The sequence below is a fragment of the Synechococcus sp. W4D4 genome (genome assembly GCF_047716805.1).
Lineage (GTDB): Bacteria > Cyanobacteriota > Cyanobacteriia > PCC-6307 > Cyanobiaceae > Vulcanococcus.
The window spans coordinates 2023778-2246669 of the sequence record NZ_CP180404.1; the positions used below are offsets into that span (position 1 = coordinate 2023778).

At 61.5% G+C, this 222892-nt stretch carries 217 protein-coding genes, 3 tRNA genes, 1 other RNA gene, 1 pseudogene and 1 riboswitch (2 of these 223 cut by a window edge); of the genes and pseudogenes, 112 read left to right on the forward strand and 110 right to left on the reverse strand.

The window, feature by feature from the left end; all coding sequences use genetic code 11:
- The 4 genes from ACLM42_RS11190 to ACLM42_RS11205 all read right to left on the reverse strand — a co-directional run.
- On the reverse strand, nt 1-1324 hold the 5' portion of the coding sequence (locus ACLM42_RS11190; RefSeq protein ID WP_415399132.1) for an ABC transporter ATP-binding protein. 500 nt of this gene lie to the left of the window's left edge; only the first 1324 of its 1824 coding nucleotides appear in the window; its start codon is at nt 1322-1324; the stop codon falls past the left edge of the window.
- Between the two features lie 29 nt (nt 1325-1353).
- Nucleotides 1354-2391, reverse strand: coding sequence for a glycosyltransferase (locus tag ACLM42_RS11195; RefSeq protein WP_415399133.1), 1038 nt, complete (start codon nt 2389-2391; stop codon nt 1354-1356).
- Between the two features lie 10 nt (nt 2392-2401).
- Complete coding sequence (locus ACLM42_RS11200) at nt 2402-3115, reverse strand: heme oxygenase (biliverdin-producing) (protein ID WP_415399134.1); 714 nt, start codon at nt 3113-3115, stop codon at nt 2402-2404.
- A gap of 91 nt (nt 3116-3206) precedes the next feature.
- Complete coding sequence (locus tag ACLM42_RS11205) at nt 3207-3650, reverse strand: hypothetical protein (RefSeq protein ID WP_415399135.1); 444 nt, start codon at nt 3648-3650, stop codon at nt 3207-3209.
- A 68-nt stretch (nt 3651-3718) separates the two neighbouring features.
- Here ACLM42_RS11205 and ACLM42_RS11210 point away from each other — a divergent pair, with 68 nt between their 5' ends.
- Nucleotides 3719-5143 carry an NADP-dependent isocitrate dehydrogenase gene (locus ACLM42_RS11210; protein WP_415399136.1) on the forward strand — a complete coding sequence of 475 codons (1425 nt, stop codon included), beginning with the start codon at nt 3719-3721 and terminating at the stop codon, nt 5141-5143.
- Between the two features lie 68 nt (nt 5144-5211).
- Here the strand turns inward: ACLM42_RS11210 and ACLM42_RS11215 are convergent, their stop codons facing one another.
- Genes ACLM42_RS11215 through ACLM42_RS11230 form a run of 4 tightly spaced genes read right to left on the reverse strand, consistent with a single transcriptional unit; the run spans nt 5212 to nt 9018 of the window.
- Nucleotides 5212-5373, reverse strand: coding sequence for a DUF5989 family protein (locus tag ACLM42_RS11215; RefSeq protein ID WP_247909660.1), 162 nt, complete (start codon nt 5371-5373; stop codon nt 5212-5214).
- A 7-nt stretch (nt 5374-5380) separates the two neighbouring features.
- Nucleotides 5381-5779: an SxtJ family membrane protein gene (locus tag ACLM42_RS11220; RefSeq protein WP_415399137.1), complete on the reverse strand. Its 399-nt coding sequence runs from the start codon at nt 5777-5779 to the stop codon at nt 5381-5383.
- A gap of 2 nt (nt 5780-5781) precedes the next feature.
- Entirely contained in the window at nt 5782-7617 is a 1836-nt protein-coding gene (locus ACLM42_RS11225) for a carbamoyltransferase (RefSeq protein WP_415399138.1), read from the reverse strand.
- Nucleotides 7618-7629: 12 nt separating this feature from the next.
- Entirely contained in the window at nt 7630-9018 is a 1389-nt protein-coding gene (locus ACLM42_RS11230) for a hypothetical protein (protein WP_415399139.1), read from the reverse strand.
- Between the two features lie 40 nt (nt 9019-9058).
- Here ACLM42_RS11230 and ACLM42_RS11235 point away from each other — a divergent pair, with 40 nt between their 5' ends.
- Entirely contained in the window at nt 9059-10348 is a 1290-nt protein-coding gene (locus ACLM42_RS11235; RefSeq protein WP_415399140.1) for a (Fe-S)-binding protein, read from the forward strand.
- Here the strand turns inward: ACLM42_RS11235 and ACLM42_RS11240 are convergent.
- Together ACLM42_RS11240 and ACLM42_RS11245 are read right to left on the reverse strand one after the other, a co-directional pair.
- Nucleotides 10320-11516, reverse strand: coding sequence for a glycosyltransferase family 4 protein (locus tag ACLM42_RS11240; protein ID WP_415399141.1), 1197 nt, complete (start codon nt 11514-11516; stop codon nt 10320-10322). The two genes, ACLM42_RS11235 and ACLM42_RS11240, sit on opposite strands and share 29 nt — an antisense overlap.
- A complete protein-coding gene (locus ACLM42_RS11245; RefSeq protein WP_415399142.1) occupies nt 11507-12775 on the reverse strand; it encodes a sugar transferase in 1269 nt (422 codons plus the stop codon). Before ACLM42_RS11245 ends, ACLM42_RS11240 begins: the two co-directional genes overlap by 10 nt.
- A gap of 111 nt (nt 12776-12886) precedes the next feature.
- Between ACLM42_RS11245 and ACLM42_RS11250 the strand changes: the two genes are divergently transcribed.
- Nucleotides 12887-14194, forward strand: a complete 1308-nt coding sequence (locus tag ACLM42_RS11250) for an APC family permease (protein WP_415399143.1) — start codon at nt 12887-12889, stop codon at nt 14192-14194.
- Here the strand turns inward: ACLM42_RS11250 and ACLM42_RS11255 are convergent.
- Nucleotides 14178-15521, reverse strand: a complete 1344-nt coding sequence (locus ACLM42_RS11255; RefSeq protein WP_415399144.1) for a four-carbon acid sugar kinase family protein — start codon at nt 15519-15521, stop codon at nt 14178-14180. The genes ACLM42_RS11250 and ACLM42_RS11255 overlap by 17 nt on opposite strands.
- A 14-nt stretch (nt 15522-15535) precedes the next feature.
- Between ACLM42_RS11255 and ACLM42_RS11260 the strand changes: the two genes are divergently transcribed.
- Nucleotides 15536-16681, forward strand: coding sequence for an FAD-binding oxidoreductase (locus tag ACLM42_RS11260; protein ID WP_415399145.1), 1146 nt, complete (start codon nt 15536-15538; stop codon nt 16679-16681).
- Here the strand turns inward: ACLM42_RS11260 and ACLM42_RS11265 are convergent.
- The 4 genes from ACLM42_RS11265 to ACLM42_RS11280 all read right to left on the reverse strand — a co-directional run bounded on the left by ACLM42_RS11265 (nt 16667) and on the right by ACLM42_RS11280 (nt 19550).
- Entirely contained in the window at nt 16667-17530 is an 864-nt protein-coding gene (locus tag ACLM42_RS11265) for a galactose mutarotase (RefSeq protein ID WP_415400174.1), read from the reverse strand. The genes ACLM42_RS11260 and ACLM42_RS11265 overlap by 15 nt on opposite strands.
- Before the next feature lie 11 nt (nt 17531-17541).
- A complete protein-coding gene (locus tag ACLM42_RS11270; RefSeq protein WP_415399146.1) occupies nt 17542-18177 on the reverse strand; it encodes a glycosyltransferase family 2 protein in 636 nt (211 codons plus the stop codon).
- Between the two features lie 89 nt (nt 18178-18266).
- A complete protein-coding gene (locus tag ACLM42_RS11275; protein ID WP_415399147.1) occupies nt 18267-18665 on the reverse strand; it encodes a hypothetical protein in 399 nt (132 codons plus the stop codon).
- Nucleotides 18666-18674: 9 nt separating this feature from the next.
- Nucleotides 18675-19550 carry an alpha/beta fold hydrolase gene (locus ACLM42_RS11280; RefSeq protein ID WP_415399148.1) on the reverse strand — a complete coding sequence of 292 codons (876 nt, stop codon included), beginning with the start codon at nt 19548-19550 and terminating at the stop codon, nt 18675-18677.
- A gap of 57 nt (nt 19551-19607) precedes the next feature.
- Here ACLM42_RS11280 and ACLM42_RS11285 point away from each other — a divergent pair, with 57 nt between their 5' ends.
- Nucleotides 19608-19889 (forward strand): hypothetical protein, encoded by a 282-nt coding sequence (locus ACLM42_RS11285; protein ID WP_415399149.1) that lies wholly within the window; start codon nt 19608-19610, stop codon nt 19887-19889.
- Here ACLM42_RS11285 and ACLM42_RS11290 read toward each other — a convergent pair.
- From ACLM42_RS11290 to ACLM42_RS11320, 7 genes are all read right to left on the reverse strand, one after another.
- Complete coding sequence (locus ACLM42_RS11290) at nt 19886-20329, reverse strand: RNA recognition motif domain-containing protein (RefSeq protein WP_415399150.1); 444 nt, start codon at nt 20327-20329, stop codon at nt 19886-19888. The two genes, ACLM42_RS11285 and ACLM42_RS11290, sit on opposite strands and share 4 nt — an antisense overlap.
- Before the next feature lie 75 nt (nt 20330-20404).
- Nucleotides 20405-21799: an argininosuccinate lyase gene (gene argH, locus ACLM42_RS11295; protein ID WP_415399151.1), complete on the reverse strand. Its 1395-nt coding sequence runs from the start codon at nt 21797-21799 to the stop codon at nt 20405-20407.
- A 24-nt stretch (nt 21800-21823) separates the two neighbouring features.
- Complete coding sequence (locus tag ACLM42_RS11300; RefSeq protein ID WP_415399152.1) at nt 21824-23224, reverse strand: PP2C family protein-serine/threonine phosphatase; 1401 nt, start codon at nt 23222-23224, stop codon at nt 21824-21826.
- A 30-nt stretch (nt 23225-23254) separates the two neighbouring features.
- Entirely contained in the window at nt 23255-24736 is a 1482-nt protein-coding gene (ftsY, locus tag ACLM42_RS11305) for a signal recognition particle-docking protein FtsY (protein WP_415399153.1), read from the reverse strand.
- An 8-nt stretch (nt 24737-24744) separates the two neighbouring features.
- Nucleotides 24745-25371 carry a transcription antitermination factor NusB gene (gene nusB, locus ACLM42_RS11310; RefSeq protein WP_415399154.1) on the reverse strand — a complete coding sequence of 209 codons (627 nt, stop codon included), beginning with the start codon at nt 25369-25371 and terminating at the stop codon, nt 24745-24747.
- Complete coding sequence (locus ACLM42_RS11315; protein WP_247909684.1) at nt 25371-26120, reverse strand: DUF502 domain-containing protein; 750 nt, start codon at nt 26118-26120, stop codon at nt 25371-25373. The genes nusB and ACLM42_RS11315 overlap by 1 nt, the downstream gene beginning before the upstream one ends.
- A 68-nt stretch (nt 26121-26188) precedes the next feature.
- On the reverse strand, nt 26189-26839 hold the full coding sequence (locus ACLM42_RS11320) for an HpsJ family protein (protein WP_415399155.1): 651 nt from the start codon (nt 26837-26839) through the stop codon (nt 26189-26191).
- Between the two features lie 17 nt (nt 26840-26856).
- On the opposite strand from ACLM42_RS11320, the gene queG reads away from it, so the two are divergent.
- From queG to ACLM42_RS11340, 4 genes are read left to right on the forward strand one after another with little or no spacing between them, the layout of a single operon-like run.
- A complete protein-coding gene (queG, locus tag ACLM42_RS11325) occupies nt 26857-27825 on the forward strand; it encodes a tRNA epoxyqueuosine(34) reductase QueG (RefSeq protein WP_415399156.1) in 969 nt (322 codons plus the stop codon).
- Between the two features lie 21 nt (nt 27826-27846).
- Nucleotides 27847-28734: a tetratricopeptide repeat protein gene (locus tag ACLM42_RS11330; RefSeq protein ID WP_415399157.1), complete on the forward strand. Its 888-nt coding sequence runs from the start codon at nt 27847-27849 to the stop codon at nt 28732-28734.
- Nucleotides 28735-28759: 25 nt separating this feature from the next.
- Nucleotides 28760-31276 carry a DNA gyrase/topoisomerase IV subunit A gene (locus tag ACLM42_RS11335; RefSeq protein ID WP_415399158.1) on the forward strand — a complete coding sequence of 839 codons (2517 nt, stop codon included), beginning with the start codon at nt 28760-28762 and terminating at the stop codon, nt 31274-31276.
- On the forward strand, nt 31273-32175 hold the full coding sequence (locus ACLM42_RS11340; RefSeq protein ID WP_415399159.1) for a glycosyltransferase family 2 protein: 903 nt from the start codon (nt 31273-31275) through the stop codon (nt 32173-32175). The genes ACLM42_RS11335 and ACLM42_RS11340 overlap by 4 nt, the downstream gene beginning before the upstream one ends.
- A 10-nt stretch (nt 32176-32185) precedes the next feature.
- On the opposite strand, the gene ACLM42_RS11345 is transcribed toward ACLM42_RS11340, so the two are convergent.
- Genes ACLM42_RS11345 through recN form a run of 3 tightly spaced genes read right to left on the reverse strand, consistent with a single transcriptional unit; the run spans nt 32186 to nt 38251 of the window.
- Nucleotides 32186-33631, reverse strand: a complete 1446-nt coding sequence (locus ACLM42_RS11345; RefSeq protein WP_415399160.1) for a hypothetical protein — start codon at nt 33629-33631, stop codon at nt 32186-32188.
- Entirely contained in the window at nt 33597-36551 is a 2955-nt protein-coding gene (uvrA, locus tag ACLM42_RS11350) for an excinuclease ABC subunit UvrA (protein WP_415399161.1), read from the reverse strand. Before uvrA ends, ACLM42_RS11345 begins: the two co-directional genes overlap by 35 nt.
- A 26-nt stretch (nt 36552-36577) precedes the next feature.
- Nucleotides 36578-38251 (reverse strand): DNA repair protein RecN, encoded by a 1674-nt coding sequence (gene recN / locus ACLM42_RS11355; RefSeq protein WP_415399162.1) that lies wholly within the window; start codon nt 38249-38251, stop codon nt 36578-36580.
- 58 nt (nt 38252-38309) lie between these two features.
- On the opposite strand from recN, the gene ACLM42_RS11360 reads away from it, so the two are divergent.
- The 7 genes from ACLM42_RS11360 to purF all read left to right on the forward strand — a co-directional run bounded on the left by ACLM42_RS11360 (nt 38310) and on the right by purF (nt 48273).
- Complete coding sequence (locus tag ACLM42_RS11360; RefSeq protein WP_415399163.1) at nt 38310-40292, forward strand: ABC1 kinase family protein; 1983 nt, start codon at nt 38310-38312, stop codon at nt 40290-40292.
- Between the two features lie 25 nt (nt 40293-40317).
- Nucleotides 40318-40890: an alpha/beta hydrolase gene (locus ACLM42_RS11365; RefSeq protein ID WP_247909698.1), complete on the forward strand. Its 573-nt coding sequence runs from the start codon at nt 40318-40320 to the stop codon at nt 40888-40890.
- Between the two features lie 79 nt (nt 40891-40969).
- Nucleotides 40970-42028: a threonine synthase gene (thrC, locus tag ACLM42_RS11370; RefSeq protein WP_415400175.1), complete on the forward strand. Its 1059-nt coding sequence runs from the start codon at nt 40970-40972 to the stop codon at nt 42026-42028.
- Nucleotides 42029-42466: 438 nt separating this feature from the next.
- Complete coding sequence (dnaN, locus tag ACLM42_RS11375; RefSeq protein WP_415399164.1) at nt 42467-43597, forward strand: DNA polymerase III subunit beta; 1131 nt, start codon at nt 42467-42469, stop codon at nt 43595-43597.
- A complete protein-coding gene (locus tag ACLM42_RS11380) occupies nt 43594-44343 on the forward strand; it encodes an RNA methyltransferase (RefSeq protein WP_415399165.1) in 750 nt (249 codons plus the stop codon). Before dnaN ends, ACLM42_RS11380 begins: the two co-directional genes overlap by 4 nt.
- Before the next feature lie 49 nt (nt 44344-44392).
- On the forward strand, nt 44393-46732 hold the full coding sequence (purL, locus tag ACLM42_RS11385) for a phosphoribosylformylglycinamidine synthase subunit PurL (RefSeq protein ID WP_415399166.1): 2340 nt from the start codon (nt 44393-44395) through the stop codon (nt 46730-46732).
- 11 nt (nt 46733-46743) lie between these two features.
- Nucleotides 46744-48273 (forward strand): amidophosphoribosyltransferase, encoded by a 1530-nt coding sequence (gene purF, locus ACLM42_RS11390; RefSeq protein WP_415399167.1) that lies wholly within the window; start codon nt 46744-46746, stop codon nt 48271-48273.
- Here the strand turns inward: purF and ACLM42_RS11395 are convergent.
- Genes ACLM42_RS11395 through ACLM42_RS11405 form a run of 3 tightly spaced genes read right to left on the reverse strand, consistent with a single transcriptional unit; the run spans nt 48270 to nt 51795 of the window.
- Nucleotides 48270-50093, reverse strand: a complete 1824-nt coding sequence (locus tag ACLM42_RS11395) for an aspartate kinase (RefSeq protein WP_415399168.1) — start codon at nt 50091-50093, stop codon at nt 48270-48272. The two genes, purF and ACLM42_RS11395, sit on opposite strands and share 4 nt — an antisense overlap.
- 32 nt (nt 50094-50125) lie before the next feature.
- A complete protein-coding gene (gene holA, locus ACLM42_RS11400; protein ID WP_415399169.1) occupies nt 50126-51106 on the reverse strand; it encodes a DNA polymerase III subunit delta in 981 nt (326 codons plus the stop codon).
- On the reverse strand, nt 51091-51795 hold the full coding sequence (locus ACLM42_RS11405) for a PIN domain-containing protein (protein WP_415399170.1): 705 nt from the start codon (nt 51793-51795) through the stop codon (nt 51091-51093). The genes holA and ACLM42_RS11405 overlap by 16 nt, the downstream gene beginning before the upstream one ends.
- A 49-nt stretch (nt 51796-51844) precedes the next feature.
- On the opposite strand from ACLM42_RS11405, the gene ACLM42_RS11410 reads away from it, so the two are divergent.
- Entirely contained in the window at nt 51845-52480 is a 636-nt protein-coding gene (locus ACLM42_RS11410) for a precorrin-8X methylmutase (RefSeq protein ID WP_415399171.1), read from the forward strand.
- Here ACLM42_RS11410 and mutS read toward each other — a convergent pair.
- Nucleotides 52462-55176, reverse strand: coding sequence for a DNA mismatch repair protein MutS (gene mutS, locus ACLM42_RS11415; RefSeq protein ID WP_415399172.1), 2715 nt, complete (start codon nt 55174-55176; stop codon nt 52462-52464). The two genes, ACLM42_RS11410 and mutS, sit on opposite strands and share 19 nt — an antisense overlap.
- 131 nt (nt 55177-55307) lie before the next feature.
- Here mutS and psbZ point away from each other — a divergent pair, with 131 nt between their 5' ends.
- Nucleotides 55308-55496: a photosystem II reaction center protein PsbZ gene (gene psbZ, locus ACLM42_RS11420; RefSeq protein ID WP_010314175.1), complete on the forward strand. Its 189-nt coding sequence runs from the start codon at nt 55308-55310 to the stop codon at nt 55494-55496.
- Nucleotides 55497-55539: 43 nt separating this feature from the next.
- Nucleotides 55540-56022: a 6,7-dimethyl-8-ribityllumazine synthase gene (gene ribH, locus ACLM42_RS11425; protein WP_247909724.1), complete on the forward strand. Its 483-nt coding sequence runs from the start codon at nt 55540-55542 to the stop codon at nt 56020-56022.
- Here ribH and ACLM42_RS11430 read toward each other — a convergent pair.
- Nucleotides 56019-56474 (reverse strand): GNAT family N-acetyltransferase, encoded by a 456-nt coding sequence (locus tag ACLM42_RS11430; RefSeq protein WP_415400176.1) that lies wholly within the window; start codon nt 56472-56474, stop codon nt 56019-56021. The genes ribH and ACLM42_RS11430 overlap by 4 nt on opposite strands.
- 29 nt (nt 56475-56503) lie before the next feature.
- Between ACLM42_RS11430 and rfbA the strand changes: the two genes are divergently transcribed.
- From rfbA to secA, 5 genes are read left to right on the forward strand one after another with little or no spacing between them, the layout of a single operon-like run.
- A complete protein-coding gene (gene rfbA / locus ACLM42_RS11435; protein WP_415399173.1) occupies nt 56504-57394 on the forward strand; it encodes a glucose-1-phosphate thymidylyltransferase RfbA in 891 nt (296 codons plus the stop codon).
- Complete coding sequence (gene rfbC / locus ACLM42_RS11440) at nt 57384-57974, forward strand: dTDP-4-dehydrorhamnose 3,5-epimerase (protein ID WP_415399174.1); 591 nt, start codon at nt 57384-57386, stop codon at nt 57972-57974. Before rfbA ends, rfbC begins: the two co-directional genes overlap by 11 nt.
- Nucleotides 57971-58855, forward strand: a complete 885-nt coding sequence (rfbD, locus tag ACLM42_RS11445) for a dTDP-4-dehydrorhamnose reductase (RefSeq protein ID WP_415400177.1) — start codon at nt 57971-57973, stop codon at nt 58853-58855. The genes rfbC and rfbD overlap by 4 nt, the downstream gene beginning before the upstream one ends.
- Nucleotides 58855-59961, forward strand: coding sequence for a dTDP-glucose 4,6-dehydratase (gene rfbB, locus ACLM42_RS11450; RefSeq protein ID WP_415399175.1), 1107 nt, complete (start codon nt 58855-58857; stop codon nt 59959-59961). Before rfbD ends, rfbB begins: the two co-directional genes overlap by 1 nt.
- Before the next feature lie 29 nt (nt 59962-59990).
- Nucleotides 59991-62867, forward strand: a complete 2877-nt coding sequence (gene secA, locus ACLM42_RS11455; protein ID WP_415399176.1) for a preprotein translocase subunit SecA — start codon at nt 59991-59993, stop codon at nt 62865-62867.
- Here the strand turns inward: secA and cysE are convergent, their stop codons facing one another.
- Complete coding sequence (cysE, locus tag ACLM42_RS11460) at nt 62868-63617, reverse strand: serine O-acetyltransferase (RefSeq protein WP_247909732.1); 750 nt, start codon at nt 63615-63617, stop codon at nt 62868-62870. It lies immediately after the preceding gene.
- Between the two features lie 84 nt (nt 63618-63701).
- On the opposite strand from cysE, the gene ACLM42_RS11465 reads away from it, so the two are divergent.
- Nucleotides 63702-63773: transfer RNA gene (locus ACLM42_RS11465), tRNA-Gly, on the forward strand.
- 68 nt (nt 63774-63841) lie between these two features.
- Here ACLM42_RS11465 and ACLM42_RS11470 read toward each other — a convergent pair.
- On the reverse strand, nt 63842-64831 hold the full coding sequence (locus ACLM42_RS11470) for a GntR family transcriptional regulator (protein ID WP_247909733.1): 990 nt from the start codon (nt 64829-64831) through the stop codon (nt 63842-63844).
- A 79-nt stretch (nt 64832-64910) separates the two neighbouring features.
- Between ACLM42_RS11470 and ACLM42_RS11475 the strand changes: the two genes are divergently transcribed.
- Nucleotides 64911-65687 carry a dienelactone hydrolase family protein gene (locus tag ACLM42_RS11475; protein ID WP_415399177.1) on the forward strand — a complete coding sequence of 259 codons (777 nt, stop codon included), beginning with the start codon at nt 64911-64913 and terminating at the stop codon, nt 65685-65687.
- Here the strand turns inward: ACLM42_RS11475 and infC are convergent.
- Nucleotides 65684-66325 carry a translation initiation factor IF-3 gene (infC, locus tag ACLM42_RS11480; protein WP_185186520.1) on the reverse strand — a complete coding sequence of 214 codons (642 nt, stop codon included), beginning with the start codon at nt 66323-66325 and terminating at the stop codon, nt 65684-65686. The two genes, ACLM42_RS11475 and infC, sit on opposite strands and share 4 nt — an antisense overlap.
- Nucleotides 66326-66367: 42 nt before the next feature.
- Entirely contained in the window at nt 66368-67309 is a 942-nt protein-coding gene (gene miaA / locus ACLM42_RS11485; RefSeq protein ID WP_415399178.1) for a tRNA (adenosine(37)-N6)-dimethylallyltransferase MiaA, read from the reverse strand.
- Between the two features lie 157 nt (nt 67310-67466).
- Here miaA and gyrB point away from each other — a divergent pair, with 157 nt between their 5' ends.
- Genes gyrB through ACLM42_RS11505 form a run of 4 tightly spaced genes read left to right on the forward strand, consistent with a single transcriptional unit; the run spans nt 67467 to nt 70495 of the window.
- Complete coding sequence (gene gyrB, locus ACLM42_RS11490) at nt 67467-69428, forward strand: DNA topoisomerase (ATP-hydrolyzing) subunit B (RefSeq protein ID WP_247909737.1); 1962 nt, start codon at nt 67467-67469, stop codon at nt 69426-69428.
- Nucleotides 69428-69739: an SH3 domain-containing protein gene (locus ACLM42_RS11495; RefSeq protein ID WP_415399179.1), complete on the forward strand. Its 312-nt coding sequence runs from the start codon at nt 69428-69430 to the stop codon at nt 69737-69739. Before gyrB ends, ACLM42_RS11495 begins: the two co-directional genes overlap by 1 nt.
- Nucleotides 69740-69744: 5 nt before the next feature.
- Nucleotides 69745-70107 (forward strand): fluoride efflux transporter CrcB, encoded by a 363-nt coding sequence (crcB, locus tag ACLM42_RS11500; RefSeq protein WP_415399180.1) that lies wholly within the window; start codon nt 69745-69747, stop codon nt 70105-70107.
- A complete protein-coding gene (locus tag ACLM42_RS11505; protein WP_415399181.1) occupies nt 70100-70495 on the forward strand; it encodes a FluC/FEX family fluoride channel in 396 nt (131 codons plus the stop codon). Before crcB ends, ACLM42_RS11505 begins: the two co-directional genes overlap by 8 nt.
- Here ACLM42_RS11505 and ACLM42_RS11510 read toward each other — a convergent pair.
- Nucleotides 70492-70959: a glutathione peroxidase gene (locus ACLM42_RS11510; protein WP_415399182.1), complete on the reverse strand. Its 468-nt coding sequence runs from the start codon at nt 70957-70959 to the stop codon at nt 70492-70494. The two genes, ACLM42_RS11505 and ACLM42_RS11510, sit on opposite strands and share 4 nt — an antisense overlap.
- Before the next feature lie 71 nt (nt 70960-71030).
- On the opposite strand from ACLM42_RS11510, the gene mgtE reads away from it, so the two are divergent.
- From mgtE to ACLM42_RS11530, 4 genes are all read left to right on the forward strand, one after another.
- The gene (mgtE, locus tag ACLM42_RS11515; protein ID WP_415399183.1) at nt 71031-72416 is read left to right on the forward strand and encodes a magnesium transporter; all 1386 of its coding nucleotides are present in this window, start codon (nt 71031-71033) and stop codon (nt 72414-72416) included.
- 83 nt (nt 72417-72499) lie between these two features.
- A complete protein-coding gene (locus ACLM42_RS11520) occupies nt 72500-73510 on the forward strand; it encodes an RpoD/SigA family RNA polymerase sigma factor (protein ID WP_305852215.1) in 1011 nt (336 codons plus the stop codon).
- Nucleotides 73500-74630, forward strand: coding sequence for an A/G-specific adenine glycosylase (gene mutY / locus ACLM42_RS11525; protein ID WP_415399184.1), 1131 nt, complete (start codon nt 73500-73502; stop codon nt 74628-74630). Before ACLM42_RS11520 ends, mutY begins: the two co-directional genes overlap by 11 nt.
- Nucleotides 74631-74633: 3 nt before the next feature.
- Nucleotides 74634-75623, forward strand: a complete 990-nt coding sequence (locus ACLM42_RS11530; protein ID WP_415399185.1) for a carbohydrate kinase family protein — start codon at nt 74634-74636, stop codon at nt 75621-75623.
- On the opposite strand, the gene tsaE is transcribed toward ACLM42_RS11530, so the two are convergent.
- Nucleotides 75620-76072, reverse strand: a complete 453-nt coding sequence (tsaE, locus tag ACLM42_RS11535) for a tRNA (adenosine(37)-N6)-threonylcarbamoyltransferase complex ATPase subunit type 1 TsaE (RefSeq protein WP_415399186.1) — start codon at nt 76070-76072, stop codon at nt 75620-75622. The two genes, ACLM42_RS11530 and tsaE, sit on opposite strands and share 4 nt — an antisense overlap.
- A 125-nt stretch (nt 76073-76197) precedes the next feature.
- On the opposite strand from tsaE, the gene ahcY reads away from it, so the two are divergent.
- Nucleotides 76198-77625 carry an adenosylhomocysteinase gene (ahcY, locus tag ACLM42_RS11540; RefSeq protein ID WP_415400178.1) on the forward strand — a complete coding sequence of 476 codons (1428 nt, stop codon included), beginning with the start codon at nt 76198-76200 and terminating at the stop codon, nt 77623-77625.
- 103 nt (nt 77626-77728) lie between these two features.
- Here the strand turns inward: ahcY and ACLM42_RS11545 are convergent, their stop codons facing one another.
- Nucleotides 77729-78118 carry a single-stranded DNA-binding protein gene (locus ACLM42_RS11545; protein ID WP_415399187.1) on the reverse strand — a complete coding sequence of 130 codons (390 nt, stop codon included), beginning with the start codon at nt 78116-78118 and terminating at the stop codon, nt 77729-77731.
- A 182-nt stretch (nt 78119-78300) separates the two neighbouring features.
- Here ACLM42_RS11545 and ACLM42_RS11550 point away from each other — a divergent pair, with 182 nt between their 5' ends.
- The 7 genes from ACLM42_RS11550 to ACLM42_RS11580 all read left to right on the forward strand — a co-directional run bounded on the left by ACLM42_RS11550 (nt 78301) and on the right by ACLM42_RS11580 (nt 84670).
- Nucleotides 78301-79347, forward strand: a complete 1047-nt coding sequence (locus ACLM42_RS11550) for a rod shape-determining protein (RefSeq protein WP_415399188.1) — start codon at nt 78301-78303, stop codon at nt 79345-79347.
- A 5-nt stretch (nt 79348-79352) separates the two neighbouring features.
- Nucleotides 79353-80072: a rod shape-determining protein MreC gene (gene mreC / locus ACLM42_RS11555; protein WP_415399189.1), complete on the forward strand. Its 720-nt coding sequence runs from the start codon at nt 79353-79355 to the stop codon at nt 80070-80072.
- 2 nt (nt 80073-80074) lie between these two features.
- The gene (locus tag ACLM42_RS11560) at nt 80075-80572 is read left to right on the forward strand and encodes a rod shape-determining protein MreD (protein WP_415399190.1); all 498 of its coding nucleotides are present in this window, start codon (nt 80075-80077) and stop codon (nt 80570-80572) included.
- Complete coding sequence (locus ACLM42_RS11565) at nt 80569-81891, forward strand: ABC transporter substrate-binding protein (RefSeq protein ID WP_415399191.1); 1323 nt, start codon at nt 80569-80571, stop codon at nt 81889-81891. The genes ACLM42_RS11560 and ACLM42_RS11565 overlap by 4 nt, the downstream gene beginning before the upstream one ends.
- Before the next feature lie 114 nt (nt 81892-82005).
- Nucleotides 82006-82824, forward strand: a complete 819-nt coding sequence (gene rpaB, locus ACLM42_RS11570) for a response regulator transcription factor RpaB (protein ID WP_415399192.1) — start codon at nt 82006-82008, stop codon at nt 82822-82824.
- A 37-nt stretch (nt 82825-82861) separates the two neighbouring features.
- A complete protein-coding gene (gene lysS / locus ACLM42_RS11575) occupies nt 82862-84361 on the forward strand; it encodes a lysine--tRNA ligase (protein WP_415399193.1) in 1500 nt (499 codons plus the stop codon).
- 45 nt (nt 84362-84406) lie between these two features.
- The gene (locus ACLM42_RS11580) at nt 84407-84670 is read left to right on the forward strand and encodes a hypothetical protein (RefSeq protein ID WP_010314125.1); all 264 of its coding nucleotides are present in this window, start codon (nt 84407-84409) and stop codon (nt 84668-84670) included.
- Nucleotides 84671-84700: 30 nt separating this feature from the next.
- Here the strand turns inward: ACLM42_RS11580 and ACLM42_RS11585 are convergent, their stop codons facing one another.
- The 5 genes from ACLM42_RS11585 to egtB are packed head-to-tail and all read right to left on the reverse strand — an operon-like array spanning nt 84701 to nt 88304.
- Nucleotides 84701-85501, reverse strand: coding sequence for a YdcF family protein (locus ACLM42_RS11585; protein WP_415399194.1), 801 nt, complete (start codon nt 85499-85501; stop codon nt 84701-84703).
- Nucleotides 85501-85902 (reverse strand): hypothetical protein, encoded by a 402-nt coding sequence (locus ACLM42_RS11590; RefSeq protein ID WP_415399195.1) that lies wholly within the window; start codon nt 85900-85902, stop codon nt 85501-85503. Before ACLM42_RS11590 ends, ACLM42_RS11585 begins: the two co-directional genes overlap by 1 nt.
- Nucleotides 85899-86126, reverse strand: a complete 228-nt coding sequence (locus ACLM42_RS11595) for a hercynine metabolism small protein (RefSeq protein WP_185186541.1) — start codon at nt 86124-86126, stop codon at nt 85899-85901. Before ACLM42_RS11595 ends, ACLM42_RS11590 begins: the two co-directional genes overlap by 4 nt.
- Before the next feature lie 19 nt (nt 86127-86145).
- Entirely contained in the window at nt 86146-87126 is a 981-nt protein-coding gene (gene egtD, locus ACLM42_RS11600; protein ID WP_415399196.1) for an L-histidine N(alpha)-methyltransferase, read from the reverse strand.
- Nucleotides 87123-88304: an ergothioneine biosynthesis protein EgtB gene (egtB, locus tag ACLM42_RS11605; RefSeq protein WP_415399197.1), complete on the reverse strand. Its 1182-nt coding sequence runs from the start codon at nt 88302-88304 to the stop codon at nt 87123-87125. The genes egtD and egtB overlap by 4 nt, the downstream gene beginning before the upstream one ends.
- Before the next feature lie 84 nt (nt 88305-88388).
- Here egtB and ACLM42_RS11610 point away from each other — a divergent pair, with 84 nt between their 5' ends.
- Both ACLM42_RS11610 and ACLM42_RS11615 read left to right on the forward strand, forming a co-directional pair.
- Nucleotides 88389-89390, forward strand: a complete 1002-nt coding sequence (locus tag ACLM42_RS11610) for a cysteine synthase A (protein ID WP_415399198.1) — start codon at nt 88389-88391, stop codon at nt 89388-89390.
- A gap of 9 nt (nt 89391-89399) precedes the next feature.
- Nucleotides 89400-91016 carry a serine/threonine protein kinase gene (locus ACLM42_RS11615; protein WP_415399199.1) on the forward strand — a complete coding sequence of 539 codons (1617 nt, stop codon included), beginning with the start codon at nt 89400-89402 and terminating at the stop codon, nt 91014-91016.
- Here the strand turns inward: ACLM42_RS11615 and smpB are convergent.
- Entirely contained in the window at nt 91010-91507 is a 498-nt protein-coding gene (gene smpB, locus ACLM42_RS11620; RefSeq protein ID WP_415399200.1) for an SsrA-binding protein SmpB, read from the reverse strand. The genes ACLM42_RS11615 and smpB overlap by 7 nt on opposite strands.
- A 78-nt stretch (nt 91508-91585) precedes the next feature.
- Here smpB and ruvB point away from each other — a divergent pair, with 78 nt between their 5' ends.
- From ruvB to ACLM42_RS11665, 9 genes are all read left to right on the forward strand, one after another.
- On the forward strand, nt 91586-92626 hold the full coding sequence (gene ruvB / locus ACLM42_RS11625; protein WP_415399201.1) for a Holliday junction branch migration DNA helicase RuvB: 1041 nt from the start codon (nt 91586-91588) through the stop codon (nt 92624-92626).
- A complete protein-coding gene (locus tag ACLM42_RS11630; RefSeq protein WP_415399202.1) occupies nt 92623-93360 on the forward strand; it encodes a tetratricopeptide repeat protein in 738 nt (245 codons plus the stop codon). Before ruvB ends, ACLM42_RS11630 begins: the two co-directional genes overlap by 4 nt.
- Complete coding sequence (locus ACLM42_RS11635; protein ID WP_415399203.1) at nt 93360-94550, forward strand: amidohydrolase; 1191 nt, start codon at nt 93360-93362, stop codon at nt 94548-94550. The genes ACLM42_RS11630 and ACLM42_RS11635 overlap by 1 nt, the downstream gene beginning before the upstream one ends.
- A complete protein-coding gene (locus ACLM42_RS11640; RefSeq protein WP_247909776.1) occupies nt 94547-94762 on the forward strand; it encodes a DUF3188 domain-containing protein in 216 nt (71 codons plus the stop codon). The genes ACLM42_RS11635 and ACLM42_RS11640 overlap by 4 nt, the downstream gene beginning before the upstream one ends.
- 15 nt (nt 94763-94777) lie before the next feature.
- Complete coding sequence (locus ACLM42_RS11645; RefSeq protein ID WP_415399204.1) at nt 94778-95359, forward strand: HEAT repeat domain-containing protein; 582 nt, start codon at nt 94778-94780, stop codon at nt 95357-95359.
- 5 nt (nt 95360-95364) lie between these two features.
- Nucleotides 95365-95461, forward strand: a riboswitch (TPP riboswitch).
- Nucleotides 95462-95493: 32 nt separating this feature from the next.
- The gene (thiC, locus tag ACLM42_RS11650; protein ID WP_415399205.1) at nt 95494-96861 is read left to right on the forward strand and encodes a phosphomethylpyrimidine synthase ThiC; all 1368 of its coding nucleotides are present in this window, start codon (nt 95494-95496) and stop codon (nt 96859-96861) included.
- Nucleotides 96862-97097: 236 nt separating this feature from the next.
- A complete protein-coding gene (locus ACLM42_RS11655; protein ID WP_415399206.1) occupies nt 97098-98294 on the forward strand; it encodes a methyltransferase domain-containing protein in 1197 nt (398 codons plus the stop codon).
- A gap of 85 nt (nt 98295-98379) precedes the next feature.
- Entirely contained in the window at nt 98380-99414 is a 1035-nt protein-coding gene (locus ACLM42_RS11660) for a radical SAM/SPASM domain-containing protein (RefSeq protein ID WP_415399207.1), read from the forward strand.
- A gap of 4 nt (nt 99415-99418) precedes the next feature.
- On the forward strand, nt 99419-100276 hold the full coding sequence (locus ACLM42_RS11665) for an NAD-dependent epimerase/dehydratase family protein (protein ID WP_415399208.1): 858 nt from the start codon (nt 99419-99421) through the stop codon (nt 100274-100276).
- On the opposite strand, the gene ACLM42_RS11670 is transcribed toward ACLM42_RS11665, so the two are convergent.
- Entirely contained in the window at nt 100218-101327 is a 1110-nt protein-coding gene (locus tag ACLM42_RS11670; RefSeq protein ID WP_415399209.1) for a glycosyltransferase family 2 protein, read from the reverse strand. The genes ACLM42_RS11665 and ACLM42_RS11670 overlap by 59 nt on opposite strands.
- 54 nt (nt 101328-101381) lie before the next feature.
- On the opposite strand from ACLM42_RS11670, the gene ACLM42_RS11675 reads away from it, so the two are divergent.
- The 3 genes from ACLM42_RS11675 to ACLM42_RS11685 all read left to right on the forward strand — a co-directional run bounded on the left by ACLM42_RS11675 (nt 101382) and on the right by ACLM42_RS11685 (nt 104752).
- Entirely contained in the window at nt 101382-102638 is a 1257-nt protein-coding gene (locus tag ACLM42_RS11675) for a radical SAM protein (RefSeq protein WP_415399210.1), read from the forward strand.
- A 111-nt stretch (nt 102639-102749) separates the two neighbouring features.
- Nucleotides 102750-103460 carry an aldolase/citrate lyase family protein gene (locus ACLM42_RS11680; protein ID WP_415399211.1) on the forward strand — a complete coding sequence of 237 codons (711 nt, stop codon included), beginning with the start codon at nt 102750-102752 and terminating at the stop codon, nt 103458-103460.
- Nucleotides 103461-103468: 8 nt separating this feature from the next.
- On the forward strand, nt 103469-104752 hold the full coding sequence (locus ACLM42_RS11685) for a phytanoyl-CoA dioxygenase family protein (protein WP_415399212.1): 1284 nt from the start codon (nt 103469-103471) through the stop codon (nt 104750-104752).
- Between the two features lies 1 nt (nt 104753).
- Here the strand turns inward: ACLM42_RS11685 and ACLM42_RS11690 are convergent, their stop codons facing one another.
- Both ACLM42_RS11690 and ACLM42_RS11695 read right to left on the reverse strand, forming a co-directional pair.
- Nucleotides 104754-105290: a hypothetical protein gene (locus tag ACLM42_RS11690; protein ID WP_415399213.1), complete on the reverse strand. Its 537-nt coding sequence runs from the start codon at nt 105288-105290 to the stop codon at nt 104754-104756.
- Nucleotides 105275-106126, reverse strand: coding sequence for a hypothetical protein (locus ACLM42_RS11695; protein ID WP_415399214.1), 852 nt, complete (start codon nt 106124-106126; stop codon nt 105275-105277). Before ACLM42_RS11695 ends, ACLM42_RS11690 begins: the two co-directional genes overlap by 16 nt.
- Before the next feature lie 114 nt (nt 106127-106240).
- Between ACLM42_RS11695 and rfbF the strand changes: the two genes are divergently transcribed.
- Genes rfbF through ACLM42_RS11720 form a run of 5 tightly spaced genes read left to right on the forward strand, consistent with a single transcriptional unit; the run spans nt 106241 to nt 112089 of the window.
- The gene (rfbF, locus tag ACLM42_RS11700; RefSeq protein WP_415400179.1) at nt 106241-107011 is read left to right on the forward strand and encodes a glucose-1-phosphate cytidylyltransferase; all 771 of its coding nucleotides are present in this window, start codon (nt 106241-106243) and stop codon (nt 107009-107011) included.
- Nucleotides 107008-108117, forward strand: coding sequence for a CDP-glucose 4,6-dehydratase (rfbG, locus tag ACLM42_RS11705; protein ID WP_415399215.1), 1110 nt, complete (start codon nt 107008-107010; stop codon nt 108115-108117). Before rfbF ends, rfbG begins: the two co-directional genes overlap by 4 nt.
- Nucleotides 108093-109595, forward strand: coding sequence for a lipopolysaccharide biosynthesis protein RfbH (gene rfbH / locus ACLM42_RS11710; protein WP_415399216.1), 1503 nt, complete (start codon nt 108093-108095; stop codon nt 109593-109595). The genes rfbG and rfbH overlap by 25 nt, the downstream gene beginning before the upstream one ends.
- Complete coding sequence (locus ACLM42_RS11715; protein WP_415399217.1) at nt 109595-111430, forward strand: thiamine pyrophosphate-binding protein; 1836 nt, start codon at nt 109595-109597, stop codon at nt 111428-111430. Before rfbH ends, ACLM42_RS11715 begins: the two co-directional genes overlap by 1 nt.
- A complete protein-coding gene (locus tag ACLM42_RS11720; RefSeq protein WP_415399218.1) occupies nt 111427-112089 on the forward strand; it encodes an HAD family hydrolase in 663 nt (220 codons plus the stop codon). The genes ACLM42_RS11715 and ACLM42_RS11720 overlap by 4 nt, the downstream gene beginning before the upstream one ends.
- A gap of 73 nt (nt 112090-112162) precedes the next feature.
- On the opposite strand, the gene tkt is transcribed toward ACLM42_RS11720, so the two are convergent.
- The 3 genes from tkt to acpP are packed head-to-tail and all read right to left on the reverse strand — an operon-like array spanning nt 112163 to nt 115712.
- Nucleotides 112163-114166, reverse strand: a complete 2004-nt coding sequence (gene tkt, locus ACLM42_RS11725) for a transketolase (RefSeq protein ID WP_415399219.1) — start codon at nt 114164-114166, stop codon at nt 112163-112165.
- Nucleotides 114167-114210: 44 nt separating this feature from the next.
- Nucleotides 114211-115458 (reverse strand): beta-ketoacyl-ACP synthase II, encoded by a 1248-nt coding sequence (gene fabF, locus ACLM42_RS11730; RefSeq protein WP_415399220.1) that lies wholly within the window; start codon nt 115456-115458, stop codon nt 114211-114213.
- Between the two features lie 11 nt (nt 115459-115469).
- Nucleotides 115470-115712, reverse strand: a complete 243-nt coding sequence (gene acpP, locus ACLM42_RS11735; RefSeq protein WP_010312348.1) for an acyl carrier protein — start codon at nt 115710-115712, stop codon at nt 115470-115472.
- Between the two features lie 137 nt (nt 115713-115849).
- Between acpP and psaC the strand changes: the two genes are divergently transcribed.
- Together psaC and glmS are read left to right on the forward strand one after the other, a co-directional pair.
- On the forward strand, nt 115850-116095 hold the full coding sequence (gene psaC / locus ACLM42_RS11740) for a photosystem I iron-sulfur center protein PsaC (protein WP_006850103.1): 246 nt from the start codon (nt 115850-115852) through the stop codon (nt 116093-116095).
- Nucleotides 116096-116155: 60 nt separating this feature from the next.
- The gene (gene glmS / locus ACLM42_RS11745) at nt 116156-118048 is read left to right on the forward strand and encodes a glutamine--fructose-6-phosphate transaminase (isomerizing) (protein WP_415400180.1); all 1893 of its coding nucleotides are present in this window, start codon (nt 116156-116158) and stop codon (nt 118046-118048) included.
- Between the two features lie 4 nt (nt 118049-118052).
- Here the strand turns inward: glmS and ACLM42_RS11750 are convergent, their stop codons facing one another.
- The gene (locus tag ACLM42_RS11750; RefSeq protein ID WP_415399221.1) at nt 118053-119483 is read right to left on the reverse strand and encodes a mannose-1-phosphate guanylyltransferase/mannose-6-phosphate isomerase; all 1431 of its coding nucleotides are present in this window, start codon (nt 119481-119483) and stop codon (nt 118053-118055) included.
- A 69-nt stretch (nt 119484-119552) separates the two neighbouring features.
- Nucleotides 119553-120155 (reverse strand): ribosome maturation factor RimM, encoded by a 603-nt coding sequence (gene rimM / locus ACLM42_RS11755; protein WP_415399222.1) that lies wholly within the window; start codon nt 120153-120155, stop codon nt 119553-119555.
- Nucleotides 120156-120209: 54 nt separating this feature from the next.
- Here rimM and ACLM42_RS11760 point away from each other — a divergent pair, with 54 nt between their 5' ends.
- Nucleotides 120210-120392, forward strand: a complete 183-nt coding sequence (locus ACLM42_RS11760; RefSeq protein ID WP_010314017.1) for an NAD(P)H dehydrogenase subunit NdhS — start codon at nt 120210-120212, stop codon at nt 120390-120392.
- Here ACLM42_RS11760 and rnc read toward each other — a convergent pair.
- Entirely contained in the window at nt 120370-121080 is a 711-nt protein-coding gene (gene rnc, locus ACLM42_RS11765) for a ribonuclease III (RefSeq protein WP_415399223.1), read from the reverse strand. The genes ACLM42_RS11760 and rnc overlap by 23 nt on opposite strands.
- A 2-nt stretch (nt 121081-121082) precedes the next feature.
- Nucleotides 121083-121480, reverse strand: an RNA gene (rnpB, locus tag ACLM42_RS11770) — RNase P RNA component class A.
- 22 nt (nt 121481-121502) lie between these two features.
- Here rnpB and ACLM42_RS11775 point away from each other — a divergent pair.
- From ACLM42_RS11775 to ACLM42_RS11785, 3 genes are all read left to right on the forward strand, one after another.
- Nucleotides 121503-121576: transfer RNA gene (locus tag ACLM42_RS11775), tRNA-Arg, on the forward strand.
- 92 nt (nt 121577-121668) lie between these two features.
- Nucleotides 121669-121983, forward strand: a complete 315-nt coding sequence (locus tag ACLM42_RS11780) for a hypothetical protein (protein ID WP_415399224.1) — start codon at nt 121669-121671, stop codon at nt 121981-121983.
- A 76-nt stretch (nt 121984-122059) separates the two neighbouring features.
- Nucleotides 122060-122521: a hypothetical protein gene (locus ACLM42_RS11785; RefSeq protein WP_415400181.1), complete on the forward strand. Its 462-nt coding sequence runs from the start codon at nt 122060-122062 to the stop codon at nt 122519-122521.
- Here ACLM42_RS11785 and ACLM42_RS11790 read toward each other — a convergent pair.
- From ACLM42_RS11790 to ACLM42_RS11800, 3 genes are read right to left on the reverse strand one after another with little or no spacing between them, the layout of a single operon-like run.
- Nucleotides 122457-123509 carry an acetate/propionate family kinase gene (locus ACLM42_RS11790; RefSeq protein WP_415399225.1) on the reverse strand — a complete coding sequence of 351 codons (1053 nt, stop codon included), beginning with the start codon at nt 123507-123509 and terminating at the stop codon, nt 122457-122459. The genes ACLM42_RS11785 and ACLM42_RS11790 overlap by 65 nt on opposite strands.
- Before the next feature lie 15 nt (nt 123510-123524).
- Nucleotides 123525-126050, reverse strand: coding sequence for a glycogen/starch/alpha-glucan phosphorylase (locus tag ACLM42_RS11795; protein ID WP_415399226.1), 2526 nt, complete (start codon nt 126048-126050; stop codon nt 123525-123527).
- Complete coding sequence (locus tag ACLM42_RS11800) at nt 126050-128470, reverse strand: phosphoketolase (protein WP_415399227.1); 2421 nt, start codon at nt 128468-128470, stop codon at nt 126050-126052. Before ACLM42_RS11800 ends, ACLM42_RS11795 begins: the two co-directional genes overlap by 1 nt.
- Before the next feature lie 95 nt (nt 128471-128565).
- Here ACLM42_RS11800 and ACLM42_RS11805 point away from each other — a divergent pair, with 95 nt between their 5' ends.
- Both ACLM42_RS11805 and ACLM42_RS11810 read left to right on the forward strand, forming a co-directional pair.
- Nucleotides 128566-129903, forward strand: a complete 1338-nt coding sequence (locus ACLM42_RS11805) for a cation:proton antiporter (protein WP_415399228.1) — start codon at nt 128566-128568, stop codon at nt 129901-129903.
- Complete coding sequence (locus ACLM42_RS11810; protein WP_247909796.1) at nt 129863-130414, forward strand: methyltransferase family protein; 552 nt, start codon at nt 129863-129865, stop codon at nt 130412-130414. The genes ACLM42_RS11805 and ACLM42_RS11810 overlap by 41 nt, the downstream gene beginning before the upstream one ends.
- A gap of 1 nt (nt 130415) precedes the next feature.
- Here the strand turns inward: ACLM42_RS11810 and dusA are convergent, their stop codons facing one another.
- Nucleotides 130416-131414 (reverse strand): tRNA dihydrouridine(20/20a) synthase DusA, encoded by a 999-nt coding sequence (gene dusA, locus ACLM42_RS11815; protein WP_247909797.1) that lies wholly within the window; start codon nt 131412-131414, stop codon nt 130416-130418.
- Nucleotides 131415-131439: 25 nt separating this feature from the next.
- On the opposite strand from dusA, the gene ACLM42_RS11820 reads away from it, so the two are divergent.
- Nucleotides 131440-132690: an NAD(P)/FAD-dependent oxidoreductase gene (locus ACLM42_RS11820; protein WP_415399229.1), complete on the forward strand. Its 1251-nt coding sequence runs from the start codon at nt 131440-131442 to the stop codon at nt 132688-132690.
- Here the strand turns inward: ACLM42_RS11820 and ACLM42_RS11825 are convergent.
- From ACLM42_RS11825 to ACLM42_RS11835, 3 genes are all read right to left on the reverse strand, one after another.
- Nucleotides 132683-133918, reverse strand: a complete 1236-nt coding sequence (locus ACLM42_RS11825) for a type II secretion system F family protein (RefSeq protein ID WP_247909799.1) — start codon at nt 133916-133918, stop codon at nt 132683-132685. The genes ACLM42_RS11820 and ACLM42_RS11825 overlap by 8 nt on opposite strands.
- Complete coding sequence (locus ACLM42_RS11830; protein WP_247909800.1) at nt 133918-134991, reverse strand: type IV pilus twitching motility protein PilT; 1074 nt, start codon at nt 134989-134991, stop codon at nt 133918-133920. The genes ACLM42_RS11825 and ACLM42_RS11830 overlap by 1 nt, the downstream gene beginning before the upstream one ends.
- 66 nt (nt 134992-135057) lie before the next feature.
- The gene (locus ACLM42_RS11835) at nt 135058-136878 is read right to left on the reverse strand and encodes a GspE/PulE family protein (protein ID WP_415399230.1); all 1821 of its coding nucleotides are present in this window, start codon (nt 136876-136878) and stop codon (nt 135058-135060) included.
- Between the two features lie 95 nt (nt 136879-136973).
- Between ACLM42_RS11835 and grpE the strand changes: the two genes are divergently transcribed.
- Genes grpE through rsgA form a run of 4 tightly spaced genes read left to right on the forward strand, consistent with a single transcriptional unit; the run spans nt 136974 to nt 140004 of the window.
- Nucleotides 136974-137648: a nucleotide exchange factor GrpE gene (gene grpE / locus ACLM42_RS11840; protein WP_247909802.1), complete on the forward strand. Its 675-nt coding sequence runs from the start codon at nt 136974-136976 to the stop codon at nt 137646-137648.
- 2 nt (nt 137649-137650) lie between these two features.
- Nucleotides 137651-138778 (forward strand): molecular chaperone DnaJ, encoded by a 1128-nt coding sequence (gene dnaJ / locus ACLM42_RS11845; protein ID WP_415399231.1) that lies wholly within the window; start codon nt 137651-137653, stop codon nt 138776-138778.
- 7 nt (nt 138779-138785) lie between these two features.
- A complete protein-coding gene (locus ACLM42_RS11850; protein WP_247909804.1) occupies nt 138786-139007 on the forward strand; it encodes a sulfurtransferase TusA family protein in 222 nt (73 codons plus the stop codon).
- Entirely contained in the window at nt 139000-140004 is a 1005-nt protein-coding gene (rsgA, locus tag ACLM42_RS11855; protein WP_247909805.1) for a ribosome small subunit-dependent GTPase A, read from the forward strand. The genes ACLM42_RS11850 and rsgA overlap by 8 nt, the downstream gene beginning before the upstream one ends.
- Here the strand turns inward: rsgA and ACLM42_RS11860 are convergent.
- Genes ACLM42_RS11860 through murC form a run of 3 tightly spaced genes read right to left on the reverse strand, consistent with a single transcriptional unit; the run spans nt 140001 to nt 142668 of the window.
- Entirely contained in the window at nt 140001-140339 is a 339-nt protein-coding gene (locus ACLM42_RS11860) for a YbaB/EbfC family nucleoid-associated protein (RefSeq protein ID WP_247909806.1), read from the reverse strand. The two genes, rsgA and ACLM42_RS11860, sit on opposite strands and share 4 nt — an antisense overlap.
- Before the next feature lie 26 nt (nt 140340-140365).
- Nucleotides 140366-141283: a UDP-N-acetylmuramate dehydrogenase gene (murB, locus tag ACLM42_RS11865; RefSeq protein WP_415399232.1), complete on the reverse strand. Its 918-nt coding sequence runs from the start codon at nt 141281-141283 to the stop codon at nt 140366-140368.
- A 2-nt stretch (nt 141284-141285) separates the two neighbouring features.
- Entirely contained in the window at nt 141286-142668 is a 1383-nt protein-coding gene (gene murC / locus ACLM42_RS11870) for a UDP-N-acetylmuramate--L-alanine ligase (protein WP_371820579.1), read from the reverse strand.
- A gap of 238 nt (nt 142669-142906) precedes the next feature.
- Here murC and gap point away from each other — a divergent pair, with 238 nt between their 5' ends.
- Nucleotides 142907-143929, forward strand: a complete 1023-nt coding sequence (gap, locus tag ACLM42_RS11875; protein ID WP_247909809.1) for a type I glyceraldehyde-3-phosphate dehydrogenase — start codon at nt 142907-142909, stop codon at nt 143927-143929.
- A gap of 86 nt (nt 143930-144015) precedes the next feature.
- On the opposite strand, the gene thiL is transcribed toward gap, so the two are convergent.
- Both thiL and ACLM42_RS11885 read right to left on the reverse strand, forming a co-directional pair.
- Entirely contained in the window at nt 144016-144981 is a 966-nt protein-coding gene (gene thiL, locus ACLM42_RS11880; RefSeq protein WP_415399233.1) for a thiamine-phosphate kinase, read from the reverse strand.
- Nucleotides 144982-146067 (reverse strand): peptidylprolyl isomerase, encoded by a 1086-nt coding sequence (locus ACLM42_RS11885; protein ID WP_415399234.1) that lies wholly within the window; start codon nt 146065-146067, stop codon nt 144982-144984.
- A gap of 67 nt (nt 146068-146134) precedes the next feature.
- On the opposite strand from ACLM42_RS11885, the gene efp reads away from it, so the two are divergent.
- A complete protein-coding gene (gene efp / locus ACLM42_RS11890; RefSeq protein WP_247909812.1) occupies nt 146135-146695 on the forward strand; it encodes an elongation factor P in 561 nt (186 codons plus the stop codon).
- Between the two features lie 4 nt (nt 146696-146699).
- Nucleotides 146700-147173, forward strand: a complete 474-nt coding sequence (gene accB / locus ACLM42_RS11895; RefSeq protein ID WP_247909813.1) for an acetyl-CoA carboxylase biotin carboxyl carrier protein — start codon at nt 146700-146702, stop codon at nt 147171-147173.
- Here accB and pdxA read toward each other — a convergent pair.
- Complete coding sequence (pdxA, locus tag ACLM42_RS11900) at nt 147170-148186, reverse strand: 4-hydroxythreonine-4-phosphate dehydrogenase PdxA (RefSeq protein WP_415399235.1); 1017 nt, start codon at nt 148184-148186, stop codon at nt 147170-147172. The two genes, accB and pdxA, sit on opposite strands and share 4 nt — an antisense overlap.
- Here pdxA and ACLM42_RS11905 point away from each other — a divergent pair.
- Entirely contained in the window at nt 148185-148349 is a 165-nt protein-coding gene (locus tag ACLM42_RS11905; protein WP_247909815.1) for a hypothetical protein, read from the forward strand. The two genes, pdxA and ACLM42_RS11905, sit on opposite strands and share 2 nt — an antisense overlap.
- Before the next feature lie 11 nt (nt 148350-148360).
- On the opposite strand, the gene ACLM42_RS11910 is transcribed toward ACLM42_RS11905, so the two are convergent.
- Nucleotides 148361-149239: an SDR family oxidoreductase gene (locus tag ACLM42_RS11910; RefSeq protein ID WP_415399236.1), complete on the reverse strand. Its 879-nt coding sequence runs from the start codon at nt 149237-149239 to the stop codon at nt 148361-148363.
- A 72-nt stretch (nt 149240-149311) separates the two neighbouring features.
- Here ACLM42_RS11910 and ACLM42_RS11915 point away from each other — a divergent pair, with 72 nt between their 5' ends.
- Nucleotides 149312-149512, forward strand: a complete 201-nt coding sequence (locus ACLM42_RS11915; RefSeq protein WP_415399237.1) for a hypothetical protein — start codon at nt 149312-149314, stop codon at nt 149510-149512.
- 1 nt (nt 149513) lies between these two features.
- Here the strand turns inward: ACLM42_RS11915 and ACLM42_RS11920 are convergent, their stop codons facing one another.
- A complete protein-coding gene (locus ACLM42_RS11920; protein ID WP_415399238.1) occupies nt 149514-149927 on the reverse strand; it encodes an HNH endonuclease in 414 nt (137 codons plus the stop codon).
- A gap of 168 nt (nt 149928-150095) precedes the next feature.
- Between ACLM42_RS11920 and ACLM42_RS11925 the strand changes: the two genes are divergently transcribed.
- Nucleotides 150096-151670 carry a DEAD/DEAH box helicase gene (locus tag ACLM42_RS11925; RefSeq protein WP_415399239.1) on the forward strand — a complete coding sequence of 525 codons (1575 nt, stop codon included), beginning with the start codon at nt 150096-150098 and terminating at the stop codon, nt 151668-151670.
- On the opposite strand, the gene ACLM42_RS11930 is transcribed toward ACLM42_RS11925, so the two are convergent.
- From ACLM42_RS11930 to ACLM42_RS11940, 3 genes are all read right to left on the reverse strand, one after another.
- A complete protein-coding gene (locus tag ACLM42_RS11930) occupies nt 151597-152046 on the reverse strand; it encodes a hypothetical protein (RefSeq protein ID WP_415399240.1) in 450 nt (149 codons plus the stop codon). The two genes, ACLM42_RS11925 and ACLM42_RS11930, sit on opposite strands and share 74 nt — an antisense overlap.
- A gap of 5 nt (nt 152047-152051) precedes the next feature.
- Nucleotides 152052-152513, reverse strand: coding sequence for a DUF6554 family protein (locus ACLM42_RS11935; RefSeq protein ID WP_415399241.1), 462 nt, complete (start codon nt 152511-152513; stop codon nt 152052-152054).
- 72 nt (nt 152514-152585) lie between these two features.
- Nucleotides 152586-153110, reverse strand: coding sequence for an AbrB family transcriptional regulator (locus ACLM42_RS11940; protein WP_415399242.1), 525 nt, complete (start codon nt 153108-153110; stop codon nt 152586-152588).
- Between the two features lie 96 nt (nt 153111-153206).
- Between ACLM42_RS11940 and ACLM42_RS11945 the strand changes: the two genes are divergently transcribed.
- Both ACLM42_RS11945 and ACLM42_RS11950 read left to right on the forward strand, forming a co-directional pair.
- Nucleotides 153207-153497 carry a hypothetical protein gene (locus tag ACLM42_RS11945; RefSeq protein WP_415399243.1) on the forward strand — a complete coding sequence of 97 codons (291 nt, stop codon included), beginning with the start codon at nt 153207-153209 and terminating at the stop codon, nt 153495-153497.
- Between the two features lie 38 nt (nt 153498-153535).
- A complete protein-coding gene (locus ACLM42_RS11950; protein ID WP_415399244.1) occupies nt 153536-153754 on the forward strand; it encodes a hypothetical protein in 219 nt (72 codons plus the stop codon).
- A gap of 390 nt (nt 153755-154144) precedes the next feature.
- On the opposite strand, the gene ACLM42_RS11955 is transcribed toward ACLM42_RS11950, so the two are convergent.
- Both ACLM42_RS11955 and ACLM42_RS11960 read right to left on the reverse strand, forming a co-directional pair.
- Nucleotides 154145-154216, reverse strand: a tRNA-Gly gene (locus tag ACLM42_RS11955).
- A gap of 97 nt (nt 154217-154313) precedes the next feature.
- Nucleotides 154314-155465 carry a pyridoxal-phosphate-dependent aminotransferase family protein gene (locus ACLM42_RS11960; protein ID WP_415400182.1) on the reverse strand — a complete coding sequence of 384 codons (1152 nt, stop codon included), beginning with the start codon at nt 155463-155465 and terminating at the stop codon, nt 154314-154316.
- A gap of 86 nt (nt 155466-155551) precedes the next feature.
- On the opposite strand from ACLM42_RS11960, the gene cbiD reads away from it, so the two are divergent.
- Together cbiD and guaA are read left to right on the forward strand one after the other, a co-directional pair.
- Complete coding sequence (gene cbiD, locus ACLM42_RS11965) at nt 155552-156667, forward strand: cobalt-precorrin-5B (C(1))-methyltransferase CbiD (RefSeq protein WP_415399245.1); 1116 nt, start codon at nt 155552-155554, stop codon at nt 156665-156667.
- Nucleotides 156668-156713: 46 nt separating this feature from the next.
- Complete coding sequence (gene guaA / locus ACLM42_RS11970) at nt 156714-158309, forward strand: glutamine-hydrolyzing GMP synthase (protein WP_247909826.1); 1596 nt, start codon at nt 156714-156716, stop codon at nt 158307-158309.
- Nucleotides 158310-158729: 420 nt separating this feature from the next.
- On the opposite strand, the gene ACLM42_RS11975 is transcribed toward guaA, so the two are convergent.
- Nucleotides 158730-159650 carry a 2OG-Fe(II) oxygenase gene (locus ACLM42_RS11975; protein WP_415399246.1) on the reverse strand — a complete coding sequence of 307 codons (921 nt, stop codon included), beginning with the start codon at nt 159648-159650 and terminating at the stop codon, nt 158730-158732.
- A 103-nt stretch (nt 159651-159753) separates the two neighbouring features.
- Between ACLM42_RS11975 and ACLM42_RS11980 the strand changes: the two are divergent.
- From ACLM42_RS11980 to mrdA, 4 genes and pseudogenes are all read left to right on the forward strand, one after another.
- Nucleotides 159754-160132: pseudogene (locus tag ACLM42_RS11980) on the forward strand (GMP synthase (glutamine-hydrolyzing)); the annotation flags it as partial.
- A gap of 68 nt (nt 160133-160200) precedes the next feature.
- Nucleotides 160201-160812 (forward strand): hypothetical protein, encoded by a 612-nt coding sequence (locus ACLM42_RS11985; protein WP_415399247.1) that lies wholly within the window; start codon nt 160201-160203, stop codon nt 160810-160812.
- A 54-nt stretch (nt 160813-160866) separates the two neighbouring features.
- Complete coding sequence (locus ACLM42_RS11990; protein ID WP_415399248.1) at nt 160867-161232, forward strand: hypothetical protein; 366 nt, start codon at nt 160867-160869, stop codon at nt 161230-161232.
- Between the two features lie 4 nt (nt 161233-161236).
- On the forward strand, nt 161237-163030 hold the full coding sequence (mrdA, locus tag ACLM42_RS11995) for a penicillin-binding protein 2 (RefSeq protein WP_415399249.1): 1794 nt from the start codon (nt 161237-161239) through the stop codon (nt 163028-163030).
- Here the strand turns inward: mrdA and ACLM42_RS12000 are convergent.
- The 4 genes from ACLM42_RS12000 to ACLM42_RS12015 form a co-directional block, all read right to left on the reverse strand.
- Nucleotides 163027-164172, reverse strand: coding sequence for a glycosyltransferase family 4 protein (locus ACLM42_RS12000; RefSeq protein WP_247909830.1), 1146 nt, complete (start codon nt 164170-164172; stop codon nt 163027-163029). The two genes, mrdA and ACLM42_RS12000, sit on opposite strands and share 4 nt — an antisense overlap.
- A gap of 5 nt (nt 164173-164177) precedes the next feature.
- Nucleotides 164178-165371 carry an NAD-dependent epimerase/dehydratase family protein gene (locus ACLM42_RS12005; RefSeq protein ID WP_415399250.1) on the reverse strand — a complete coding sequence of 398 codons (1194 nt, stop codon included), beginning with the start codon at nt 165369-165371 and terminating at the stop codon, nt 164178-164180.
- 56 nt (nt 165372-165427) lie between these two features.
- Complete coding sequence (gene psb34, locus ACLM42_RS12010) at nt 165428-165595, reverse strand: photosystem II assembly protein Psb34 (protein ID WP_247909832.1); 168 nt, start codon at nt 165593-165595, stop codon at nt 165428-165430.
- 69 nt (nt 165596-165664) lie between these two features.
- Complete coding sequence (locus ACLM42_RS12015; protein WP_415400183.1) at nt 165665-166411, reverse strand: thiazole synthase; 747 nt, start codon at nt 166409-166411, stop codon at nt 165665-165667.
- 146 nt (nt 166412-166557) lie between these two features.
- Here ACLM42_RS12015 and ACLM42_RS12020 point away from each other — a divergent pair, with 146 nt between their 5' ends.
- Entirely contained in the window at nt 166558-167073 is a 516-nt protein-coding gene (locus tag ACLM42_RS12020; RefSeq protein ID WP_247909833.1) for a hypothetical protein, read from the forward strand.
- Nucleotide 167074: 1 nt separating this feature from the next.
- On the opposite strand, the gene ACLM42_RS12025 is transcribed toward ACLM42_RS12020, so the two are convergent.
- Genes ACLM42_RS12025 through rpmI form a run of 3 tightly spaced genes read right to left on the reverse strand, consistent with a single transcriptional unit; the run spans nt 167075 to nt 168227 of the window.
- Nucleotides 167075-167596 carry a tetratricopeptide repeat protein gene (locus ACLM42_RS12025; protein ID WP_247909834.1) on the reverse strand — a complete coding sequence of 174 codons (522 nt, stop codon included), beginning with the start codon at nt 167594-167596 and terminating at the stop codon, nt 167075-167077.
- A gap of 41 nt (nt 167597-167637) precedes the next feature.
- Nucleotides 167638-167985, reverse strand: coding sequence for a 50S ribosomal protein L20 (gene rplT / locus ACLM42_RS12030; protein WP_010313919.1), 348 nt, complete (start codon nt 167983-167985; stop codon nt 167638-167640).
- A gap of 44 nt (nt 167986-168029) precedes the next feature.
- Nucleotides 168030-168227 (reverse strand): 50S ribosomal protein L35, encoded by a 198-nt coding sequence (gene rpmI, locus ACLM42_RS12035; RefSeq protein WP_185186610.1) that lies wholly within the window; start codon nt 168225-168227, stop codon nt 168030-168032.
- 92 nt (nt 168228-168319) lie between these two features.
- On the opposite strand from rpmI, the gene ACLM42_RS12040 reads away from it, so the two are divergent.
- Complete coding sequence (locus ACLM42_RS12040; RefSeq protein WP_415399251.1) at nt 168320-169822, forward strand: SpoIID/LytB domain-containing protein; 1503 nt, start codon at nt 168320-168322, stop codon at nt 169820-169822.
- 24 nt (nt 169823-169846) lie between these two features.
- Nucleotides 169847-171172: a glycosyltransferase gene (locus ACLM42_RS12045; RefSeq protein ID WP_415399252.1), complete on the forward strand. Its 1326-nt coding sequence runs from the start codon at nt 169847-169849 to the stop codon at nt 171170-171172.
- Here the strand turns inward: ACLM42_RS12045 and ACLM42_RS12050 are convergent.
- From ACLM42_RS12050 to tig, 5 genes are all read right to left on the reverse strand, one after another.
- Nucleotides 171157-173052 carry a DNA polymerase III subunit gamma/tau gene (locus ACLM42_RS12050; protein ID WP_415399253.1) on the reverse strand — a complete coding sequence of 632 codons (1896 nt, stop codon included), beginning with the start codon at nt 173050-173052 and terminating at the stop codon, nt 171157-171159. The genes ACLM42_RS12045 and ACLM42_RS12050 overlap by 16 nt on opposite strands.
- A gap of 9 nt (nt 173053-173061) precedes the next feature.
- On the reverse strand, nt 173062-173766 hold the full coding sequence (locus ACLM42_RS12055) for a lecithin retinol acyltransferase family protein (protein ID WP_415399254.1): 705 nt from the start codon (nt 173764-173766) through the stop codon (nt 173062-173064).
- 6 nt (nt 173767-173772) lie between these two features.
- Entirely contained in the window at nt 173773-175125 is a 1353-nt protein-coding gene (gene clpX / locus ACLM42_RS12060; protein ID WP_247909839.1) for an ATP-dependent protease ATP-binding subunit ClpX, read from the reverse strand.
- Nucleotides 175126-175226: 101 nt separating this feature from the next.
- On the reverse strand, nt 175227-175907 hold the full coding sequence (gene clpP, locus ACLM42_RS12065) for an ATP-dependent Clp endopeptidase proteolytic subunit ClpP (protein WP_415399255.1): 681 nt from the start codon (nt 175905-175907) through the stop codon (nt 175227-175229).
- A 38-nt stretch (nt 175908-175945) separates the two neighbouring features.
- Nucleotides 175946-177388: a trigger factor gene (tig, locus tag ACLM42_RS12070; RefSeq protein WP_415399256.1), complete on the reverse strand. Its 1443-nt coding sequence runs from the start codon at nt 177386-177388 to the stop codon at nt 175946-175948.
- Between the two features lie 425 nt (nt 177389-177813).
- Between tig and ACLM42_RS12075 the strand changes: the two genes are divergently transcribed.
- From ACLM42_RS12075 to ACLM42_RS12085, 3 genes are all read left to right on the forward strand, one after another.
- The gene (locus ACLM42_RS12075) at nt 177814-178890 is read left to right on the forward strand and encodes an aspartate-semialdehyde dehydrogenase (RefSeq protein WP_415399257.1); all 1077 of its coding nucleotides are present in this window, start codon (nt 177814-177816) and stop codon (nt 178888-178890) included.
- On the forward strand, nt 178887-179804 hold the full coding sequence (dapA, locus tag ACLM42_RS12080; RefSeq protein ID WP_415399258.1) for a 4-hydroxy-tetrahydrodipicolinate synthase: 918 nt from the start codon (nt 178887-178889) through the stop codon (nt 179802-179804). Before ACLM42_RS12075 ends, dapA begins: the two co-directional genes overlap by 4 nt.
- 85 nt (nt 179805-179889) lie before the next feature.
- Nucleotides 179890-181899: a ribonuclease J gene (locus tag ACLM42_RS12085; protein ID WP_247909844.1), complete on the forward strand. Its 2010-nt coding sequence runs from the start codon at nt 179890-179892 to the stop codon at nt 181897-181899.
- A gap of 61 nt (nt 181900-181960) precedes the next feature.
- Here ACLM42_RS12085 and ACLM42_RS12090 read toward each other — a convergent pair whose 3' ends face one another.
- Nucleotides 181961-182635 (reverse strand): hypothetical protein, encoded by a 675-nt coding sequence (locus ACLM42_RS12090; RefSeq protein WP_415399259.1) that lies wholly within the window; start codon nt 182633-182635, stop codon nt 181961-181963.
- Nucleotides 182632-183675, reverse strand: coding sequence for a tRNA lysidine(34) synthetase TilS (tilS, locus tag ACLM42_RS12095; RefSeq protein WP_415399260.1), 1044 nt, complete (start codon nt 183673-183675; stop codon nt 182632-182634). The genes ACLM42_RS12090 and tilS overlap by 4 nt, the downstream gene beginning before the upstream one ends.
- Before the next feature lie 62 nt (nt 183676-183737).
- On the opposite strand from tilS, the gene ACLM42_RS12100 reads away from it, so the two are divergent.
- From ACLM42_RS12100 to ACLM42_RS12110, 3 genes are all read left to right on the forward strand, one after another.
- Nucleotides 183738-184493, forward strand: a complete 756-nt coding sequence (locus ACLM42_RS12100; RefSeq protein ID WP_247909847.1) for a DUF561 domain-containing protein — start codon at nt 183738-183740, stop codon at nt 184491-184493.
- 105 nt (nt 184494-184598) lie between these two features.
- On the forward strand, nt 184599-186608 hold the full coding sequence (gene uvrB, locus ACLM42_RS12105) for an excinuclease ABC subunit UvrB (RefSeq protein WP_247909848.1): 2010 nt from the start codon (nt 184599-184601) through the stop codon (nt 186606-186608).
- Between the two features lie 102 nt (nt 186609-186710).
- Nucleotides 186711-188852, forward strand: coding sequence for an HAD family hydrolase (locus ACLM42_RS12110; RefSeq protein WP_415399261.1), 2142 nt, complete (start codon nt 186711-186713; stop codon nt 188850-188852).
- On the opposite strand, the gene ACLM42_RS12115 is transcribed toward ACLM42_RS12110, so the two are convergent.
- Complete coding sequence (locus tag ACLM42_RS12115) at nt 188849-189892, reverse strand: LCP family protein (protein WP_247909850.1); 1044 nt, start codon at nt 189890-189892, stop codon at nt 188849-188851. The genes ACLM42_RS12110 and ACLM42_RS12115 overlap by 4 nt on opposite strands.
- A 63-nt stretch (nt 189893-189955) precedes the next feature.
- Nucleotides 189956-191137, reverse strand: a complete 1182-nt coding sequence (gene purT / locus ACLM42_RS12120; protein ID WP_415399262.1) for a formate-dependent phosphoribosylglycinamide formyltransferase — start codon at nt 191135-191137, stop codon at nt 189956-189958.
- A gap of 32 nt (nt 191138-191169) precedes the next feature.
- On the opposite strand from purT, the gene ACLM42_RS12125 reads away from it, so the two are divergent.
- Nucleotides 191170-191358, forward strand: a complete 189-nt coding sequence (locus tag ACLM42_RS12125; RefSeq protein WP_415399263.1) for a cytochrome B6 — start codon at nt 191170-191172, stop codon at nt 191356-191358.
- Nucleotides 191359-191362: 4 nt separating this feature from the next.
- On the opposite strand, the gene ACLM42_RS12130 is transcribed toward ACLM42_RS12125, so the two are convergent.
- On the reverse strand, nt 191363-191605 hold the full coding sequence (locus ACLM42_RS12130; protein WP_247909853.1) for a hypothetical protein: 243 nt from the start codon (nt 191603-191605) through the stop codon (nt 191363-191365).
- Between the two features lie 264 nt (nt 191606-191869).
- Between ACLM42_RS12130 and ACLM42_RS12135 the strand changes: the two genes are divergently transcribed.
- The 5 genes from ACLM42_RS12135 (at nt 191870) to ACLM42_RS12155 (ending at nt 193768) form a co-directional block, all read left to right on the forward strand.
- The gene (locus ACLM42_RS12135) at nt 191870-192106 is read left to right on the forward strand and encodes a hypothetical protein (RefSeq protein WP_247912005.1); all 237 of its coding nucleotides are present in this window, start codon (nt 191870-191872) and stop codon (nt 192104-192106) included.
- A gap of 336 nt (nt 192107-192442) precedes the next feature.
- The gene (locus tag ACLM42_RS12140) at nt 192443-192745 is read left to right on the forward strand and encodes a cupin domain-containing protein (protein WP_415399264.1); all 303 of its coding nucleotides are present in this window, start codon (nt 192443-192445) and stop codon (nt 192743-192745) included.
- 301 nt (nt 192746-193046) lie between these two features.
- Complete coding sequence (locus ACLM42_RS12145; RefSeq protein WP_247909855.1) at nt 193047-193196, forward strand: hypothetical protein; 150 nt, start codon at nt 193047-193049, stop codon at nt 193194-193196.
- Between the two features lie 117 nt (nt 193197-193313).
- Entirely contained in the window at nt 193314-193526 is a 213-nt protein-coding gene (locus tag ACLM42_RS12150; RefSeq protein WP_247909856.1) for a hypothetical protein, read from the forward strand.
- Nucleotides 193523-193768 (forward strand): hypothetical protein, encoded by a 246-nt coding sequence (locus ACLM42_RS12155; protein WP_247909857.1) that lies wholly within the window; start codon nt 193523-193525, stop codon nt 193766-193768. Before ACLM42_RS12150 ends, ACLM42_RS12155 begins: the two co-directional genes overlap by 4 nt.
- Here the strand turns inward: ACLM42_RS12155 and mraY are convergent.
- Both mraY and ACLM42_RS12165 read right to left on the reverse strand, forming a co-directional pair.
- Nucleotides 193736-194797: a phospho-N-acetylmuramoyl-pentapeptide-transferase gene (mraY, locus tag ACLM42_RS12160; protein WP_247909858.1), complete on the reverse strand. Its 1062-nt coding sequence runs from the start codon at nt 194795-194797 to the stop codon at nt 193736-193738. The genes ACLM42_RS12155 and mraY overlap by 33 nt on opposite strands.
- A 44-nt stretch (nt 194798-194841) precedes the next feature.
- A complete protein-coding gene (locus ACLM42_RS12165; protein ID WP_010313850.1) occupies nt 194842-195117 on the reverse strand; it encodes a DUF3134 domain-containing protein in 276 nt (91 codons plus the stop codon).
- A 102-nt stretch (nt 195118-195219) separates the two neighbouring features.
- Between ACLM42_RS12165 and ACLM42_RS12170 the strand changes: the two genes are divergently transcribed.
- Both ACLM42_RS12170 and ACLM42_RS12175 read left to right on the forward strand, forming a co-directional pair.
- Nucleotides 195220-195483: a hypothetical protein gene (locus ACLM42_RS12170; RefSeq protein ID WP_247909859.1), complete on the forward strand. Its 264-nt coding sequence runs from the start codon at nt 195220-195222 to the stop codon at nt 195481-195483.
- Nucleotides 195483-196682, forward strand: coding sequence for an argininosuccinate synthase (locus ACLM42_RS12175; protein ID WP_247909860.1), 1200 nt, complete (start codon nt 195483-195485; stop codon nt 196680-196682). Before ACLM42_RS12170 ends, ACLM42_RS12175 begins: the two co-directional genes overlap by 1 nt.
- Before the next feature lie 9 nt (nt 196683-196691).
- Here ACLM42_RS12175 and ACLM42_RS12180 read toward each other — a convergent pair whose 3' ends face one another.
- The 4 genes from ACLM42_RS12180 to ACLM42_RS12195 form a co-directional block, all read right to left on the reverse strand.
- On the reverse strand, nt 196692-197018 hold the full coding sequence (locus ACLM42_RS12180) for a hypothetical protein (protein ID WP_247909861.1): 327 nt from the start codon (nt 197016-197018) through the stop codon (nt 196692-196694).
- 76 nt (nt 197019-197094) lie between these two features.
- Entirely contained in the window at nt 197095-197463 is a 369-nt protein-coding gene (gene rpsF, locus ACLM42_RS12185) for a 30S ribosomal protein S6 (RefSeq protein WP_415399265.1), read from the reverse strand.
- Between the two features lie 89 nt (nt 197464-197552).
- Entirely contained in the window at nt 197553-198014 is a 462-nt protein-coding gene (locus tag ACLM42_RS12190) for a Tic20 family protein (RefSeq protein WP_247909863.1), read from the reverse strand.
- Between the two features lie 36 nt (nt 198015-198050).
- The gene (locus ACLM42_RS12195; protein WP_415399266.1) at nt 198051-198965 is read right to left on the reverse strand and encodes a shikimate dehydrogenase; all 915 of its coding nucleotides are present in this window, start codon (nt 198963-198965) and stop codon (nt 198051-198053) included.
- 53 nt (nt 198966-199018) lie between these two features.
- Here ACLM42_RS12195 and dnaK point away from each other — a divergent pair, with 53 nt between their 5' ends.
- Entirely contained in the window at nt 199019-200923 is a 1905-nt protein-coding gene (gene dnaK / locus ACLM42_RS12200) for a molecular chaperone DnaK (protein WP_247909865.1), read from the forward strand.
- Nucleotides 200924-201041: 118 nt separating this feature from the next.
- On the opposite strand, the gene pstS is transcribed toward dnaK, so the two are convergent.
- Genes pstS through psbQ form a run of 3 tightly spaced genes read right to left on the reverse strand, consistent with a single transcriptional unit; the run spans nt 201042 to nt 203672 of the window.
- Nucleotides 201042-202037, reverse strand: a complete 996-nt coding sequence (gene pstS, locus ACLM42_RS12205) for a phosphate ABC transporter substrate-binding protein PstS (RefSeq protein ID WP_247909866.1) — start codon at nt 202035-202037, stop codon at nt 201042-201044.
- 52 nt (nt 202038-202089) lie between these two features.
- The gene (locus ACLM42_RS12210; protein WP_415399267.1) at nt 202090-203127 is read right to left on the reverse strand and encodes an NAD(P)/FAD-dependent oxidoreductase; all 1038 of its coding nucleotides are present in this window, start codon (nt 203125-203127) and stop codon (nt 202090-202092) included.
- A gap of 59 nt (nt 203128-203186) precedes the next feature.
- Nucleotides 203187-203672 carry a photosystem II protein PsbQ gene (psbQ, locus tag ACLM42_RS12215; protein WP_247909868.1) on the reverse strand — a complete coding sequence of 162 codons (486 nt, stop codon included), beginning with the start codon at nt 203670-203672 and terminating at the stop codon, nt 203187-203189.
- A gap of 130 nt (nt 203673-203802) precedes the next feature.
- Here psbQ and purU point away from each other — a divergent pair, with 130 nt between their 5' ends.
- Together purU and ACLM42_RS12225 are read left to right on the forward strand one after the other, a co-directional pair.
- Nucleotides 203803-204675 carry a formyltetrahydrofolate deformylase gene (gene purU / locus ACLM42_RS12220; protein WP_247909869.1) on the forward strand — a complete coding sequence of 291 codons (873 nt, stop codon included), beginning with the start codon at nt 203803-203805 and terminating at the stop codon, nt 204673-204675.
- Nucleotides 204672-205964, forward strand: coding sequence for an O-antigen ligase family protein (locus tag ACLM42_RS12225; protein ID WP_415399268.1), 1293 nt, complete (start codon nt 204672-204674; stop codon nt 205962-205964). Before purU ends, ACLM42_RS12225 begins: the two co-directional genes overlap by 4 nt.
- Here the strand turns inward: ACLM42_RS12225 and ACLM42_RS12230 are convergent.
- From ACLM42_RS12230 to acnB, 5 genes are all read right to left on the reverse strand, one after another.
- Nucleotides 205961-207487: a B12-binding domain-containing radical SAM protein gene (locus ACLM42_RS12230; protein ID WP_415399269.1), complete on the reverse strand. Its 1527-nt coding sequence runs from the start codon at nt 207485-207487 to the stop codon at nt 205961-205963. The two genes, ACLM42_RS12225 and ACLM42_RS12230, sit on opposite strands and share 4 nt — an antisense overlap.
- 931 nt (nt 207488-208418) lie before the next feature.
- Nucleotides 208419-209654 (reverse strand): inverse autotransporter beta domain-containing protein, encoded by a 1236-nt coding sequence (locus tag ACLM42_RS12235; protein WP_247909873.1) that lies wholly within the window; start codon nt 209652-209654, stop codon nt 208419-208421.
- Between the two features lie 161 nt (nt 209655-209815).
- Nucleotides 209816-210100, reverse strand: coding sequence for a hypothetical protein (locus tag ACLM42_RS12240; RefSeq protein WP_247909874.1), 285 nt, complete (start codon nt 210098-210100; stop codon nt 209816-209818).
- Nucleotides 210097-211506, reverse strand: a complete 1410-nt coding sequence (locus ACLM42_RS12245; protein ID WP_415399270.1) for a ClC family H(+)/Cl(-) exchange transporter — start codon at nt 211504-211506, stop codon at nt 210097-210099. The genes ACLM42_RS12240 and ACLM42_RS12245 overlap by 4 nt, the downstream gene beginning before the upstream one ends.
- A gap of 5 nt (nt 211507-211511) precedes the next feature.
- Nucleotides 211512-214127 (reverse strand): bifunctional aconitate hydratase 2/2-methylisocitrate dehydratase, encoded by a 2616-nt coding sequence (gene acnB / locus ACLM42_RS12250; RefSeq protein ID WP_247909876.1) that lies wholly within the window; start codon nt 214125-214127, stop codon nt 211512-211514.
- A gap of 136 nt (nt 214128-214263) precedes the next feature.
- Here acnB and ACLM42_RS12255 point away from each other — a divergent pair, with 136 nt between their 5' ends.
- Nucleotides 214264-215337, forward strand: a complete 1074-nt coding sequence (locus ACLM42_RS12255; RefSeq protein ID WP_415399271.1) for a 3-deoxy-7-phosphoheptulonate synthase — start codon at nt 214264-214266, stop codon at nt 215335-215337.
- Between the two features lie 144 nt (nt 215338-215481).
- Nucleotides 215482-215670, forward strand: coding sequence for a hypothetical protein (locus ACLM42_RS12260; RefSeq protein WP_415399272.1), 189 nt, complete (start codon nt 215482-215484; stop codon nt 215668-215670).
- Between the two features lie 48 nt (nt 215671-215718).
- Here ACLM42_RS12260 and ACLM42_RS12265 read toward each other — a convergent pair whose 3' ends face one another.
- The 4 genes from ACLM42_RS12265 to ACLM42_RS12280 form a co-directional block, all read right to left on the reverse strand.
- Nucleotides 215719-216387: a diacylglycerol/polyprenol kinase family protein gene (locus ACLM42_RS12265; RefSeq protein ID WP_415400184.1), complete on the reverse strand. Its 669-nt coding sequence runs from the start codon at nt 216385-216387 to the stop codon at nt 215719-215721.
- 19 nt (nt 216388-216406) lie between these two features.
- Nucleotides 216407-217372 (reverse strand): RpoD/SigA family RNA polymerase sigma factor, encoded by a 966-nt coding sequence (locus tag ACLM42_RS12270; protein ID WP_247909879.1) that lies wholly within the window; start codon nt 217370-217372, stop codon nt 216407-216409.
- A 193-nt stretch (nt 217373-217565) separates the two neighbouring features.
- The gene (ppk1, locus tag ACLM42_RS12275; protein WP_247909880.1) at nt 217566-219710 is read right to left on the reverse strand and encodes a polyphosphate kinase 1; all 2145 of its coding nucleotides are present in this window, start codon (nt 219708-219710) and stop codon (nt 217566-217568) included.
- Between the two features lie 36 nt (nt 219711-219746).
- Entirely contained in the window at nt 219747-221000 is a 1254-nt protein-coding gene (locus ACLM42_RS12280; RefSeq protein WP_415399273.1) for an MFS transporter, read from the reverse strand.
- A 40-nt stretch (nt 221001-221040) separates the two neighbouring features.
- Between ACLM42_RS12280 and moaC the strand changes: the two genes are divergently transcribed.
- Nucleotides 221041-221556, forward strand: a complete 516-nt coding sequence (gene moaC / locus ACLM42_RS12285) for a cyclic pyranopterin monophosphate synthase MoaC (protein WP_247909882.1) — start codon at nt 221041-221043, stop codon at nt 221554-221556.
- The gene (locus tag ACLM42_RS12290) at nt 221549-222784 is read left to right on the forward strand and encodes a molybdopterin molybdotransferase MoeA (protein ID WP_415399274.1); all 1236 of its coding nucleotides are present in this window, start codon (nt 221549-221551) and stop codon (nt 222782-222784) included. The genes moaC and ACLM42_RS12290 overlap by 8 nt, the downstream gene beginning before the upstream one ends.
- 4 nt (nt 222785-222788) lie before the next feature.
- Here ACLM42_RS12290 and ACLM42_RS12295 read toward each other — a convergent pair whose 3' ends face one another.
- Nucleotides 222789-222892: the end of a molybdenum cofactor biosynthesis protein MoaE gene (locus ACLM42_RS12295; protein ID WP_247909884.1), read on the reverse strand. The gene runs 349 nt beyond the window's last position; only the last 104 of its 453 coding nucleotides appear in the window; its start codon lies beyond the right edge, outside the window; its stop codon occupies nt 222789-222791.

Consider the following 222892-nt stretch of genomic DNA (forward strand, 5'->3'; position numbering starts at 1 on the left):
GAGCACAGTTGGCCTGCCAGGCCGGGACATCGAGACATTCCACTGGAATCCCATCGAGATCCAAGGCACCGCGACTGGGAGGCAGCAATCCCAAGAGGATGTTGGCGGTCGTGGTTTTGCCGCTGCCGGTACTGCCGACCAGGGCAATGCGAGAGCCCACCGGAATCGAAAGGTTGACCCCCTTCAAAACCCAGTCATCGGAATGGGGGTAGCGGTACCAGACGTCGTGAAGGCGAATGGTGTTCCGTGGGAACACACCTGCAGCAGAGGGAACACCGGGGGTTCGCTGGGTCGGGCGATCAGCTGGCAAATCGAGCAAGGCCAAGGCCCCATCCAGAAGGGGGAGTCCCCCCCGCAACTGGGTCAAGGATCGGAACGCATCCTGCAGAGGCGGCGTCAGGCGAAGGGCAGCGACGGCGATGGTGGCCAGAAAAGGCAAGATCGCCCTGACCTCGTTCTGATTTCCACTCAGCAGAGCAGGCAGGGCTCCCACCGCAAAAATCATCGTGATCCCAAAGGGCTCGATCAAGCCGCGAGGCAGATCCGGGAGCCACTCGGTCATCCAAGCGAAGCGACGCGCCTTCTCTCCAGAGACTTGAAACTGACGCTCGAAATAGGGCTCAGAGCCACTAAGTTGAATATCGCGAATCGAGCCCAAAGACTCAAATAAAATATTGGTTGATTCCGCCTCCAGCCGCATCTTCTGCCGAAAGCCATGGCGGAGCCTGGGGGTAACGCTGCTGGAGATGACGCTGTAGGCCAACACCAAGCTGACTACCAGAACAACGGCCAGCCAGCGGCCAACAAACAAGATTCCGATCGACAAGAGCACGATCGAAACAGACGCGCTAAGAATCTGCAGAATCGGAGTAACAACATTGATGGCAACGCGGTTCAAGTTGCTCAATAACTGAGAACTCAGGTCAGCCGTACTTTTACCCAAGTGATATTCAAAGGGCTGCTGCAGCAGTCTTGAATGAACTTCATTCGAGATATCCCGCCAGATTCCAGCAGAAAGACGCTGCTGAAAATACTTCAGCGAGATCTTTGACAGTGATGCTCCCCAAGCCAAGAGAATGAAGACCAGGATCATCCAGACGCTCTGGTTGATGCTGTCCCCACCAAAGACATGAATCCCCGGCAACCGATCCTCAAGATCGGAATCCACCAAGGAACCGGTCAGTCGGGCGATGACCGCGACGGAGGCCAAATCGATCACGCCGGGCACCACCGAGAGAGGCACCAACATCCACAACGCCGACCGCCGCCGCCGCGGCAAGTGATTCAGCAGGTGGCGTAGCTGATCGAGGGTTCGGCTGCGCATGCCAACAAACTATGGCTCTAAGCCAAGAGCTACGGCCTCAAACGGCCAGCCAGCGAACCGATTGGCCTGAGTTTCGCCTGCAGCAGAAGTCTCCACCGCGCTGGAGCCTTCAGCGCAGGCTCCCCGGCAAAAATCCGATCCCAGTGCTGATTGACCGCCTCGAGCGCCTGCCGCCAACGCGTCAGGAGCTCCGCCTCGTTGGCGGACGCCAAAAGAGCTGTCAGATCTGATTGATCGGGCCTCCAGGAAGCTGGATCACTCACCGCGGCGCTGATCGCCTCAAGATCTGCCGCCAACGTGCCCGATCCCAACTGGTGACCCATCCGTCCTGGATCCAAGGTGTCGGCCAACGCATGGTTGAAACTGCTGAACACCACGCATCCGCAGGCCAGGGCCTCCAAGGGGGGCAGGCCAAAGCCCTCAGTAACTCCGCGACCACGCCAGTAATCCGCCGAGTCGTAGAGCACCACCTTGGCGCTGTTGAAGAGATCCACCAGGTCATCGACCCATCCGGACTGAACCTCAACACGCAAACCCGTGGCCTGCAGCGCGGGGACCAGCTGCTTCAGGACATAGGCACTGTTCTTACGCAACTGGATGAGGACATCGATGCTGCGCTCGCCCGCTCCAGTGCGCTGTCCACGCTCGAGCCACTCGGAGCCAAGGGCATTGGGGACCAGCCAAAGCGGATTTCGTGGGGCCTGATCACCCCAGTAACCCAGGGTGTTCCGACTCACCGCCAGCACAGGCACACCAGGGGGCAAGGAAAAGCCATAGCCACTGCTGTGGGCGTGATAGGCGCAGGCATGGCCTTTGAGTTGCCGCAGCAACCAAGGAACGTCAAACCCCCAACTCACGATCCAAAGCGCAGCACCCGCTCCACCTGGGAGGGGCTCATCCCGAAGCAAATTCGCCAGAAAAGGACGACCCTGTTCTCGCTGGCGATATGTCACCACTTCAACGGGGCCCAGACCAGACAACATCCGAGCGGTCTGGAGCTCAACGAGAAGCCCGCCGCAGCGAAAGCGACCGGTCGTCCCGGGAACTAAGAAGCGAAGGGGACGCAAGGCGGGGCGACTAGGCAGCCACAGTCTCCGTGCTACCGGTGCGCTGGCGGCGGGTCAGGAAGCCGAAGAGCACTTTGCCAATCGCGGCGACGAGGTTGCCCTCCAACTCCTTGAACATGTTCATGTTCAAGTGAAACGCCTCGTTGGCTTCTTCCACAATCCGGTCGGCCATAGGCTGATCGATTGGCAGGGTGTCCATCGCGGAGCGGTAGGTGCCCTTAAAGGCCTTCTCGTCTGAGATGGCATCGAATTCATAGAAGTGGAGACCGTCGTCTCCTCCAAGGTTCATGGCCTTCTGGGCGATGTTCTTCAGGATCTGACCACCGGAGAGGTCGCCGAGGTAGCGGGTGTAGTGGTGACCTACAAGCAGCTCGGGTGACTCCTTAGCCACCTGGTGAATGCGCTCGACATAGACGCTGGCGGAAGGCGACGGCTGAATGTTCTGCTTCCAATCCGAGCCGAAGTAATAGGCCAGGTCCTTCTCAAGGGCCTCACGACGGTTCAGCTGTTCGAACGCAATCGGGGCAAGGACCGGGTTGTCTTTCAAGCGGGCGAACTCGTCCTCCATCGCCCCGTAGACGAAGTAGAGGTCGGCCACCAGCTTGCGGTAGCTGGCCTTATCCACCACGCCCTTGAGGAAGCAGCTCACGAAGCCAGTGTTCTCGGCCATGGTGTGGGACTTCTTGGTCCCTTCACGCAACTGGGCAGCAAGAGCGACAGACATGTCCTTGAAATCGTGGTCGTGCTGTGGAGCACGGTCAGGAGAATCAAAGTAAGGGGAACGTTGACGTGGATGAGCCCAAGGTTGCGAAGGGTTACGCCACGTCGGCTTCGCTCGCTCCTGGCTCAAAGAGGTCGAAGAGCTCGGCGCAGAACTGCTTGAGCTTGAGGGTCACGGACTCAACCGGCGGATGGGTCCCGGCGGGGAGCCACTCCCCCAGGGTCGTGAGCCTCCAGCGCTCACTCTCGTAGGTCAAACCTCGAATGGTGACCCCCAGAAGTCTTGGCTTGGCACTGGCAACACCTCCAGACAGGCTCAGCTGCAGAAGAAAAGAGCGGCACTGGCTGCGGGGACTCCAGCCGGGGAGATGAAACGACAGGTCAAGGGTCTGCTCATCCTCAAAGGCGCGGGTCTGCGGATCATCCCGCCAGGGACGCAAATTGGCCCGGGCATCGGGGAAGTACTGACGAAACAGCCCGGCCACAGAAGCGATCAGCTGAGCCAGCTCGAGCGATCGAGCCTGGTCGCCTGCGTTCATGCGTGCCTCCGGCTGCAGATCCCTGGTTCGCCGAAACCTAGGCTCACCTTCAGTGTTGTGCCGCAGCCATGGCGACCTTCGAGAAGCTCACCGCCCCCAAACAAGGAACGGCCATTCGCTTCGAGAACGGTCAGCCCATCGTTCCCAACGATCCAATCGTTCCCTTCATCCGTGGTGATGGCACCGGTGTTGACATCTGGCCAGCCACCCAGAAGGTGCTGGATGCTGCGATCGCAAAGGCCTACGGCGGAGAGCGACGTATCGAATGGTTCAAGGTCTATGCAGGAGATGAGGCCTGCGACCTCTACGGGACTTATCAGTACTTGCCTGAGGACACGCTAGAAGCCGTGCGTCAGTACGGCGTTGCCATCAAGGGACCTCTGACCACCCCGGTCGGAGGTGGAATCCGGTCGCTGAACGTCGCCCTGCGGCAGATCTTTGATCTGTATTCCTGCGTGCGCCCTTGCCGCTACTACGAAGGGACACCCAGCCCGCACAAGCGGCCCGAAGACCTCGATGTGATCGTTTACCGCGAGAACACCGAAGACATCTATATGGGTGTCGAGTGGGAAGCGAACGATCCAGTCGGCCAAGAGCTGCGCAAACACCTCAATGAGGTGGTGATTCCGGCCAACGGCAAGCTCGGCAAGCGCCAGATTCCCGAGGGTTCAGGCATCGGCATCAAACCCGTCAGCAAAGACGGCAGCCAGCGCCACATCCGCAAGGCGATCCAGCACGCCCTGCGGATGGAGGGCAAAAAACGCCACGTAACGCTCGTCCACAAGGGCAACATCATGAAATTCACGGAAGGCGCCTTCCGTGATTGGGGTTATGAGCTGGCGACGACGGAATTCCGTGCTGACTGCGTCACGGAGCGAGAGAGCTGGATCCTGGACAACGCCGATCAAAACCCTGGACTGAGCATTGAAGCCAACGCCAAAATGATCGACCCGGGCTACGGCAGCCTGACGCCCGAAAAAAAAGAAGCGATCTGCGCTGAGGTGCAGGGCGTAATCGATGCCATCGGAGCCAGCCATGGCGGCGGCAAGTGGAAGCAGATGGTGATGGTCGATGACCGCATTGCCGACAGCATCTTCCAGCAGATCCAAACCCGCCCTGCTGACTACTCGATCCTGGCCACCTTGAACCTCAACGGTGACTACATCTCAGACGCCGCTGCAGCAGTGGTCGGCGGCTTAGGCATGGCCCCTGGCGCCAACATTGGCGACACCGCCGCCATTTTCGAAGCAACCCACGGCACCGCGCCAAAACACGCGGGCCTCGATCGCATCAACCCCGGTTCAGTGATCTTGAGCGGGGTGATGATGCTTGAGTACATGGGTTGGCAGGAAGCCGCTGATCTCGTCACCAAAGGAATCAGTGCTGCCATTGCCAATCAAGAGGTCACTTATGACCTGGCACGACTGATGGAACCGCCTGTGGAACCGGTGAGCTGCAGTGGTTTTGCCGAAGCTGTGATTAAGCACTTCTAGAAGCAGACATTCAAAAGACAGACCTCAATTGGCCGGGTCTTGCGTAATGCGGGAACCAGGAAAGATATCTAAAAGATCGAATAGATAAACGGCGCAACAACAGACCCCTGGGTGAACACAAGAAGCGAGCCCATCAAGACAATCGTGATAATGAGAGGGGCCAGCCAATACTTCTTACGGACCTTGAGGAAGTCCCAGACATCTTTGAGTAGATCCAAGAAGGCTTCCATCGTTCAATCAGAAAATGCGGGTTAAATCAACAGACTTGTGCTTAGTCTGTTCGCGGTAGGACTGAAGCCCTGCGCGCTTGCGTTTCAAAGGATCGTAGCCGGTCAAACGCATGACGTAGGCGATGGGCTGAAGCACAAAGAAAAAAACCGCTCCAAGAATCAAGTGACTATTAACCCAACCCAAGATGTGGCCGAGCTTCATCCAGGCTTGGTAAGGCCATTGAAGTGCTCGGGGAGCGAACAAAGCCAACGTCAGACTTGGCACTCCTATGAGAAAGGGCCAAAGAGGTTGGTGATGGCCTTTGAGAGCCGGAATCAACCAACCAAAGACGACAGGAAAGACGATTCCCAGCAGGATTCCGAAGTCACGGAGCTGCTTTTTGGAGAGATGTGATGACTGCGACATGATTAATCGAGTTCAAACTCCTGCTTCCAACTTTCATCAGCCTCATCTTGAGGCTGCTCGTCCTTCAACAACAGCTGGTTCTGAAGCACCAGCACATCCATCTCCGTCCGCATAAAACAGCGATAAGCATCCTGGGGAGTGCAAACAATAGGTTCTCCGCGAACGTTGAACGATGTATTCACCAGGGTCGGACAACCCGTTCTGCGCTGGAAGGACTTGATCAGATTGAAGTAGCGAGGATTGGTTCGATCCGACACAGTCTGGACGCGTGCTGAGTAATCGACGTGCGTAATGGCTGGCAGAGATGAGCGCGGAACGTTGAGCTTTTCGATTCCAAAAAGCTTGTCCTGCTCTGCTGTCATGGGCTGGCAAAGCTCTTTCTTGACCGGCGCCACAAGAAGCATGTAAGGGCTTTTGGCATTGAGCTCAAACTGATTCGAGACTTCCTGTTCAAGGACAGATGGAGCAAAAGGGCGGAAGCTTTCACGGTACTTAATTTTCAAGTTCATCACGCTCTGCATCTGCTGATTGCGCGGATCGCCGATGATTGAACGTGCACCTAGAGCGCGCGGTCCAAATTCCATCCTGCCGTTGAACCAGCCCACCACTTTTCCTTGATCCAGAAGTTCGGCCAACCGATCAAAGAGGAGCGGGTCCTCAAGTGCATGGAATGGAGCCTTAATGCTGGTGAGGTAATAGCAGATTTCGGAATTCGAAAAGGCCGGACCGAGATAGGTGCCCTTCATGGCATCGCCAGCCACCGGTTGGCGACTGGCTTTGAAGTGCTGGTGCCAAGCCACCAGTGCAGCGCCAAGGGCTGAACCCGCATCGCCACTGGCCGGCTGAATCCAGATCTGATCAAAGATGCCCTCTTGGAGCAATTTCCCATTTGCAACGCAATTGAGTGCGACACCTCCTGACAAACAAAGGGCCGTCGCGCCCGTTTCCTGGCGGAGGGTCTGCGCCAGTTTCAGGACAACCTCTTCGGTGACCACCTGAATGGATGCAGCCAAATCCATATGGAATTGGCTGAGCTCGGTTTCTCCTTTACGCGGGGGACGGCCGAATAACTTGTGAAACTTCCGGCCCGTCATACGGAAACCGCGATGAAACTTGAAGTAACTCAGATCCAAGCGGAAAGTCCCATCTGACTTGATATCAATCAGATGGGACTTAATTTGATCGACATAGTGCGGCTCACCGTAGGGAGCCAAGCCCATCAGCTTGTACTCGCCTGAATTAACCTTGAAACCGCAGTAGTAGGTGAATGCCGAATAGAGCAACCCCAGCGAGTGGGGAAAATTGATCTCCCAGAGAGGACTGAGTTCGGAGCCATCACCCCGCCATGCCGAGGTGGTTGCCCATTCACCGACACCATCCATGCAGAGGACTGCCGCCTTCTCAAACGGGCTGGGATAAAAAGCTGCTCCAGCATGGGAAAGGTGGTGCTCACTGAAGAGCAGCTCAGGCTGCTTGGCATCAGGCTCACCGAGGGCCGCTACTTGTTTTTTCAGCTCAGTCTTGAGAAAGAGTTTTTCTTTCAACCAGACCTGCATCGCTGCCACAAACGAGCGCCCGCCTCGGGGAGCAGCACCCAGATAGGTCTCAAGAAGACGTTCAAACGTCAGCAGTGGCTTTTCGTAGTAGACCACTGCCTCAATATCGCTCAGCTTCAGACCCTGAGACTCAAGGCAATAACGAGCTGCTGACGCAGGAAAGGCAGAATCGTGCTTCTTTCTGGTGAAGCGCTCTTCTTGCGCTGCTGCAACAACTTCACCATCAACCAGCAGAGCTGCGGCACTATCGTGATAGTAGGCAGAAATCCCAAGGATATTCATACTTTTGAGCGCCTATTGGCCAAACCTAGGCGACAGCTTGAGCTCCTCAGCCAGGACACGTGCCAATTGCCGATTGGCGGCAGCCGATGGGTGCCCATCGCCTGGCGTAATCCAAGTGCCCTCGTAGCACTGCTCTAAGGACAGGACCTGATGGGTGTCGAGCACCTTCACACCCAGAGCTCGAAGCCCATTGCCGAAATCAACCGATTGCTGATCGACCGAGCATCCATAGCGGCCATCGGCCGCAGGGGTTCTTGCCGGCGAGAGGGTCTCATTGACCACAATAAAATCAGCTCCCCTGGCTACCGCCTTCGCCCGCATTCCCACGATCAATTCAAAATGCCGGCGCTGATTGCGCCGCTCCGTTAGAGCACGGTCCCAAGTTTGCGCCATGTCCCTTGTGAAGGGCTCAGCTGAATTGGACAACGTCTGCAAAATATTGCTTGCAGCGTTGTGAAAACCCCAACGCTTTCCGCAGCGTAAAAAAGAGCCTTGGTACTGAGGTTTTCCCTCAGCGCTCAACTGATAGCAGGGTCCATGGCGATCCCAGGAATAACGACCACTGGCACGATTGGCATGATCACCGATCATCCGATAAACGGCGAGATCAACCGGTTGATCACCAATACGCTTTTGATAGGTGACTGGGTCATCCAAAAGGCGATAGGCCTGATGGGTGCCGTAGCCATGCATCCCAGCATTGACCACAGGTCGCCCAGCAGCCATCGAAAACAATGAGGGCAAGGTCTCCTGGTCGTTGAGTCCCTCACCAAACATGAACGACCCTCCTAAGAAGACAACCAGGGGTTGAGCGAGCGGATCAGAAGGTTGAGAAGAAGCACGATTCCCGCGTTCATCAAATGAATAGACGACGTCATAGATCGTCCGCCCAGACGTCTGGCCCAGCAACTTGGCCTTGAGGGGTTGTAATCCGTTGCGGTAGCGATAGCCGAGTGATTCCTCAGGGCCACTCACCCAAGCCCCTTCTGAGGCACTGGTTCCGTAATCAGCAACATGCTTGCCCGGCTCATCAATCACCAGAACCTGTTGCATGGGCTTTGGTACTGGTTTCTGTGACGCCTGATCACCGTCTTTCCGAGTCGCCACAGGCGCTGGCGGTCGCACAGGCACTGATGGACGTGGCTTCAGCGCGTCAAACCAACCGCTCCGGGCGGCATTCACGGCGGAGAAGGCCAATCCAGCCATAACTGCCGTCATGCCAAGGATCAGAGTGCCGTCCCGCGCAGATTTCCATCGCCGCAGCCACCACACCTGACTGAAGGCCAACAACGACAACCCCAGAAGCAGCAGCGGAAGCGTGAAGGCCAAGTTCAGCGCCGCTGATGTCGCAATCGCCGACAACAACAGCAACAGTGCCAACAAGCCAGGGCGGCGTGACATTGAATATCCAAGTTCGATCGCGACGCGGAAGGTTACAGGGATGGGCTCAGCCGCTACCGATCCCTGCGTGCACTGTGGTTTCTGTTTACCCACCTGCGCGAGTTACCGCGTCTTCGGTACGGAGATGGACTCCCCACGGGGACGCATCCATGCGCTCAAAGCGATTGACAATGGAGAGCTCGCGCTCGATCAACAGGTCGCAGCCCATTTCGACACCTGCCTGGGCTGCCTCGCCTGCGTCAGCGCCTGTCCTTCGGGTGTGCGCTACGACGAACTGATCGAAGCAACCCGGCCCAAGCTGAACGCTCCGGAACTCAGAAATCCATGGCAGCGGAGTTTCCGCAAGCTGTTGTTCTCCCTGCTGCCGTACCCCAACCGCCTGCGGCCACTGCTCTTGCTGCTGCGGAGCTACAGCGGCTCGGGTCTTCAAAGCTGGGTGAGGCGCAACCGCCTGCTGCGGGTGCTGGGACCAGAACTGGAAGCGATGGACAGGTTGCTGCCCGAGCTACCCAAGACCTCAGAAGCAGCACCTTTCCCCAGCGTCGTGGCCGCCCAAGGACCCAAACGCGGACGGGTGGCCTTGGTACTTGGCTGCGTTCAACGGGTCTTTGACCCTGATGTGAACCAAGCCACCGTTGCTGTTCTCAGCGCCAATGGCTTTGAAGTCATCATCCCTGAGCAACAGGGCTGCTGTGGAGCTGCCACCCATCACCAAGGAGAACTCGAGCAGACCAAAAGGTTGGCGCGCGATCTGATTCAGGCGTTCAAGACCAGCGAACCCGTGGACGCCGTTCTGATCGCCGCCTCAGGCTGCGGCCACACCCTGAAGCAGTACGGCCAAATCCTCGCTGGAGAAGCCCAGGCCTCCTTTGACGCACCAGTCAAAGACGTCCATGAATTCCTCAGCGAAGTGGGCCTGGCGCCCTCCTTTGCAGAGCAACTCACGCCCCTGACCCATGCGGATGGATCCCCCGCCAGTGCCGAGCGACCGTTGGCGGTGGCCTTCCACGACGCCTGCCACATGATCCACGGGCAAGGGATCAAGGCCCAGCCCAGAGAGCTCCTGAAGGCCATCCCCCATCTCGCTCTCAAAGAAGCGTTGGATGCAGGGGTCTGCTGCGGCAGTGCCGGCATCTACAACTTGGTGCAACCCGAGGCGGCCGCCGAATTGGGTCGGATGAAAGTCACGGATTTGGCGCAAACCGGGGCGAGCCTGGCCGCCAGCTCCAACATCGGCTGCACCCTTCAACTGCGTCAGCACGCCCCAGCCACGTTTGAAGTCCTTCACCCGATGCAGCTGCTCAGCCGCAGTTTTCGGGCAAGCCCTTGAGCTGTTTCAGCACCTGCCCCACCAACTGCTGAGGATGGGGCAATTGATCCATGTCCGGGCTCGCCAGCGCCGAAGAGGTGCAGAGCTCAGCAATGGCCTGGGCGAAATCGGCGGCATCACCGCTGCGATGGACCCGGCCGCGTTCGGAGGGTTCCACGAGATCAACAGAGGAGCCCACCTTGTCGCTGCAAATCACATTCAGCCCAAATTGCTGAGCCTCATTGACCACCAATCCCCAGGTCTCCCCTTGGATCGAGGGCAGCACAAGAGTGTCCGCTAGCGCATAAAAACGGCCAAGTTGCTGCTGATTTTGAAAGCCCATCCCGCGCCAACGACCAGGAATCACGGCTTCCAGTTCAGCCTCCAGGGCTGCTCTCAACTCACCATCGCCAACCACGACCACCAGGATTGAATTCAATCGAGGGTCGGCTGTTAGGTGCGCCAGGGCCTGGGGCAGGAGCAACGGATTTTTGACCGGGCTGATCTTGCCGACGTACAGCAACACATGATCCCCGGGCTGAATCTGCAAGTCGCGCCGGAGTTCCTGACGCTGCGGCTTCCATTCGGCCACCTGCGCCGCAAAGAAATCCACATCGACCGCATAGCGAGCCAGGCTCTGCTTTTCGAGGGGAATGCCTAAGCGCACGTAGTGCTGCTGCGAGCGGGTGCCGATCGGGAAGACGTGTCGAAAGAGTCCATACCAACGTTTCAGGACCCGATCACGCAGGAAGCCCTTTACCCCAGAGCGCTCGAGGGCGTGGTCCGTCGTTTCAGCCCGCAGCCAAAGCGTCTGCCCTGCCTGGGCCAACAGAAGGGTGGTGAACTGAATGAACCGCGGGGAGTAGCTAAAGACCAACACCGCATCGGGCTGAAACGCCTGGATCTGCGCTGCTGCTTGGCGGGCAATGGGCCAGGCACCGCTGGTGGAGCTCAAGGCCTGCAGGGGTGCCTTACTGGCGAAGCTTGAGGGAAAACCTTCGATCGGATTGCTATCCCAGGCAAACGTCACCCCGAAATCAGGGTCAGCGCTGGCCTCTAAGCCGTGGTCGCAGCCGTAAACCACCAGCAACTCCACCTCAGGGTCAGCAGCCAAGCCTTGAAAGATCGGCTTGAAGTACTGGATCGGATGGGTGACCAGCGCCGCCAGCCGACGCTTCGTTACCGCCATTGGATCAAACCCAGCAAGGATTTCGCCAGCAAGCTGGAACCCGCTCGCAGCAGGATCCAGAGATCCAGGGGCGCCGATCCCCGGGCCAAGTAATACAGATCGCGGCCCAATTCCCAACGCAAGGCATCGACCTCCTGGGGTGCTGGGCCCGAGATTCGACCCCAACCGGTCATCCCAGGCTTGATCAAGAGCCTGAGCTCAAAACTCTCATCCAAATCACGCAAATGGTTCTGCTGCTCGGGGCTCACCGGCCTCGGGCCCACCAGACTCATCTCACCCCGCAGCACGTTGAGAACTTGAGGGAGGGCCGCCAGGCCTGTGCGCTCCAGCCAGCGGGACCCACCAAAGCGCCACTGACCGAAGACCTGGCCATCAATGCCAGCGCAGGGCGACTGCACCATCGCGACCTTGGAACTCAGATGGGCGAGCACCAGCAGCGTGGCCAAGGCGGGTAAGGCTGCGCTCGCCAAAAGAAGATCCACCAAGCGCTTGAGCCGAAAGCGCTGGGGTGAACGCGGACCGGACAAGCGCTCCAGCTGTTCTGTCCAATCCAACTGTTGAAGCAGGCCAGGCGGGTAGCGCTTCAAGTGATGCAGAGCCCAATCCGCTAGGGGACGAATCACCACCCCCTGGCGTTGCCAGCGCAAGAGCACCTCCTGGTCCTCAGCGATCACCGAGCCGCGGCCAACGGCAACGCCTTGAAGCTTGAGCAACTCAGGCAGGAAATCAGGAATCGGGGCTGCACCAGACAGGGGCCGCCATTCCACGGCCGCCGGCACATCGCAGCCACCCTGCTCCAGCTCCTGGGACAACACCCGTCGTTCTTGTTGCTCAGCCAATACCAACCAACGCTGCTGGGGCTGCCAAAAATGACTACTGCCTTGAAGGCCATGCAGGAGCAAGAGGCTGCAGCCACCGCTCAACAGCACCGGAATCAGGAAGCCGCGGCCAATGGATGCATCCAGGCTGAGGCCCGAGACCACGTAGCTGACCACAAGGATCAAAACCACCGCGACGCAGGCGGAGAGATAACGGTTGAAATGGTCTTGAACCGTCAGGGTGCGGCGGGCGAGGCCGGCATAGGCGCCAAGCAACCACTGCAGAAAGACCAACAGTGGAATGACAATCAGCGGCCCCTTACTGATCTCCGGCTCCACGCCAAAGCGCAGCTGGTGAAATCCCACCCAAAGGGCGAAGATCAAACCAGCGTCCAGGCCAGCCCAAGCCAGCGGTTTCGGCAGCTGCACTCTGCTTGGCATCGCCGGATCCTAGGTGTGGCGCCAAGCCAAGTTTTCTTGACGCTTGCTGGATCTGGTCCACATTGAACGTAAGGCGCTGACCAGCCTGGTTCGCGCAATCGGTATTGAGGTTTGAACGAATCCGGCCGCCTGCTCAAGGTGCTTGGCGTGGGCTTTGGACTCGCGGGCTCCATCGGCGGAACCATCGGTGCAGGCATCCTGCGGATCCCAGGGTTGGTGGCGGAGCAACTGCCCTCCCAACCGCTGATTCTCTGGATCTGGGTGCTGGGAGCCTCCTACGCCCTGCTGGGCGCCGTCTGCGTGGCTGAACTAGCGGCAGCCCTGCCGAAAGCAGGTGGCTGGTACGTCTACGCCGAAGAAGCATTTGGGCGCCGTGCGGGATTTTTGGTGGGCTGGAGCGACTGGATCGCCCACTGCATCGGCCTGGCCTGGGTGGTCACGACCCTGGGGGACTACCTCGCCCCTCTCTTGCCCGTCAGCAGCGCTTGGATCGCCGTCGGAATCCTGGCGCTCTTCACCCTGATCCAATGGCCCGGCGTGCGCTCAGGGGGAGCCAGCCAAGAGTTTCTAAGCCTGATCAAGGCACTGATCTTTGCGGCCTTGGTGGTGACCTGCTTCGCGCTGCCGCTGCCAAACCGCGTGGAAGCAGCCGCGAGCTTCATCCCGCCTGATGTGAACTTGTTCGTGCCAGTGGTGCTGGCCCTTCAAGCCGTGATCACGACCTACGACGGCTGGGCCTGCCCGATCTACTTCGCTGAAGAATTCAGCACACCCAGCCGGGACTTGCCGCGCTCATTGATCGGAGGTGTGCTCGCCGTCGCGGGGCTCTATCTCCTGATTAATGCCGCACTGCTCCACGTGCTGCCCATCCCCGTGCTGGCGGAATCGAGCCTGCCCGCCGCCACCGCCGCCGAACGCCTCGTGGGGCCCTTGGGCGGGACAGTGATCACCGCCGTGGCTTTGATCTCTCTCCTGGGGGTGACCAACACCGTGGCCATGGCCGCACCACGCATCCTGTTTGGCCTCGGTCGCGATGGGCTGATGCCCTCCTTCACCGCCGAGGTGAATGCTGGCGGGACCCCCATTCATGCCCTGCTGATCACCTCCCTCTGCAGCGCCCTGCTGGTGGTCATTGGTTCCTTTGAAAGTCTGCTGGGGATGGGGGCCTTCCTTTACGTGGGATTACCCCTCTGCGGATTCATCACCTTGATGGTGTTGCGGCAAAGGCAGCCCGAGCTGGATCGGCCCTTTCGCTGCTGGGCCTACCCGCTGACGCCGATCGTTGTGGCAACCGTCTCGCTGGCGTTTTTGCTCGCAGCGCTCTGGAGCGATTCCGTGAACAGCCTCTGGGCGCTCGCACTGGTCGCCGCCGGTGGCCTGGCCTCAGAAGCCAGCCAACGGCTCAGGGCTGCTGCATGAGCTCCCAGGCCTGACGCAAGCTCAGCGCATCACCCAAATTGCCGGGGAAGGTGATCACCGGAAGGCCGCCAGGGGTCAACACCAACGACAGCCCGGCGAACAGCTGACCCTGAAGCTCCACCCAAGCGGCCTGCAAACCGGACTCCAGCAACGTGTGGGTCGTGATTCCCCCTTTGCTGATCACATACCCAAGTCGAGGGGCCAACGCTGCGGCCAACCGGGCCATCAGCTCCGCCAGCGCGATCCCAAGCTCCCTGCGTTCCGCAGCGCTCGAGCAAAGGAGCTCGCCACGGCTGGTGAAGACAACTGGAGTCAGGCCCTCACTGATCACCGTTGTGATCTGCTGCCGCCAGGACTGCTCCAGGCTGGATAGCAATCGAACCGGTTCAGGCCCGCTGATGACGCGAGCCACTTTGCGGACGTCGAGCTCGATGCCGGCGCAAGCCGGCTCAGCCAACAGGCTGGTCAGTTGTGCATCGGCCAAGGGCACATGGGAGCCCACCAGCACCAAGCCAGGCATCCAGTCGCCGCTGGGCTGCCGCCGCCTGAGACCGGCCAAGCCAGAGGCAGAGAGCGGCTGGGGCGGCAACGGCACGAGCCCATTGATCAAGCTAGCGGCGGACTGCAGTGCGAAACGCTGCCCCTGACGCGCACAAGCCCAAATGGCCTCACCAAGGGCCGTCAACTGCTCGGGCTGCTCGGCATCGACACAGGCCGTCGCTGCCGGAGGTAAAGCAGAGAGCCGTGCCTGCAACGCACCGGGGCCTGCCTCCAAGTCCGAGAGACCAATGCGCTCCACCGCCGCGGCCGGGATCTGACCGGAAGTCTTCTCCTCCACCCAATCCGGCAGATAACTACTGGAAAAGCCGAACAGACGATCCTGAGCAAAGGCTGTGTTGTGAACCGGTTCCCCATGCAGCAGGTGCATGCCGTCCTTGGTGGTGCGCCCCCCTGGCAAAAACGCGGGGGCCAGCAAGGTTGCGGAGAAAGGACCCAGCTCCTGCTCGATCACCTGGAGCTCCAGCGGAAAGTGACCGCGCAGGGTTGAGTCCCCGCGACTGACGACTAACCAGCGATCAATCATTCCCGCCGCTTGCGCTTCCGCCAAGGCAGGTTTGAGAGCCTGACAAAGGCTCCGAACACGCTGTTCGGCCGCCCTGGGGTCCAGCGCCCGCGTGTTGGCGAGCAGAAAGAGAAGCGGGGAGGAATGGACCAACGCTTCGCGGAGGCTGTCCTCGTCCCAACGCAGCAACAAGGGACAGCTATGCACCGTCTGCGATCCCGTCGGATCGTCATCGAGGACCAGGACCTTGATCCGCTCAGCCATGGCACCATCGTGCCGTGATCAGCCCTGACCGCAGCGAACTCCAAGATCTGGTGCGTCAGTGGCATCAGCAGGCCCTGCCGTGGACTCCGGCGGGCGCAGGCACAAGGCTGCATTGGGGTGCGCCGCTCGAGCAGCCGCAGCTCTTGACCACCAACAAGCTGAACCGGCTGATTCACCATTCCAGCGGCGACTTCACCGTGACCGTTGAAGCCGGTCTGCCCCTGATCGAACTGCAGGCCGCCCTGGCGGAAAGCAAGCAGTGGCTCGCCGTCGATTGGCCCTGGGGGAGCGGGACCGATGGAGGCCAGAGCGGAACCATCGGTGGGCTTGTCGCCCGTGGCATGGCCGGTGGCTTTCGGCAGCGCTACCTCGGGATCCGCGATCAAGTGATCGGTCTGGAGGTGATGCGAACGGACGGCACCGAGGCCAAAGCGGGTGGCCAAGTGGTGAAAAACGTGGCCGGCTACGACTTGATGCGGCTCTTCTGCGGCAGTTGGGGCAGCCTTGGACTGATCACCCAGGTCACCCTCCGCACCTTCCCCAAACAGCCCCACCGCGCTGGCTTGCTCTTCCAAGGAGAGCTCAAGGCTTTGGAGTCGATGCGACGGGCCTGCCTAAGGGCCGATCTGATGCCGCAACGCCTGGATTGGAGCACTACAGAAGGACAACCCAGCCTCCTGTTGGGGCTGGTGAGCATCAGCCGAAGCGCAGTAGAGGCACAACTACAGGAGCTCCGCAGACACGCGACGACCCTCGGACTTGAAGCGATGAGCCTGGACGCCGATTCACTCCAGGAGCTCGAGTGCACAGGCCGTGCTGCGAGGTCTCAACTCAAGAAGGAACGCTGGCTGATGCGCATTGGCCTACCCCCAGCTCAAGCCCATGCCTTGCTGGGTGTGGCCGATATTCGTCTCAACCTGGCCGCGGGGATCGGCCAAGGCATGGGCTGGGCGGAACCCGAAGACCTTCCGTCCCACCAAGTCACCAGCCTCAGCGAGCTCTGCAAAGCCTTGGGTGGTCAGCTGACACTCCTGCAGCAACCAACCGCAAATGGCCTCAAGCCCTGGCCCACACGCGCCAACCACGACTTGATCGCGGCCGTGAAGCGGGAGTTTGATCCTCTGCAACAGCTTGCCCGAGGGCGACTACCCGGCGCCTGAGCAGACGTAGCGGCAACGCAGCTGCAACGTCTGTCCAGGCTCAAGCTCCAGGCAGCGATCACCCGTCGCCAGGGAACCCCGCGGCGCTGTCCAGGGCTCGAGGCAAACCATGGGTCGAGGTGGTTCTGTCCAGACCACCGCCAAATCAAGGGGAGCGGTGAGTTCAAGGGTGATGGTCTGGCCAGAACCCGCATCGGCAAGGCGAACCGCGTCACCCGTGGGATTCGCGAGGAGGTCCACCCCCTCCGGGAGCTTGGCCAACTGCTCAACCATTGAGGAGGAAGCCATCTGGTGATGATCCAGACAGGTCTCGGGTAAACCGTGCAAGCTGGCGGCCTTCAGCGAGCTGACGGCGAAATACGGATGCAAACCAAGCGAGAACGGCATGGCGCCTTCGCTGCCAGGGTTGTGTTCAACCGTGGCCAGAATCTCAAGGGCCAAGGGTTCCAGCCAGTAATCCAGGCTCAAACGAAACGCGAAGGGAAACGCCGCAAGCGTTTGGGGATTGGACTCCAAGACCAAACGAATCCCTGAGCCATCGCTCAACGGCTGCAGTTGCCAAGGCAGGTCCCTGGCAAAACCGTGTTGCGCAAGCGCGTAGCTGCCTTGGGGGAGATCGAGCCGGTTCCCTGGAAGATTCCCACAGATCGGGAACAGCACGGGAATGCCGCCACGGACACTTTTGGCGGGGTCGGTAAAGCGCTCCGCATCGAAATAAAGACGCTCCTGACCACCACTGACCCAACCGGTCACCAGACCGCCCCGCTCGGGAACGACCCGAAGCTGATCACCATTAGCAGCCGTGAAACAGCGATGCGGGTACGGCCCTTCGATGGCTTGCAGCCCCATGGTCTCGAGCGTCAGCGTGCCCAGAGGTTGTACTTGAGAATGCACCAAACGGCACGGACGCCGTCCTTCCAGCCGATTTTCTTGCCTTCGTCGTAGGTGCGGCCGTAATAGGAAATACCCACCTCATAAATGCGGCAGCGACGCTTCGCCACCTTGGCCGTAATTTCCGGCTCAAAGCCAAAACGCTTCTCGCGAATCGGGATGGATTGAATAATTTCAGTGCGAAATGCTTTATAACAAGTCTCCATATCTGTGAGATTTAAATCGGTCAGCATGTTGCTCATCAATGTCAGAAATCCATTGCCCATTCGGTGCCAGAAATAGACCACACGATGGGGAGCGGCGCCTTGAAAGCGACTCCCAAACACCACGTCTGCCTTGCCCTGAACAATCGGGCCAATGACGAGCGGATATTCATTGGGGTCATATTCGAGATCGGCATCTTGAACAATGCAGATCTGACCCTCAGCAGCAGCAAAACCGGTGGCGAGTGCTGCTCCTTTTCCCTTATTGCGCTCGTGAAGCAGCACAAGAAGATCTGGAGCATTCAAGCCGAGCAACAAATCGCGGGTTCCATCGGTAGAACCATCATCCACAACAATTAGCTGCTGAGATTCGACCGGGGAGCGCCGAACTCGATCAATCAAGTCAAGTATCGTAGAAACCTCATTAAAACAAGGGATAACGACTGAAAGAAGAGGACGTCCGCTAGGCTCTTTAACCACTCTTAATGACATCAATCAGAAGCCGAAGGAGTTGCTGGAAATATGAAAAGCTTTTGGACAAAATAAGAAGAAACTGCAAGAATAGGGATCATTAAGAGGGCCGAGACATTTCGAGAGAGCCCAAAACCACTAAAGGTATCAATACCAGACCAATTAGCCAGCCACATCAAAACAGCCCAGGTGAGATACATCACAGCCGACCTGGAGGACAAGCTATTCATTGCAAACACCTTCTTACCATAAAAGTAAAATCCAAGCACAATATTGACGGATTGACTAACAAGCGTCGACAATCCAACAGCAAAACCAAACCAAAGAAGAGACTGCAGCAAAGAGTTGCAAATTAGAAAATTAACAGCACCATAAAAAAGAAATCTTCTTTTACGGCCTTGGGTTGGTTTGGCAATCATGCTGAGAACCTAGTACAACCGATCCAACCAATCCAATAGAGCCGTGTTCACCTGGTCTGGGACTTCGTCATGAGGACAGTGGCCGGCCTGCAGCACCACCTCCTGGGTGCCCTGCGGGGCATGGCGCTGGAACGCACCCCGGCGACCTGCCGCGTTGATCCAGGGGTCACGGATGCCCCAAAGCAGCAGCAGCGGCGACTGAAGCTCAGCAAAGAGCTCGTCGAGGGGCTGGCCCCGAGGGATATCAAAGACCGTCCGAAAGACCCCAAAGGCGCCAGGATCCCGGGACGGGGCCAGGATCGATTCCACCAACTCGTCATCGACGTTGGTCCGATCGATATAGACCTGATTCAAGGTCCGGCGCACGTTCCCGGGGCGACGCATGTTTTCAAACAAGAGGCGCTGGAAGATGGGGCTCTTCAGCAGGGCTGAACCGACGGTTCGGCGGGTAATCGCCCCCCAACCCTTCGGCTCCCCCTGCTCATCGGAGAAGGGACCAGCGGCATTCAGAAGAACGACCCCCGCGCTGTCCTGCCTCAAAGCAGCACCTGCCGCCAGGGCTGCGTAGCCGCCCAGTGAATTGCCGACGGTCACCGTCGGACGACCAATGCGCTCCCGGACGTAGCTCACCAACTGATCGCGCCAGAGAGCACCGCCGTACTTGGGACCGGCTGGCTTCGCGCTGCGTCCAAAACCCAACAGATCCAGGGCATGGACCTCGTAGTGGTCCTGCAGCGCTGGAATATTGAAGCGCCAGTGATCGGTTGAGGCCCCGAAGCCGTGCACCAACAGCAACGCCGGTTTCTCAGCAGCGGCTGGCTCCAGCGGACCCTTCTGCAGGCAATGGATGGGGTACCCCTGAAAGTGCCAGGTCGAAGCAGTCACGGGGGTCAGCTGGAGAAGCGCGATGCTAAGGAGATCCCCTGCTCCGGTTGCGCTCTCGTGATCTCCGACTGGCTACTCACGAGTTGGAGCCTATGGCTGCCGGGTACAGCCCTCTGGGCGGTCAGCGCCTACATCCCCCTCAGTGGACGCCTGCTGGATGAGGAGGACGCAGCCGCGAAAGCCACCCTCAAGCTCAGCGGTTGCCTTGCCCTCGCGTTGGTGATGGGTTTCGGCATCAACCTTGGCCTGGGCTTCAGCCTGGGCCCCAGCTGGGGCACCAGTCTTGGGGTGGTCACCGCGCTCTACGCCCTGTTTTGGGGCGTCATCGCCCAGGACTAATCGCCCTGATAGCTACTGCGGCGACGGCGCGTCCTGCCTTCGCCAAAGGAATCGTTCTGACTGCCATAGCTGCGGTCTTCCCAACCCTGGGCTCCGGAGGGACGATCGACCCGAGGAGCGGGTGCGGGGTTGCTGTCATAGCCGCCGCCATACCCACCAACACGGCGCGGGGCACCGCCACCTCCGCCACCTCCGCCAGAACGCGGTTCAGCTTTGTTGATGCGGAGGGGACGGCCCATCAGCTCAGCCCCTTGCAGGGCTTCGATCGCGCGATCTTCACTGTCAGGATCGGCGAGTTCGACAAAGGCGAATCCGCGCTTCCGGCCGGTGTCCCGCTCTAAAGGAAGAGAGCAATTGGCGACGTCGCCAAAGGGGACAAACAACTCAGCGACGTCCTCTTGCTCTGCGCGAAAAGGGAGGTTGCCAACAAAAATGCTCACAGGCCGTCCGGGCCGATTCGGCGTTGATTCAGCACTCGAACCCTAGACCGGCTGAAGCCATTTGAACGGGTTGGCTCAATGCGAGAGCCGCCCTTTGGCTCGCTCCAGTTGAAGCCGAACCTGATCAAAGGCCGTCCCCCCTTCACTGCGGCGGGCAGCGACCACCTGACGCGGATGAATGGCGTCAAAGATGTCAGCCTCAAAGGCAGCGTGCAGCTCCTGCCAACGCTCCAGCGGCAGCTCTCGCAACAGGACCCCCTCCTGCAAACAGGTTTTGACGAGGCCGCCCACCAATTGATAAGCCTCCCGGAAAGGGACACCTTTACCGACCAGGTAATCCGCCACATCCGTGGCGTTGGAAAAGTCACTCTCCACCGCCTGCTCCAGACGCTGCGGACGAAACTCCAGCCCCTCCTCAAACAAGATCGCCATCGCCTCCAGGCAAGCCAGGGTCGTGGCCACGGCATCAAAGAGGGCCTCCTTGTCCTCCTGGAAATCCTTGTTGTAGGCCAGGGGCAAGCCCTTGATCATCACCAGCAGACCCTGCAGGTGACCAAACACACGCCCGCACTTGCCCCGCACCAATTCGGGAACGTCGGGGTTTTTCTTCTGGGGCATCAGGCTGCTGCCGGTGGCGCAGCGATCCGTGAGGCTGACGAAGCGAAACTCCTCGCTGGCCCAGAGGATCACCTCCTCGCTAAGGCGGCTCAGATGCACCATTACCAAGCTGGCGGCCGCACTGAACTCCACCGCAAAGTCGCGATCACTCACCGCATCGAGGCTGTTGGCATAGACCTCGTCAAAACCCAAGGCCGCCGCCGTCTGACGCCGATCGATCGGCACTGGAGTCCCCGCCAGGGCCGCGGCCCCGAGCGGGCAAATGTTGACCCGTTTGCGCAGGTCCGTCAGGCGAGCGCGATCCCGCTCCGCCATCTCCACATAGGCCAGCAGGTGATGGGCCAGACAGATGGGCTGGGCCCGCTGCAGGTGGGTGTAACCCGGAATCATCACCTCAGCGTGGGCATCGGCCTGAGCAAGCAGCGCCCGCTCGAAGCGCACCAAAGCGCCATCGATCGCATCGATCTGCCCCCGCAGCCAGAGCCGCAAATCCGTGCCCACCTGGTCATTGCGGGAGCGACCGGTGTGGAGCTTTTTTCCCAGGGGCCCCAGGATCGCGATCAACCTTCGCTCGACGGCGAAGTGCACGTCCTCATCCTCGAGACCAGGGTTGAACTCGCCCGCTGCGGCCTCAGCACGCACCTGCTCCAGACCACCCACCAGCTGCTCAGCCTCCTCGCCCGTGATCACCCCGGTGCTGCCCAACATCCGGGCATGGGCGATCGATCCATCCAGGTCCTGCTGCAGCAGGGTGATGTCAAAACCGATCGAGGCGTTGAAACGCTCAATCGCGGGATGCAGACCCTGCTCAAAGCGCTGACTCCAGGTGGAGGAAGAGGAATCAACGGCCATCGGGCCCGATATCGCTACTGAATCTCAGCTTGGCAGGCGACTACTCACGCTCGGCAGGGTCACCTCCTCGCGCACCTTCAGCACCACCATCGAGGCGTCGTCATCCAAGGGGCGATCGGGCCCGACGAAGCGATCGAGGCGAGCAAACAGCTGATCCAAGATCCCCTGGGCCCCACCGCCAGAGCGGCAGGCCGTTTGCAGGGCCTGGACCAGGCGCTCCTCGTCAAAGCGCTCGCCGTTGAGGCCGGACGCTTCCGTGACGCCGTCGGTGTAGCAGAGCAGAACATCGCCCGGCTCCAGCACGATCTGCTCGCAGCCGTACTGGGCCTCGCTCTGCAGACCGATCAGCAGACCCGGCGCATCCAAGCGCTCGACTGCATGGCGAATCCGCCTCCAGATCAAGGGTGGGTTGTGGGCCGCATTCGCGTAGCGCAGCAACCGGGTACGGGGATCGAAGTCGGAATAGAAGAGGGTGACGAAGCGGTGGGATTGAGCCAGGTCCTCCTGGGCCAATTGGTTCAGGTCATGGAGGATCTGATCGGGGGGCAAGCCACTCGAAACCTCGGCCCGGAGCATGCCCCGCAGCAGGGTCATCAACAGACCCGCCGGGACCCCCTTGCCCATGACATCGCCAATCACCAGGGCCCAACGCCCCTGCTCCCGTTGCCGGCCTATTAGCTGCGGCCGAGTGGGAATGAAATCGAAGTAATCCCCGCCCACTTCAAAGGCAGGCCGGCAGCGCGCAGCCAACTCAACCCCCTCGATCACGGGGCAGTGGTCCGGCAACAACTGGGCCTGGATTTCGCCGCCGGTGGAGAGCTGGCGATCGAGACGCTCATGGCGCCGGGCCTCCTGGAGCAGCTGATCGCCTTCCACCGCGACGCCGGCCAGGTCCGCCACCAGTTGCACGTGGCGGCGGTGACTCTCGCTCCAGCTCAGGCCCGCCTTAGAACCAAACACGTACAGGCGTCCACGAACGCGACTGCGGGCTGACAGAGAGGTGGCGACCAAGGGCCGATCCGCCAAGTGCCGGCGCACCAGCCCATCCAGCAGCTGAGCCACCGCCTCATCGCCTGAGGCCTGCTGCAGTGGCTCATCGGGCAGGGTTGCCAACTGCCGCAGCAATTCGGGGTGACTGCCATGGAGCTGCTCACGCCAGAGCCGCCCATCGGGGTGAAAGACCACCAGAGCAGCACCTTCCGCCTCCACCAAGCGGGTGGCCACCAGAGGCACCAACTCCAGGAAACGCTCAAGGTTCGTGAAGCTGCGCAGCGCAAAAGCCAGGGACGCCAACAACTCCTGGTTGCGGCGCTGCTCTTTGCTCAAGCTGTCGAGCAGTTGGCGCAGTGAAGCGACGGCGGATGCCGGCTTCAGGGAGCCCACTCCACCGGGATGCGAATGATGGGCAGGCGGCACGGTGCTCACGTGCGCGCAAGATAGCCGCGATTGTTGGGCTTACTTGGCGAGGAGTGCTTCGACGAACTCGAAGCTGTTGAAAGGCCGCAAGTCGCGAATCCCTTCGCCGGCGCCGATGAAGCGAATCGGCAGCCCGGCTTCCGAGGAAACCGCCAAGGCGACGCCACCGCGGGAGCTGCCGTCGAGCTTGGTCAGCACGACACCAGTGAGACCGGCGGCCTGGGCAAAGGCCATGGCCTGCTTCAGACCGTTCTGGCCCTGGCTGGCGTCCAGCACCAGCAGGGACTGCACCTGAGCATCCGGGGCGAGTTTGTCGACGATCCGACGCACCTTGGAGAGCTCCTCCATCAGGTTGTGCTTGGTCTGCAGGCGACCGGCGGTGTCCACCAGCACCAGATCAGTGCCCTTGGCCTGTGCCGCACCGATCGCGTCGTAAACCACCGCCGCAGGGTCCGCATTCGCGGAGGGGTTCGAGACCACGGTGACGCCACTGCGCTCACCCCAAACCTGAACCTGTTGCACCGCCGCGGCCCGGAAGGTGTCCGCGGCCGCAATCAGACAGCTGTAGCCACTGCGAATCGCCAAGTTGGCCAACTTGCCGAGGGTCGTGGTTTTACCCACCCCGTTCACACCGACCATGAGCCAAACGTTGAGGCGACCACGCTCTGGAGCGAGCAACGCGGTGCCGCTGGCCTGGATCGGCTGGTCGAGCAGACCCTTCAGTTGGTCTTTGAGGAAGCGAATCCCCTCCTCGGGCTCAACGACTTCCTCGTTGAGGCGTTTACGCAGGGCCTCCAGGACTTGGTCGGTGGCTTGCACCCCGACATCAGCCCGCAGCAACAGCGATTCGAGGTCATCAAGGACCTCAGGGGTCAGCGGGTCATCGCCCAGGGTGTCGAGCAGCTGGGTGACGAAGCCCTGGCGGGTCTTCTCCATGCCCCGGCGCAAGCGCCCAAGCCAATCAATTTCTTCGAGGGAAATGTCAGAGAGCTGACGGCCTTGGGCAGCCAACACCTCCGCCGACCAAGTGAAGTCCTCGTCGAAGTCCCCGAGGCTCGGGGCCGCCTCATCGGTCGCCGCTGGAGTCGGTTCAACGGGAGTTGTCGGGGTCTCGATGGCCCGCTCCAGCTGCTCCTGTTGGCGCTGGGCCCGCTGGGCCGCGGCCTGCTCCAACAACGACAAGCCAACAGCGGGCTCGGGGGTCTGGACAGCCTGAACAGGATCCTGAGCCAATACCGGCGTGGGATCGGGCTCTGGAGTGGACTCGACTGGGGGGGCTAGTTCAGGTTCTGGCTCAGCCGCAGCCGCTTCCTGCTTTTGCGCTTCCTGCTGGGCCTTCAGGCGGGCGTAGGCCTGGCGCGCCCAATCGAGAGCGTCCTGATCGATATCTGAGGGCGCCGAATCTACGGGCGCTTCTACTGCAGGGGCGACTTCCTGGGCAGGCGGCTCTGCGGCCTGTTCCGGCTGGGGATCCTGGGAGTTCTGAGGGGCCGCGCTGCGATTGAACCAGTCGTAAACCATGCCGTCTCTCAGCTCTTGGCGGGGGCGTTCGTGAAACGACGGAGCACACCGTTGATCATGCGGCGCCCCTGCTCGTCGCTGTAGCGATTGGCCAGCTCGACAGCCTCATTGCAAGCCACCGGCGCGGGGGTGTTGAACTGCTCGATGTCCACGGCTGCGAGCCGCAGGATGTCCCGGTCAATCCGAGGGAGACGCGTCAGGCGCCAACCCTCCATCACCGCATCCAAACGCTGATCCAAATCAGCACGACCGGAGAGCACAGCCCGAGCGCGGTCGATCGCACCGCGGCGGATCTCCTCTTGATCCGAAAGCATCAACAGCCGGGGCAGCTCCAGGCTTGCTGACAGGCGGTTCAGACCGTTCTCGGCGTGCTCCAGACCGTCCTGCAGGTGCTGGCGAATGCGGGGCAACTGACCCACAGCGCCCTGATCCTGCAGCTCACTATCCAACAGCTGCTGTTGAGCCGCCTGCAGTTCGGTCGCGGCCTGATCCAGGGCCTCCCGCACGTGTTGACTCAGGGAGGCCAGGGCCTGTCGCAGAAGAGTGTCGAGGGACGTCTCGGCACTGGGCTGACGGTCACTGACCTGACCCAGCATCAGCAGGGCCAGTTCGCGGGCTACGGAGCGGCTCTGCATCAGGCCTTATTGGAGGGAAGGGGGGAGTAGGCAGGGGCCCTGAGCTGGGCGAGCAGACTGGAGAAACTGCGACTGGCAGGGGTTTCACGCTCGTCGGGATTGACGATGCCTGCGGAGATGATCGTGCGGAAGGCATCTTCCACCGAGAGATCCAGATCCTGAACCGAGGACTCCGGCACCACGGCATACCAACCGGTGGTGGGGTTCGGGGCCGTCGGGATAAAAACGCTCAGCATCGGCTTGTCAAAGCCCGCCGAGAGGGTCGCCCCCAGCACACCGGTGACAAAGCCCAGCGCATAAAGACCCTCACGGGGGTATTCCACCAACACCACACGGCGAAAGCGGCTGGAGTTATCCCGCAGGAACGTCTCCAGCAATTGCTTGAGGGTTTTGTAAACGGACCCAGCCACAGGGATCCGCTGCAGAGTGCCCTCACCGAACTCCAACAACCAGCGGCCCACGATGTTGCGGGCCATCAGACCGATCAACAGGATCCCCAGCAGGGGAACCAGTAGGCCCAGGCCGAGGTTGATCAACTCCTGGAGAACAGGGTTGAGGGTGTTGAACGGGTTGAGCTGCTTCGGAATCGACGTCAGGAACGCCAGGACGAAGCGGCTCACCGTCGTGGCGAGCCAGATGGTGGTGGCGAGGGGAATCACCACCAACAGGCCTGCAATCAGGTCGTTTTTGAGGTCCTGCTGGAGACGATCGCCCAGCGGTTGCTCAGGTCTGGGGCTGGATTGCACCACTGATTTGCGTCGCTCGACTGGCCGGAATTCCGGTCACAAAGGGCCAACCTGCAACTTAGCCAGTCGCCCTACAGAACAGCTGCCAGGGCGAGCAACGCAAAGGCGATCACGAGGACCACGGCGGTACCCGTCCCACCGATCCGGCGTTGGTTCAGTGCCAGATCGCGGCGGGTTTCGACCTGCTTGATCTGGTTTTCAGCCTGCTGCAACTGGCTTTCCATGAAAGCGCGCGCGGCCTTCTTCTTCTCCTCGTCGCTTGCAGCCTCAGGGATTTGGCCGTTCTGCACTCCCTGATCGATCACCTGCTCGAGCACCTTGGGATTGTCGAGCTGGGCCTTGGCGAGCTCCAGCTGACCACGCTGGGCTTGCAGGGACTGGTTGGTCTGGTCGCTCAGGCTCTGGTCACCGCTGATGGTGGCGGGAACCGTGAACAGCAGAGCCAACGCCAGAACACCGCTGATGACGCAAACCGTCCAGCGCAGGGGGTTCGGACCGGATAGTGGATCCTCCAGACGCGCGCCGAGGAGCATCAACAGCATTCCCACCAGGGCCATCGGCGACTGGGTGATCAGGGTGGAGCTGAGCAGCTGGCGGAAGCTCTCATCGCCCCAACCATTGACCGAGAGCACCGCCAAAAGCTGGAGGGCCAGCAGAACCACCAGGGTGATCCCGAGCCAGCGCAACAGACTGGAGAAGCGTCCTGCAACTGCTGAACTCACTGGGAGGGCCTTGGAAGTTGAGCAAGCGTAGGGGCGATCAACCCAAGCCACAGCCCCTTCCGGCTGAGGTTCTGGTCAGGGCGCTCAAGACCAAAGCCTTGGACTTGGGCTTCAGCCTGGTGGGGATTGCCTCAGCAGTGGGCAGTGAGCGGATGCGCCTGCGCAACGCTGCCCTGCAGCGCTGGCTGAATGCCGGACATCACGGGGAAATGGCCTGGATGCAGGACCCCAGGCGGCAAGCGATTGAGGCGCTATTGCCGGGAGTCCGCAGTGTTGTGGCGGTCGGCCTCAATTACTACGTCGATGCCCAACCAGCACCCGGCAGCTTGAAGGTGGCCCGTTACGGCTGGGGCCGGGACTACCACCGGGTCATCGATGGGCGCTTGCGTGCCCTGGGGCGTTGGCTCGAGGACCAGCAACCGCAAGCCCAATGGCGCGCCTGCGTCGACAGCTCGCCTCTGCTGGACAAGGCCTGGGCTGAGGAAGCTGGCCTGGGCTGGATCGGGAAACACAGCAACCTGATCAACCGCGACTGGGGGTCGTGGCTGCTGATCGGGCACCTCCTCACCGACGTGGACCTGCCTGCGGACGCACCCGCCACACCCCACTGCGGGGCCTGCCGCGCCTGTCTGGACGCCTGCCCCACGGGCGCCATCCGCGAACCATTTGTGGTCGATGCCCGCCGCTGCCTGGCCTTTCACACGATCGAGAACCGCGCGGAGCAGCTTCCCGACGAGATCGCCAGCGGCTTAAACGGTTGGGTGGCCGGCTGCGACATCTGCCAAGACGTTTGCCCCTGGAACCAGGGGGAACTGGTCTCCAGCAACGATCCCGATGTGCAACCCCGTCCCTGGTGGCTGGACCTCCAGGGAGCTGACGCCCTGGGCTGGAGCGATACGGACTGGGACGACAAATTGCGGGCCTCAGCCCTGCGGCGGATCAAACCCGCGATGTGGAGGCGAAACATTGCAGCAGCCCTAGGCTGAGCGCTCGATCGATCTGCATCGATGGCTGCGCGCTGGTTGAAGGTTCTCGCCGCAGCGCCCTTGATGCTGGCCAGCCTCACTGGGGGCCCCGCCAAAGCCCTGGTCCCCTACGTGGTGCTGCCCAGCGAGCGCAACCTTGAGGCCGCAGGCCTGGGCATTGCCCAAGCCGCCAGCCGACTCCTGAAGCTCGGTCAGGCCGAGGAAGCCGCGAGCTTGGCGGCCCTGACCGTTCAACTGATCCCCACCGATGCCCGGGGCTGGCTGCTGCTGGCTGAAGCCCAGTTGCGCAGCGGCGAGGACGCCGAAGCCTCCGCATCCCTCGAGCAAGCGCGAAACCTCGATCCCCGCAACGCCGGAATCCTGTTTGCCCAGGGCTCGTTAGCCCTGAAAGCGAACCAGCCGGCCCGCGCGATTGAGCTGATCCGCGAAGGGCAGCGGATCGACGACAAGAACGCCGGTTCCTACTTCGATCTCGGCAATGGCTACATCCTGCTGGGGGAATCCAAAGCCGCACTCTCGGCCTTTGAGCGGGCCTCCAAGCTGCGCAGCGATTTCTGGGAAGCGATCAACAACCAATCCCTGGTGCTCTACGAGCAGCGCAAGGACACCGAAGCCATCCGGCGCTGGCGATCCGTGCTCACAATTCGGCCTACGGCAGCGGAACCGATGCTGGCCCTGGCTGCAGCGCTCAATGCCCAGGACCCTGGCAATGGCGAAAGCCTGGATCTGGCCAAGAAGGCCCTGGCTGGCGATCCCAACTACGTCCTCAGCAGCTATCAGCAGGAACAGCTCTGGGGCATTCGCCTGCGCGAGGCCGCCAGCGTCCTACTGGCGAACGCCAGCCTGAAGGGCGATGTGGAGCGGGCTCAGGCCAATGCGGATGCTGAGCCCGTAGAAGAACCTCGGTAGGCTGAGCCGCACTTTCTGACCTCGGATGCCCAAGGCGCGCCCCGAACAGCCGCTGCCCGACCCATCCGACGAGCGTCGTATCCAGCCGATTGAGCTGCATCAGGAGATGCAGCGCTCGTACCTGGAATACGCCATGAGCGTGATCGTGGGACGGGCCTTGCCCGATGCCCGCGATGGTCTCAAGCCCGTTCAACGGCGCATCCTGTTTGCGATGCATGAGCTGGGGCTCACCCCAGATCGCCCCTATCGAAAGTGCGCACGCGTCGTCGGCGACGTGCTGGGCAAATACCACCCCCACGGAGACCAGGCGGTCTACGACGCCCTGGTCCGCCTGGTGCAGACCTTTGCCAGCCGCAATCCGCTGCTGGATGGCCACGGCAACTTCGGCTCGGTGGATGACGACCCACCGGCGGCCATGCGTTACACCGAAACGCGGCTGGCACCGATCGCCAATGAGGCGATGCTCGATGAAATCGGCAGCGACACGGTCGATTTCGCCAACAACTTCGATGGCTCCCAGCAAGAGCCAACGGTGCTCCCGGCCCAACTGCCCTTCCTGCTGCTGAACGGCTGCACCGGCATCGCCGTCGGGATGGCCACCAACATTCCTCCCCACAACCTGGGGGAGGTGGTGGATGCCCTGATCGCCCTGGTGCGCAAACCGGAGCTCAGCGACGAAAAGCTGCTGGAACTGGTCCCCGGTCCCGACTTCCCCACCGGCGGTGAAGTTCTCACCGGCAGCGGCCTGCGGGACACCTATCTCTACGGCCGCGGCAGCATCCCGATGCGAGGCGTTGCCCACATCGAGGAAATCCAACCGGGCAAGGGCCGCCACAAGCGCGGGGCCGTCGTAATCACAGAACTGCCCTATCAGCTGAGCAAGGCCGGTTGGATCGAAAAGCTGGCTGAGCAGGTCAACGACGGAAAGATCAACGGCATCGCCGACATCCGCGACGAATCCGACCGCGAAGGCATGCGGGTCGTGGTGGAACTGCGCCGGGACGCCAACCCGGAGAAAGTCCTGGCGGACCTGCAGCGGCGCACCGCGCTCCAGAGCAATTACGGCGCGATCCTGCTGGCCCTGGTCCACGGCAAGCCGATCCAACTGAGCCTGCGCCAGCTGCTGCAGGAGTTCCTGGATTACCGGGAGCTAACGATCATTCGGCGGACCAAGCACGCCCTCAAACGCGCGGAAGATCGCCTCGAAGTGGTCGAGGGCCTGATCACAGCTCTTAATGCTCTGCAGCGGGTGATCGAGATGATCACCGCCGCCCCCGATGCCTCCAGTGCGAAGGCCAGCCTGCAGGTGCACCTGGACATCAATGAACGCCAGGCCGATGCCGTGCTGGCCATGCCCCTCCGCCGGCTGACCGGCCTTGAACAAGAAAGCCTGCGCAAAGAAGCTGACGACCTGCTCCAAGAACGAGCACGCCTGCGGCACCTGCTGGATGAACGGCCCGCTCTACTAGAAACGATGGTGGCCGAGTTCAAGGCGCTCAAAAAGCGCTTTGCCACGTCCAGGCGCACACGGCTGGTGGAAGGCGGCGATGAGCTGGTGGCCCAACGCACCGCAGCCCAACGACCCAACACCGAACTGCTGCGCCAGCGGGCCTTTGAAGGTCTCCCCAGCGACGGTCGTCTGGTGATCCAGGCCGATGGACAAGTGAAAGTAGTGGGACCTCAACTGCTGGGGCGGCTTCACCTCGATGAGCCGGCACCCCTGGGCGACAACCCCTCACCAGCCCGCTTGATCCTGCCGATCAACACCAGACCCGCCCTTTTGGCCTTCACCGACGCGGGCCGCGTGGCCTTGCTGCGCTGGGAGTTTGCCGGGCAGAACCCCGGCACGCTCGAGAAGTTCCTGCCTGAGGGCATGAGCGGTGAACGGGTCGTGCAGATGTTGCCCCTGCCAGAAGAGGCGGATGGGAAGAGCGTGGGCCTACTCAGCAGTGACGGTCGCTTCAAGCGCCTGCCCCTGGCTGACTTCCAAGATCTGTCCGGTCGGGCTACGTCCGTTCTAAAACTCAAGGAAGGGGTCAACCTGAAGCGGGTAGTTCTGTGCCAGGACGGACAAGACCTCGTTGTGGGCAGCAGCACCGGTCGCCTGCTGCGCCTTGAGGTCAATGAGGAAAACCTTCCCGTGATGGGCCGGAATGCCCAGGGTCCTGTGCTTTTACGCTTGCTACCAGGTGAAGAGGTCATCGGCGCTGCATCAGTCAACGATGAAAGTGAACTGGTTCTCGGTTCAAAGCAAGGCACTCTTGTGCTGATCAATCCAGCGCTTGAGCTCAGGAAGTGTCAGCGTGGTGACCTCGGGCAGATTTACATCCGTTTCCAGAACAAGTCAGACACTCTCATTGATCTTTGCGTGATCAAAAGCAATCAACTTGTCTCGGTGCTATGCAGAGGCACCAGCAATCAGCGAGTTGACACGAGGTTATTAAAAGCTTCAAATGAGCACGCGTCAGTCAAAAAAGAAAAAGGATTCCATATCTTGGGGGAAATCAGAGAGATCTTTACTACATATATGAATAAAGCATGAAAATAGCCGCAATCATCCCATGCTTCAACGAAGAAGCCTCTGTCGGAGCCGTCGTCGAGGCACTAGCAACAGAGATTCCCGGTATCTCCATTTACGTTTGTGATAACGGCAGCACTGATCGCACAGTCGAGGCGGCAAAAGCTTCTGGGGCGACTGTCCTGAGCGAGAAGCGCAAAGGAAAAGGGAACGCCGTTAGAAGGTTATTTCGAGATATTGATGCTGATGTCTACGTCATGATCGACGGCGACAACACATACGGCACGGGAATTATCAGCGAAGCAGTTCAGCTTGTTGCAGATGGACATGATATGGTTACAGGCGAAAGAATGCTTTCAACTATCAATCAAAGAAAAGGCCATGCATTTGGGAATAAGCTATTCACTCAACTCCTGAGAAGCCTCTTTAGCGTTTCCAGCAGGGATGTTTTCAGCGGTCTGAGAGTAATGTCGCGGCGACTTGTTAAAACATTTCCATGCCTTAGCCTTGAGTTTGAGCTCGAAGCTGAACTTGAAATATTCTGCGCGCGTATGAGACTTCCAGTAACCAGCCTACCTACAAGTATTCGAGAGAGAGTGAACAGCGAAAGCAAATTAAATACCATCCAAGATGGCCTAAAGATTTCTACCCTGGCATTAAGGATGCTGCATCGCGAGTATCCGCTACGCCTTTACATGCCACTATTTGGCATAATCGAAATAAGCTGTCTTTTAACCTCGATTCCGCTCTTTCGCACGTATCTAGAAACTGGCCTTGTCCCGAGATTTCCGACTCTAATCATTCTCGCGACTGTTGCACTAGTTGGGTTTAGCAGCCTGGCGATGGGGCTAATCCTCAAAGAAATCACAAATAGCAGATACGAGAGTAGATATTTACGTTACCTAGATATACAAAACAATTAATCGTTATACTTCAACGAAGTATGAGCTTACAAGCAAATCTTGTTGCTGGATCCTCAGAATCTGGCTTACTAAGGCAATCTTGAGTTGTTGGCAGATCCCTAGAGGGATAACTAACGGCATATCCGATCCCATTCTTAGCTGTTGAATAAAACGGCTGAGAAAAATTTAAAACACAAGAGATTGAGAGGAACAAAAACAGTGCAGCACGCACTACCTTAATTTGATTAGTTTGACAGAGATAATAAATCGAAAATATGGATATAAGCATAAATATAGAAAGATAGTATCTAAGCTCATGGCTCTGAGGCAGAAAAGATGCCAGCAAAACATATATACCTGTCATAAGAAAGAGAAAGTCGTGCCCATCAATTGATTTAACCGTGAAAAGATTCCTTAGCTTCTCAAGGATGCCGTACATGAATACTAAAAACGCGGCCAAGTAGGCCGGTCCATAAGTACCTCCAGTACGTACTAATCCCATGGCGTTTTTGGGATCGAGAAGGCCACCGTATTGAGTTTGAGCACGGGCCATATCAATGTTGTAGTCAGGAACAACTCCACGGAATATCCAGTCAAGCTCACTTGATGAAAGGAAATGATTAAGCGAGCCTTGTAGTGGGTAGAGGAAGGAAGTGTATGTAGAAGACGCAGTGTAGTTACTCTCTGGCCCTTCAAATGGACCTACAGAGATAGGATAAAAAGGATTAGAATATATCAAAAAGTTCCAGATTGAATGACTGCTAGTTAAAAGTAATCCAAAAGTCAAAAGAATAAGGCATTGCTTGTTGAATATATGATCTTTCATCGAAGCATAATGGCTAAATAGAAGCGCTATATATCCGACAATTACTACTAAAAACGACTGCATGAAGCCTTGGTATTTCGTGTAAGAAGAGAAAGTCGATAGAAGTAAGGCTAAAATAGTAACCGATAGCTTTCTATGGTAAATCGAGTAAAGAAGAAGAACGAGCGAAGAGCTTACAGTTGCTCCCACAAAAAAGTCTTGGTATCCAGACCGAAAGGAAAAAAGACATACAGGGAAGACGAATACTGTGCAAACTGTTAAGTGCCATGGTAAAAGTTTTAGTTTTTGTATAGTCCAACATAGAAGAGAAAGAATCAATATATTTGGCAACAACATTAGTCGTGGCCAGCCAATGACAAACGAAGGATATAAAGCTAACCTCCAGAAGGGTGGAAAACCTTGAAAACGGTCTAGAAGCTGCTGATTAAGCTGAAAATCTGACAAGCCTTTAACTTGAGTGGCTATTACAGAGAAAGGTCCATGATAAGCAAGTACGTCATATATGAATGCATCAAAGAATACTATGGATAGGGTAAGGATTGTGATCGCACCAAATATTGTCGATTTCTTGTTGAAAACAGATAGTGGCTTGAGCATGGTTGAGTAATTCATATGTTTAAGCGGCAACTGACTCGGGTGGATGTTGCTCAAGCACCTGCTTGAGGTAGCGCCCGGTATGGGAGCTGGGGTGCTCAGCGACCTCCTCCGGAGTCCCGGTCACCACGATCTCGCCACCCTTATCACCGCCCTCGGGACCGAGGTCGATGATCCAGTCGGAGCAGCGAATCACATCCAAGTTGTGCTCGATCACCAAGATCGAATTCCCCTTGTCGACTAGACGCTGCATCACATCCATCAGCTTGTGGACGTCGTAGAAGCTCAGACCAGTTGTGGGCTCATCGATCAAATAGAGGGTCTTGCCGGTGGCCCGTTTGGAAAGTTCGGTGGCCAACTTGACCCGCTGGGCCTCACCACCGGAGAGGGTGGGAGCGGGTTGACCGAGCTTGACGTAACCCAGGCCCACATCAACCAAGGTGCGCAGTCGATCTGCTGCCTGAGGAATGGCTGAGAACACCTCACAGGCTTGCTCCACCGTCATCTGCAGAACATCCGCGATGGTGTGGCCCTTGTATTTGACCTGCAACGTCTCGCGGTTGTAGCGAGCGCCCTTACAGACGTCGCACTGGACGTAGACGTCAGGCAAGAAGTTCATCTCGATAACGTTCACGCCCTGGCCGCTGCAGGCTTCGCAGCGACCACCCTTGACGTTGAAGCTGAACTGTCCGACGGCATAACCGCGGGCCTTCGCCTCCACCGTGGCCGCAAAGACCTGACGAATCGGATCAAAGGCCCCGGTGTAGGTCGCCGGGTTAGAGCGAGGGGTCCGGCCAATCGGGGATTGGTCGATCACGATCACCTTGTCGATCGCTTTGATCCCCTTGAGGTCCTCGACCCCAGCCGGGAAAGGAACTTTCAAACCAAGCTTGTGCTCCAGTGCAGGGTGCAGGAGCTCGTTGACCATGGTGCTCTTGCCGCTGCCGCTTACCCCGGTCACACAGACCAAGCGGCCCAAGGGAAACTCCACGTCGAAGCCGCTGAGGTTGTTGCGCGCGCAACCCACCAGCGTGAGCTTGCGAGAACCGTTGGCGCGGCGTTCAGCAGGAGTCGGAATGGCCCGTCGACCACTCAGATAGGCACCGGTCAACGACTCCTCGGCCGCCAACAGAGTCTCGAAATCGCCCTCAGCAACAATCCTGCCGCCATGCACTCCGGCTCCAGGGCCAATGTCGACGATGTAGTCGGCAGCGCGAATCGTGTCCTCGTCGTGCTCCACCACGATCAAGGTGTTGCCCAAATCTCTGAGCTTCACCAGGGTGTTCAGCAGCCGGTCGTTGTCGCGCTGGTGCAAACCGATGCTGGGCTCGTCGAGCACGTAGAGCACCCCCGTCAGACCCGCACCGATCTGGGTGGCCAGGCGAATCCGCTGAGCCTCACCACCCGAGAGGGTCATCGCTGGGCGATCCAGGCTCAAGTAATCCAGGCCCACGTCCAAGAGGAACTTGAGTCGCATGCGGATCTCCCGCAGCACCAAATCGCCAATTTGAATTTGGCGAGCATTGAGCAGGGCCGGACCCTCGATGCCCATCAGCTCCTCAATCCGGCGAAGGCTCTCGCCAACGCTGCTGTTGGTCAACTCATGGATGCGATAAGGGCCCACCCGCACAGCCAGGGCTTCAGGCTTGAGGCGCAAGCCATGGCAGCTGGCGCAGGGCACCAACTCCAGATATTTCTCTAATTTCTGGCGGATTGATTCGCCACTGGCATCGCGCAGTTGGCGCTCGAGGATCGGCAGGATCCCTTCGAACGGCCGCAGGTAGGTCTGGTTTTTCTTGTAGCGGCTATCGGCCTGGATCGGAATCGGTTCCCTTGACCCATTCAGGAGCACGTCCTGCTGCTCCTCCGTCAGCTCATTCCACGGCGTCTTGATCTCAAAGCCAAAGGCCTCTCCCACCGAATAGAGCAGGGAGAAGTAATAGGAGTTGTCCTTCTCGGCCCAGGGAGCAACCGCCGCGTACACCGGCAATGAAGGATCAGGGATCACCCGCTCCTTGGTGAATTGGCGCAGATGGCCAATGCCGTGGCAATCCGCGCAGGCGCCGTAGGGACTGTTGAAGGAGAAGAGCCGCGGCGAAAGCTCCTCCATCACCGCGCCGTGGACGGGACAGGCGAAGTTTTCGGAATAGAGACGCTCCTTCTCCACCTCGGGCGGCAACTCCTCCCCGGACTTGGGAACCACTTCCACCAGTGCCAAGCCATCACCACGCTTGAGCGCCGTGCGGAGGGAATCGGTCAGGCGCTCCTGAATGCCCTCACGGGCCACCAGGCGATCCACCACCACCTCAATGTTGTGGGAGTGGTTCTTGTCGAGCTCGATGTTGTCGGCGAGTTCGCGCACCTCACCGTTGATGCGCACCCGGGCAAAGCCCTCGGCTACCAAGCCGGACAGCAACTTGACGTGGGTGCCCTTCTTGCCGCGAACCACAGGGGCGAGGAGCTGGTAACGGGTCCCCTCCGGCAGAGTGAGGATCTGATCGACCATCTCGTCGATGGACTGGGGCCGAATCGAGCGATCGCACTCAGGGCAATGGGGCTCCCCGGCTCGACCAAACAACAGACGCAGGTAGTCCTGAATCTCCGTGACCGTGCCCACCGTGGAACGGGGGTTGTGGCTCGTGGATTTCTGATCGATCGAGATCGCAGGCGAGAGGCCCTCGATCGCATCCACATCGGGCTTGTCGACCTGGCCGAGGAACTGCCGGGCGTAGGCCGAGAGGCTCTCGACGTAGCGGCGCTGGCCTTCCGCAAAAATCGTGTCGAAGGCCAGGGAGCTCTTGCCGCTACCGCTGACCCCGGTGAAGACCACCAGTTGGTTCCGGGGAACCGTGACGTCAACGTTTTTAAGGTTGTGCTGGCGCGCACCCCGCACCCGAATCACATCCTCCAAGGAGCCGCCGTTGAGGGCCTGAAGCGCAGCCTTCTCGTTCACGCTTTTGGCGAGGGCGCGGGGCATCCAGGCGGCTCTAAGAGGGGAGGAGTCTAGGCAGCGCGTTTGAGCAAGCTGGCCGCATAACTCCTGGTCTCGCCGAAATCACCGCCGGCCAATTCCGCTAGTTCGGCTTGACGGGCCTGAGTGTCCCGCAGTTGGGACACTCGCGTATGGGTCATGCCGTCCCGCACCTCCTTGGCCACCTGGAAGTGATGGTCAGCAGCGGCGGCCACCAAGGGCTGGTGGGTGACGCAGAAGACCTGACGCTGCTGGGCCAGGCGCTGCAGCAATTCAGCCATGGCGCCACTGACGCGGCCGCTGACGCCGGTGTCGATTTCGTCGAACAGCAGGGTGACGTGCTGATCCGCCGCGGCCAGACAGGTTTTCAAAGCCAGCAAAAAGCGCGACATCTCACCGCCCGAAGCCACCTCAGAGAGGGGGGCCAGCGGCTGACCGGGGTTGGCTGAGAACAGGAACTGCACCGCGTCCGCCCCCTCTTCCCCGGGGGACGTGGGCTCAATGGCCACCTCAAAGCGGACATTGGCCAGGCCCATCGGCCGCAGGGCCTGCATCAGGTCCTGCTCCAAAGCCTCGGCGGCAACGCGGCGGGCCCGGGTGAGTTCGGCATTGCAGCGATCACGGCGCTGCCTGGCCTGGAGCTCGGTCTGCTCCAAGGCCTCGAGGCTGGCTTGAGCACCCCCAGGAACCAGCTGGTCACGCAGCTGATCACGCCAAACGATCAGTTCCGGTAGATCTTTGCCATGGCGCCTCTCCAGCGCCTTCAGCAAGGCCATCCGCTCCTGGAGCTGCCCCAGGCTGTCTGGATCGCTTTCGAGACTCGAGCCGTAGCGATCGAGCTCACGAATGAAGTCCTGAAGCTCCGCGAAACCGTCGCCAAAGCGAGCGTTCAGCGCCGACAAGCTGCCATCGAGCTGCTGCATCTGAACCAACTCCGCCTCACAGGCGGCCAGATGATCCAAAACCGATGGGGCCTCCTCCGCTCCATCCACCAACCGTCCCATCAGGGTCATCACCCCTTCCTGGAGACGGACCCCATGGGCGAGCCGGTTCTCTTCGTTCTCCAGACGGCTGCGCTCCGCTGGATCCTCCAACTGCGCCGCCTCGAGGTCATCCAACAGTTGTTGCTGCCGCTCCAAATCGGCCTGCAATGTCAACCAATCGGCCTTGGCCTGCTCCAGGGCAGCGGAGGCTTGCCGCCAGAAGCGATAACTCTCCTGAACAGGGGATAGATGCTGCTGCAGATCAGCGGCTCCAAAGCGATCCAGCCAGCGGCGCTGCTGACCCGGCCGGGCCAACTGCTGGGTCTGACCTTGAACCGTGAGATCCAAGAGCAAAGGCCTAAGCGATTGGATCTGCTGGCGGTTGACCGCAACGCCGTTGAGTCGATGGCGGCTCGTGAGTCGGTCATCCTTCTGGCGCCATTCGCGGCTGAGCAGTACCTCCTCCTCATCGCACTCGAGCTCCTGCTCGCTCAACCACTCCTGCAACGGCGGACTGAGGGAAAAACTGGCCTCGATGACCCCTTTGTTACTGCCCTGACGCAACAAGCGCGGCCCCTGCGCCCCCAAGAGGGCATCGAGAGCATCCAAAAGGATGGATTTGCCGGCTCCGGTCTCACCGGTCAGCACCGTGAAGCCCTGACCAAACTCCAGCTGCAGCTCCTCGATCAGAGCAATGTTCTCGAGGCGCAGACCGGTTAGCACAAGCAGCCTGGTGTTGGACCCGACCGTAGCGGCTGTCTCTTTCGTTTAGAAGGGGGTCATGTCAGACACCAGCCTCACCCCTGCCGAAGCAGCGGCGGCTGCCATGCAACGCAGCGTGTTCGGTGACGATGCCGAACCAAACACCCCTGTTGAACCAACCCAAACAGTCGAGCCCCATCGCGAGGAGCTCTCAGACTTCATCGAGGCCTCTGGCCTGCTCGAGTACGACCCGGCGGCCATTAGTCGGATTTACGCCGGTGCCCCTCAACGGTTGATCCGCCGGGTATGGCAGACGCTGGTTCCGATCGGCCTCTATCTCTTCGGCGTCGGCTTCGACTGGATCACCCGCCGGCTCAAGGATCCCGACTACGCCCGAGCCAGGGCCAAAGAAGCCGCTGATCTGGTGGCCTCCCTCGGTCCAGCCTTCATTAAGGCCGGCCAGGCACTCTCGACGCGCCCGGACATCATTCCGCCGCTGCTGCTGGAGGAGCTCGCCGGCCTCCAGGACCAACTGCCCGGCTTTGATTCCGGCCTGGCGATGGCCTGCATTGAGGAAGATCTCGGTGCCCCGATTTCAGCGATTTACGCCGAACTAGAGCGCGACCCCATCTCAGCAGCCTCCCTTGGCCAAGTCCACCGGGGTGTGTTGCTGAGCGGCGAAAAGGTCGCCGTCAAAGTCCAACGCCCAGGACTCAGGGAACAGATCACCCTCGATCTCTACATCGTCCGGAACATTGCGGCCTGGCTGAACACCAACATCGGCCTGATCCGCTCGGACCTGGTGGCCCTGATTGACGAGCTGGGCAAGCGGGTCTTTGAAGAGATGGACTACTGCAACGAGGCGACCAACGCCGAAACGTTCGCAGCGCTCCACGCCCACAACCCCCGCATTGCGGTCCCTCGGATCTTCCGCGACGCCACGGCACGGCGCGTGCTGACGATGGAGTGGATCGACGGGGTGAAGCTCACCAACCTCGAGGCCGTTCGCAAACTGGGGATCGACCCCGACGACATGGTCACGGTGGGAGTGAACTGCTCCCTGCAGCAGCTGCTGGAGCACGGGTTCTTCCACGCCGATCCCCATCCCGGAAACCTGCTGGCGCTGCCCGATGGCCGCCTGGCCTATCTCGACTTCGGAATGATGAGCGAGGTGAGCCGTGAAAGCCGCACAGGCCTGATCCAGGCAGTCGTTCACCTGGTGAACCGCAACTTCGGAAAGCTCAGCAACGACTTCGTCAACCTTGGCTTCCTCGCTGAGGACGTGAATCTCGAGCCGATCGTTCCGGCCTTTGAACAGGTCTTTGGCCAGGCCCTGGAAATGGGGGTCAGCCGGATGGACTTCAAGGCCGTCACCGACGACCTCAGTGGGGTGATGTACCGCTTCCCCTTCCGTGTCCCTCCTTACTACGCCCTCATCATTCGCTCCCTGGTGACGCTGGAGGGCATCGCCTTGAGCGTCGATCCCGACTTCAAGATCCTGGGGGCGGCCTATCCCTACTTCGCCCGCCGACTGATGGAGGACCCCGATCCCCAGCTACGCAACAGCCTCAAGGAGATGCTGTTCGACGGCGAGATCTTCCGGTGGCAACGGCTCGACAACCTGATCAGCAGCGCCGCCAGCGGCAGCCAGTTGGATTTGGAAGGACTGCTCGATCAAGTGCTGGACTTTCTCTTTTCCCCAAAGGCGGGGCTACTACGCAACCAGCTCGTTGAAGCCACCGTCGACCAACTCGACGCCCTGAGCTGGCAGACCGCGGTCCGGCTCAGCCAACGCCTCCCAAAAGCCCTCAGACCCCCCGGTCTGAGGAATCAAGCGGCGATCACGGCCAGCGACGTGGAGTTGCTCTCGCTTGAGCCCATCCAACGGCTGGTGGCGATCCTGAGCCAACTGCCTGAATTTGATCCGCAATTGCTGCTGAAGCGCATCCCCCGGCTGCTTCAGGAAACAGAACTGCGGCGGATGGGATCGGAGATGGCCAGGGGATTGGCTGAACGCAGCCTTGTGAGACTCGTGCGGGACGTCCTGGTCAGTCCGGCCTAGGGTCACCACACTCTTTCGAGACCCCATGCCGTCCAGCAAACGCCAGCGACTCCTTGCTGCAGCGCTTGGCTTGGGCTTGGTCGGTGGGACTCCAGCGCTGGCCGCGGAGAACGTGGTCTTCGTCACCGGCGCCTTCCGGCGCTCGATCCCAGTGGCGGACTTTGAATATTTGGCAGAGACCGATCAAGCCCGGGGCCTGCTTTCGGATCTTCTGAGCTTTACAAAGATGGAGCCCAAGGAGGTCTCCAAGCTGCTCAAGGCTGAATTGGCCATCCCCTTAGTCCTGACCAGCCGGCTGCTGAACACCCGACTTGGCGAAGCGATCCTGGCCCGGGTGGCCAAGATCATTTATCCCCTGAAGGCCCCTGGAGCAGGCATTCCAGCCCTCCGGGCGGGAGTGATCAACGCCCTGGTGGCAAGCGACGACAAGATCAATGCCATCGGCTTCATGCAGGCCTACCCGGTCGATGAGCTGGAAGTGAGCATCCCTGCCCTGATGAACGTGCTGGAAAAAGCCAAATCCATCAGCCAACTGATCTCCTTCTTTTCCGATTCACCCCTGGATGGGCTGAGGGGCGACAACAAGGCTGCCCCGTAGATTCGGGTCCAGAGCGTCCCAGCCGACCGTGCCCCTGCTGACTTCCATCCGCCGGCGACTGGGATCGAAGACAGCAACGATGCAGGACTGGCCGGGCCTGATCGAGGGCTACCGCCGCTGGTTGCCGGTCAGCGACAAAACCCCTGTCATCACCCTGCGGGAAGGGGCGACCCCCTTGATCCCGGCACCGTCCATCGCTGAGCGGATCGGCAAAGGGGTCAATGTCTACCTGAAATACGACGGTCTCAACCCCACCGGATCGTTCAAGGACCGGGGCATGACCATGGCCATCTCCAAGGCCAAGGAAGCGGGCTCTGAGGCGGTGATCTGCGCCAGCACCGGCAACACCTCCGCTGCTGCAGCGGCCTATGCGCGGCGCGGCGGCATGCGCGCCTTCGTCTTGATCCCCGACGGCTATGTGGCCCAGGGCAAGCTCGCCCAGGCTCTGCTCTATGGCGCTGAAGTGCTTGCGGTGAAGGGCAACTTTGACCGCGCCCTGGCGATCGTCCGTGAAGTGGCAGATCAGTACCCAGTCACCCTGGTGAATTCCCTGAATCCCTACCGGCTCCAGGGCCAGAAAACAGCAGCCTTTGAGGTGGTGGATGCCCTGGGTGAGGCTCCGGATTGGCTCTGCATCCCCGTCGGCAACGCGGGAAACATCAGCGCCTACTGGATGGGCTTCAACGAGTACAAGGCAGCGGGCCACAGCCGCAAGCTGCCCCGAATGATGGGCTTCCAAGCGGCCGGCTCAGCTCCCCTCGTCCTCGGCCACACCGTGGAGCAACCCGACACCATCGCCACGGCCATCCGGATCGGCAATCCGGTCAACAAGGAGAACGCGCTCAAAGCTCGCGCTGAAAGCAACGGTGACTTCATGGCCGTAACCGATGCCGAAATCATCGAGGCCTACAAGCTGCTGGGCAGTGGCGAAGGCGTGTTCTGTGAGCCAGCCAGTGCAGCCTCCGTCGCCGGTCTGATCAAACGTCGAGATGAAGTCCCTGCGGGCTCAACGGTGGTCTGTGTCCTAACGGGCAATGGTCTGAAGGACCCCACGACGGCGATCGAGCACAACGACTCGAAATTCCATACGGGCCTCGATGCCGACACAGCCAAGGTTGCTGAAGTGATGGGCTTTTAAGCCCCTCAATCCGCCCTGAGACAGCTCCGCCCGGCCTCAAGCCGGGCTTTTTTGCGCCCAAGCTTGAAAGCCAATCCAGAAAGCGACTGCCCACAACCTGGGGAAAACAGCGAGAAGAGGCCGGAAAAAACGCCTCTCGAAAAACCGCTTCGACCTCCTTCTTTTTCCACAAGTCCAGGAAAGAGTGGAAAAGGCCTGAATTGCTCAAGGTTCAAATCCTGATTCAGCAGGCTTGCGGAAACTGAAACCCTCGATGCCGCTTGGGTTTGAGTTGTTTCCCAAGGTTTCCGCAGGACCTACTACGACGGTTTTGGTTTTCTTTCTTTCTGATCCATTAATCCATTAACGGTCGTCTGGGGATTGCCGGGGAACCCGATCCATCGACCCGTTGCGCTTCCGCTTGGGTTGTGGAAGCGTGGAGGCCCCTTCAGTCCTGCCATGAAGCTGGTCTGCTCCCAGGCCGAACTGAATTCCAGTCTTCAACTGGTGAGCAGAGCTGTTGCGGCTCGTCCAACCCACCCGGTGCTGGCCAACGTGCTGCTCACCGCGGATGCCGGCACCGGCCGTCTGAGCCTGACGGGATTTGATTTGAGCCTGGGCATCCAGACCAGCCTGAGTGCCTCCGTCGCCACCAGCGGAGCAATCACTCTTCCCGCCCGTCTGTTCGGTGAGATCGTCTCGCGGATGCCTGCGGACAGTCCGATCACCCTCAGCTGCGAAGACGGCAGCGAGCAGGTCGAGTTGACCAGTGTTTCGGGCAGCTATCAGATGCGGGGCATGCCCGCTGACGACTTTCCTGAGCTCCCCCTGGCTCAGGCCGGCACCCCGATCAAGTTGGATCCGGAGGTCTTGATTAAGGGGTTGCGCGCCACCCTGTTTGCCAGCAGTGGGGATGAGGCTAAGCAACTCCTGACCGGTGTTCACCTGGGTCTCGATCAGAACGGTCTGGAATGCGCCGCCACCGACGGCCACCGATTGGCCGTCCTGCGTCTTCAGAACGCATCCAGCAGTGAAGCTGAGCTGGATGTCACTGTCCCCGCTCGCTCCTTGCGAGAACTGGAACGGTTGCTCTCCAGCCGTGGCGGCAGCGAGGCCGTCAGCCTGTTCTGTGATCGCGGACAGGTCGTCTTCCAGTGGGCTGACCAGGTGCTGACTAGTCGCAGCCTCGATGGCACCTATCCCAACTACAGGCAGCTCATCCCCGAAAGCTTCGGTCGCCTGCTGCAAGTGGATCGCAAGGGGCTGTTGAGTGCCCTAGAGCGCGTGGCGGTCTTGGCCGACCAACACAACAACGTGGTCAAACTCACCAGTGATCCTGCTGCAGGTCAGCTTTCCATCAGCGCGGATGCGCAAGATGTCGGCAGCGGCTCCGAAGCGATTGGTGCCCAAGTCACGGGCGACGCCATTCAGATTGCCTTCAACGTCCGCTACGTCCTCGAAGGCCTCAAGGCCATGGGTTGTGAGCAAGTGCAGCTGCAGTGCAATGCTCCCACCACTCCGGTGGTGCTGGCTCCCCAAGACGACTCCAGCTTCACTTATCTGGTGATGCCTGTTCAGATTCGCCAGTGAGCCTTCCGGAACAGCTCCTGCTCAGCGAGTTGCTTCGCCGCCGGGTTCGTTGCGATCAGGGCCTTGATCACGGGTTGGGTGTCGCCGCCTGGATGCACCCTCCGGTGCATCGCCTCCTCGGTTGGTTCTCCAAACCTTCGGCCTTGGGGGATCGCCGAGAGGTCTGGCGGCTGAATCAGTTGCGCGGTCTGGCCGAACTCGAGCTGTTCGTCCGGGGGGATGCGGCTCCTACCGAAATCACCACGATGGATCGCTTGCCCACCTTGATCGAGGCGACCGTCCTCGGCCAAGACGACGAACCCCTGGGGCAGATCGCCGACGCGGCGGTTGATCTCAGCAGCGGTCAGATCCTCCACTACCTGGTGTCCCGCAGCGATCCAAGACTTCCGGGGACGAGCCGTTGGCGCCTGGCCCCTGCGCGCATCAACGATCAACAACCTGGCATGGTCTTCACCTCCCTGGCTGGTTTGGATGATCTCCCCCTGGCCAAAGCCAGTGTCCGTCAGGAGTTCCTGCGCCGCTCCAAGCGTTGGCGCGAGCAGATGCAGGAGGAAACCTCCCGCTGGCGTGATCAGGTTCAGAACGCTGGCGAGCGTTTCGAGGAACGGCTGGAAGGCTGGTTGGAGGAACCTCCATGGGAGGAGGAAGTCGAGCGCCCCTCTTCAGGGCAGGAGACCTGGGATGAGTGGAACGAAGCGGATGCGCCGCAGCCCCGTCGCCGCCAGCAAGACGATCCCTGGATTTAAGAGGGGGTGAGTCGCTCAGCGAGACTGGAATGATCTCGCTCCCTGGTTCGTGGTCGCAGCCCCTGACTACTCCGTAGCTGAAGCGCTGAAAAAGGAGAACCTCAGCCAAGCCGACTACGACGAGATTTGCCGCCGCCTGGGCCGGGCCCCCAATCGGGCCGAACTCGGCATGTTCGGGGTGATGTGGTCGGAGCACTGTTGTTACCGCAACTCCAGACCCCTGCTCCAGGGCTTCCCCACAACGGGGCCGCGCATTTTGGTGGGTCCTGGTGAGAACGCTGGCGTCGTGGATCTGGGTGAAGGTCAACGCTTGGCCTTCAAGATCGAGAGCCATAACCACCCCTCAGCGGTGGAGCCCTTCCAGGGTGCGGCCACCGGCGTGGGCGGCATCCTGCGGGACATCTTCACCATGGGTGCCCGTCCGATTGCCCTGCTGAACGCCCTGCGTTTTGGCCCGCTTGAGGACGAGCGCAACGTGGGCCTGATGGAAGGTGTGGTGGCGGGCATTGCCCACTACGGCAACTGCGTGGGCGTGCCCACAGTCGGTGGTGAGGTGGCCTTTGACGCCAGCTATTCCGGCAACCCTTTGGTCAATGCCATGGCCCTGGGCCTGATGGAGACCGAGAACATTGTCTGCTCGGGAGCCGAGGGCGTCGGCTTCCCGGTGGTCTACGTCGGTAGTACGACCGGCCGGGACGGCATGGGTGGCGCCAGCTTTGCTTCGGCGGAGTTGACCGAAGCGTCCCTTGATGATCGCCCCGCGGTTCAGGTGGGGGATCCCTTCCTGGAAAAGGGCCTGATTGAGGCCTGCCTGGATGCCTTCCAAAGCGGTGATGTGGTCGCGGCCCAGGACATGGGGGCTGCAGGTCTGACCTGCAGCTGTTCGGAGATGGCCGCCAAGGGTGGCCTGGGCATCGAGTTGGATCTCGATCGCGTCCCGGCCCGCGAAGCCGGCATGACCCCCTACGAGTTCCTGCTCAGCGAATCCCAGGAGCGGATGCTCTTTGTGGTGAAGCCCGGCCGCGAAGCGGCACTGATGGAGCGCTTTACCCGTTGGGGCCTGCAGGCGGCCGTCGTCGGCCGTGTCCTGGAGGACAACATTGTTCGGGTCTTGCAGAACGGTGCGGTCGCTGCTGAGGTGCCCGCCAGTGCCCTGGCGGATGACACGCCGATCAACCGCCATGAACTGTTGAGTGAGCCCCCGGCACCGATTCAGGAGCATTGGCGCTGGTCCGAGGCGCAGCTGCCGCCGGCCTCCGCGTCTGGCGTCAACGGTCAAAGCTGGAGCGAGACGCTCCTGGCCCTGCTGGATGACCCCACCATCGCTTCCAAGCGTTGGGTCTACCGCCAGTACGACCATCAGGTGCAGGCCAACACGGTGGTGCCCCCGGGCGGTGCGGATGCGGCTGTGGTCCGTCTGCGTCCCCAGGCTGAAACCCAGGCGGCGACCCGTGGCGTGGCGGCTGTCGTCGATTGCCCTAACCGCTGGGTGGCTCTCGATCCAGAGCGGGGCGGCATGGCGGCCGTCGCCGAGGCCGCTCGCAACCTCAGCTGCGTGGGGGCTGAGCCCCTGGCGGTCACCGACAACCTCAACTTCCCCTCCCCGGAGACCCCGACGGGCTACTGGCAATTGGCCTCCGCTTGCCGCGGTCTCTCGAGCGCCTGCTCGGCCCTGGATACCCCGGTCACCGGCGGCAACGTCTCCCTCTACAACGAGACCCGGATGCCTGACGGCTCCATGCTGCCGATTCATCCAACCCCGGTGGTGGGCATGGTCGGCTTGGTCCATGACCTCAACCATGTCCGCGGTCAGGCCTGGCAGGACGCGGGCGATGTGATCTGGATGCTGGGTGTTCCTCTGGAAGCGGGTGAGACTCCAGCCGATGGCCGCTTGGGCCTGGCCGGCACGAGCTACCTCGAGCGGATTCATGGAGCCGTGACCGGGCGTCCACCGGAGGTTGACCTGGAGCTGGAGCGCTCGGTTCAGGCGTTTCTGCGCCAGGCCATCAACCAAGGGCTGGTGAAGTCGGCCCACGACCTCAGTGATGGTGGACTCGCCGTGGCTGCTGCGGAGTGCTGCATGGCTTCGGGCTTGGGAGCCCATCTGGAGCTTCCCTCCAGTGCCGCTCGTCTGGATCGCCTGCTGTTTGCCGAAGGCGGCGCCCGCATCTTGGTGAGTGTCTCGCCGGCTCAAACGGTCGCTTGGCAGGAGGCCCTGGATGCCAGCGGCATTCCGGCGCAGTGCCTTGGTGTGGTGGAGGACGACAGTGAGCTCTCGATCACCCAGGCGGGTTCGAACCTGCTCACCACCCCCATTGCCCAGATGCGTGAGCGCTTTGAGCAAGCGATTCCGCGGCGGATGGGTGTTGACCTGCCTCCGACGGCTTGAGGAGAACCCTGATGCACAATGTTGAAGGAAATCTGAAGCTGGGACGCGCCGTGACTGACCCCACCCCCAGCCTCGATAGACCGGACAAGCCCGAAGAGGCCTGCGGGGTGTTTGCAGTGCTAGCCAGCGATCAGCCGGTGGCTAACCTCACCTACTTCGGTCTCTACGCCCTTCAACACCGCGGTCAGGAATCCGCGGGGATCGCCGTCTTTGACGCGGAACCCGGCAGCGCCCCGAAGGTGCGCCTGCACAAGGACATGGGTTTGGTGAGCAAGGTGTTCACCCCCGAGGTGCTCGAGCGCCTTCCCGGTCAGTTGGCGATCGGCCACAACCGCTATTCCACGACGGGCTCGAGCAAGGCCTGCAACGCCCAGCCGGTGTTGCTCAACACCCGGCTGGGCCCGATGGCCTTTGCCCACAACGGCAACTTGGTCAATGCCGGCGAACTGCGGACGGCCCTGGCCAGCGATCTCCCCGAAGCGGAATTCACCTCCACAACCGATTCAGAGCTGATCGCCTTTGCGATCCAACAGGCCGTGAACGCCGGCAGTGATTGGGACAGCGCCATCCGTTCGGCAGCAGGACGCTGCCGCGGCGCCTTCAGCTTGGTGATCGGCACCCCCGAAGGCCTGTTTGCCCTTCGGGATGGCCATGGCATTCGCCCCTTGGTGTTTGGCCACATGGGTGAACCCAGCGAAGCCCGCTGGGTGGTGAGCAGCGAGACCTGCGGTCTGGACATCATTGGTTCGAGCTTCGATGGGGACATCGAGCCGGGCGAAATCGTCCACTTCCGTCTTGGTCAGTCCGAGCCTGTGCGCAGCCGCTGGGCGGAAGAGCCCTCCAAGCTCTGCGTCTTCGAAATGATCTATTTCGCGAGGCCCGATAGCCGTTTCTTCGGCGAATCCCTTTACAGCTACCGGGTTCGCATCGGTGAGGTGCTGGCCCGTGAAACCCCCATTGAGGCCGACATCGTCATCGGCGTGCCCGATTCCGGCATCCCTGCCGCGATTGGCTACTCGCAATACAGCGGCATCCCCTTCGGTGACGGTCTGATCAAGAACCGCTACGTCGGCCGTACCTTCATTCAGCCCACCCAGGCCATGCGCGAAGCCGGGATTCGCGTGAAGCTCAATCCCCTGCCGGATGTGCTGGCCGGAAAGCGTGTGGTGGTGATCGACGACTCGATTGTCCGGGGCACCACCAGCCGCAAGTTGGTGGCGGCGATCCGCGATGCCGGGGCCACTGAGGTGCACATGCGCATCAGCTCACCGCCGGTGACCCACCCCTGCTTCTACGGCATCGACACCGATACCCAAGATCAGCTGATCGCGGCTCGACTGACCCTCGAGGAGATCTCCTCTCACCTGGGGGTCGATTCACTGGCTTATTTGAGCAAAGAGGGCATGGTGGAAGCCGCCCATGCCAATGCAGAGCACTTCTGCACCGCCTGTTTCGATGGGGCCTATCCGATTGAGATGGATTCCTCGGTCAGCGGCAGCAAGCTGATGCTTGAGCCCGCCGGGATTGCAGCCACGCTCTAAACCGGTGCTTCGGTCCCTTGAGCCTGGTGCTTCACCTCGCCCCCGAGGCCAAAGGCATCGTGGATCACCTGCAGGGCTTTAACGCCCTCGACTTCGGGCACCACGCAGCTTGTACGGATCTCACTGGTGGCGATCATCTCGATGTTGATCTGAGCGTCAGCCAAGGCGCGGAACATCCGGCCAGCGGTTCCAGCGGTGCAGGGCATGCCAGCACCGACAGCACTGATGCGGGCGATGGCCATCCCTTCTTCAAAGCTGGCCCCAGGCCATTGGTTCAGTAGCGGTTGCAGGGCCGCTTGGGCTCGGCTGAGGTCCTCGCGCTTGAGGCAGAAGCCCATGTCGCGGCTGAGCTGTTCGCCTGAGCCATGGGTGCGCTCGGACTGAACGATGGCATCCAGGCTTACGCCGGCGTCCGCCAGAGCTCGGCAGACCGCCGCCGCCGTTCCCGGCTTATCGGGAATGCGACGCACGGCCACTTGGGCTTGATCACGATCGAGGGCCACACCGCGCACCTCCGGTTGCCCGGCTCCGGAGGGGGCGGGGTTGAGATGCAGCTGCCGCTCGCTCAGTTCAAAGCAGTGGGATGCCGCCTGCAGGGCCTTGTTGCCTTGATGTCCGGCGACCAGGCAGCTCACCTTGACTTCGCTGGTGGCGATCAGACGCAGGTTGATGCCGCCCTTGGCCAAGGTGTCGAACAGGCGCGCGGCCACACCGGGCCTGCCCATGATTCCCGCCCCAGCAATGCTGAGCTTGGCCATCCCGGCCTGGGTGCTCAGGGTGGCTCCGGCCGCCTTGGCATCCATGGCGTTTAAGACGTTCTGGCAGACCGCCTTGGCGTCCTCCAGTTGTGCCTCCGCCACCGTGAAGGCGATGTCGTTGCTGCTGCCTTCGTGGGTGGACTGCACGATCAGATCCACACTCAGGCCCGCATTGGAGAGCGCTTCAAATAGTTGAGCGGCGACCCCGGGGCGATCGGGAACATGGGAGAGCGCCAAGACCGCTTGATCGGTGTCCAGTTCTGCCCCATCCACGGGCTTGCCGAGCTCCAGGCCTTCGCCGCTGCCGCGATGGCTGGTGTTGTCGCTGGTGAGCAGCGTGCCTGGGGCATCGCTCCAGCTGGAGCGCACTACTAAGGGGACGCCGTAGTTCCGGGCGATCTCGACGGCGCGTGGGTGCAAGACCGCTGCTCCGAGGCTCGCTAGCTCGAGCATCTCGTCGCAGGTCACCGTCTCCATCAATTGGGCATCGGCCACCTTGCGGGGATCGGTGGTCAGGACGCCTGGGACATCGGTGTAGATCTCGCAGGCATCGGCTCCGATGGCTGCCGCCAAGGCCACAGCCGAGGTGTCGGAGCCGCCGCGGCCCAAGGTGGTGATCTCGGGAACGCCCGAGAGGCTGTTGCTGGTGCCTTGGAATCCGGCAACTACAACAACGTTGCCGTCATCGAGGAGCCTGCGGACTCGCTCGGTTTTGATCTCCAGAATCCGGGCTCGGCCGTGGGCCGATTCGGTGAGGATCCCGACTTGGGGACCGGTCATCGAGACCGCTGGAATGCCCTCGGCGTGCAGGGCCATCGAGAGCAGTGCGATCGAGACCTGCTCTCCGGTGGCCAGCAGCATGTCCATCTCCCGCTGGGGCGGGTTCCTGCTGATCGCCTGGGCGAGTCCGGTGAGTTCATCGGTGGTGTGCCCCATGGCCGACACCACGATCACCAGATCGTTCCCGTCTTCCTTGCTGGCCGCAATGCGCTTCGCCACAGCCTGAATGCGCTCCACATCGGCTACGGAGGTGCCGCCGAATTTCTGGACCAACAGGGCCATGGGTGGGCGCAATTGCGGAATCGACGATTGTCCTATGGCGCCAGCAGAAACCCGTCGCGGAAGGCATCACCGGGGTCGGCTCCCCGTTTGAGGCTGGCTTCCACCTGCAGGAGCTGACTGAGCAGGGCGAGGAAGCGTTCGGGTTTGCGGCCTCGGATCTGTTTGCGCATCACGTAGATCCGTTTGGGATTGCCGATCCCGGCGGCCTTGGCGATGGCATTCACATCGTTTTCCCCTTGCTGATCCAGCAGGCTCACCCAGAGCCAACCCCGGATCTGCCCGCAGAGGGTGGCCACAATCCGCAGGGCCGGTTCATTGGCGGCCAGCAGGACATCCACCAGGGCCACCGCTTCTGCGGGTGCTCCCGCCAGGAGGGCATCACCCACCTGCAGCGCATTGGTGGCCTGGCCGCCAATCAGGGCTTCCACCGCTTGAGCGGTGATGGTCTGGCCTGCCCCGACGTAGAGGGAGAGTTTTTCCAGTTCGCTGGCCAGCCTGGCGCTGTCGCTGCCGATGGCGTCGCTCAATGCTTGGGCGGCGTCGGGCTGCAGTTTGAGCTCCAGCTCTTGAGCTGTGCGTAGCACCAGGTCCACTTGCCCTGATCCATCCCAGATCGCCGGCAGTTGAAAGCTGCGCTCCTTGGCTTCGCCGCTTTTGACCAGTTTTTGCAGGGCTTTGGTGGTCCGTAGCCGACCATCGGGTTTGGCAGCGTTCACCAGCACCAGATGACACTGCTCGGCGATCAGGTTCAGGGTGGTCTCCAGTTGCTCCGCCAGATCAGCAGGGCACTGGTTGCAGAAGGGGCTGCGTTGCAACACGATCACGCGATCCCCCGCGCCAAAGGGGGCCGTTCGCGCTTCCTCCAAGGCTTGAGCGGCCTGATTGGAATCGTTGCCGTCTAGACGGCTGAGGTTGATGCTCTGCCAGGAGGGATCGACCTGGCTTTTGACCAGTGCTTCGACGGCCCGGCTGCGTGCGGCTTCGTCGTCGCCCCAGATCAGATGGATCGGCATGGCAGCACGGGGTGGAGTGCAGTTTGTGCCAGATCTGCATCGGCTGTGACCAAGACGGCCACTTCGTTCTGAATGGCCGTTGCCAGTTCGATGGCTTGGTTGAGGTCCAGCTCTGGTTCCTGTTGCTGGAGATGGCTTGCTGCCAGGGCGAGATCCCCATTCAGCGGCACCTGCCGCCAGTGCAGTGGATTGGCAAAGGCGGCGTTGTAGCGCAAGGCCAGGGCTTCATCCCCCTGGCTCAGGGCAGCATCCATGACGTCCATCAGGCTGATGCTGCTGATGACCCCTTGCCAGCTGCCCTGGGCGATGCCTTGAAGGACAGGCTCCAGCACCCGGCTGGTTTGTGGGTCGTCCTGCAAAAAGGCCACAAGGGCACTGCCGTCTAGGCCGATGCGGCTGCCGGGGCCCAATTGCCTGGCTTGGAAGCGGGCTTTTGCCGGGGCTCCAGCTGGCGCCCGTTGCTGTGCGCTGCGCTGCTGGGCACTTCCCTTGAGGCTCAGCAGGTTTTCCATCGCCTCTTGGCTGCTGGTGCCACCCGCCGCGTCCTGCAAAGGGACGATGGCCGCCAGATCCTGGCGGTGGCGTTGGATCACCAGCCGCTCACCCTTGGAGGCGCGAACCAGTAGTTCGGGGAAGCGCTGACGGGCCTCTTGCACTCCAAACCGCTCCACCCCAATTACTCCAGCCATCGCTCTGTGCAGTCTGTACAGATTCTGTCAGCCGGGCATGCTTGTCCTTATGGGATTCGACCATCCGATCTTCAGCGAGAGCCTGCGCTTGATCGAAGCGGCCTTGCCTGAAGGGACGTTGCAGGGTTTGTCGGTTTCCGAACGGGATGTGGTGCTGCGCCTCATCCACAGCAGCGGCGATCTGAGCTTGGTTCAGGGGGTGTCGTTCTCAGATCAGGCTTGCGAGTTGGGTCTGCGCGCCCTCAGTGCCCAGGCGCCGATCCTGACGGACACCGCGATGGCGGCGGCAGCGGTGGCTCCGATGGCCCGGCGAACCTTCGGGAATGTGGTTCGCAGTGTGCTGGATTGGGCTCCTGATCGTGCCCCCGAGGGGGGGACCCGAGCGGCGGTGGGCATGCAGCAAGCCTTGCGCGCCCACCCCGGAGCGCTGGTTTTGATCGGAAGTGCGCCAACGGCTCTGGAGCTGTTGCTCGAGCAGGTCCGCAGCAGCCAGGTGGCGCCTCCTGCGTTGGTGATCGGGATGCCCGTCGGCTTTGTCGGTGTTGCTGAGAGCAAGGCCCATCTCGCGGCCAGTGAGTTGCCTCAGATCCGTTTGGACGGGAGTCGCGGTGGTGCCGGTTTGGTGGGTGCTGCGGTGAATGCTCTGTTGCGCCGGGCTTGGTTGGATCAGGCGGCGTCGGTTTGAACGCTGACGTGGCTGTTGGCTTCGATCCGGCTCAGCACCTGACGGGCTCGCAAAACCACCGGGGCTGGCACCCCGGCGAGGCGAGCGGCCTCGATGCCGTAGCTGCGGTTGGCGCCGCCGCTGACGACCCTGTGTAGGAAGCGCAGGGTTGAACCGGTTTCTTCCACCAGCACCTGGGCGTTTTCGACGTTGCCCTGTTGCTCGGCCAGCTCGTTGAGCTCGTGATAGTGGGTCGCAAAGATGCTGCGGGCGCCGATGTCGCCGGAGAGGTACTCCGCCACAGCCCAGGCGATCGACAGGCCATCGAAGGTGGCGGTTCCCCGCCCAATTTCATCGAGCAGCACCAGGGACTGGCTGCTGGCGTGGTGAAGGATGTTGGCGGTCTCGGCCATTTCGACCATGAAGGTGGATTGGCCTGCCGCCAGGTCATCGCCCGCCCCGACTCGGGTGAAGATGCGATCGGCGATCCCCAGTCGCGCCGAGTCAGCTGGGATCCAGCTGCCGATCTGAGCCATCAGCTGCAGCAGCCCGGTCTGGCGCAGGTAGCAGCTCTTCCCGCTGGCGTTGGGCCCCGTGAGAACCACCAGGTCACAGCCCTCGCCGAGGCCGACGTCATTGGGGGTAAACGCTTCCTCCACCAGCAGTTGCTCCACCACAGGGTGGCGTCCCCCTTGGATCTCCAGGCAGCGGCTCCCAGGGACGAGTTCCGGTTTGCAGTACCCGCAGGTGGCTGCCACCTCAGCCAGTGAGGCCAGGGCATCTAGTTCAGCGACGAGCCGTGCGGCGAAGCGAATCGGCCCCGCTTGCTCGCCCACCTGCTGACGCAGCTGGCAGAACAGTTCGTATTCCCGTTGCGCTGCACGGGCTTTCAGCTGGAAGATTCGTCCTTCGCGGCTCTTGAGTTCTGGGGTAACGAAGCGCTCCTCGTTCGCCAAGGTCTGCCGGCGAATCCAGTGGTCCGGCACGTCCTTGGCTTTCGACTTACTGACGGAGAGGAAGTAACCAAAGGTGCGGTGGTACTGGAGTTTCAGGGTGCTGATCCCGCTGTTCAGCCGTTCCGCCTGTTCCTGCTCGGCCAACCAGGCGTCCTGGTCATCCAGTTGGTTGCGTAGACCATCGAGTTGTGGGTCCACCCCGTCGTGGATCACTCCTCCCTCGGTCAGGGTTAACGGTGGGGTCTCCAGCAACTGATGCCGCAGTTCAGCGGCGAGGGCGTCGAGTTCGCTCCACGGCCGAGAGAGGGCTACCAGCGGTGTACTGGTGACCTCGCCCAGCAAGCCAGCCAGGGCCGGGAGTCGCTCCAGACCATCGGCCAGGGCCACCAGATCCCGCGCGGATGCGGTTCCAGCTCCGGCCCGTCCAGCGAGCCGCTCCAGATCCCCCATGGGCCTCAGCAGCCTGCGCACCCCCAGGCGCAAGCTGCGGGCTTGACTGCCGCTTACCAGTTCCCCAATGGCCTCCTGGCGGGAGCGGATCAGCTCGAGATCCACCAGGGGAGCCTCGATCCAGCGCCGCAGGCAACGGCCACCCATGGCCGTCATCGTCCGGTCCAGGGCCCAGAGCAGTGACCCCTGAAGTCCACCTGTCAATTGGGTCTTGGTGAGTTCGAGATTGCGCCGGGTCGCTGCGTCCAGCACCAGTTGATCGCCAGCGCTCCAGCTGGTGGGCAACTCCAGAGGGATCTCGCAGCCCGGCTGGGTGTCGCTCAGGTAGCGGAGCAGCCCTCCAGCAGCCCGAAGGGCCCAGGAGTTTTCGCCAAGCCCCAAGCCATCAACGCTGGCCAGTCCAAAGCGCTCCAGCACGGTGGCTTTCGACTCATTAAGCGCAAAAGGGGTGCGGCTTAAGGGCGTTAGTTGCAGGGAGGTTGGACACCAAGCCGGACGTTCGCTCCCGCTTTCGGGGTTCGGCCAGAGCACTTCAGCGGCCTCGACCTGCAGCAGCTCCTGGTGCAATTGGTCACTGCCGTTTCGCTCGGTGACACGGAATTCGCCTGTGCTCACGTCGGCGATGGCGAGACCCCAACGCTCTTGCTCGCAGACCACCGCGCAGAGCCAGTTGTTGCGGCGGGCAGTGAGCATCCCCTCCTCAAGCACCGTGCCTGGGGTCAAGACCCGCGTGATCTCCCGTTTCAGCAGCGCTGGCTTTCCGCCGCTCTTGCTGCGCTCAGCGGCCTCTTCCACTTGGTCGCAGAGGGCGACGCTGAAGCCGCGGCCCACCAGCTCGGCGCAGTAGCGCTCGGCAGCGTGATGGGGAATGCCGGCCATCGGCACGCGTCCGATCGCTTTGCCGCCCTCTTTTCCCGTCAGGGTCAACTCCAGCAGGCGGGAGAGGGCAATGGCGTCTTCGAAAAAGCACTCAAAGAAGTCACCGAGCCGGTAGAGCAGAACCCGCTCGGGATGCTCCGCCTTGAGTTCCACGTAGTGGCGCAGCATCGGTGTGAGCTGCTCGAGGTCTACCAGGCTGTGGTGGTGCCAGGGGGGCAAATCGTCGCTGCTGTCTTCCTTCTCCTGACTGTCCTCGGGTTCCTGAGGGGTGTTTTGGCGAACACGGGGCCTGGATTGGGCATCCCGCGCGAGGGCTTCGTGATCCAGCTCTGAAGTGGCTTTCTCGAGCTGCGGCGATGCTTTGGCCGCTGGTGGCTCTGGCTCAAGTCCAAACAGCGAGCCCTGCAGTGCCAACTCGGTTTGGTCGGCCACAGGAAGGCTGTCTTCAACGCGGCCAGATCGTAGGCGCGCCACAACTTGTGAAGGAACCCCAGATCGCTTCGCTGGCTCCAGGAACCAGCGTGGGAGGATTTGCCAACTGACAGGACGCCACCCTCAGTTCCATGACGATCCTCAACACCCTTTCAGTCCTGGCCCTGGTGGTGATGTCCTTCGCTCTGATCGTGGCTGTCCCCGTGCTGTACGCGAGCGATGACACCAGTGGCCGCTCCAACCGCCTGATCCTGCTGGGCAGCATCGCTTGGGTTGCCCTGGTGCTGGTCAACTGGGGCATGAGCTTCTTTGTGGCCTGATCAGGCCTCTGCTTAGGCTGAGCTGATCGCGAGCTCAGCTGACGTGACCGTTTTCGAAGGGCAATTTTCCGGCGCGTCTGGATTGCGGGTCGCCATTGTTGTTGCCCGTTTCAACGATTTGGTGACGGCCAAGCTTCTGAGCGGCTGCCTGGATTGCCTGTCGCGCCACGGCATTGATAGTTCAGACAGCAGCGCCCAGTTGGACGTCGCTTGGGTCCCGGGCAGCTTTGAAATTCCCTTAGTGGCTCAGCGCCTGGCTCAATCCGGCCGCTACCAAGTGGTGATCACCCTGGGAGCGGTCATCCGGGGCGACACCCCCCATTTCGATGTGGTGGTTTCTGAGGTCAGCAAGGGTGTGGCCGCAGTTAGCCGGGACTCCGGCGTGCCTGTGATCTTTGGTGTTCTCACCACCGACACGATGCAGCAGGCCTTGGAGCGTGCTGGCATCAAGAGCAATCTGGGCTGGAGCTACGGCTTGCAGGCCATCGAGATGGGCAGCCTGATGGCTGCCCTGCCCAAGGCTTAGTTGTCTCGGCGCATCAGCCGCTGGCCCGCGACCTCCTCAAAGCCCAGCTGCTTGTAGAAGCCGGCGCTGTTGGTGGTCATCAGATAGATCCTCTCCACTCCTTTGAGTTGCGGGGAGTTCGCGAGGGCTTCCACGAGCTGCCGGCCCAGCCCTTTGCCCTGGAGGTCCTCGGGGATCACCACATCCCAGAGCACGGCCCGGTAAATCCCATCGCTGGTGGCGCGTCCAAAGCCCACCAGGCGCTTGCCTCGCCACAAACTGGCGACCGCAGCGCTGCCCTTGAGCATGCGCCGAAGCTCCTCAATCGAGCGGTTCTCGGCCCAGAAGGCGTGCTGATTGAACAGCCGCTGCAGTTTGAACAGGCCGCGGGTGGGTCTACAACCCGGCCCCATGCCGAGCCAGCGCAGTCCTGGAGCACCCGAGGCATGCAGGATCAGCCTGGTCCCTTCCATGCCAACATCCTCCCAGCGGGCGGACAACCTTGGCTCAGGAGCGCAAGGGCATCATCCTCGCCGGTGGTTCGGGAACGCGGCTTCATCCGATCACCCAGGCGGTGAGCAAACAGTTGCTGCCCGTCTACGACAAGCCGATGATTTATTACCCCCTCAGCACGTTGATGCTGGCGGGGATTCGTGAGGTGTTGGTGATCACCACCCCCCACGATCAAGCCGCGTTCCAGCGCTTGCTCGGCGATGGTTCGTCCTGGGGAATGCAGATCAGCTACGCCGTGCAGCCGAGCCCCGACGGCTTGGCCCAGGCGTTCTTGATTGGTGAGGCGTTTCTGGCCGGGGCTCCGGCGGCCCTTGTGCTTGGGGACAACCTCTTCCACGGCCACGACCTGCTCTTCCAGCTGCGCAGCACCAACGCTTCTCACCAGGGCGCCACGGTCTTCGCCTATCCGGTCCGGGACCCTGAGCGCTACGGGGTCGTTGAATTTGCCGCTGACGGCCAGGTTCTCAGCATTGAGGAAAAACCGACCAAGCCCAAGTCCCGCTACGCGGTGACAGGCCTCTACTTCTATGACGACTCCGTCGTGGAGCGGGCGAAGCGGGTGGTGCCCTCTGCGCGGGGTGAGTTGGAGATCACGGACCTCAATGGCCAGTATCTGCGGGACGGTCAGCTGCAGGTGGAGCTCATGGGCCGCGGCATGGCTTGGCTAGACACCGGCACCTGCGACTCGCTTCACGAGGCCGGGAGCTACATCCGCACCCTGGAGCATCGCCAAGGCCTGAAGGTGGGTTGCCCTGAGGAGGTGGCCTGGCGCATGGGCTGGATTAGCGCGGATCAGCTCGATGCTTTGGCTCAGCCTCTGCGCAAGAGCGGCTACGGCGACTATCTGCTGCAGCTCCTGGAGTATGGCGATGCAGGCTGAGCGTCTCGCCACGGCGGCTGGGGTTCAGCTTCCTGGACCGCTGCTGATCACCCCCCGGGTGTTTGGCGATGCCCGCGGCTTCTTCTACGAGAGCTGGAACCAACGCAACTTCAATGGCGTCCTTGAGGGGGATGGACAGTCCCACGTTGCGTTTGTCCAAGACAACCATTCCCGCTCCAGCCTGGGGGTCCTGCGCGGCCTGCACTTTCAAAAAGATCCCCATGCTCAGGGGAAGCTGGTGCGTTGCATCCAGGGCGAAATCTTTGATGTGGTGGTGGATTGCCGCCAGGCCTCGTCCACTTTTGGTCAGTGGGTCAGCGCCCGTCTGAGCAGTGAGAACCAGCAGCAGCTCTGGGTGCCTGCCGGCTTTGCCCATGGTTTTTTGACCCTGAGTCCCCAGGCGGAGGTCCTCTACAAGACCACTGATTTCTGGGACCGAGACAGCGAGCGCTCGCTGCTCTGGAGCGATCCCGATCTGGCCATTGCTTGGCCCCAAGCCACAGAGCCGCTTTTGGCTGAGAAAGATGCGGCAGCACCCTCATGGCAGACGCTGATCGCTGCAGGGGATGGTTTCCCGTGAAGGTCCTGTTGACCGGTGCGGCGGGTCAGCTGGGCCAAGCCTTGATCGCAACCTGCCCAGAGGGGGTCGAACTGCTCCCTTGCCGCCGCCAGGAGTTGGATCTGTCGGATCAGGACGCTTGCCGCCGCCTCGTTCAAGAGCATCAACCGGACTGGGTGATCAACGCCGGGGCTTACACAGCGGTGGACCGCGCTGAGTCCGAGGTGGAGCTGGCCCATGCCGTCAATGCACAGGCCCCAGCAGCCCTGGCCGAAGCCCAGGAGGATCACGGCGGCCAGCTGCTTCAGCTGAGCACCGACTTTGTTTTCAACGGTCAGCAGGGTTTCCCGTATCGCCCCGAGCAAGTGGCCGATCCCCTTGGGGTCTATGGCAGCACCAAGGCCGCAGGTGAAGCCGCTGTTCTTGGCTACGGCGGCACACGGGTCCTGCGCACCAGCTGGGTCTATGGCCCGGTGGGCAGCAACTTCTGCCTCACGATGCTTCGCCTGTTGGCTGAACGGGAGCAGTTGGGTGTGGTGGCCGATCAGGTGGGATGTCCGACGTCCACCCTGGGGCTCGCCCAAGCCTGTTGGCGGGCGCTTGCTCTCGAGGAGAGCGCTCCGCGGATCCTGCACTGGAGCGATGCCGGTGCGGCCAGTTGGTACGACTTCGCGGTGGCCATTGCTGAGCTCGCTCAGCAGCTGGGGGTGCTCAGGCGCGCCGCCCGCGTGAATCCGATCGGGACCATTGACTACCCCACCCCGGCCCAGCGTCCCGCCTATTCCCTGCTGGATTGCAGCGCGACGCGCCAGTCTTTGGCCCTGGAGCCGCAGCATTGGCGAGCGGCTTTGTCCCAGGTGCTGCTGCGCATAGCCTCCAGTCCAGCTCGCGTCTCCGCTTGATGACGGTCCCGCTTTCCAGCTCGATCCAGCGCGTGTTGGTGACCGGTGGGGCCGGGTTTATCGGCGGGGCGGTGGTGCGGCGGCTGTTGGCTGAGACCAACATCCAGGTTTTCAATCTCGATAAGTGCGGCTACGCCAGTGATCTCACCGGCATTGAGCAGTTCGGCGAGGCTGCCGCGCAGCGCCACCAGTTGCTGCAGGTGGACCTCAGCGACCCTGAGGCCACCGCCGCTGCTGTGAGGCAAGCCGATCCCGATCTGGTGATGCATTTGGCCGCCGAGAGCCACGTGGATCGCTCCATCGATGGCCCCGGTGTCTTTGTCAGCAGCAACGTGCTCGGCACCTTCAACCTGCTCCAGGCGGCCCGGTTCCACTACGAGCAGCTGCCAGCGGAGCGGGCTCAGGGCTTTCGCTTCCACCACATCAGCACCGATGAGGTGTTCGGCTCCCTGGGCGAGCAGGGTCGTTTTTCAGAGACCACGCCCTATGACCCCCGTTCGCCCTATTCCGCCAGCAAGGCGGCCAGTGATCACCTGGTGAGTGCCTGGCACCACACCTATGGCTTGCCCGTGGTGCTGACCAATTGCTCTAACAACTTCGGTCCTTGGCAGTTCCCGGAGAAGTTGATCCCGGTGGTGATTCTCAAGGCCGTGGCCGGGGAGCCAATTCCCCTCTACGGCGACGGCGGCAATGTGCGCGATTGGTTGTACGTCGAGGACCACGTCGATGCGCTCTTGCTGGCGGCTACCCAGGGGCAGCCAGGCCGCAGTTACTGCGTGGGCGGCTACGGCGAGCGCACCAACAAACAGGTGGTCGAGGCCATCTGCAGCCTCTTGGATCAGCGCTTGCCCCAGGGGGCTCCCCATGCCCGCTTGATCACCCCCGTCACGGACCGCCCGGGTCACGACCGCCGTTATGCGATTGATCCCGGCCGCATTGAGCAGGAACTGGGCTGGAGCCCGCGTCACCCCTTTGAAAAAGGACTCGCGGCCACGCTGGATTGGTACCTCGATCACCTGGGCTGGTGCCAAGCGATGCGGCAGCGCTCCGGTTGGACGGGTGAGCGCCAAGGGCTCTCAGCTGGGCAGGGCCGTCACTCTCAGTAGGCTGCCCGGAGCTCAAATCGGCTCTCTCCATGCTCAAGCTGCTGCTGGGTGACCCCAATGCCCGCAAGCTGAAGCGCTACCAGCCGATTGTTTCCGACATCAATCTGCTCGAGGAGGAGGTCGCCCCCCTCTCGGACGACGAGCTGCGCGGTCTCACGGCGGAATTCCGCCAGAAGCTCAGCAGCCTGCAGGACGACTGCCTGAAGCGTGGTTTCAGCCGCGAGGCCACCCTCGATCGCGAGCGAAAGCTGCTGGATGAGCTCCTGCCCCAGGCCTTCGCTGTGGTCCGCGAAGCCGGCAAACGCGTGCTCGGCATGCGCCACTTTGATGTGCAGCTGCTGGGCGGGATGATCCTGCACGACGGCCAGATCGCCGAGATGAAAACCGGCGAGGGCAAGACCCTCGTCTCCACCCTGCCCAGCTATCTCAACGCTTTAACGGGCCGCGGCGTTCACGTGGTCACCGTCAACGATTACCTGGCCCGCCGGGACGCCGAGTGGATGGGTCAGGTCCATCGCTTCCTGGGGCTGTCGGTGGGTTTGATCCAGCAGGACATGGATCCCTCCAGCCGCCGCTTGAACTACGGCTGCGACATCACCTACGCCACCAACTCAGAGCTGGGTTTCGATTACCTGCGCGACAACATGGCGAATGACATCGCCGAGGTGGTGCAGCGGGACTTCCACTACTGCGTGATCGACGAGGTGGACTCGATCCTGATCGATGAAGCCCGGACTCCGTTGATCATTTCGGGTCAGGTCGAGCGCCCCCAGGAGAAGTATCAGAAGGCTTCTGATGTTGCGGCCCAGTTGGTGCGGGCTGCGGAGATGGGCAAGGACGGCATCGACCCCGAAGGCGACTACGAAGTCGACGAGAAGCAGCGCAGCTGCACGTTGACCGACGAGGGCTATGCCAAGGCGGAGCAACTGCTTGGTGTGGCGGATCTGTTTGATCCCCAGGATCCCTGGGCGCACTACATCAACAACGCCCTGAAGGCCAAGGAGATGTTCGTCAAAGATGTGAACTACATCGTCCGCGGCGATGACGCGGTGATCGTTGATGAGTTCACCGGCCGCGTCATGCCAGGGCGCCGTTGGAGCGATGGTCAACACCAGGCGATTGAGGCCAAGGAGGGACTGCCAATTCAGCCCGAGACCCAAACCCTCGCGTCGATCACTTACCAGAACTTCTTCCTGCTCTATCCCCGCTTGGCGGGTATGACCGGTACCGCCAAAACCGAAGAGGTGGAGTTCGAGAAGACCTACAAGCTCGAGGTCACGATCGTCCCGACCAACCGCACCCGGGCGCGCCAGGACTGGACAGATCAGGTCTACAAGAACGAAAACGCCAAGTGGCGTGCGGTGGCACTGGAGACCGCCGAGGTGCACAAGCAGGGCAGGCCGGTTTTGGTGGGCACGACCAGCGTCGAGAAGTCCGAACTGCTCAGCACCTTGCTGGCCGAGCAGCAGATTCCCCACAACCTGCTGAACGCCAAGCCGGAGAACGTCGAGCGCGAGGCTGAAATCGTGGCTCAGGCCGGTCGCACGGGGGCCGTCACGATCGCGACCAATATGGCGGGCCGCGGCACCGACATCATCCTCGGCGGCAACGCCGACTACATGTCACGCCTGAAGCTGCGTGAGGTTCTTCTGCCACGTCTGGTGCGTCCGGAAGATGGCCACAAGCCTCCGGTTCCCCTGCAGCGCGCCCCCGAGGCTGCCCCTGGTTTTGGTGCCGCCTCGGCAGCTGAATCCGCCAAGGCCCCCTCGGAAGCGAAGGCCATTGGCACCCTCTATCCCTGCACCCTCACCGAGGGCACCGATCAGGCCCTCTCTGGCTTGGCCCACGATCTCGTCAAAGCCTGGGGGGATCGCCAGCTCAGCGTGCTGGAGCTCGAAGACCGTATTGCCCAGGCTGCCGAAAAGGCCCCAACGGATGATGCCCAAATCCTGCAGTTGCGCCAGCTGATTAAGCGGGTGCGCACCGAATTCGAGGTAGTGACCAAATCCGAGGATTCGGTGGTGCGCGAAGCCGGTGGTTTGCACGTCATCGGCACCGAACGGCATGAATCCCGCCGGGTCGATAACCAGCTGCGGGGCCGGGCTGGTCGTCAGGGAGATCCCGGCAGCACCCGTTTCTTCCTGTCTCTGGAAGACAACCTGCTGCGCATCTTTGGCGGTGATCGCGTCGCTGGCCTGATGAATGCTTTCCGCGTCGAGGAGGACATGCCGATCGAATCCGGCATGCTGACTCGTTCGCTTGAAGGGGCTCAGAAAAAGGTTGAGACCTACTACTACGACATTCGGAAGCAGGTTTTTGAATATGACGAGGTGATGAATAACCAGCGCAAAGCTGTGTATGCCGAGCGCCGTCGCGTGTTGGAAGGTCGTGAACTGAAGCAACAGGTGGTGGGCTATGGCGAGCGCACCATGCAGGACATCGTTGATGCCTATGTGAACCCCGATCTGCCGCCCGAGGAGTGGGATCTGGGTCGCCTGGTGGCCAAGGTCAAGGAGTTCGTTTATCTCCTGGAAGATCTGAAGCCTGAGCAGCTCAGTGGCCTATCGGTTGATGAGCTCAAGGCTTTCCTGCAGGAACAGCTCCGCAACGCTTACGACATCAAAGAGGGCCAGGTTGAGCAGCAGCGCCCGGGCCTGATGCGTGAGGCTGAGCGCTTCTTCATCCTTCAGCAGATTGATACCCTCTGGCGTGAACATCTGCAGGCCATGGATGCCCTGCGCGAGTCGGTGGGTCTAAGGGCCATCGGCCAGAAGGACCCGCTGATTGAGTACAAAAACGAGGGCTATGACATGTTCCTCGAGATGATGACGGGCATGCGCCGCAACGTCATCTATTCGATGTTCATGTTCCAGCCCGCTCCCTCTGGCGCTGAGGCCTCGGCTTAATCAATTGGTGGTTCCTGGGTTGTCCCCCAGGAACTCCAGGATCTCGCGGTCCTTGAGGTTCTGTGCGGCGGCAGCCGCGCAGGGCTCCTCCAGCGGCTTTCCCGCAGCCAAGCTCCGCAGGCAGTCCTGCGCGCGGGTGAGCTCCGTTTCCAGGGCATCGATCCGTTCCATCAGGTTGCGGATCACCCCAGCCTCTGCGTCGGGAAGGGCTGAGTGCGCCAGGGGATTGACGCGAACCCCGCTTTGGTGGACCACCCGTCCTGGAACGCCCACCACGGTGCTGTCCGGTGCGACATCGCGTAGGACGACCGATCCAGCTCCGATACGTGTGTTGGCTCCCACCTCGATGGCGCCAAGGACCTTGGCTCCGGCGCCGACCACGACGTTCTCCGCGAGGGATGGGTGGCGCTTCCCATGGGCCTTGCCGGTGCCTCCGAGGGTGACTCCTTGGTAGAGCAGGCAGTTGTTGCCCACCACGGCCGTCTCGCCGATCACGACACCCATGCCGTGGTCGATGAACACCCCACGGCCGATCCGGGCTCCAGGGTGAATCTCGATGCCGGTCAGCCAGCGGCCCAGTTGGCTCAGTAGGCGTGCCGGAAGGGGAGCCACCCCCCAGAGTCGGTGACTGAGGCGGTGCAAGGTTAGGGCATGCAGCCCCGGATAGCAGAACAGCATCTCCAACGTGCCACGTGCCGCCGGATCCCGTTCCTTGATGATCGCCAGGTCGGCTCGTAGCGCGTTCAGCATCGTTCCATCTTGCTGAGCAAGAGTTTGACCGAGGGGCCCTCGGTCATGCATGATCTCTTGGCCGGCGGTTGAGCCGCGGCGATTGCGGATGTAGCTCAGTGGTAGAGCATCTCCTTGCCAAGGAGAGGGTCGAGAGTTCGAATCTCTTCATCCGCTTGTGAATCAGTTCATTGCTGCAATGTCAGCCATGAACTCGAATTGTGATTTCACCCTGAAGTCTGCGCTTAGCCAGTGAGTAGTCCGATTTCCTTGCGCAGCTGGTCAATCGTCGCTGTCCCTAGATAGCTCTGGGCGCAGTGGACTTGGGGCATCCGCATCAGCTGCGAACGGTTTTGGCGCAGGCTCTGTTCCACCAACGGCAGGCTGGGGCGATCGCAGAGCACATGGCTGGACGCCCGCAGCAGGGCCAGTAGTCGGCTGCTGACATCCGGGGTTGCGGTCATCAACAGCAGTTCGTTGCCCCGCATGCTGTGCAGGATCACTTCTGCGGCCCGCAGGATGCCTGGGCTGATGCTGACGAGTCCCACGCAGCTGCCGGCTCGCAGATCCTTCAGTAGGTCGAGCTCGTGGCGGAAGTCGTTCAGGTCAACCGGCACGGCGCGCACACCATGGCGCTTGGCAATCTCCTCAACGGGTTGGAGGAAGTAACGGCTGGTGACCACGGTCCCGTTACTGGAGTTCTCCAGCACGGCTTCCAGTTCCTCCATGGGAACCACTTCGACGGGTGCATCCAGGTGGGGGGTGAGCTCCTCGGAGATCAACATGGAGGCGCCGATGTCCTCCCGCGGGGTGCTGACCAGCACCCGGGCGCCGCAGCGCAGTCGCCAGTCGATTTCACGGGTCAAGAGCTCTCGGGCCTGCTGCAGGGTGCAGCCCGCATTCAGCAGGCCATCCACGCTTTGTCTGACCTCGCGGTCGATGTCGGGTAGGTGCCGCCCGCGGGGACCCGGCGGTGGCTTGATCTCGCGAGGGTTCTGTTGATCCCGCACGTAGATGCCAGAACCGGCCATGGCTTCCACCACGCCGTCGTTCTCCAGCTGGCGGTAGACCTTGCTGATCGTGTTGCGATGCAGCCCGGTCTGCATCGCCAGCTGGCGCGTACTGGGCAGTCGATGGCCAGGCGGGAAGTGCCGCGCTGCAATCGCAAAGCAAATCTGGTTGTACAGCTGGCTCGAGGCCGGGATATCGCTGTCCTGCTGAATGTGGAACCGCACGCCCGAGTGGCACAAGCTGTTCGGGCCACCTTACGGATCTTTGTTCCTGGTGACAATTGCGTTGTTGGCATAAAACGGTGTGCCGGTTCCCAACCCCTCCAATGCGATGACCATCCAGGCCAGCTGGGTTCAGCTCTCCGTTCCCTCTGCAGCGGGTGTGACAGCGACCACCATGCCGGCCTGGTGGGCGCTGCCAGAGCGGCCTCGGGGAGCTGTGCTGGTTCTGCCTGAAGTCTTTGGTGTGAACAGCTGGGTTCGCAGCGTGGCGGAGCGGCTGGCGCAAGAGGGCTACGCAGCCTTAGCGCTCAACACCTTCTCGCGAACGGCTCCTGATTTGGAGGTGGGCTACGACGAAGCTGGCTTGGCCGCGGGCCGGGAGCACCGGGATCAGGTGACGGCTTCGCAGCTCCTGGCAGATGTTCAAGCAGCCGTGGATTGGCTCCAGCAGGCCCATCCGTCTCTGCGGCTGGGGTGCGTTGGTTTCTGCTTTGGCGGCCACCTGGCGATGTTGGCGGCGACGAACCCAGCCATTGAGGCGACCTGTGACTTTTATGGCGCCCGTGTGTCCTGCTTCAAGCCGGGGTCACCTGACGCGGCGACCCTTTCGGTCCTTCCGCAGATCCCAGGGCGGATCTGGTGTTTCTGCGGCGATCAAGACCCCCTGATGCCCGCTGAGGAATTGCAAGCCATTGATCGAGCCCTGCACGCTGCCGATTCGAGCGGGGCGCGCCATCGCTTGGTTGTGGTGACTGGGGCCGGTCACGGATACATGTGTGAGGCCAGGACAGACTTCCACCCTGAGGCTGCGGCCTCGGGATGGAGTCTGATGCTGGAACTCTTTGCTGAGGCGCTTTAGCCCTCGGCCTTGGCAGCGGCTTGACGGGGCGTCTCGATCGTGCGCACCGCTTTGCTGGCTGCGGCCTCGGCCTCTTTCTCCTTGGCCAGCGGGGTTTTACGGGGACTCAGGAACATGATCATGTTCCGGCCTTCGCGCTTGGGATCCTGCTGAATTTCAGCTTTTTCCTCGAGGTCTTTCGCCATGCGGCGCAGGAGCTGTTCAGCCAAGGCGGTGTGCTGGATCTCGCGTCCGCGGAAGATCACAGTGCACTTGACCTTGTCGCCTGCTTTCAGGAAGCGAGAGGCCTGACCGAGCCGCACGTCGTAGTCGTGCTGGTCGATCTTGTAGCGCATCTTGACCTCTTTGACTTCGGTCTGGTGCGACTTTTTCTTGGCTTCCTTGGCCTTCTTTTCCTGCTCGAATTTGAACTTGCCGTAGTCCATGATCCGGCAGACCGGTGGGTCAGCCTTCTCACTCACGAGCACGAGGTCCAACTCGCGGTCCTTGGCGACGTCGAGAGCCTCTTCCCTTGAGATCACTCCCAGCTGACTGCCGTCGGCATCGACCACCCGGAGCTGGGGGTAATTGATGCGGTCGTTGATGTTGGGGAGCTCCCGAACAGGAGCACGGCGGTCAAAACGAGGACGGGGTGGCATTCAGACGGGCGAGAGGACGGAAAAACAGTTGCTGTTCACCGTTCACCCTAGGACGTGCTCGATCGCCGACAAGGCCCGCTCTAAGGGATTGCCCTCTTGGCCTGGTGCATCCAGCCAGAGGGGCTGATGTTGACGGCGAAACCAGGTCCGTTGCCGCTTGGCGAACTGCTGGGTGCGTTTGGTGGTCTGTTCGATGGCCTGTTGCTCGTTCAGCTCACCCCTCAGCAGGGCCGCCGCTTCTGCGTAGCCGATGGTGTCCAGTAAAGGACAGTCCACTCCGTAGCGCTGCTGCAGCCGTTGCGTTTCGGCCACTAAGCCATCGCTGTAAAGAGTCTGGCTGCGCTGGGCAATGCGTTGCTTGAGGTTGCTGGGGTTGAGCCCGAGTTCCAGGACGCGCCAGGGGGGGGGATTCGAGCCCTGTTGCTGGCTGAGGGGCCGGCCGGTTGCGTAGAGAACCTCAAGTGCGCGCTGGGTTCGCACGGCATCGTTGGCCATGATGCGCTCAGCCGCACTCGGATCCGCCTGGCGCAGGAGGGCGTAGCACTGGCCTTGGCCCAGCGCCTCCAGGTCCGCACGTAATCGAGGTTGTGGGGGCACCGCCGGTGGAGTCATCCCCTGGGTGATGGCCTTGATGTAGAGGCCGCTGCCGCCAACGAGGAAGGCCACCCCGCGCCGCCGGTGTTCCGCAGCAATGGCTTGATCGGCTTCCTGGCGGAATTCCTGCAAATTGATCGGCTGGTCGGGGGGCCGAAGGTCCAACAACTCATGGCGAACGGCGGCCCGTTGCTCGGCCGTCGGTTTCGCCGTGCCGATGCTCATGTCCTTGTAGAGCTGCCTGGAATCGACAGACAAAACCGCGAGATCAAGGGTCTTGGCGATCTCAATGGCAAGGGCGGTTTTGCCGCTGGCTGTTGGCCCCATCAAGACCACAACGAGGGGCTGACTGGATGGACTCATCACCGCACTTTGCCGGGTTGTTGGCAAAAAGAGGGGTGCCCCCCTTGCTGAAATCGCCTCTGAGCGACCTCTGTAAGCGCCTCTATTGCATCGGTGGTAGATTGACCCTCAAAGGCTGGTTTCTGCTCGGCTTTTTGCCCTTGTCGAGCCTCCTGCGGGAGAGATGCAGCCCCTGCCGGATTCCATGAGCGAAGCCACGAAAGTTCAGGCTGCCTACGGCGCCGAGCAGATCCAGGTCTTGGAGGGCTTGGAGCCGGTCCGCAAGCGCCCGGGCATGTACATCGGCTCTACTGGGCCGAGGGGCTTGCACCACCTTGTCTATGAGGTGGTGGATAACTCCGTTGACGAAGCCCTGGCAGGGCATTGCAATGAGATCCGGGTTGCGATTGAAGAGGACGGGAGCTGCTCAGTCAGTGACAACGGTCGAGGTATTCCGACTGACGTCCACCCGAAAACGGGAAAGAGTGCACTCGAAACTGTCCTGACAGTTCTGCATGCCGGCGGCAAGTTTGGAGCCGGCGGCTACAAGGTGTCGGGTGGTCTCCACGGGGTTGGTGTCTCCGTGGTGAATGCCCTTTCTGAGTGGGTCGAGGTTGTCGTTTATCGCCAGGGCAAGGAACACCGCCAACGCTTTGAGAGGGGTGCACCGATTGGCACATTGGCGATTGAGGCTGCGGCGGATGCCAGCCGCACGGGAACGACGGTGCGTTTCAAGCCGGATCTGGAAATCTTCACCGTCGGAATTGATTTTGACTACAACACCCTGTCGGCTCGTTTAAGGGAGCTTGCTTACCTCAATGGTGGAGTCAAGATCGTCTTTCGCGATGAGCGTCCGGCGGCGCGCAGTGAAGAGGGCGAGGCTCGCGAAGAGACTTATCACTACGAAGGCGGCATCAAGGAATATGTCGCCTACATGAATGCAGAAAAGGATGCTCTGCATCCTGACATCATTTATGTCAATTCAGAAAAAGATGGTGTCCAGATAGAGGCCGCACTGCAGTGGTGTGTCGATGCCTATTCAGATAGTATCCTCGGATTTGCTAACAACATCCGTACCGTTGACGGCGGTACTCACATTGAGGGTCTGAAGACCGTTCTGACCCGGACCCTTAATACCTTTGCCAAGAAGCGTGGCAAGCGCAAAGACTCAGACTCCAACCTCGCGGGTGAAAACATTCGCGAGGGTTTGACCGCTGTTCTTTCGGTCAAGGTTCCTGAGCCTGAATTTGAAGGACAGACCAAGACAAAGCTTGGTAATACCGAGGTTCGCGGCATCGTTGACTCGCTGGTTGGTGAAGCCCTGGGTGAATACCTCGAGTTCAATCCTTCTGTGATTGATCTGATTCTCGAGAAAGCGATTCAGGCCTTCAATGCGGCTGAGGCGGCTCGGCGGGCCCGTGAGCTGGTTCGCCGTAAGAGCGTTCTCGAAAGTTCGACCCTGCCGGGCAAGTTGGCCGATTGCTCTTCCCGTGATCCCGGCGAGTCTGAGATCTACATCGTTGAGGGTGATTCCGCAGGCGGTTCGGCCAAGCAAGGGCGGGATCGCCGCTTTCAAGCCATTCTTCCGTTGCGGGGCAAGATCCTCAACATCGAAAAGACAGATGACTCCAAGATCTACAAGAACACTGAGATTCAGGCCCTAATCACTGCCTTGGGTTTGGGTATCAAAGGTGAAGAATTCGACGAGAAAAATCTCCGTTACCACCGCATCGTCATCATGACTGATGCTGATGTGGATGGTGCCCACATTCGAACGCTGCTTCTCACCTTCTTCTATCGCTATCAAAAGTCTCTTGTTGAAGGAGGTTATATCTATATCGCGTGTCCTCCACTTTATAAGGTTGAGCGCGGTAAAAACCACACGTATTGCTATAACGAAGGCGATCTGAAGAGCACGATCGAAGGATTTGGAGAAAAGGCGAATTACACCATCCAGCGATTCAAGGGATTGGGTGAAATGATGCCTACCCAGCTGTGGGAGACCACCATGGATCCCACGACACGCATGATGAAGCGCGTCGAGATTGCAGATGCGGCCGAAGCCGATCGCATCTTCACGATCCTGATGGGTGACAAGGTGGCTCCTCGCCGCGAGTTCATCGAAACCCACAGCGCCGAGTTGGATCTGGCCCAGCTCGACATCTGATGGCGGCCCAGCCGTACGCCAGCCTGCGCTGGGGCGCCATTTTGGCTTTTGCTTTGTTTGCACCGGTCGCTCTCCCGGCTGGAGGAGGCGATCGCCGGCCAGCCGAGATTCGTCGCCGTTGCCCCAGTGAGCCTTTGCTCAGTAGCGCCAAGGGCTGCCTCCAAGTAGCCCCGGAGCGTGAAGCACCCGTGCTCGCCCAAATTCCGGCGGATTCTCCGGTCCAGGTTCTACGAACTTGGCGCAATCTGCGTGGTGAACGCTGGATCCAGGTGAAGGTGGCTTCCCGCCGCGGCTGGATGGCTGCCGCTTAACGCGGATGCGCGACGCTCTTTTGGTTGCGATCGGAGCTGTGCCTGGTGCCTGGCTTCGCTTTCGCGTGGTGAATCACCTCGAGCCGATGTTGCCCCGAAAGCACTGGGCGACCTTCGCGGTCAACATCATTGCCTGTTTTGCCCTGGGTTCGGTCGCCGTGCTGGCGCGTCAGTGTGGGTCTGATCAACGTCTTGGTCTACTGCTGGGCACAGGCTTTTTGGGCAGCCTCAGCACGTTCTCGACCTTCAGCGTCGAATTGCTGCAGGGTCTACGGGCCGGTCTCTCCCGAGAGGTGATGTTGTTGGCCCTTGGCTCTGTGGTGGCTGGGGTCCTGGCGGTATTAGCGGGGATGGCGAGCGTTGGCTGATCGGCAATTGCGCTTTGCCTTGAAGGAGTTGGTCTTAGTGGCCTGCGGCGCGGTGCCTGGCGCTTGGTTGCGTTGGCAGAGCGGTGTTCACTTGGGCCCGGTGCTGGGTGGAAGTGCCGTCTCAGACCTCCTGGTGAACCTGATTGGTTCGCTGCTCTTGGGGTTTTTGGCTGGGCCCATTCCACGGCGCCCGAGCCTGCTGTTGCTCTTAGGGATTGGTTTCTGCGGCTGCCTGACCACTTTCAGCAGCTGGATGTTGGATGTGGTCAAGCTGCTCAACGCTGGTCAACCCCTGCTCGGGCTGCTGTTGATCGTTGTCAGCTTGTTGTTGGGAGTGGCAAGCGCGGCGGCTGGTTTTCAGATCAGCCGCCGCGTCTTTGACGCCTAGGCGAGGGCTGCTTCGATGGCTCCCTTGAGCTCAGCGGAGTCGGGCTCCACGTTGCTCTTGAAGCGTTGGAGCACGGTGCCGTCCTTGCCGATCAGGAACTTCTCGAAGTTCCAGGCCACAGCACCGGCAGGTTCGGCCTGGGTCAAGGTGCTGAAGGGGGCATCGCCGATGGCCACCTTGGCGTAGACGGGGAAGGTCACGCCGTAGCTGGTCGAGCAGAACTGTTTGATCTCCTCGAGGCTTCCAGGCTCCTGGGCGCCGAAGTCATTGCACGGGAAGGCGATCACGCTGAAACCCTGGCTGCCGTAGGCCTCTTGCAGGGCCTGCAGGCCGGCGTACTGGCGGGTGAAACCGCAACGGCTGGCCACGTTGACGGCCAGGACGACCTGACCGTTGAGGTCGCCGAGACGCTGCTGCTCGCCACTGCCGTTGGTCACCACAACATCGTTGACGCTGATGGCCATGGAATTGGTATGGGGGAGGCGGGACCCTAGCGGCCCTTCCCCATAAACTCGGCGTGTCGCAGCTGGGGGCCATGAGCGAGGCATCTGCGGCGACGACGAATCCTGAGGTTTTTGTTCAGGAGCTGCGCGGGCTGCTGGAGGCCGGCAACTACGACGCGGTGAAGCTGCTGCTGCAGCCCGTGCAAGAGGTGGACATAGCGGAAGCGATCGGCGGCCTGCCGCGCACGCTTCAGGCCTTGGCTTTTCGATTGCTTCCCAAAGACGAAGCGATCGCCGTCTACGAGTACCTCGAACCCACGGTGCAGCAGACCTTGCTGGAGCGGTTGCGCTCCAGCGAAGTGCTCGAGCTGGTTGAAGAGATGTCCCCCGATGACCGGGTGGATCTTTTTGATGAGCTGCCCGCGAAGGTTGTGCGTCGTCTTTTGGCGGAACTCAGCCCTGCGGAACGCCGGGTGACGGCCCAGTTGCTCGGTTACGAGCCAGAGACGGCTGGCCGGTTGATGACAACCGAGTTCATCGATCTCAAGGAGTTCCACAGCGTGGCCCAGGCGCTGACGATCGTGCGGCGCCGCGCCCGGGACACCGAGACGATCTATGCGCTCTACGTGACGGACGCCTCACGCCACCTCACAGGGATCCTCTCGTTGAGAGATCTGGTGGTCGCTGATCCAGAGCAGCGGGTGGGGGACGTGATGACCAGGGAGGTGGTCAGCGTCGGCACGGACACCGACCAGGAAGAGGTGGCAAGGGTGATTCAGCGCTATGACTTCTTGGCGGTCCCCGTTGTCGATCGTGAGGAGCGTCTGGTGGGGATCGTCACCGTCGATGACGTGATCGACGTGATCCAGCAGGAGGCCACCCGTGACCTTTACGCCGCCGGTGCGGTGCAGGCCGGTGACGAGGACGACTACTTCCAGAGCAATCTCTTCAGCGTGGCTCGGCGCCGGGTGGTGTGGTTGTTGGTCTTGTTGATCGCCAATAGCGGCACCGCGGCGGTCATTGCCTCGATGGACGAGGTGCTGAAGCAGGTGGTTGTTTTGGCGGCCTTTATTCCTTTGTTGATTGGCACCGGGGGCAACGTCGGTGCCCAGAGTTCAACGGTGGTGATTCGCGGTTTGAGCACCCAGCGCATCCAGAGCTTGGGGCCAGCCCTGGCCATTGGCCGTGAGGCGATCGCTGGGGCCCTGCTGGGGCTGTTGATGGTGCTGGTGGTCGTGCCCTGGACGGCCTATGTGAGCGGTGGCAACTGGCTGGTGGCTTCGGCGGCTGGGATCAGCCTCGTGGCGATCACCACCTTGGCGGCTACGGCTGGAGCGGCCCTACCGCTGTTGTTCAACAGCCTCGGCTTGGATCCCGCTCTCATGTCGGCCCCATTTATTGCCACTGCAACCGATGTGGCGGGGGTGTTCATCTACCTGCAGACCGCGAGCTGGTTGCTGACTCGGGCCTTGGGCTAAGGGATTTGGCTTCCTGAGAGTCGCTTTACACTTCTTCAGGGTAGGCTTTACATCAGTTCACGTTTCGAGCCGTGGTCGTTGCAATCGCTCCGAGCCGACCCGCTGCCGCAGAGCGCGAGACCGCGCTGGCCGGTGGAACGGACCTGGTGCGCTCGTATCTGCGGGACATCGGCCGGGTGCCGCTGCTGACCCACGAGCAGGAGATCACCTTGGGCCGTCAGGTTCAGGAATTGGTGGCGCTGGAAGTGCTTGAGCAGGAGCTGGCCAGCCGTGAGGGGGTGGAGAAGCCCTCGGCTGCTGTGTTGGCGAAGGAGGCCGGCCTGACCCCCGTACAGCTCAAGAAAAGGCTCCGTAGTGGTCAGCGCGCCAAGGAACGGATGGTGGCCGCCAACTTGCGCTTGGTGGTGAGCGTGGCCAAGAAGTACACCAAGCGGAACATGGAGCTCCTGGATCTGATCCAGGAGGGAACCATCGGCCTGGTGCGGGGCGTCGAGAAGTTCGACCCGACCCGGGGCTACAAGTTCAGTACCTATGCGTATTGGTGGATTCGCCAGGGGATCACGCGGGCGATTGCGGAGAAGAGCAGAACGATCCGTCTGCCGATCCACATCACCGAGACGCTGAACAAGCTCAAGAAGGGCCAGCGTGAGCTCAGCCAGGAGCTGGGCCGCACCCCGACCGTGACGGAGCTGGCGGAATTTGTGGACCTGCCGGAGGAGGAGGTGAAGGACCTTCTCTGCCGCGCGCGTCAGCCAGTGAGTCTTGAGACCAAGGTGGGCGATGGCGATGACACGGAGCTGCTGGACCTGCTGGCGGCCGATGGCACCCAGCCGTCGGAGCTGGTGGATGGGGAGTGCCTGCGGATGGACATGCGCGGCCTGCTGGACCAACTGCCGGATCTGCAGGGGCGCGTCCTGAAGATGCGTTATGCGATCCCCTGCCGCGATGTCCCTGATCCGGACGAGCCGATGAGCCTGACCGGGATTGGCCGTGTCCTGGGCATCAGCCGCGATCGCGTCCGCAACCTTGAGCGCGATGGCTTGGCTGGTCTGCGCCGTTTGAGCCAGAACGTTCAGGCCTACGTTGCCGTTTGATCAGTCCCTGAGCCCAGCGCTTTTGAACTGGTGGCAGGCCCATGGCCGCCATGACATTCCCTGGAAACTGTCCTCTCAGGGCGTTCTGCCAGAGAGTGGTGAGGAGCTGAACCCTTATTCGATCTGGGTCGCTGAGGTGATGCTTCAGCAGACTCAGCTGCAGGTGGTGTTGCCCTATTGGCAACGCTGGATGGAGCGATTCCCGATGCTGCAGTCCCTGGCTGCTGCGGATGAACAGGAGGTCCTGCTGGTCTGGCAGGGCCTTGGCTATTACTCCCGCGCCCGCCGGTTGCATCAAGGAGCGCAGCAGTTGGTGGAGCGTGATGACTCCTTTTGGCCCCGTGACTTGGAGAGCTGGCTGGCCTTGCCGGGAATTGGCCCCAGCACGGCCGGCAGCATCCTCTCCTCGGCGTTCGATCTGCCGTTTCCGATCCTGGACGGCAACGTCAAACGGGTACTTTCCCGCCTGATCGCCAGTCCTCAGCCGCCCGCGCGCATCACCAAGGCGCTCTGGCAGTTGAGCTCGGAACTTCTCGATTCCGAGCAGCCCCGTTCTTTCAACCAAGCCCTGATGGATCTGGGGGCCACGGTCTGCACCCCCAAGAGCCCCAGCTGCCCGCAGTGCCCTTGGAGCGACCAGTGCGCTGCCTACGCTTCCGGCGATCCAGTCGCTTATCCCGTGAAGGAAGCCCCGCGAGAACTGCCCTTTCAGGTCATTGGCGTTGGCGTGGTGCTCAACGACGCCGGCGAGGTGCTGATTGACCAACGCCTGAATGAGGGTCTACTGGGCGGGCTCTGGGAATTCCCGGGTGGGAAGCAGGAGCCTGGCGAGGCCATTGAGGTCACCATCTGCCGCGAGTTGCAGGAGGAGCTGGCGATTGAGGTGCAGGTCGGGGAGGAGTTGATCAGCCTGGATCACGCCTACAGCCACAAACGCCTGCGTTTTGTCGTTCACCTCTGCCAATGGCGCACTGGTGAGCCCCAGCCCTTGGCTTCGCAGCAGGTGCGTTGGGTGAAGCCCCAGCAGCTCAGCGACTTTCCGTTCCCAGCAGCCAATGCGCGGATCATTGCCGCATTGCTTGCGCGTCTCCACCCTGAGGAGGGAACCGACGCGGCCTGATCGATGAACCCAGCTCCCAAGGTGATTTGTCTGGGCGAGGCCCTGGTGGATCGACTGGGGCCATTGGGGGGAGATCCGGCGACTGCACCACGGGACCAGTGCGACGATCGACTGGGCGGAGCCCCGGCGAATGTCGCCTGCGCCCTGGCTCGCTTGGGTACCCCCTCGGCCTTCGTGGGCCGGTTGGGGTGGGATGCCATTGGGGAGTCCTTTGAACGGTTGATGGCCAGCCGCGGCGTGGAGCTTGCGGGTTTGCAACGGGATGCCACGCGCCCGAGTCGCGTTGTTCTGGTGCGCCGCCATGCCGACGGGGAGCGGGTCTTCCAGGGATTTGCAGGGGATCAGGGGCAGGGCTTTTCGGACCAGGCCCTGGATTGCTCGGAGCTGCAAGCGGCCTGGCCCCCCCTGGCTGCCCAAGCCCAGTGGCTCTTGGTGGGCACGATTCCGCTGGCCACAGCGGCATCTGCGGAGAGCCTCCGCTGGGCCGTCGATCAGGCCAAGGGCGCAGGCGTGCGGATTGCCTTGGATGTCAATTGGCGACCCACCTTCTGGGATGAACGCCGCGATCCCGCTGCCGGACCGGACGCGGCAGCCTTGAGCGCCATGCAACCCCTGGTCGCTGTGGCATCACTGTTGAAGCTGGCCAAGGAAGAGGCCCTCTGGTTGTTTGGCACGGCTGATCCGAGCGTCATCTCAGCCGACCTTCCCCAGTCACCCGATGTGGTGGTGACCGATGGCGGAAACCCTGTGCGGTGGTGTTTAGGCGGCGCATCCGGGGTGCTGGAGGCCCTAGCACCACCCCAGGTGGTGGATACCACCGGCGCGGGAGATGCCTTCAGTTCGGGTCTGCTGCATCAACTGGAGCAGGGGTCGGTGCCCCCTGATCAGATGCTGCGTTTTGCCGCCGCCTGCGGGGCCTTGGTCTGTGGTGGTGCTGGGGCGATTGATCCCCAGCCGGATGCCGCTGCCGTTCAGCGATTTCTGCAGCGCTAGCGCAGCAGCCTGGCCACCCGGCCGGCCTCGGGATCGCCTGGATCCAGCAGGTCCAAGCGCAGGATCCAGGCCTCTTCGGGTCTAAAGCTCAGTCGTCCAGGCCATTCCACCGCCATCAAGGCCCCAAGCGCCTCGGCTTCCTCTTCTTCCTGGCAGAAGAGCTCATCGGCGGCGGAGGGGAGTTCCAGGCGGTAGAGGTCCAGGTGGACCAGGGCCCCTGTTTTGCCTCGGTAGTGCTGCGCCAGGGCAAAGGTAGGACTGGTGATGGGTTCATCGATCTCCAGAGCTTGCGCAATCCCTTGCACCAGCGAGGTTTTGCCGGCCCCCAGATCCCCCTCCAATAGCAGGATCGGTTTTGGATTCGGCAATGCGAGCCAGTCCAGGGCCAGCCGTTGGCCCAGGTCCTGGGTGGCGGCTGCATCCGCTAGCTGCACGCTCTGTTCTTGCATCCCGATAGATTGGTGTGAAGCGAGCCCGAAGCCTCGGCGTCTCTGCAGATATTCCAACCCTCTTGCCTTCCCCGCCGGGATCTTCCTCGGATGGCGAGATGCATTCACCTCAAGCACAACAAACCATGGTGGCTACCCCCACTGCGCCTGCACTGCAGAGCACCAGTACCTATGTGATCGCTGATCTGGGTCTGGCTGATTTCGGCCGTAAGGAGATCGAGATTGCCGAGACCGAGATGCCCGGTCTGGTGGCTCTGCGCAGCAAGTACGGCGCTGAGCAGCCCCTCAAGGGTGCCCGCATTGCGGGTTCTCTGCATATGACGATTCAGACCGCCGTTCTGATCGAAACCCTGGTGGCTTTGGGCGCCGAAGTGCGCTGGGCCAGCTGCAACATCTTCTCCACCCAGGACCACGCAGCTGCTGCGATCGCTGCAGCTGGCATCCCCGTTTTCGCCTATAAGGGCGAGACCCTCGATGAGTACTGGGCCTTCACCCACCGCATCCTGGAGTGGGGCGACGGCGGTACTCCCAACATGATCCTCGATGACGGCGGCGATGCCACCGGCCTCGTGATCCTGGGCACCAAGGCCGAGAGCGATCTTTCTGTGCTGGATAACCCCAGCAACGAAGAAGAGACCGCGCTTTTCAACAGCATTCGCCAGAAGCTGGCTGCTCAGCCTGGCTTCTATTCCCGGATCAAGGCCCAGATCCAGGGTGTGACCGAAGAGACCACCACGGGTGTGGCCCGTCTCTATCAATTGCAGAAGAGCGGCGAGCTGCCCTTCCCCGCCATCAACGTCAACGACTCGGTCACCAAGAGCAAGTTCGACAACCTCTATGGCTGCCGCGAGTCCCTGGTGGACAGCATCAAGCGCGCCACCGACGTGATGGTGGCTGGCAAGGTCGCCCTGGTGCTCGGCTACGGCGACGTTGGCAAGGGTTCGGCCCAGTCCCTGCGTGGTCTTGGCGCCACCGTGATGATTGCCGAGATCGATCCGATCTGCGCCCTGCAGGCCGCGATGGAGGGCTATCGCGTCGTCCGTCTGGAAGACGTGGTTGCTGACGTTGACATCTTTGTCACCGCCACTGGTAACTTCCAGGTGATCCGCCATGAGCACCTGATCCAGATGAAGGATCAGGCGATCGTTTGCAACATCGGCCACTTCGATAACGAAATCGATGTTGCTTCTCTGAAGCAGTACACCTGGGAGAACATCAAGCCCCAGGTCGATCACATCACCCTGCCCAGCGGCAACAAGATCCTGCTGCTGGCCGAGGGTCGTCTGGTGAACCTGGGTTGTGCCACCGGCCACCCCAGCTTCGTGATGAGCAACTCCTTCACCAACCAGGTGCTGGCTCAGATCGAGCTGTTCACCAAGGGTGCTCAGTACGCCAAAGAGGTCTACGTGCTGCCCAAGCACCTCGATGAAATGGTGGCTCGCCTTCACCTCGAGAAGATCGGCGCCAAGCTCACTGAGCTCTCCGCTGAGCAGGCTGCTTACATCAACGTCCCTGTGCAAGGCCCTTACAAGCTCGAGCACTACCGCTACTGAGCCCGGATACAACAAAGCCCCTCAGCGTTGAGGGGCTTCTCTTGACACGGTCCGGTCCAATTCAGACCGGGCTTTTTTGTGCTCGTGTCCAGTCAGCTGGTGATCAGAACGGCACTTCTTCTTCGCTGGGGGCACCGGCACCGAAACCACCGCCGCCATAGCCATTGGCTTCGGCGTCACGCTTGGAGCCCAGGAGTTCGAGGCGATCGACGCGGACCACGGGTTTGCTGCGCTCTTCCCCGCTGTTGCGGTCCGTCCAGCGGTCCAGCTTGAAGCTGCCGATGATCCCCAGCAGGGAGCCTTTGCGGACGTAATCAGCGGCTACCTGGGCTTGCTTGCCCCAGATCTCCAGGTTGAACCAGTCGGGTTCGTCGTTGTTGCTGCGGCGGTTCACCGCAATGGTCAGGTTGGCGACCATGCTGCCGGACTCGAAGTAGCGCACTTCGGGGTCGCGGCCAGCCCGGCCGACCAGGGTCACGGAATTGACGCCCATGGCGTTCTCCTGCGTTTGCGTTGGATCAATGATGCAGTCCCCGGGAGGGGAGCTTCGAGGTGAGAGTTCCACCCTTTGCCCCGGATGCGTCACGGCTGCCGCAAAACCCCAGTGGCAGCTGGGTCTTGCAGGGTGTCAGATCGCAGGATCTACCTATGCTTTGACGGTATGGGGGGACGTCTGTGTTCTTCAAGCGTTTCCAGCTGTCCCGCGACATCGGCATTGATCTCGGGACGGCCAACACCCTGATGTACGTCTCCGGCAGGGGGATCGTTCTGCAGGAACCCTCCGTGGTCGCAATTGACCTTGAGCGAGGTGTGCCCCTGGCGGTGGGTGATGAGGCCAAGCTCATGCTGGGCCGCACCCCTGGAAACATTCGCGCGGTGCGTCCTTTGCGCGATGGCGTCATCGCTGACTTCGACGCCGCTGAACAGATGATCAAGACCTTCATTCAGAAAGGGAATGAGGGCCGCGGCATCGTGGCGCCCCGCTTGGTCATCGGCATCCCCAGTGGGGTGACCGGCGTGGAGCGCCGTGCGGTGCGCGAAGCCGGCTTGGCGGGGGCACGCAATGTTCATTTGATTGAAGAGCCCGTGGCGGCCGCGATTGGTGCGGGGCTACCCGTCACTGAGCCAGTGGGCACGATGATCGTCGATATCGGCGGTGGCACCACAGAGGTGGCCGTGCTGTCGCTGGGGGGAACGGTGCTCAGCGAGTCGGTGCGGGTCGCCGGCGATGAGCTCAGCGATTCGATCAGCACCTATCTCAAAAAGGTCCACAACCTGGTGGTTGGTGAGCGGACCGCCGAGGAGATCAAGATTCGGATTGGCTCGGCGTTCCCCGACGACGCCCACGACGAATCGACGATGGATGTCCGGGGCTTGCATCTGCTCTCGGGCTTGCCCCGCACGATTCCCGTGCGCGCCGGAGACATCCGCGAGGCCATGGCGGAGCCCCTCAACGTGATTGTCGAGGCGGTCAAACGCACCTTGGAGCGGACCCCGCCGGAGTTGGCCGCCGATATCGTCGACCGCGGCATCGTGCTGGCTGGCGGCGGTGCCTTGGTTCGCGGCATCACCGACCTGATCAGCCATGAGACCGGGATCCTGGTGCACATCGCCGACGACCCCTTGCTGTGTGTGGTCAACGGTTGCGGCCGGGTCATCGAGGACTACAAGGCCCTGGAGCGGGTGCTCGATACCCCTGACTTCAGCAGGCTGAGCGCGTGAAACCGATGGCTGGCCGCATCAACAAAGTCCTGCAGGCCTGGCCCTGGTGGCTCCTGCTGGCCGTGTTGGCTGGGGTTCGCCTCAGTAAGGGGGCGGGCGTGCTCGATACCTATGCCCTGCTGAGCCGTCCCTTTTGGCCAGGTCCCGCGCAGTCCGAATGGCTGCGCTCCGCCCAGCAGTTGGACCAGCAAACCCGGCTCCAACAGCTCGAGAGCGACAACGCCCGCTTGCGCGGGCTGATTGCTCTCGAGCAAGCCAAGGGCGCTCGCGTGTCGGCTCCGGTCATCTCCCGCCAGGCCTCCGGTTGGTGGCAGCAGTTGGAGTTGGGCAAGGGCAGCCTGCAGGGGGTGCGTGCTGGCTCGGCTGTTCTGGCTCCCGGGGGGCTGATTGGTCGTGTGGCCAGCGTCACCCCCACCACCGCCCGCGTGGCCCTGTTGACCAACAGCACCAGCCGCCTGGGGGTCTGGGTTCCGCGGGTTCAGCGCCATGGACTGTTGATTGGCGGCGACACGCCGCGGCCACGGCTGCAGTTCCTCGACAAGGACACGGGGGTGCGCCCTGGGGATGTGGTGACCACGTCGCCGGCCAGCACCTTGCTGCCCCCCAACCTCACGGTGGGTGTCGTTCAGAGCGTGGACGAGGAATTGGTGCCCGCCCCTGATGCCGTCGTACAGCTCAGCGCACCGATCGACGCGGTCGATTGGGTGCAGTTGGCGTCCCGTTAGCCATGGCTGGCTTGCACCGCCATGGCCTCAGCGTGGGCTCTGCCCTGGCCGTCCCGGCCTTGACCTTGCTGTCCCCGGGCTGGCTGAGCCTGGATGGCGTCTCCCCCAGTTGGGCGGTGCTGTGGCTGTTGCCCTGGGCCTTGGCGGATGGGCCGTTCTCAGGGGCGTTTGCAGGATTGGCGTTGGGGCTGCTGCTCGATGGCTTGCATATCGGCGATGTCAGCCAGTTGCCGGCCTTGGTTTTGCTGGGCTGGTGGTGGGGCCGGCTGGGCCGGCGGGGCAGTCCGATTGAGCGCAGCTTCAATTTGGGCCTGCTGGCCGCCCTGGGCAGCTTGTTGCTAGGTGGGAGCTTCCTGTTGCAGTGGCAGTTCCTTGGCGTTCTGCCGGAGGGTGGCTTGCAGCTGCTGGCTGCTCAGGCTTTGATCACGGCCTTGCTGGCACCTCTGATTTGTTCGCTGTTGCTGCTGCGTTGGCGAAAACTGCTCTCCGCCCGGGGATGAGGAGACCACAACGTCTGGCGGGTGCGTTGATGGCGGCCGTGGCTTTGGCAGGGGTTCTCGCGGCTTGTTCGCCGGCTCGGCGTCAGGCCACAGGGCGCCAACCCATCCAGTTTTGGACTTTGGATTTAGCCCCCAAGTTCAATGACTACCTCAATGACGTCATTGCCCGCTGGGAGCAGCAGAACCCTGGCTATGACGTGGTCTGGACGGATGTCCCCTGGGGCTCGGTCGAGCGGAAATTGCTGGCAGCGGTGTTCGCGCGCACGGCACCCGATGTGGTGAACCTGAACCCGCTTTTCGCCGCCAATTTGGCCAGCAAAGGTGGCCTGCAGCCCCTCGAGCCCTTGCTGGCCCAGGGCGCTTCAAAGACCTATCTGCCGCTGATCTGGCAGGCGGGCCAAAGCGCCGCGCCCGATGGCCAGCCGCAGCAGTTCGCCATTCCTTGGTATCTGACGGCCCGGATCACCCTGGCTAACACGCAGATCCTGAGCCAGGCCGGGTACGGCGCGCCGCCGCGTACCTGGGCTGAGGTGCCGGCCTACGCCGAAGCCGTGAAACGCCGCACCGGTCGCTACGCACTCTTTGTCACGGTCGTTCCCGAGGACTCCGCGGAACTGCTGGAGTCGCTGGTGCAGATGGGGGTGACGCTGTTGGACGAGCGTCAGCGGGCTTCCTTCAACACGCCGGCGGGGCGCCGGGCCTTTGCCTTTTGGAGCGATCTGTATCGCCGTGGCTTGCTGCCCCGCGAGGTGGTGAGTCAGGGCTACCGGCGTGCGATTGAGCTCTACCAAAGCGGTGAATTGGCCCAGGTGGGTAGCGGCGCGGAGTTCCTGCGCAGCATCCAAACCAATGCTCCCCAGGTGGCCGCGGCCACCCGTCCCTATCCGCCGCTGACCGGATCCAACGGCGCCGCCAATGTCGCGGTGATGACCCTGGCCATTCCCCGCCAGAGCAAGGTGGCTGAGCCGGCGACCCGCTTCGCCCTGTTCCTCACGGATGCCAGTAATCAAGCGCGCTTTGCTGAGCAGGCGCGGGTGCTGCCTTCGTCCATTGGGGCGCTGCAGCGGGTCCAGGAGACCTTGGAGGCTGAGGAACCGGCAACGCAGCCGGAGCGGTTGGTGCGTCAGGCCCGTTTGCTCTCCGCTCAAACCCTGTCCTCAGCGCGGGTTCTGGTGCCTGCCAGCCCTGGGGTAAAGCGTCTTCAGGCCATCGTTTACACCCAGCTTCAGCGGGCGATGTTGGGCCAGATCAGCAGCGACGCCGCCCTGGCGGAGGCAGAGCGTCAGTGGAACGCCTACGCGGCAGGACGTTGGCCCTAGTCCGACCTTGAGAAATGCTTAAGACTCGGCTCGCTTAGCTCAGGTCGCCTGCAAATGGCTATCGCCATCAGGGGTCTGAGAGTTAACGTTGCGCTTCTTCACGCTGTGTAGTGCATGCCGCTCGACGAGCAGCAACGACAGAGTGATGCCTCAGGGGATGGCTCCTTGGTCGAGGCTTCGTCAGAGCAGCGCGCCACCGTGATGGTGGTGGATGACGAACCTGCCGTGCGTCGGGTGCTGGTCATGCGTCTCCAGCTGGCTGGTTACAGGGTGATCTGCGCGGAAGACGGCGAAGAAGCACTGGCTCTGTTCCACAAAGAGCAGCCCGACTTGGTGGTGCTCGATGTGATGCTCCCGAAGCTCGATGGCTTCGCGGTTTGCCGCCGTTTGCGGGCTGAGTCCTGCGTTCCGATCATTTTCCTCTCGGCCCTGGACGCCATTGCCGAGCGGGTGGCCGGTTTGGATCTGGGGGCTGATGACTATCTGCCCAAGCCCTTTAGCCCGAAAGAGCTGGAGGCTCGGATTGCCACGATTCTGCGCCGTGTGGGCCGTGGTTCGGCCAACAACGAGCCCCGTGATGTTCCCGCCGGTCAGGGGGTGCTGCGGGTTGGTGATTTGGTGGTGGACACCAATCGCCGTCAGGTCACCCGCGATGGTGAGCGCATTGGTCTGACCTACACCGAATTCAGCCTGCTGGAGCTGCTGTTCCGGGAGCCCGGACGGGTGGTTCCCCGGGCCGAGATTCTCGAGCAGCTTTGGGGCTATCCGCCACGCCGTGCCGCTGACCTGCGGGTTGTGGACGTCTATGTGGCCCGTCTGCGGGGCAAGCTCGAGCCCGATCCCCGCAATCCGGAGTTGATCCTGACTGTGCGCGGTACGGGCTACGCCTCCCAGCGCATGGGCGAGAACGCCCCAATGGCGGCCGCCAGCTGATCCTGCAGGATGGCCGAACGCTGATTAATTCGGTCCCTTGTCTGAGCTGCGCGAGACCCGCCTCGAGAAAGGCAAGGCCCTAGCGGAGTTGGGCCAGGGTCCCTACGCCCTTCGCTTCGAGCCCAGCCACCGCACAGCTGAGCTGCAGACGGCCCACGCGGACTTGCCCAACGGCGAAGAAAGGGTCGTGGCCGTTGCCGTGGCTGGCCGGGTGATGACGCGCCGGGTCATGGGCAAGCTCGCCTTTTTCACCCTGGCCGATGAGACCGGTCCGATCCAGCTCTTTATTGAGAAGTCCACCCTTGGAGACGCCTTTGGCCACCTGACCTCCTTGGTGGATGCCGGCGACCTGATTGGGGTCAGCGGCAGCCTGCGCCGCACCGATCGGGGTGAGCTGTCAGTGAAGGTCAAGGACTGGCAGATGCTCAGCAAGAGCCTGCAGCCTTTGCCCGACAAGTGGCACGGCCTGGCCGATGTGGAGAAGCGCTATCGCCAGCGCTATCTCGACCTGATCGTTTCTCCCGATACCCGGGAAACCTTCCGCCGCCGGGCCGTGGCGGTTAGTGCAATCCGCCGCTGGCTCGATGAGCGGGGCTTCCTTGAGATTGAAACCCCGGTGCTGCAAAGCGTTCCCGGTGGTGCCGATGCCCGTCCCTTCGAAACCCACCACAACGCCCTGGATCTTCCGCTGACCCTGCGGATCGCCACCGAATTGCACCTCAAGCGCCTCGTGGTCGGTGGCTTTGAGCGGGTCTACGAGCTGGGCCGGATCTTCCGCAACGAAGGCATCAGCACGCGCCACAACCCTGAGTTCACCTCGATTGAGGTGTATCAGGCCTATGCCGATTACAACGACATGATGGATCTCACGGAGCAATTGATTGCTCACGTGTGCCAGCAGGTCTGCGGCACGACCCGCATCACTTACCAGGGCACGGAGATTGACCTGACTCCCCCCTGGCGCCGGTCAACGATGCACGAGCTGGTGCTCGACGCGACGGGCCTCGACTTCAGCAGCTTCACCAGCCGGGCTGAGGCGGCAGAGGCGATGAAAGCCCAGGGCTTGGCTGTGCCAGAGCTGGCTGACTCCGTGGGCCGTCTGCTGGTGGAAGCCTTCGATCAGAAGGTCGAGAGCACCTTGATCCAGCCCACCTTTGTCATCGATTACCCGGTTGAGAACTCACCGTTGGCGCGGGCCCACCGCAGCAAGCCGGGCCTGGTGGAGCGCTTTGAGTTGTTCATCGTTGGCCGTGAAACTGCCAATGCCTTCAGCGAATTGATCGATCCGGTCGATCAGCGTCAGCGGCTCGAATCCCAGATGGCCCGCAAAGCAGCCGGCGACGACGAAGCCCAGGAGGTGGACGAGGATTTCATTCATGCCCTGGAGGTGGGCATGCCCCCCACAGGTGGCCTCGGCATTGGCATTGACCGTCTGGTGATGCTGCTCACCGACAGCCCATCCATCCGGGATGTGATCGCTTTCCCACTGCTGCGTCCTGAGGCGCGATCAGGCGCAGTGCCGCCTGCAATGGGATAATCGAACCTAGTAGGCAATCTCCCCCATTCGGGGGCTCGAGATTCGATGAGTGGCGAACGCGTCGGCTTCCGCTTTAAGCATGCAGATGCTGTGGTGAAGCGCAATCCCCAGGGCCGCTCCCGCCGGGGCTGGGTGATGGAGCCGGTGGAGCAAACCACCAGCCGCGGCACCAAGATGCCCGCTTACCGGATTCGCTGGCGCGACAGTGAGCGCCCTGAGATCGTGCTGCAGCACATGCTGATCGCCGATCCCGACCCCACTCCCCCGCCCGAGGGTGTGAGCTTGGTTCCCCCCGAACCCAAGAAGTGATCTGGCAAGGCCCCGCTTCAGGGGCCTTTTTCATGCCCAGCCCTTGAGGCGATAGAGCACCAGCCCTAGGTGTTCCTTGAGGGCCACGCTGCTCAGGTAAAGCGCTCCTGCATCGGGCAGGAGGTCTTGGACCACGGAGCCTGGGGTGGGGCGCCCCAAGCGTTGGCGCTCCGGCAGCAGGAAATCACAGGCCACGGGGATCACCTGGAGGCCGCTGCGCCTCTCAAACGTGGCCAGCGAGCGGGGCAGGTGAAAGGCGCTGGTCACCAGCAGCACCGTCGTCCAGCCCTGTTTCTTGGCGAGTTGGCCAATGTCGCGGGCTTCCTCGGCCGTGGTTTTCGAGAGGGGGTTGGGCAGGATCCGCTCACTTGGCACCCCGAGTTCCTCGGCGAGCACCTTGGCGGAGAAGGCTTCCGCGGGGGCGGGATCAGCCGCGGTGAAGCTGATCTGGGCGCCGCTCGTCACCAGGGTGCCCGCCTTGTTCTGGCGCATCAGCCGCACCCCGGTCAGCAGGCGATCTCCCCCTTCTTTCACTTCGACGTCCCGCCTAGGCGGAATCGCGGGCCACAGACCCCCACCCAGCACGACGACGGCGTCGGCGTTGGGGATCGCCTTTGGTGTGAGCGCCGCCGCCCGCTCCTCCAAGCCCCAGATCAACTGCCGGCTGGTGACTGGCATGGCAAACAGCCAAACCATGGCGATGCCCGAGGCCCCCAGCGCTCGGCTCAATTTGGGTTTGCGGCCACTGCCGAGCCCGGCGAGTTGCAGCAGCAACCCCAGGCCCAGGGGATAGACCAGCAGCGGCAGCAATTTGGAGAGCAGAAACCCCATCAGAGCCCCCGTCGCCGGCGCAGTTCTTCAAGGGCCTGTTCCGTTTCAAAGCGGGCCCAGGCCGAATCCAGGTCCTCGCTGCGCGGGGCTGGCTGGTGCAGGTCTTGGCCGATGGCTTCCAGCCGCTGCCAGAGCCCCCGGCCCTGCTCCATCAGTTGTTCAAGGTGCTCCCGTGCCCGTTTGCTCAGGTCGTGGGCACCAGCGGCCTGCGCTTTTTTCGTCCGATCTTGCCACTGTTTGATCTCTGCAGCGAGCTCCAGCAGCTGGCGCCGCAGCTGGGCGGCCTCATTCAGCTGGTCTTGCCGGAGCCGCTCGCTCTGTTCGGGATGGGACCTGAGGAAACTCTCGAGCTGCTGCTCGAGTTTTTGCTCTAGCTCATCCCACCAGGACCAGGAACTCACGCCGATGGGGGCCGGGTGATCAGGGGCGCTTCGATCTCCTCCTGCAGGGGGGTGATCGCCGCCTCCCGCGAGCGCAGCAGCAACTGGGTGAGCCGGGCGATGGCGCCCTCCCCGAGGTTCTGCGTGGTTAGTTGTTCGAAGGCTTCGCCGTAGAGCTCCTCGAGCCGTTCAATCAGGCCTTCCCGCAGTTCCCGGGAGGCTCGCCGCTGATCTTCCCTCGCCATCGCACGTCCTTGAGGGCGCTCAGTCTGCCTGCTTCAGCAGGTGCAGCGATAGGTCATTGCGGGGATCACTCCAACGGGCCTCGCTAGCCCAGCCCGCCCGAGAGGCCAGGGCGAGGAAAGCCTCGGGGCTGTATTTGTGGCTCGTTTCGGTGGTCAAGGCCTCCCCTTTGGCGAAGTGCCAGGTTTGGCCGCAGGCCTGCACCGTTTGCTCCCGCTGGCTGATCAGGGTCATTTCGATGTGGCTGGCCTCGGGGACCCAGCGGGCTTGGTAGCGGAACTGATCGAGGTCGAAGTCACTGCCCAGATCGCGGTTCAACCGCTGCAGCAGGTTGAGGGCGAAGCGGGCTGAGACACCGGCTGCGTCGTCGTAGGCCGCCTCAAGCCGCTCGGTTGCCTTGGGTTGATCGATGCCAATCAGCAGGGTTCCGCCGGGACCCAGCAGACGCCGAAATTGCCGCAGTAGTGCCTCAGCGGCGGCGGTGGTGAAGTTCCCCAGGGAGCTGCCGGGGAAGAAACCCAGACGCCGCTGATGCTTCAGCAAGGGGTGGCTTGGCAGCTGCTCCAGTTGGCTGTAGTCGCAGCAGATGCCCAGCATTGGTACGCCTGGATGGTCCTGTTGGAGGCGCGTGCAGGCCTCGGCGAGATGGTCCGCACTGATGTCGAGGGCGACGTAGGCCGGCTGCTGCATGGCCTGGAGCAGCGGTCCGACCTTGCGGGCGCTGCCGGCTCCGAATTCCACCAGGGTGCCCTCCCCCAGGGCCGCGGCCATGGCCATCGCCTGGTCTTGGAGGAGGGCGGTTTCGGTCTTGGTCAGGCTGTATTCCGGCTGCTGGCAAATCAGGTCGAACAGGCGCGAGCCTTCTGCGTCGTAGAGAAACCAGGCTGGCAATTGCTTGGGGGTTTGACTCAGGCCCTCGATCACCAGCTGCTGCATGTCTGCCGCGGCGGGATGGAGATCGAGCAGTTCGGGGACGCCGCTGCGTTGCAGGGTGCTGGTCATGGCTTGCCCCCCATCGCCAGTCGAATCCCGCTGGCCATCCAACGGCTGTTGGGCGGGTAGAAGTTGCGGTAGGTCAGACGTTCGTGGCCAGCGGGCGTTAAAAAGCAGCTGCCCCGAAGCACGAACTGCGAGCTCATGAATTTGCCGTTGTATTCACCAATGGCCCCTGCTGCTGGTGCAAAGCCTGGATAGGGCCGGTAGGGGCTGCCGGTCCATTGCCATAGGCAGCCGAACACCTGTTCCAGCTCGCCGCTGCCTGCCGCCAGTTCCCATTCGGCTTCCTCGGGTAGGCGGGCCCCAGCCCAGCGGGCGTAGGCATCGGCCTCAAACCAACTGATGTGTCTGACGGGGGCACCCAGATGGCGTGCCCTCCGGCCGGCGAGGCTGAACTCCCAGTCGCCGCGCCAATAGCGCGGGGCTTGCCAGCCACGTTCTTGCACCAGGGCCCAGCCCTCACTCATCCAGAGGTCGGCGCGCTGGTATCCCCCGTCGGCGATGAAGGCGGCGTAGTCGCCATTGCTCACCAGCCCTTGGCTGAGGGCGAAGGGCTCCAGCCAGATCCGGTGCCTGGGGGCTTCGTTGTCGAAGTGGAACGAGCCGGAGGCGGGCTCGAGGCCGATCTCCACGAGGCCGCCTTCGAAGCTGTGCCAGCCCTTGGGACTCGGGCTGCCCCAGCTGGCGTCGTAGGCCGCTTCGGGGAGGGGGTTGGCGGCGGGTTCCAGGGGATTGCGGCTGAAGCCGTCCAAGAGATCCATCAACAACAGCTCCTGGTGTTGCTGCTCGTGCTGCAGCCCCAGCTCCACCAGGGCTGCCGGGAGGTGATCCAGTTCGGCCATCAGGGCGCCCGTCACCCGCTGGCGCCAGGCCAGCACTTCAGCAATCGAGGGCCGGCTCAACAGGCCTCGCTCCGGCCTGGGGTGCCGTTCGCCAATGGCTTCGTAGTAGCTGTTGAACAGGTAGCGCCAACGGCTGTCGGCGCAGGTGTAGTTCTCCAGCTCGCTCAGCAGGAACTCTTCGAAAAACCAGGTGGTGTGCGCCAGATGCCATTTCGCTGGACTCGCGTCCGGCATCCCCTGCAGGCAGAGGTCCTCCGGTTCCAGTCCCTCGATCAAGGTCTCTGTTGCACGGCGAATCTCCTGCAGCCGCGGCATCACGGCGGCAGCTGCGGTCGACACCATCCCAACGGCTTCTGCTGAGCGGACCCTAGAAGCTCAACCCTGCTGCATCAACGCTTCTACGATCCCCGTAACGCAGGAACGGGCATGGGCGCCAGCACTCCGGGGATTGCATCCGGCTTCGTCGGTGCAGTGGGCCAGACCCCGCTCATTCGTCTGAACGCCCTGAGTGCCTTGACCGGTTGCGAGATCCTCGGCAAGGCGGAGTTCATGAACCCTGGCGGCTCCGTTAAGGACCGGGCGGCCCTGGGGATTCTGTTGGAGGCCGAAGAGCAGGGTCTGCTCAAGCCCGGCGGCACCGTGGTCGAGGGCACGGCGGGCAACACCGGGATTGGCCTGACGCACCTCTGCAATGCCCGCGGTTACCGGGCGGTGATCGTGATCCCGGAGACCCAATCCGCAGAGAAGATCGGTCTGTTGCGCAGCCTGGGGGCCGAGGTCCGCACCGTTCCCGCCGTTCCCTACAAGGACCCCAACAACTACGTCCGCCTCTCGGGCCGCATTGCCGAGGAGATTCCCGGCGCGGTGTGGGCGAATCAGTTCGACAACCTCGCCAACCGCCGCGCCCACTACCGGACCACGGGGCCGGAGATTTGGGAGCAAACCGGCGGCCAGGTGGATGCGTGGGTTGCAGCTACCGGCACAGGTGGGACCTATGCCGGTGTGGCCCTGTATTTAAAGGAGCAAAAGCCCCAACTCCGCTGTGTCTTGGCCGATCCCCACGGCAGTGCCCTCTACAGCTGGGCCACCAGCGGTGAACTCAGCAGCGAAGGCAACTCCATCACCGAGGGCATCGGCAACAGCCGCGTGACTGCGAACCTGGAGGGTGCCCCGGTGGATGACGCCGTTCGCATCCACGATCAGGACGCGCTGCAGACCATCTACGACCTGCTCTGGCAGGAGGGTCTGTTCCTCGGCGGCTCCGTTGGCATCAACGTTGCGGCCGCCGTTGAGACGGCCCGCAGGATGGGTCCCGGGCACACCATCGTCACGGTCCTCTGCGATAGCGGCGATCGCTATCGGTCACGGCTTTATGACGGTGAGTGGCTCAAGGGCAAAGGTCTGGATCAACCTGAGCGCGCGGCCTGATCCACGCTGGTGGAAGACGATCCGAGCACGGGTGTTGTTGAGCCGGGAGCGCTGATCGGCGGTCGCTATCGCTTGGAGCGATCCCTCGCGGATCACCGCTGGCTGGCCCTGGATCAGGCGGCTGCCGATGCGAAGACCCATCTCACCGTCTTCAGTGACCTGACGGATGCGCAGCGGGAGGAGTTGAGCAAGCGCTGGCTTCAGCTTCAGGGGGTCTTGCATCCCCAGCTGCCTCGCTTTGCTGATCTGATCAGCACCGGTGAGGCCCTCTGGCTGCCGCGCCCCTGGCAGGAAGGGGAGAGCCTGCAGGCCTTGCTCGATGCCGGTGAGACCTTCTCGCTCGAGGACGTCTTGGAGTTGCTGCGCCAGCTCCTGCCAGTGCTCTCGCTGTTGCACAGCCAGCGCCTCTCCTGCGTGAATTGGTCACCGGCTCAAATCCTGAGGCGAGCCGCGGATGGGCTGCCCGTCCCCCTGGCCCTGGAGCAGATAGCCCCCTGGGATCCCCAGCGGGATCTCCTCTCCCTCGCGGATTTGGCTCAGGACTTACTGGGTGATCAGGCCGCGGCCGCCTTCGCGTCCATGGGGCCGCTCCAGGCCTTGAGTAGCGATCGGCCGGAGTTGCGTTTCCCCTCGGCGGCAGCGGCCCTAGCGGCGTTCCAACAGTTCACGCCCACTGTCGCTTCACCAGCACCACCTCCGGTGGTGCGGCATTCGACACCCTCCAGGCGGCGAAAACGGAAGCAGGAACAGGACGCGGAAGGACGGCTCTGGCCAGTGGTGCTTGCGTTGGTGATCGCGGCGCTGGTGGGCACGGCTGTGGGCTGGTTGCTGTTGAGCCGGGGCAAGGTCACGGGCCCAACGGCGCTACCGAGTTTTCGATTGCGCTCGAGTTTGCCGGCGGCGGAGATCAATCAGCGGGAGCAGCTGCTGAATCGCCTGCGGGCCTTGCAGGTGGATCGGCGCTGGTTCCTCAAGTTGGTGGATGCCAGCTTGCTGGAGCGAGGTGGTCGGCTGCCCTCTGCAAGCCAAGCCGATGCACCCCTACGCAAGGTCTGGAGTGAATTGGCTGAAGATTGGTTGAGCCGCGTGGAGCAGCTGCCCCTGCAGTTGCGCCCGCGCTTGGGCAACCTGACCGCCACGGATTGGAATCGTCGCCAGCAGGGCCTCGTGGCCCAGGGGCTCAGCCCAGAGGTGGTGAAGAAGCTGGTCTCCGGTAGTGCCCTGAACCTGCTGAGCGGCCCTCAGGCTGCTGAGATTCCTGCGGAGCCCTTTCGGCAGCTCTGGTACGCCGCCGCCGAACAGGCCCTGGGCAACCTGCAGATCGAGTTGATCAAGGGGAAGCGCAACAGCACTCAAACCGTCTCCGCATGGGTCCCGGCCGGTGGTGCCCGGGTGTTCCCGATTCAGGTTCCGTCGGCCAGTCGATTGGTCCTGGGGGTGAGGGGATCTCCCTTGATGCAGATGAGCGTCTTTGCTGCCGATGGGCAGCTACTGGAAGCCCGCGGCCCGCTACGGGTGGTGAGCTTGGGCGAGGTCAAACGCTCCCCGGTTCAGGTCTTGGTCAGCAACGATGGCTTGTCGTCGGCGAGCTTGACGCTGTCCTTGCGCGTTGACCCGACTCAGTAGCGGGCGATTGCTTTTTTGGCGTCCTTGATGTCCTGCTTGCGCCGCTCCTCCTGACGCTTGTCATGGAGCTTGCGTCCCTTCCCGAGGCCAATGGTGGCTTTGATCCAGGACCCCTTGAGATGGATGTTGAGCGGGATCAAGGTGAGGCCCTTCTGATCCACGGCGATGCGCAGTTTGTCGATCTCATTGCGGTGAGCCAGGAGACGACGGGTCCTGAGGGGCTCGTGATTGAAGTAGGCGCCGGCGTGGGTGTGGGGAGAGATGTGGACGTTGTGCAGTTGCAGCTCCCCTTTGCGGATCAGGCAGAAGCCATCCCGCAGGTTCACCTGGCCAGCCCGGATGGACTTGACCTCGGTGCCCATCAGCTCAACGCCGCACTCCAGGGTTTCGAGAATTTCGTATTGATGCCTTGCGAAGCGGTTGTCCGCTATCAGCTTGTTTGCGGCATCCCGAAGGGCCTTGGCGTTCTTTTTGCCCCCGCCCTTGGCCATGGCGCTGTGATCCAGGTGCACCGACCCTAGGGATGGACCTGCTGGCCGGTGGCCGTCCGCTGCCGATACCCTCGGGCGATGGCCATCGTCTCTTCGGGATCAACAGCGCCGCGCGAGCCGGCCCCGAGGTTGGTGAATCCTGCCGTGAGCGAGCAAGAGAAGCCGCTGCAGCGGGAGGATTCCCTGAGGCCCAAGCAGTTGGCCGACTACATCGGCCAAAGCGAGCTCAAGCAGGTTCTTGGGATCGCGATTGAGGCCACCCGGGCTAGGGATGAAGCCCTGGATCATGTGTTGCTCTACGGCCCCCCCGGGTTGGGGAAGACCACGATGGCGATGGTCTTGGCGGAGGAGTTGGGGGTGCGTTGCCGCATCACCAGTGCCCCGGCGTTGGAGCGCCCCCGCGACATCGTTGGCTTGCTGGTGAATCTGCAGCCCCGGGAGCTGCTGTTTATCGATGAGATTCACCGCCTGACCCGGGTCGCCGAAGAATTGCTCTATCCGGCGATGGAAGACTTTCGCCTTGATCTCACCGTCGGTAAGGGCACGACGGCTCGGACCCGAACGATCCCCTTGGCTCCCTTCACCTTGGTGGGGGCGACGACGCGGGCGGGTTCCTTGAGTTCACCGCTGCGGGATCGCTTCGGTCTGATCCAGCGGCTGGAGTTTTACGGGCTGGAGGATCTCCAGGCGATCGTGCAGCGGGCAGCTGGTTTGCTTCAAATCGACTTGGCGCAAGAGGCGGCCTTAGAGGTGGCTCGCCGCTGCAGGGGCACCCCGCGGATCGCGAATCGCCTGCTGCGTCGGGTGCGCGATGTCGCTTCCGTGGGTGGCCATGCGCGGGTGAGCGCCGAGTTGGTGCAGCAGGCCTTGAGCCTGCACCGGGTGGATGGCCGCGGCTTGGATGCCAGCGACCGGCGCCTGTTGGACCTGCTCCACAGCGGCTATGGCGGCGGACCGGTGGGCCTCGACACCCTCGCGGCTGGCTTGGGGGAAGACCCCGTCACCCTGGAATCGGTGGTGGAGCCGTTCCTGTTGCAGCAGGGTCTGTTGCAGCGCACCCCCCGCGGGCGCGTCATTACTCAGGCCGGCATTGATCACCTGCAGGATCAAGCGGCATGACGGCACTGTTCGCGGTCCTGTTGGCGGTGCAGCTGAGCCTGCCCCAACTCTTTGACCAGGCCCTGACGGCCAGTCGTGAGGGGGCCTTCCCCCAGGCGCTCGACCTATGGAATCAGGTGCTCGAGTTGGCTCCGGAGGATGCGGCGGCTTGGAGCAATCGCGGCAACATCCAGCTGGCCCTCGGGGATCCCGAAGCGGCCATTGCCGATCAGTCCAAAGCGATGGAGCTCGATCCCAGCAACGCTGATCCCCACCTGAACCGCGGCACCGCCGAAGAAGCCCTGCAGCAGTGGGACGCCGCTGAAGCCGATTACCGCTGGATCCTCGAGCGTGGCCTGGATGCTTCAGCTCTCTACAACCTGGGCAATGTCCAGGGCTCCAAAGGCGATTGGCAGCAGGCCCGCGACAGTTTTGACCAGGCCTCCCAGGAACGTCCCGGCTTTGCGATGGCGCGCTCCAGTACGGCCCTGGCTGACTTTCAACTGGGGGATTTGGACCGGGCTGAGAAGGAGTTGCGCAACATCATTCGCCGCTATCCCCTCTTTGCTGATGCCAGGGCGGCTTTGACGGCCTTGCTCTGGCGCAAGGGCGAATCGGGAGAAGCCGAGAGCCATTGGGCCTCAGCGGCGGGCTTGGATCCGCGCTATCGCCAGCCAGAATGGCTTTTAGAAATTCGGCGCTGGCCGCCGGTTCCGACCCAAGCCCTGTCTGACTTTTTGGCCCTGAGCAGCTGATGCCCGATCTGCTCTCCCGCGATCAGCTCAAGGCGGAGGTCCAGGCCGCCCAGCAGGAGCTCCTGGCCATTCGGCGGCATCTGCATGCCCATCCGGAACTCAGCGGCAACGAGCATCAGACCGCCGCGTTGGTGGCCGGCGAACTGCGCAAGCTGGGGTGGCGAGTGCAGGAAGGCGTCGGCCGCACGGGGGTCATGGCGGAATTGGGCTCAGGCAGTGGTCCTTTGGTGGCCCTGCGGGTGGATATGGACGCGTTGCCGGTGGAGGAGCGCACGGGCCTGCCCTATGCGTCCCTGCATCAGGGTTTGATGCATGCCTGCGGCCACGACATCCACACCACTGTTGGCTTAGGGGTGGCACGGATCCTGGGTCCTCTGGCCGAGCATCTGGGCGGCACGGTGCGTTTGCTGTTTCAGCCGGCGGAAGAGACCGCGCAAGGGGCGGCCTGGATGGTCGCCGACGGGGCGATGCAGGGGGTGGATGCCCTGTTTGGGGTGCATGTTTTCCCGAGCCTGCCGGTGGGCACGATTGGCGTGCGTAGCGGCAGCCTGACCGCAGCCGCCGGGGAGTTGGAGGTGGAGGTCTTGGGCGAGGGTGGCCATGGGGCCCGTCCCCACCAGAGCACCGATGCCATCTGGATTGCGGCGCGGGTGGTGAGTGGCTTGCAGGAGGCGATCAGTCGCCGTCTGGATGCGCTGCATCCAGTGGTGGTCAGTTTTGGGCGGATTGAAGGGGGTAAGGCCTTCAATGTGATCGCGGATCACGTGCGCTTGCTGGGCACGGTCCGTTGTTTGGACCTGGAGTTGCACGCCCAGCTGCCGGGTTGGATTGAGGAGACCGTGCAGGCCATTTGTAAGGGCTATGGCGGCGAGGCCCGCGTCCGTTACCGCTGCATTTCTCCGCCGGTCCATAACGACGCCGAGCTGACGCAGCTGCTGGCGGATGAGGCCGTGGCACTGCTGGGACACCCCCAGGTGGAGTGGCTCGAGCAGCCGTCTTTGGGGGCTGAGGACTTTGCTGAGCTGCAGCGCGAGACCCCCAGCACAATGTTCCGCTTGGGGGTGGCTGGCCCCAATGGCTGCACCCCCCTGCACAGCAACACCTTTGCTGCCGATGAAGCCTCGGTGAGGGTGGGCGTTGAGGTGTTGAGCGCGAGCCTGCTGCGTTGGTTGGAGCGGGCTGCGGCATGACGCCTATCAGCCGATTGGGGCGAGATCTGCTGGCGTGCTCCACGCTGCTGTTGGTGGTGCTGGGGCTGCTCGGAGTCCTGCTCCGCCAGGGTCCTGATCGCCTGCAGGCACTGCCTGCCCTGTTGATTGGCTTGGCCCTGCTGTTGCAGAGCGCTTGGAGTTGGCGTCGCCGGCGCCGGGCAATTCTCAGCATCCTGAGGGACCAGCAATAGAGGCAGAGTGGGCCGATGAACGTCGACGACCTTCGCGAAGCGATCGCCTCGGATAACCCCGGCAGGGCGCGTCCTGCCTTGGCCAGCCTGGTCAATGCAAGCCCTGAAGAAGCGGAGCCGCTGTTGCTGCTCGGGCTTGAGCAGGACGACATGATCCTGCGTCAACTCAGCTGCTCAGGGTTGGGTCACAAGCCCACGCCTGCCGGCTGGGAGCCTTTGGTGCAGACCTTGAAGTACGACTCAGAGGTGGCCGTGCGTGCGGAGGCGGCGAATGCTCTGGTGAGTCATGGTCTGGATCGGGCCTGGCCCTTGCTGTTGGACGCGTTCGTGTCTGAAGACGAGTGGCTGATTCGCTGCAGCATCCTGTCGGCGGTGGCTGAGCACCCCGAGATCGCTCAGGAGCAACTGCTGCAGTTGGCGCGCCTCGCCGTGGCCGAGGCCGATGGCACGGTGCGAGTTGGCGGCACAGAAATCTTGGCTCGCTTGGTTCGTGAGGGCAGTAGCGCGGCGCGAGAGGTACTCCAGGGCCTGCAGCAGGACAATGATCACCGCGTGGTTGCGGCCGCGTTGAACGGGCTGCAGTCTCAGCCTTGCTAGGTTTTGGCAGTCACTAGGGGTGCCTCCCACGCGGGGGCTGAGATCACACCCTCCGAACCTGATCCGGGTCATGCCGGCGCAGGGAAGTGAGAAGAGACACTCAGGTTGCGCCCCCGCCCAACGCCATAGCGGTTATGCGTAGCGCCTGGATCGAAAAGCGCAAAGGTCAAGCCAACGTCTCACAGATGCACTACGCCCGGCAGGGGGTGATGACTGAGGAGATGGCCTATGTGGCGAAGCGGGAGAACCTGCCTGAGTCGCTGGTCATGGAAGAGGTGGCTCGCGGCCGCATGATCATCCCGGCCAACATCAATCACACCAACTTGGAGCCGATGGCGATCGGCATTGCCTCCAAGTGCAAGGTGAACGCCAACATCGGCGCCTCACCGAATGCTTCCGATGCCTCTGAAGAGGTGAAGAAGCTTGAGCTGGCCGTGAAGTACGGCGCTGACACCGTGATGGATCTGTCCACCGGTGGCGTGAATCTCGATGAGGTACGCACGGCGATCATCAATGCTTCGCCGGTGCCCATCGGCACGGTGCCTGTGTATCAGGCCCTCGAGAGCGTGCACGGCTCGATTGAGCGTCTCTCGGAAGATGACTTCCTGCACATCATTGAGAAGCACTGCCAGCAGGGCGTCGACTACCAGACCATCCACGCTGGTCTGCTGATCGAGCACCTGCCCAAGGTCAAGGGCCGCCTAACCGGGATCGTCAGCCGTGGCGGCGGGATCCTGGCCCAGTGGATGCTTTATCACCACAAGCAGAACCCGCTCTTTACGCGCTTCGACGACATCTGCGAGATTTTCAAGCGCTACGACTGCACCTTCTCCCTGGGCGATTCCCTGCGTCCGGGCTGTCAGCACGATGCCTCTGATGCCGCTCAGTTGGCTGAGCTGAAGACCTTGGGTGAACTCACCCGCCGCGCTTGGAAGCATGACGTTCAGGTGATGGTCGAAGGTCCGGGCCACGTGCCTTTGGACCAGATCGAGTTCAACGTCAAAAAGCAGATGGAGGAGTGCAACGAGGCGCCCTTCTATGTGCTCGGTCCTCTGGTCACCGACATCGCCCCCGGTTACGACCACATCACTTCAGCGATCGGTGCAGCCATGGCCGGCTGGCATGGCACGGCGATGCTCTGCTATGTCACCCCCAAGGAGCACCTCGGTCTGCCCAATGCCGAGGACGTGCGAGAAGGTCTGATCGCTTACAAGATCGCAGCCCACGCTGCTGACATCGCCCGTCATCGTCCTGGTGCCCGCGATCGCGACGACGAGCTGAGCCGCGCCCGTTACGCCTTCGACTGGAACAAGCAGTTCGAACTCTCCCTAGATCCTGAGCGAGCTAAGGAGTATCACGACGAAACTCTTCCTGCTGATATCTACAAGCAGGCCGAGTTCTGCTCGATGTGTGGACCCAAGCACTGTCCAATGCAGACCAAGATCACCGATGAGGATCTAGAACGCCTTGAAGCTCAGCTCGCTTTAAAGTCAAGTTCCTAACCTTATATTATCCGCCGAACTATTATAGATTAGGTGCTTCCTTCTTCAAAGATGCAGCTTGATCCCAGACACAAAGCCCAGTATAATTGCTGCAAAACCTACAAGCATATGCAAATAGCAGCAGAGGCGAAACCTCAATGAATAAATCAATTCAGAAAGATTACCATAAAGAGTCTCCTCAGTTCTGAGAGGGTGAAAATGGCAAACTCGAATACCTTAAGCCTGCGACCCTAATCATGACTCCCATCGCACTAAATAATGCTTGCCGAGTGTGTAGATCTACCAACATGGCAGCAGTTGTTGACCTAGAAGATGTACCGAAGTCTGCTCAATATTTTCCACATAACGCTAACTCCGATAAAAACCATGACTCTATACGTCTCCGGATTAAACAATGCATGCATTGTGGACATGTGCAGACTTGCAATGACCCAGTCTCGTATTACAAAGATGTAATTACAGCGGCATCATTATCAGAGCCATTGTGGCAAGCTCGAAAACGAGTCTTGCTAAAGTTAGCAGATAAAGTTAGTCCAGATGAAAATCTAAGACTACTAGAAGTTGGTGCTGCAAAAGGACAGAATATCAAAAAGATAAAAGAAGATCTTGGTTGGGACGCAGTCGGTCTTGAGCATAATATCAATTCTATTAACCATGCACAGTCTCAGGGAATACCAGTTCAACAAGGATACATCCAAGGAAATGAAGACTTCGCATCCTCATGCCTTCCCATACTTGGCAAGTTCGACATTATTGTCATCTACAACTTTCTAGAACACATGGTTGATCCGTCTGGGGTATTGACACTGTTGCACCAGATACTTAACAAGAATGGAATTATCTATGCAACAGTTCCAAGCCTAGATTTTATAGCATCCACGAACTGTGTTCACGAGTTCATCGCCGACCACTTGTCTTATTTCTCGAAGGAGACTCTAGAACACTTGTTTGTCCGAGCTAATTATGATGTTATTTACGCAAATCGAATCAACAACGGCAATGATCTTGAAATAGCCTGCAAAAAGAAGGCGATCCAATCTTGCCTCGCAAGAGTTGATATCGGGTTATTTAAGTCGTTTGTTGTCGAGATAAATAGGACAATTGCCCAGTGCCGTGAGTCGGGCTGCAATATCATATTCTGGGGCGCAGGACATAGATCATTGACACTATTAAGCCAACTTGACTATGGAAAAATTGATGCTATTGTCGACTCGGCGCCATTTAAGCAGGGCTTATTTGGACCGGTTAGCCGATTACCAATAATCTCCCCTCAGGCTCTGCGCAAGCGAAAAGGAAAGATAGCCCTGTACATATCCCTTCCAGGAATCTATGCCGATGAAGTTATTGCCGGACTAGAGGAAAGCGATTTCATGATGGACTGCATATACAAAGTTCATGAACAATCCATTGAAACCATTAAACCTTTGAAGTGATGCGCTCCACTTTGGCAGCTGAACACCTAGAGCAAAACCTTCCTATAAGTCCCTCTAAAGTGGGACCCAGAATTAAGATAGACACATGTCTGAAGTCAAGCCAAGAATATTCCATCAACCGAAGCAAAACCTTGCTGACATCCTCCCTTTAGACACGCCCTTCTCCGTTCATCTGGATGTCTGCAGTACTTGCAACTTTACTTGTACTTTCTGCTTTCAAAATGATAAGCAGGGCATGAAAGATGCAAATATATCATGGGGGATGATGGACCTGCAAGTCTTCAAGCGTTGTGTTGATGACTTGAAGAAGTTTCCTCAGAAAATCAAAAAGATTAAGATCGGCAATCATGGAGAACCAACTCTCCATCCAGACTTGCCTGAAATGATTAAATACGCCCGGGACGCGAACGTTGCTCATGTAATCGAGATGTTCACTAATGGTTCCAAGCTGAATCCGGAATTAAATCAAAAACTTGTAGATTCGGGACTGCAGCGGATAAATATATCTGTTGAAGGACTAACAAAAGAAAGCTACAAGCGCATTGCAGGCTACAATATTAATTACGATGAGTTTATCGCTAATATTACAGACCTATACAACCGCAAGACATTAGAACTCTCTATGTATATCAAAGTTGTAGACCATGCAGTAGTAAAATCTGAGCCTGGAAAACCAACAATTGATCTTTCCCCTGAAGACAAAGAACACTTCTTTAGTCTCTTCGGAAGTATTTCTGATGAAATGTCTATTGAGAATATCGTTCCACAGTGGGCTGAGACAGATCAAAACGAACTAACTGAGGTTGGCATGTATGGTCAAAAAATTGAATATCTCAAGAAAGTCTGTCCATTCCCCTTTATGTACCTACATGTGAATAGCGATGGGTCAGTAGCCGGGTGCACTCTCGATTGGGCGAGAAAAGTTCTGGTAGGAAACCTTGGTTCGAACAGCTCGCTCTTTGATATATGGAATGGAGAAGGCATGAAGCAATTACGTCTTCGGATGCTCAAAGGAGAGAGAGATCAGATACCAATGTGCGATAGTTGTAATGCACCGAATGTGTGCGTGATAGACGATCTTGACCCTTGCATGGAGCAGCTGATCGAAAGGTATAATTGAAAGAATGCATAAGATTGTTATTGCAGGTGCCAATGGATTCCTTGGTAGGAATATCTACGAGTCATTCCAATTAAAATATCCATCTGCTCAGGTCCGTGGATTAACCAGAGATACGCTTGATCTTGCATCGCTAAGTCAAGTTAAAGACTATTTCTCCTCATTCAAGCCGGATATCGTCATTCATTCTGCAGTCACAATCTCTGATATCGCCAATAATATAAAAATGCATCATGCGCTAGAAGCTTCATCTAACTATTGCGGCAAAATTATCACCCTAGGATCTGGAGCTGAGTACAATCCTAAAGCCTATAAACCTTTAATGAAAGAAAGTTATTACGGAAACAGTGTTCCGGAAGATCCTTATTCACTTTCAAAATATCTCATATCTAGAATGATACAATCGGGCCCTTCAAACATATCAAATCTTCGCCTTTTCGGAATCTTTGGCATGTACGAAGATTATACACGTCGCTTTATCAGCAACAATATTGTTCGGCATATCTTGGGCATGCCACTCCAAATGAATAAAGACATATCATTCGACTACATGTATGTACCAGATTTCCTGAGTTGCCTTCATGAATATGCCCAGTCAAGCAATAAAGACTTTGCCTATAATCTCTCAACTGGTAATCCTCTGAAGTTCTCATTTATACTTAAGACTATGTGCAATTGCCTGGGCCTACCCGCAGATTCCTTTACCATTCTTGACGAGATATCCACTGACTACGAATACTCTGGTGATCCAGGTAAATACGTCCAAGAGTTTGGTCCACTTAATCTTACTCCGCTGACTCAGTCAATCACTGAGCTTTATGAGTACTATCTCTCCCAAAGAGATTCACTAGTCTTGCCAACATAGCGTATATCTCTTTCCGCAGCCTAAAGGTATAATAAGTCATACGTGGACTAAATCTGTATCGCAAAAGAAACTGTAATAGCTTAGATTCGTCATCTCGCCTCATGAAGTATCTCCAATATTGTTCGTCTCGGTACCTGCCTATAAGAGATTTAAGTGCTTCTTGGCTATTTGCAGAAACTTCATCCCTTAAGCATATCTTAGCAATATATCCCGACATTTTCGAGGCTTTATAGGAGTTGCTAAGGACAAGACCTGTTTCCATATTAATGCTGGAATCAAGAAGGCCTCTTGTCTTAACTGATACAACCTCTAATCGCTCGTGGACATCCAAATGTAGCCCTGCTTTGTTACTTAGTCTCTGATCTCTCTTTCTTATCATGTGATTATATACTGGTAATTGCAGCACTCCTATACTCTCTGCAATTCCAAGGTAATCAAGATTGAACTCTACGTCCTCGAGCTGCACAGCAGATTCAGTGAAACGAATCATCCATCTATTTAAGACTGACAACTTAAACACTCTCCCCCAACAATGCTCAAAGAGGCAATATTCTCGAGGATATCTTAAGTAATCAGCCATATACTCTTGGAGCCTCTCTCTCTCAAACTGACATAAACAACCGGTTGAAAAATCTCCATTCTCAAGCCCACACCAATTGACACTTTCTGAGATGACGGCATTCTTGCTGTCACTTCTAACTTGTTTGTGAAGTCCGCACATGTAGTCATAACTCTGCGCATGTTCTAAGAGAAGCGCGGTATTCTTATCTATGGTGTCATCGGCATCAACAAACATTACATGTGAACCATCAGACATATTCAAACCAATATTTCTACATTTACTCGGCCCACTTGGCGCATGTAAGTCTATTACTGTTACAGGAATATCGTAAGTCCTTCTGGCAATATCTCCGGTCCTGTCTCTGGAAGCATCATTTATAACAAATACATCGCGAATATGGCTTCCAATGTGGCCTAGAGATAGAATGCAGTCTTCGATATAGTCTTCAGCATTGCAAGCCGGAATAATCACGCTTAGCCAGGGGGTCATCACATCCTTAATCGTCTATTGTGCTAAAGTTAGCATGCTCAAGTATCGGCGATCATGATTTACGAGGGATTTGAGCTTGACTCTCTTTATGAATACAATACTTCCCTCTTAATCGAAAGGATTAAGAGTAATAATCTATCAATTCACTTGTACGGCTGCGGCATTCAGGCGAGGACAGCGATAGCTATATTCTTAAAGCTTAATCTTGAGACCAACATTCGTGTTTATGATAGTAACATAGCAAAGATTGGCTCTGACTTCTGCGGCTTTACGGTAGAAAGTACAACCTATTTTGCTGAAGCTCCTAACTCTATTGTCATTTTAACCTGCTGCTTTCCCGAGCAAGTTCTTCGAGCACTCGAAGCCCGACACAGTATCTATAGCCTGCTGCCCCTTTATGATGCATACAAGCATATGCTGTCTCTTGAAGATTTAAACTCTGACGGACTTAACTACTCTCGAAGTCTGGCAGATATGGCTCGTGAGATGCAGCTTTATCAGAATGAGCTCCTATCTGTTAGGTCTAAACTCGCATCAGATTCCCTCAACCTTAAGTCTATTGATGCCGTCGTCACCGAAGGTTGTTCACTTAAGTGTATTGACTGCTCAAACCTGATGCAATATTATCAAAAGCCAAAAAGTGCTGATATTGACACTTTGATTGACGCATCTAGGAGGGTGCTGGAAGCAGTCGATTATGTATATGAGTGGAGAATCCTCGGAGGCGAACCTCTAATCTTCAAGAACCTCCCGAAGTATCTAAACTTCTTGTCTTCCTTCTCTAACATTAAATCTATACTTATTTTCACCAATGGAACAATTCTGCCAAATGAATCGTGCCTAGAAGCCATAAAGACATCCGGCTCGGTTCTGGACATCTCAAATTATAACACTCATTCGAGACGCATCAATGAGCTCATCCATTTGTGCGAAGAAAACGATATTCTCTATTCTGTAAAAGACCCAATATGGTCTGACTCAGGTAGAATTCACAAACACAAAGGCGAAAGCCTGGATCAACTCCAAGAGAAATTCTTTAATTGCTGCACAAAGGACGTCCTGACATTACTCCACGGTAAACTATACCATTGTCCATTTTCTGCAAACCTTATAAACCTAGATAGTACCTACTTCAATGCAGGGGATGTTTTGTCTGTTGACGCCTCGTCATCCAATCTGCGTTCAGAAATCTCTTCTTTCTACACTTCTAAAACTTACCTCAATGCATGTAACTACTGTAATGGTCGAGACTATACAGTCCCGTTGATACCCACCGCAGTCCAGACCCGCAAACCCCTGCCGTTACCGTAATCAATGTACTTTTTTAATACTGATCTTTTTCAAACTCTTCAAGACCTCTCTTCTCATTCTCTCCAAGCTGTTAAGTCAGAATTTGAGGCTGAAGGCATAAGACGTTCAGAGTTGAATGCAATTTCTGCTATCTGTGCACCGCTTCAGGTACCTCAAGCGTTAAAGATTGGGGGCTGTGAGGCAGTGACCGACCTCTATGACTGCCTCAGTCCACATATATCGTATGTAGTTGCACCAATGATTGAGACTGCATATGCGGCCCGCAAATATGTCTCAGCGGTCACTAAGGTTACTGGCGCCTCAACAACACCCCCCGATTTCCTTCTGAATATTGAGACCAACACCAGTTTTAACAATATTGAATCAATACTTGAAGAATGCTCGCAAAGTCCTCTGATCAGGGGGGTCGTCTTTGGGCGAGTAGATTATACATTCTCTCTCGGTCTAGATCGGGATTCTATATCTTCAGAGCGCGTCTCTAAAGATGTGCTCAAAGCTGCTCAATTCGCCAAAGACTACAATCTCGACTTTGTTGTTGGCGGCGCTATTTCCGCAGACTCGAAAGAACTTCTTCAAAATCTTGCCTCAGTTCATCTAACTCGATTCGAGACTAGAAAATGTGTATTCGATTCATCCCTTCTTGATAGCACTTACTTCGAAGAGGTACTCAGAAAGGCTGTACGGTTTGAGCTATTGTGGTTGCAATCTAAGAAGAACTTTTATGAGTCTCTTTCGAATGAAGACTCCTCGAGAATTGAGATGCTTTCTAGGCGACATGTATACGGACTAAGCGACGGCTGTAGTAAGATTGGGCTAGTTTGAGTCTGCTGATGCAAGCACGCTCTAGGACGTACATGACGTTGGCTTCGTTTCTGGAAGCCTATCAATGCCTTGTATCTAATGAATCTCACAGATCCAATGATAAGCTCACTACTCTTCTTTCAATCTTCTATTTAATAGATTCTCCGTTCTTTGATCAGACTGCCCATACCCCATCATCAATCCAGACGTTTTATGCGAATCACTACCTAAGGGAAATAACCGGCGTCTCTTCTCTCCCATTGCCGTCAGTTCTTTTGGACTACGCACTCTCCGATGACTTCGGGGCTGACCTATTCTATATATCAACACTAGCATCAAAGCATAAGTCCTGGACTATTGAGAATGATTTTTCCCGGCAAGAGTTCTATTGTCGACAAGATATAGCCAATCCGCACGTACTATCCCTTTCTCCACATTCAGCCACCCTGATTTCCTTCATAGATAGTCTAGCGGTCGAGTCTGATTCGGCCGCCTATATCACTGGCCCACTCGAGCCTTCTCAATCCATATTTGACCAAATAAAGAATCGTGGATTCGCGATCCAAGATAACTTTCTGACTCCATCAGTACTTGCTCAGATCTCGCAGATCTTTGATCAAATCTGTGCGCATGAGCTTAGAACTAAAAATGCATATCTATACGGCGAAAACGGAGCCAACCAGCGCGTCTATAATCTTGTGGCCAAACATCCTATCTTCCAAGACCTCATTACCTGTCCGTATATTGTCAATGTATGCAACCGCGTTTTTGACAGGCCAACTTTTCATGAAAAGTTTGGTTTAAATAGTTTAACAGGACATATTGTCGCTCCAGGCTCACCAGCTATCCCATGGCATCTTGACTCTGTAGTTCCCGAGCCTCTACCCGAATGGATGGTTCGCTTTATCTGTATTCTTCCACTTGACGATTTTACTCCCACAAATGGCGCCACAGAGTTTGTGCCGGCTTCTCATTTACAACGTAGACGACCTACTCCAGAAGATGTTAGATCACTAACTACTCAAGAGACGGCTGTATGCCCTGCTGGATCATTAGTCCTCTTTGATGGAGCAACTTGGCACCACAGCAGTGCTAACAGGACTAGTCTTCCTCGAAGAGGCCTTATGCTCAGTTTCGGCTCAAGCTTGTTCATGGAGCTTTGTGGCGAAGAAGAGCATCTCACCGTCATTCCTCAAAAAACTATACATTCATTTACCCCTAAGCTTAAGCAGATGATCGGATATCAAAGAGCAATAAAAAGAGGAGCGCAGACCATTGATGAGTCTATCTATAGTATTTCTTTGCAGAAGTAGTCTATGCACCCTTTGATAGACTCTTTTCAAACTCTATATCGCGGTAAATTACTATATCACGCTTGTCAAGTCTTTCCCCAAATAAATCTTTGTATCTTCTGTGGTTTTCGATTATATTCTCTGGAATGTTGCTAAAAAACTCTAGCGAGCTTGCTTTGCGCCTGTCGACGAACTCCCAACTGTCAATCTCGACAATGAAAGAGATGAAGTGTCTTCTTGAATCTTTTATTGGAAGAATAGTTTCACTACACGCAACGGCAGTCCAACTATCAGGCCTTATGCCGCATTCGTTCATACAGGTAAGGAAAACTCGATCACCGATTGCCTCGCCTACACGCATTATCCCTCCGGGTATATGCCAACCTGCTTTGGGAACATCTCTTGCTCTCTCTCTCCAGGTAAGTCCAATATGGCCCAACTTATTCCTTATCACTACTTCAACATTGACCAATGGCAGCAAGTATGACGCCCCCTCAAAAATACTTTGAGGCAAGCCTATCTCTGGCTTGCGTACGAGTAGCCTCAGCAGTCCGAGCATTCTTTGTTACTGTCTAAACCAACAATATGAAAATACTTGCTCAGTATATTAGCCATCCTAAACTCAACCAAGGCGTTAACTAGCCCACCTGAAATGTAAACCTCCCTGTTACCCCTGTCTTCATTATTTGCTTTCAGGTATCTATTGACAGCCTTGTGTAGTGACAGCGCCCATTTAGCTACTTCCGCCTCTGCGTTCTCCGCTCTTATCTTCCTTAATGCTTTTCTTATGCCATCTGGTCTTGCATTCAAAATATAACCCTGTCTTTCAACATCTACAGACCACCTAGAGGCAAACCCTGCGGCTGAGAAGATCGTACATAACCTTGCATCATCTCTTAGCACCTTGGGACACCACTCGGAGAGCTCTCTGTCGCACCACTCGTCTAACCTTTCGTGTGCGATTTCGTATGAGCGTATATATTCTTCTGAAAATTCGAACCTTTCGATCTCCTTACTGCGTACGGCTAGCCCAAGTGATGTTCCTACCGTTACCAGTGCTTGATTGCAATTCTTTTCTTGTGGGAGAAACATCATTTGACAGACAACATCATTTACGACTATGCATCCTTTGTTACGAAGACTGGCAACGTCTATTTCTTTTGCTATTGGAGGACAGTATACGGATGGTTCCGACGTGACTGGACCCGGCAGGCCAACTACGAGTTTTCCATGCCGATGTGATTTGAGTTCAATCTCTATTAAACTATGAATAAACTCTTCTTTCGATTTCTTTGCTTCTGTCCAGTGGTGGACTTGTGACCACTCTTTTGTTCCGTTCACCCATCGGCTTGTCTTACAGCTAGACCCTCCAACATCAACTAGAAATGCATTCATCTACGCCACAAGCGATCATCCACATTTTAAATGATTGCTCTAAAAGATGTCAAACCCCTCTTAATTGATAATCCTTTAATTCTGTGATATGGTAGCAATGTTATGCTCCAAAATGTGAAGGCAATTATTCTTGCTGGAGGTCTCGGAACTCGCCTAAGCGAGGAGACTGTTTCTCGCCCGAAGCCAATGGTGGAAATCGGGGGCATGCCTATCCTTTGGCACATAATGAAGCACTATAGCCATTTCGGCGTCAATGATTTTGTTGTTTGCTGTGGCTACAAAGGGTATGTCATTAAGGAGTATTTCGCGAATTACTTTCTTCATATGAGTGATGTCACTTTTGATATGTCACTAAATACCATGCAGGTTCACACTAGAAAAGCTGAGCCTTGGAAGGTCACCCTAGTCGACACAGGTGAGGCGACCATGACTGGTGGTCGTTTGAAGCGTGTTCGGGAGCATGTTGACGACAGTTCTTTCTTTTTGACTTATGGGGATGGCCTTTCGAGTGTCAACATTGAAGAGCTGCTTCGCTATCACAAAAATGCAGGAACCGTTGCAACTCTGACAGCAGTTCAGCCCCCAGGTCGCTTCGGGAGCCTTTCTTTTGAAAGGGGACGTGTTTTATCTTTCGAGGAGAAGCCCGCAGGTGATGGCAGCTGGATTAATGGCGGTTTCTTTGTCTTAGAGCCAGAAGTATTTGACATTATTGAGGATGATTCGACTGTATGGGAGTCTGAACCTCTTCAGCGCCTAGCAACTACTGGTCGCTTATCTGCTTTTCATCACTCCGGCTTTTGGCAGCCCATGGACACGCTACGTGATAAACAACTACTAGAAGACTTATGGACCAATGGCACCGCTCCTTGGAAGCTGTGGAAATGACTCAGTCCATCTCCTCCCTCTACCATCCCAATGACTTTTGGAAGGGCAAGCGAGTCCTCGTAACAGGGCATACAGGTTTTAAGGGTAGTTGGCTGTGCCTTTGGCTTCAACGGCTCGGGGCTGAAATCTATGGTTACTCACTTCCGGCCTCTTCCGATAGTCTCTTCACACAACTCTCGCCTGATAGCAATCAGTGTCAGAATTACTTTGCTGATGTTCGCAACGCGCCACGGATTGATCAGTGCGTTGCAGAGACCAAACCGGATGTAATCTTTCACCTCGCGGCACAACCTCTCGTACTTTCATCATACCAGCAACCTAAGGAAACCTGGGACATTAATGTAACTGGTACCATTAACCTTCTGCAGGCCACTCGTAACCTTCAACACACGTGTGCCATCGTCGTTGTTACCACTGACAAAGTCTATCTAAATCAGGAAACCACCTATTCTTACCGCGAAACAGACCCTCTTGGTGGGATTGATCCATACAGCAGCAGCAAGGCTGCCGCTGAACTCGCTGTAGCAAGTTGGAGGTCCTCATTCACGGGATCAAGTGTTAGCGGCAATCCTAATCTGCTGATCGCAACTGCGCGGGCTGGAAATGTAATAGGAGGCGGTGATTGGGCGCCAGATCGACTAATTCCAGATTTTGTACGTGCCTACTGCACGGGGTCGGTTCTAACTGTTCGCCATCCCTTCGCCACAAGGCCTTGGCAACATGTACTTGATCCTTTAAACGGTTACATTCGGCTTGCTGAAAAACTCTATAGCTCTTCTGTCTTTGCGCAAGCATTCAACTTTGGTCCCCTACCATCTGGCCAGCGAACTGTATCAGAACTCCTGCATCTGGCTAGCCTCGATCTGCCGGTACCTACGAAGTCTATTCGGTCTGACAATGCTCCTCATGAAGCAAAGCTCCTATCACTGAGTATTGATCACTCTGCCCATCTCTTAGAATGGCTACCCTATTGGGATTTCGAGCAGTCAGTCCGCCGCACCGTACGATGGTATAAAAGTGTCCTAACTAACGAGCTATCGCCGGCCGACGCCTGTTTGTTGGATCTCTCTGCTTACACATCATGTCACCCAACTCAAGTTCACTAGAGGCGCTTAAGTCTCACATCCTGGAGCTCACTGCTGAATATTCACGGTTAGCCCATTCTTCCAACAGGGCCGCAACCGACCCTCTCAAGCCAACGTGGAACAAAGGTGACCCAATACCCTATGCCGCCCGTGTCTTCAATGAAGATGAGGTAAAAGCAGCCGTTTCAACAACTCTCGACTTTTGGCTTACCCTTGGGCACGAAGGCACATGTTTTGAGGGAGAGCTATCTTCATTTCTAGGTGTTCGACATTCACTCCTCACCAATTCTGGCTCTAGCGCCAATCTACTTGCCATAACGGCCCTAACTTCATCAAAGATCTCACAAAAAAAACGTCTTAATAAGGGTGATCACGTTATTACAGTTGCGGCTGGATTCCCTACGACAGTTGCACCTATCATTCAAAATGGGGCTATACCCATCTTTCTTGACGTCAACCCAAAGACCGCCAATATAGACACGACTCAGCTTGAGTCAGCCTATTGCCCAGGTAAAACAAAAGCTGTAGTCCTGGCTCATGGCCTGGGCATACCTTTTAATATCTATGAAATACTTGGGTTCTGCCGAAAATATGACTTATGGCTTATCGAGGACAATTGTGATGCCCTAGGTAGTACTTATTCTATGCCGGTTGATCTTGCTAATAAACTTGGTGTTTTTAATAGTAGTCCTGGGCTTAAGCCGCAACCCGGCTATATCACGCGTTGGACAGGTACTTGGGGTGATATCAGCACTCAGAGCTTTTATCCTCCCCACCATATGACCATGGGTGAAGGTGGCGCAGTAAACATTGTTCAGAGCAACCTGCTTAAAAAAGTTGTTGAAAGTCTGCGAGATTGGGGTCGAGACTGCTGGTGCCCCAGTGGTGTAGACAATAGCTGCTCTAAGCGTTTCGATTGGTCTTTGGGTCAGCTTCCACAAGGATATGATCATAAATATACTTATAGCCACCTTGGTTATAACCTCAAGCCTCTCGACATTCAGGCGGCAATTGGACGTATCCAACTAACCCGTCTACCAGAATTCATTGCCGCCCGTCGAAGCAACTGGGACTATTTGCGTAAGGGTCTCAATTCATGTTCTGAGTTCCTCAGCTTTGCTCTCCCGACGCACGCTACTGCCTGGTCCCCTGATGCAGGTTTCTTTTGGGATGACACTGGATGTACAACAGATTGTTCGTGGTTCGGCTTTATGATCACTGTTAAGCCAGATGCACCTTTCACTCGTACTGACTTTGTGCGTCACCTTGACACCTCTGGTATTGGCAGCCGTATGTTCTTTGGAGGTAATCTTGTTAAACAACCAGCCTTTGTAAATCTCGCACTGCAATATCCTGATTCTTTTATCGTTCCGGCAGCTCTAACATCTTCTGACATCCTTATGAACTCTGCTGTATTTATCGGTACATACCCTGGTCTTACGTCTTCTATGCTTGATTACGAGATTGAGCAAATCAAATCTTTTGTAGAAGCGTATTGATGGAACTACGTGTCTCCGACTTTATAGCAAAACGTCTTGCATTCTTAGGCTGCACCGATGTTTATATGGTGACTGGAGGTGCATCAATGCATCTTAACGACTCCTTTCTTATTGAATTCCCCGATACTACTCATTGCCTCCATCATGAGCAAAGCTGCGCAATGGCTGCGGAAGCAGCTGCACGTCTGCAAGGCCGCCCATCAATTGTGAATGTCACAGCTGGGCCTGGATCAATTAATGCAATTAATGGTGTCTTTGGCGCATATGTAGACTCTATTCCAATGTTTGTTGTATCAGGCCAGTCCAAAAGATCTACTCTCGTCTCTTCTACTGACTGGCCTGAATTGCGCCAACTTGGCGATCAAGAAGTTGATATTGTATCCATGACTGCAAAGGTTACAAAACAATCAATAACTCTATTCGAACCCTTGTCTGTTGATTCTGTCCTTGATGAGTTATTTCTCTTATCTATTCAAGGAAGACCAGGCCCTGTATGGTTGGATGTACCAATTGATGTCCAGTCTTTCCCGCTTCCCCAATCTTTCCACTCTAAGGTCTTCGCCCCGCTTCTGAGTTCAAACCATCAGTCGCTTCCTTTGATTTCAGATGACAACCTTTCACTAATCGCAGCAAAGCTTCTTTCGGCTAAGCGTCCTTTACTGTATGTTGGGTCAGGTATTCGTTCAAGTTGCGCACACAGTCAATTCCTTGAACTTATTAATTCATTCAATATTCCGACTGTAACCTCATGGAATAGTCACGATCTCCTGTGGGACGATCACCCATCAACTTCTGGAAGGCCCGGAACTGTAGGTAACCGTGCGGGTAACTTTGCCACCCAACTTAGCGATGTTATTATTATCATTGGGTCTAGGCTTAATATTAGACAAATAAGCTATAACTGGGAGAACTTTGCACGCCAAGCATGGGTCGCTCACGTAGATTACGATGAGTTCGAATTAGAGAAGCCGACCCTCAACTTCGACGTCTCCGTCCACTGTGACTTGCCCAACTTCTGTCAAAGGCTGTGTATACAGCTCCATCAATCGCAGTCCTCCAGTCAATCTTTCTTGCGGGATCGTTCTCATATCTGGTCTTCATGGCTCAAGAATCTATCCGTTGAATATGATCCTGTCGATGAAGCGCTTCCACCTCAACCTGATGGCGTAAATCCCTATCGGTTCATTCGTGCATTGTCCCTCCGCATTCCCGAGAGAAGTACAACTGTTACTTCTGATGGTACTGCATGTGTTGTTGGATTCCAAGCCTCCGTTATCAAAGAAGGTCAGAGACTCTTTCATAACTCGGGTTGTGCGTCAATGGGCTACGAGCTTCCTGCCGCTATTGGTGCTTTCTTCGCTACCAAATCAACGATTTATTGTTTGGCCGGTGATGGTTCAATCATGATGAACCTTCAAGAGCTGGCTTATATCTCAGGCATGAAACTGCCCATTCAGATATTCCTTCTTAACAATTCAGGTTATCATTCTATTCGCCAAACTCAGGCTGCCTATTTCAACGGTCGGTCAATAGGTTGTGGTGCTGAGTCTGGTCTCCCTTTCCCTGATTTCTCGTCAATTGCTAAGGGCTTCGATCTTGCCTATTCCCGTCTTGACGACGAGAAGTTGTTGGCTGACTTCCTTGATCAAGCTCTTGCTTGCAGGACGCCTTCGCTGCATGAAATTAGGATCACCCTTGCTCAGAACTTTTCGCCCAAAGTAGCCAGTCGTCGGCTCCCTGACGGCTCTATGGTTTCCTCGGATATTTCCGATATGTCCCCTTTCCTTTCGAAGGAAGTTATTGATCGCATTTCCTCTCAGGCCCTTCTGTTGTGAGCCGTAATTATCTCTTCCTAGATCTCGATGGAACCTTAATAGACAGCCTCCCTGGCATACACCGAGCATTTTCAGAATCTGCATTGCGTCTTGGTTTACCTGTGCCAAGCGAAAACGACCTCTCGCCGCTTCTCGGCCCTCCTGTCGACCAAATATTGGCGTGTCTTTATCCCGAGTTGTGTAATCGCGTCACGTCCTCCTTCGTTTCTCTATTTAGGGAGAAGTATGACCTTCAATATTACTCTGAATTCCAGCTCTACCCTGGTGTTCATCGGTCTTTGCATCAACTTCACTCTTGTGGATACCTTTTGTCCATCGTCACTAACAAGCCTACTCATGTGAGCCGTGTCGTACTTGGGCAGGCATCGCTACTTGATCTTTTTTCTGGGGTCTATGGAGTTGATTATCCTGTTGTTATTGGGTCAAGTCCCAACACTTTCCGCTCCAAGTCTGAAGCTCTCTCTTTCGCACTAAGTGATCGGCAAGCCCGCTCGCGAAACCCAATTTATATAGGTGATACGCCCGGTGACATGAAGGCTGCAGCCAGTAACAATATTCCCTTTGCCATCTGCGAATATGGCTATTACCGCTGGCCTCCGAGTGTTGAGTCTGCTGCTTTTCGCCTAACTTCATTTGATCAAATACTCTCCCTCCTATAAAAAACCACCCACTAAGGGTGGTGTAGAAGCTGACTCTTGAATGCTCTAAAGACGATGACTTTCTTTCTCGCAGTTAACCTAGCTCTTTAGCCTTCTTGACCACGTTCTCGACGGTGAAGCCGAACTTCTCCATGAGGAGAGGACCAGGCGCGGAAGCACCGAAGCGGTCGATGGAGACGGTGTCACCTTCGAAGCCGGTGTACTTGTGCCAGCCGAAGCTGCTGGAGGCTTCGACCACCAGGCGCTTGCGGCACGCGGCGGGCAGCACGCTTTCGCGGTAGGCCGCGTCCTGTTCTTCGAACAGCTCCACGCAAGGCATGGAGACGACCCGGACGTTCTTGCCTTCAGCGCGCAGCTGGGCAGCAGCCTTGACGCAGAGGTCGAGCTCGGTACCGGTGCCGATCAGGATCAGGTCAGGGGTGCCGTTGCTGTCTTCAAGGATGTAGCCACCCTTGGCGACGTGCTCAGCCTTCGAATTGGCCTGGTTGGCCATCGCCTGACGGCTGAGGAACATCACGGTGGGGCGGTGGCGGTTGGCCACGGCCACCTTGTAGGCACCGCTGGTTTCGTTGCCGTCACCAGGGCGGATCACCAGCATGTTCGGGATCGAGCGCAGGCTGGCCAGGGTCTCGATCGGCTGGTGGGTGGGGCCGTCTTCACCCAGACCAATGGAGTCGTGGGTCAGGACGTAGATCACGCCCAGTTCGCTCAGGGCGGACAGGCGCATGGCGCCCACCATGTAGCCAGCGAAGACGCAGAAGGTGCCGCCGTAGGGAACCAGGCCGCTGCCGTGATAGGCGAGGCCGTTGAGGATGGCGCCCATGGCGTGCTCGCGCACGCCGAAGTGCAGGTAGCGGTTGCCTTCAGCACCCTTCTGGAAACCGGCCTCACCCTTGATGTCGGTGAGGTTGGAGTGGGTCAGGTCAGCGGAGCCGCCGATCAACTCAGGCAGGTTGGGGCCGATGGCATTCAGGCAGTTATAGGAATGCATCCGGGTCGCTACACCCTTGTCGTCAGCGGTGTAGCTCGGCAGGTTGGCGTCCCATCCCTGGGGCAGCTCACCGCGCAGCTGGCGCTCGAACTGGGCCGCTTCAGTGGGGTACTTGCTGCGGTAGTCGGCCAGAGTTGAGTTCCAGGCGGCTTCGGCGGCAGCGCCACGCTCAATCGCCTTGCGCCACTGGTCGTAGGACTCCTGGGGAACTTCGAATTCGCCGTAGTCCCAGCCCAGGTTCTGGCGGGTCAGAGCGGCTTCGTCAGCGCCCAGAGCCGCACCGTGCACACCCGCGGTGTTGGCCTTGTTTGGTGATCCGTAGCCGATGGTGGTGGTCACCTTGATCATCGAAGGACGATCGGTGACGGCCTTGGCTTCTTCAATCGCCTTGGCAATGGCGCCCAGGTCAGTGTTGCCGTCCGTGACGTGAATGGTGTGCCAGCCGTAGGCCTCGTAGCGCTTCAGCACATCCTCGGTGAAGGAAACGTTGGTGTTTCCGTCGATGGTGATGTGGTTGTCGTCGTAGAGAGCAATCAGCTTGCCCAGGCCCAGGTGACCGGCCAGGGAGGCGGCTTCTCCGCTCACCCCTTCCTGGTGGCAGCCGTCGCCCATGATCACGTAGGTGGTGTGATCAACGAGCGTGCAGTCGGGCTTGTTGAACTTGGCGGCCAGGTGTGCCTCGGCCATGGCCAGGCCGACGGCGTTGGCGATGCCCTGACCCAGAGGACCGGTGGTCACTTCGACGCCGGCTGTCTCGAAGGTTTCAGGGTGACCAGGGGTCTTGGAGCCCCACTGGCGGAATTGCTTGATGTCCTCGATCGTGACCGAGTCGTAGCCGCTTAGGTGCAGCAGCGCGTAGAGCAGCATGCAGCCGTGGCCGGCAGACAGCACGAAGCGGTCACGGTTGAACCACTTGGGGTTCTTGGGGTTGTGCTTGAGGAACTTGTCCCACAGCGTGTAGGCCATGGGAGCGCAACCCATGGGCAGTCCGGGGTGACCGGAGTTGCTCTTGTTGATCGCGTCGACGGCCAGGAAGCGGATGCTGTTGACGCAAAGCGTTTCGACGGAAGCGGGAGCGACGACCATGGGTTACGGGTAAGGGAAGGGTGTACGGGCGGGGAGACCGCGGGTTAGTTGAACCGGCGGAACGCCAGGCAAACGTTGTGGCCGCCGAACCCAAAGGAATTCGAGAGCACCACGTTCAGTTTGTGTTCCCGGGCCTGATTGGGAACGACATCCAGATCACAGGCAGGATCCGGATTTTGATAGTTGATCGTAGGCGGGACCACGTTGTGGCCAATCGCCAGGACCGCAGCAACGGCTTCAATGCCGCCGCTGCCGCCCAGGAGGTGACCCGTCATCGACTTGGTCGAACTCACAGGAATCTGCTTCGCCCGTTCCCCAAGCGAGGACTTGATGGCCGAGGACTCGTTGGAGTCGTTGGCCGGGGTGCTGGTGCCATGGGCGTTGACGTAATCGACCGCATCAGCCTCGATGCGGGCGTCTTCTAGGGCCAGGCGCATCGCCTCAGCACCACCCACACCTCCTGGGGTGGGTGAGGTGATGTGGTGCGCATCGCAGGTCATGCCATAGCCCACAACCTCCGCGAGGATGTTGGCGCCGCGGGCTTGGGCATGCTCCAGGCTTTCGAGGACGAGCACACCCGCTCCTTCTCCGATGACGAAGCCGTCCCGTTCCGCATCAAAGGGTCGGCTGGCCGTCGCCGGATCGTCGTTGCGGAACGACAGTGCCTTGGCACTGGCGAAGCCAGCGACCCCAAGGGGGGTAATGGCCGATTCGGCACCACCGCAAACCATGGCTTCGGCTTGACCTAGCTGGATCAGGCGGAAGGCATCGCCAATTGCATTGGAGCCTGCGGCACAGGCGGTGGCTACGGCGGTGCTGGGGCCCTTGGCGCCAATGGCGATGGCCGTCAGGCCTGTGGCCATGTTCGGGATCATCATTGGAACCGTGAAGGGGCTCACGCGCGACGGACCCTTGTCAGCCAGCACGTGGGCTTGGGTCTCCATCATCAGCAGCCCGCCCACGCCAGAACCGATTGCGGTTCCGATGCGGTGAGCGTTGCGCTCGTCAATGGTCAATCCGGCTTGGGCCACTGCCTGTTTGGCGGCAACGACCCCGAACTGACAGAACCGGTCCCAACGCTTGCTTTCTTTCGGCTCGATGTAGGCGGAGGGATTGAAATCCTTCACCTCAGCCGCAAAACGGCAGGCATGGGCAGAAGCGTCAAACAGGGTGATCGGTGCCACCCCGTTACGACCACTGCTCAGTCCTTCCCAGTAGGAAGTGACGTCATTACCAATCGGTGTGACCGCGCCAAGGCCGGTGACGACGACGCGGCGGAGACCCTCCACCATAAATTTCTTCCTCAGGCCTGCTTGTCCTGGATGTATTTGACGGCGTCGCCAACGGTGGCGATGCCCTCAGCGGCTTCGTCGGGGATCTCGATATCGAAGGCCTCTTCCAGGGCCATCACGAGTTCAACGGTGTCGAGTGAGTCAGCGCCCAGATCGTTCTGGAAGTTGGATTCAGGCTTGACCTCGCCGGCATCAACGCTCAGCTGCTCAACAACGATCGAGCGGACTTTCTCGAAGATCGCTTCCTGGGACATGGCCGGAGTGTCGGACGCCGCATCCTACGGGTAGGGCGGATTCCCTAAACGCGTATGAACAAGGGTGACGGCCGCCGGGGTCCGTGAGTTGGATCCCGTTCGGCATGAGTACTTTGGGCGTCGCGTCCAGAGACGACATGTCCCACGCTGTCAAGATTTACGACACCTGCATCGGCTGCACCCAGTGCGTTCGGGCATGCCCTCTCGATGTTCTCGAGATGGTGCCCTGGGATGGCTGTAAGGCCGGTCAGATTGCCTCCTCCCCCCGCACCGAGGATTGCGTTGGTTGCAAGCGCTGTGAGACGGCTTGTCCCACCGATTTCCTCTCCATTCGCGTCTACCTGGGAGACGAAACCACCCGCTCCATGGGCCTGGCTTACTAAGCCCAGCTCCCATAAGCTCAAGCCCGGCCCAGCCGGGCTTTTTTATTGGTTCCAGGCGCTATGTGCGGCATCGTTGCGGTGATTGGTTCGCGCGAGGCGGCACCGCTCCTGTTGGAGGGTCTGCGTCAGCTCGAATATCGGGGCTACGACTCAGCCGGCATCGCCACGGTTGCTGAGGACTCCGGCCTCACCTGTCTGCGTGCCGAGGGCAAGCTTGCCAACCTCACGGCTCGTTTTGATGCCCAAGGTGCCCAGGGGCAGTGCGGCATTGGCCATACCCGCTGGGCGACCCATGGCAAGCCAGAAGAGCGCAACGCCCACCCGCACCTCGACGGTCCGCGCCGTTTGGCGGTGGTTCAGAACGGGATCATCGAGAACTACCGGAGCTTGCGTGAAGCGCTCCAGGCCACCGGTGTGGTCTTCCGCTCAGACACCGACACCGAGGTCATCCCTCACCTCTTGAGCCAGGAGCTCGATCGCCTGGAGGCATCGGGCCAGAGCGCCTCACCTCAGCTGTTGCTTCAGGCCGTTCAGGCAGTCCTGCCGCGCCTGCACGGGGCCTATGCCCTGGCCGTGGTTTGGGCGGCCCTCCCCGGTGCCCTTGTGGTGGCCCGCAAGGCAGCGCCCTTGCTCATTGGCCTAGGCGAAGGGGAATTTCTCTGCGCCAGTGATACCCCTGCCCTGGCCGGATTCACCCGCACCATCCTGCCGATGGAAGACGGGGAAGTTGCCCTGCTGACCCCCCTTGGCATTGAGCTCTATGACCAGGCCGGAGCTCGGGTTCAGCGGGCGCCCACGCTCCTGAGCGGCAGCGACCACGTGGCGGATAAGCGCAGCTTCCGCCACTTCATGCTCAAGGAAATTCATGAGCAGCCAGAAACCGCAGCGCTTTGGGTCGCGCGCCATCTCCCGGACTCCTCAGCTCGGGTTGCTCTGCCCCTCGATGAGAGCGTCTTTGAAGGAATCGAGCGCATCCAGGTGCTTGCCTGCGGCACCAGTCGCCATGCCGCTTTGGTGGGGGCCTATCTCCTGGAGCAGTTGGCCGGGATCCCCACCAGCGTCTATTACGCCAGCGAATTCCGCTACGCCCCGCCCCCGCTCGCGGCGAACACCCTCACCATTGGGGTGACCCAGTCGGGTGAAACGGCCGACACTCTGGCGGCGCTTGCAATGGAGCAGGAGCGTCGCCGCGCCGTTGCCGATCCGGCCTTCGCGCCCCGCCTGCTTGGGATCACCAATCGCCCTGAAAGTTCCCTGGGCCGGATGGTCGATCAAATCCTCGACATCGGCGCGGGCATTGAGGTGGGTGTGGCGGCCACCAAGACCTTCCTTGGCCAGCTGCTGGCCTTCTACGGCTTGGCCATCGCCTTTGCCGAGCGCCGCTCAGGCCGGCCTGGGGTCCTTGGCGCTGAGGCCGTGCAGCAGCTGATCGCTGGGCTACGGGGGCTGCCTCAACAGCTCCGGAGCCTGGTGGATGACCACGACAGCCGCTGCGAGCAGATGGCCCACCTGTTCGCTGAGACCCAGGACGTGATCTTCCTGGGACGAGGCATCAACTACCCGATTGCCCTCGAGGGGGCCCTGAAGCTCAAGGAGATCAGCTACATCCATGCCGAGGGCTATCCCGCCGGAGAGATGAAGCACGGCCCGATCGCCCTCTTGGATGCTCGGGTGCCTGTGGTTTCGATTGCCGTTCCAGGGAGCGTCTTCGACAAGGTGCTCAGCAATGCCCAGGAGGCCAAGGCGCGGGATGCCCAGTTGGTGGGGGTGGCCCCGAACTGCCCGGACGCTGAGCTGTTCGACACCCTGCTGCCCGTGCCGGAGGTGGACGAGCTCCTGAGTCCGCTGCTGACGGTCGTGCCGATGCAGCTGCTCAGCTATCACATAGCAGCCCACCGGGGGCTGGATGTGGATCAGCCCCGCAATCTCGCCAAGAGCGTGACGGTGGAGTAGCGCCTTAAGCGCTGCGCCCGTAGAGGTCCTCGAAGCGGACGATGTCGTCTTCGCCCAAGTAGGGGCCGCTCTGGACCTCAATCATCTCTACGGGGATCTTGCCCGGGTTTGAGAGCCGGTGTTTGCAGCCCAGGGGGATGTAGGTGCTCTGGTTCTCGCCCACCAACTCCTCAATGCCGTCCTTCTCGACGACGGCGGTGCCTTGCACCACGATCCAGTGCTCAGCCCGGTGGTGGTGCATCTGCAGCGAGAGCGAGGCTCCGGGGTTCACGCTGATGCGCTTCACCTGCCAGCGGTCGCCTTCGGTGATGCCGTCGTAGGCGCCCCAGGGCCGGTAGATCTTGCGGTGGGCCTTGCTCTCCGGTGCGCCGCTTTGCTCGAGCAGCCCGACGATGCTTTTGACGTTCTGGGCCTGATCCCTTTTGGCGACGAGCACCACGTCATTGGTTTCCACCACCACCAGGTCTTCGACGCCAAGGCCCACCACCAAGCGGTGCTCACTGCGCAGATAGCAGTTGCGGCTGTTCTCGCTGATGACCCGGCCCCGCAGCACGTTGCCCTGCTCGTCCTGATCGGCGGTTTCCCAGAGGGCGCTCCAGCTGCCCACATCGCTCCAACCGGCCTGCAGCGGCAGCACGGCGCCCCGGTCGGTTCGCTCCATCACGGCCACGTCGATGGCGACGTTGGGGCACTGGGCAAAGGCGTCCGTCTCGAGGCGTTGGAAGTTCAGGTCCGAGCCGCCTTGAGCTAGGGCATTGCGGCAGGCCTGGACCACCTCAGGGGCGAGCCGCTCCAGTTCCGCCAGGATCATGCTGGCCTTGAACAGGAACATGCCGCTGTTCCAGGTGAAGCGGCCGGTGGCCAGGAAGCCTTCGGCGGTGGCGCGGTCGGGCTTCTCCACGAACCGGGCGATGGGCACAGGTTGGCCCGCATCTCCTAGGGGTTGGGCGGCTTCGATGTAGCCGTAGCCAGTCTCGGGGGCGGTGGGGACGATCCCGAAGGTCACCAGTTGGCCCGCTTGCGCGGCCTGGACACCCGCTTGGACCGTGCTGCGGAAGGCGGCGCCATCGCGAATGACGTGGTCGGCGGCCAGCACCAGCAGCAGCGGGTCATCGCCAGCGGCCATGGCCTGCAGGGCGGCAATGGCCACGGCCGGTGCGGTGTTGCGGCCCACGGGCTCCAGCAGGATCGCCGAGGGATCCACGCCGATCTGGCGCATCTGCTCGGCCACGATGAAGCGGTGGTCTTCGTTGCAGATCAGCAGAGGCGGCTGGAGATCAGCGATGCCCTCCAGGCGCTGCTGGGTCTGCTGCAGCAGGGTTTCCTCGCCTGGGCCCGCCAGGGCCCAATACTGCTTGGGATAACTGGCCCTTGATAGGGGCCAGAGGCGGGTTCCAGTCCCACCGCAAAGAATGACTGGAACCAGGGCCGCCATGGAGTGCACTCCTCTTGCACACCATTTCAAACCAAGCCCGTCAGCTTTGCTTGCGGGCTTGGTGCTGGTTTAGCTCTGTCCGTCCTCTGTTTCGTTCTCGGGTGCGGCTTTGTTGGGCTCGGCCAACTCCAGTAACCCAGGCGGTGGGGTGATGCCGATCCAGCCCTCCTGGAGCTCCACCCGGGGAACAATCGATTCGACAAAGGGGATCCAGAGGGGCTGCTTTTTGCCGTCGAGTTGCACCTCCAATAGGTCGTTGCCCGCATGGAGCAGATCTTGCACCTGGCCGATGGGGGTGCCCGTCTCCAGGAGCCGCACCTCCAGGCCCACCAGATCCAGCAGGTGGAATTCACCTCGGGCGAGTTTCGGGCGCTGATCGCTGGGGACCAGGAGTTCCTGGCCGACGCAGGCTTCGGCGCTGCTGCGGTCGTTGATGCCCTCGATCCTGATGACAAACAGCTCCTTGCCAGGAAGTTGCCGGCCTGAGAGCAGCTGAATTTCTTGAGGTTCCGCTGCGGGTCCACGCTTTTGGGCTGGAGCGCGCATCCAGCGGGGTCCGGCCTTGGTGAAGCGTTCGGGGAAATCGCTCAGGGGATTGACGCGCAGTTCGCCGCGCAGTCCTTGGGCGGCAACGATCTTTCCGACCACCAGCAGCTCGGGTTGTTGCTCCATCAGCCCAAGGGCCACACCTCAGCCTCGATAATGATCGGGCGACTGGGCCTTCCTATGGCTGATTCCCTGCCGATCCTGCCCGGCTCCACCGTGGTTGTGCGTGATGGGCGCTCCATCTACAACGGCTATCAGGGCTTTGTGCAGCGCATCAGCGGTAGCAACGCTGCTGTGCTGTTTGAAGGCGGTAACTGGGACAAGCTTGTCACCATGCCCCTCAAGATCCTCGAGCAAGCCTGAGGCTGGCCAGTGCAGCGCGGGCTGCCTCCTGTTCGGCCTGCCGGCGGGACCGGCCCCAGCCATCGCCCAGGGTCTTCTCTTCCAGGTTCACTCGGCAGTGGAAGCGCCGCGGATCGGCGTGGATCTGACTGATCTCTTGGCAGCGGTAATCCGGTAGGCCGCGTTTTTGGCCCTGGCTCCATTCCTGCAGCGCTGATTTCCAGTTGTGCAGGTGGGGATCGGCTTCAAAAGCCTTTGCGGTTCTTTGCCAGTGGGGGGTCAGCCAAAGCAGCACCGGCCTGAGGTCGCCCCAAATGCGATAAAGCGCCCCGATGCAGGCTTCACAGGCTTCGGCCCTCAGGGTGGCCTGGGCACTGGCATCTCCTGCTGCCGTTGGACCCATGCGTAAGACGGCGTCGATGCCCACCGTCTGGCCGAGTTCTGCAAGCCATCGGTCGCTGACCAGTTGGGCCCGCAGAGCTGAGCTCTGCCCAACGCTCAAGTGGGGGTAGTGCTGCTCGAGGAATTCCGAGGCCGCCAGCCGCAGCACGGCGTCCCCAAGAAATTCCAGTTTTTCGTGGTTGACGCTGAGCCCGGCGGAGGTGTGGGTGAGGGCCTCATCCAGTCGCTTGAGGTCCATGCCGGCCTGGGGTGTGAGCCCCAGACCCTCGATGAACTGCAGCAATTGGGCGTGGCGTTCAGCGTTCATTGGGGTGAAAGCAGGACGTAAGCCGGGTTCTGTTCTCCTCTCCGAAGAAAGGGGGCGATCATCTGTCTGGGACCACCGTTACCGGTGGCCTCAAGCGGCGCAAGAAAAGCGGAACGGGTGTCATGGCCAACCCTTGTTCCTAGGCCTTGCTCCCAGCCGGGGTTTACCGAGCCAGCACCTCTCGATGCTGCTGGTGCGCTCTTACCGCACCTTTGCACCCTTGCCTGATCCCCGAGGGGCCATCGGCGGTGTGTTTCTGTGGCACTCTCCTCACGGTCACCCGCACTGGGCGTTACCCAGCAAGCCTGGCCATTGGGGAGCCCGGACTTTCCTCAACCGGTCCGTTCCACCAGCCCGAGGGCTTGGGCGTCTCCCGGTCGCGATCACCTCGCCTGCTTTCAAACCCCATAATGGCGACCTGGGGGGCTGTAGCTCAGCCGGATAGAGCGACGGTTTCCTAAACCGTAGGTCGTGGGTTCGAGTCCCGCCAGCCCCGTCTTCGATGCGCGCAGGGGTAGTCACCGCTACCGGTAGTGGCGTGCTGGACGTTGCCACTACCGCTAGCGTGTATGCAATCGCCACATCGCCATGGCACAGCTGCATGATCTCAGGCTGCGGCTACTGGTGCAACAGGAGAGCGAGCGGATCGTCAACAGCCTTCCCGACGGCCTAGACCTCTCTGTGATCCAGGCCCGCTGCCTCTGCTGGTTGGCCCTGTTGGCTGAGGCCCACGAGGACAGCGCCAACGAGGCGGTCCATGAAGGCGACACCGATCAGGCCATGGCCTGGTTCGCCGATTCGATGCGCCTGCGCGATGTGATCCAGGTGGTCAGCTCGATTGAGATTCCGATTCCCGGAGCCACTGAAGACTCAAGCGAGCCCGGCGATTCTCTTGCGGCCTAAGCCAACAAATTCAGATTCCCTTTATTTCTGAGTCAACCTGGTGTCATGATGTGATTTGACCAACGAAGGGACCGCGGTGCCGGAAGAGCCCTGCCAATGCCCTGACTGTCAGCGGTTCTACCGGGAACACGACCGGTTGATTCGGGAGAATCCCACGCTGCGTCAGCAACAGGAGCTCAGCTGGGCTGCTCTGCAGTCATTTCGCACCCTGGCTGGTCGGGTCCTTGAGGATCTCCAGAAATCCACTCCTGACTCCGACGCCCAGTCCGCCCCTGCTGCGGCCGCTGCTGGCGCCGCTCCCCAGGAAGCTTCGGCCCACGATGCGCTCCAGCAGGCCGTTAACGATCTCGAGAACATCAACGCTCACCTCTTCTCCATCGAGGCCCTCATGGAGCGGATCTTTGATGTGCGCGTTCCTGAGCCTGTGGAACACAAGTTCCGTGAGATTGCCGGCGAGCTCGCTCCCGATCCGCTCAATGCCGATCGCCTGCGTCTGAACCGCTTGTTGCACCAAACCCCCGATCTTCCCGATCGCTGATCAGCCTGGCGATCATTCCCTCCTCATCGGCAAGAATCTGAAGCCATTGGGGCGTCCCAAGCCAGGACATCTCGTCTTTTAGTTGCTCAAGCAGCTCGCTGTCATTGGATCCAATTCCCCCTGTCAGCGCAATCTGATCGACACCCCCCAGGCTGGACGTCATCGCCGCGATCCCCGCTTTTAGGCGGTGCAGGAAGACTTGAATCGCGAGTTGGGCACCCCTGTGCCCTTGAGCGGCCGCCCCTCGGAGTTCTTTCCAGTCACCGTTTAGGCCAGAGAGGCCAGCGAGGCCGCTGTGGTGGTTGAGCATGTCGTCCACTGCTCTGACTCCCATGCCGTTGTGGAGCAGGGCCAGCAGTAAGCCTGGGTCGATCGAGCCGCTGCGGGTGGCCATCACCAGCCCTTCCATCGGTGTGAAACCCATGGAGGTGTCGATGCATTGGCCTTCGGTGATGGCGGCCACGGAGCAGCCGGCACCGAGGTGAACGCTGATCAGCCGCGGCCCAGGCGCCAGTTGGGACACGTGTTGGTGGTTGATCCCATGGAAGCCGAAGCGGCGGTAGCCCTGGCTCCGCAGCTCTTGGGGGATGGCGTAGCTGTAGGCCGCCTCCGGCAGGGTGGCGTGAAAGGCGGTGTCAAAGCAGGCCCATTGCGGCAGGTCGGGCCGCTGCTGCTGCAGCCACCGAATCGCGGCGAGGGCCGGCGGATTGTGCAGCGGTGCCAGTGGGCTCAAGGCCTCCAGCTCAGGCAGGGTCGAGGGGGTGATCGGTGTCGGCGCCCGGAAGCGCTCACCGCCATGGACCACCCGGTGGCCAGCTCGCGAGATCTGACTCCACCAGGGAGCCAGTGCTGGGCCGAGCCATGTATCCAAGTCCCCGGGGAGTTTCACCCCCGAACGGGAGGCATTCCAGAGTCGCTCGGTTCCCGATGTGTCAAAGACAGCCGCCTTGAGGCTGGAGCTGCCCACGTTGAGCACCAGGATCGCCATGGCGACGCTGGATCCCTACTCCTCGAGGTTGCAGGTAATCGTGACGGGGAAGGGCTCCGCCTTCCAGATGCGGTCGGCGTACTCCTTGATCGAGCGATCGGAGGAGAAGAAGCCGGTGCGGGCCGTGTTCAGCAGTGACATCCGGTTCCAGGCATGGCGGTCGGCCCAGGCCTGGCTCACCTGTTGCTGAACTCGCAGGTAATCGTTGAAGTCCGCCAAGACGCAGAAGGGATCGCGGCCGGTCAGGTTCTCCAGCAGGGGACGGAACAGATCACCATCACCGCCGCTGAAGTGACCCTGTTCGATCAGCTTCAGCACCTGCTGCAGTTCGGGGAGCTTGGCGATGTGCTCCCACGGGCGATAGCCATCGCTGTGGAGTTGGGCCACCTCCGTTTCGGTCATACCGAAGAGGAAGAAGTTCTCCGGACCGACCTGCTCGCGGATTTCCACGTTGGCGCCATCCAGGGTGCCGATCGTCAGGGCCCCATTCATGGCGAACTTCATGTTGCCGGTGCCGGAGGCCTCCAGGCCTGCAGTGGAGATCTGCTCGGAGAGGTCGGAGGCCGGGTAGACCCGTTCCCCGAGCTTTACGTTGTAGTCCGGGAGGAAGACCACCCGCAGCCGTCCATCCATGTCGGGGTCGGCGTTGATCGTCTCCGCGATCCCGTTGAGGAAGCGGATGATCAGCTTGGCCATGTAGTAACCCGGGGCCGCCTTGCCGCCAAAGATCACGGTGCGCGGCGCCATGTCCTTGGCCTGGCCGTTCTTGATCCGCAGGTACTGGGCGATCACCTGTAGGGCGTTGAGGTGCTGGCGCTTGTACTCGTGGATGCGCTTGACCTGAACGTCAAACATCGAGGACGGATCCACCAGCAGTCCGCTTTGGCGGTGGATGTAGTTGGCCAGTTGGCGCTTGCTGGCGAGTTTTGTCTGCTCCCAGCGCTCCAGGAAGCCGCTGTCGTGTTGGTACTGCTCGAGTTGCTTGAGCTGATCGAGGTCCGAGACCCAGCCTTCACCGATGCTTTCGGCCAGGAGCTTGCGCAACGGGGGATTGGAGAGGGCCACCCAGCGCCGAGGGGTCACGCCGTTGGTGACGTTGGTGAATTTCTCTGGCCAGAGCTCCGCAAATTCAGGGAACAACTTGGTGCGCACCAGCTCGCTGTGGAGGGCGGCCACACCATTGATGTGGTGGGAGGCCACGGTGGCGAGGTTCGCCATGCGCACAGCTTTTTGGCCTTCCTCATCAATGATGGAGAGCTTGCGCAGCAGCACCTCATTGCCGGGGTAGCGGAGCCGCACGCTTTGCAGGAAGCGGCGATTGATTTCGTAGATCAGCTCCAGGTGCCGCGGCAGCAGGGAGCCAAAGAGCGGCAGGCCCCATTTCTCCAGGGCCTCTGGCAGCAGGGTGTGGTTGGTGTAAGCGACCGAGCGGCAGGTGATGTCCCAGGCCTGCTCCCAGGTGAGGTGCTTGTCATCGATCAGCAGACGCATCAACTCGGCCACGGCGATGGCCGGGTGGGTGTCGTTCAGTTGAACGGCCCAGTGGTCGGGGAATTCTTCGACCGGGATGCCCCGTTGGTCCAGGCTGCGCAGCATGTCCTGAAGGGAGCAGCTCACGAAGAAGTGCTGCTGCTTCAGCCGCAGCCGACGGCCTTCATCGGTGCCGTCGTTGGGGTAGAGGACCTTGGAGAGGGTCTCGCTCCCCACCTTCTCTTCGACAGCGCCGTAGTAGTCGCCGATGTTGAAGGCGTAGAAATCAAAGCTCTCGCTGGCATCGGCTCGCCAAAGGCGCAGGCGGTCACAGGTGTTGACCCGGTAGCCGAGGACCGGGACGTCATGGGGCACACCGATGGCGTGCTCATCGGGGATCCAGCGCACCCGATAGTTGCCGCGTTCATCGCGGTAGCTCTCCGTCCGTCCGCCAAAGCCGACGAAGCAGGCCTGATCCGGGTGGGGGATCTCCCAGGGCCAGCCGCCCTTGAGCCATTTGTCGGTGATCTCCACCTGCCATCCGTCGCGGATCAGCTGGTCAAAGATCCCGAACTCGTAGCGAATGCCGTAGCCGGTCGCGGGGATCTCGAGGCTGGCGAGGGATTCCATGTAGCAAGCCGCCAGGCGACCCAAGCCGCCATTGCCCAGGCCGGGCTCCTCTTCCACCTCGAGGATCTCTTCGAGGCTGTCGATTCCAAAGCGGCGCAGGGCTTCTGTGGCCGCCTCCTGGATGCCGAGCATTAAGAGGTTGTTGCCCAGCTGGGGACCGATCAGGAATTCCGCTGAGAGGTAAGCCACCACCCGGGTGGGGGTGGCCCGCATGGCCTCATTGCCCGCCAGATAGCGGGTCATCAAGCGGTCGCGAACTGCGTGGCTGAGGGCCAGGTAGAGGTCGTGGCGGCTTGCGGTGGGAGCGAGTTTGCCCAGCGTGTAGAAGAGGTGTTCGGCCATCCCGTCGAACACATCGTCTGCCGCCAAACCGCTGCGGTCGGGATCGGCGTAGCAACCGGGCGTGGGTAGTTGCAGTTGACGCGGCGATTGCTCTTTCATCAGGCCAGCTCGGTTGGGACTGCAGTGCTCCACTGCCAATTGCTGATCTCCGGGGCATCCATCCCGTGCTCATGCGCGTAAGCGCGATTGGCCAGGATCGATTCCTTCATCTGCTCCTTGATGTGAGCAGCGCGGGACATTAACCCCGGAACTCTGTCGATCACATCGATCACCAAGCTGAACCGGTCGATTTGGTTGTTCATCGCCAGTTCCAGCGGGGTGTTGATGTTGCCTTTTTCCTTGTATCCACGGACATGGAAATTGGCATGGTTGCGGCGCCGGTAGGTCAACCGGTGGATCAACCAGGGATACCCATGGAAGTTGAACAGAACCGGGCGATTGGTGGTGAAGAGTGTGTCGAAATCCCGATCGCTTAAGCCATGGGGATGTTCGCTCGGTTGCGTCAGGGCAAAGAGCTTCACCACATTCAGGACCCGGACCCGTAGCTCGGGGAGCTCCCGCCGCAGGATCTCCACCGCCGCCAGGGTCTCCTGGGTGGGGATGTCACCGGCGCAGGCCATCACCACATCCGGCTCATCTGGCTGCCCACTGACGTGGTCATTGCTGGCCCAGCCCCAGAGGCCGACGCCCTTCGCGACATGGGTTCTGGCCTGCTCAAGGGAGAGGTACTGCAGGTGCTCTTGCTTGTCGCTGACGATCAGGTTGCAGACGTCAGGCTCCACCAAGGCCTCCTCGGCGACGGCCAGCAGGCAGTTGGCATCGGCCGGGAGGTAGACCCGCACCACATCGCCGCTCTTGTTGCCGGTCAGATCAATGAACCCCGGGTCCTGGTGGGTGAACCCGTTGTGGTCCTGACGCCAGACCGTTGAGGAGATCAGGCAGGTCCAGGGGGCGATTGCGGCGCGCCAAGGGGCGTGGTGGCGGCAGCTCTCTAGCCATTTGGCGTGCTGGTTGAACATCGAGGCGATCACGTGAGCAAAGGCCTCGTAGGTGTGGAACAGGCCGTAGCGGCCCGTCAGGAGATACCCCTCGAGCATCCCCACCAAGGTGTGTTCACTGAGCATCTCCACGACCCGTCCCTGCCTGGCCAGCTCCCCGCCATCGCTGTCTTCGGGCCGCAGTTCCGCCATCCAGACCTTTTTGCTGCACTCGTAGATGGCCTGCAGCCGGTTGGAGGCGGTTTCGTCAGGGCCGAAGACCCGCAGGTTGGTTGGGTTTTGGGCGATCGCGTCCCGCAGTAGTGCCCCTAGGGCAGCGGTGTTGCCATGGCGGCTCACCCCGGGTTTGGAGACCGGCACTGCATACCGCTCCCGATCCGGGAGGGTCAGGGGGTGGCGCAGCAACCCCCCATTGGCATGGGGGTTGGATCCCATGCGCTTGGTCCCGCTGGGCGACAGTGCCTGCAGCTCTGGGCGGAGTCGTCCTTCTTTGTTGAAGAGTTCCTCGGGGCGATAACTCTTGAGCCAGGCCTCCAGTTGCTGGAGTTGCTCGGGATCCTGCTTGGGGTTTGGAAGGGGCACTTGATGGGCACGCCAGAACCCTTCAATCCGATGGCCGTGGAGCGCTTCAGGCCCTGTCCAGCCCTTGGGGGAGCGCAACACGATCATCGGCCAGATCGGTCGGCTGGCCTGGTCGGCGCCGCCTTCCTCCTGGGCGTGCTGGCGGATCTCCTGCAGCCGGCTGATGACCTGATCCATGGCGGAGGCCATCGCTTGATGCATCGCCTGCGGATCGCTGCCTTCGACAAACAGCGGCTCCCAGCCGTAGCCCCGCAGCAGGCTGCTGAGCTCCTGCTTAGGAATGCGGGCTAGCAGGGTCGGGTTGGCGATTTTGTAGCCGTTGAGGTGCAGCACCGGCAGCACCACCCCATCGCTGATGGGGTTGAGGAACTTGTTGATGTGCCAGCTGGTGGCGAGAGGCCCTGTCTCCGCCTCGCCATCACCAACGCAGGCAATGGCGATCAGCTCCGGGTTGTCGAAGACCGCGCCGCAGGCGTGGGAGAGGACATAGCCCAGTTCTCCCCCTTCATGGATCGATCCCGGGGTTTCGGGGGTGCAGTGGCTGCCGATGTGACCGGGAAAGGAGAACTGCTTGAAGAAGCGCTTCAGGCCTTCGGCATCCAGTGATTTGTCCGGATAGATCTCCGAATAGGAGCCATCGAGGTAGGTGGGGCCGAGCACCCCCGGTGCGCCATGGCCTGGCCCCGAGAGGTAGATCGCGTTCAGCCCATGGCGCTGGATCACCCGATTGGCGTGGGCCCAGATGAAGGCCTGCCCTGGGCTGGAGCCCCAGTGCCCGAGCAGGCGGTTTTTGATGTGCTCAGGCTTCAGTGGCTCCCGCAGCAGCGGGTTGTCCTGGAGATAGATCATTCCCACCGCCAGGTAGTTGGCGGCACGCCACCAGGCGTTCAGTCGCTCAAACTCCTCTGCTGGCAAGGGATGGGCGGAATCGATGGCCATGGCTTCCGCTGCTTGTGCCTGGGCGGAAGGTAGCCGTGGTCACAGGAAATGACGCCGTCGGGCGAGACTCTCGTGCGGAATCACTTACGACCGTTATGCCGGAGATCGGCGCCCATCAGCTCGAAGTGGTCGAAACCCTGATCGGGGTCGGCCGCTTCCTGGTGATTTTCGTGGCGGCTCGCCTGTTGGCGGAACTGCTGGTGCGCTGGCAGTTGCCCACCATCCTTGGTGAGCTGGTCGCCGGCGTGATCATCGGTGCCTCGGGCTTGCACCTGATCGTTCCGCCTGAGACCCAGGCTGCCGTGGCCAATTGGGCTCTGCGGTTAATGGGCTCCCTGGCGGATGTCCCTCCGCAACTGGTTGGGGAGGTTTACAACGAAAGTTTCCCCAGCCTGCAGGCGGTGGCCACCTTGGGCCTCTTCGCCCTGCTCTTCCTGACGGGTCTCGAGAGCGACCTGGATGAGCTCGTTGCGGTTGGGGCCCAAGCGATCACCGTGGCCGTCGCCGGCGTGGCAGTGCCCTTTGCCCTCGGCACCGCGGGCTTGATGGCGCTCTTCCACGTGGAGGTGATCCCCGCGGTCTTCGCTGGGGCGGCCATGACAGCCACCAGCATCGGCATCACGGCCAGCGTGTTCAGCGAGCTCAAGATGCTCCGCTCCCGTGAGGGCCAGATCGTGATTGGCGCGGCCGTTCTGGACGACATCCTGGGCATCGTCATCCTCGCGGTGGTGGTGAGCATCGCCGGAGGCGGCAGCCTGGAGCTGGGCCCGATCCTCAAACTGCTGGCCGCGGCCGTGGTCTTCGTTGTCGCCGCCATTGGCCTGAGCCGCTCCGCTGCCCCTGGATTCGATTGGTTGATTGATCGCCTCAAGGCCCCCGGTGATGTCGTGGTGGCCTCGTTTGTGGTGCTGACCCTCTGCTGCTTTGCCGCCACGGCTATCGGCCTGGAGGCGGCCCTGGGGGCCTTCGCTGCTGGCTTGATCTTGAGCAAGTCAAACCACACCCACGCCATCGAAGCGGCGGTCAAGCCGGTGGTGGCGCTCTTCGCCACGATCTTCTTTGTTCTGATCGGCACCGGCATGGATCTGTCGGTGCTTAATCCCCTGGACCCACAGAACCGTGAGGGCCTGGTGATCGCTGCCTTCCTGCTGGTGGTTGCGATCCTGGGCAAGGTGGTCTCCGGCTGGACCTTCCTCTCCAAGGAGCCCACGAACCGTCTGGTGGTGGGTCTGGGGATGATGCCCCGCGGCGAAGTGGGCCTGATCTTCCTGGGTCTTGGCACCCAGGCCAAGCTCCTCAGTCCGGCGCTTGAGGCGGCGATCTTGCTGATGGTGATCGGCACCACCTTCTTGGCCCCGATCCTGCTCAGACTGGTCTTGGCTGGAAAGAGTGATGGACCCGACCTCGACCCCCTCGCCGAAATCCCCACTTAGGGGTTGGCAGTTCAGCTGGGGCGGTTGGTTCGACAACCGCCACGGGGAGTGGTGGCTGCTCGCCCAGCTGCTGTTGGTTGCAGCCACCCTGTTTCCGGCTTGGCCTGTCCCTGGGAGCTGGGGCTATGCCTGGCCTTTGCCGCTGGCATTGGCTGGTGTGCTGCTCTTTCTGCTGGGTTTGGCTTTGGCGGCCCAGGCCTTCTGGCGTTTGGGTCCCAGCCTGACGCCCTTGCCCGATCCCAAGCCCGGTGCGGCCTTGGTGACGAGCGGGGCCTACGGGCGCTGCCGCCATCCGCTCTATCAAGCCGTTTTGCTGTGTGAGCTCGGCGTGGCCTTGGCCCTCGGCAGCCTGTTTCATCTCGGGCTCTTTCTGGCCCTGGCCGCGGTGCTCGGCGGCAAAGCGCGGCGGGAGGAGCGGTTCCTCGTCCCGCTCCATCCGGAGTACCTCAGCTATCGCCGCAGCACCCCGGCGATCCTGCCGGGTCTGCCTTGGTTGGATTGGCGCAGCTGAGCTAGAGCCCGCGCTCTTCCAGTTGCTGGGCGGCCCGCTCGAGGACCTCCGGCCCGGCGTCCCGTTGGCCAGCGGCTTGGCCAAGATTCCGGCGCCAATGGCGGGCGCCGCTCACCCCTTCCACCACCTGCACGAGGTGCCGGGCAATGGACCACAGCCGCCCTCCGCTGCTGCACCAACCTTCGGCATAGGGAATCAGACCCCGCACCACCGTGGAGGCCTTGGCCACCGCCTGGCTGTCGTCCCCGAAGAGATCCCGGTCCACCGTGGCCCAGCGCAATGGGTGGTCGTAGGCGGCCCGGCCCACCATCACCCCATCCACCGATTCGAGCTGCTCGAGGCAGCTGCTGAGCTCCAGCAGGCCTCCGTTCAGTTCAATCGTCAGCTGCGGCCGGTCGGCCTTGAGCTGATGCACTAGCTCGTAGCGGAGGGGAGGAATCGTGCGGTTTTGCTTGGGGTCCAAGCCTTCGAGCCAGGCCTTGCGGGCGTGGACGCTGAAGCGCTGGGCACCGGCCGCGGCCACGGTGTCGACAAAGGTCAGCAGTTCCCCGTAGGAATCGCGCTCATCAATGCCGATGCGGTGCTTCACCGTGACCGGCAGCGGCGAGGCCTTGGCCATGGCGCTAATGCAACGGGCCACCTGCTCGGGCTCGGCCATCAGACAGGCTCCGAAGCGCCCCTTCTGGACTTTTTCGCTGGGACAGCCGACGTTGAGGTTGATCTCGTCGTAGCCGCGATCGGCGGCGATGCGTGCGGCTTCGGCCAGCAGGACGGGGTCGTCTCCCCCCACCTGCAGGGCGATCGGGTGTTCGATCGGATCGAAGTCGATCAGTCGGTCTCGCCGCTCGCTGTGGTGGAGGGCCTGGGCCACCACCATTTCGGTGTAGAGCAGGCTGCGACGGCTGATTTGCCGCATCAGCACCCGGAAGTGCCGATCGGTGTAGTCCATCATCGGAGCCACACTGAAGCGGTAGGCCCCGTTCAGCAGCGAATCGGGCATCACCCCATGCTCGCCTTTCACGCTGATGCCCCCCCGTTCTGAGCACTGGTCCCTGGTGGTGGCGGGTGGCGGCCCCGCCGGTTTCATGGCGGCCATTGCCGCGGCCGAGGCGGGTCAGCGGCGGGTGCTGGTCTTGGAGAGCACCCCCGAGCCCCTGGGCAAGGTCTTGATCAGTGGCGGCGGCCGCTGCAATGTCACCCACGCCTGCTGGGATCCGCGGGAGCTGGTGGGCTTCTATCCCCGCGGAGGCAAGGCCCTGCGGGGACCCTTCAGCCGCTTTGCAGCTGGTGATGCCGTCTCCTGGTTTGACGATCACGGTCTGACCTTGGTGGAGGAGGCCGATGGCCGCATGTTTCCCCAGGCCAACCGCTCCACCGCCGTCATCCAGTGCCTGCGGCAGGCGGCTGAACGGGCAGGGGTGACCCTTCGCAACAGTGAGGCGCTCCAACAGGCCGATCAGCGGCCTACGGGTGGTTTTGCCTTGACTCTCCGCAGCGGCACCCAGCTCAGCGCCGATGTCCTGGTGCTCGCGACCGGCAGCCATCCCAGTGGCCGGCGCTTGGCCTCAGGCCTGGGCCATGGCGTGGTGGCACCGGTGCCATCGCTGTTCACCCTCGCCTTGAAGCCCAATCCGCTGGTGGCCTTGGCGGGGGTGGTGATGGATCCGGTGGATCTGGAGCTCGATGCCGGGGGCCAGCGCTTCCGCCAGAGCGGCCCCGTGTTGATCACCCACTGGGGCTTGAGCGGTCCGGCGACCCTGCGGCTGACGGCCTTTGCCGCCCGGGCCCTCCATGGCGAGGGATACCGGGGCAGCCTGCAGGTGGATTGGAGCGGCGGGCGCTCCCAGCAGCAGCTTGAGGAGCTTTTCGCTGTTTGCCGGCGGGATCAGGCCAAGCGCCAGCTCAGCAATGCCCGCCCCTGGCCAGGCTTGAGCCGTCGCCTTTGGCAGCACCTGTTGGAGCAGCAGGGGGTCGAGCCCGAGCGCCGTTGGGCGGATCTGGCGAAGCGCCAGCAACTGGGTCTTCTGGAGTCCCTGCGCCGGAGTCGTTTCCCTGTGGCGGGCCGCGGCCCCTTCGGCGAAGAGTTTGTGACCGCTGGCGGGGTGCCCCTGGGGGAGGTCAACCTGGCCACGATGGAGAGTCGCAAGGCGGCGGGGCTCTACCTAGTGGGCGAGCTCCTGGATGTCGATGGCGTCACCGGTGGCTTCAACTTCCAGCACTGCTGGAGTTCCGGCTGGCTGGCTGGCCAAGCGGTTGCGGCGGCCGGCCCTAGTTGATCTGATCGAAGATCGAGAACATCGGCAGGTACATCGCCAGCAGGATCGAGCCGACGATGCCACCGACGATCACGATCATGGCCGGCTCCAGCATCGAGGTCAGGGCCTTGACGGCGGCTTCCACCTCGTCTTCGTAGAAGTCGGCCACCTTCGAGAGCATGGCGTCCATCTGGCCGGTTTCTTCGCCGATGGCGAGCATGCTCAAGGCCAGCTCCGGGAAGACCCGTTTGCGCCCCAGGGCGACGCTTAGGGGGAGACCCTCCTGCACGTCCTGACGGGAGCCGACGATGGCATCGGCAATCACAGCGTTGCCGGCTGTTTCCTGCACGATCTCCAGGGACAGCAGGATCGGCACCCCAGCACGGGTCAGGGAGCTGAAGGTGCGGCAGAACTTGGCCGTGGCGGTTTTCTGAATCAGATCGCCAAAGAGCGGCAGTTTCAGCAGGAGCCCGTCCACGCGCCTGCGGCCGCTGGCCGTGGCGTAGTAGCGGCCGAACATCCAGACCCCCAAAGCGATGGCCAGGGCCAGAAACAGCGAGAAGGAGGACCGCAGCAATTTGCTGAGGTCGACCATCATCTGGGTGAACAGCGGTAGTTCAGCCCCCAGGTCTTCAAAAATCCCGGCGAAGGTGGGGATCAGGAAAATGGTCATCCCCAGGAAGACCAGGATCGCGATCGCCAGGACGGCCACCGGGTAGCCCATGGCGCCCTTGATCTGGTTCTGCAGCCGGGCATTGCCCTCCAGCAATTTGGCCAGGCGGCGGAGGCTTTCGTCCAGGACACCCCCCGCCTCTCCGGCCTCCACCATGGCGATGGTGAGCTTGTCGAACACCCGCGGCCAGGACCGCAGCGCCGCCCCCAGGCTGCCCCCCTGGTTCACGTCCGTGCTGACGGCTGTGAGGGCCCGCTTGAACAGCGGCATCCGTTGCTGGCGGGCCATGAGATCGAGGCTCCGCACGATGGGCACGCCCGCATCCACCAGGGCCGCCAGCTTGTTGGCAAACAGAGCCTTCTCGCGGATGCCGGGCTTGGCCTCGAGCAGGATGGAGAGATCCATCCCAAAGACCGTGGTTGCGGCCGCTGGTTGGCTGGTGACGAGCTGCAGGCTGCTGGGCACGATGCCCCGGCGCCTCAGCTCCCGCCGGGCACGGTTCGGATCACTGGCCTGCAGCTGCAGCGTCCGGGTTTGACCGGAGCGGTTGGTGTAGGTGGCGCTGAAGTTGGGCACTAGCCCTCCAGGAGCCGCATCAGCTCGTCTGGCTTGCTCGCCTTGGCGAGGGCTTCACTGCGCTCAACGGCTCCGGCCAGCACCAGGTTGGCGAGGGCGCGCTCCAGGGTTTGCATGCCCTGCTGACCGCCGGTTTGGATCTGGGAATAGAGCTGGGCCGTTTTGCCCTCCCGGATCAAGTTGGCGATCGCCGGGGTGTTGATCAAGATTTCCTGGGCCATGACCCGCCCGAATTGACCGGGTTTGGGGTTCTGGCGTTTGCACAGGGTTTGGGAGAACACCCCCACCAGAGAGCCGCTCAGCTGAACACGGATTTGGGTTTGCTGCTCCGGTGGGAAGACATCGACCATGCGATCCACGGTTTGCGCCGCCGAGCTGGTGTGCAGGGTGCCGAAGACCAGATGCCCGGTCTCTGAGGCCGTGATCGCCAGCTGAATCGTTTCGAGGTCCCGCATCTCGCCGACGAGGATCACGTCCGGGTCCTCCCTTAGGGCCGCTCGCAGGGCGGCGGCGAAGCTGCGGGTGTCTTCCCCCAGCTGGCGCTGGTGGATCACGCTTTTGTCGTTGCGGTAGGTGAATTCGATCGGGTCTTCGATCGTGAGGATGTGCTCGGCGCGGCTGCGGTTGATGTGATCCAGCAGGGCCGCCAGGGTTGTGGTTTTGCCGGAGCCTGTGGGGCCGGTCACCAGCACAAGACCCCTGGGCCTACGGCTGGTCTCTTCGACGATGGGGGGGAGTCCCAGGCTGTCCAAGCTGGGAATCGTGCTGCCAAGGGCCCGCAGGCAAGCGGCGTAGCTGCCCCGTTGGCGGTAGACATTGACCCGGAAGCGCGAGACGCCTTTGAGGCCATAGGCGCAGTCCAGCTCCCAGCTTTGCTCCAGCTGCTTGCGCTGGGCGTTGTTGATCATCGAGAAGATCAACCGGTTGCAGAGGTCCTCGCTGAGGCGCTCCTCGCGCATCGGTTGGAGCACGCCACTGAAGCGGCCGTAGGGCGGTTGGCCCGCGGCCAGGTGCAGATCACTGCCACCTGCCTCGACCAGCTCCTCCATCAACTGTTCGATCTGGAGCTCCATGCAGCTCGGGGCGCCGGTGGCTGTCCTCAGTGTGGGAAGCCCGCCAGGGCCTGGCAATGGCGCTGCTTAATGCAGTTGCCGGGGGGTCAAGCAGTAGGGGCACTCCAGCCACTCATCACGCATTCCTCCTCCGCAGGTTCGGCAGGTGACGGTGTGGAGAGCCTTGGCCCGGCGTTCGGTTTCCAGGCTGGAGTCCGTCAGGATCATCCGTTCGATCTCCTCGAGGGTGGTCTCCCCGTCCCGCACCAGGTCGAGTCCGTAGCCCAGCAGGGTTTTCATGCCGCTCTCAATCGCCAGCTTGCGCAGCTGATCGGTGCTGGCCTCCTGGGCGATGGCACTGGCGAGGGTGTCGTTGACGCGCAGCACCTCGTAGACGCCGACTCGGCCCTTGTATCCGAGTCCTTGGCAGCTGGGACAGGGTTCGCTGTCGCCCGCCTGCAGCCGCTTGGCCTTGAAAAAGGTGATGGCTTGCTCGTTGCTGGCAAACAGGCCAAAGCGGCCCAGGTCCTGCTCGCTGGGGTGGTACGGCTGGCGGCAGTCCGGACAGACCCGCCGCACCAACCGCTGGGAGACGATGCCAATGAGGGAGGCGCTGACCATGAAGGGCTCCACCCCCATCTCCGAGAGGCGGGCGATGGCACTGGGGGCGTCGTTGCAGTGGAGGGTGGTCAGCACCAGGTGTCCGGTCAGGGCTGCTTCGATCGCGGTCTTGGCCGTTTCCCGGTCGCGGGTCTCGCCCACCAGCAGGACATCGGGGTCTTGCCGCATGAAGGCCCGCAGGGCCATGGCGAAGTCGTAGCCCTTTTCCCGGTTGACCTGGGTTTGGGAAATCCCCTTGAGGGTGTATTCGATCGGGTCCTCGACCGTGGAGATGTTGACCCCCGGGTCGTTGCGTTCCGCCAGTAGGGAATAGAGCGTGGTGCTCTTGCCTGAGCCCGTGGGCCCCGTGACCAGCAGCATTCCAAAGGGCTTGCTGCCCATCTCTCGGACGCTGGCGAGGGCCGAGGGTTCGGTGATGAGCCGATCCAGGCCCAAGTGGGTCGCGCCGCTATCCAGCAGGCGCATGCAGACCTTCTCGCCGTAGCGGGTGGGAAGGGTGCTCACCCGCAGGTCAAAGAGGCGGCCCTGATAGCGCCGTCTGATGCGGCCATCCTGGGGGAGCCGCCTTTCGGCGATGTCCAGGTCCGCCATGATTTTCAGGCGAGAAGTCACCGCGGGGGTGAGCTTCTTCGGCAGCTTGTCCAGCTGCGCAAGAACCCCGTCCTGGCGCAGGCGAATCAGCAGGCCATCTTCCTGGGGTTCGAGGTGGATGTCGCTGGCACTGCGCTCCAGCGCTTGAACCAGGATTCGATCCACCAGGCTCACCACGGGTGAGGCGTTCGAGGCCTGCAGGCTGCTCTCGACATCCAGTTCAATCTGGCTGTCGTCGGAAGCCTCCTCAAGCCGTCCCTCGAGTTTCAGGTCGTCCACCAGAGAGACCCGGCTGGGGGCCGCGATCGTTGCTGGTGGGCTGGTTGGTGCTGGGCCTGCGCTTGGGCTTTGATTGAGCACCGCCTGCAGGTCACCCTGGAGAGCCAGCCGCAGTTCCAGGGGCGGTCCCTCTGGAGCTGCATCGCACAGGCTCTGGCGTTGTTCGGCGCTCCAGTGGGTGGGCACCGCCACCACCAACCTGTTGTGGGCTAGCTGGACCGGCAGACAGCCCAGGGTTTTGCAGCGGGCTTGGTTGAGTTGGGGATGCCAACTCCAGCGCTCGCCTTCTGCTGCGCTCAGATCTGCGCTGCTGAGGACGGCTTCCTTGAGCAGTAATTCGACCTCGAGCCGTTGCTGCTCAGGGGTTTGAGCCTCGGCCACCGGTCGCTGGGGAATGGTGCTGGCGCTTGCTGTCATCAGCCGCTCCGCCGAGGAGGTGCGGGCTTCCGCCGCTTGTGGGGTGGCGACCCTTCACATCAACATGTCTAGATCAGATCTCCGGTTCGGTCAGCATGAGCGGCGACGCGACTCCGTTTCCCCAGGACTCCGCCCCGGCCCCAGCTGAGGCCGCAGCGGCGCCAGACACCAGTGCTGCAGTGGATTCAGCCCCTGCTGAGGTGGCCGCTGAACCCAGCGCTGATCCTGAGCAGCGCGTGCGGGAGCTCGAGGCTGAGCTGACGGCCCTCAAGGCCGAGCACGAGACCGTCCGCAGTCAGTACATGCGGATTGCGGCGGATTTCGACAACTTCCGCAAGCGCCAGAGTCGCGATCAAGAGGATCAGCGCACCCTGATCGCCTGCTCCACCCTGAGCGAAATCCTGCCCGTGGTGGATAACTTCGAGCGGGCCCGTCAGCAGCTCGATCCCCAGGCCGAGGAGGCTCAGGCCATCCACCGCAGCTACCAGGGGCTCTACAAGCAGCTGGTGGACGTGTTCAAGCAGTTGGGCGTCTCGCCGATGCGGGTTGAGGGCGAGCCCTTTGATCCCACCCTCCATGAGGCGGTTCTGCGGGAACCCAGCGATGAGCACGCCGAAGACCTGGTGATCGCTGAACTGCAGCGGGGTTATCACCTGAATGACCGCGTGTTGCGTCACGCCCTGGTGAAGGTCTCGATGGGCCCTGGTCCCAGTGGTGACGGTGCTCCGGCCAGCTCTACTGACGACGCTGCACCCTCCCAAGAGGCCTGAACATGGCCGACTTCTACGACCTCCTCGGGGTCAGCCGTGATGCTGACGCGGACACGCTCAAGCGGTCCTATCGCCGTCTGGCGCGTCAGTACCACCCGGACATCAACAAGGACCCCGGGGCGGAGGACAAGTTCAAGGAGATTGGCCGCGCCTACGAGGTGCTGAGCGATCCCCAGACTCGGGCCCGCTACGACCAGTTCGGCGAAGCCGGCCTGGGCGGGGCCGCCGGGATGCCCGACATGGGCGACATGGGCGGCTTCGCTGACCTGTTTGAGACCTTCTTCAGCGGATTTGGCGGGGGCATGGGTGGTCCCTCCGCCGGGGGCGCACGCCGGCGCGTTCCCCGCCAGGGCGATGACCTGCGCTTTGACCTGACCATCAGCTTCAGCGAAGCGGTCTTTGGGCAAGAGAAGGAGATCCAGATTCGGCACCTCGAGACCTGCAACAGCTGCAGCGGTTCAGGGGCGAAGAGCGGGAGTGGTCCCACCAGCTGCGGTACCTGTGGCGGCGCTGGGCAGGTCCGTCGTGCCACCCGCACGCCCTTTGGCAGCTTCACCCAGGTGGCGGCCTGTCCCACCTGCGAAGGCACCGGTCAGGTCATTGCCGATCCCTGCAGCTCCTGCGGTGGCCAGGGCCTGCAGCAGGTGCGCAAAAAGCTCCGCATCAATATCCCAGCGGGTGTCGACACCGGTACCCGCCTGCGGGTGGCCGATGAGGGCAACGCTGGACAACGGGGTGGCCCCGCGGGCGATCTCTATGTCTTCTTGACGGTTCAGTCCCATCCGAACCTCCGCCGCGACGGGATCAATATCCACTCGGAGGTGACGGTCAACTACCTCCAGGCGATCCTCGGCGACACGATTGAGGTCGAGACCGTTGACGGTCCCGAGCAACTGGAGATTCCGGCGGGAACCCAGCCCGGCGCGGTCCTCACCCTGACGGGTAAGGGGGTGCCGAAATTGGGCAATCCCGTGGCGCGGGGCAACCACCTGATCCAGATCAAGGTGCAGCTCCCGACCAAGGTCAACCGTGAGGAGCGTGAGCTGCTTGAGCAATTGGCCGGTCACCACACCGCGAAGGGGCAAAAGCATCCCCACAAGAGCGGACTCTTCGGCGGTTTGTTTGGCTAGGTCAGTGATGACCCAGCTCGATCTGCGTGGTACCCCCTGCCCGCTCAATTTCATCCGCACGAAGTTGGCCCTCGAGAAGCTGCCCGCTGGTGAGTGGTTGCAGGTGGATCTGGATGCCGGAGAGCCCGAAGAGATGGTCGCCAGCGGCTTGCGGGAGGCGGGACATCGCGTTGAGCTGGAGTCCTTGGAGGCCGGTGCGGTGCGCCTGTTGATCTGTCGCTGTGGCTGATGCCCTGGTCATGGCCCTTGAGGCCAACTTTTGCCGGGTGCAACTCGATCGGCCGGGCCCTGGAGGGGTCGAAGAACTCCTCTGCGTGCGCCGCACGCGGCTTGGCAAGACCGGCCAGCAGATCTGTGTGGGTGATCGCGTTGAAGTGGAGGGCATCGATTGGCCTGAGGCTCGGGCGGCGATTGCGGCTGTGGCTCCCCGCAGCAGCCTGCTGGAGCGCCCCGCGGTCGCGAACTGCAACCGCGTCGTGGTCGTGGCGGCCTTGGATCAGCCGGAGTTGGATCCGCTGCAACTCACCCGGTTTTTGCTGACCGCAGAACGGACGGGGGTGGCCGTGGAGCTGGTTCTCACCAAGGCGGATCTGTTGAGTGAGTCCGAGCAGCAGCAGTGGCGTGAGCGGCTCAGGGGTTGGGGGTATTCCCCCCTCCTCGTCTCCTCCAAGTGCGGCGATGGCCTGGCCGCCCTCCGTGATCGCTTGGTGGCACCAGGGATTTCGGTGCTTTGCGGCCCTTCCGGGGTGGGCAAGAGCAGCCTGATTAATGCCCTGTTGCCGCAGCTGAGCTTGCGGGTGAGTGCGGTTTCCGGGCGTCTACAGCGGGGGCGCCACACCACGCGCCACGTGGAGCTCTTCCCTCTGGCGTCGGGCGCGCTCTTGGCGGATTCTCCCGGCTTTAATCGGCCTTCTTTGCCCGCGGATCCTGCGGAGCTGGGGATGCTCTTCCCAGAGATCCGGCAGCGGCTCGAGGCTGCGGTTTGTCAGTTCAAGAATTGCCTGCACCAGGGCGATCCCGGCTGCGCTGTGGGCAGCGATTGGGATCGCCATGGCCTGTATCTCACTTGCCTGGAGTCGGTCCAGCAGCAGGTGGCGCGGCAACCCCGGCTGCGCACGGCCGGGTTGAAGCAGCGGGGAGGCAAAGAGGAGCCCTTGCTGGATCAGCGCCTGCGCCAAAGCTCGAGGCGCAGGCTGCGGCAGGTGGAGCCTGACGAGGAGGCTTAGCCCATGCCGGGCAGGTTCAGGTTCAGGCCGCCGGTGAGCTCTTCCATGCGCTCTTTCATGGTCCCGGTGGAGTTGTCGTAGGCCGACTTCAGGGCTTCGAGGGTGGCGCTTTCAGCGCTGGAGACGCCTTCTGCGAGCAGGGCGGGGTCCAGGCGCACCTTCAGGGGCTGCTGATTGCCTGAGAGCCAAACGCTGGCGCGGCCGCAGCTGCTTTGACCTTCGATTTCCATCGCATCCAGCTCCTCCTGGAGCTTGGCGGCGTCCTGCTGGATTTGTTGAGCCTTCTTGAAGGCTTCGGTGAGCTGGCCGAAATTGGGGAGACCGAAACCGGCCATGCCTGCACTGCTGAATTGGCCGCAGGCTACGCCGCCAGAGCGATGTCTTCGAAGGGGCCCAGGCGTTTCACCTCGGTGTGCAGGGCGATGGAGTGGTGCTCCATCACGCGCTCCTGGACCTGGGCAATCAGCCGATCAATATCCCCGGCGCTAGCGGCACCGATGTTGACGATGAAGTTGGCGTGGATCGGGGAGACCTGCGCGCCGCCAATGGAGAGTCCTTTCAGGCCGAGCGCCTCGATCAACTGCCCCGCTTTTTGTGGTTCGGGGTTGCGAAAGACGCTGCCGCAGCTTGGTTGTTGGTAGGGCTGGCTGCTGGTTCTGCTGTGGAGGTTGGCGCTGGTGCGTTGGCTCACGGTTTTCGGGTCGTGGCCAGGGGAGAGGCGCAAGCGCGCCGAGAGAACCACCAGCGGCTCCTCCTGCAGACGGCTGTGGCGATAGGCAAAGTCGAGTGCCGCGCCGGGGATCGTGTGGGTCTGGCTGGGCTCCTGAGGGTTCACCACCGTGACGCTCTCAAGGATCTCGGCGGTGCAGCCCCCCTGGGCACCGGCGTTCATGACCGCCGCGCCGCCCACGGTGCCTGGAATGCCAACGGCCCACTCCAGGCCTGAGAGGCCGGCTCGGGCGGCCCGCCTCGCCAGGGTGGGGATCGGTTCTCCAGCCTGGGCTTCAACCAGGCCGCTACTGGTCTCGAGTTCAGCCCCTTGGATGTGGCGCGTGCAGAGGGTTAGCCCCTCCAAGCCTTGATCGCTGATGAGCAGATTGGAGCCAGCTCCGATGACCCGCTGGCTGCAGCCAATTCCCTTAGCCCAATGCAGCAGGGCCAGCAGTTCCTCCGTCGACTCCGGTTCAGCGAAGTAGGTCGCTGGTCCCCCCACTTTCCAGGTGGTGTAGTCGGCCAGGGCGACCGATCTGCGCAGACCATCGGGGAGGTAGAGGGCCATGGCTAGGCCACAAGGGGAAGTGCGTTAGCGGGATCGTTGCGGCCTTCCAGGCGGCTCCAAAGGCTGTTGACATCCCCAGCACCCATCGCCAGGACCAAGTCACCGTTTTGGCTGGTTTCACCAATGGCATCGGTCAGGGCTTCGAGCGTGTCAAAGGCGCTCACGGGCAGATCGGGGGCAATCCGCTGGATTTCAGCGGCGAGGGCAGCGCTGGAGATGCCCGGGAGCGGGGCTTCACCTGCTGCGTAGAGCGGGGCCAGCAGGACGGCATCGGCTTGGCTCAGGGCCTGGGCAAAGTCCGAAAGGAATTCAGCCGTCCGGCTGTAGCGGTGGGGCTGGAAGACAGCCAGCAGCCGTTGGGGGGCCTCTGGCAAGGGGCTGCGGCCGCTGCTGACCATCAGCCGTGCCATGGCCAAGGTGGCCTTCACCTCGCTCGGGTGATGGGCGTAGTCGTCGACCACTTGGCGGCCATGCCAGGTGCCCCGGTAGTCGAAGCGGCGTCCAGGTGCCTGGAGCCCTTCCACAGCGCGTTGCAGTTCGGCAAAGGACACCCCATGGAGCCGGCAGGCGGCCATGGCTGCTGTGGCATTGCTCAGGTTGTGGAGCCCCGGCAAGGGCAGCCGGAACTGTCCCAGGGCCTCGCCCTGTTCGTAGAAGGTGGCGATGGTGCTGTCTCCATGCAGCTCATCGGCGATGGCGGAAAAATCCACGCCGTCGCTGCCGTTGATCGACCACCAGTGGCTGGCTTGGAAGTGCTCCCGCAGCACCGGACAGTCCCGGTTGGCCAGCAGCTTTTCGCTGCCCTTGGCAAACCGCTGCAGGGTTGTGATCAGGGAGGCGAGATCGCTGTAGTGGTCGGTGTGATCCAGCTCCAGGTTGGTGATCACGCCCAGCCAGGACTGGAATTTCACCAAGGAGCCATCGGACTCATCCGCTTCGGCCACCAGCAAGGGGCCATTGCCATTGCGGCCATTGCTCGCGAAGGCAGGTACCACCCCTCCAATGACCGCTGTGGGGTCGTGGTTGGTGGCGTGCAGCAGGCTCGCGACGAGGGTGCTGGTGGTGGTCTTGCCGTGGCTGCCGGCCACGGAGATCGAGGGCTGGGCGGCAATTAAGGCCGCAAGGACATCCGAGCGATGCCAGATCTCAAGCCCGGAGCGTTCGGCTTCAACGCGTTCAGGGTTGCTCGCCGGCACAGCAGAGCTAACGACGACGGCAGGGGTGCAGGAGGTGCCGCTGCGAATGGCGTCGATGGTGGCGGCGCTCTGCTCACGAAACACCCGGACACCGCGGCTGCGCAGGTTCTGCAGCACGGCGTTGTCCCTGGGATCGGAGCCGCTGATGCTGTAGCCACGGTCCGCCAGGATCCCAGCGATGGCAGACATGCCGATGCCGCCAACTCCGATGAAATGGAGAGGTTGGTGGCGATCGAGCGTCAGGACCAAGGGCGTATCCAAGCCTGGCCAGAAACTAAGCCCGAACGGGCCGCCTGTCCCCTCCTGACGCCGCATTTGAGCGTTTTCGACAGGTGTTGCTCTTCTGTCCCCAGATGGGGACGTTCAAGCAATTTCTGTATGATCGGCGGCCAAATCCCCCTGTTAGCGGGTGTGCCCGCGATATGCCATGACCTTGAAGGTTGCGATTAACGGATTCGGCCGCATTGGTCGCAACTTCATGCGTTGCTGGCTGAGCCGCGGAAGCAACACCGGCATTGAGATTGTTGGCATCAACGGCTCTGGTGACACCAACACCAACGCCCACCTGCTGAAGTACGACTCGATGCTCGGCCCCCTGCGTAATGCAGAGGTGACCACCACCGAGGACACGATCGTCATCAACGGCAAGACGATCAAGACCTTCTACGACCGCAATCCCGCCAACCTCCCCTGGAAGGAGTGGGGCGTGGATCTGGTCATTGAGTCCACCGGTGTTTTCAACGACGACGTCGGTGCCAGCAAGCACTTCGAGGCCGGCGCCAAGAAAGTCATCCTGACCGCCCCTGGTAAGGGCGCCAAGGTCGGCACCTTCGTGGTCGGCGTGAACGCCGATCAGTACCGCCACGAGGACTACGACATCCTCAGCAACGCCAGCTGCACCACCAACTGCATGGCGCCTGTGGTCAAGGTCCTGGATCAGGCCTTCGGCATCGTCAAAGGCACGATGACCACCACCCACAGCTACACCGGTGACCAGCGCATCCTCGATGCCTCCCACCGTGACCTGCGCCGCGCTCGCGCCGCTGCGGTCAACATCGTCCCCACCAGCACCGGTGCGGCCAAGGCCGTGGCCCTGGTCTACCCCGAAGTGAAGGGCAAGCTCAGCGGCATCGCCCTGCGCGTTCCCACCCCCAACGTCTCGGTGGTGGACATGGTGCTTGAAATGAGCCGCGAGACCACCAAGGAGGAGGTCAATGCCGTCCTGAAGGCCGCTTCTGAGAACGGCATGAAGGGAATCATCAAGTACTGCGATCTGCCCTTGGTCTCCAGCGACCACGCTGGTACTGACGAGAGCACCATCGTTGACTCCGACCTCACCCTGGTGATGGGCGGCAACATGGTCAAAGTCATCTGCTGGTACGACAACGAGTGGGGCTACAGCCAGCGCGTTGTTGATCTCGCCGAGATCGTTGCCAAGAACTGGAAGTGATCTGAGTTCTGCTCACTCCGTTTCCCTCAGCCGTCCTTCGGGGCGGCTTTTTTGTGCTCGATTGAGGATTCAGTGAGCGTTGCGGCTTAGCTGAAGTGCCGGTAGCCCGGATCGGTTGCGCTGAGGGGCTCGCCGGTCTCGCTCCAGGTCAGGGCCGGGTAGGCCTGAGCCACCAGTTCGCCGATCACCTGGCAACCGGGAAGGGCTTGGCAGAGCTTCTCCGCCCAGGCCGGCTTGAGGGCTAGGACCAGTTCAAAATCTTCGCCCCCATTGAGGCACCAATGCTCTGCTGAGGGCAGGGGAGCCATGGCTGGGTCAAGGGGCAAGGCTGAGCGCCTGAGCTGTGCCCCACATCCGCTGGCGGTTGCCAGGTTCAGGACCGCTCGCTGGAGTCCATCACTGCTGTCTGTGCCAGCGACCCGCCATGGAGTCCCCTGGGGTTGGCTTGCTTCAAGGGCGCCGATGGCCTCCAGCCGGGGGATCGGCCTTTGATGGGCCGCGATGGCCCGCTGCCGCAGGTCATTGGGTATGGGGCCACTGAGCTGGTTTTGCAGCAGTGCCAGTCCGAGGCGGCTCAGGCCATGGGGGCCAGTGCTCACGAGCCAATCGCCCGGTCGCCCATCGCCCCGACGGATGGCCCCAGGCCCCAGGGTGCCGAGGGCCGTGATGGCGAGGAGGCGTTGGCTGCCGCTGCTGCAGTCTCCGCCCAACAGCACCCCGCCATAGCGCTGAAGCGCCTCAGAGAGCCCCTGGTAGACCCCCTCGACCCAGCTCCAGGGGGTCTCGCCTGGCGCCACCAGGCCAACGGTGAGACCCAGCACGTTGCTGCACCCCATCGCAGCCAGATCGGAGAGATTGGCCGCGGCCGCGCGCCAGCCCAAGTCCTGCGGGGACATGGTGGCGTCGCTGAAATGCACCGTGTCCACCAGGACATCGGTGTTGACCACCACGGCCCCTGGCAAGATCGCGGCGTCGTCCGCCAGCTGGCCGGCGGGCGCATAGGCCGAGAGCCGTTCAATCAGCTCCCATTCCCCGAGCTGATCCAGCCGCATTTAGGCGTGGGCTTTGAGGTTGTCGGCCCCGTCGATTAGCCGGGCGCGGACGATGCCGTCGTCGATCCCCAGTTCCTCGAGAACCTCAAAACCATCCACCACGTAGCCAAAGGCGCTGTAGCGGCCATCCACGAGGTTCAGGCCTGCGGGGGTGAGTTCGGCTTCGTAGAGGAAGAAGAAGAACTGGGAGGAACCATCGGCGAGGGACTCATCGGAGTGGGCCCAACCCATGGTCCCCAGGGTTGCGAAGGGAAGGACCGGAGTGGCTTCAAAGCGGCCTAGATCTTCAAACGTGGCGTTGTAGAAGGGCTCGGTCTCCCCGGGAACCATGATTTCAAGGGGAACCTGGCGCTCCGTCTTGGTTTTGGGGTCGATGTAGCCAGTCTCCGGGCCTTTGGGGTCCCCGGTTTGCAGGACATAGAAGTCTTCCGCCCGGGTGAAGGGCAGGCCGTCGTAGAAGCCCTGCTTCACCAGATCAACGAAAGCCCCTGCGGTGAGCGGCGCGTTGTAGCCATCGGCGATGGCCGTCAGGGTGCCCTTTGTGGTCTCGATCTCAACGGTTGCCCGACCCAGCAGCCGGGGGAGGGCGTCAAATTCGCTGGGGATGGCAAAGGGGAAATCACCCACCAGGAGCGCCTCCAGTTCACCCACGGTGCTGAGGGCCGCGCGGCGATCGTCCAGGAATACGTCGCGGTCTGAGCTCTCGCTGCTCTCCGCGAGGGTCAGCATCTGGGTCTGCAGGGTCGCGATCAGGGTTTGTCCTTCGGCTTGTTTGGCCTCCGGCAGGCTCGCCACGATGGCGTTAGCGCGGGTGTTGAGCAGCGCCTGACTCTTGCGAACCGTATTAACCAGGGCGCTCCAGCGCTTGGCTCGGAGGTCGTCGCTGGTGCTCTCCAGCCTGTGTTGCAGCTCCTGGAGATCCGACTGTTCGATCGGAAGAGCGTTACGAAGGATGGCGGCGGGATCCTTCACCGCATTCCCGGGCGGCAGAGCAGCTTGAGCTGGAGCCACCAGTGGGGAGGCGGTGAAAGCGATTGCGATCAGCAGGGCGGGCACCCAGCGATCCAGCCAGCGCTTCAGATCCATGCTGCAGCCTTGTCTCTGCCGGGACTCTGCCACAGCCGTACAATCCCGCCAGAACCGTTATGCCGGAATGATCTCGAGCAACGACTTTCGTACCGGCACGACGATCGAGATCGACGGTCAGGTCTGGCGCGTCGTTGAGTTCCTGCACGTCAAGCCCGGCAAAGGCTCCGCCTTTGTGCGCACCAAGCTCAAGGCCGTCCAGTCCGGCAACGTTGTTGAGAAGACATTTCGAGCCGGCGAGACCGTTCCCCAGGCGGTTCTTGAGAAAGCCGTGCTTCAACACACCTACATGGAGGCCGAGGACTTCGTCTTCATGGATATGTCCACCTACGAGGAGACGCGCCTGACCGCCAAGCAGATCGGCGATCAGCGCAAGTACCTCAAGGAAGGCATGGAGGTGAACGTTGTCTATTGGAACGGGAAGCCTTTGGAAGTGGAACTCCCGAACTCCGTTGTTCTGGAAATCACCCAAACTGACCCCGGTGTGAAGGGCGATACCGCGACCGGCGGCACCAAGCCAGCCATCGTCGAGACCGGCGCTCAGGTGATGGTTCCGTTGTTCCTCTCGATCGGCGAAAAGATCAAGATCGACACCCGCACCGACAGCTACCTGGGCCGCGAGAACTGATCCCATGCAACTCGACCACAACCAGCTGCGCGAGCTGATCGCTCTGCTCGGCGACAGCGATATCCAAGAGCTCAAGCTCGAGGGCGATGACTTCCGCCTTGAGCTGCGTCGCAACCTCCCCGGCGTCCAGCCCCAGGTGGTGATGCAGGCGGCTGCTCCCGTTGCAGCTCCAGCCCCAGCCCCTGCAGTTGCGGCTCCCTCCGCTGCTCCTCCGGCCGCACCAGCGGTTCGTAGCGATCTGATTGAGATCACCGCCCCAATGGTGGCGACCTTCTATCGCTCCCCTGCTCCGGGTGAAGCCACGTTCGTTGAGCTGGGCTCCAAGATCAACGTTGGCCAGACCGTCTGCATCCTCGAGGCGATGAAGCTCATGAATGAGCTCGAGTCTGAGGTGAGTGGCGAAGTTGTTGAGATCCTGGTGGAGAACGGCACCCCCGTTGAGTTCGGCCAGGTGCTGATGCGGGTGAAGCCCGCCTAGCCCAGTTCCTGAGCCGCCTCGAGGGCCGCGACCATGCTCTCGGAGCGCGCGAGGCCACGACCGGCAATGTCGAACCCGGTTCCGTGATCCGGTGAGGTTCTGAGGAAGGGCAGCCCCAGGCTGGTGTTGACCGCCTGGTCAAAGGCCAAGAGCTTCACGGGAATCAGCCCTTGGTCGTGGTACAGCGCCAGGAAGCCATCGGGTGCGTCTCCCCCCTGCCGCCAGGCCAGGCCCGCGCTGATCCAGCAGGTGTCAGGGGGTAGCGGCCCCAGTAGCCGGACGTCCGGGTTGCGCGCTGCCCAGTCCTGGAGGGTCGCTTCCAGCCATGTCGCCTCCTCCTGCCCCAGGCGTCCCGCTTCCCCTGCATGGGGATTGAGTCCCGCCACGGCCAGGGTCGGATCGGGGCGAAACCGACGGCAGAAGTTCAGCAAGACATCGAGCTTGGCCAGCACCCGTTCCCGGTTCAAGGCCTGGGGCACCTGCTGCAGGGGGATATGGGTGGTGGCGAGCAGGGTGTTGAGTCGCCAGCCGCTCTGGGGAGACCGGGCCGTGAAGAGCATGGAGGCCTCTTGCGCTCCGGCGAGTTCAGCCAAGCGCTCCGTTTGACCGGGGTAGTCATGGCCGGCCGCGTGCCAGTGCTGTTTGGCGATCGGGGCGGTCACGAGGGCCTTGCCGGAGCCCCCTTGCACCAGCAAGGCAGCTTCTGTCAGCCAGCGGAAACTGGCGTCACCGCTTAGGGCACTCGGAGCCCCTGGCCGGACGGGTTGCTCGAGCGGACAATCCAGCACGTCTAGCTCGGCGGGGTCGGCCAAGGGGGCCTCGCTGCAGCCCTTCAAGTGCTGGTAGCTCTCTTCGAGCCAACGGCGGCAGCCGACCAGTAGCGGTGGTTCCGCCTCACTGCTCCAGCGGGCCAAGGCTTTGAGCACGACCTCGCCACCGATGCCCGCGGGATCGCCGAGGGAAACGATCAGGCGAGGGCGCTTAGCGTTGCTGTCGCTTGGCGGATCACCCATGTTGCGTTGGCTGTTGCTGATCGGGATGGGCTTTGCCCTGGTGAAGGGTGTGCAGAACGGTTGGGTGGAGTTGCATTGGAATCGACTGTTCCACGACGCCGGGGTGCCTTTTGTGCCGCACCCAGATCAAGGTCCGGCCGGCTCCGACGCGAAGCGCATCTAAGCCTTATTCCATCACTTGAGATGGGTCTGTTCTTCCTCCCAGCTGGCGGTAAACCCCTCCCGATAGGTGGGGTAGAGCAGGCTGTACCCCAGGTCCTGACAAAGCAACGCATTGCTGATGCGCCGGTTGTCGGCCCAGAAACTGAGGGCCATGGGACTCATCTCGCCCTCGGCGTCGCGGAAGGTCCGCAGTGCCGGCAATTTGCAGCCCAGCAGATGGGCGGCAAAGCCGAGAGTTTCACTTGAGGGGCAGGGAAGATCGTCGCTGACGTTCAGGAGTGCTGGCCGGGCCTCAGGGGGCAGGCCGCAGCAGTGCAGCAAGGCCCCGACGATGTCATCCACATGGATGCGGCAGAACACCTGCTGAGGCTTGTGGATCAGGCGTGCTGTGCCCTGCTGCAGTTGCTGGAAGGGGCAGCGGCCCGGGCCATAAATGGCTGGGAGCCGAAAGCTCTGGAGCGGCAAACCGCTGGCCAGCCAGCGTCGCTCGCACTGCAGGCGGGACTGGCTGCGTCGTAGCCCTGGCTGCGTCGGACTCCCTTCATCGACCCAGCGCCCTTGGCTGTCGCCGTAGACCCCTGTGGTGGAGAGGTAGCCCACCCACTGGAGCGGCTGTTGCTGCAGGGCCTCCTTCAGCAGGTTGTAGGCGTCGTCCTCGCCGCTGCCATTGGGCGGCAGGGTGATCAGCACATGGCTGAGGCCTTCAGGCAGCTGGGGGATGGCCCCCTCCCCGGCATTGAAGTGGAGCCACTGCGCTCCCTCCCGAGCTGACCGTGATGTCAGCCAGACCTGGGCCCCCTGCGTCTTTGCCGCAGCGGCAAAGCGCTGGCCGGTATATCCCCCGCCGATGACCAGCACGCGGGAGGAGGGCTTGACACCGTGACTCGTCATGAGTACACCTGTATTACTCGTTGCTGATCGGTGACCGCATCCTGCTTCCCTGCCACTCTCGCGTCCTCCTTCGTGTCACGGGCTCCTGTGCGTGCGCGCCCCAGGCGGCGACCACAGAGACTGGGGATCGCCGGTCTGGAGCGTCGCCTGATCGGCCTTTCGGCCCTGGCGGCGATGGTCTTCGCCGCCCTGCTGCTCGCTCCGGATCAGCCCCAGGCTCAGGCGGAGATCTGCCAGCGCCATAACGGGGCTGCGGCCTGTCGGATCTGGTGAATCACGCGGCCTGGAGGTATGGCTGTATGGGGTTGAAGCCGGAGTCCGCAGCGGCGGGGGTGGGACTGCCCACAGGGCTCGCCCATTGCAGGAGGCGTAGAGCCAGGCGAAGGTCACCGTCGGTCCAGGCACGGATGGCCATGGCTCGTCGAGGGTCGTAGAACCGCTGCTGCCTGTACCACTCGAAGGCGTCGGCGTCGCTTTTCCGGCCATTGCAGGCCAGGCAAGCGGGGACGCAGTTCTCGGTCACGCTCAGCCCGCCGCGACTTTGCGGGAAGACGTGGTCAATGGATTCAGAAGGTTTGCCGCAGTAAATGCATGTTTTCCCCGTGTAAGTGTGGAGGGATTGTCTCCACCGACGAACGCGAAGTTTGGGGCACAAGTCTTCAAGGAAAACGGCATCCCTGCTGTGCATCCGAATAATTCGGTTGCTGGGAGTCTGGCCTGGGTGGCTTGGATGTCAATGTGTCGAACGATGCATTTTGCAAGGCTTATTGCAAGTGTTGCGCGGGCTCCGCGCTTCGCTAAATTATGAGTTGCTGCCCCAGCTGCGACGGCCCAGCAACGCACCGCGCGCTGTCTGATGCGGCTAGGAGCATCGGGCTCCATTGAGTTGGTGCTGCCGTTTGATGCGGTGACCCAGGCCCAGCTGCGGGCGGTTCGTCCGCGCGGGTTCTGGCGCTCAAGGCAAGGCTGTTGGGAGTTCCCGCTGGAAGCGGCCCTGGTCTTGCGCCAGCACTTCGGCCAGCGGTTCGCGATGGAGCCGCCGCTGCCTCAGTGGTGCCGCTGGCTGGAGCAGCCTCTGCCCCCGTTGCCGCCCCACCGCGAGCTGATTGCCATCGCTGGGTTGGCTGACCCCTTGCCGGATGGTCGTGAGCTGTTCGCCCATCAGCGGGCTGCGGTCCGTTGGTTGTTGGCACGGCGTGGGGCTGTGTTGGCGGACGCCATGGGGCTTGGGAAAACCCTGACGGCCTTGGTCGCCGCGCGCGCAATGGTTCGGACGGCGGATTGCCATGTGGTCGTGATTGCCCCAACGGGGTTGCATCGCCATTGGCGGCAGGAGGCGGCGGCCTTGCAACTGCAGATCACGTTGCTGAGTTGGGCGGCGCTGCCGGAGGACTTGCCGGAGGCGGGCACGATCCTGATTGCCGATGAGGCCCATTACGCCCAGAACCTGAACGCTGCGCGAACCCAGGCGTTCCTGCGCTTGGCGCGCCATCCGCGGCTGCGGGTGGCCTGGCTGTTGAGTGGGACACCGATGAAAAACGGGCGCCCGGCCCAGCTGTTTCCTTTGCTGGCGGCGATTGGGCACCCGCTTGCTCAGGATCAGCGGGCCTTTGAGGAGCGCTACTGCCTCGGCCATTGGCATGAACGCTCCGGCACCCGCCAGTGGAGCGCAACGGGGGCGACCCATCTGCCCGAGCTGCAGCGTTTGGTGCGGCCTCTGTTGTTGCATCGCCGCAAGCAGGATTGCCTGGATCTCCCCCCCAAACGGAGGCGGATGCTGCCCGTCACCCTTTCGGAGGCGGAGGGCCAGGGCTTCCAGCACCGCCTTCAGCTCAAGGTCGATGACTATCGCCGCCGCGCAGCAGCGGGTCTGGTGCGCCGGGATGCTGAGGCCTTAGCCGTGCTCACGGCCCTGCGTCAGATCGGCTCGGAGTACAAGCTGCCGGCTGCTGCTGCCCTGCTGGCCAGGCTGCAGGCCCAGGGGCAAGCCGTCGTGGTCTTCACCGCCTTTGTGGCGGCTGCCCAGTTGTTGCAGCAGCGACTGGGCGGCGCCCTGCTCACCGGACGCTTGGCGGCTGCAGAGCGTCAAAGCGTGGTGGACCGCTTTCAGGCGGGAGAGGAGCAGCTCTTGATCAGCACCTACGGGGTGGGGGGCCTCGGGTTCACGTTGCATCGCGCCAAGCATGTGGTCCTCTTGGAGCGGCCATGGACTCCAGGCGATGCTGAGCAGGCGGAGGATCGCTGTCATCGCATTGGCATGCAGGGCACCCTCGATTGCCACTGGCTCCAACTCGGGGTGGCCGATCAGTTGGTCGACGGTCTGATTGCCGATAAGGCTGAGCGGATTGCCCTGTTGCTCAGTCGCGGCCAGGCTCAGTTGGATCGCCAGCCGCTGCCGCGGATGGTTCAGCAGCTGCTTGATCAGTGGTGAGGCGAAGGCAATTGCGCTTGCGCAGATCGATCTCGTCTCGCATCAGCGCGTCGATGGGGTGCTTGCCTTGTTCCACCAGGGCGGCCGCTTTCAAGCTGTCGCGGCAGGCCTCCTGAGGCTTGCCCGCCAACTTGAGCAGTAGGGATCGCTCGTTGCGCGGCTGTGGATGCTCGGGGAAAGCCTCAACGACTGCGTCGCAGTGCTGGAGCAAGGCGGGCAGACGATCGAGATTGACGCCGCGGAGGCAGTCGTCGACCCGGGTCTGGCTTTCGCCAGGTTCAGGAGCAGCACTGCAACTGCTGAGGGCGAACCACAGCAAACCGGCCCCCAGAGACGGCGATAGCCAAGAGCGGCCCTGGGCGGTGCGGGTTGCCATCAGCCTCAGTAGGCGTAGCGGTTCACATTGCCGCCGCTGCTGCTGCCACTGCCACTGGTGATGCCCGAGCTGGTGCTCGTGCGGTTGGTGCTGTCGGGATGGGTGGACTGGCTCTTCTCCTCAGTTGTATCGACAGCTTTCACGTAGAGGTCGCCGAGGTAGCGGCCGCAGTCGTTGTATTTGCCGGGATCGGCCACCACGGCTTCCGTGATCATCACGGCCGCGTGCTCAGGGGAGGTCTTGAACACCGAAGCGCTTTGACGCTTGATCACGGCGTAGGCGGCTTTCCAGCTCACCTCATGGTTGTTGCCGCTGCTGCGCATGTAGCAATAGATCTGGGCGCCTTTGGCACCGGTCTCATTGCCGGCCAGAGCAGCGGTCGGCAGCGCAGACCAGCCCAGGGCAGCAAGCGGTAGGGCTGCAGCCAGCCGAAGCAGCCGGCCGTTGAAGGACAGGGGATGACGCATGCCGAAGCAGGGGGAAGGCATTGGATGACCCACCGTATCGATCGTTCCCCTCTGGATCCAGGGGCCGATCAATCAGCTGGCAGGGGGTGGAATGTCCCCGTGGCCAAGGAGAAGTCGGACCGCCAGGGGAAGCACCAAGAGCACCGTGATCAGGCGCACAGCGTGCAGGGCTGCGACCGCGGCACCAACGCCAAATTCAGCGCCCACCAAGCTCATCCCGCTGATGCCCCCTGGCGCCGCTCCCAGCAGGGCAATCAAGGGGTCCATGCCCAGAAGCCGACTGCACCAGAGCCCCACCACCAGGCCCGTCATCACCAGGGTGAGCGTGATCAAGAGGGCCGGCCGCCAGAGCTGTTTCAATTCGCTGAAGGCCGTCGCTGTCAACCCGGTGCCGATCACGGTGCCGATGCCGATCTCGAGAGCTGTCCGGGTGCCTACGGGCCAGTTCGCGGGTTCCAGCTTGCCGCTCATGCTCAGCAGCCCCGCCCCGAGGAGCGCGCCGGCCAAGGGGGCGGCCGGGATGCCAGTCCGGAGGGCAAGCAAGCCGCCGCTGATGCCCGCCAGTAGATAGGCCAGCAGGTGAAGGCTTGATGGCATCGCTGGGCTGCCCTGGAATCTCTTCAGTCTGCTTGGCCGCTTGGGCTTGAGAAGTGCTCAGGGCTGTGGTGTTATCGGGCCAGTTGAACCCTGGGCATGGCTGGCGAATCGGTCTCGTTTCGCATTACTCGCACCACCGAGGACCTCGCTCAAACCGTGGCGGCCCTCTCGCAGCGACTGGTGAAGCTGGAGCAGCGCCTGAATGCGATGGAGCTGCAGCTGGACCAGGTCTCCATTGTGGAGGCGCCAGACCCTGAAGAGCTCACTCGACTTGACCACGTCGAGACACTCCTGGCCGACTGCCGCAGCTTGCTCGAGGACAGCGTTGAGGTTGAGGAAGCACCCGCGTTGGTGAATCCTCACGTGGATGAGTCCATGGCTGCGTGACCCCTTGCGCCGGGGCCACAATGGAAAGAAAGCGAACCATGGCCTTTTCCAACAGCCATCGCTCCGTGCCCATTGCCCCTGCCGTCTCGGGGACCCCGGCTTGCAGCAGCCGCTCCTATGCCGAGGGCGGACATCAGCTCGAGAAGCTGGAGTTTGCCCTCGCTGTCGCAATCACCCGCGGGGATGCAACACGAGTGAGGCAACTTCGCGATCAGATCGCGGCTCTGGGCGGCAATCGCGAGGAGCCGGGTACCTAGTCCCTGCTTGGCTTTGACCCTTGAGTTTTGTCAGGGCTGGCCCAGCTTTGGGGCTCGCTCAACGTGGCGACTAATATTTAGCCAAACAAGATCAAATAAATGCCAACCAGCCAACAGGCGCCTGTAGCTGAGCGACGAGACGATTTGATGCGCGAGGCTGCAGCGTTTTCGGCTGCGGCTGAGCAGGCCGCCTCGAGCGGCGAGATTGAGCAGTCAGCGCGCGATATTCTCCGCTCCCTTGATTGTGAGCGCCGTGCAGGAAGTGTGGGGCCTCAGGTGATGCAGCTGATCAAGCCCAGAAATTGAGGCCAATAGTTCTTCCCTATTCAGCAACAGCAAGGACACAATCCTCATGTTTCGAACAGGATCGTTGGGCTGAAAAGTTTGAGAAGCGGATGACCGGGCTCGAACCGGCGACGTTCAGCTTGGGAAGCTGACATTCTACCACTGAATTACATCCGCAAATTGATAGAAATCAACTCAGATTAGAGCGGTTTGCTATCTCTAAGAAGCGTAGCAAGGGGGCCCCGCCCTGGGAGCTCCCTTGTGGTCGGCTGCTTCAGCTGGCCAGGGCCGCAGCGCAGGCTGCGACGCCAGCACCAGGGGTGCCTTTGTGCAGCCCCAGTTCCTGAAGGGTGGCTTCAATCGCTGCGACGGCGGTCAGCACATCGCGATCACAGACGAAGCCCAGGTGGCCGATGCGGAAGACCTTGCCCTTGAGGTGGTCTTGGCCGCCGGCCAGAAGGATGTCAAAGCGATCCTTGACCGTCTTCCGCAGGCTCTCGGCGTCGATCCCTTCGGGAGCCACGGCCGTAATGGCAGGGCTGCCGTAGCCCTCAGTGGCGTAGAGGGGCAGGCCAATGGCTTTCATGCCCGCTTGGGCGGCGGCGCGATGGCGCGCATGGCGGGCAAAGATTCCCTCGAGGCCTTCGGCCTGCATCATCTCCAGTGCCGCTTCCAGGGCGAAGTAGAGGTTGATTGCGGGGGTGAACGGGTTGCTGTTGGCTTGGGCCGATTTCCGGTACTTGCCCAGATCGAGATAGAACTTCGGCAGGTCGGAGCGGCTGTAGGCCTCCCAGGCCTTGTCGCTCATGGCGACGAAGGCCAAGCCCGGGGGCATCATGTAGCCCTTCTGGGAACCGGATCCGATGATGTCGATCCCCCAGGCATCCATGGGCACATTGCAAGCCCCGAGGCTGGTGACGCAGTCAGCAATGGTCAGGGCCGTGCCATGGGCTTTGACGTGCTTGGCGATGGTCTCCAGGTCGTTGATGACCCCAGTGGAGGTCTCCGAATGGGTCAAGATCACGGCCTTGATGGCCTTGCTGGAGTCGGCCTCCAGGGCGGCGCGGAATGCTTCGGGATCCAGTGGGGAACCCCACTCGGCCTTGATCACCTCCACCTCCAGGCCATAGGCCTGAGCCACCTTCACCCAGCGCTCGCCAAACTTGCCGTTATCGCCGCAGAGGACCTTGTCCCCTTTGCTCAGCACATTGATGATTCCGGCTTCCATCGCGGCGGTGCCGCTGCCGGTGATCACTAGAACGTCATTGCTCGTCTGATGCAGCCACTTCAGCTGGGCAGTGGTGCGCTCAACGATCTTTTGGAAATCCGCGCTGCGGTGGCCGATGGGGTGACGTCCCATCGACTGCAGGACGCTTTCCGGCACCGGTGTGGGGCCGGGGATCATCAGAGTCAGCTTGTCCTGCATGGTGGGTGAGCCGGGGCGATCGCTGCCCGTTGGATCAGCAGCGCAATCGACCAACATAAAAAACGGACCTCATCCTTCTCTGTTCCATGGCTGAGTGCGGCTACACCCTTCCGGTGTGGGTAGCGGCCGCAGCTGTGGCCGCCGTTCGGGAGCTTCTTGGTCAGACGTTTGAAGCGCAGGTCCCACTGCTCCTCGAGACCGTGGCGGGTCGTCAATCCACGGCGATTCCGGTTCAGGCGGCGGCCCGCTTGAGCCCGGAGCGGGCTTTGGCCACCAGTTGCTGTGATCCCGGCGAGGTTTTGGATCTCACCCGTGGCCTACAGGTCTGGGTGGAGGCCAGCTGGAATGCGGCTGGCACCGATGGGGACTGGTTGCAGTTGTTGCCCGGTGAGGGCGTGGGAGTTCACGCCGCCTCCGGTGAGGCCTGCCTCTCGGCCTACGCGCGGCAGTTGCTGGAGGTCAATCTGCGTCCACTCCTGCCCGATGGCCGGAGCCTCCGGTTGACGATCACCCTCCCGGAGGGGCGCCAACGGGCCGAGCGCACGAGCAATGCCGCCTTTGGTGTGGTGGAGGGCTTGGCCCTGATTGGGACCCAGGCCTTGGTTCAGCGCAGCGCCGCCCCCGATCAACTGGCCCAGGCCCGTCAGGAGTTGGAGCGCCGCAGTCAGGAGCCGCTTTGGCGTGGCGACCTGGTGCTGGTCTTGGGCGAAAACGGCTTGGATCTGGCCCCCCAGCAGGGGCTGCCCCCGGCGTTGTTACTGAAGGCGGGCAATTGGATTGGACCCTTGCTGGTGGCCGCGGCTGAGCTGGGGGTCCGGCGCCTTCTGTTGTTTGGCTACCAGGGCAAATTGATCAAGCTGGCGGGGGGCATCTTTCATACCCATCACCATCTGGCCGATGGTCGCCTGGAAATCCTGGCGGCCCAGGCCGTCCAGCACGGTTGTTCGCTGAACCAGATCCGGCTGCTGCTCCAGGCAGCCAGCGTTGATCAGGCCATTGCTGATTTGGCCGAGGGCGACGCAGGCCTGGCGGCGGGCCTGCAGCAGCGCTTGGCTGCGGTGATCGAGCAGCGCGCTCGCTCTTATCTGGCCAAGCATCACGACGCTGATCTCCAGCTGGGTGCGGTTCTGTTTGACCGCAGCCGCACCCTTTGCGCCCGCGGTCCTATCGGGGCCGAGCTGCTGGAGTGCTTTCAGGCCTGAGATCTAGGGTGATCCGAATGCCTGGGCCACAGCTGCTGGCCGCTCCATGTCAGACGTGACTCCAACCTCGATCGGTGAAACCAATCGTCATCCGGCGATTGTGATCCTTGATTTTGGTTCTCAATATTCCGAGCTCATCGCCCGTCGGGTGAGGGAAACCGAGGTGTATTCCCTGGTGATGGGGTACTCCACCAGCGCGGCTGAATTAAAGGCCCTGAATCCGAAGGGAATCATCCTCAGTGGCGGTCCCAGCTCGGTCTATGCCGAGCACGCCCCCAAGTGCGATCCAGCGATTTGGGATCTGGGTATTCCGGTGCTGGGTGTTTGCTACGGCATGCAGCTGATGGTGCAACAGCTGGGTGGTTCTGTTGTGGCTGCCGGCCGCGCCGAATACGGCAAGGCTCCGCTGTTTGTCGACGACCCCACTGACCTGCTCACCAACGTCGACGAGGGCTCGACGATGTGGATGAGCCATGGCGACTCCGTGGAGCGCTTGCCGGAGGGCTTTGTTCGCCTGGCCCATACGGACAACACGCCTGAAGCTGCTGTGGCTGATCACCAGCGGCGTCTCTATGGCGTTCAGTTCCACCCCGAGGTGGTGCATTCCGAATGCGGAATGGCCTTGATCCGCAATTTCGTTTATCACGTTTGCGGTTGCTTGCCGGATTGGACCACGGCAGCCTTCATCGATGAGGCGGTTGCTGACGTGCGTCGTCAGGTTGGCGATAAGCGCGTTTTGCTGGCCCTCTCTGGCGGTGTTGACTCCTCAACCCTCGCTTTCTTGTTGCACAAGGCGATTGGTGATCAGTTGACCTGCATGTTCATCGACCAGGGCTTTATGCGTAAAGGCGAGCCTGAATTCTTGATGGACTTCTTCGACAAGAAGTTCCACATCAGGGTCGAATACATCAATGCCCGCGAGCGCTTCATTAACAAGCTGGACGGTGTCACTGATCCCGAGGAAAAGCGCAAGCTGATTGGCACTGAATTCATTCGGGTCTTCGAAGAGGAAAGCAAGCGCCTCGGACCTTTTGATTACCTCGCCCAGGGCACCCTCTATCCCGATGTGATTGAGAGTGCAGGCACCAACGTCGATCCCAAAACGGGAGAGCGGGTGGCGGTGAAGATCAAGAGCCACCACAACGTTGGCGGCCTGCCCAAGGATCTCCGGTTCAAGCTGGTGGAGCCCCTGCGGCGCCTGTTCAAAGACGAGGTCCGCAAGGTCGGCCGCACCCTGGGACTTCCCGAGGAGATCGTGGGCCGCCATCCCTTCCCCGGTCCTGGCTTGGCGATCCGAATCCTGGGTGAGGTGACCGACGACAAGCTCGACATCCTGCGGGACGCCGATCTGGTGGTCCGCGAAGAAATCAAGGCCGCTGGCTTGTATCACGACATTTGGCAGGCCTTTGCGGTACTGCTGCCGGTGCGCAGTGTTGGTGTGATGGGCGATAAGCGCACCTATGCCTTCCCGGTGGTTCTGCGCTGCGTCTCCTCGGAAGACGGCATGACGGCCGATTGGTCCCGCTTGCCTTACGACCTGCTGGAGAAGATCTCCAACCGGATCGTCAATGAGGTCAAAGGGGTCAACCGGGTAGTTCTCGATATCACCAGTAAGCCCCCCGGCACGATCGAGTGGGAATAATTATTTTCTGTCTCAGGCGGTCTGGTTTTTAATATCTAACATATTGGCGGACAATGAAGGAGTAAGTCTAATCGATGAAATCGATAGCATCTTTCGGATAAAGTTGCGGACTATTTGGAAATATCAGGCGCCAAGTGACTGGGTCCCCAGTCCCTCTCATTACAAATACGAACATGGAGTTGCCTGTGTATTGACTTGTCTATTTCATGTTGACTATTTTGGAGTCCAAAGCTCGTGATTGAGGGTTGATGCGTGTCAGGCGCTGCTATTTTTCTGGTTTGAGTATTTGTCGCCGGTCAAAGTGGGTGATGCTTGCGAGGACCGTGGGTCAGGATATGCCGATTGACCTATATGTTAAGACCTTCGGCGGTGATTGGTGCTGCATCTTTTGATTCGAGTAATTTGATAGTTTAAGGAAATCTAGGTACCGGGCTTCTGGAGGCGATGTTTAGTCTGTATCAATAGTCTGTAGAGTAGAGGAGGCAGTAAATTGCGGGCAAGGGTTTTTACGACTGCCTGAGACTCCCGAAAGTTTTCTAGTGGTCTCTTGACAAAAATTGTACTTTTACTGGCGATGTGGCTTGGCCGGAGCTCTGAGCAGGGGCGCCCATTCGAAAAATAATACAAGGCTAAAGACTTTCTACTTATTTCAGGCGGGCAAAGTAGGGGGTCTGGATGTCCGTGATAGGTAAAGTCAGTGGTAGCAAAAACCACCATCCTATTGAATACTGGCGATATTTTCTTGCCACAAGCTTTCAACTCTTTGTCCCAAAGTTCTAGGTCTCCACCAAAGTCTGTTTTCCAATCTTTGTTCAGGTAAATAAGTAAATTTAGTCGCCTATCTAGCTTTGTTTCGGGGTGCTTGCAGTAGTCGGCATGAAGTTTTAGTAGTCCGCCTCTTTTGACTTCGTGCATGCCGCCGCCGCAAAAGTGAGGGTCAACAATGAGAGGCTCGCTGATTCCGGTTAGTTTTTGTAAGAAGTCAACAAAAGAGTGAGAGTTTAGGTAGCGCAGAAGCTCCGTGATGGCCTTGGATTGCTGGGCATCTCCTCGACGGCTTCCAAGCTTGACCTCGGCCTGATTGTTAAATTCTTGAGTCGTGGGATCGGCCTTTAAATTTGGAAACGTAGCTTCAACTAAAGAGAGAAAGTCGACATCGAAAAAATCGTCAAAAACGATATGTGGATAAGGATCGTTGCTAAGGTAAGTAGATGCGTTTTCCTTGGCCACCTTGGGTAGGTCTTTAAATTTTTCGCTGAGCATGTCTTGGTCGCAATAATCCAGGCCTGTCGTGCTAATAGTCTGGCTGCAATTCTGTTGATTGGCGGATTCTGTTTGCATTGCGCGCATTGGAATTTTCTCCCTAACTTAGTGGGCTGCTGTTGGATGTTCTTGTCCTGGAAAAACTTGCGTCACAAAATTCGACCCTTGCAGCGATCTTGGCCGCCATCTCTTCCCCGGTCCTGGCCTGGCGATTCGCATCCGGGGTGCAGTGACCGACGACAAGCTCGACATTCTTCGGTATGCCGATCTGGTGGTGCGCGAGGAAATCAAGGCCGCGGGGCTGTATCACGACATCTGCCAGGCCTTCGCTGTGCTGCTGCCGGTGCGCAGTGTTGGCGTGACGGGTGACAAGCGCACCTATGCCTTCCCCGTTGTGCTGCTGCGTCTCCTCGGAAGACGGCATGACGGCCGATTGGTCCCGCTTGCCTTACGACCTGCTGGAGAAGATCTCCAACCGGATCGTCAATGAGGTCAAAGGGGTCAACCGGGTGGTTCTCGATATCACCAGTAAGCCCCCCGGCACCATCGAGTGGGAATAATTCCCATCCGTTGAACCATGGCTTTGGCCGGGTGACTCCGTTACCCTCGGGGCCCCGGCCCAGGAGCCTTGACCGCCGCCCCTCAGCAGGAAATCCAGCTGCAGCGCCGCCTTCAGCAGGACAGCATTCAGCTGGCAGGCAAGGTGGTGTACCTCAACCCCTTTCTGTATTGGCGCCGCTTTGATGCCAATACCGACCGTTGGTTGAGGGAGCCTGGCCAACTGGCGGAAGATCAGATCACGTCCAACCGGGTGCGCTTCTATCCCGAGTTGGACTGGGAACTGCTCAGCGAGAACGACCGCGCCGTTAAGGACGGGGCTGTGGAGATGTTCCTCAAGAGCCTGGAGCTGATCAGCACCTTCAACCCTGAGCTCACCCCCGGCCAGCTGCTGGAGGTGGAGCGCAAGATGGCCGTCACCAAGAAGAAGGCCTTCGAGCGCTGGGTCTCCAAGTCCCTCAAGCGTCGGCTTCAGCAGCAGGCCAGCGAGCGTCGCCGCTTCGATCGCGAACGCTTGGTGCGCGACTGGAGCGAGTGGATGGTGCTGCCGGTCACGCGGCAGGCCCTGCTCCCGCTCTCGGCCCTCATGGTGATCGCGGTGGGTGCGGGCTGGTGGCTCGGTTCCCAACAGTTCTGCCGTCAGCAGATTGTTCAGCCGGCCATCTCGAGGAGTGCGGGGTAGTCCAGCCAGATCGAGGATCAGGCGCCAGACTGGGCTCACTCATCGCCTCACTTCATGGGTTCTGACCCCCTCGACAACCTGCGCTTGACCTTGATGCAGGACGTTCTGCCGGTGGGGATGGCCGTGGTGGAGCGGGCCAAGCGCGGCGGTGCCCGTGATTTGGCCGACGCCTTCTCGAAAGGTCCCGACGGACTCACTGAGCTCCGGGAGGAAGGAGCCGAAGCAGCCCGCCAGGTCCGCGAGCGCCTGGATCGGATTCAGCCTGGTTTGGGCAACCCGGTGATGAAGGTTCAGGTGACCGATGTTCCTGTGGAGTCGGCCCTGGCCAAGCATGCAGGGGAGGAAGACTTGCGGCTGGCTCTGGCTCGCATCTCCGATCGGTTGACGTTGCTGGAGCAACGGCTCACGGAAGGGAGCTGAATTCTTGGCCATCGCCTCCAACCCCCATCGCAGTGCCGGGCTACAGCGTCAGCCGGCCGTCCTGCTGGGTTTGGTGCTGTTCTTCGCTTCGGCGATGGTCCTGCGCCTGGGTTGGTTGCAGCTGTTGCATGGCAGTGAAAACCGGGAGAGGGCCGATGAAAACCGCATCCGTTTGCTGGCCCGCAATCCCGTTCGCGGGCGGATCTTGGATCGCCACGGTCAGGTCTTGGTGTCCAGCCGGCTGATCTATAGCTTGTATCTGCAGCCCAAAGATCTCCCCAAGGGTTCCTGGCCTGCTTTGCGGGATCGTCTGAGCGCGTTGTTGAAGATTCCCCAGAAGCAACTGGAGCAGCGCAAGCGTCGAGGGCCCGGCAAGCAGGAATACCGGATTGAGCTGGCCAGTGAACTGACGCCGGAGCAGGTCCTGCGCTTCCGCGAGCAGGCCAGTGACCTCAGGGGCGCCCAGGTGGATCTGGATGTGGTGCGCAGCTATCCCCATGGCTCGCTTGGGTCCCACACCTTGGGCTACACCCAGCCGATCACTGAGCAGGAATACAAGGTGCTGGCGAAACGCGGCTACAAGATTCGCGATCGCATCGGTCGCATCGGTGTGGAGGCCGCCTACGAGCAACACCTGCGCGGCACCTGGGGCGGCCAGATGGTCGAGGTGAACGCCATGGGTGAGATTCAGCGCGTCCTCGGTGACCGCCCCTCCAAGGCCGGCAAAGACCTGGTGGTGACCTTGGACCTTCCGCTCCAGCGTGCGGCTGAGACGGCCTTAAAGGGCAAGCCGGGAGGCGCCATCGTCGCCCTGAATCCCAGAACTGGGGCGATCTTGGCGCTGGCCAGTCGCCCCAATTTCGATCCCAACTTCTTCTCTAAGACCGTCACCACCCAGCGGGAGTACGACGCCCTGTTTGCGTCTCCCTCGAAGCCCCTCTTCAGCCGGGCCATGAACGCCTATGACCCCGGCAGCACCTGGAAGCCGGTGACCGCCTTTGCAGGGATGGCCTCCGGCAAGTTTCCGGCCAACACCAAGCTGATGACCCGCGGCTGCATCACCTATGGAGGGCACTGTTTCCCGGATCACAACGGTGCCGGGTTTGGCCTGATCGGCTACGAGGATGCTCTGCGCTTCTCAAGCAACACCTTCTATTACCAAATCGGTGTTGGGGTGGGTTCAATGCCGCTCTATGACGCAGCGGTGAAGTTGGGCTTTACCAAGCCCACCGGCATTGAGATCGGCTACGAGGAAAGCACCGGTTTGGTGGGCAACGAGCAGTGGGCCGCCAAGGGGCGGACCTGGGGTAAGCCGGGTACCACCCCCTGGATTCCAGAGGACATGGCGAGCATGTCGATTGGCCAGTCGGTGGTTCAGGTCACCCCCCTGCAATTGGCTCGGGCCTATGCCGTCTTTGCCAATGGCGGCTACTTGATCACCCCGCATTTGGTCGATCGCGGTCTGGACTGGACGGCCCCGCCGCGCCGCACGAAGGTGGATATCAAGCCCTCCACCCTGGCCACGATTAATCGCGGTTTGCGCAAGGTGGTCCAGGAGGGCACGGGCTACGCCATGAACCAAGCGGCTGAGTTGCCCCCCGTGGCAGGCAAAACGGGAACGGCTGAGGACAGCACCGGCGGCCCGGACCATGCCTGGTTTGCTTGTTTTGCCCCCTACCCCAACGGCGAGATTGTGGTGGTGGCCTTTGCCCAGAACACCCCGGGTGGAGGTTCAGTCCACGCCTTGCCCATGGCGCGTCAGGTGCTGCAGGTCTGGGCCCAGCAACGTAGCCGTTAGACCAAGGCTGGGGTGGAGGCTTCCATCACCTGGCGGTAGTAGCCGCGAAGCTGTTCGGTGGCACCGGACCAGCCCCAACGCTCGGCTTCTTCCCTGGCGTTGCGTCGCAGTTGTTCGCGCTGCCCGGGATCCCCCAGCAGCCGTTGGGTTGCAGCGGTCAGGCTGCCGGCACCGCCATCGGCTCCATCGGGTTCATAGAGGCAACCATTCACCCCGTCGCTGACGATGTCAGGGATTCCTCCGCGGTTGGCTCCGACCACAGGGCAGCCCGCCGCCATGGCCTCCAGTAGCACCAACCCCAGGGTCTCGGTGCTGCTCGGGAAGAGGAAGGCATCGGCGCTGGCATAGGCACTGGCCAGCTCTTCACCGGCCAGGTAGCCCACGAAGTTGGTCGCACTGCCGGCGAACAGGGTCTCGAGCTGTTGGCGGTAGGGGCCATCACCGACCAGCGCCAGGCGGGCATCGGGCATCGCGTCAAGGACGGGGCGGATGCGCTCGATTTGTTTTTCTGCTGACAAACGGCCGATGTAGAGCAGGAGCTTCCCGGTGTCGCTGCGGCCATCCAGCAGCCGCTCCCTCATGGCTTGGCTGCGGAGCTCCGGGCGGAACAGGTCTGTATCGACCCCCCGCTGCCAAAGATCGGTGTGCTGGATTCCCTTTTCGCTGAGCTCAGCCACCATGGCGGTGGAGGTGCAGAGGTTCAGCTGGGCCTGGTTGTGGGCCATCTTCAGCAGTTCCCACAGCACAGGCTCGAGCATCCCGAGGCCGTAGTGCTCTAGGTACTTGGGCAGATGGGTGTGATAGCTGGCCACCAGGGGATAGCCCTTGGTCTTGGCCAGCCAGATCCCCCCGAGGCCGAGAACGGCGGGGTTGACCACGTGCACCAGGTCGGGGGCAAAGGCCTCGAGCGCGTCCGAGACCGACGGGCGCGGCAGCGCCAGCTTCAGCTCTGGATAAAGGGGAAGGGGCATGGCCGGAACCCCAACCACCTGTGCCCCCATGTAGCTCTCGGGGGCTCCCTCGGGGCAGAAAATCATCACCTCATCACCGGCCGTGACCAGGTGCTGCACCGTTTTGGTGAGCCGGGTCACGATCCCATCAACCTTCGGCAGGAAGGTCTCGGTGAAGAGGGCGATTTTCAAGGCAATCAGGTGGCCTTAATGGCTTGCTCCTGGGTTTTAGTCCAGGCGGAGGTGCAGAGGATGCGGTTGCGGTCGCAGCGGTCGGCGAAGCGGGTGGCGATCTCCACCACTTCCTTCAGCAGACCGTCATCGAGGGTGGTGGGGTTCAGGCCCAGCTCGATGAAGCAGCGGTTGTCCACGATCAGATCGTTCTCCACAGCCTCGTTCCGGGGGTTGGGGAGGTTGTTGACCTGGGCTCCGGTCAGGGCGGCGACTTTCTTGGCGAGCTCACCCACCTGATGACTCTCGGTCATCTGGTTGAAGATCTTCACCCGCTCGCCTTTGGTGGGGGGATTCTCCAGGGCCAACTGCACGCACTTCACCGAGTCACGGATGTGGATGAAGGCGCGGGTCTGACCGCCCGTGCCGTGCACGGTCAGGGGATAGCCGATGGCCGCCTGCATCAGGAAACGGTTCAGGACCGTGCCGTAGTCCCCGTCGTAATCGAAGCGGTTGGTTAGGCGCGGATCGCGGTCGGTGGCATCGGTGTTGGTGCCCCAGACAATGCCCTGGTGCAGGTCGGTAATGCGGACCTGGTCGTTTTTGTTGTAGTAAAGGAAGAGCAGCTGATCCAGCGTCTTGGTCATGTGATATACGCTGCCCGGGCTTGCCGGGTGCAGGATCTCCTCCTCGAAACGGCTGCCGTCGGGCTGGGGAACCTCAACCTTCAGGTAGCCCTCAGGGATGGTGGCGCCGCGATGGGAGCCATAGCCATACACACCCATGGTGCCGAGGTGCACCACGTGAATATCCAGGCCGCTCTCGACGATGGCCGCCAGCAGATTGTGGGTGCCGTTGACGTTGTTATCGACGGTGTAGCGCTTGGTGGCGCTGCTCTTCATGGAGTAGGGAGCAGCCCGTTGCTCGGCAAAGTGCACCACCGAGTCAGGCCGCTCGGCCAGGAGCAGGTCCACCAACCGCTGATATTCGTGGGCAATGTCCATGTGCACAAAGCGCATGGGTTTGCCGCCAATCTCTTCCCAGGCCTTTAGGCGCTCACCAATGCTGGAGATGGGAGTCAGGGACTCCACCTCCAAATCAATATCGATCTTGCGGCGGCTCAGGTTGTCGACGATGACCACATCGTGGCCCTGGTCGGCCAGGTTCACGGCACAGGGCCAGCCACAGAAGCCGTCACCGCCGAGAACGAGAACCTTCACCGCTGGACTCCTGCTGAACGAGCACTTGCTCCGTCAGGGCAAGCTACTACAGGGATTCAGCTGATTCCTACCGCAACGGCCAGCATCAGGATCACCAGCAGAGCGCCGCCGATCAGGAGCACTTTGCTGTTGGCGCCAAGGGCTTGGCCTGCTTCGATCACCTCCATTTGGGGCTCGTTGGCAAAGGCATTCAGCCTGCCGCCGTCCTCTTCTGTGACCTGCATCGCTGTGACACGTGGTTGTGGCGACAGTAAGGACGAAGTGGTGGATTGAATCGGCGCTGTGCGGAAGCTTTATGTGCCGACGCGTCCGGTGGTGGGGGAGCTGGGGCTGGCTTGGCCACGCACGGGTAGACGGCCTGCATGGAAGGCGGTTCGTCCGGCTTCGCAGGCCATGGCCATGGCCCGAGCCATGGCTGCTGGATCACCCGCGAGGGCGATGGCGCTGTTGATTAGGAGCGCATCGGCGCCCATCTCCATGGCTTGAGCGGCTTCGCTTGGAACCCCCAGGCCCGCATCCACGACCACTGGAACCGTGGCGTTCTCAATGATTAGAGCGATGTTGGCGGCATTGCGGATGCCCTGCCCTGAGCCAATGGGTGAGCCCAGGGGCATGACGGTGGCGCAGCCGGCGTCCTCAAGCCGTTTGGCCAGGAGTGGATCAGCGTTGATGTAAGGCAACACCGTGAAGCCTTCTTTCACCAGCTGCTCTGCTGCCTCCAAGGTCCCGATCGGATCGGGCAGGAGGTGTCTGGAATCGGGGATCACCTCCAATTTCACAAAGGTGTTGTCTTCCTGGCCGGCCAGCTTCGCCAGCTCGCGCCCCAGCCGGGCCACGCGGATGGCCTCCTCGGCGGTGGCGCAGCCAGCGGTGTTGGGGAGCATCCAGATTTGGCTCCAATCCACCGCTTCCATCAAGCCCTCATGGCCCGCCGCTTGGGACTGCACCCGGCGGACGGCCACAGTCACGATCTCGCAGGCACTGGATGCAAGGCTCGCCTGCATGGCCTCCAGGCTTGGGTACTTCCCCGTGCCCGTCATCAAGCGGCTGCGAAAGCGTCGACCACCGATGATTAGGTCGTCAGCGTGCAGCGGCTCTGCAGACAAGGGGATGCGATCAGCTGTGCTGAGACCGTACAGCGCAGACCTGTCGTTTTCAGTTTCGATCCTTAACGTGGAGCCACTTGATGGCGCCACCTGTGATTCCGTTGCTGCTGGCTGCGCTTCCGCTGCCCACCGAGGCTGTCGCTCCGAGTCAGAGCACCCCTCTCCAGGAAAATTTCGGCATGGCGGCCACCGTCCGCCAATTCGATCCTGTGGCTCGTGCTGGCCAGTTGGTGCAGGAGCTTCCTCGGATTTGGTCCGGGAGCTACACCCCCTTTGGTCCAGGTGAAGCGGCCAGCGCACGCTTGACCCTGTCGTCGCTCAAAGCCCTGGGGCAAATGGTGGATGTCCGGGGCGAAATCACCCTGGGCTCCACCACGATTCCGGTTCAGGGCAACTTAAATGCGGCCTCGGACCAGCTGGATTTGCTGCTTCTCGGGGACTACCCCGCCTCTGATCTGCAGAGCGGCGGTTATTTCGACGGGCTTCAGGGATTCACGCTCACTGGTTGGTCGGCCCCTCGGCTGACCAACCCCGGAGGTCAACTGGTGATGACTCCTGAGACCAGTGCCGCTCCTGCCATTCGCGGACTTTGGTGACCTAGGCGGCGGTGCGCTCCAAGCGCTTCAGCCGTCGTTGGGCCGTCTTATTGGCGGCGTCGAGTTCCAGCACCTTGGCGTAGGTCTCTTTGGCTTCGTCGCTCTTCTGCTGTTTCTCCAGCGCGAAGGCCAGGTTGTTAAGGGCTACGGGGTAGTCCGACTTGGCCCGAAGAGCAGCGCGGTAGTGCTTGATGGCGCCGTTGTAGTTGCTTTGGGCTGCCAGGGCGAATCCCAGGGCGTTTTCAATCAAGGCCTGTGCCTCGCTCGGCTCGCCGCTGGCGCGCTTGGCGGCCAATTTCAGATTTTCAGTGGCTTGTCCGTAGAGGCGCTTTCGCAGCTGAACCGAGGCCAACTCATAGAGATCTCCTGCACTCTTCTCGCTGTCCTTGGCTTGGGCTTCCAGCCGTGCCAGGGCCGACTCATCGCGGCGGACGCGAAGGATCTGGCGCGCGACGAGGACCGAAGCGGTGCCGAGCAACAACAAAAGCCCAACCAGGTAGGCCTGTGGGAGTGAAACATCCATGGACCGACCGGGCTGGGCTTAGTTGTGTTTGAAGAGGGCGATTAGCTCTTGGCGGCGCCCACGACAGTGGCGAAGCTCGTGGGATCCAGTACAGCCAGCTGGGCCAGCATCTTGCGGTTCAGCTGCACGTCTGCCTTCTTCAGACCACCGATCAGACGGCTGTAGCTCAGGCCGTTCAAGCGAGCAGCAGCGTTGATGCGGGCGATCCACAGACGACGGAAGTCACGCTTGCGGCGGCGACGGTCGCGATAGGCGTTGCAGAGCGCCTTCATCACCCGCTGGTTGGCGGTCCGGAACAGGGTGCCGTTGCCACCGCGGAAGCCACGCGCCAGGCGAAGGATCTTGTTGCGGCGTTTGCGGGCGACGTTGCCCCTTTTAACGCGGGCCATGAATGGTTCTCAGTAAATGTTGAATCAGCTAGGGAGTGAAGCGATCAGCTGTAGGGGAGCATCGCTTTCACGTTGTCCGCGTCGCGCTCGTCAACCACGGCCATGGTGCCGAGGAAGCGCTTGCGCTTAGGGCTCTTGTGATCGAGCAGGTGGTTGCGGAAAGCGTGGCGGCGCATGAACTTCCCGCTGCCGGTCGCCTTGAACCGCTTGGCGGCTGCTTTGCGGGTCTTGAGCTTCGGCATCGTCTACGCGCTCGTGCACAAACAATGAGAGTAAGACTTCAGAGTGCCTTCCGCCAACTCCCCCTAGGGTTTGACCTGGATCTAGCCAGGCCATGCTGCGTTCCTTTACGGCGGCACTCGCCGCGTCCTTTCTGCTGGCGGGATGCCAAGGAACGGATGCCCAGGCCCTGACCCACCGGCCTGTGCCCGCGCCGCCGGTCGTCGATGGGGCCCAGCCGGTGCTCTGGGTGGCCCTGGCGGACCATCTGGGTGCGACCCCTCTTCAACTGGTGGCAGCTGGCTCGACGTTGCAGCTCAGTGATGCCTCCGGGCGTCTCGGCAGTGCTCCGCGCTTCTCTTTCCGCTGGAGAACCCAGCCACTGCCCGAGCCATTGACCATTCGCCGTCGGGTGTTGGGGCCGTTCTCCAGCTTTGAGACGGCGGAGCAGGCCGCCTTGGCTTGGCGTCGTCTGGGTGTGGAGGCGGTGGTGGCCCACCCAGGGGAATGGGAGGTCTGGGCCGATCCCGAGCGGCCTGTGCCTTCGGGGTATGGCTCGAAGGTGGAGGAAAAGGTTGTTAGTGAGGTGTTGACCCTGCAGGTCCAACGGCCCGACGGCTGGAGGGATCTCCAGGAACCGGTTCGGCTTGAGGCCCCTGGTGGTCTGCGCTGGAACGGCGGTGTTTTCCAGGGGCCTTTCCGCCTGCAGCCGGATGCCTACGGGAGCTGGACGCTGGTGGAGGAGGTGCCGCTCGAGCGCTACCTCCACGGCGTTGTCCCCCATGAGATCGGGGCCGGATCGCCGCCGGCAGCCCTGGCGGCCCAAGCGGTCTTGGCCCGGACCTGGGCTCTGGGCAATCAGCATCGCTTTGCCCTGGACGGCTATCACCTCTGCTCGGACACCCAATGTCAGGTCTACAGCGATCCACGCCAGGCCCGGGCCGGAGTGCAGCAGGCCATTCGAGCGACCGAGGGCCAGGTGCTGGCTTGGAAGGGGAAGCCAATTCATGCTGTGTATCACGCCAGCAACGGTGGGGTCAGTGCCAATGAGGACGAAGCCTGGTCCTTGCCTGAGCTGCCCTATCTCGAACCCGCCTTTGATCGGGCGGGAGGGGCACCGCAGGGGTTGTCCTTGCCTTTAACCCAGCGGCAGCAGGTGCGCTCGGTGTTGAGCGCGACAGCCGGTGTGTATGGCCAAAAGCATCCTTACTTCCGCTGGCAGCGGGTCCTGGGTCAGGAGACCTTTGCCCGTGCCCTCGGTGCGGGAGCTGCTGCCGTTGGATCCCCGGTGCAACCGGTTGTGTTGGAGCGGGGCCCCAGTGGCCGAGTGGTTCGTTTGGCCCTCCGGGGTCCTTTGGGTGAGCGGGTGCTGGTCCGGGATGCCATCCGCCGCACCCTGCGCCGCCTGCCCAGCACCCTGTTTGTGATTGAACCGGCCGGGGCGGGCCTTTGGCGCTTTGAGGGAGGCGGTTTTGGCCATGGCGCTGGTTTGTCGCAAGCCGGCGCCATTGATCTGGGTGGGCGCGGTTGGAGCGTCAAGCAGATCCTTCGGCACTACTACCCGGGAACGGAGTTGGTCCCCCTTCCGTCATTAGGGGCTTTGAAGGGGGGCTCTTAGAGTTCGCACATCCTTGGGATCGCCATGGCCGCTGGGGGCACAGCCACAGGAGCGCGCCGACTACAGGCCTCCCTGTTCCTCGTCTGTTGCTGCTCCGCGGCAGCAGTGCCCCATGGGCTGCCGGCGGCTCAGGCCTTGTGGCCTGCCACGGCCTTGACCTTGCTGCTGGGTTTCTACGTCCTGCGCGCAGTCTTTCTTCCTGCTTTCCGCGGCGCTCAGGCGGAGAGCCCTGCCGCTTTGGAGAGCTGGCCAGCGGTTGATCTTGTGGTGGCGGCCCGCGATGAGGAGGCGGTGATCGGTCGCTTGGTCGAGCGCCTGGCCGCCCTGAGCTACCCGGCGGACCGTCTCAAGATTTGGATCGTTGACGATGGCAGTGAAGACCGGACCCCAGAGGTCCTGACGGCATACCAGGCCCGCTTCCCTCAGCTCCAGGTCTTGCGCCGTCCTCGTGATGCCGGCGGCGGAAAGTCGGGAGCGCTGAATGCGGTGCTGCCCAACCTGCAGGGGCGTTGGTTGCTTGTGCTGGATGCCGATGCCCAGTTGCAACCAGATGTGCTGGAGCGGCTGGTCCGTTTTGCCGAACAGGGCGGTTGGTCAGCCGTTCAGCTGCGCAAGTCCGTGGTGAATCCAGACCTCAACTGGTTGACCCGGGCCCAGGCCATGGAAATGGCCCTGGATGCCGTCATTCAGCAGGGGCGTCTGCTTTCAGGCGGAGTCGTGGAGCTGCGCGGCAATGGTCAATTGCTCCAACGCGAGGCGGTGCTCAGTTGCGAAGGCTTCAACGAAGCCACCGTGACCGATGACCTCGATCTGAGTTTCCGCCTGCTGGTCCAGCAGCAACCGGTCGCCCTGCTCTGGGACCCGCCCGTGCAAGAGGAGGCCGTGACCGCCTGGAGTGCCCTCTGGCGTCAGCGCCAGCGTTGGGCCGAGGGCGGGTTGCAGCGTTTCTTCGACTATTGGCCCCAGCTCACCGGGAGTGAGGTGCCCGTGGCCCGCAAGCTTGATCTCAGCTGCTTTTTCCTGCTGCAGTACGCCTTGCCTGTGATGGCCGCCGCCGATGCGCTGACCGCGCTGATGACGCGAACCTCGCCCCTGAGCTGGCCCCTCTCGTTCGTGGCCTTTGGTCTTTCGGGTGGAGCGATCTTGGTGGGCTGCTCGCGCCGCTCAGAGGGGCCGGACTTGCCTTCGATGGGACCGATCAACCTGGCCTGGGGCATCGCCTATCTGGGCCATTGGTTTGTGGTGATCCCGTACACCACTCTGCGGATGGCGTTGCTGCCGAAGCGCCTGGTTTGGGCCAAGACGCTGCATGTGGGTGCCGAGCCTGACCCTGATCAAGCGGCGGCTTGATCGTCTCCTAATTCCGGCAGTGGGTCCTGCAGGTCAACCACTTCGCCGTTAAAGAAATCAGCCAGTCGCTTGGCCTGGTCGTCGATTAACCCATGGGGCTGCCGTGCTGGAGCAGGGGCTGCAACGGCTGGGCTGGGTTCAGGAGAGGGTGACTGTGGCGCCGGTGCGGGTGCTGGTGCAGCGGTTGGTGCGGTCTGCGTTGGAGCAGGAGTCTGAGCTGCCGTAGCGGCAGGGGTTTCGCTCGCCGGCGTTGGTGTTTCTCTGGCCGGGGCTTGGGGTGCAGGGGCTGATTCGCTGGCTGCTGCTGGCACGGCTTGAGGTGGCGGAGCGGCACCGGCTTCCAGAACAACCTGCCTGGGGCTGCCCAGAGCCGAGGCGACCGCTTTCTCCAGAAGGGGCAAGCGGCTCTGCACCATGGCGGTCCAGTTGCCGGCCACTTGGACGACCGCGCGCTGACTGTCCAGGCGGGCCAGAGAGGCTTGCTGGGAGAGGAGCATCCGGGTGGAGGGCAGCTCCAGTCCTGCCAAGATCTGCTGCCAGAGGGCGGCCAGGTCGGGTGCCTCGGCGCTTGGTGCCGCTGCAGGCTCTGGGGCGGGAACCGCTGCTGAAGTTGCCTGGACGGCGGGTTCCGGGGCCGGCGGGGCGGGAGCGGGTACTGCCGGAGCAGGTGATGCTGGGACTGGAGCGACAGCGGTAGGGGGCGCCGCCGGTGTGGGCGCGCTGATGGCCGCAGCCGGAGCCGGCCGTTGGCTCGCCGCGGTGGTGGTGGCGGTGGCCTGGGCGGCGGGTTCAGCCAGCAGACCCAGCAAGAGAACCTCGAGCCAGAGCCGGGGTTGAACGCTCTGGCGCAGTTGTTGCTCGCTTCCTTTGAGTTGGGCTTGCCAGCGAAGCAATTTCGCTTTGCCGAGGCTGCGGGCGAGAGTCGGCAATTCGCCTCGGGTCTGCGGCGAGAAACTCGTGAGTTCCAGGCGGTCGGGGGCGACGCCGGCGAGCACCAGGTCGCGCAGCAGCCCGGCCATCCCCTGCAGGACCGCCCCGGGCTCACGGCCGCGTTCCAGCAGGTTGCGGATCGCTTCAATCACCCCGAGTGGCTCGGCCCCCGCCAGGGCCTGAGCCAGTTGCAGAAGCTCTTGCTCGGGCACGGCTCCGAGCAATTCCCAGACCGCCATCGGCTCGACGGGGCCTGGCAGCAAGCTCAGCTGATCCAGCAGGCTTTCGGCGTCCCGTAGGCCCCCCTGCGCCCGCTGGGCCACCACATGGAGGGCTTCCGGCGTGATCTGGATGTCTTCTTGCTCGGCGATCCAGCACAGGTGCTGCTCGAGAGCATCCAGGGGAATCCGCCGGTAGTCGAAGCGCTGACAGCGGCTGAGGATCGTTGGGAGGACCCGTTGTGGGTCAGTGGTCGCCAGGACAAACACCACCCGCGGGGGCGGTTCCTCGAGGGTTTTCAGGAGGGCGTTAAAGGCTGCGGTGGAGAGCATGTGGCACTCGTCCACCACATAGACCTTCCAGCGGGCCTGAACCGGGGCGAACCGAGAGCGTTCAATCAGCTCGCGGATGTTGTCGACCCCCGTGTTGGAGGCGGCGTCGATCTCGATGACATCGAGGGCGTTGCCGTTGGCGATGGAGGTGCAGAGCTCACAGGTGCCGCAGGGCTCTGGCGTCGGGCCGTCTGAGCTCAGGCAATTGAGGGAGCGCGCCAGGATCCGGGCGCTGGATGTTTTCCCGGTACCGCGCGGGCCACTGAAGAGGTAGGCGGGCGCAATTCGCCCGGAGCGCAGGGCATTGCCAAGGGTCGCGGCGATCGCCTCCTGCCCCACAAGCTGGTCAAACCGCTGAGGGCGGTACTTGTGGTGGAGCGGTTGGTAGGCGGCCGGCATGGCTGGAGGCTACTGGCCCTCGACCCCTGTGTTCGGGTTTGAATCCTGCTGGCGATCTGTCAGGAGTTGCTCGAGCTTAGCTTCGATCTCCTCCACCTCACTGAGCTGATCCGCAAGGGTTTGGGCGGCCAGCCGCAGGCGTTGAAATTGGGGCTGTGCGTCTCCGTGGCCCCAGCGCTCCTCGGCCCGTGCCAGCTCGGTTTCCAATTTGGTTTGCAGCTTCAACCGCAGGGCATCGAGTTGCTCGAGGCTGCGCCTGACGAGTTCACGTCCCTTCTCCAGCTGGCCGGGTTCCAGGCGCAGGCCTTGACGTAGCAGCACCTTGGCGCCGGTCAGGACGGCGGCCGGCATGAATTGTCCGAGTGCTAAGGCTCCCCAGCTGCCGGCTTGGAGAGCCTCTTCAACCTGGGCGCTGCGGTGTCGTCCGGTTTTGCACCAATGGGCGAAGTGCTCGCAGTTGTTGAACAGCAAGTTGTAGTTCTGCTCCCCCAGGCGCCCCATGGCACGGCGCAGGGTCTGCCCTGCCGGCAGGCAGTCACCCTCGGCATAGGACACCACCGAGAGGGGTTGGCCGCGGCTGAACTCCTCGAGGGGGCTGCGCAGAATCTCGCGGCCTTCGAGGTAGTGGGCGACGCTGCCGTCTCCGAGGTCGACGCCGTGATGATTGAACAGGCCGTGCCGCCGCGGCACCTGAAGGTGATCAGCGGCAGCCATGGGGCCCTAGGCCGATTCCTGTTGCGCGGGCTCGCTCCCGGGAAGGGGCAGCACTTTGGCTTGGGTGCGCTCCTCCACCAGCGCTCGGGTCACGGTGAAGGCCTTGGTGCTCTTGTCCGAGGGCAGGTCGTACATCAGATCGAGCATCAACTCTTCGACGATCCCGCGCAATGCCCGGGCACCGGTCTTGCGGCGGTGGGCTTCGGCGGCGATGGCTTCAACGGCCCCGGGTTCAAACTCCAGCCGCACGTCATCCATGCTCAGCAGGGTCTGGAACTGTTTCACCAGAGCATCACGGGGCTCGGTGAGGATGGCCTCCAGCGCATGGCTATCCAGGGGCTCGAGCACGGCATTGACCGGCATGCGACCAATGAATTCGGGAATGAGGCCGTACTTGACCAGGTCATCGGGCTCCAGGTGGCGGAGGACCTGAGCGGCCTGTTGATCTTTGCTCTGCCGGCCGCGGCGTCCGCCTTCGGGCATGAAGCCGATGGCATTGCGGCCCATTCGGCGTTGGACCACATCATCGAGGCCCACGAAGGCGCCACCGCAGATGAACAGGATCTGGCTGGTGTCGATTTGGATGCAGTCCTGATAGGGATGCTTGCGACCCCCTTGGGGGGGGACGTTGGCCACGGTGCCCTCGAGCAGTTTCAGCAGGGCTTGCTGAACCCCTTCCCCTGAGACATCACGGGTGATCGATGGGTTTTCGCTCTTGCGGGCGATCTTGTCGATCTCATCGATGTAGATGATTCCCCGCTGGGCTTGATCGACGTCCAGGTCAGCCTTCTGTAGAAGCCGCAGCAGGATGTTCTCGACGTCCTCCCCGACGTAGCCAGCCTCGGTGAGGGTCGTGGCATCGGCCACCGCGAAGGGGACGTCCAGCAGCTCGGCCAGGGTCTGAGCCAGCAGGGTTTTGCCGCTACCCGTGGGGCCGATCAGAAGGATGTTGCTCTTGTGCAGTTTGGTGGCGGTTTCGTTGCTCTCACCCTTGCCGTCGCCTTGCCAGGCCAGGCGCTTGTAGTGGTTGTAGACCGCGACGGAGAGGGTCTTCTTCGCTTCTTCTTGCCCCACGACCTGGCCGTCGAGGTGGGCCTTGATCTCTTGGGGCTTGGGAATCTCCGCCAGTGTCGGAGCTGGTTTGCTGGTTTTCTTGGCGGGGGCTTTGCCTTTGGCTTCCTGGGGTTGGCGGCCAGCGCCGGCACCATGGCCTTCAACCAGCTCTTCGTCGAGGATCTCGTTGCAGAGATCGATGCACTCGTCGCAGATGTAGACGCCAGGGCCGGCGATCAGTTTGCGCACCTGATCCTGCGACTTCCCGCAGAACGAGCACTTCAGGTGGGCGTCGAACTTGGCCATTGGGCAAGGGCTGTGGCGGCGTGGAGCGGGAGGGCTTCGGGGCGGTGTCCCGAAACTTCAGGATCGGTGCGATCCAGCGCTTCGTCAGCCGTCCTTAAGGATCAAACCGGGGTCGTATCGGTGACGACACGATCGATTAGGCCGTATTGAACCGCTTCTGCCGGGGAAAGGAAGTAGTCGCGGTCGGTGTCTTCCGCGATTTTGTCCAACGGTTGGCCGGTGTGTTCAGCCATGAGGCCGTTGAGGGTCTCCTTCAGATACAGGATTTCTTTGGCCTGGATTTCGATGTCCACGGCTTGGCCCTGGGCGCCGCCCAGGGGTTGGTGGATCATGATCCGCGCATTGGGTAGCGCCAGCCGCTTGCCCTTGGTGCCGCCCGAGAGCAGGAAGGCGCCCATCGAAGCCGCCAGGCCGTAGCAAATGGTGACGACGTCAGGTGCGACCTGTTGCATGGTGTCGTAGATCGCCAGTCCAGCCGTCACCGACCCACCGGGGGAGTTGATGTAGATCTGAATGTCCTTCTCAGGGTCCTCAGCCTCCAGGAACAGGAGCTGGGCAACCATGGCGTCGGCCACCTGGTCATCGATGCCGCTGCCCAGAAAGATGATGCGCTCCCGTAAGAGACGGGAATAGATGTCAAAGGCCCGTTCGCCTCGGCCGGACTGCTCAACCACGGTGGGGAGCACGCCCGGGGCAGCGGACGGACCCGTGAAAATCGACGAATGGGGCCCTTGGCCCAGCCAGCGGTTCTGGATTGGATGAGCAGTGCTGGCGTTGATCACTCGGCCGGACTGGAGTCAGTCCGGCCAATCTATGGGGATCAGGCCTCGGTGGTGGCCGCCTTGGCGTCGTCAGCCTTGGCTTTTTTCTTGGCAGCGCCCTTGGCCTTGGGCTGGTCCTCGCCGGCCTCAGCCGCCTTCTCAGTGATGGTGGAGTTGCTCTCCAGCCAACCCAGGAGCTTCTCGCGCATCAGGTCTTCCTGAACCGCCTGGCGCAGGCGGTCGGGATCAATGCGGGAGCTGTCGCTGAAGCCGCGGCTCAGTTCCTTGACCTTGGCGTCAATTTCGCTGGCCTCGAGCTCTAGCTTCTCGGCGGCGGCCAGGGCCTTGAGGGCCAGGCTGCGCTTGAGGCGCTCCTCGGCTTCAGGGCGAGAGGTCTCGCGCAGGCTCTGGATCAGCTGAGGCGTGAACAGTTTCTTGACGTCCATTCCCTGCTGAGCGAGTTGGCCAGCGGTTTGTTCGAGCAGGGTGACGATCTCCTCTTGGACGAGGGTCTCGGGCAGTTCAACCTCCAGTTGCTCGACCAGGGCGGCGAGCAGGGCGTCATGGCGATTGGACTGGTGGCGACGCTCGGCGTCCTCCTTCAGGCGGGTTTCCAGATCACTGCGGAGTTCGGCCAGGGTTTGCTTGTCGCTGGCTTGCTGGGCAAAGGCGTCATCGAGGGCAGGGAGTTCGCGGCCCTTGAGTTCGCTCAGGGTGATTTCGAAGCTGGCTTTGCGGCCAGCGGCGTCTTCCTGGGCGTAGTCCTCCGGGAACTGGCAATCGATGGTCTTGCTGTCGCCTGCCTTCATGCCGATGACCCCTTCCACAAAGCCGGGGATCATGCGGCCGTCTTCCAGTTCCACTTCCATGGCGTCACCGCTGCCGCCTTCGATGGCTTCGCCGTTGTCGCTGTAGGTGCCCTTGAAGCTCAGGACGGCCACATCACCGGAGGCGGCGGCTCGGCCTTCGACCGGCACCAGGGTGGCCATCTGACGGCGGGACTGCTCGATCAGTTCGTCGACGCGGGCCGGATCAAAGCTGACGGATTCGGCTTCGGCCTTGAGGCCTTTGGTGCTCTTGAGCGTCGGAGTGGGCTCCACATCCATTTCAAGGGTCAAGGTGAGCTCTTGACCGGGCTCAAAGCGCTCGAGCAGGGATTCGAAGCCGCCGTCGAGGGCGGGTTGGCCGATGGCCGGGATGTCGGCTTGCTTGAGGGCGTCTTTGAAAACGCTGTCCACCAGGGACTCGAGCGCGGTCGCCCGAATCTGCAGAGGGCCGATTTGCTGCATCAGTACGGCCCGGGGCACCTTGCCTTTGCGGAAGCCGGGGAGTTTGACGCTGCGGCTCAGCTTCTCAACGGCGGCGTTATGGCTTCCTTGGGTGCGCTCCCCAGGAACGGCAATCTCGATCGCCATTCGGCTGCCGGGACGGGCGCTGGTGCTCAGCTTCAGGTCTGCCTGTTTGGCAGTGGCTTTGCTGGCGGTGCTAGCGGCAGGGCTCATGGATGCGATCGAGACGTCGGGCCGAACAGTCGGCTAGGGCAGCCCACGATCCTAAGTAGTCACCTGTGACGAGCTCCAACAGGCCTGTTCGAGGTCGGCCCTGGCGGCGTATTGTCTTAACAAGAACCAGTGACCTGAAGAGCTTTGTCGCGGTGTCTGCTCAGACCCCGCACAGATGTTGCAAGTCGTGCATCCGTCTTTCCCGGGATGCGCCGTCGCTCGCTTTCCTCGGTATTGGGCTCGTCGATCGCACTACCCGTTGATTTGCCGCTTCACTCCTTTTCTCCTCTGACCTCCATCTCTTAATTGGCGCTCAAGACTCGGCGTTCCTCTAACTGCTCCCCCTCCGCTTGACAGATCTGGCTTCTTGCTGAGGCCCAGTTCAGATCTCAGGCCATCGAGCTCAACTTCTTTTTGCACCTCCGTTGACTTCCACCGACGTTCGTTCGCTGCCCAACCGTCCTCTGCATGTCGCTGTCCTCGGGGCAACCGGTGCCGTTGGCCAAGAGCTGCTGACCTTGCTCAAGGAGCGGTCCTTCCCCGTTGGGCAGCTCACCCTGCTGGCCTCACCTCGCTCAGCCGGTCAAACCCTGGAGTGGAACGGTCAGGCTCTGACGATTCAGCCCGTCACGGCTGAGGCCTTTGCCGGTGTTGATGTGGTCCTCGCCTCGGCGGGTGGCTCTGTCTCGAAGCAATGGGCCCCCGTCGCTGCTGCCGCTGGGGCGGTGGTGATCGACAACTCCAGCGCTTTTCGGATGGATGCGGGTGTGCCGTTGGTGGTTCCCGAGGTCAACCCCCACGAGGCCTTTCGCCATCAAGGGGTGATCGCCAATCCCAACTGCACCACGATTTTGATGACCCTGGCCCTGGCGCCCTTGGCGGCGCGCCGGGCCATGCGACGGGTGGTGGTCAGCACCTATCAATCGGCCAGTGGTGCGGGTGCCCGTGCCATGGAGGAGCTGAGTGAACTCAGTCGCACGGTCCTCGATGGAGGGACGCCCATGAGCAGCGTTCTGCCTTACTCCTTGGCCTTCAATCTCTTCCTGCACAACTCCCCCCTTCAGGGCAACGGCTACTGCGAAGAGGAGCTGAAGATGGTCAACGAAACCCGCAAGATCATGGGTTTGCCCGACCTCCGGGTCTCGGCCACCTGTGTTCGCGTTCCGGTCCTGCGGGCCCATTCCGAGGCCATCAACATTGAGTTCTGCGAGCCCTTCCCCGTGGATGAAGCCCGTGCGTTGCTCCAGGACGCCCCGGGCGTTGAGCTGATTGAAGACTTCAGCTCCAACCGCTTCCCGATGCCCACGGATGTCACGGGACGGGATCCTGTGGCCGTAGGCCGCATCCGCCAGGACCTCAGCGAACCCAACGCCCTCGAGCTTTGGCTTTGTGGTGACCAGATCCGCAAGGGGGCTGCCCTGAACGCGATCCAGATTGCTGAGTTGCTGCTTGATCCGGTGGCCGCCGCTGCGGCTCAGGCCACGGCAGGAGTCTCCGCATGAGCTCTTCCTTGACCCCAGGCGCGCACTCCCCGGCCCCCTTTGGTCGTGTGATCACCGCGATGATCACCCCCTTTGCGGCCGATGGTTCTGTGGATCTGCCGATGGCGGCCAAGTTGGCTAGCCATCTGGTGGATCACGGTTCCGATGGCCTGGTGATTTGCGGCACCACCGGCGAATCGCCCACCCTCAGCTGGGATGAGCAGCACCAACTGTTTTCAGCCGTCAAAGAGTCCGTTGGTGACCGCGCCAAGGTGTTGGCCGGCACCGGCAGCAACTGCACCGCCGAGGCCGTAGAGGCCATTGGTAAAGCGGCCGCCCTGGGGGCCGATGGCGCCTTGGTTGTGGTGCCCTACTACAACAAGCCTCCCCAGGAGGGCCTGGAGGCCCATTTCCGGGCCGTGGCCCAGGCGGCTCCCCAGACGCCGCTGATGCTTTACAACATCCCTGGCCGGACCGGTTGCAGCCTGAATCCAGAGACCGCTGCTCGGTTGATGGATCTCCCCAACGTGGTCAGCTTTAAGGCGGCGAGCGGCACGACCGAGGAGGTCAGTGCTCTGCGCGCGGTGTGCGGCGAGCGTCTGGCGATCTACAGCGGCGATGACGCTTTGACGCTGCCGATGATGGCCGTCGGTGCGGTCGGCGTGGTCAGCGTGGCCAGCCATGTTGCAGGCGATCAGATCCAGCGCATGGTTCAGGCTTTCCTGGCCGGTGAATTCAGCGCAGCGTTGGCCGAGCACGAGCAACTGCTGCCCCTGTGCAAGGCCCTGTTCTGCACCACCAATCCCATCCCCGTGAAGGCTGCTTTGGAACTGAGCGGCTGGTCCGTTGGTGCCCCACGGCTTCCGTTGGTTTCTGCTTCAAGCGATGTGCGCGATCGACTCACCTCCGTCCTGGCAGCCCTGCGTCCCACTTGACGCCAAGGCCGACCTGACCTGTTGCTGAGCAACCCCTCTTTCAACGTTTTGACCCAATGCGGCTCAGCCGCCTCCCTTTCTCTGAATGACTTCTCAAACCCCTGGCCGTAACGGCGCCGCTAAGCAGCCCCACCTGCGGGTGATTCCCCTCGGCGGCCTGCACGAGATCGGCAAGAACACCTGCGTGTTCGAGTACGGCGACGACATCATGCTCGTGGATGCGGGCCTCGCCTTCCCCAGCGATGGCATGCATGGCGTGAACGTCGTCATGCCCGACACCAGCTATCTCAAGGAGAACCAGAAGCGCATCCGCGGAATGATCGTGACCCACGGTCACGAGGACCACATCGGTGGCATTTCGCACCACCTGAAGAACTTCAACATCCCGGTGATCCATGGCCCTCGGCTGGCCATGTCGATGCTCCAGGGAAAGATGGAGGAGGCCGGTGTCACCGATCGCACCACCATCCAGACCGTGGGTCCGCGGGACGTGGTGAAGGTCGGCCAGCACTTCTCGGTGGAGTTCATCCGGAACACCCACTCGATGGCGGACAGCTTCTCGCTGGCCATCACCACCCCGGTGGGGACAATCATCTTCACGGGTGACTTCAAGTTCGACCACACCCCGGTCGACGGCGAAACCTTTGATATGGCCCGTCTCGCCCATTACGGCGAGCAGGGCGTTCTTTGCCTGTTTAGCGACTCCACCAACGCTGAAGTCCCTGGCTTCTGTCCCCCTGAGCGCTCGGTCTTCCCGGCCCTCGATCGCCATATCGCCCAGGCTGAAGGCCGGGTGATCGTGACCACCTTTGCAAGCTCGATCCATCGCGTCGCGATGATCCTGGAGCTGGCCATGAAGAACGGCCGAAAAGTCGGTCTGCTCGGCCGCTCCATGCTCAACGTGATCGCCAAGGCCCGTGAGTTGGGCTATATGCGCGCTCCGGATGATCTGTTCGTTCCGATCAAGCAGATCCGTGATCTGCCCGATCGCGAAACTCTGCTGCTGATGACCGGTAGCCAGGGTGAGCCCTTGGCCGCACTAAGCCGCATCTCCCGCGGCGAGCACCCCCAGGTGCAGGTCAAGAGCAGCGACACGATCATTTTCTCTGCCAGCCCGATCCCTGGGAACACCATCTCTGTGGTGAACACCATCGACCGGCTGATGATGCTGGGCGCCAAGGTGGTCTATGGCAAGGGCGAGGGCATCCACGTTTCCGGCCACGGCTTCCAGGAGGACCAGAAGCTGATGCTGGCCCTCACCCGTCCCAAGTTCTTTGTGCCGGTTCACGGCGAGCACCGCATGCTCGTCTGCCACAGCAAGACCGCCCAGTCCATGGGCGTTCCGGCCGACAACATGCTGATCATCGACAACGGTGACGTCGTCGAGCTGACGGCCGACTCCCTCAAGAAGGGCGAGCCTGTGAAGGCAGGCATCGAGCTGCTGGATGCCTCCCGCAATGGGATTGTCGATGCCCGCGTTCTCAAAGAGCGTCAGCAGCTCGCCGATGACGGCGTGATCACGATGCTGGCCGTGATCAGCACCGATGGTGTGATGGCTGCTCCGCCTCGGGTGAACTTGCGTGGTGTGGTGACCGCAGCCGATCCACGCAAGCTCAGCCTCTGGACTGAACGGGAAATTACCTGGGTGCTGGAGAACCGCTGGCAGCAGCTCTCCCGCAACACCGGCGGCAAGGCCCCTGAGGTCGACTGGATGGGCGTTCAGCGGGAAATCGAGGTGGGCCTGCAGCGTCGCCTGCGCCGCGAACTGCAGGTCGAGCCGCTGATCATCTGTCTGGTTCAGCCCGCGCCTGGTGGCACCCCGGCTTACAAGGGGCGTGCAGACGCCGAGCCCGACACCCGTCCGGCTCCCCGTGGTCGCCGTGACGGCAACCGTGATGGCAACCGCGACCGGGATCGCGATCGCACCCCCCGCCGTGAGCTAGCTCCCGTGGGCGCGGCAGCGTCGGCCGCACCTGCCTCTGCTCCCGCACCAGTGGCAGCTGCCAAGGCTGTCCCTGCTGCTGCCGCCGCCGCCAAGCCTGAGGAGCCTGAATTCAGCGGCCGGACCCGCCGCCGCCGCTCCGCCGCGAGCTGAGCTCTGAAGCGGCTCTAGGGCCGCTTCAGCCTGAAGAACCGTTTCCAGCTTTGCCCCTGATTCAGGGGGTGCTGGGGCGGTTTTCGCTTGGAGGGAGGTCAGTGCTCTGGGGCAGCTCCACCACGAGGTTGCCTTGGCTGTAGTCGGGCCAAGGGGGGCTGGTTTCAGGCTCTGCAGCTTCAACCAAGATCTCCACCTCGTCGGAGGCTTCCGCTGGTGTCTCGTTCTCAACGGGCTCTGAATCAGTCGGTGTGGCTTGCTCGTTCGGCGTGTTTTCACCCCAGGGAGTCGCTGGCGATTCGGGCACCGAAGCCGACTGCAGGGCGGTCAGGGCCTCTTGGGGTTCACTCAGTTGGCTCAGCCACGGGGTGGCTGGGAGATCGGCGCTGTTCGCTGCGCCTTGAGCCCGTTGGGGTTTGGGATTGGGTTGCGAGGTCGGGCGCTGTTTGCAGCGTTTGAGACTGGCTTCCGCCAGGTCCACCAGGGTTGAGGGTGCTGTGCTGCTGGTCACGGCTCGGTAGTAGGCCTGGGCGTCCTCGGGTTGCCCTAGCCCGTAGAGATGGATGTGGCCTGTGAGCAGTTGGAGCCTGCTCAGGGCCATCTCAGCCTCTGGATTGGCGTCTGACTTCTGCAGTTCCGCCAGCAGCTCTTCGGCCCTTTGGAGCGCGTCAGCGAAGCGTCCTTCTCCATAGGCCCGTTCGATGGCTCCGTAGTCATCTCCGCTGGCGCTACTCATGGCGTTGCGCTGCTCCCGCCCTGGTTTAGGTCGTTTTGTACAGGCTGGCTGCGCTGGGAGTGCGCCAGCCAGATCAGATCGCGGTTCCACTGCAATGAACACCCGCGGCTGAGGTCCCACTGGCCCGGGCCGCGGTGTGGTGGAAGGCGATTGAGTAGGTGCTCCAACTGCTCAGCGTTGCCCAGGCTGATGTCCTGTGCGGCGAGCCAGCGGTTCAGCAGCTGCCGCTGATTGCTGCGGGCTAGGGCCGTGAACGGACGACGCTGCAAGGCCGGCTGCGCCTGGGCGGTTGTGCTCTTGAGGTTGGTCAGGGCGAGATCCAGCAACTGGTCGCAGCCTTCTTCTTCCTGGGCCAGCCGTTCGCTGAGTTGGCTGATCCGTCCGCTGGCTCCGGGGTGCAGCTCCTCCAGGACCGGCAGGACCTCATGGCGAATCCGGTTGCGGCTAAAGCGCGGGTCGCTGTTGCTTGGATCGAGCCAAATCGGTAAGGCGAGTTGCCGGCAGATCTGGGCGGTGTCGCTGCGGGTCAACCCCAGCAGTGGGCGTACCAGCTCGATGCTGCCGCCGAGCGTTCGCCTGGGTCTCAGGCTGGAGAGGCCGCGGCGATGGCTGCCCCTGGCGAGCTGGAGCAAGACCGTTTCGCTGCGGTCGCTGGCGGTGTGTCCCGTGACCACCCTGCGGCAACCCAGTGTCTGGGCGAGGGTCTGGAGCTGTCCATAGCGCCAGGCGCGGGCCGATGCTTCATCCGTCTGCGGCTGGGCCCAGCAGTCGATCTGGATCGGCAGGCCTTGGCCTTGGGCCCAGCTTTGGAGCTCTTGGGCCTGCTGCTCGGCCTCGGGACGCCAGCGGTGGTTGCCATGCCAGAGCTGCAGGGGCCAGTGGTGCAGCCGCCTCAGGTCGCTGAGCAGACCGGTGAGGGCCATGGAGTCTTGGCCGCCGGAGACCGCCAGCAGCAAGGGATCTCCCTCGGGCAGCAGATCGCGCTGGTGGAGCAACTGCTGGTGCAGGCGCCGATGCAGATCACTCCAGCGTTCAGCCATGGCCCCAGCCTGAATCGCCCCGGCTCAGCGTGTGAGAATCGCAAAAATCCATCTGTACTGGCATGTCCCGCCTCGATCGGCTGCCCGCTTCCCTTCGCATGGCCCTGGGCGAGAAGCGCGCTCTCAAGGTGATTGCTGGCCTCACCAACTTTGACGCCGCCAGCGTTGAGCGCATCAGTCGCGCGGCTGGTCTCGGTGGTGCTGATCTGATCGACGTGGCCTGCGACGCCGAGCTGGTCCAGCTGGCTGCTTCGGTCTCGGGCCTGCCCATCTGCGTGAGCGCCGTCGATCCTGAGTTGTTCCCCGCTGCTGTGGCCGCCGGCGCTGCCATGGTCGAGATCGGCAACTACGACGCCTTCTATCCCCTGGGACGCATCTTTGATGCCGCGGAGGTGCTCTCCATCACCCGCCGCACCCGCGAACTGCTGCCCGAGGTTGTCCTCAGCGTGACCGTTCCCCACGTGCTGCCCATCGATCAGCAGGAGCAGCTCGCCGCTGATCTGGTGGCCGCTGGTGCCGACATCATCCAGACCGAAGGTGGCACCAGCGCCAAGCCCTTCAGTGCCGGCAGCCTCGGCCTGATCGAGAAGGCCGCCCCCACCCTGGCTGCCGCCCACAGCATCAGCCGCGCTGTGGCTGTCCCTGTGCTCTGTGCCTCCGGTCTGTCTTCGGTCACCGTGCCGATGGCGATCGCCTCCGGCGCCGCTGGCGTGGGTGTGGGCTCCGCCGTCAACAAGCTCAACGATGAGCTGGCCATGGTTGCCGTGGTTCGCGGGCTGCGCGAAGCCCTGGGCGCCTCCGTCAAGGCTGCGGTCTGAAGCGCAGCGCTCAACCTCGTTTGATCTCACCCATGCCCTTCGGGGCATGGGTTTTTTGTCGTTTGGGCATCCACGCCGTCTGGTTGGTTGTCCGAGAATGCCTTGATGCCTAACCCGTTTGAACTCCACGCTCCCTATGAGCCCAAGGGGGATCAGCCCGAGGCGATCAAAGCCCTGGTGGCTGGCGTGGAATCAGGCGAGCGTTACCAGACCCTTCTGGGGGCGACGGGAACCGGGAAGACCTTCACCATTGCCAATGTGATCGCCAAGACCGGTCGACCGGCTCTGGTGTTGGCCCACAACAAAACCCTGGCGGCCCAGCTCTGCAATGAGCTCCGGGAGTTCTTCCCGAAGAACGCCGTTGAGTACTTCATCTCGTACTACGACTACTACCAACCGGAGGCGTATGTGCCCGTCTCCGATACCTACATCGCCAAAACGGCCTCGATCAACGAAGAGATCGACATGCTGCGGCACTCCGCAACGCGTTCTTTATTTGAGCGTCGCGATGTCATCGTCGTCGCCTCCATCAGCTGTATTTATGGCCTGGGGATTCCGAGTGAGTACCTCAAGGCCGCCGTCAAATTTGAGGTGGGTGAAACCCTCAACCTGCGCGGCTCCCTGCGGGAATTGGTCAACAACCAGTACTCCCGCAATGATTTGGAGATCTCGCGCGGACGGTTCCGGGTGCGGGGTGATGTGCTCGAGATCGGCCCTGCCTATGAGGACCGCCTGGTGCGGATCGAACTCTTCGGCGATGAGGTCGAGGCCATTCGCTATGTGGACCCCACCACGGGGGAGATCCTGCAGAGCCTCGAATCGATCAGCATCTATCCGGCTAAGCACTTCGTCACCCCGAAGGAGCGCCTGGAAGACGCGATTAAGGCCATCCGCTCGGAGCTGCGGGGGCGCCTGGATGTGCTCAACGAACAGGGCAAGTTGCTGGAAGCTCAGCGCCTCGAGCAGCGCACCACCTACGACCTGGAAATGCTCGAGCAGGTCGGCTACTGCAATGGCGTTGAGAACTATGCACGCCATCTGGCGGGCCGGGAGGCAGGGACCCCGCCGGAGTGCTTGATCGACTACTTCCCCAAGGACTGGTTGTTGGTGGTGGACGAGTCCCACGTCACCTGCTCTCAGCTTCAGGCGATGTACAACGGTGACCAAGCCCGCAAGGGTGTGCTGATTGAGCACGGCTTCCGGCTCCCGAGCGCTGCGGACAATCGCCCGCTCAAAGGCGATGAGTTCTGGGAGAAGGCGCGGCAGAGCATCTTTGTCAGTGCCACCCCCGGCGATTGGGAGCTCAAGCAGAGCGATACCGAAGTGGTGCAGCAGGTGATTCGTCCGACCGGGGTCCTGGATCCCGTCGTCGAGGTCCGTCCCACCGATGGCCAGGTCGATGACCTCCTGGGTGAAATTCGCATCCGTGCGGAGAAGAAAGAGCGGGTCTTGGTCACGACCCTGACCAAGCGGATGGCGGAAGACCTCACCGACTACCTCGCTGAGAACGGTGTCCGGGTTCGCTATCTCCACTCTGAGATCCATTCAATCGAGCGGATCGAGATCATCCAGGACCTCCGTAACGGTGAGTACGACGTGCTGGTGGGCGTCAACCTGCTGCGGGAAGGCCTGGATTTGCCCGAGGTCTCCCTAGTGGCGATTCTCGATGCGGACAAGGAGGGCTTCCTACGGGCAGAGCGGTCCTTGATTCAGACCATCGGCCGGGCGGCTCGACACGTGGAAGGCGTCGCTCTGCTCTACGCCGACAACCTGACCGATTCGATGGCCAAAGCCATTTCGGAAACCGAGCGCAGGCGTGCGATTCAGCAGGCCTACAACGAGAAGCATGGGGTTACCCCGACGCCGGCAGGCAAGCGGGGTAGTAACTCGATCCTGGCTTTCTTGGAGGTCTCCAGGCGCCTCAACGATGAGCAGTTGGAGCAGGCCACAGAGCAGGCCGAGCACAACGATGTGCCGCTGGATTCCTTGCCCGAACTGATTCAACAACTGGAGGACAAGATGAAGTCGGCGGCCAAGAATCTTGACTTTGAGGAGGCGGCCAACCTGCGCGATCGCATCAAAGGGCTACGCCAAAAGCTTGTGGGGAAGCCATAAGTCAGCGAAAGCCTCGCGACCAGGCGGGTTTGATCTTTCCCTTTTCTTTCGACTTCAGCTCTGGAATCACGGCTAAAGGTGAGCTAATCGCCGAGGAGGCGAATGGGTTACTACTTGCTCCATCTCCATCTGCATGGCCTGTTCCGCGGCCATGACCTGGAGCTTGGGCGTGATGCGGATACCGGTGGACAGACCACCTATGTGCTCGAGCTGGCGAAGGGATTAGCGGCTCGCCCTGAGGTCAATCGCATCGACGTCGTCACCCGCTTGATTCAGGACAAGCGGGTCTCCCCCGATTACGCCCAGGCCCATGAGCCCTTGGGTGGTGGAGCCAACATCGTTCGCCTCCCCTGCGGTCCGCGGCGCTATCTGCGCAAGGAGCTGCTCTGGCCCTATCTCGATGAGATGGCTGATGCCGTCACCGCACACATTGCGGCTCAGCCGCAGCGACCGAATTGGATCCATGCCCACTACGCCGATGCCGGTTATGTGGGGGCCCTGGTCTCCCAGCGGCTCGGCATCCCGTTGGTGTTTACCGGTCACTCCCTGGGCCGTGAGAAACAGCGGCGGTTGCTCGAAGGTGGGTTGACCCATGAGCAGATCGAGCAGACCTATGCGATCGGTCGCCGCATCGATGCGGAGGAGCGGGCTTTAGCCCAATCGGCTCTGGTGATCACCAGCACCCAGCAGGAGGCCCAGCAGCAGTACGCCCGCTACAACCGCTTTGAGGCGGAGCAGGCCGCGGTGGTGCCCCCTGGGGTGGATGCCCAGCGCTTCCATCCCGTGGCGATGCCTGGTGAGGCCTCGGATGTGGAGGCTCTGATGGAGCCCTTCCTGCGGGAGCCCCATAAGTCACCGCTGCTCACGATCTGCCGCGCGGTCCGGCGTAAGAACGTTCCGGCCCTGGTGGAGGCCTATGGCCGCTCGGCCCTGTTGCAGGAGCGCCATAACTTGGTGTTGGTGCTGGGTTGCCGTGAGGACCCCCGCTCGTTGGAGAAGCAGCAGCGGGATCAGTTCCAGCAGATCTTTGAGCTGGTTGATCGCTTCGATCTTTACGGCAAGGTCGCCTATCCCAAGCAGCATCGGGGTGAGCAGATCCCTGCGATCTACCGCTGGGCGGCGCAGCGCTGCGGGATCTTTGTGAACCCAGCTCTGACGGAGCCCTTTGGCCTCACCCTGCTCGAGGCGGCGGCCTGTGGACTGCCGTTGGTGACCACCGATGACGGAGGACCCCGGGACATTCTTCAGCGTTGTGCCAACGGTCAGTTGGCGGATGTCACCGATCTCGATGTGCTCCAGCAAGCCCTGGAGGAGGCGGGCGCCGACCTGGAGCGATGGCGCCGCTGGCGCGATAACGGCATCGAGGCGATTAGCCGCAATTTCAGTTGGGATGCCCACGTCTGCAGCTATCTGGGGGAAGCCGAACGTCGTTCCGCTGCTTGGATGGCGCAGCACCGCACTGGGGTGGGCATACCGGCATCGGCCGAAACCGCTCAGGTTCAAGCCCCTCCTGTGCAACGGCTGCTGCTGTTGGATCTCGACGTTTGCCTGCAATCGGCGCAGCCAGCTGGCCTGGAGGATCTCCGCCGCCGGCTCGCCGCAGATCCCCAATGCGGCATTGGCATGTTGAGCGGCCGCCACTTCGCCTCAGCCCGGCTTCGCTTTGCCGAATTGCATTTGCCAGAGCCCCAGGTCTGGATCCTGGAGGCAGGGGCGGACCTGCGCTTTGGTTCCGAGGGCCGGCCCGATGCGAGTTGGCAGCAGCACATTGCCCAGGGCTGGCAGCGCGAACGGGTGGAGCAGGTTCTCGAAGGCCTGAGCCCCCGCCTGACCCTGCAACCGGCCGTCAACCAAAGCAGCTACAAGGTCAGCTACATCCTGGAGGAGCCCACCGCTGGTGTGCTCGAGATGGTGCGGCAACGGCTTCGCCAACACCGTTTGGAGGCCCGAGCTCACCTCTTCCACCACTGGTTCTTGGATGTGTTGCCGATGCGGGCGTCCAAGGCGGATGCCATTCGCCATCTCTGCCTGAACTGGGGTTTACCCCTGGATCAAGTGCTGGTGGTAGCGGCTCAGCAGGGCGATGCGGAATTGCTCAACGGCAGCTCCCTTGGCCTGGTGGCCTGCGAACACGACCACTCCCTCGATCAGTTACGTCGTCGCCCGAAGGTGTTTTTTGCCTCCAGGCCTCAGGCCTGGGGCGTGTTGGAGGGCTTAGATCACTACCGCTTCTTGAGTCGTTAAGGCAGCAGCGCGTCTGGGTCCTGGCTGATGTAGTTCTGGCGATTCGGGTTGCTGTCGGGCATCCAATAGCTGATGTCCTGGTGCCAGAAGGGGACCCCCTTGACCCGGTTGGAGGCCAGTTGGGTGGTGGCCATGGCCGTGATCAGCTTGCCCATGTCGATGGGCGATAGGTCCGTGCGCATGTCCTTGCCCGCGATCTCCATCAGCTCGGGAAGCCGGGTGGCCATGACTGGGTTCGCCAGTTTGCGGAAGACCTCAGCCAGGACCAGTTTTTGCCGCTCCATCCGGCCGATGTCGCCGAGTTGATCGTTGCGGAAGCGCAGGAATCCCTCGAGAGCATCCCCCTGGAGTCGTTGTCGTCCGGGATAGAGGTCGATGTAGAGCCCTTGGCTGTTGTCGACGTAGGCCATCCGCTTGGGTACGTCGACCTCGACTCCGCCGATGGCGTCCGCCAGCCGCTGCACGGCGTTGAGGTTCAGCACCAGATAGCGATCGACCTTGGCGGAGAGAAGCTTGCTGAGCTCCGTCTTGACCATCTCTGGTCCGCCGCTGCTGTAGAGGGCATTGGCCTTCATCACGCCGTAGCGCTCGGAGTCGATGAAGGTGTCCCTGGGCACCTGGGTGAGCTTGGTGCGGCCCTCGTCGAGATGCATCGTCAGCATCACGTCGGTGTTGGTGCTGACGTCGTCTGTACCCAGCACGACGATGCGGCGATCGCCAGAGGCCACTGGGGCGACGAGCGCTCCGATCAGTTGCTTGGGTTGATCAAAGGCTCCCAGCACCATGGCGGGAAGACCGTGGAGTGCATACCCCAGGCCAATGCCGGCAACGAACAGGGGCAGGCGTGGGAGCCCCTGACGACGCTTGGCGGTTTTGGACGCTGGCTTGGTTGGAGTCGCGGTTGGTCGCCGGCTGTCGAGCTGCGCAACGTTGTCGCGGCGACCGCGGCGTTCAGCAGGTTGGAGATCCGCTTTCCCCCGCCTGGGGTCCCGTTGCGGATTGCGCGCCTGGCGCCGGGGATTGGAATGGGCGGGGGACATAACGCACTCAGATGAGTGCAAGGTACCTCGCGTTATCCCTTGGTGCTAGAGGGGTTTGGGCCTCTAGATCACCTGGATCTTGCCGGCGGCTTGATCCGCTTTTTGGCGGGCCTCGTCCAGGTCGGCACCGCGGGCTAGGGCCACCCCCATCCGGCGGAAGGGGCGGGAGTCGGGTTTGCCAAACAACAGCACCTGCACATCGGTTTCAGCGAGGGCTGCCTCAAGGCCGCTGAAGGCCACGCTGTCGCTTTGGCGCTCGGCCAGGATCACGCGACTGGCGGCGGCGCCCTCCGAGCGGATCTCAGGGATGGGCAGTCCGAGGACGGCCCGCAGGTGCAACTCGAACTCACTCAGGTTTTGACCGGCCAGGGTCACCAGGCCTGTGTCATGGGGCCGCGGCGAGAGCTCGGAGAAGACCACTTCGCTGCTGCCATCGGGGCGGCGGCAGACGAAGAACTCCACGCCAAAGATTCCTGCTCCCCCCAGGTTGTCCGTGACCTCCTGCGCCATGGTTTGTGCAGCGGCCAATTGCTCCGTCTCCAGTTGGGCGGGTTGCCAGCTGCACTGGTAATCACCGCGCTCTTGGATGTGCCCGATCGGCGGGCAGAACAGGGTCGGACCGTTCCACTGTTTCACGGTCAGCAGGGTGATTTCCTGCTCAAAGTGCAGGAACTCCTCGACGATCACCCGGGCGCCGCTGCCCCGGGCCCCGGCCATGGCGGCCTCCCAGGCGGCGTTGATCCCTTCCGGTCCCTCCACCACGCTCTGGCCCTTGCCCGAGGAGCTCATCACCGGCTTCACCACCACGGGCCAACCGAGGGGGGCGGCGGCCTGCGCCAACTCTTCCGCGCTGCTGGCGTAGGCGAACCGGGCAGTGCGCAGCCCCAGTTCCGTGGCGGCCAGGTCGCGGATCCGGTCGCGGTTCATGGTGACGGCCGTGGCCCGAGCTGTGGGGATCACGGTGGTGCCCTCGGCTTCCAGTTCTGCCAGGGCATCGACAGCCAGGGCTTCAATTTCCGGGATCAGCACATCGGGCTGGTGCTGACGCACCACCGCCTTCAGGGCCTCCGGGTCGGTCATGGGCACCACTTCGGCCAGATCAGCCACTTGCATGGCCGGGGCTCCGGCGTAGCGATCCACCGCAATCACGCGGCATCCGAGGCGCTGGGCCGCGATGGCGACCTCCTTGCCCAATTCACCGCTGCCCAGGAGCATCAAGGTGCGGGGGAAGTTGGAGCTGGCCATGGCCGCCGCGGAGACGAGAGACTTGCGCGATCTTGCATCGCCGCGTGCCCGTGCTGTTGTTCGCTCCGTTTGCTTACGCCACTGCCGGTGATGCAGCCGATGGCCTGCTCAATGGTCTGAGTATTGAGGATCTGCAGCGCTGGACCCTGATCTATCTCGGGATTTCTGTGCTGGCCTTTGTTCTGGTCTGGCTGGTTGGTTATCTCCGGCGGGCTGGCTGAGGGCTCAGTCCAGCTCGATCAGGTTCAACTGCCGCACCGGTGACTGTTCATCGATGAAGCCATAGGCCGCAAAGACACCGTCATCGCTGTGGGTGATGTGTTGTCCATCGCTATGGCGCTCCAGCACAAACCCCTCGGAGGCCATTCGCCGCATCAAGGCTGCGGCCTCTTCGAAGCGGGCGGCCATCGATTCGAGGCTGGCGCAGTCGCCCGTGAGTCCTGTTTCCTTCCAGGTGAAGTAAGCCATTGTCGAACGACTCCGTAATAAGCCTTGTTGCTGGAGGGGTTTTTAAGGATTGAGGCTCAGTCGATGACCGTTGGTCTGGCGTTGGTATCCCGCCTGCCTGGGTCTGATCGCTCACTGCTTCAAACATGGCACGGCCCCATGTCTGTGGAGTGGGTGAGGGAACCGTTGGTGGGTCTTCCTGTCTTCTGGCCGGTTATCCCATCCGAGATCTGCCTCGTCGGCCTATTTCTGCTCCATAGCGTTTTGACCAGTCATTCCCAACCCATGACCGAAGAGAACGCCAGCACACAGAACTGCGGTGGCAAGAAAAAAGCGATGCTCGCGTATGGCCTTGTCCAGATTTCTGCCACGGTCATCTCCGCCGTCTCCCTGGCAGTCATCGCCCTTGGTTTTTGCTCCGTGAAGCAGGAGAGCAAGGTCTTCAACGGTTGCGTGGAAGAGGTCATTGCTGAGGGCAAGACCAATGCCCAGGCAGTCCGCTACTGCAACGGCGGCAACTGATCTCCCATCGATGGTTGCCCTGGATCGCCACTGGCTCCAGTCCTCAGTCCCACACAAACCGTTCAGGTGGTTACAGACGCCACATCACCGCTTGGGCGGCTGCCGGATGATCTGAAGACGACCTTCGGGTCGGGCAAGGGAGATCGATGAGGCGGGGTGGCACCCGTCTCTTTTTTTGTGCGTGTGTCGGTGGCTTGAGGGTGTGCATGACGCGCAGTGGGCGCCACGCAGATGGCTCTAGAAGGGGTGTAGCTCATTGCCTCTAGTGCGCTGGCTGCGCCCAAACCGTCCATTCAGGAGCTTTTCAAGGCAAACAGGACGCCTGGGGCAAGGGTTGTGGCGTATCCCAAAGGAACCCCTGAGATGCGGGTCTATCGGGTGACCATTCCCGTTGGAGCAACGATCCCCCTGCACACCCACCCCTCTCCGGTCGTCGTTTTGGTGACCAAGGGTGTTGTCACCAATGTTCGAATCGTTGACGGCGCTGAGGTTGTCAGCCTTGTCGAGCCAGGCGATGGCTTCCTGGAAGGCCACCCTGATGAGCCTCACTACGTGACCAACAAAGGCTCTGAAACGGCAGAGGCGATGGTGACCTTCGCAAGCGTTGAGGGGATGCCCAACATGATTCGGACGAAATGAGCTGCTGTTGCCTTGCCTGAGGCAATCTGCGGCCGCTCGAACGAGGGGTGTTGCCAGCAAAAGAACACCCGCTAACGGGGTCGTGCTGTCCTCTAAGCCATGGGAAATGGCTACAGATGTTCCGCGCTTGGTCAAGAAAAAGGGGGTTGCCACACCCCCTTGAGAATCTCCCTTGCCCGACCCGAAGGTCGTGGGTGAATGATCCGCTGTGGCCAGGGTTTGAACTGTTGTTCTTGTAACGCTCTGCGGTCTCTGTTGGCTGCTGCTGACACTGTTGGGTGATCCAAGCGACCGTTGCGCCATGACCTCCACGGGCCGGGCTGTGCGCCTCATCGTTCTGCTCTTGTTGTTGGCTCTGGGGGTGGTGATGTGCACCTGGCTTGGGGAAGGTCCTCCTCCAGCCAGCAATACAGAGCTCGATGAAGCGATGCCTGCATTGCAGGCGAAATAGGCCTGGATTGCTCTGGACAACATCCCTGCCTTGCGTAACGATCAGGTGCGAACTTCTTGGTTTAGCGGCAAAGCAAAGCAATGCCCACTCCAAAGCGCCGGCAAGCGATCTGAGTTGATGGAGATTTTGATCCATCTCCCTGCTGTGATGGTCGCTGGATCGGCGGCTTTCATTGGCTATTCCTATTACTCCGCGGCCGTGCAGAGGGCCGCGAAGCGGGAGCGACTGCGGCAGGCTGCTTATCCCAATGTGGTGGGGTTGTCCTCTCGCACCCTTGAGCCAGAGCGCCCCGAGCTTGAGCCGCCTCGCGATTTGGATGTAGCTGCATGAGCCTGCGCTGGCCTTGGCTCGTGCTGCTGATTGTGGGGACCGTCGCGCCTGTTCTGGCCTGGTTCTGGGGGGACCATCGCCAGGTCTGTGCCCGCTGGGCATCGATGCAACTCAGTGATGCCGAAGCAATGCAGCAGTTGCGGCTGAAGCCTGGTCGCTACAACGCCTATTCCACGGTTCTTGGCTATTGCCGCTACTACCGAGTTAGCTCAGGCCAGCAGCAGCAATCCCAGGGCAGCTAGCCCCGCGCTGATCAGCCAGAAGCCGACCACGACCTGTTGCTCGGAAGCCCCGCCCAGTTCGAAGTGGTGATGCAGGGGGGCCATTCGGAAGACCCGTCGGCCAACCCCATCAGGGCCCTTGGTGGCCTTGAACACCCAGACCTGGATGATCACCGATAGGGATTCCGCTAAGAAGATTCCACCCATGACAAGCAGGGCCCAGAGGCTGTTGCTCAGTAGGGCCACAGCGGCCAGAGCGGCACCCATCGCTAGGGACCCCGTGTCTCCCATGAACACTCGGGCTGGGTGCCGATTGAACAGCAAAAAGCCAAGCCAGCAGCCGGCCATGGCGGCGCAGAACCCCGCGAGGGCGGGGTCCCCCTCGTTGCCCCTGAGCATCAGCTGAACCCCCATTCCGCTGAAGACGATGCCCCCACAGCCGGCCGCCAGGCCATCGAGGCCATCGGTGAGGTTGGTGGCGTTGCTTTCAGCCAGGAAGACAAACAGTCCCAGGGGCCAGATGAGCAGGCCCAGGGGAAGGATCCAGCCCAGGGGCAGGGCGATGCTGTCTGTGATCAGCTGGTGCCAGGCGGCCCACGCCAGGAAGCCAGCGGCGCTCAAGGCCTGCAACAGCAGCTTGCCGCTGGGGGACAGTCCTGTGTTGTGGTGCTTGGTCAGGCTGCGCCAGTCATCGAATCCGCCAATGGCCATGTAGGCCAGGGTGATGGCTGCCACCCCTGGTAAGCGCAGGTCGCTGGGGGCGATCAGCCCGCCCACCAGCACCCCGACCGGGACCACCAGCAGTCCCCCCATGGTGGGAGTCCCCGCTTTGCTGAGGTGGCTTTGGGGTCCCTCTTGGCGGATGACCTGCCCCAGCTTGAGACGGCGCAGACGCGGCACTCCCCAGGCGCAGACCACAGCGCTGATGGACGCTGCCACCAGCAGGGGCACGGTGAGCTGCGGCGTTCGCGTGAACCAGTCGCAGCCCGCGCAGACCCCTAACAGCAACAAGCCCAGCAGCAGCGCCAGGCGGCGGCTGTTGCTGGGCATTGAGGCGATGAACCTGCTGGTGGAGACCACAGGGGTGGGAGGAATCAGTCCTCCCAGTTTTCCTCGTTTTGCTCGTCGTCGGCCTTGTAGTCCTCTTTCTCGCCCATCAGCGCTGACAGTTCTTCTTCTTCCACGGTGCTGACGTCGCTGGTGGCGGCTTCTTCATCCACAACGAGGCGGCCGCTGGTTTCAAGCCAGCTCAGTAGATCGGGCTCTTCGCGCAGTGGAAGCACCGGGGCGGGTTCGCTGCGGCCGTAGCGGGTCAGCGAAGGGTTGATGCCATCCAGCTGGGAGAGGCTGGTGCTGAGGTTGCTGCTCATCGCGTGAGGCCCGTCGGACGTCGGTGTACAGGAGTGCCGGGTTCGTAGCTACCCAGCTGGCGCCAATCCGCCATCCTATCTGAGACTCTCCCTGGGGCGGACATGACAGCGGCGAAATGGTGGCAGCTGTTGCCGGCCTGGGGCGCAGCCCTCGTTCTCAGTGGGGTCTTGGTCTGGGCGGGAGGCCACTGGCCGACGCCCTTGTTGGCGCAGTCCTGGGCCCTTGAGCAGCCCGATGTCGCGGCGGTTCTGGCCTTGGCCCTGGTCGTGCTCCCTCCCCTGGGGATGGCCGTTTGGCTGGCGCTCCAGATGGTTCGCCACCGCGACAGTGGAGAATCGATCGATTGCGCGCATGGAGAGCGTTGATGGGCCGGGCCAAGAAGGCTGTGCTGGCGTATTCCGGTGGTGTGGATACCAGCGTCTGTATTCCCTATCTCAAGAACGAGTGGGGTGTGGAGGAGGTGATCACCTTCGCCGCTGACCTGGGTCAGGGGGATGAGCTCGAGCCCATCCGTCAAAAGGCACTGGATTCCGGCGCGAGCCAGTCGATCGTTGGTGATCTGATCGAACCGTTCATCCGTGATTTCGCCTTCCCTGCGATTCGCGCCAATGCCCTTTACGAAGGCCGCTATCCCCTCTCCACGGCCCTGGCGCGTCCCTTGATTGCCCGCCGTCTGGTGGAGATCGCCCGCGAGGTCGGTGCTGATGCGGTGGCCCATGGCTGCACCGGCAAGGGCAACGACCAGGTTCGTTTCGATGTGGCGATTGGAGCCCTGGCGCCGGATCTGAAGGTGTTGACCCCTGCCCGTGAATGGGGCATGAGCCGCGAGGAGACCATCGCCTACGGCGAGCGTTGCGGGATTCCTTCCCCGGTGAGCAAGAAGTCGCCCTATTCGATTGACCTGAACCTGTTGGGTCGCTCGATTGAGGCCGGCCCCCTCGAAGATCCCAACGTCGAGCCCCCCGAGGAGGTCTACGCCCTCACCGTGAGTGTGGAGGCCGCCCCCGATCAGCCCCAGGTGGTGGAGATCGGCTTCGAGAACGGCAATCCCGTCAGCATCGATGGAGAGCGCCTGGATCCCGTCAGCCTGATTCGCCGCGCGAATGATCTGGCCGGTAGCCATGGCTATGGCCGTCTCGACATGATCGAGAACCGCGTGGTGGGCATCAAGAGCCGTGAGATCTACGAAACCCCGGGCTTGCTGCTGCTGATCAAGGCCCACCAGGAACTGGAGAGCCTCACCCTCGCGGCGGACGTGCTCCGCAGCAAGCGTCAGCTGGAGCAGCAATGGGCCGATGTGGTCTATCAAGGCCTCTGGTACGGCCCACTGAAGGATGCTCTCGATGGCTTCATCGACCGCACCCAGCGCACCGTCAACGGCACCGTCAAGGTGAAGCTGCACAAGGGCAACGCCACCGTCGTGGGCCGCAGCAGTGCCAACAGCCTCTATGTCCCCGACATGGCCACCTACGACTCGGGAGATCAATTCGATCACCGCGCCGCTGAGGGCTTCATTTATGTCTGGGGTCTGCCGACCCGTCTCTGGGCTAACAGCCAGCGCTAAGGCCTGGTCTCAGGCTGCCACGGATGGGTCTTGGGGCCAGAGCGGCCGCACTCGAGAGTTCATCCGTGCCCCCTCGGGCTGGAGGGGAAGCATCAGGGGCTCCTCCCTCAACGAGGACTGCGGCTTCAGTTGGTGCTGACTCTGCTCCAGTTGTTCTTTTTCGGCGCTTAACAACCGCTGGCGCTCGAGGATCGGTTCGAGCCGTTCGCTGAATTTGCGCTCAAAAATTCCAGGCAACTCAGCCAGGAGGGCCTCCAGTTCGGCGATCTGCTGCCGTGCGCGCTCAAGCTCCTGTTGGCTCTGTGCCAAGGCCGCCTGAAGGTCTTGGTGCTCCAACAGCTGGCCAATAAAAAACCTCCCGGAACCTAACGAAGGCTCCAGGAGGGATCAAGAGGCGAGATGGCTTTCGCGGTCAGGCGCCTGCGGTTTGCAGAGCTTCTTCGTCGCTAGCGGCTTGTGGTGCGGGGCCGCTACGGGGAGCAGGCAGGGGGCCGTCCTGCTTGACGGTCAGATAGCGAATCACGTCTTCGCTCAGGCGCATGGCCTTCTCGAGGGCAGCAACCTGTTGGCCGTCACCGTTGTGGGCCAGCTGCACGTAGATGCCTTCCTTGTGCTTGGCGATGGTGTAGGCCAGGCGGCGCTTGCCACGCATTTGGCAATCCAGCACCTCTGCACCGGCTTCGTTGACGAGATCGCGGTACTTGGTGATGTGGGTTTCCACCTCTTCCTCCGGGATGTCCGGACGAAGGATGTACATCGTTTCGTAGTAGGGCTGCGACATGACTTACGCGATCCGACGTGGACGCCGAAAGGGACGGTGGCTGGTGTTCAAGGCCTAGGGCCTCGATTGCCAGCGGCGGATCGTCCACCCTACAGCTGCATGCGTACCGCCTCAGACAGGCTCGGGATGTCGGCTTCCTTGCCGCGCAGGCACTGGACGATGCCAAACAGCACCAGCACCAGCACCCCCAGGAAGATGGTGTTGGCCAGGGTTCGCACGGCGAAGTTCCCCCCCAGGGGAGCCAGCAGCAGGTTGAACGCCAGGGAGAGCACGATCAGGATGATGTCCAGCAGGATCGCCTGCAGGGCGTTGAAGCGGATGAAATAAGGCACCCGTGGGTTCCGTACGACCCCCAGAAACAGCACCAGGAACAGGATGAACCCACCGAAGGGGATGGCCTGCTCAATCAAGATCAGCGGCAGCGCCGGCAGGCTCAGCCACTGGAGCATGGGGAAGAGGCCGATGAGGGATCGCCCGAAGGGCAGGCCATCGCTCCAGGGCAGGAGATAGGTCAGGAGGGCTAGAAGCCGCTGCCAACTGGGGATCGTCATCGCGCGCTGTCGACGTGGACGTGACGTTAGTGGGACCTAATGCAGCTGGCGCAGGGCGGCCTGGTGCATGACCTCCACAGGAACCTCGCTTTTGCCACTCCACAGGCGCAGGGAGGCCGCCCCTTGCTCCACAAGCATCCGCAGGCCATCGAGGGTGCGGCAGCCTTTTGCTCCTGCTTGCTCCAGCAGGGCGGTGGGCCGAGGGGTGTAGATCAGGTCGTAGACCCAGGCCTGGGCTGGAAGCGCCTGCAGTTCCGCACTGTTCAGGGGACAGGCCCTGGCGGCGGTGGGATCCGTGGCTGAGGCCATCCCCATGGGCGTTGTGTTGACCACGAGGTCGGTTTGCTGGAGGGCCGCGCTGACGGTTTTCTCCCAGATCAGGGGTCTCAGTTGGGGCGCCCAGCTTTGGCAGTCCGCTTGGAAGGCCTCAAGGGCTTCGGGCCGCCGGCCGACCAGAACAATGTCGCCAAAGCCCAGGTCCGCCAGGCCGGCGACGACGGCTCGCGCACTACCGCCGCAACCGAGAACCACGGCCCGCTTGCCACTCCAGTTGGCCTCCCGCAGCGGTGCACAGAACCCCTCAACATCGGTATTGGTGCCCAGCCAGCCGCCGCCTTGGCGCGGCACCAGGGTGTTGACGGCCCCCAGCCGCTGGGCGAGGGGACTGAGCTCGTGGCAGAGCGTCGCGACGGCTTGCTTGTGGGGGATGGTGACGTTCAGGCCGCGGCAGCCCATCGCTTCCAGGGCACGCACGACGGTGCTGAGTTCGGCCGCTGGGGTCGGCAAGGCCAGGTAGGCCCAGTCCAGCTGCATGGCCGCCAACGCGGCGTTGTGCATCACCGGTGAGAGGGAGTGGCGTACGGGATCCCCGAGTACCCCCACAAGCGCGGTGCTGCCTTGGATGCGGGCCTCGGCGTTCACGGTGGTTCGGGCACTGTTCGGCAACCACACCTAGCCCCACCCGGGTGCCGCTGCGGAGGATGCCTTCAGTTCAGAGGTCACCCATGGGCAAGGTTGTCGGTATCGACCTTGGCACCACTAACAGCTGCGTGTCGGTCATGGAGGGCGGCAAGCCCACCGTGATTGCCAATGCTGAGGGCTTCCGCACCACGCCCTCTGTGGTGGCATACACCAAGAACCAGGATCAACTGGTGGGTCAAATCGCCAAGCGCCAGGCGGTGATGAACCCGGAGAACACCTTTTATTCGGTCAAGCGTTTCATTGGACGCCGGGTCGATGAGGTGAACGAAGAGTCCAAGGAAGTGAGCTACGGCGTCGAGAAGGCCGGCTCCAATGTCAAGGTCAAGTGTCCTGTTCTCAACAAGCAGTTCGCCCCTGAGGAAGTCAGTGCTCAGGTGCTGCGGAAGCTGGCTGAAGACGCCGGTAAGTACCTCGGTGAGACCGTGACCCAGGCGGTCATCACTGTTCCCGCCTACTTCAACGACTCCCAGCGTCAGGCCACCAAGGACGCCGGCAAGATCGCTGGCCTTGAGGTGCTGCGCATCATCAACGAGCCCACCGCGGCTGCCCTGGCCTATGGCCTCGACAAGAAGAGCAACGAGCGCATCCTGGTCTTCGACCTGGGCGGCGGCACCTTCGACGTGTCGGTCCTCGAGGTCGGCGACGGCGTGTTCGAGGTGCTCTCTACCTCCGGTGACACGCACCTGGGTGGCGATGACTTCGACAAGGTGATCGTTGATCACCTGGCCGACACCTTCAAGTCCAATGAAGGCATCGATCTGCGTAGCGATAAGCAGGCCCTGCAGCGTCTGACCGAAGCTGCCGAGAAGGCCAAGATTGAGCTCTCCAGCGCGACCCAGAGCGAGATCAACCTGCCGTTCATCACGGCGACCCCTGAAGGTCCCAAGCACCTCGACCTGACCCTGACCCGGGCCAAGTTCGAAGAGCTGGCTTCCAAGCTGATCGACCGCTGTCGCGTGCCCGTCGAGCAGGCCCTGAAGGACGCCAAGCTGGCTTCCTCCGAGCTGGACGAAGTGGTGATGGTGGGTGGCTCCACCCGCATCCCCGCCGTGCTCGAGCTGGTGAAGCGCGTCACCGGGAAGTCCCCCAACCAAACCGTGAACCCCGACGAGGTGGTGGCCGTGGGTGCCGCCATTCAGGGCGGTGTGCTCGCCGGTGAGGTCAAGGACATCCTTCTGCTGGACGTCACTCCCCTGTCCCTGGGTGTTGAAACCCTGGGCGGTGTGATGACCAAGATGATCCCCCGGAACACCACCATCCCGACCAAGAAGTCGGAGACCTACTCCACCGCCGTGGACGGTCAGACCAATGTGGAAATCCACGTGCTCCAGGGCGAGCGCGAGATGGCCAGCGACAACAAGTCGCTTGGAACCTTCCGCCTCGATGGCATCCCCCCGGCCCCCCGTGGCGTTCCCCAGATCGAAGTCACCTTCGACATCGACGCCAACGGCATTCTGAGCGTCACCGCCAAGGACAAGGGCAGCGGCAAGGAGCAGAGCATCTCCATCACCGGGGCCTCCACCCTCAGTGACAACGAGGTGGACAAGATGGTGAAGGACGCCGAAGCCAACGCCAGCGCTGACAAGGAGAAGCGCGAGCGGATCGACGTGAAGAACCAGGCCGAAACCCTGGTCTATCAAGCCGAGAAGCAGCTGGGCGAGCTGGGCGACAAGGTGGGCGCCGAGGACAAGGCCAAGGTCGAGTCCTCCTCCGCCAAGCTCAAGGAGGCCATCGAAAAAGACGACTTCGACACCATGAAGTCCGAGCTCGAGACCCTGCAGCAGGCTCTCTACGCTGCCGGTGCCGCTGTCTATCAGCAAGCCGCCGGTGCTGAAGGTGCCGCCGCTGGCGCCCCTGGCGCAGAGGCCGGTGGTTCCGGTTCGGCCGGTGACGACGTGATCGACGCCGAATTCACCGAGTCGAAGTGATTCACCGCTCACGGTTGTGAGCCCATGACCCCCGGCGTGAGCCGGGGGTTTTTTCGTGCCTTGAGCAGCGCAGCAAAAAGCCCCCCTCCAGAGGAGGGAGGCCTGGAGGGTTCAGGTTTTATTCGCCGATGCTGGCCACGGCAGCCCTTGCTTGTTGCAGCACGTTGGCCGGCAGGCTCACATAGCCGAGGGCCGGGGCATTGGCCTGCGCCTCATCGCTGAGGGTGTAGTTGAACGCCTCTTGCAGGGCCTGGAGCTTGTCGCCATTGCCGCTCTTGTAGAGCAGGATCCAGGTGAAGGTCACGATCGGGTAGCCCGCCTTTGGATTGGGGTTGCTCCCGGTCAGGTTCGGGCCTAGATCGATGCTGCCCAGGGCTTCAGCCGCCGCTTTGGTGGTGGGCTTGGCGTAGCTGCCGCCGGCGTTCTGCAGTGCAGCGGCCTGCAGATCGCCGCGCACATAGGAGCTCTCGACGTAGCCCAGGGCGCCCTTGATCTGCTGCAGGCTGGCGGCCATGCCTTCGTTGCCCTTGGCCCCAAGGCCCGTGGGCCATTTGATCGATTTGCCGCTGCCCGGACCGGAGGCCCAGGCGGGGCTGAAGGCCGAGAGAGATTTGGTGAAGTTGTAGGTCGTTCCCGAGCCGTCGGAGCGGTAGACCACCTTGATGGCCTGATCGCCGCAACCGAGGTCGCTGTAGTTGGTGATCTTGCCTTCGAAAATCCCCACCAGCTGTTGTTGGCTGAGCTTGAGCTCGCAGCCGGGGTTGTTGTAGGCGACGGCGATTGCACCGGCGGTCATCGGGACTTGCACGGCCCCGCGCTTGATGCCGGCGGCATCCTCTTCGCTGAGCGGCTTATCGCTGGCGGCGAAGTCAACGGTGGCTGCATCGAACTGGCGGATGCCAGCACCGGAGCCCACCGACTGGTAGTTGACCTTGACTTTGCCTTTGGCGGCCAGGTCCTGGAACCAGCGCAGGTAGATCGCGGCGGGGAAGGTGGCCCCTGCACCCTGGAGGCGGGCGCTGGAGGCACCGCCGTCAGATCCGGAGCCGCCGCAGGCCGTCAGGGCGAGCACTCCAAGGAGACTCAGCGGTGCCAGGGTGCGGGTGCGAAGCATCGTCGGCGGGTGTCGACAAGAGTCTTCAGGCTAAAGAAGCCCCGCCCAGCGGTCAGCACTGGCCGGCGTTCTCGATTTGCTCGGCCGCCCAGGCTGCGGTGGCGGGAGCCAGCAGCACTCCATTGCGGTAATGCCCACTGGCCAGGAGTAGGCCAGGTTCCAGTTGCTCCAGCAACGGTGCGGGCCTCCCCAGGGGGCGGGCCCTGAGTCCCTGCCACTGCCGCAGCACCGTTGCACGCTGCAGCCAGGGCGGGGCATGGCCGCCGAGCTCACGCAGCGCTCGTAGCTCCTGCGGCTGACCCTGGAGGTGATCAATCTCCACGGTGGCACCGAGCCAGAGGCGCCCCCCAGGACGCGGGACCAGGTTGATCCCGCTCCAGCTCAAGCTGCCTGGCCAGTTGCCTTCGCCGTGATCGGTTTCAGCGAGTTGAAGCTCCAGGGCCTGGCCCAGCACCGGGTGCTGGGGGCGCTCGTGGCCCAAGGGCTCCAGGAGAACCGAACTGCTTAGTCCGGCACTGAGCACAACCCAGTCAAAGGACCCAGGGCTGTCAAGGGTGTTGCGCACGCGCCACTGGCCAGTGCTGCTGCGCTCCAGGGCGCTAACGGCAGAGGCTTCGATCGTGAGCCCCAAGCGTTCCCCGTCCTCCAGCAGGGCCTGCATGGCCGGAATTGGATCGAGTTGTCCATCCCCTGGAGAGAGCAGTCCCCCCAGGCAGGGTTGGGGAACGAGCGGTCTGAGCTGCTCCAGTTCCGTGGGCTGGAGCAGCCGCAGGTCCTCGCGCTGGCTGGCCAGCTGGACTTGCGCCTCCTGCTCGGCGGCAGTGGTGGCGAGCTGCAGCAGGCCTGCGCGGAACGGCAGGACATGGCCCCGCTGCTGGAGCTCGTCGCGCCACTGGCGCCAGAGGGTGTGGGACTGCTGCCGCAGCCTCCAGCCCCGGCCACTGCTGCGGCGGAAGAGCCGGGCCATGAGCAGGCCTAGGGCGGCGCTGCTGCCGGCGTCCTCGCTCTGGGCTTGCCGCAGGTGGGGGTCAAACAGCGTGACCTGGTGCCCGATCCGCTGCAGCTCCCAGGCCACAGAAAGGCCCACCATGCCGGCTCCGATCACGCAGATCGATGAGGACCGGCTGGTGGGCAGGGTGTTCAGCGGATTCAGATCTGCTTGAGGTCGGACTGCACCTGCTCAGGAAGGATCTGGGCGTAACGGCCAAAACCGCTGGCGACCTTGATGTAGGCCTTGCTGAGGTTGTTGGCGTCCTGCAGGCGGGCGGCTTCGTCCAGATCGGCCAGAGCAGTCTTCAGATCAGTGGCCAGCTTGTTGGCTTCGGGCCGATCGCCGGGGAGCAGGCGCTGGTTGATGTAGAGCATCTCGCGACCCACTTCCTGCATGGGGCCGTGGATCAGGTTGCGGGTGAAGACCCAGTTGCGCTCGTTCACCAGGGTGGCCAGCTCGGGGAGGCGGTTGCGAGCCGCCAGGAACCCTTCGGCCTGGCGCTCGATCACGGTGATGTCATCGGCGCTCAGGGTGGGGGCTTTAGCTTTGGCGCCACCACAGGCGGTCAGGCCAAAGCTGATCACCAGAGCGAGGGCCGCGAGGGCCAGTCGCCGCAGGGCGGAATGGAGCTGTTGAGCAGCCATCAGGGCAGCCTTTCTTGCTGAACTTGATTGCGGGACTTTACCCAGGGCCATTGGTCTCTGAGCCCTGCATGACGAGCTGCAACGGCTTGAACGGCAGAATTCAGATCTCAACGGGCTTTGACGCCATTCCATGACGGCTGCCACCGCCATCCTTCAGATGATTTGTCCGGATCAGCCGGGGCTTGTGCGGGAGCTCTCCGGTTGGGTCGCGGGTAATGGCGGCAACATCGTCCATGCCGATCACCACAGCGACCAAGGGGCTGGATTGTTCCTGAGCCGCATTGAGTGGCAGCTTGAGGGCTTCGGTTTGCCCCGCGAAGCGATTGCCCCAGCGGCGGTCTCTCTGGCGGAACGCCTGGGTGGTGAACAGACGGTCACCTTCTCCGATCAGCGCCCTGCAGTGGCGATCTTCGTCAGCAAGCAGGACCACTGTTTATTGGATCTGCTCTGGCGTGTGCGCACCGGTGAGTTGCCGATGCGGGTGCCGCTGGTGGTTTCCAACCACCCGGACCTCGCTTCGATCGCCCAGGAGTTCGGCGCCCAATTCGTCCATGTGCCGATCAGCAAGGCCAACCGAGGCGAGGCGGAGGCCCGTCACCTTGAGCTCCTGAAGGAGCACGGCATTGAGTTGGTGATCCTGGCGAAGTACATGCAGGTCCTCACCCCGAGCTTTTTGGCGGCTTTTGATCCCCCGGATGCCTTTCACCGGGTGATCAACATCCACCACTCCTTTCTGCCGGCCTTCATGGGGGCGCAGCCGTATCACCGTGCCTGGGAGCGGGGTGTGAAGTTAATCGGGGCCACCGGGCACTACGTGACCGACGAGCTCGATGCGGGCCCGATCATTGCCCAGTCCACTGTCAACGTGAGCCACCGCGACGAGGTGGAGGATCTGATCCGCAAAGGTCGCGACACCGAGCGTCTGGCCTTGGCCCGGGCGGTGCGCTTGCATCTGAAACGACAAGTGATGGTCTACCGCGGCCGTACGGCGGTGTTCGAATGACCCAGCTCTGGCGCAGGCCTCTGCACGCCGGTTTGGAGTTGCTGGATGGAGAGCGGCCGGCGGCGGCGACCCCCTGGGGTTGGCGCTGCTTTCAGGTGGCTCTGCTGCTCCTGCCGGCCAGTGCGCTCTTGGCGGGATTGCTGCTGCTGGTGGCCTTGATCCTGGGTAGCCGTCAGCCGACGGCCTGGCGGGACGACCGGGTCAATTGGTGGCTCGCCGCCATCGGTCTCTGGATGGTCCTGGGCTGTTTTGCCGCCTCGAGCGGTTGGCTCTCCTGGGTGGGCTTGGGCAATTGGCTGCCCTTCTTTTGGGCGTTCTGGGGGTTCCAGCCCTATCTGGCCACGCCCGAGGCCCGGCGCAGGGTGGCCCTGTGGCTCGTGGCGGGAACCGTGCCGGTGCTGGGCACGGGCTTTGGCCAGATGGTGCTCGGCTGGAGCGGTCCCTACGAACTGCTGGGCGGGGCGATCGTTTGGTGGATCCGTGGCGGAGGCAACCCACCCGGGCGACTTTCGGGCCTGTTTGATTACGCCAACATCACAGCGGCCTGGCTGGCCTTGAGCTGGCCCCTGGTGCTGGCGGCCTTTCTGCAGCATTGTCGCTGCTGGCGCTCTGGCCCCCTGGCTTTTGGGCTCTGGGGTGTCAGTTTTGCCTTGGTGGTCATCCAGGTGGCGGAGATGCTGGCCACCGATTCCCGCAACGGTTGGGGAGCCTTGGTTTTAGCGGTCCCGATCGTGCTCGGACCGGGGCGCTGGATTTGGCTGGTGCCCCTGCTGCTGCTGGCGCTATTGCCCGTCGCCCTGGCGACCCTGCCGGGGGTGCCGGCGGTCATTCAGGCCCCCCTGCGGGAGATCGTGCCCCAGTCGATCTGGGGCCGATTGAACGATTTCAACTCCCAGGGGGAGAGGCCCCTGGCTCTCACCCGCCTCAGTCAGTGGGGGACGGCCCTTGGATTGATCGGCGAGCGCCCCTGGCTGGGTTGGGGGGCAGCGGCCTTCAGCGTGATCTATCCCCTGCGGACGGGCCATTGGCATGGCCATCCCCACAACATCGCTCTGGATCTGGCCCTCAGCCATGGCCTGCCGGTGGCCCTGGGTCTGGTGGGCCTGGTGCTCTGGCTGTTGATCCGCGGCGTGCGGCTCGGGATGGCCAGCGGTGCACTGTTTGAGCGGGCCTGGTGGGCAGCGGCGCTTGTGCTGGTGGTGCTGCACGCCACCGACATCCCGATGTACGACAGCCGGCTGAACATTGCCGGTTGGATTCTCTTGGCCGGTCTGCGCTGCCGCTTTTAGGCCAGGGCTTCGTCGTGGTGCTTGCGCAGGGTGGCCTTGGGCAGGGGGCCTTTGAGGTGCTCCCAGGGCAGGACCCGATCGGCATCCCAGGCGTTGTGGATCACCTCCTCCCAGGGGGGTAGGGGCGTCTCGGCGTCGCGGTAGGCCTGTTTCCAGCCGCCGAGTTTGTCGTGGCGGCCGCGCACCGCAGCAATCACCGGGGCCAGGCGCCGGTCGCTGCGGGAGAGCAGCGCCTGAATCACACTCCAGCCATAGCTCTCGGGGCGCAGTTCGATGCCCTTGGGCTTGAGCCGCTTGGCCAGAAGCTTCAGCCGTTTCTCGGCTTCGGGGCGGACGCCTTGCCACTGGAAGGGGGTGTGGGCCTTGGGCACAAAGGTGCTGACCCCTAAAGACAGGCGCAGCCCCGGGGTGGCCTTCTTGAGCTTCAGCATCAGGTCGGCGGTGGCCTCGATGTCGTCTTCGCCTTCCGAGGGCAGGCCGGCCATGCCGTACAGCTTCAGGCCGCTGAGGCCACCTTCTTTGGCGTAGCGGGCCGCGGCATAGATCTCCTCGGTGGCGAGCTTTTTGTTGACCACCTCGCGCATGCGCTCGCTGCCGCTTTCGATGGCGATGGTGAGGGACTTGCTGCCGCGTTTGGCCAGGATCCGCCCGAGCTCAGGCGTGACGGTGGCGGCCCGCACGGAACTGACGCTGACTCGGGTGCCTTCGAAGCCGTCCTGATCGAGCCACTGCAGTAGGTCGCCGAATTGCGGGTGCTGGGTGACCGATGCCCCCAATAAGCCCAAGCGCTGGGTCGCCCCTAGGCCTTTCTCCACCGCCGGGATCAGCCCGTCATCGAGGCTCGGGGTGCGGAAGGGCAGGGTGAGGTAGCTGGCCAGGCAGAAGCGGCAGAGCTCCGGGCAGCTGCGCACCACCTCGACCATATGAATGGAGGGCCAGGCCGCCTCTGGGGTGATCACCGTGGAGTGGCTGAGGGTGTTGCCTCGCCAGGTCTGCTTCTCAACGGTTTCGGGGATGCCGGCCTCGATCGGTTCGATCGCCAGCAGTGCGCCGTCCTCGCCGTAGCGGGGGGCATAGAGCGACGGGACATAGACACCGGGCACCGCCGCCAGGCGCCGCAGGCGCTCGTGGCGCGGGGCGGTTTTGCAGGCCTGCAGGGCATCGATGAACGCTGGCAGCAGCAGTTCGCCATCGCCGAGCAGAACCGCATCAAAGAAGGGAGCCAGGGGTTCAGGGTTGGCGGTCAGCACCGGCCCCCCGCCGAAGACGATCGGATCGTTGTCGCCGCGCTCGCTCGCCCAGATCGGGATGCGCTGTTGCTCCAGCAGATCCAGCAGCACCGGCCCGTCGAGTTCCCAACTCAGGGATAGGCCAAAGAGGTCGCAGTGCCGGTGCTGCGGATCCCCTTGGTCGGTGAAGAGGCGCCGCACGTCCACATCGGCGCGCTGGGCCAAGGTCGCCCAGACCACCTGATAGCCCAGGCTCGTAATCCCCACGGTGTAGGTGCTGGGGAAGGCCAACACCGCCCGAAGGGCACCCTGCTGCGCAGCAGCCGGCTCAAACAGCAGGGTCTCTTGGTTCAGGAGCTCGGATGGAGGACTGAAGTCATTCCATCAGAGAGCGGAATCATTCGATCACCGTGAAAAATGGTGAGAAGGGGCCGCTGCTGAAATCAGTTGGGATCGGAGTCGCTGCACCGTTCGTGGTGATTGTGGCCCCATTGTCTGTGACTGTGAAGCTCACGTTGAGCCCAGATGTAGACGACGTAATTGCGATCGGCGATGACGGTTCAAAGGTGCCGACAAGACGTGTCACTCCTGTGCAGCTATTAGCTCTGCTCAGAGAGCCGTCAGCAAGCATTGCCCTGAGGTTCCCTCCTGTGACTGAGGCGCTCGCGGTGGGTTCACAAGTGCCACCCCCGTCAAAATTCACGAGCGTTTCCGTGAAATCTGTAGGGGTGCCACCGGCTACCACTTGTCCGGAAGAGTTTGATGCATAGGTATTGCCATCGGATGCTGCATAGGAGACATTGAGTCCGAAAGTATTGGCCATAATGATGTAGGCATAGGAATAGCTCCCTGGTTCGGGTAAAGACCCGCCGCTGCTTCCTAAATCGACTGTGGAGCCTGGTGCCAGGTCAGTGGTGACGCCGCCGCTACTGATGAGTGTTGATGTGCAGGTAGATCGATCAAAAGAGTTGCTCGCTGTGGGGTTGGATGTGCAGAGCCCCATTTCGTAGATCACAATCTCGTATCGGCTGGGTGTGGTTGCGCAGCTGTCGTCGGCTGGGAGGGCGACATTCGATCCCGATGCTGGGCAGACCGACGTTGTCTGAGATTTGCCTGGGCTGATTGGAATCAAGAGAGACAAGCTTGCTGCTCCAGCGCAGGCAAGTTTTAAAGCGCGATTCATCATTCTTTTTCGGTTAGGTGGAAGTTTTGATGGAGTTGATCCTTATGTACCGGATGCCTGGTTGGTGAAGCTTGTTATCGGTTTCTTCGTTCGCTCAAGCAGCACCTCGTAGCGACGACGCACTGGCTGGGTCATCTGGGTGATCAGGTTTTGTTTGGCGTTGTTCTTCGCGAAGGTCACCGGGCGGCCGGTCAGACGAATGCGAGCGCCGAAATAGGGGCCCGGCTGATTGCCGATGTCGTTGTTCGAGTCGGTGGGGTAGGCCGGGATTTCATTCGACACCCACAACTCCAGGTTGGCGTGGGGAGTGGCCTGCCAGTTCACCGAGCCTTCGACACCGCTGTTATCGCTGTGAGCACCGGTGTAATCCCAGTTGAAGCCACGGAGATACATCGCCAGTTGGGGATAGGAGGGGATGCGGTAACCCAGCTCCACATCCCAACCAGGAACGACCCGCTCGGTGTAGTCGATGGCGTTGATGGTGATGTCTTTTTGAGCTGAACCGTTGATGTACCAGTTGTTGCGCAGCTCAAAGCTCTTCCAGAAGCCCTCAGCGCCGATGCCCCAGCGGGTGTAGGCGGTGGAGTAGTTCGTGGTGCGTAGGTCCCAGAAGCCGTTCAGGCCGACCATGGCCTCATCGCCGAGGCGGTAGCGGCTGCCCAAGCCCACATTGACCTGGGGTTGGGCGGAGGTCTCCAGGGTGACCCGCGCTTGGCCAAACATCAGGCCCATCGGATCGCCCTCGTTGTCGTAGCCCAGCGTCTTGAGGCGCATGAAGCTATCGAGGTAGCCCGTCAGGTCACTGCTGGTGGCTGCGTTTAGGCCGAGGGTTGTTTGCGCGAAGAAGGGGATCTTCTTGATCTGCTTGTTGGCGTAGTTCACGCCGCTGCTGATCAGGGTGCGGGTGACCTCGGACTGGACAACTCCGCCCAGGTCAACGCCATCGCCATTGACCATCGCCGGGCCGTATTGAGCGGCGTAGCCGGCACCCTTTTGAACGATCCGCTCAAACAGGTTGCGGGGCTGACGCACCTCGGCGGGACCCAGGCAAGCGCGGGAGCGGGGGTCGACGAAGACGTCGCACTTCCAGGGTTGGTGCGCCAGCGGCTTGCCGATCGTGATCGTCTTGCCTTCTGCGGGCAGTTGGTCCTCGCTAATCAGCGGTTTGTCTTGCTCTACCGCTGGCTCCTCGGTCAGGCCGAGTTCGGAGCTGCTGAAGCCTTCCAGTCGCTGCTGAGTTTCCTCGGCTCGCGCTCCAGTGCCCAGTGTCAGGGCCAAGGGCGCTGCAGCTGCAATGAGCGTGCGCCGCGCTCGTAATCGGCCTCGATAAAGATTCGCCATTCCCGCACACCACAAGGGACTAGGTATTTGCACTTAACCATTTGCTTGCCGGTTTGAACAGAAGCTTTGTGCGATTCGTCAGCTCTGTCCAAAGACATTCAGCGGGTGATGTCCTTTGGACAGAGCTGACGAATCGTGCTGTTCACCAGCAGTTGATCGTCCCGGCTGGGCCCCTCTGGGAAGTGCATCGTCCAGGCTTCGGCGATCAGTGCTTCGCCCTCGCCTTCCAAGCGCAGGGCGCAGATCAGGGCCCCGGTTTCCAAGTGCTTGGTCTCGCGCTTCAAGGTGCGTACCTCAAAGCTGCCGAACGGGTTTCCCTGGGCCAAAGAGGCGCCTGGAAAGCCCAGGCTGATAACGAGGAGTGCTGCGCTCGCGCGTTTCAAAGCTCCCGCGGGCTCAGCGGCGTGCCCGGCAGCTTCATCTCCCCTTGGGTGCTCGTGGCACTGCTTTGCAGGGCCAGCTGCCTCTGGTAAATCGAGTGTTCGTGGGTGATCCGCGAGATCACGAAACTGACCACTGCGCAGACAAACAGGGGCTTGAGGATCAACAGGTCCTTGGTCAGGGCAAAGACCAGGAAGACCGCCGTGATCGGTGTGCGGGAACAGGCGGCGATAAAGGCCGCCATCCCCGCAAAGACGTAGGTGCTGGGGGCATGGCCAGAGAGGTGTTCGGCGATGCCCGCAGCGGTTAGCCCCAGGGCTCCGCCCAGGGTCAACATGGGCGCAAACAGGCCTCCCGGCGCTCCAGTCGCGGCGGCGAGGCCCGTGGCAAAAAACAGCAGGGTGAAGATGCCCACGGCCTTGCTGAGTTCCACGTGGCCATCGACGATCGCGTGCTGCAGCGCCGCGTTGTTGCGGAAGTCAGCGGGTAGGGCGGCATAGAGGCAGCCCAGAGCAATGCCCCCAAGCAGCATCCGGATCACGATCTTCTCGGAGAAGAAGCGTTGTCCTAGGGACTGCATCTTCACCACATAGCGGGTGTAGAGCTCGGCCAGCAGGCCCACCACAATCCCCAAGGCCACCAGGTAGATCAGGTCCTTGGGTAGGAACTGGATATCCAGTTGGTACTCGCTGCTGATCTGGAAACCCCGCTGGCCGATGCCGGCGCTTTGCTCACCAAAGCCAGCGAGACCCATCACATCGGCCCAGAAGCTGCCGGCGAAGGCCGTGCCCAGCACCAGCAGCAACAGGATCGGACCGGATTTCCGCAGCAGCTCTTCAATTGCGTAGAAGAAGCCCCCCAGGGGGGCGTGGAAGACCGCTGCAATGCCCGCGCCGCCGCCGGCCGCCACGATCACTCGGAGTAGGGAGGGCGGGGCCTTGAACCAGCGGGCCATCTGCCAGCCCACGGAACTGCCCATTTGAACGGCAGGACCTTCTGGTCCGAGCGGGAAGCCGCTGCCAATGGCCAGGATGCCGGCCAGCAATTTGACGATGGCGACCTGCAGGTTCATTGGCAGGCTCTGGCGCGAGAGGAAGCGCATCACCTGAGGAATCCCCGAGCCCGCCGCCGTCGGAGCCAGGGTGCTGATCAGCACCGCCGAGAGCAGGCCGCCGACGGCTCCCATGGAGGGCAGCACCAACCAGGGGCTCGCGGTCTCCAGCAGGCTCAGGCGCCAACTGCCCAGCCAGCCCACACCGGTCTTGAACAGCAGACCAGCTGCAGCGGCCCCCAGGCCGGTGACGATCAGGGTGAGGACGACAGCAGGCCAGCGCTGCTGCACCAGCCGTTCCAGGTTGCGGCTGGCCCTCCAGGACTGCAGTTCCAGCTTCAGGCCGTGGGTTTGCAAGGTGCCTAGACCCCTGCCAGCACTTTTGCTTCGTCGTCGCTGCTGAGCACGCGACCGCTGTCTTCAAAGCCTTCGATCTGATCGAAGTTCAGGTAGCGGTAGAGCTCAGCCCCTTTGGGATCGATCTTGGCGGCGGCGATGGCCAGGTAGTCCTCCTTGGTGGGGATGCGGCCGAGCTGGGCGCAGACCGCAGCCAGCTCGGCGCTGCCGAGATACACCTGGGCGCCATTGCCCAGGCGGTTGTTGAAGTTTCGGGTGCTGGTGGAGAAGACGGTGGTGTTCTCCTCGACCCGGGCCTGGTTGCCCATGCAGAGGGAGCAGCCGGGCATCTCCATGCGGGAGCCGGCCTTCTCGAAGATTCCGTAGTAGCCCTCCTGCTTGAGCACCTCCTCATCCATTCGGGTTGGGGGGCAGACCCATAGGCGGGCCGTGTTCTCCCCTTGTCCCTCCAGGACAGTCGCTGCGGCGCGGTAGTGGCCGATGTTGGTCATGCAGGAGCCGATGAAGACTTCATCGATCTGATCTCCGGCCACATCGGAGAGGGTTTTGACGTTGTCGGGGTCGTTCGGGCAGGCCAGGATCGGCTCGTTGATCTCATCGAGGTTGATCTCGATCACCGCGGCGTATTCAGCGTCGGCGTCGGCCTCCATCAGCACGGGATTGGCAAGCCATTCCTCCATGGCCTTGATCCGGCGGGCCAGGGTGCGGGCATCGCTGTAGCCGCGGGCGATCATGTTCTTCAGCAGCGCCACGTTGCTGCGCAGGTATTCACTCACCGTCTCCACCGAGAGCTTGATGGTGCTGCCGGCGCAGGAGCGCTCGGCCGTGGCGTCGGTCAGCTCGAAGGCTTGCTCAAGCTTCAGGTCGGGAAGGCCTTCGATTTCCATGATCCGGCCGCTGAAGATGTTCTTCTTGCCGGCCTTCTCCACCGTGAGTAGCCCCTGCTGGATGGCCACATAGGGAATGGCATTCACGACATCCCGCAGAGTGACTCCGGGTTGCAGAGAGCCGGAGAACTTCACGAGAACGGATTCGGGCATGTCCAGGGGCATCGCGCCGATGGCGGCGGCGAAGGCCACTAGACCGGAGCCTGCGGGGAAGGAGATGCCCAGGGGGAAGCGGGTGTGGCTGTCACCGCCGGTGCCCACGGTGTCGGGCAGCAGCATCCTGTTCAGCCAGCTGTGGATGATGCCGTCGCCGGGGCGTAGGGCCACGCCACCGCGGGAGCTGATGAAATCGGGCAGCTCGGCGTGGGTCTTCAGGTCGACTGGCTTGGGGTAGGCCGCGGTGTGGCAGAAGCTCTGCATCACCAGGTCGGCGGAGAAGCCCAGGCAGGCCAGCTCCTTCATCTCATCGCGGGTCATCGGCCCGGTGGTGTCCTGGGAGCCCACGGTGGTCATCAGCGGTTCGCAGCTGGTGCCGGGGCGCACGCCGGGCAGGCCGCAGGCCTTGCCCACCATCTTCTGGGCCAGGGTGAAGCCCTTGCCGGTGTCGGCGGGGGCGCTGGGGCGAATGAACAGGTCGCTGGCGGGCAGACCCAGTTGGGCGCGCACTTTGTCAGTCAGGGCGCGGCCGATCATCAGGGGGATGCGACCGCCGGCACGCACCTCATCGGTGATGGTGCTGGGCTTGAGCTCGAAACGAGCCACCACTTCGCCGGCATTGGCTTCACCGGCAGCTCGCTCGATCGTCCCGGCGTAGGGGCGAATCGTGATGACGTCTCCGGAATTCAGGGCGCTGACGTCGCATTCGATGGGCAGGGCACCGGAGTCCTCAGCCGTGTTGAAGAAGATCGGCGCGATCTTGCCGCCAATCACCACCCCGCCGCTGCGCTTGTTGGGCACGTGGGGAATGTCCGTACCGGTGTGCCAGAGCACCGAGTTGATGGCGGATTTACGGGAGCTGCCGGTGCCGACCACGTCGCCCACGTAGGCCACGGGGTGGCCCTTTTGCTTGAGCTCGGCAATGAGATCCAGACCGCCGGGCATCCGGGTCTCGAGCATCGCCGTGGCGTGAAGCGGAATGTCGGGGCGGGTGGTGGCGTGGGTCGCGGGGGAGAGGTCATCGGTATTGGTCTCGCCCTCCACCTTGAAGACCGTGACCGTGATCTCCGCCGGCAGCTCGGGCTTGGCGGTGAACCACTCGGCATTGGCCCAGCTCTCGATGACTCGCTTGGCCTGGGCGTTGCTGGAGGCCAGCTCCAGCACATCGTTGTAGGCGTCGTAGACCAGCAGGGTGCGGCTGAGCCCTGTCGCGGCGGCCTCTGCGATGGCCGCGTCTCCATGGGAGAGCAGCTCAATCAGGGCCCCGACGTTGTAGCCGCCGATCATGGTGGCCAGCAGCTTCACCGCCTCCACGGGGCTCACCAGTGGGCTGGTGGTTTTGCCCTGGGCCACAGCACTGAGCCAGTCGGCTTTCACGTAGGCCGCCTCATCCACCCCAGGGGGGATGCGCTCAGAGAGCAGATGCAGCAGGAACTGTTCTTCTCCGGCGGGGGGAGCCTGGAGAAGTTCTGTCAGGGACTGGGTTTCAGCGGCGGTCAGCGGCAGGGCTGGGACCCCTTGGGCTTCTCGCTCCGCAGCGGCGGCGCGGTAGTCGGCAAGGAAGCTGCTGGCGGACATCGGCGCTGGGACCCCAGGGGTCTCCGATCGGTGGACGTCAGTCCATTGTTCTTTGCCGCCGGTCCCCCCTGATGTGACGGAGGATGCGACTGGGCTTTTAGGGTGGAGTGCTCCGAGCCCCTGGATGGTTGCCGGCATGATTCCCACCTCTGATCTCCACGTGGTGGAAACCCGGCCCCTCGTGGCGCCCACCCTGTTGCACGGCGAGCTGCCCCTGAGTGAGGCTGCGGGCCGCACGGTGCGCGAGGCCCGTGAGCGGATCAAGGCCATCCTGCGGGGCGATGACCAGCGCCTGCTGGTGATTGTTGGCCCCTGCTCGGTCCATGACGTGGATGCGGCGAAGGACTACGCCGCCGCCATTGCTGAAGAGCACAAGCGTCACCGCGATCAGCTTGAAGTGGTGATGCGGGTCTATTTCGAGAAGCCCCGCACCACCGTCGGCTGGAAGGGCTTGATCAATGACCCCCACCTCGACGGCAGCTACGACATCAATACCGGCTTGCGGCTTGCCCGTGGTCTCCTGCTGCACCTGGCGGACATGGGGCTGCCTGCGGCCACCGAGCTTCTGGATCCCGTTGTTCCCCAGTACATCGCTGATCTGATCAGCTGGACTGCGATCGGCGCCCGCACCACCGAGAGCCAGACCCACCGCGAGATGGCCTCCGGGTTGTCGATGCCGATCGGCTTCAAGAACGGCACCGATGGCAGTGCAATCACGGCCATCAATGCCATGGAGGCGGCCGCACGCCCCCATCATTTCCTGGGCATTAATAAGGACGGTCAAGCCGCCATCGTCACCACCACCGGCAACCCCGATGGCCATTTGGTGCTGCGGGGCGGTAAGCAGGGCACCAACTACCACCGCGAGGCCATTGAAGAAGCCTCCGCAGCCCTGGTCAAAGACGGGCTACCGGCTCGGGTCATGGTCGACTGCAGCCATGGCAACTCCAATAAGGACTACCGGCGCCAAGGTGAAGTGGCGGCCGAGGTGGCCGATCAACTGCGGGCGGGCTCCTGCGATGTCATGGGTGTGATGCTCGAGAGCCACCTGGTGGAGGGCAATCAAAAGATCAGCCCCGATCGCGCAGCCCTGACCTACGGCCAAAGCATCACCGATGCGTGCATTGATCTGGAGGCGACGCGTGAGGTTCTGGCCGGCCTGGCAGAAGCGGTCGCTGCGACTCAGAGTGCCTCTGCCGTAGCGGTTTAGCTTCCCCGGTTTGCTCACTTAGCACTCGAAGATTGCGAGTGCTAAATGTTTTCTGGCCTTCAGTTGCCGTTGCGAACTGTTAGTGATGAGCAGAACGTCCTGCTGAGGTCATTGCTTTGGATTCAGCTGGAAAGGGGGCTTCCCATGGCCTATCTGTTGCAGTTTTTCGGCCTGTCTGATCCGTTGCGGTTGTTCTATCTGCAGCAGAGTGCTGCTGATGGAGCGGGTCCTGTCTTCACCGGCTTCCGTCCCGTTCAGCTGGATGCGTTGATGGCCTGGGCCCTTGAAACCGCCGGTTGCCGCAACTGGGACCCGGAGAGACCCAGCTTGTGATGGGTCTCGGGACGCAGCGGGATTGGGAGCGGCGCTGCGAGGCGATGCTCAGGGCATAGCGAGTTGCCAGAGATAAGCGGTGGATAACGGCACGCTCAAGTTGTCGATGCCAAAGCCGCTCAGTTGCTCTAGGCCGGTGGCAGTCAGCGCGATGGCTGCGGCGGCCCCGATGCTGGGTGCTGGGGCCCCCGTCGCCTGAGCCACACCGATCATGAGGGCAAGAACGAGCCAGCTGGTGAGGGCCATGGCGCCAGTGCCCGCGACAGATTTGGTTTGACCGAAGAGTTGCCAGCGCGGCGAGTTGAGCTGTGGTCCGATCAGTCCGGCCAGCCCATCACCGCAGGCCATCACCAGGACTCCGGCGGCAACGGGTAGCGGTTGCTGGGGCCAGTACAGAGCCAACAGAATTGTGATCGAGGCCCCGTAGGCAATCGTTCCGTAGCTGTGGCGTCCCACGTCTTCGACGGCAGGCAGCAGGCGGAAGCGATGGTTGAGGGCGGTCCCCACGGTGACCAGGGCCGCGGCACTCAGGGCGAGGCCCCGGGGGATGGCAAAGGCCCAGGCCAACAGGACCACCGCGCCCGTGCCGATGTGCACAACCTTGCGGCTCCACTCTTTCTGTTGCGGCCAACGCCGGCGTACGGCCAGAGCGATCAGCAGAACGGTGGCCAGCCATGCCACAACAGCGGCCACGCCGAAGAGCTGTTGCGTGACCACTGGACTCAAGCGGGAAGGCTCAAGCAGCCTGCTGGTAGTTGGTCATCAAGCGCAGCTTGAGAATCGCTTTCGATTCCAACTGACGCACCCGTTCGCGGGAGACATTGATCTGGCGTCCGATTTCCGCCAGGGTCAAGGGTTCTTGGCCGGCTAGGCCAAAGCGCAGTTCGATGATCCGACGCTCCCGCTCGTTGAGCTGCGAGAGCCAAGTGCCGAGGTGCTCTTTCTGCAGGTTGCGATCCATGGAATCCATGGATTGGTTGCTGTTGGGATCAGCGATCAATTCGCCGAGGGTGCTTCGATCGTCATCGCCCCGGGCATGGGCATCGAGGGACGCACAGGGGGCGCTCTGGGAGATCAGCTCTTCCAGTTCTTGCGGTTGCATGCCCATGGCATGGGCCAACTCCAGGCGGTTGGGCTGGCGGCCAAAGCGATGGGAGAGCTCTCGGGTGATGCGGCGCATCTTCGAGAGCTTTTCGCTCACATGGATTGGTAGACGGATCGTGCGGGCGCTGTTGTCAATGGCCCGGGTCATTCCCTGTCGAATCCACCAGTAGGCGTAGGTCGAAAATTTGTAGCCCATGGCGGGGTCGAACTTGTCGACAGCCCGCTCCAGCCCGATGGCGCCCTCCTGGACAAGGTCGAGTAATTCCAGGCCTTGGTTTTGGTATTTCTTGGCCACGCTCACCACCAGCCGCAGGTTGGCGGCCATCATTCGATCCCGAGCGCGGGTGCCCATCCGGATTTGATGCTTTTGCCGCGCGGTTAGGTCGTCAGCTGGAAGCTCCTGCAGACGCTTCATGGCCTGGACATGGTGAGCCAGTTCAATCTCTTCAGCGGGGGTCAGGAGCGGTACCCGACCGATATTGCTGAGGTACCAGCCGATCGAGTCAGCACTAAGGCGACCTCCTTGACGTGAAGCGGCGGATCGAGCTGCTGATTTGTTGCTCGAAGAGCCTGAAGCAGCGGGCTTGTTTGCAGGCATGGCAGCAGATGCGCGGGCTTCGAGGGTTGCTTTGGGCTGGCGGTTGTCTCTGCAAGGTTGCAGAGGTGAACTGAACGGCGCAAAACAAATTGATTTGGCCGGAATGTAGCACTTCTGGCCAATGCGAGTTGTAAGGAATTGGAAGACTTACTAAGGCCTTTTCGTCCGTTTTTCTTTCTGTTTGTAGCCCTCGCTACGCGCCTGCCTCAACAGGGATCAGGCCGTTTCTCCATCCATCGATCAGGTTCGCCTGAACCGCGATGTTCTCGTCCTCAGGAATGCGCCGGCTAAAGCTGCCATCGCTCTGCATGTCCCAGGCGGTGCAGTTGTCGTTGAGGTAGCTGTCGATCAGCCGTGTCATCCGTTCGTGTAGATCGGGATCTTCCACAGGAACCACCGCCTCGACCCGTCGGTCCAGATTGCGACCCATCCAATCGGCACTGCCGATATACGTCTCATGGTCGCCGCCATTCTCGAACCAGAACAGCCGGGAGTGCTCGAGGAAGCGTCCGATGACGCTGCTCACCCGGATGTTGTCGCTGACGCCGGCCAACCCAGGCCGCAGGCTGCACATGCCGCGGACCACGAGGTCGATCTGAACACCGGCTTGGGAGGCCTCGTAGAGCAGGGCAATGATCCGTGGATCCACCAGCGCATTCATCTTGGCTTTGATCGCGGCGGGCTTTCCGGCCTTGGCGTGATCGATCTCCCGCTGAATCAGCTCTTGCATCCGGCGCCGCAGGCTGACCGGTGCCACGAGCAATCGCCGGAAATCCTGCTGCTTGGAGAAGCCGGTCAGGTAGTTGAACAGTTCGGCCAGGTCCTGTCCCAGTTCTGGGCGTGCGGAGAGCAGGCCTAAGTCGGTATACAGCTGGGCCGTGCGGGAGTTGTAGTTGCCTGTGCCGATGTGGCAGTAGCTGCGCAGGAGGTCTTTTTCCTTGCGAACCACCAGGGTGATCTTTGTGTGGGTTTTCAGGCCGATCACGCCATAGACCACGTGGACGCCCGAGCGCTCGAGTTGGCGGGCCCACTGAATGTTGTTGTCCTCATCGAAGCGCGCCTTGAGTTCGACGAGCACCATCACCTGCTTGCCGTTCTCTGCGGCGCGAATCAGGGCGGCGATGATCGGGGAGTCTTTCGAGACCCGATAGAGGGTCATCTTGATGGCGAGCACCGAGGGGTCATCGGCGGCCTGGTTGATGAACTCCTCCACGGAGGTAGAGAAGAGGTCAAACGGGTGATGCAAAAGCACATCACCCCGTCGCAGCACCGAGAAGATGCTGGTGAATTCCTCGGCCTTGATGGAGCCATCCTCCAGCAGGCTTTTTTGTGCTCTGGCCAGGCTTGCAGGCGTGCGGCCCCTGTGCGGAGCATCCTTCAAGGCCGGCAGGGGAACGGCCAGCAGACTCATTAAGTCATCAAGGCCAAGCGGACCGCCGATTCGATAAAGGTCTTCCGGTTCCACACCGGTGCCGTCCAGCAGGAGTTCGACAACGGCATCGGGCATCTCGTCGGCGACTTCCAGGCGCACCACCTCTCCGCCCATCCGTCGTTTGCGTAGACCCTGCTGAAGGGCCTCCATTAGATCGTCCGCTTCCAGGTCCCGTAATTCCAGATCCGCATCCCTGGTGACGCGGAAGAAGTAATGCCCCTCCACCTCCATGCCCGGGAAGAGCAGTTGCAGGTTGAAGGCCACCACCTGCTCCAGGGGAACGGCGGTGAAGACGGGTTGGGGTTCGCTTGTGCTCAGGTCGGCCGGCAGTTTCACGAACCGCGGCAGGTTTTTTTGCGGGACCTTGACTCGGGCGAATTGTTGAACGCCGCTATCGGGATCACGGATCAAAGCCGCGATGTTCAAGCTCAGGTTGCTGATGAAGGGGAAGGGGTGCGCCGGATCCACTGCCAGCGGTGTGAGCACCGGGAAGATTGCTCGCTGGAAGTAGTCGTTGACCCAGGCCTGCTGCTTCTTGTTCAGTCGCCGGTAGTCGAGTAGGTGGACACCGGCTTCTGCTAGCTGGTGTTTGAGGTAGTGGCGGTAGTGGGCCTGTTGCTGGTCCAGCAGCGGTGCGAGTTCCTTGCGCACCAGGGCCAGCTGTTGGGTAGGGGTGAGACCGTCGTCGCTGAGGGTCTGAACGCCGGCTTCCACTTGTGACTTCAGGGAAGCCACACGGACCATGAAAAATTCGTCGAGGTTATTGCTGAAAATCGCGCTGAATTTTGCCTGCTCCAGCAGTGGCGTGTGCTCGCTCAGGGCCTGGGCCAGCACCCTCTGGTTGAAGGCGATCCAGCTCAGCTCCCGATTGATGTAGAGCTCCGGAGCCACCACTGGATCAGCCATTGATGACCCATCACCTTCTAGTGATCAACGTAGCAATCAGAAGGGATCTGAAGCGTGTTGCCCGCGACTCGGCAGGCCGCCGGCCACCAGGGCCGCGACCCCGGCGAGGAGCGTGATTCCGAGCCAGAAGGGACTGCGTTGACCGACAACGTCATACGCCAGGCCAGCCAGGGGTGGGCCGATGAAACTGCCCAGGCTCTGGAGACCCTGAAGACTGCCTAGGGCAGCCCCTTGCCCGGAGTCATCCAGCCGCCTGGAGACCAGGGCGCGCAGACAGGGGGTGACCAGGCCGGTGCCGAGCGCCAGGATCGCGACGGCGGGGAAGACGACGCGGGTGGCGTTCTCGGCTGTGGCCATCGGCACCAGCAGGCAGCCAGCGATCACAAACCCCAATCCAGCCAGGGTCAGGCGCCATTCGCCAAAGCGCTTCACCAGGGGGCCGATCAATCCCCCCTGGACGACGGTGGCGACGACGCCGACCACCAAGAAGGCATTGGCGGCCAGACCCGGACCCCAATCGAAGGCCTGTTTGAAATAGAGGACCAGAACGGCGGTGAAGCCGTTGAAGGCCAGAAAGAAGAGGAAGAAGGCCCCACACAACCGACGGACCTGCGGATTGGTGAACACCTTTTTCAGGGCGATCAAGGGATTGAGATCCCGTTTGCGGGGCATGGCCAGCCGTGCTTCCGGAGGATGGGTTTCCGGCAGCAGCAGCAGCACCAGCAGCAGGTTGATCAGGGCGAAGGCCGCGGCGGCCCAGACCGGCAAGGTGACGTTGGTCTGGGAGAGCAAGCCACCGAAAGCGGGGCCCAGGATGAAGCCCAGGCCGAAGGCCACCCCAATCAGTCCAAAGGCTTTGGCACGGTTTTCAGGCGTGGAAATATCGGCCAAGACAGCACCGGCCGTGGCTGCGGTTCCGCCGCTCACGCCATCAATCAGTCGGGCGGCGAATAGAAGGATCAGGGGAATGCTGGTTCCGGCCGCCCAGGGGATGGCCTGCCAATCAATGCTGACGGTGATGGCAAAGAGGCTCAGGCCGACCACCGAGCCCGCCACGCAAATCCCGATCACTGGCCTGCGGCCAAAGCGATCACTCAGGGAGCCGATCAGTGGAGTGACGGCAAATTGGGCGATTGCGTAACTACCAGCCAGCAGGCCCAGGGTTCGGCCGTTGTCCGTGAAGCTCGCCAGCAAGAACGGCAGTAAAGGAAAAACGATGCTTTCCCCCAGCCGATCGTTCAGCAGCGTGAGGAACGCGCAGAGGGAGGTGGAGGGGCGTTTCCAGCTCACAGGGAGGCACCCGGTGTTTGCCACACCATCCCACGGGAGGATGCTGCACCAGGCCGATGAGCGTTTCCCCGTGAGTGCCACTCCCCCTGAGCTGAGTCACCTCAATGCCAGCGGCGAGGCCCACATGGTGGATGTCGGTGGGCGGGCCGTCAGTGATCGCGTGGCCGTGGCCGAAGGGTTCATTCAGCTCTCGCCGGAGGCCTTGGCCCTGGTGGTGGAGGGCCGTGCCGCCAAGGGAGATGTGCTCGCCGTCGCTCGGGTCGCGGCGATTCAAGGGGCGAAGCGGACCTGGGAATTGATTCCCCTTTGCCATCCCCTTCCCCTCACCGGTGTTTCCGTGGTGATCGAGCCGGTGGCCGATGGTCTGCGCATCGAGGCTTCGGCTCGAACCACCGGGGTGACCGGCGTTGAGATGGAAGCCCTGACCGCTGTTCAGGTGGGCCTGCTCACCCTGTACGACATGGTCAAAGCAGTCGATCCGGCCATGACGATTGGACCCGTGCGGCTCTTGAGCAAGACCGGCGGGCGCCGCGGGGATTGGCAACGCGATGACTGATCCATACCCCAAAGAAGGTCTGCCCCTGGATCACGCCCGACAGCTGATCCTTCAATCCCTGCAGCCTCGATCCCTCTCGGAGTCATTGCCCCTGCCTGAGTGTTTGGGTCGCTCCTTGGCGGAAGCGATCCACGCTCCTGAGGCAGTGCCTGGATTCCGGGCGTCAATCATGGATGGCTACGCCATTGCCGGTTCGGAGCAGCCCGAGCTTGGTGAGGCCTGGCAGTTGGTCGGTCGCTCCGCAGCAGGGGCCCCGTTCCTTGGAACCCTGCAGCCTGGCCAGGCGGTGCGCGTGCTCACGGGTGCGCTGGTGCCCGAGGGCAGCGGCCGGGTCTTGCCCCAGGAATTGGTGGAGGCCAGCGATCAACAGCTGCGCTTGATCAAGGCCTGCGGGGCCAATCCCTGGATTCGCTCCGTGGATGAAGAGACCGCCGCTGGTGGCGTGCTCGCCGAGTCCGGCCTGCGGTTGGGCGTGGCGGAGGTGGCCCGCTTGGCCAGCTGCGGCATTCAGCATTGCCGGGTTTTCTCCAAACCCCGGGTTGGTCTTCTGATCAGTGGGGATGAATTGCTTCCCCCGGGGCAGCCCCGGCAGTTGGGGGAGATCTGGGAGAGCAACTCCACCTTGCTGCGCGGTCTGCTGGAGCGCCTGGGCTACGGGGTTGCCGTGCAACGGGTGGTTGGCGATCAGCCGGAGCCATTGCGTCAAGCCTTGCTCGCGTTGGCCGAGGGCTGCGACGTGGTGGTGAGTACCGGAGGGGTGTCCGCTGGAGATACCGACTGGATCCGTCCCTTGGTGGCGGAACTGGGGGAGGTGCGTTTTTGGAAGTTGTTCCTCAAACCCGGAAGACCCTTGGCCTGGGGGATGGTGGCCGGCACGCCCTTTTTTGGCTTGCCGGGCAACCCCGTCGCCGCCGCCGTGACGGCCCTGCAGCTGCTCTGGCCCGCCTTGCAACGGCTCGAGGGGGGGCAGGTTGAGCTTCTGCCGCGTCTGCGGGTGGCCTTGGAGCAGCCCCTGCGGCGGGGCGCCGGCCGCCCGGAGTTGGCCCGTGCCTCCTTGGTGGTGGCCGAGGACGGTCGTCTCTTGGCGCGGGTGGCGGGCTCCCAGGCGTCGTCCCGCATTGGCTCCCTGTCGGGGGCGGATCTGCTTTTGGAGATTCCCGCTGAGCTGGGCAGCCTGGAGGCGGGGACCGAGTTGTGGGCTCAGCTGCTGCGGCTGCCCATTTTTTGAGGGCCTAAAGGGGGGTGTTGCCCTCGATCCACTGGCTGGATCCATCGGCCTTCCATTCCCGCTTCCAAAAGGGAGCGTTGTGCTTGAGCTCCTCGAGCAGCTCCTGGC

Coding starts and splice junctions, on each gene's coding strand:
- ACLM42_RS11790 (WP_415399225.1), bottom strand. CDS start 123,509: ATGGCGATCCTGGTGCTCAACGTGGGCAGCTCCAGCCTCAAGGCGGCT.
- ACLM42_RS11430 (WP_415400176.1), bottom strand. CDS start 56,474: ATGGAAGGGACCAGGCTGATCCTGCATGCCTCGGGTGCTCCAGGACTG.
- ACLM42_RS11835 (WP_415399230.1), bottom strand. CDS start 136,878: ATGACAGCAAGCGCCAGCACCATTCCCCAGCGACCGGTGGCCGAGGCT.
- ACLM42_RS11220 (WP_415399137.1), bottom strand. CDS start 5,779: ATGTCGCAGTCATCACATCTCTCCAAAAAGCAGCTCCGTGACTTCGGA.
- ACLM42_RS11545 (WP_415399187.1), bottom strand. CDS start 78,118: ATGGGCGTCAATTCCGTGACCCTGGTCGGCCGGGCTGGCCGCGACCCC.
- pdxA (WP_415399235.1), bottom strand. CDS start 148,186: ATGGGTGATCCGCCAAGCGACAGCAACGCTAAGCGCCCTCGCCTGATC.
- ACLM42_RS12190 (WP_247909863.1), bottom strand. CDS start 198,014: ATGACGATCCCCAGTTGGCAGCGGCTTCTAGCCCTCCTGACCTATCTC.
- mraY (WP_247909858.1), bottom strand. CDS start 194,797: ATGCCCAGCAACAGCCGCCGCCTGGCGCTGCTGCTGGGCTTGTTGCTG.
- rfbH (WP_415399216.1), top strand. CDS start 108,093: ATGTCACCCAACTCAAGTTCACTAGAGGCGCTTAAGTCTCACATCCTG.
- ACLM42_RS11365 (WP_247909698.1), top strand. CDS start 40,318: ATGCCGTCCAGCAAACGCCAGCGACTCCTTGCTGCAGCGCTTGGCTTG.
- dnaN (WP_415399164.1), top strand. CDS start 42,467: ATGAAGCTGGTCTGCTCCCAGGCCGAACTGAATTCCAGTCTTCAACTG.
- glmS (WP_415400180.1), top strand. CDS start 116,156: ATGTGCGGCATCGTTGCGGTGATTGGTTCGCGCGAGGCGGCACCGCTC.
- ACLM42_RS11580 (WP_010314125.1), top strand. CDS start 84,407: ATGAGTGGCGAACGCGTCGGCTTCCGCTTTAAGCATGCAGATGCTGTG.
- ACLM42_RS11820 (WP_415399229.1), top strand. CDS start 131,440: ATGCCCCCCCGTTCTGAGCACTGGTCCCTGGTGGTGGCGGGTGGCGGC.
- ACLM42_RS11585 (WP_415399194.1), bottom strand. CDS start 85,501: ATGGGGTTTCTGCTCTCCAAATTGCTGCCGCTGCTGGTCTATCCCCTG.
- egtB (WP_415399197.1), bottom strand. CDS start 88,304: ATGGTGTCGACCGCAGCTGCCGCCGTGATGCCGCGGCTGCAGGAGATT.
- ACLM42_RS11715 (WP_415399217.1), top strand. CDS start 109,595: ATGGAACTACGTGTCTCCGACTTTATAGCAAAACGTCTTGCATTCTTA.
- acpP (WP_010312348.1), bottom strand. CDS start 115,712: ATGTCCCAGGAAGCGATCTTCGAGAAAGTCCGCTCGATCGTTGTTGAG.
- secA (WP_415399176.1), top strand. CDS start 59,991: ATGCTCAAGCTGCTGCTGGGTGACCCCAATGCCCGCAAGCTGAAGCGC.
- mreC (WP_415399189.1), top strand. CDS start 79,353: ATGGCTGGCCGCATCAACAAAGTCCTGCAGGCCTGGCCCTGGTGGCTC.
- uvrA (WP_415399161.1), bottom strand. CDS start 36,551: ATGCCCCGCGCCCTCGCCAAAAGCGTGAACGAGAAGGCTGCGCTTCAG.
- crcB (WP_415399180.1), top strand. CDS start 69,745: ATGCGCGACGCTCTTTTGGTTGCGATCGGAGCTGTGCCTGGTGCCTGG.
- ACLM42_RS11645 (WP_415399204.1), top strand. CDS start 94,778: ATGAACGTCGACGACCTTCGCGAAGCGATCGCCTCGGATAACCCCGGC.
- ACLM42_RS12040 (WP_415399251.1), top strand. CDS start 168,320: ATGCTGCGTTCCTTTACGGCGGCACTCGCCGCGTCCTTTCTGCTGGCG.
- ACLM42_RS11635 (WP_415399203.1), top strand. CDS start 93,360: ATGCCCGATCTGCTCTCCCGCGATCAGCTCAAGGCGGAGGTCCAGGCC.
- ACLM42_RS11200 (WP_415399134.1), bottom strand. CDS start 3,115: ATGTCTGTCGCTCTTGCTGCCCAGTTGCGTGAAGGGACCAAGAAGTCC.
- ACLM42_RS12130 (WP_247909853.1), bottom strand. CDS start 191,605: ATGGCTTACTTCACCTGGAAGGAAACAGGACTCACGGGCGACTGCGCC.
- infC (WP_185186520.1), bottom strand. CDS start 66,325: ATGCCACCCCGTCCTCGTTTTGACCGCCGTGCTCCTGTTCGGGAGCTC.
- efp (WP_247909812.1), top strand. CDS start 146,135: ATGATCTCGAGCAACGACTTTCGTACCGGCACGACGATCGAGATCGAC.
- ACLM42_RS12135 (WP_247912005.1), top strand. CDS start 191,870: ATGACCGAAGAGAACGCCAGCACACAGAACTGCGGTGGCAAGAAAAAA.
- grpE (WP_247909802.1), top strand. CDS start 136,974: ATGAGCGGCGACGCGACTCCGTTTCCCCAGGACTCCGCCCCGGCCCCA.
- ACLM42_RS11800 (WP_415399227.1), bottom strand. CDS start 128,470: ATGGCCATCGATTCCGCCCATCCCTTGCCAGCAGAGGAGTTTGAGCGA.
- ftsY (WP_415399153.1), bottom strand. CDS start 24,736: ATGGTTTACGACTGGTTCAATCGCAGCGCGGCCCCTCAGAACTCCCAG.
- ACLM42_RS12045 (WP_415399252.1), top strand. CDS start 169,847: ATGGCCGCTGGGGGCACAGCCACAGGAGCGCGCCGACTACAGGCCTCC.
- purT (WP_415399262.1), bottom strand. CDS start 191,137: ATGGCCAGCTCCAACTTCCCCCGCACCTTGATGCTCCTGGGCAGCGGT.
- ACLM42_RS12100 (WP_247909847.1), top strand. CDS start 183,738: ATGTCCCGCCTCGATCGGCTGCCCGCTTCCCTTCGCATGGCCCTGGGC.
- thrC (WP_415400175.1), top strand. CDS start 40,970: ATGCAGGACTGGCCGGGCCTGATCGAGGGCTACCGCCGCTGGTTGCCG.
- egtD (WP_415399196.1), bottom strand. CDS start 87,126: ATGACCAGCACCCTGCAACGCAGCGGCGTCCCCGAACTGCTCGATCTC.
- ACLM42_RS12260 (WP_415399272.1), top strand. CDS start 215,482: ATGGCCTATCTGTTGCAGTTTTTCGGCCTGTCTGATCCGTTGCGGTTG.
- ACLM42_RS11360 (WP_415399163.1), top strand. CDS start 38,310: ATGTCAGACACCAGCCTCACCCCTGCCGAAGCAGCGGCGGCTGCCATG.
- murC (WP_371820579.1), bottom strand. CDS start 142,668: ATGTCTGCCATCGCTGGGATCCTGGCGGACCGTGGCTACAGCATCAGC.
- pstS (WP_247909866.1), bottom strand. CDS start 202,037: ATGCTTCGCACCCGCACCCTGGCACCGCTGAGTCTCCTTGGAGTGCTC.
- purU (WP_247909869.1), top strand. CDS start 203,803: ATGACGGCTGCCACCGCCATCCTTCAGATGATTTGTCCGGATCAGCCG.
- ACLM42_RS12015 (WP_415400183.1), bottom strand. CDS start 166,411: ATGACGGGCACGGGGAAGTACCCAAGCCTGGAGGCCATGCAGGCGAGC.
- dnaK (WP_247909865.1), top strand. CDS start 199,019: ATGGGCAAGGTTGTCGGTATCGACCTTGGCACCACTAACAGCTGCGTG.
- rplT (WP_010313919.1), bottom strand. CDS start 167,985: ATGGCCCGCGTTAAAAGGGGCAACGTCGCCCGCAAACGCCGCAACAAG.
- ACLM42_RS11275 (WP_415399147.1), bottom strand. CDS start 18,665: ATGATTGCCAAACCAACCCAAGGCCGTAAAAGAAGATTTCTTTTTTAT.
- rpsF (WP_415399265.1), bottom strand. CDS start 197,463: ATGTCGCAGCCCTACTACGAAACGATGTACATCCTTCGTCCGGACATC.
- ACLM42_RS11640 (WP_247909776.1), top strand. CDS start 94,547: ATGACGCCTATCAGCCGATTGGGGCGAGATCTGCTGGCGTGCTCCACG.
- ppk1 (WP_247909880.1), bottom strand. CDS start 219,710: ATGGCTGATCCAGTGGTGGCTCCGGAGCTCTACATCAATCGGGAGCTG.
- ACLM42_RS11920 (WP_415399238.1), bottom strand. CDS start 149,927: ATGCACAGCAGGGATGCCGTTTTCCTTGAAGACTTGTGCCCCAAACTT.
- ACLM42_RS11960 (WP_415400182.1), bottom strand. CDS start 155,465: ATGCAGGACAAGCTGACTCTGATGATCCCCGGCCCCACACCGGTGCCG.
- psbQ (WP_247909868.1), bottom strand. CDS start 203,672: ATGGCTGCTCAACAGCTCCATTCCGCCCTGCGGCGACTGGCCCTCGCG.
- cysE (WP_247909732.1), bottom strand. CDS start 63,617: ATGCTGAACGCGCTACGAGCCGACCTGGCGATCATCAAGGAACGGGAT.
- mgtE (WP_415399183.1), top strand. CDS start 71,031: ATGAGCGAGGCATCTGCGGCGACGACGAATCCTGAGGTTTTTGTTCAG.
- gyrB (WP_247909737.1), top strand. CDS start 67,467: ATGAGCGAAGCCACGAAAGTTCAGGCTGCCTACGGCGCCGAGCAGATC.
- rfbB (WP_415399175.1), top strand. CDS start 58,855: ATGACGGTCCCGCTTTCCAGCTCGATCCAGCGCGTGTTGGTGACCGGT.
- psaC (WP_006850103.1), top strand. CDS start 115,850: ATGTCCCACGCTGTCAAGATTTACGACACCTGCATCGGCTGCACCCAG.
- ACLM42_RS11810 (WP_247909796.1), top strand. CDS start 129,863: ATGGACCCGACCTCGACCCCCTCGCCGAAATCCCCACTTAGGGGTTGG.
- rnc (WP_415399223.1), bottom strand. CDS start 121,080: ATGAACGCTGAACGCCACGCCCAATTGCTGCAGTTCATCGAGGGTCTG.
- ACLM42_RS11560 (WP_415399190.1), top strand. CDS start 80,075: ATGGCTGGCTTGCACCGCCATGGCCTCAGCGTGGGCTCTGCCCTGGCC.
- ACLM42_RS11885 (WP_415399234.1), bottom strand. CDS start 146,067: ATGGATCTGAAGCGCTGGCTGGATCGCTGGGTGCCCGCCCTGCTGATC.
- gap (WP_247909809.1), top strand. CDS start 142,907: ATGACCTTGAAGGTTGCGATTAACGGATTCGGCCGCATTGGTCGCAAC.
- ACLM42_RS11245 (WP_415399142.1), bottom strand. CDS start 12,775: ATGCCAAGCAGAGTGCAGCTGCCGAAACCGCTGGCTTGGGCTGGCCTG.
- ACLM42_RS11975 (WP_415399246.1), bottom strand. CDS start 159,650: ATGCAAACAGAATCCGCCAATCAACAGAATTGCAGCCAGACTATTAGC.
- psbZ (WP_010314175.1), top strand. CDS start 55,308: ATGACGATCCTCAACACCCTTTCAGTCCTGGCCCTGGTGGTGATGTCC.
- ACLM42_RS11595 (WP_185186541.1), bottom strand. CDS start 86,126: ATGGCGAGGGAAGATCAGCGGCGAGCCTCCCGGGAACTGCGGGAAGGC.
- ACLM42_RS12050 (WP_415399253.1), bottom strand. CDS start 173,052: ATGCCGGCCGCCTACCAACCGCTCCACCACAAGTACCGCCCTCAGCGG.
- tsaE (WP_415399186.1), bottom strand. CDS start 76,072: ATGCAAGAACAGAGCGTGCAGCTAGCGGATGCAGCCGCCACCCAGGAC.
- ACLM42_RS11265 (WP_415400174.1), bottom strand. CDS start 17,530: ATGGGGCTGCAAGCCATCGAAGGGCCGTACCCGCATCGCTGTTTCACG.
- ACLM42_RS11565 (WP_415399191.1), top strand. CDS start 80,569: ATGAGGAGACCACAACGTCTGGCGGGTGCGTTGATGGCGGCCGTGGCT.
- ACLM42_RS11925 (WP_415399239.1), top strand. CDS start 150,096: ATGCGGCTAGGAGCATCGGGCTCCATTGAGTTGGTGCTGCCGTTTGAT.
- ACLM42_RS11675 (WP_415399210.1), top strand. CDS start 101,382: ATGATTTACGAGGGATTTGAGCTTGACTCTCTTTATGAATACAATACT.
- ACLM42_RS12290 (WP_415399274.1), top strand. CDS start 221,549: ATGACTGATCCATACCCCAAAGAAGGTCTGCCCCTGGATCACGCCCGA.
- ACLM42_RS11905 (WP_247909815.1), top strand. CDS start 148,185: ATGTTGCGTTGGCTGTTGCTGATCGGGATGGGCTTTGCCCTGGTGAAG.
- tilS (WP_415399260.1), bottom strand. CDS start 183,675: ATGGCTGAACGCTGGAGTGATCTGCATCGGCGCCTGCACCAGCAGTTG.
- ACLM42_RS12225 (WP_415399268.1), top strand. CDS start 204,672: ATGACCCAGCTCTGGCGCAGGCCTCTGCACGCCGGTTTGGAGTTGCTG.
- ACLM42_RS11225 (WP_415399138.1), bottom strand. CDS start 7,617: ATGAATATCCTTGGGATTTCTGCCTACTATCACGATAGTGCCGCAGCT.
- ACLM42_RS11255 (WP_415399144.1), bottom strand. CDS start 15,521: ATGGCTGAGCGGATCAAGGTCCTGGTCCTCGATGACGATCCGACGGGA.
- ACLM42_RS11630 (WP_415399202.1), top strand. CDS start 92,623: ATGACGGCACTGTTCGCGGTCCTGTTGGCGGTGCAGCTGAGCCTGCCC.
- ACLM42_RS11530 (WP_415399185.1), top strand. CDS start 74,634: ATGAACCCAGCTCCCAAGGTGATTTGTCTGGGCGAGGCCCTGGTGGAT.
- ACLM42_RS11230 (WP_415399139.1), bottom strand. CDS start 9,018: ATGTCACGCCGCCCTGGCTTGTTGGCACTGTTGCTGTTGTTGTCGGCG.
- rfbG (WP_415399215.1), top strand. CDS start 107,008: ATGACTCAGTCCATCTCCTCCCTCTACCATCCCAATGACTTTTGGAAG.
- purF (WP_415399167.1), top strand. CDS start 46,744: ATGCACAATGTTGAAGGAAATCTGAAGCTGGGACGCGCCGTGACTGAC.
- smpB (WP_415399200.1), bottom strand. CDS start 91,507: ATGGCCAAGGGCGGGGGCAAAAAGAACGCCAAGGCCCTTCGGGATGCC.
- ACLM42_RS11695 (WP_415399214.1), bottom strand. CDS start 106,126: ATGAATGCATTTCTAGTTGATGTTGGAGGGTCTAGCTGTAAGACAAGC.
- cbiD (WP_415399245.1), top strand. CDS start 155,552: ATGGCTGAGTGCGGCTACACCCTTCCGGTGTGGGTAGCGGCCGCAGCT.
- ACLM42_RS11395 (WP_415399168.1), bottom strand. CDS start 50,093: ATGGCCCTGTTGGTCCAGAAATTCGGCGGCACCTCCGTAGCCGATGTG.
- ACLM42_RS12085 (WP_247909844.1), top strand. CDS start 179,890: ATGACTTCTCAAACCCCTGGCCGTAACGGCGCCGCTAAGCAGCCCCAC.
- acnB (WP_247909876.1), bottom strand. CDS start 214,127: ATGTCCGCCAGCAGCTTCCTTGCCGACTACCGCGCCGCCGCTGCGGAG.
- dnaJ (WP_415399231.1), top strand. CDS start 137,651: ATGGCCGACTTCTACGACCTCCTCGGGGTCAGCCGTGATGCTGACGCG.
- tkt (WP_415399219.1), bottom strand. CDS start 114,166: ATGGTCGTCGCTCCCGCTTCCGTCGAAACGCTTTGCGTCAACAGCATC.
- ACLM42_RS11805 (WP_415399228.1), top strand. CDS start 128,566: ATGCCGGAGATCGGCGCCCATCAGCTCGAAGTGGTCGAAACCCTGATC.
- murB (WP_415399232.1), bottom strand. CDS start 141,283: ATGGCCCTCTACCTCCCCGATGGTCTGCGCAGATCGGTCGCCCTGGCC.
- ACLM42_RS12150 (WP_247909856.1), top strand. CDS start 193,314: ATGGAGATTTTGATCCATCTCCCTGCTGTGATGGTCGCTGGATCGGCG.
- ACLM42_RS12055 (WP_415399254.1), bottom strand. CDS start 173,766: ATGGCTGCCGCTGATCACCTTCAGGTGCCGCGGCGGCACGGCCTGTTC.
- ACLM42_RS12020 (WP_247909833.1), top strand. CDS start 166,558: ATGGCGCCACCTGTGATTCCGTTGCTGCTGGCTGCGCTTCCGCTGCCC.
- ACLM42_RS11990 (WP_415399248.1), top strand. CDS start 160,867: ATGGGTTCTGACCCCCTCGACAACCTGCGCTTGACCTTGATGCAGGAC.
- guaA (WP_247909826.1), top strand. CDS start 156,714: ATGTCAGACGTGACTCCAACCTCGATCGGTGAAACCAATCGTCATCCG.
- moaC (WP_247909882.1), top strand. CDS start 221,041: ATGCTGCACCAGGCCGATGAGCGTTTCCCCGTGAGTGCCACTCCCCCT.
- ACLM42_RS11830 (WP_247909800.1), bottom strand. CDS start 134,991: ATGGAGCTCCAGATCGAACAGTTGATGGAGGAGCTGGTCGAGGCAGGT.
- ACLM42_RS11665 (WP_415399208.1), top strand. CDS start 99,419: ATGCATAAGATTGTTATTGCAGGTGCCAATGGATTCCTTGGTAGGAAT.
- ACLM42_RS12090 (WP_415399259.1), bottom strand. CDS start 182,635: ATGAGTAGCGCCAGCGGAGATGACTACGGAGCCATCGAACGGGCCTAT.
- ACLM42_RS12155 (WP_247909857.1), top strand. CDS start 193,523: ATGAGCCTGCGCTGGCCTTGGCTCGTGCTGCTGATTGTGGGGACCGTC.
- ACLM42_RS11660 (WP_415399207.1), top strand. CDS start 98,380: ATGTCTGAAGTCAAGCCAAGAATATTCCATCAACCGAAGCAAAACCTT.
- ACLM42_RS11690 (WP_415399213.1), bottom strand. CDS start 105,290: ATGCTCGGACTGCTGAGGCTACTCGTACGCAAGCCAGAGATAGGCTTG.
- fabF (WP_415399220.1), bottom strand. CDS start 115,458: ATGGTGGAGGGTCTCCGCCGCGTCGTCGTCACCGGCCTTGGCGCGGTC.
- ACLM42_RS11240 (WP_415399141.1), bottom strand. CDS start 11,516: ATGGCGGTAACGAAGCGTCGGCTGGCGGCGCTGGTCACCCATCCGATC.
- ACLM42_RS11495 (WP_415399179.1), top strand. CDS start 69,428: ATGGCGGCCCAGCCGTACGCCAGCCTGCGCTGGGGCGCCATTTTGGCT.
- ACLM42_RS11780 (WP_415399224.1), top strand. CDS start 121,669: ATGGCACAGCTGCATGATCTCAGGCTGCGGCTACTGGTGCAACAGGAG.
- ACLM42_RS12165 (WP_010313850.1), bottom strand. CDS start 195,117: ATGAGCAGCAACCTCAGCACCAGCCTCTCCCAGCTGGATGGCATCAAC.
- accB (WP_247909813.1), top strand. CDS start 146,700: ATGCAACTCGACCACAACCAGCTGCGCGAGCTGATCGCTCTGCTCGGC.
- ACLM42_RS11760 (WP_010314017.1), top strand. CDS start 120,210: ATGGCTGATTCCCTGCCGATCCTGCCCGGCTCCACCGTGGTTGTGCGT.
- ACLM42_RS12210 (WP_415399267.1), bottom strand. CDS start 203,127: ATGGTGGGCCTTTCTGTGGCCTGGGAGCTGCAGCGGATCGGGCACCAG.
- ACLM42_RS11795 (WP_415399226.1), bottom strand. CDS start 126,050: ATGAAAGAGCAATCGCCGCGTCAACTGCAACTACCCACGCCCGGTTGC.
- ACLM42_RS11410 (WP_415399171.1), top strand. CDS start 51,845: ATGGGATTCGACCATCCGATCTTCAGCGAGAGCCTGCGCTTGATCGAA.
- thiL (WP_415399233.1), bottom strand. CDS start 144,981: ATGCGGCTGGATCAGCTCGGGGAATGGGAGCTGATTGAACGGCTCTCG.
- clpX (WP_247909839.1), bottom strand. CDS start 175,125: ATGGCCAAGTTCGACGCCCACCTGAAGTGCTCGTTCTGCGGGAAGTCG.
- ACLM42_RS11335 (WP_415399158.1), top strand. CDS start 28,760: ATGCCCAAGGCGCGCCCCGAACAGCCGCTGCCCGACCCATCCGACGAG.
- dapA (WP_415399258.1), top strand. CDS start 178,887: ATGAGCTCTTCCTTGACCCCAGGCGCGCACTCCCCGGCCCCCTTTGGT.
- ACLM42_RS11215 (WP_247909660.1), bottom strand. CDS start 5,373: ATGGAAGCCTTCTTGGATCTACTCAAAGATGTCTGGGACTTCCTCAAG.
- ACLM42_RS12270 (WP_247909879.1), bottom strand. CDS start 217,372: ATGCCTGCAAACAAGCCCGCTGCTTCAGGCTCTTCGAGCAACAAATCA.
- tig (WP_415399256.1), bottom strand. CDS start 177,388: ATGAGCCCTGCCGCTAGCACCGCCAGCAAAGCCACTGCCAAACAGGCA.
- ACLM42_RS11655 (WP_415399206.1), top strand. CDS start 97,098: ATGACTCCCATCGCACTAAATAATGCTTGCCGAGTGTGTAGATCTACC.
- ACLM42_RS12110 (WP_415399261.1), top strand. CDS start 186,711: ATGGGTTACTACTTGCTCCATCTCCATCTGCATGGCCTGTTCCGCGGC.
- nusB (WP_415399154.1), bottom strand. CDS start 25,371: ATGCAGAGCCGCTCCGTAGCCCGCGAACTGGCCCTGCTGATGCTGGGT.
- ahcY (WP_415400178.1), top strand. CDS start 76,198: ATGGTGGCTACCCCCACTGCGCCTGCACTGCAGAGCACCAGTACCTAT.
- ACLM42_RS11910 (WP_415399236.1), bottom strand. CDS start 149,239: ATGACGAGTCACGGTGTCAAGCCCTCCTCCCGCGTGCTGGTCATCGGC.
- ACLM42_RS11210 (WP_415399136.1), top strand. CDS start 3,719: ATGGCGACCTTCGAGAAGCTCACCGCCCCCAAACAAGGAACGGCCATT.
- psb34 (WP_247909832.1), bottom strand. CDS start 165,595: ATGCAGGTCACAGAAGAGGACGGCGGCAGGCTGAATGCCTTTGCCAAC.
- holA (WP_415399169.1), bottom strand. CDS start 51,106: ATGCCGATCCATCTGATCTGGGGCGACGACGAAGCCGCACGCAGCCGG.
- ACLM42_RS11935 (WP_415399241.1), bottom strand. CDS start 152,513: ATGCGTCATCCCCTGTCCTTCAACGGCCGGCTGCTTCGGCTGGCTGCA.
- ACLM42_RS11330 (WP_415399157.1), top strand. CDS start 27,847: ATGGCTGCGCGCTGGTTGAAGGTTCTCGCCGCAGCGCCCTTGATGCTG.
- rpmI (WP_185186610.1), bottom strand. CDS start 168,227: ATGCCGAAGCTCAAGACCCGCAAAGCAGCCGCCAAGCGGTTCAAGGCG.
- ACLM42_RS11670 (WP_415399209.1), bottom strand. CDS start 101,327: ATGACCCCCTGGCTAAGCGTGATTATTCCGGCTTGCAATGCTGAAGAC.
- ACLM42_RS11860 (WP_247909806.1), bottom strand. CDS start 140,339: ATGGCCGGTTTCGGTCTCCCCAATTTCGGCCAGCTCACCGAAGCCTTC.
- ACLM42_RS11685 (WP_415399212.1), top strand. CDS start 103,469: ATGCAAGCACGCTCTAGGACGTACATGACGTTGGCTTCGTTTCTGGAA.
- rfbC (WP_415399174.1), top strand. CDS start 57,384: ATGCAGGCTGAGCGTCTCGCCACGGCGGCTGGGGTTCAGCTTCCTGGA.
- ACLM42_RS11930 (WP_415399240.1), bottom strand. CDS start 152,046: ATGGCAACCCGCACCGCCCAGGGCCGCTCTTGGCTATCGCCGTCTCTG.
- ACLM42_RS11610 (WP_415399198.1), top strand. CDS start 88,389: ATGGGCGCCAGCACTCCGGGGATTGCATCCGGCTTCGTCGGTGCAGTG.
- ACLM42_RS11510 (WP_415399182.1), bottom strand. CDS start 70,959: ATGGCCATCAGCGTCAACGATGTTGTGGTGACCAACGGCAGTGGCGAG.
- dusA (WP_247909797.1), bottom strand. CDS start 131,414: ATGCCCGATTCGCTGCTGAACGGGGCCTACCGCTTCAGTGTGGCTCCG.
- ACLM42_RS12170 (WP_247909859.1), top strand. CDS start 195,220: ATGACAGCGGCGAAATGGTGGCAGCTGTTGCCGGCCTGGGGCGCAGCC.
- ACLM42_RS12175 (WP_247909860.1), top strand. CDS start 195,483: ATGGGCCGGGCCAAGAAGGCTGTGCTGGCGTATTCCGGTGGTGTGGAT.
- argH (WP_415399151.1), bottom strand. CDS start 21,799: ATGGCCGTTGATTCCTCTTCCTCCACCTGGAGTCAGCGCTTTGAGCAG.
- ACLM42_RS12255 (WP_415399271.1), top strand. CDS start 214,264: ATGATTCCCACCTCTGATCTCCACGTGGTGGAAACCCGGCCCCTCGTG.
- ACLM42_RS11750 (WP_415399221.1), bottom strand. CDS start 119,483: ATGGCGGCCCTGGTTCCAGTCATTCTTTGCGGTGGGACTGGAACCCGC.
- ACLM42_RS12145 (WP_247909855.1), top strand. CDS start 193,047: ATGACCTCCACGGGCCGGGCTGTGCGCCTCATCGTTCTGCTCTTGTTG.
- ACLM42_RS12025 (WP_247909834.1), bottom strand. CDS start 167,596: ATGGATGTTTCACTCCCACAGGCCTACCTGGTTGGGCTTTTGTTGTTG.
- thiC (WP_415399205.1), top strand. CDS start 95,494: ATGCGTAGCGCCTGGATCGAAAAGCGCAAAGGTCAAGCCAACGTCTCA.
- ACLM42_RS11205 (WP_415399135.1), bottom strand. CDS start 3,650: ATGAACGCAGGCGACCAGGCTCGATCGCTCGAGCTGGCTCAGCTGATC.
- rimM (WP_415399222.1), bottom strand. CDS start 120,155: ATGGAGCAACAACCCGAGCTGCTGGTGGTCGGAAAGATCGTTGCCGCC.
- ACLM42_RS11945 (WP_415399243.1), top strand. CDS start 153,207: ATGGCTGGCGAATCGGTCTCGTTTCGCATTACTCGCACCACCGAGGAC.
- ACLM42_RS12115 (WP_247909850.1), bottom strand. CDS start 189,892: ATGTCCCCCGCCCATTCCAATCCCCGGCGCCAGGCGCGCAATCCGCAA.
- rpaB (WP_415399192.1), top strand. CDS start 82,006: ATGCCGCTCGACGAGCAGCAACGACAGAGTGATGCCTCAGGGGATGGC.
- ACLM42_RS11940 (WP_415399242.1), bottom strand. CDS start 153,110: ATGCCATCAAGCCTTCACCTGCTGGCCTATCTACTGGCGGGCATCAGC.
- ACLM42_RS11950 (WP_415399244.1), top strand. CDS start 153,536: ATGGCCTTTTCCAACAGCCATCGCTCCGTGCCCATTGCCCCTGCCGTC.
- ACLM42_RS11235 (WP_415399140.1), top strand. CDS start 9,059: ATGGGCTCAGCCGCTACCGATCCCTGCGTGCACTGTGGTTTCTGTTTA.
- uvrB (WP_247909848.1), top strand. CDS start 184,599: ATGCCTAACCCGTTTGAACTCCACGCTCCCTATGAGCCCAAGGGGGAT.
- ACLM42_RS11850 (WP_247909804.1), top strand. CDS start 138,786: ATGACCCAGCTCGATCTGCGTGGTACCCCCTGCCCGCTCAATTTCATC.
- ACLM42_RS11340 (WP_415399159.1), top strand. CDS start 31,273: ATGAAAATAGCCGCAATCATCCCATGCTTCAACGAAGAAGCCTCTGTC.
- ruvB (WP_415399201.1), top strand. CDS start 91,586: ATGGCCATCGTCTCTTCGGGATCAACAGCGCCGCGCGAGCCGGCCCCG.
- ACLM42_RS11405 (WP_415399170.1), bottom strand. CDS start 51,795: ATGGCTGGAGTAATTGGGGTGGAGCGGTTTGGAGTGCAAGAGGCCCGT.